This window comes from Cryobacterium sp. MP_M3 (assembly GCF_015752155.1).
Taxonomy (GTDB): domain Bacteria; phylum Actinomycetota; class Actinomycetes; order Actinomycetales; family Microbacteriaceae; genus Cryobacterium.
Map to the genome: position 1 here is coordinate 55931 of NZ_JADOVI010000002.1, position 228324 is coordinate 284254.

Consider the following 228324-nt stretch of genomic DNA (forward strand, 5'->3'; position numbering starts at 1 on the left):
GGGCACGGCCCGGCCCTCGAGCAGCCGGTAGTTCGCCCCGACGATAGCCAATGTACCTTCTGCGACGGCGGCGCTGATCATCTCTGAACGTTCGAGGAGCTCGGCGACCGTGTCGCGCAGGTGTTCCCGGCCGACGGCGAGGGCGTCGACGCTGTGCGGGTCGATTGGAGTCGCATCCGTCGCCCCGCTCACCCGGCGCACCGCCGGCACGATCTTCTCGATGATCTTCGCGATGTGCACGGGCAACGGCTGGGCGTCGGGCGCCTGGGAGTCGATGGCGGCGCGCACGGCACCGCACCCGTCGTGGCCGAGCACGAGGATGAGCGGCACCTGCAGCACCGCGACGGCATATTCGAGCGAACCGAGAACCGAGTCCGAAATGACCTGGCCGGCGTTGCGCACCACGAACAGGTCGCCGAGGCCCTTGTCGAAGATGATCTCCGCGGCCAGGCGCGAGTCGCTGCAGCCGAAGAGGGCCGCGTCGGGGGTCTGCACGAAGGCGATCTCGGCCCGCCGGTCCACGTCCTGTCGCGGATGCAGCGGCTCACCGTTGACGAAGCGCTCGTTCCCGCGCTGGAGCTCGTTCCAGACCCTCGCCGGGGTGGATGCGTTGTCGTCGTTTCCGGTCATCATTTTCCTCCGGTGGTGGTGGCATTGGCCGTGATCTGGTCGGCGAGCACTGCGGCGAGCTCGGCGAATTCGGCCTCCGTCGCCGTTCCGACGAGGAGGTAGGTGCTTGTTCCGGCCTCCGTGACCAGGGCGTAGTCGAAGTTGCCGCGGTCTTTCTCCGGGGCCGTGTTGCGGTAGACGTCCCAGGTGACGCCGTCGATGGTGACGGTGTCGCCGGCCGGGGCGTTCTTCAACTGTGCGGCGACCCAGGACGGGTTCGCGCCGAGACCCTGGGTGAGCCCGATGAACTCGTTTCCGGGCGTGAGCAGGCCGATGTACCAGGACGGGATCTTGTCCGAGCCGCCGAGGCGCCACTGCGCGGCGTTGGCCCGCCACCCGGTGGGGAGATCGGGCACCAGCAGTGGTTCGTCGATCCCGGTCTGCACCTGCGCGGCCACCGTGGCGAAGTCGACCGGGCGGTCCAGCGGGGCCTCGCTGCGCGGCACGAGCAGCACCAGCACGAGCACGGCGCCGACGGTCACCAGCAGCGACAGCACCAGGTTGTTCACGGTTTTCCGGGCCCGGTAGTTGCGGGAGTTCTCGGCCAGCCGGGTCCTCGTCTCCTCGGGGGTCTCCGGGCGGCCGAGTTCGGCGACGACGCGGGGTGCCCGTTTGGCGGGACTCATCCGGCGGATGCGGCGGTGTCGGCCTGGCCGGCGCGCGCGGCGTCCAGCCTCGCCTTCGCGCCGATCAGCCACTCCTCGCAGCGTCGGGCCAGTGCTTCGCCGCGTTCCCAGAGCGCGAGCGACTCCTCCAGGGTCGAGGATCCCTGCTCGAGGGCGTTCACGACGCGCACGAGTTCGTCCCGGGCCTGTTCGTAGCTCAGCGCGGAAAGGTCGTCTGCGGGCGAGGTCATGGCATCCATTCTATTTCGACGCGATCAGGTCGGCGGTGTCGCCGGCGGTGTCGGCCGCGCTGTCGTCTGCGGTGGCCGACACGGTGCCGTCGGCGAGGGTGATCAGGAGTCTCGTGGCGTCCGGGGCCTGGTCGGGGCGGCGAAGCACGTGGCCGTCGGGGAGCTGCACGATGGCGTACCCGCGGTCGAGCGTGCCCTGGGGGGAGAGGGTGCGCAGCTGGGAGCGCAGGTCGACGATGGCGGCGGCGGCGCGCTCCACCACCCGGTCGACGAGTTCGGTGCCGCGGGCGACATAGCGGGTGAGGTCTTCGGCGCGGGAGTCGATGATCCAGTCCCGGGAGCTGAGCACGGGGCGGGAACGGAGCTGGCCGATCCGGTCGATCTCGGTGGCGACGATTCCGGTCAGGCGGGTGCTGATCCGGGCGCGGGCCTGCTGCACCCGGTTGAGCTCGTCGGAGACGTCGGGCACGACGCGCTTGGCGGCATCCGTCGGCGTCGACGCGCGCAGGTCGGCGACCTCGTCGAGCAGCGGCCGGTCGGCCTCGTGGCCGATCGCGCTGACCAGGGGGGTCGCGCAGGCCGCCGCCGCCCGGAGCACCTTCTCGTCGTTGAAGCCGAGCAGGTTCTGGAAGTCGCCGCCGCCGCGGGCCACGATGATCACATCGACCTCAGGGTCGGCGTCGAGGGCCTGGATGGCCGCGGTCACCTCGTTCACCATCCGGTCGCCCTGCATGGCCGCGTAGTGGATGCGGAAGTTCACGGCCGGCCAGCGCAACTGGGCGTTGCGGATGACGTCCTTCTCCGCGTCGGAGTCCTTGCTGGTGACCAGGCCGATGCAATGGGGGAGGAACGGGAGCGGCACCTTGCGGGAGGCGTCGAACAGGCCCTCCCCGGCCAGCTGCTTGCGCAGCCGCTCGAGCCGTTCGAGCATGTCGCCGAGGCCCACGTGGCGCAGCTCGAACACCTGCATCGTGAGCGTGCCGCCCTTGACCCAGTAGTTGGGTTTGACCAGGGCGATCACTCGGTCGCCCTGCTTGAACTCGTCGGTGAGCCGGGCCTTCACGGAGGACCACACGGTGAAGCCGACGGTGGCGTCCTCGGTCAGGTCCTTGAGCTTGCCGTAGACGTTCCCGCCGCTGACGCCCCACTGGGTGATCTCGCCCTCGACCCAGGCGGTGCCGAGCCGTTCGATGTAGCCGCGGATCTTGTTCGCCAGCAGTGCGACCGGCCACGGGGTCTCGACGGTGGGGGGTGCATCCTGCATCGATCGTTCCTCCCACAGCGCGTCAGCGCTGCACGCTTAGACTGGCAGCGTGACTATTAGTATGGATTCGCCCGTAATCGGCCTTGGCATGCCACGTATCCCGAGCGCACGCAACAGGCTCAAGGATACCCCCGTCGACGGAACGAAGCGGGTGCTGCTGGCGGCGCCGCGCGGCTACTGCGCCGGAGTGGACCGCGCCGTGATCGCCGTGGAGAAGGCCCTCGACCTGTACGGCGCGCCCGTTTACGTACGCAAACAGATCGTGCACAACGTGCACGTCGTCTCCGAACTGGAAAAGAAGGGTGCCATCTTCGTCGAGGAGGTGGACGAGGTGCCGACCGGCTCCCACATCGTTTTCAGCGCCCACGGTGTCTCGCCGGCGGTCGTCAACGCCGCCGCCGACCGCGGCCTGCTCGCGATCGACGCGACCTGCCCCCTGGTGACCAAGGTGCACCGCGAGGCCGTGCGCTTCGCCAGGGACGACTTCGAGATCCTCCTGATCGGCCACGAGGGCCATGAAGAGGTCGAGGGCACCGCGGGGGAGGCCCCCGAGCACACCACCCTCGTCGGCAGCCCCGATGAGGCCGACACCATCCAGGTACGCAATCCCGAGAAGGTCGTCTGGCTCTCGCAGACCACCCTCAGCGTGGACGAGACCATGGAGACCGTGCGCCGCCTGCGGGCGCGCTTCCCGCTGCTGCAGGACCCGCCGAGCGACGACATCTGCTACGCCACCCAGAACCGGCAGGTCGCGATCAAGAAGATCGCGGAGGACTCCGACCTCGTGATCGTGGTCGGTTCGGCGAACTCGTCCAACTCGGTGCGACTGGTCGAGGTGGCCCTGGAGTACGGCGCCCGGGCTGCCTACCGGGTCGACTTCGCCAGCGAGGTCAAGCAGGAGTGGCTCGACGGTGTGGTCACCGTCGGGGTGACGAGCGGGGCATCCGTGCCGGAGGAGCTCGTGCACGAACTGCTCGTGGCGCTCGAGGACGCCGGCTACGGCAGCGTCGAGGAGGTCAAGACGGCCGAGGAAGACCTGCTGTTCTCGCTCCCCAAGGAACTGCGCAAGGACCTCGCCGGCAACGAGGACGCTCGCGGGCTCGGCGGCCGGGTCACCCGCGCCGAATAGACGAGGGACGAAGGCCGGCTCTCGCGGTGCGCCGCCGGTCCGGCCCGTCAGGGCCGGCCACTGGAGTCACGGCTGGCTGTAGAAAGTGAGCAGCGTCGGGTCGGTGGCCAGGATGACCGACATGAACACGAAGATCACGACGAAGGCGACGACGGCGCCGATCAGCGGCAGGTAGAAGGCGCGCTTGCCGCGGACGAGCAGCAGAATCGCTCCGGCCGCGGAGGCGAGCCAGACCGCTGCCTCCGTGAAGCTCCCGGCGGTGATCAGCCCGGCCACCGAGGCGGCAGGGGTGTAGTCCCCGAGGTCCTGCTGCGTGTAGAGCATCTGCACAGCCTGGGGGAGGGCGCCGAGCACCCCGATCGCGAAGAACGTGGCCAGGAGCCCGAAGACGAGCAGGGCGAGCGTGACGGGCCGGTCCCAGGCTGGCACGGTTCCGCGCGCCCGGGCGGCCGGGTTCGGGCCGGACGTCGGCGTAGCCGACGGAACCGGCGGGACGGCGTCGGGGGCCGGAGTCCAGCTCCAGCCCTCCGGCGCCAGTTCGCCGTATCGCGGGCGTGGCCGGGAATCCTCGGGCGGGGTCCCCGCTGGCGTGGACAGAGGATTCTCGGCCATCGTCATCCCGGGTGCTAGCTGTTCGAGTGGCCGGCGGAGCCGAGCTGGCGGGTAGCCTCGGCGACGCGGGCGGCCATGGCCGTCTCGGCAACCTTGCCCCACGCGCGCGGGTCGTAGACCTTCTTGTTGCCGACTTCGCCGTCAACCTTGAGCACGCTGTCGTAGTTGCTGAGCATGTAGCCGGCGACCGCGCGGGTGAACGCGTACTGGGTGTCGGTGTCGATGTTCATCTTCACGACGCCGTTCGCGACGGCCTCGGCGATCTCGGCGTCGGTCGAGCCCGATCCGCCGTGGAAGACCAGGTCGAGCGGCTTCGGGCCGGTGCCGAACTTGGCGGCGACGCCGTCCTGGATCTCCTTGAGCAGTTCCGGGCGCAGCTTGACGTTGCCGGGCTTGTAGACGCCGTGCACGTTGCCGAAGGTGAGCGCGGCCATGTAGCGGCCGTTCTCGCCCATGCCGAGGGCGTCGATCATGGCGAGGGCATCGTCGAGGGTCGTGTACAGGTTCTCGTTGATGTCGCCTTCGACGCCGTCCTCTTCGCCGCCGACGGCGCCGATTTCAACCTCGAGGATCGCGTTGATCGCCTTGGTGCGCTTGAGGATGTCCTTGGCGATGTCCAGGTTCTCGCCGAGCGCGATAGCGGAGCCGTCCCACATGTGCGACTGGAAGATCGGGTTGCGGCCGGCCTTGACCTCTTCTTCGGAGGCGGTGATCAGCGGCAGGACGAAATCCTCGAGGGCGCCCTTGGGGCAGTGGTCCGTGTGCAGGGCAACGGTAACGGGGTAATTGTCGGCGACGGACTGCACGAAGTGCGCCATCGCGAGCGCACCGGATGCGCGGTTCTTGACCGTGTGGCCGGCGAAGTAATCTGCGCCACCGGTGGTGACCTGGATGATGCCGTCTGAGCCGGCCTCGGTCAGGCCCTGTAGTACGGCGTTAATGCTCTGTGAGGACGAAACGTTGAACGCGGGATACGCGAACCCATTCGTCTTGGCCTTGTTGAGCATCTCTGCATACTGGTCGGGGGTTGCGATGGGCATTGTTTAGTCTCCTCGGTTGAACCGTTTCGGTCCTTCAATACTATCGAGGGAGGGTCGCCGGGCGTACGAGACCGTGAGGCCGGTTCGGTATCGTCGGGCGCTAGGCTGAAGGCGGCAGCGCTGATCCACCAGCGCCGGCCCAAAGACGGGTCACGCCACTGCCGCACTCTTCGTCCGGGAAGGACCATCTGTGAACAGCCCCGAAATCGCCCCCAATTTCACCCATCCCGACCGAAACCTGGCCATGGAGCTGGTGCGCGCGACCGAGGCGGCCGCGATTCGCGCGGTTCCGTTCATCGGCCGCGGCGACAAGAACGCCGCAGACAAAGCGGCCGTCGACGCCATGCGCGTCTTCCTCGGCACCGTCAACTTCGACGGCCTCATCGTCATCGGTGAGGGCGAAAAAGACGAAGCGCCCATGCTCTTCAACGGCGAGCGGGTCGGCAACGGCCGCGGCCCGGCCTGCGACATCGCCGTCGACCCGATCGACGGCACCAGCCTCACCGCCGCCGGCCGCCAGAACGCCCTGTCCGTGATCGCGGTCTCCTCCCGCGGCACCATGCTCGACGCGTCATCCGTTTTCTACATGGACAAGATCGTCACCGGCGCCGCCGGTCGCGGAGCCGTCAGCCTCGATGCGTCGATCGGCGACAATATTCGCGAGCTCTCGAAGAAGACCGGCAAGCCGGTCGGTGAAATGGTCCTCGCCGTGCTCGACCGGCCGCGCCACGCCGGACTGATCGACGAAATCCGCAGCGCCGGCGCCGGAACCCGGCTGATGAGCGACGGCGACGTCGCCGGCGGAATCAACGCGGCCCGTTGGGAGACGCGCATCGACATGTGCGTCGGCATCGGCGGCAGTCCCGAGGGCATCACCACCGCGTGCGCGCTCAAGGCCATCGGCGGGTACATGCAGGGGCGACTCGCCCCGAAGGATGACGCGGAGCGTGCCGGCGGCATTGCGGCCGGTCTCGACATCGACAAACTGCTCGAGCTCGACGACATGGTCAGCGGCGACAACACGTTCTTCGTGGCGACCGGCGTCACCGATGGCGGGCTCGTCGACGGCGTGCGCCGCCAGGGCCCCATCATCCGCACCGAGAGCATCGTGCTGCGCTCGAAGTCGGGAACCACCCGTCGCGTGATCGCGGAGCACCTCGCCTCGAAGTGGCTCTAGCCTCCGATTCCCGGCGGCCTGCCTGCCGGGTGCCGGCCTGAAACGACGAGAGTCGCCGCGCGAGCGGCGACTCTCGTCGTTAACCGGTCCGCGTCAGCGGGCGTCGCCGGCGCGGGCCGCTTCCAGTTCGGCGGCATCCCGTTCCACGGTTTCCAGTTCGGCCACGAACTCCCAGGCCGCCAGCTCCCGGGTGCTCTCCTCGATGGCCGCCAGCGGAGCGAGCACCTTCGACTCGTCGAGGGCGTTGAGTTTGCGGGCAGTCGGCAGCACCTGGCGTTCCATCGAGCCGACGAAACCGTTGTAGTCCTTGACCGTGCGCTCGATCGAGCGGCCCAGTTTCTCGATGTGCGTCGCCGTGGTCGACAGCCGGGCATAGAGCTCGCGGCTGAGGTCGAAGAGCACCTTCGCGTCGTGGGTGAGCACGTCCTGCTGCCAGGTGAACGCGACGGTTTTCAGCACCGACCAGAGCGTGACGGGCGAGGCGAGGGCGACCCGCTTGGAGAAGGCGAATTCCATGATGGACGGGTCGGCCTCGAGCGCGCTCGAGACGAGCGACTCGCTGGGGATGAACGCGATCACGATTTCGGGGGAGGCCTCGAGCCCCTGCCAGTAGGCCTTGCCGCCGAGGGTGGTGATGTGATCGCGCACCGCCTTGACGTGCGCTCCGAGGAGCGCGGTGCGCCGGGCTCCCTCCGCGCCGGTCGCCGTGGCCGGAATCTGGCTCGCCTCCAGGAACGCGGAGAAGGGCACCTTGGCGTCGACGGCGATGTTCTTGCCGCCGGGCAGGTGCACGACCAAATCGGGGCGGCCGGCCCCGGCATCGGAGGTGATGCTCGCCTGCACGTCGAAGTCGACGCGCTCGATGAGGCCGGCGGCCTCGACCACGCTGCGCAGCTGGGTCTCGCCCCACACTCCTCTGGTGCTGTTGGAACGCAGGGCGGACGCCAGGGTTTCGGCGGTGCTGCGCAGGCGTTCCTCGGATTCGGTGGCGTTGCGCAGCTGCTGGCTGAGTTCGCCGTGCTGCACGCTGCGCTGGGCTTCCAGCTCGGTGACCTTCTTCTGCATGTCGGAGAGGCTCTCCCGCACGGGGGCGAGGGCCTGCAGGACCGTGCTCTCCCGCTGCTCGCGTTGCGTGCGGGCGGCTGTCTCTTCGCGCTGACGCTCCTCGAACTCGCGCGCGCGGCGCTGAGCGTCTGCGAGTTGCTCGCGGAGGGCATCCGTCGTGGCCTGCACCGACGCGAGTTCTTCGCGCAGGATGGCCGACACGCCCGCCTCGGAGGAGCGCAACTCGGCCAGCGCAACCTGGTGCCGCGCCTCCAGAATGGCGGGGTCCTCGGCCGGGGTGGTGCCCGAGGCCGTTCCGCGCTGCTGCACTCCACGCCGTTGGACGAGGACGAGCGCGCACAGGGCGCCGAGCAGGGCGCCGAGGGCGATGCCGAGAAGGAGTGTGAGCCAGGGATCCATGCCACTACTCTGCCAGCGGCCACCGACATCGCCGGGAAAAGGGCGGCGGGCCGCGCAGGTTCGTCGACGCGCCCGCCCGCGTCAGTTCGGAGCCCGCGTCACGACTCGAGCGCCCGGGCGTACAGGTCGGGGTCGTTCCGGGTCGTGGGCGACACGACGAGGTGCTCCTGATTGATCCGGAGCGCGAAGGAGCCGATGTAGGGCAGCTGGATCACGGTGGTGAGCCCGGCCCGCCAGGCTTCGGCGAGGGCGGGGATGACGCGGGTCTCGGGGAGGTCGCCGAGCGGCGCGGCCATCGACGACCGCCACCTCTCGCAGGCGTCCCGGTCGATGCCGGCTTCCCAGAAATCCGAGGGCCAGGTTGAGGTCACCTGCCACAGCTCGTCGTCGCTGAGGGTGTCCAGGAGGTGCTGGGTCGTCTCGTCGGGGGTGCTGACGGTGACGCTCGGCGGGTCGAAGTGCGTCCAGGCCCGCTGCCATTCGGCCAGCCAGCGTCGGCGTGCGGCGTCGACGTCGAGGTTCTCCGGTCGATCGGAGGAGCCCGGATCGGGCTCGGAATCGAGCCGGGGCACGGCATCGATGTCCAGCCGCCAGGCGCTCCGCACGAAGAGCAGGTAGATCAGCGGGGGCCAGCATTCCTCGACACCGACCTGCATGTCGTGCGGCCAGGGATTGCCCGGCATGTCGTCGGAGGAGCGCATCCGCCGATTCTCCTCTCCCGCCTGGCCTCGCGCTACGGGTGGTTGAGCGCCATCGGGCCGTGCGTGGCGGCCATCTCCTGGGTTGCGACCGGGCCGATCGCCCCGATCCTGACTCCGGAGATGCGGGCCAGTTCTTCGAGGGTGTCGGCGTCGTGCCGCCCGGCGGCGTGGATCATGATCGCCGCGCACGCTTCGGCGTCGGCGAGGGCGTCGTGGTGGGCGAACCCCTCGAACCCGGCCGCCATCGCGGCCACGGGCAGCCGGTAGGAATCGAGCTGGTAGGTGCGCCGGGCGACCTGGAGGCTGCAGACATAGCTGAAATCGGGAACGGCGAGGCCGGCGACCGTGGACGCCGTCTTGATCACGCCGAGGTCGAAGCCGGCGTTGTGGGCGACGAGATGGTCGCCGCCGGCGAACGCGACCAGATCGGGGAGCTGCTCCGCCCAGGTGGCCGCACCGACGACATCCGTGGGGCGGATGCCGTGGATCTTGATGTTCCACTCGAGGAACGCGTCGTGCCCCGGCGCGGGCTGGATGAACCAGCCGACCCGGTCGACCACGCGCCCGTCGCGAACCTTCACCAGCCCGACCGAGCACGCCGAAGCGCCCGAAGAGTTTGCGGTCTCGAAGTCGATGGCGGTGAAATTGACTGGCACCCCCTCATGCTCTCACGGGCCGCCGACACGGCTTCCCCCGGCGCCAGAGCGCGGCACCGGGCCCAGCCGGTACGATGGACTCTCGTGGCTCTTACTATTGCAATCGTCGGACTGCCCAATGTCGGCAAGTCCACCCTCTTCAACGCGTTGACCAAAAACAACGTGCTGGCGGCGAACTACCCGTTCGCCACGATCGAGCCGAACGTGGGCATCGTCAACCTGCCGGACTCCCGGCTGGCGGCGCTCGCCTCGATCTTCGGCAGCGAGCGGCTGCTGCCGGCTCCCGTGTCGTTCGTCGACATCGCCGGGATCGTGCGCGGCGCGAGCGAGGGTGAGGGGCTCGGCAACAAGTTCCTGGCCAACATCCGTGAGGCCGACGCCATCGCCCAGGTCATCCGCGGCTTCGCCGACCCCGACGTGGTGCACGTCGACGGCGCGGTCAACCCGGCCGGCGACATGGAGACCATCAACACCGAGCTCATCCTCGCCGACCTGCAAACCCTTGAGAAGGCCATCACGCGGTTCGAGAAAGAGGTCAAGGGCCGCAAGATGCCCCCGATCGTGCTCGAGACCGCGCTCAAGGCGCAGGCCGTGCTCGACGCCGGCCAGCCGCTGTCCTCGGCGACCCTTGACATCGAACCGATCAGGGAACTCGGCCTGCTCACCGCCAAGCCGTTCATCTACGTGTTCAACGTCGACGAAGACGTGCTGCAGGATGCCGACAAACTGGCCGTGCTGGCCGCGCTCGTGGCCCCGGCCAACGCCGTGTTCCTCGACGCCAAGCTCGAGTCGGAGCTCAGCGAGCTCGACGCCGAGGACGCCGCCGAGATGCTCGCCTCCACGGGCCAGGCCGAGAGCGGCCTCGACCAGCTCGCCCGGATCGGCTTCGACACCCTCGGCCTGCAGACCTATCTGACCGCCGGCCCGAAGGAAACCCGCGCCTGGACGATCCACAAGGGCTGGACCGCCCCGCAGGCCGCCGGCGTCATCCACACCGACTTCCAGAAGGGCTTCATCAAGGCCGAAGTCTTCTCCTTCGACGACCTGGTCGCCGCCGGTTCGATCGCCGAGGCCCGAGCGAAGGGCAAGGCCCGGATCGAGGGCAAGGAATACGTCATGCAGGACGGCGACGTGGTTGAATTTAGGTTTAACGTTTAACCTGGAGTCTAATTCTGCGTTTGATCAGGTATTCAAGTTCTGACGTATTGCAGGCGTTGAAGTCGAGCCCGGGGATGCAAGGCCAAATCGTCGATTCTCTTCGCATCCTCGCGTCGATGAATGGGCTTGATCTCGCCGGCCCTTCACGCGGTGATTACTCCCAGGGCGAGATTCACGTGCTTCGGCCGCAAATGAAGCCTTAGGTTCTCGACTCCTTTCCGCTAGCGTGTGCACCAACGTTGGAGGTGTGCTCGTGTTCGTTCATCTGCTGGGCATCGTCTCCACGGGTGCCGACGTGGCCAGCCTGCGGCCGGTCGGAGGCCGTGTGCCCTCGGCTGTACTCGCGCATCTCGCCCTGGCCGAGGGTAAGGTCGTGGCGCTGGAGAGCCTGATGGACTGCGTGTGGGATGACCCTCCGCCGTCAGCACGGAATGCCATCCAGGTGGCCGTGTCTGGTCTGCGGAAGAGGTGCGGTGCCGACCTGATCGATGGAGGCCGCGACGGATACCGGCTGCGAGCCGGAATGCTCAGAGTGGATTCGAACGAAGCGGCCGACCTACTGCTGCGGGGTCGGCAGATGTTTGGCGCGGGGCGATTCGGCGAGGCCCGGAGTCAGGCGGCTACGGCCCTGACGATGTTCGATGGCGAGCCGCTGGCCGGGCTTACCACGATGCGGGCGGAACAGCGGCGAGAACAGCTGCTCCGACTGCGTCAGGAACTCGTCACGGTGCATTCGGCTGCTCTGTTGGAGCTGGGGAGGCCGGGCGAGGCCATTGCAGATCTGCGGGGTGAACTCGAGTCTGATCCGCTCAACGAAACCATCCATGCGCTCCTAATGCGCGTCCTGGCAGCTGATGGACGTGCATCCGAGGCACTCGAGCACTACGGCCAGCTGCGCCACCGGCTCGCCGACGAACTCGGAACAGACCCCTCTGCCTTGGTATCGGATGTGTTCTCCGGCGTACTCGCGGGAACGGTCGGCGTCGTGATTCCTGCTCCGATCGCGATGCGAACACCAAACAACTCGCTGCCGTCCCCGGCGTCGCCGCTTGTCGGGCGCGATGAGGACATGCGGGGCATCCTGAGCCGGCTCCGAGATGGTCATCGCCTGGTCACCCTGATCGGCCCGGGAGGCATCGGCAAGACCCGGCTGGCAATTGAGGCGGCGCGGATCAGCGGGGACGATGACGCCCGTCCGGTGACCTTCGTGGATCTTTCAACCGCACGAACTGCCAGCGAGGTCGATGCCGTCGTCGCGAACACGCTCGGCGTCGCCGCGGACGAGGTCGCGGCATCCGTCGCCGGTACTCGGATGCTTGTGGTCCTGGACAACGCGGAGCACGTGCTCGAGGCGGTGCTCGAACTGGTCCCGCGGCTCCTCGCGGTGGCGGGAGTGTCCGTTCTGGTGACCTCGCGCAGCCCGCTTCGGCTCGTCGGCGAGTTCGTGATCGACCTTGACGGACTTGAGCCCGGGCCCGCCACGCGGCTGCTCGCGGACCGAGTGGGTTTCTCGCCAGCGGAAAAGAGCCGCTATGCCGACGAGCTTGCAGTGCTGGTACAACGTTCGGACGGGATCCCCCTGCTGCTGGAGCTGATCGCGCCCGCGCTGCACTGGAGTTCTCCCGGGGAAGTCGTCGACTCGCTGGGACAGGTGATGGCCGGCCTTCAGGACGAGACGCGGAACAGACCGTCCCGGCACGCGAATATCAGCGCCGTTGTGGAGTGGAGCGTGCTTCAAGCCGGGGAGGACGCGCGTCGGGCGCTCGGCGTGCTGGGGCTCATCCGCGGCTCGTTCACTGAGCCAACGGCGCGCGCCCTGACCGCCGCCGGCGGTGGCTCGTCGTCGTCGGCGGGCCTCGTCGAGCTGGTGGACCTGTCGTTGGTCAAGCGACTGCGCGTGCCGGGCCAGATCCGGTTCAGGATCCTGGAATCGGTGCGCCTGTATGTGGAGAGTTCTTCCCACGTAGCGAAGCCAACAGTCGAGGACCACAGGGCGCATGCAACGCATTACCTCCGGGCCTTGGCCGCCGTGCACGAGAACTACGACGCTCGGCCCGACGATTTCGACGATATGGCGCGCGTGGAGGACGCCAACATCACACAGGCGTTGACCTGGGCGCTCGTTGAGGATCGACCTTTGGCGATCCGGCATCTGGATGTCGTGCTCTGGGGCTGGTGTGAGGGCGGTCGGCACCGTGACCTGCAGGTACTGGCTACCGCGGTTCTCGGCGGCACGGAGGGCACAGAGCTGGAACGCGCGCGGGTGGCGGTGTGCTATCTGGTCTCCACGACCGACGAGGCGCTGCCGATCGACGGCTCCATGCGCGCAGCGAGAGATCTCGCCCAGGCGAGCGCGGAGCAGTTCGATGATGCGTGGCATCGACGCTGGATCATTGCGGCAGTGGGATTGCGCCGGCTCGACGGCGACCTCGAGGGGGCTTTTGACCTGGCTGGCGGCATGCGCAGGAACAGTGCACGCAGTCGTGGGGTCGCCGAATCCCTGCGGGCGATGTTGCTGCTCGTGCTGGGCCGCACACAAGAAGCGCTTGAGCATGCGCGTCTCGCATTGGCCGAGGTGCAGGCCGTGAACCGGTCGGGCCGGGTCTTCGAGTTGTGCAACGTTGGGTACTGCTGCCTGGTCCTCGAGGAGTATGAGGAGGCGCGTACCGCACTGACAGAAGCCATTCTCATCGCCGACGAGACCGAGCTTGTGCGCGGGCTCGCGGCCGCAGAGCTGAACCTCGCCTGGGTAGAGCTTCAGTGCGGTGACCCCTCCGCGGCCCTGGGCCTGGTCGTGCGAAACCTGGCCGGTCACCGTGGGCAGGCCGACTGGGCGGCCTTCTCTGAGGCCCTCGTGATCTCCGCCCTCGCACTGGCGGCCCTCGGAGACCTGGCAACGGCGACAGACGTCGCGACGGCGGCTATCCCTCGCGTCACGAGCATGCCCAACATGTCCGATACGTTCATCACGGGGCGGGTCACTCAGCTGTGCGAGACGATCGGGTACGTCGAGAGCGCTTCCGGCACTGTCGACGCGATCGACGATGCCCGACTGTTGGAAATGATTCGGAACAGTCCGGCATACTATCGGTGATGGCAGTGTCCGGACGCGCGCGGATGGCCCCGGCTCGGTGAGACGAGGCCATCACGGTGCGAGGTGGGCGCTCAGTTGACAGTGCAGTAGCCGTAGCCGAAGTCGGTGCCCCACGTCGCTCCGCTCTTGGCTCCGGCGGCCACTGAGATGACGTAGTAGGTGCCGGGTGCGACGCGAAGGTTGAGCATGCTGTTTGTGTAGCTGCCGGAGGGGTTGCGGCCGTCGCCGATCCAGGAGGTCATGCTGACGGCTTGGCCGTAAGAATTGAACGTGTTGTAGTTGCGGAACGATCCGTAGAGGTACCAGACGCGCGTCGAGGCATTCCAGCGATATACGTCGTTGGCCCAGGTGACCGACTCAGATCCGCCGCTGGCCCACATCCGGACCGGGCTCATCTGCAGAGTGTCTGATGAGGAGTTGCAGTAGAAGTTTGATGGTCCGGTCATCGAGGTGGCGGCGGACGCCGGTGTTGCGGCGGCGAAGACGCTGATCGCGACGATCGCGGAGGCGACGAGCGCGGCCCAGCGGGCGCGGACCGGGCGGATGGTGTTGACGTTCATGATGTGCTCCTTGGGGGTGATCCTCCGCCGGATTCTCCGGCTGATTGGAACTCTGCACCACGACGGTTATCGCCCGCTTATCGCCCGCTGATTGCCCTGTCCCGGCGTCTCTACGGCTAGCCTGCCTCCAGGATTTCTGACGAACGATCTCGCCGAGGGAGTTTGCGCGGGCGTGGGGCCGACCACGTGAAGATCCCTGCCGCCGAGCGTCGACACGAGCGGCCGAGCCAGTGGAAGTCAGGGTGTCGCTGAACGGGGCGGTCTTCGTAATGGTTTTCGGTGGCGGAATTCGGTGGAGTTCCGCTTCAACGTTTAGTCCGCGGCAGACAGTCGCGCGCGACTTGACGCAGATGTTCATGCGCCTGATTCTCCCTTGGAGCGCTGGCCGCCGGGTTCGACGGATGCGGACGAGTTCGGAGGGTACGCCTGTCGAACTCGACCGCAACTGTCCATCGCAACGAGGCTCACCACCGCCCGCAGAGGCTGACATGCTGCGCGGGCCAGCCGCGCTGGGGCGCCGTGGGCGTGTGGCTAACCCATGAGACCCATCATTCCGGCGGGGGGATCAGGAGCCGGCCAGAGGTGCGACTCCCGCCTCCGGGACGGGGGAAACAGCCGCTGGGCGGAAGCCGCGCGCGATCATCCATACCGCCAAGACCATCTCCTGCACGGCGAGGGGAACGTACAACAGGGTTTGGGCCGTGGAGTCGGTGCCGATGACCCCGTACATCGCGAGCACATAGGCGGCCACGTAGAACGGGATTGCCGCGAGACCCCATATCGCGATCCAGCGGGGGACGATGCGCGACCGATAGAGCAGGAGGTAGAACATGACGCCGCCGAGGCAGAATACGAGCGCGGTCACGGCGCCGACATCGGCGTGGTCGAGCAGAAGGCTGCCCAGACGTACGCCTACCGGTGACGCCGTGCCCGGTCCTGCCGACATCACTTCACCCAGTGGCAGCAGCAGCAGCAAACTGATAGCGGACAAGACATAGCAGGTGGTCTCGACCGCTCCTCGAATAACCAGGTAGCCGATCGCCAGCACCTCGTCAACGCGGCGCAGCACGGGAAAGAGCACCACGGGGACGAACGCGAGCGAGAGCCCCATGACGAGAACGAGCAGGGCACACGTCACGACGGCGCCGGGGTGCTCCGCGCTGGCGGCAAGCCGATCGTCCGCGACGCTGACCGGAGCGATAGCCGCGACCTTGCTGAGGACGCCGGCCACGGTGCCGACTATGTACAGGATCCCGGCGGTCGTCGCGGCTGCTGCGTGTTCGCGCATATTGTCCTCGTTCCCTGACACCGAACCGGTCCTGGTAGCCCAGATTCAATCGTTGTGAGAGACCCCACAAGGACCGAAAGTCCCGGCCGAGCGTGCGTCCTTTCCGGCCCGGCGGGCCCGGAGGGAAGTCGACCTTGTCAGGCTTGCGTGTCTCACAGGTTCAAATTCTGCCGATCGTCCTCGTTCCTTCGCTCCTGATGCTTTTTGTGCGGCGCAGCGCGGTGGAGTTCCGCTTCAACGTGTAGCAGAGCGTCACTAGTGTGGAACCACGTTCTGAGAACGGAATTGGGGGAATCGGGTGTTCGTTCATGTTTCCAAGCGTCGGTGGCTTCCAGGCATCGCCCTGGCGGCAATCGGGATTCTGCTGCTATCAGGGTGTGCAGGTCAGCGGGCGGATGCGCCGACGGAGAATCCGACCAGTTCCGGCGGCTCGACGGTCAGCACGACTTCACCCGCACCGACACCGACACCGATCGCGATGGACCTCGCAGACCCTGAATCGTGGCTAATCGGCTTCACCAGCGTGGGGCCGCTGGCGATCGGGGATGAGATCAGTGCGACGAGCCGGTCGATGACCGCGTTCTCCAGCAGTGCGGTTTTCGAAGGCTGTCCTTCGATTATCTCCTTCGAACGGCCCGGATTTCCCAATCTGGTCATCGCCGACAGCTCCGAGAATGGCCTCGTGGAACTGATCGCCCTTGAGGGAGGACCGACCTCCTCGGAGTACACCGCCACATCCCCGCGGACGAGCGCGGGAATCGGGATCGGCGCCACCCTCGATGAGCTCAAGTCCGCATACCCCGCGATCACCTATCAGGACGACCATTTCACGCCCCACTACGCGCTGCCGGACGGCAACGGTAACTGGATCAATTTCGCCGTGTTTGAAGGTCTGGTGAACAAGATCGTCGTTCGCCCCATGCCAGTCATTCCCCGAGAGATTTGCGGCTAGGCCACTCAGAGACGAAGAAATCGGCGGCGCACGTTGGAGTGCATCACAGCTATCGGTGACTCCAGGACCTTGTAGTGCCTCCTCGGTGAGGCCTCAGGTTCCCTGGTCGGGCGCGGAGGCAGCATATGAGTGGCGCGACCGAGCGCAGTTCCCCTAGAGTCAGTTCAGGTTCTCAGAACTGAGTTGGGGGTAACTCGTTTGTTCATCCATTTTTCCCGGCGCCGGTATCTGGAAGTCGCCACTGGGACCGCACTGGCCATACTGCTCCTCTCGGGGTGTGCAGGCCCGCAGTCCAACGTGCCGTTGGAGACTCCTTCGACCTCTGACCTTCCAACCGGAAACACGATGGCGCCAACCTCGACATCGCCAGCAGTGAATCTCGAGGATCCGCGTTCGTGGCTCATCGATTTCGCGGGCATTGGCCCGTTAGTGCTGGGAGATCGAGTCAGTAAGCGGGAGGAATCGATGACTTCCTTCACCACCACCCGGCAGGATGCGTGCCCCTGGGTGACGGCATTCGATAAGTCCGGGTTTCCCAGCATCTGGATCCCCGACCTGTCCGATTCGGGAATTGTCGAGCAAATCGTTCTGCAGAAGTGGGGCGCGCCTCAGGATGTCGCAGCCAATTCTCCGCATACGAGCACCGGAATCGGCATCGGCGCAACACTCGACCGACTTCGGGCGGCCTACCCCGCGCTCGCCCAAAAAGAGGGCAAGTACGCCCCGTTCTACTCAGTGACCAACGACAACGGGAAGTGGATCAACTTCACTGTCAACGATGGAGGGCTCGTTGACGCGATTGTTGTGCGTGCCAGTCCAAACGTGGACAGCGAATACTGCGGCTGACTGCAACATCGGTGCAAAGCCGTGGTCGTTCATTCAGGCTTCCTCAGGCCGATGGCAAGCCAATCGCAGGAGTGAACCGTGGCGAGACTGAACGACCCATGCGTATATGACGCCTTTTCGCATGCTGCCCCGGTGGAGTTCCGCTTCAACGTCCGGGGGAACTGTGGCCGTTGCGGACAAGTGTTGCTGGTGTGCCGGACGCAGTTGTCCGTACCGGCAACAGTTGGATTGATCTGCGGGCTGAGACGACGTGGCGCCGGCGCAGCTAGGCCGCGGCGAACCGTTTCGCCGAGCGGGCCTTCGCCTTCTCGGCCTCGACCTCCCGGTTCTTCGGGGGAGCTGAGCTCACCAGGTCCTCGAGCAGATGCCTCGAGATGTGGGCGATCTCCTCGACGGCGCGGTTGAACGCCTCGGTGTTGGCGTGCGACGGCTTCGTGGATCCGCTGATCTTGCGCACGAACTGCAGGGCAGCCGCGTGGACCTCGTCGTCGGTGGCGGCGGGCTCGAAATTATGCAGAGTGTGGATGTTCCGGCACATGCACCCAGAATAGCCAGGCATCCGGGCGTCGTCACCCTGCATTTCCGCTTCGCCGTGCCGTCAGAATCACCCCCTCGCCAGAGCCAGGGGACGGCCCGCAAACCCGCGGGGTGGGCGTGGCCAATTCAGGAGATCCGCAGCCGGCGGATGCGATCCGACCGTACTTCCGCGGGTCTCCCGACCAGGGCCCGACAGTTTTCCTGAATTCGGCACCTCGGGACCGTCAGTGGGCGACGCGCAGGACGACGTTGCCCTTTTTGTGGCCCGCGTCGACGTAGCGATGGGCGTCGACGATGTCGGCCAGGTCGAAGGTGCGGTCGATGACCGCCTGGAACCGACCCGATTCGGCCAGTCGGACGAGGTGCGCGAGCGCCTCGGCCGTACTCGGCGCGTTGCCCGAGGTGACCAACTTCCCGCTCCTCCTGGTGTGCCAGGGGGCCAGAAGCATTCCCTTGAGGTCGGAGATGACGAGCAGCAGTGCGCCGCCGGGGTTGAGGCGCTCTCCAGCCCGTTCGAAGGGCGCGTTGCCGACGCAGTCCATGATCACGTCGTACGCACGCCCCTCGGCGAGGAAGTCCTCGGCGGTGTAGCCGATCACCCGGTCCGCGCCGAGCGCGGTGACCCATTCCCGGTTGGCGCCACTGCACACGGCCGTGACGTGCGCCCCCATCTCCTTGGCGAGTTGCACGGCCGCGGTCCCCACGGCACCGGAGGCGCCGTTCACGAGGATGCCGGCACCCGGTGCGATCGTGGCCCGGCCCAGGAAGACGTGGGCGGTGATACCCCCGAACACGAGGGTCACGGCCTCCTCAAAGGTCATGTTCCGTGGCTTCGCCGTGATCGCCCCGTCCTGCGGAACGCACACGTACTCGGCGTGACCGCCGAACCTGCTGCCGAGCATGGCGATCACCTCGTCGCCGGGGGCGAATTTCGTGACGGCGCCGCCGACGGCTTCGACAACGCCGGCGACGTCCATGCCCAGGACGCGTTTGCGAGGGCGGAACACGCCGAGCGCCAGCGCGGATAGCAGGCCCAGCCCGGCGGGGATGGTGCGCCCCCGAGCCCGGTGGTCGGCAGCGCTCACCGTGCTCGCTCGAACTCTGACGAGCACCTCGCCGTGGCCCGGCGAGGGCTTGGGCAGTTGCTCGATGTGCACCACCTCCGGGGACCCGAACCGGCGGTAGACGGCGGCGCTCATCCGGACATCCTGGGCGGGAATGCGAGTTACTCGTTGCGGATTCATGACGACTCTCTGAGTTGAGGTGTGGGTGCGTGTGACGCGGATGCACTCGATCTTCCGGGCCGGCTCGGGTGGCCGGGCCGACCTCGGGCCCGTCGTGCGTGTCGACGGATGACGTACTCGGCTATCGCGAGATTGATCACCCAGGCCGCCCCCATCGCCACGGCTCGGGGGAGCTCGGCGGTCGGGCCGAAAAAGATCGATTCGGGGATCAGTAGCAGCGCCTGGGTGCCCGCGCCCACGCCGATCGCGTAGGCCCGGGTCATCCACGCGCCGTGCCGGAGGAAATCTCGGCGCAGGATTCCGCGGATCCCGAGGCCGACACTCGCCGCCATCGCGGACCCGAAGACCAGCCGGAGGACCGAGAGGAGCACACCGTCGCCGGGCGGGTGCGGGTAGAAGATCACCATCCACATGCCGGACAGGGCGGCGAGCAGGCCGGCGGGGATGAGTATCCTGCCGACGATGCGATGCCAGCCGCCTGTGCGGCGACGGAGCGCGGGAACGAATTGGAACGCGCCCAGCAGGCTGAACACGGTCACGCTCACAATGTGCGTCACCACGGGCACCGGCGAGTCGAGGAACCGGGCATTCTGCGGTGTGGTGACGGCCCCGCCGGTCAACTCGCCGAGCCGCGCCGCGCCGGCCAGGATCGGGATGAGGCTGAGGAGGATCAACCCGGTCGCCGCGAGCCATCCTGCTCGAGGGCCCTTCCTGCGGCTGCCGCGGGGGATCGCAGCGGTTACGACGACTTTCGTCATGATTGTCCGCTCCTCAGCACGTTGACCGATACCAATGTGACGCCCAGGTTGCTGACCCGCCGCAACAGCCCGTGCAGTGCGGCTTGATCGAGGACCGGTCCCGTGAGGGCGGTGGTTCCGTCGCTCTCGTTGGTCAGTGTGAAGCCCTCGAACCAGTCGCTCCAGCATTCATCGAGCTGGCCCTGGAGGCGGATCTCATACCGGTCGAGCTGATCGTGCCCGGCCGGCATCGTGTGCTCCTCATTCATTGCGCACTTCCTTTCGATTCGCAAGGGCCCCGGGGCGGGGTTCAGGCCGCGGTCGTGCGGTCGAGGCGGGAGCCGCTGTCGCCGGACAGGGTCTGGCCCGCGGATTTGCGCTGGTCCGACCACAGGGAGTAGCCGAGCCAGATCAGGGCCAGGCCCATGGGGATGGCGGCCATCCGTTCGAGGGTGTGCGGGAGGAGCGCGCCGGCAACGGGCGTCACGGCGGCGGCGACGATGAGCAGGATGCCGGCCCCGCGGGAGAGCACCCGGGCGCGGATGATGCTGATGCCGAACACCAGCGCGCCGATGACGTAGAGCGCGCCTCCGACACCGGGCAGCGCGGCGAGTGGGCCGAGGTCGGTCACGGCCGGGTACCGGCCGAAGAGCCCGACGAAGTCTTCGGCGAACTGCGGTGCGTCGGCCACGACCAACGGCGCGATGAACGCCTCAGCGAACACGAAAGCCGACTGGAGGATGAAGAAGAGCCCGAACATCGCATACCCGATCAGGCCGAGCAGCCCGAATTGCCGAACCTGGCGAAGGTAGATGCCGGTCAGGCCCACCATCCCGAGCACGGCCATGCAAAAGCTGAGGCTGTGCACCGTCACCCAGGCCTGCGTGGTGAGGGAGGAGACCTCGTCGGCCGGGTGGATGAACTGGATGACGATGTAGATCAGTCCTGACAGTGCGGCGGCGATGCCGGCCGCACGGGTGAGGGGGGACGAGGTGATGCTCATGGTGATTCTCCGATGCTCTGAAATGGATGCTCTGGAATTGAATGTTCCGAAATGCCTGGCCGGATGCCTGACGACAACCTGAATCTACGGAGGCACGTGGTGACCGGGCATCACCCGGTGTGGTGATCTGTGCGGTGATTGTCTGTGGTGATTGTGGAGCCCTCGAATCAGGCCCGTGCGGGTTCCGGAGCGTTCGCGTCGAGGACCCGGGGCGCCGTGCTCGGTCGGGACGGCTGGGCGAGCAACACCGCGAGGACGATGAGCCCGGCCCCCGGGAGCGCGAGCCAGAAGATGTTCCCCCAGCGGTACCCGGCATCGCGAAGGCGTCGGATCTGGACTGCCAGGGTGGGCAGGAGGACGACGAGGTTCCATGCCCCGCTGAGCGCGGTCGCGGGGTTCTCCGTCAGATTCGAGAGGGCGCCGAGTACGGCGGTGACCAGTGTGGTGAAGAGAATCCACCACCAGAACTCGGCTCGGCCGGCCGTGCCGGTGAATTCCGCGTACTTGCGGACGACGATCTGGATTGCTGCGGGGAATGACATAGGGGTCCTTTCGGGGGTATGGCGTGGAGATGGTGGGACTCAGCCCAAGCGAGGTCCTCAGCGCGGACTCCACGAGACCTGAATTTACGGAGGCACGTGGTGACTCGGCATCACCGGGCGTGGTGATCAATGTGGTGATTGTGCCCGGGGGGACGCCTCCGCGTATGCCACCTCGGCCGGGAGCACGTCCGGTGGGACAATGGCGGCATGACACTGCATCTCACCGGCGACCCCGCGGCGGACACCCTGCTCACCGAGGACCCGTTCGCCCTCCTCCTCGGCATGCTCCTCGACCAGCAGATCGCGATGGAGACCGCGTTCGCCGGGCCGGCCAAGATCCGCGACCGGATCGGCACCCTCGACCCGGCGACCATCGCCGGCTTCGACCCCGACGCGTTCGCCGAGGTCTTTCGCACCAGCCCGGCCGTGCACCGCTTCCCCGGCTCGATGGCGGCGCGCGCGCAGGAGGTGGCCGGCATCATCGCCCGCGACTGGAACGGCGACGCCGCCTCCCTCTGGACCTCCGGTTCCCCGGACGGCGCCGAGATCCTCCGCCGGCTGAAGAAACTGCCGGGGTTCGGCGACCAGAAGGCGCGGATCTTCCTCGCCCTGCTCGGCAAGAGGCTGCGCGTGACGAACGAGGGGTGGCGGGAGGCATCCGCCCCCTATGGCGAGGAGGGCTCGCACCGTTCCGTCGCCGACATCGTCGACGCCGAATCGCTGGCCCTGGTGCGCGAGACCAAGCGTGCGGCGAAGGCCGCCGCGAAGAAGGCCTAGGGCAACGGTGGGTCCCCATTTCAGCGAGCAGGCCTTCGACTTCCTCGAGGAGCTGGAACACCGCAACAACCGTGAATGGTTCGAGGAACACAGGCCGAGCTACGAACGTGAGCTGAAGGCACGGATGCTGGAGGTCATCGACGCGGTCAACGCCCGGCTGGCCGATTTCGCCCCCGACCATATCCGGCCGCCGAGCAAGGCCATGCTGCGGATCTACCGAGACGTGCGCTTCTCGAACGACAAGACGCCCTACAAGACCCACCTGGCCGCATCCTGGCCGCGTCAGGGGCTGGAGAAGACCGGGGGCGCCGGGTTCTTCCTCCAGGTCGGCGTGCACGGGGTCATGGTCGCCGGGGGCTCCTATAGCCCGGGTCCGCCGCAGCTGCTCGCCATCCGCCAGCACCTGCTCGAGCACCACGCCCGGTTGCGGGCACTTCTGGCCGAGGAGTCCCTGGTTCGGCTGACCGAGCCGCTGGACGGCCATCCGCTCCTCCGCTCCCCGAAGGGGTTCCCGGCCGACCATCCCGCGGCCGACCTGCTGCGGAACCGGCGATGGGCGCTCTTCTCGAACCTGCCGGGCGCGGCGGCGCTGGGCGACGGGTTCATCGACCTCGTGATCGAACGTTTCCGGGCGATCGCCCCCGTCGTCGACTTCCTGAACGTGTCCCTGGCCGCGGTCACACCACTCGAGCGCGAGGCCAGCGCCGGGCGGCGATCGGCTTAGTGCCGGCCTGATCTCCCGCGCGGCAGACCGGCGCGCCCGCCCCTGACCTTCCCGGCGCGCGGGGCGGCGAACACGATCAGCACGATAGTGCCGAGGGCGGCGGGGACGAAAACACTGACCAGGACCACATTGCCCGTGGGGTCGGTCAGCGACGGCGCCCCCACGGAGTCGTACAGGGCGTAGTCGTCGACCACCAGGGTGCCGTCGGCGCCGAGGATGAGCCCGAAGCTGATTCCGGTGGCGCCCGGCGGGATGGCGGCGGTCTTCCAGACCGCCCGGGTGAACTCGGCGCTCGCCGGCTGGAACGGGCTGGAGGTCCAGTATCGCCAGCCGCCGACCGCGTCACGGAGGAACACGTCGAACTGCGTCCTGGCCGTGGAGGTGTACCAGGCCCGCAGCGAGTAGCGCCGGCCGGGAACAATGGTCGGCGCGCATTCACCGAGGTCGAAAGTGGGCAGCAGCCTGACCGCGCCGGTCCGGCGGCCGGTCATCGTGAGCCGACCCGCGGCCCGGCCGGAATGGGCTGCCGTGACCGTGTCGTAGGTCCACTCGTTCGTGCCGAAGGCGTCGACCGACCAGCACCGCGGCCGTCCGTCGGCGCCGACCTGCTCGAGCTCGTGGTCGGCCACGCCGTTCACGCCGGGACCCGGTGCGGGTGCGACCGTCGCGTCAGGGGAGACGACCGGCCGCACGGGGCCGCCGACGACATCCGCCACGGTCTTCACCGTCGTGTTATGGCTGGCGGCCCGGGGCGCGAGCCAGGCCGCGAACTGGGCGAACACGCCGGGGTCGACCGACAGGAGATCGCAGCCGTCGGCGCAGACATGGTGGAAGGTGAACTGAACCCAACCGCCGTGGTGGGTTTCGGCCTCGGTGACGGCGCTCTTGAGGTCGCTGAGGGTCCAGGCCAGGTCGACTTTGCCGAGGGCCCGGGTGAGATACGGATCAGCCGGGCGGATCTTCTCGGCGACGGCGCAGTCCGGGCAACCGAACCTGGTCTTGAGGGCCCCCAGCCCGCGGGCGCTGGTGAACCCGCAGTCCTTCACGATCTTCTCCGTCTCCGCGTTCGCCTCGGCGAACGGGTAGGCGAAGCTCTCGGTGGGGAACCCCCAGGCGGCCAGGGTCGACCGGCCGTCGCAGACCTGCCGGGTCGCCTCGGCGCGGGTCAGCGTGGTGAGGTCGGCGTGGGTCACGGTGTGGCCGCCGATCTCGTGCCCGGCGTCCGTGAGCGCCCGCAGGTCGCTCTTGGTGAACCAGCCGGGATTGTCGATGAATCCGGTCGTGATGAAGAAGGTGCCTTTCAGCCCGAGCTCGTTCATGACCGCGACCGCCTCGCGCTGGTCGGCATTGCCGTCGTCGAAGGTCAGGCTGACGACCGTGGCCGGTGCGGCACCCTGCACCGCGGCGTCCGTGCCCGCGGGGGCACCGGCGGGCGGAGAATCGCCCGCGGCCTGCGCGGGGATGCTTCCGGTGAGGGCCGCCAGCGCCAGCACGGCGGACACGGCTATCCACGCGCCCCGGACGTGACTCCGCGTGCCCGGGTTCCTGCGTGATCGGATCATGCAGCGCTCCTCCGCCTTGGTGCACCGTAAACAGTCTCGGCAGGGCGTGGGGGAGCGGCAATCGAGGATCCCTCGATCTACCCTTTCGTGTGGTTAACCGCATTCCGCATGTGGTTAACCGCAGCCGGGATTCGGGTCAGCGCGACTGGCGCCCCTTCGCCTTCGGCGCACCCTTGACGGCGGGCGCCCGCCCCTGGCCCTTGGAAGCCTTCGCCTTGCCGCCGGCCTTCACCGCAGCCTTCGGTGCGGCCGCTGCCCCGGGCTTGCGCACCAGAGGCCGGGCGACCTCGAGCAGTTCGACTCCGGCGCGGGTCAGCGTGGGCACGTCGTCGACGGTGACGAACAGTTCGCCGCCGACCTCGTCCTCGAGCGTGCGGATGGAGATGAGGAGGGTGGCGCGGGTCATGTTGAGGGTCTTTGCCGCGGCACCCCAGTTGGTGGCTTCGGCGGTCGTGACGAAACGCCGGAGCAGGGTGGTATCCACAAGAAAGCCCTTCGAACTGCCGCCGTGCCGGTCACGGGGCAGTAACAGGGTACGCGCTGCAATGAGAACATGGAGTAATGACCGCAACGCTCGTGGCCAGGGGCCTTGCCGGCGGGTACGCGCACCGCACCCTGTTCGACTCACTCGACCTCACTGTCGCCCCCGGCGACGTCATCGGGGTGGTCGGCGCCAACGGGGCCGGCAAGTCCACCCTGCTCCGGCTGCTCGCCGGCATCCTCGCCCCGCAGGCGGGCACGGTCAGCCTCGCCCCGACGGATGCCTTCGTCGGCTGGCTGCCCCAGGAACACGAACGCATCGCGGGCGAGACGATTTCGGGCTACATCGCCCGCCGCACCGGCTGTGCGGAGGCGACCCGCGAGATGGATGCCGCGGCATCCGCCCTCGCCGATCCGGTGCCCCGTCCGGATGGCCTGGACCCGGCCGACGCGTACTCGAGGGCCCTCGACCGGTGGCTCGCGAGCGGGGCCGCCGACCTCGACGACCGGCTGCCGATCGTGCTCGCCGAGCTCGGCCTCCGGCTCGGCGCCGATCTGGCCGAGGACACGCCGATGACGGCGCTCTCCGGCGGCCAGGCGGCCAGGGTCGGCCTCGCCGCCTTGCTGCTGTCCCGGTTCGACATCGTGCTGCTCGACGAGCCCACCAACGATCTCGACCTCGACGGGCTGGAGCGGCTGGAGACGTTCGTGCGCGGGCTGCGCGGCGGCGTCGTGCTGGTCAGCCACGACCGGGAGTTCCTCGCCCGCTGCGTCACCCGGGTGCTGGAACTCGACCTGGCCCAGAACGCCAACCGGGTGTTCGGCGGCGGCTACGACTCCTACCTGGAGGAACGCGAGAGGGCCCGGCGCCACAAGCGCGAGGACTTCGACGAGTTCGCCGCGAAGAAGGCCGACCTGGTCGGTCGTGCCCGCACCCAGCGCGAATGGTCGAGCCAGGGTGTGCGGAACGCCATGAAGAAGGCCCCGGACAACGACAAGATCCGGCGCAAGGCCTCCGCCGAGTCCAGCGAGAAACAGGCCCAGAAGGTGCGGCAGATGGAAAGCCGGATCAACCGCCTCGAGGAGGTCGAGGAGCCGCGCAAGGAATGGCAGCTCGAGTTCACCATCGGCTCCGCTCCCCGATCGAGCGCCGTGGTCGCCACGCTCAGCGCGGCCGTGTACAGCCAGGGCGAGTTCACCCTCGGCCCGGTGTCGCTGCAGGTCAACGCGGGGGAGCGGATCGGCATCACCGGCCCCAACGGAGCCGGTAAGACCACGCTGCTCCGGGCACTGTTGGGCAGGCAGGCTCCGGATGAGGGGACGGCCGCACTCGGGGCGAGCGTGCGGATCGGCGAGATCGACCAGGCGCGCGCGCTCCTCGCCGGGAACCGCCCGCTCTCCACCAGCGTCGAGGCGCTCCTGCCCGACCTGTCCGTCGCCGAGGTGCGCACCCTGCTCGCCAAGTTCGGTCTGAAGGCGGACCATGTCGGCCGGCCCGTCGACGAGTTGTCCCCCGGCGAGCGCACCCGCGCCGGCCTCGCCCTGCTCCAGGCCACCGGGGTCAACCTGCTCGTGCTCGACGAGCCGACGAACCACCTCGACCTGGCGGCCATCGAACAGCTCGAACAGGCGCTCGAGTCCTACCAGGGCACGCTCCTGCTGGTCACCCACGACCGGCGGATGCTCGAAAACGTCACCACCGACCGGCGCTGGAGCGTCGACGCCGGGCAGGTCACCCAGGGATGATGGGTGCCCACCACGCCATGACCGGCGCGGCCGCGTGGATCGCCGTCACGGCGACCGCCGGGCACGGTCTCGGCCTGTTCCCGGTGTCTCCCGCGGGAACGATCACCGGTGCGCTCCTCTGCGCCGGGGCCGCGCTGCTCGCCGACGCCGACCACGGCTCCGCCACCATCTCGCGCTCCCTTCCCGTGCTCGGCCGGCTCGTGACCGGCGGGATTTCCCGCGCCTCGGGCGGCCACCGGCACGGGCTGCACGGCCTGCTCGCCGTGCTCTGCGCCTGGCTGCTCGCCACCGGCCTCGACCGGTTGTCGTGGCAGTCGCCCTGGGCCGCCAAACCCATCGACGTCGGGGTTGCCGCCGCGAGCGCCGCCGCGATCGCGTTCGCCGGCTACGCGCTGGGCCTGGCCCAGGGGTCCTGGCCGATCGCATGGCTGATCGGCCTGGTCGGAGCCGCCGGCATCACGGTCTTCGCGCCGGAACGCTCCGACTGGTTCATCGTCTGCATCACCCTCGGCTACGGCGTGCACCTGGCCGGCGACCTGCTGACCACGGGGGGCCTGCCGCTCTTCTGGCCCTGGGTGCCCAAGCCGCCACGGGCCTGGCGGAAGGTCCCGGTCTTGCGGCATTTCTGGACCTCGGGCGGCTATCTGGCCCTCCCGGTGCTCGGTAACGCGGGCTCCGTCCGGGAATGGGCGTTGCTGATCCCGGTCACCCTCTACGTCGGCTACGGGATGCTGTTCGCCGCGCTCGCCGAGGTCGGCGTAGACCTGGCTGCGATCCTGCACTGATCGGCCCTTGGCGGATGGGCCGTGGAGTGGTTCGCTGGGGGAATGACCAACCTGCCGATGTTCCCGCTCGGGTCCGTGCTCTTCCCGTACCTGCCGCTTCAACTGCGGGTGTTCGAGGAGCGCTACCTGGTCATGCTGTCCCGCATCCTCGCCGACGAGCCGGCCGAGTTCGGCGTTGTGCTGATCGAACGCGGGCAGGAGGTCGGCGGCGGAGAGCACAGGTTCCGCTACGGCACCGTCGCCCAAGTCACCCAGCTGGCGGCATCCGACGGGTTCGTCGGTGTGCTCGCCCAGGGTGAGCGGCGGGTCGAGGTGCTCGAATGGCTTGACGAAGACCCCTACCCGGAGGCCCTCATCCGCGACATCCCGGAGCTCGACTGGGACGACGACCTGTACCCGCTCCGGGAGGAGGCCGAACAGGCAGTGCGGCGGGCCCTGGCCCTGGCCAGCGAATTCACCGACCAGGCCTGGTCGCCGGATGTCGAACTCTCCGAGGACCCGACGGCCGCCGCCTGGCAGCTGGCCGGCATCACCCCGGTCGGCCCGCTCGACCAGATCGCCCTGCTGCGGTCGACGACCATGGAGGGACTGCTCACCGCGGTGCTCGTCTACACGGCCGCAGCGGTGGATTCCTTCCGCTTCCCGTGGCCGGAGGAATGAGCCGCCCCAGCACTCGCCCGGTGCCGGTGGCGGGGCGCGGGGCGCTAGGCTGGTGGCGAAAACCGAATATCGGGCCATCACGGTCGATGCGGGAGAGTTCGACGCCGACAGGCGTGCGAACACCGAAGGAGCAATCCTCCCCGACAATCTCTCAGGTACTCGTACCGCATCGAACTGGCCACTCTGAAAAGTAGCCGCAGCACCAGCGCGGCTCGCCCATGGTGAAAGCCGCACCCGGTTGGGGCGGCGAAGCTCTCAGGCCTGACGACAGAGGGGGAGTTCCCAGGGGCTCGATCGCGCCCCGGAGATTCTCGCTCGGCCCCGGCCGACGACAACCTGGAGAACTCATGACCCCGGACACCGCCGCCCACCCCGCTTCGGACTCCCTGCCGAACGACGCCTCGTCGAACACCGCCCAGGCGAGCTCGGAGCGGTTCTCGCCGCTGCACCAGGCGCACGTCGACGCCGGCGCCAGCTTCACCGACTTCGCCGGCTGGCAGATGCCCGTGCGGTACTCGAGCGATCTCGCCGAGCACCACGCCGTGCGCACCAAAGCGGGCATCTTCGACCTCTCGCACATGGCCGAGATCACGGTGTCCGGGCCGGATGCCGGGGCGTACCTCGACTACGCGCTCGCCGGCAAGCTCTCCACCATCGACCTGCTCCAGGCCAAGTACAGCCTCATCCTCAACGACGCCGGCGGCATCATCGACGACATCGTCGTCTACCGCACCAACGCTGAGGACTACCTCGTCGTCGCCAACGCCGGCAACCGGGTCCCGGCCTTCGAGGCGCTGTCCGCCCGGGCCGCCCGGTTCGATGTCACCGTCACCGATCAGAGCGACGACGTCGCCCTGATCGCCGTGCAGGGGCCGGTCTCCCGCGCCATCCTCGAGGCCACCGCCGGGCTCACCGTCGACGGCGAGCTCGCCGAACTGAAGTACTACCGGGCCCTCGGCGGCACCTTCCAGGACAGCGACGTGCTCGTCGCCCGCACCGGCTACACCGGCGAGGACGGCTTCGAGCTCTACATCGACGTGCCCGCCGCCGCCGCGCTCTGGGACGCGCTCCGCGCCGCCGGGGAGCCGTTCGGCCTCGTTCCGGCCGGCCTCGCCAGCCGCGACACGCTGCGCCTCGAGGCCGGGATGCCTCTCTACGGCCACGAACTCTCGGTGACCGGCTACCCGGCCCAGGCCGGGCTCGGCCGCGTCGTCAACCTGGCCAAGGAGACCGACTTCATCGGTCGCGCGGCCAGCGAGGAGGGCCCCCCAGCCGACGCGCCGGTGCTGGTCGGCCTCGTCGCGGCCGGCAAGCGCGCCGGCCGCGCCGACTACCCGGTCTTCCGCAGCGCCGACGCGCCCGTCGCCGAGGGCGTCATCACGAGCGGTGCGCTGTCACCGACACTGGGACATCCGATCGCCATGGCCTACGTCGCCCCCGGCCTCGCCCGCCTCGGCACGGACGTCTTCGTCGACGTGCGCGGAACCCGCATCCCCGCCACGGTCACCCAGCTCCCCTTCTACAAGCGCCAGAAATAGTCCACCCCTCGAGAGGAAACCCCATGGCAGACAAGACTGAACTCCAGTACACCGCCGAGCATGAGTGGGTGCTCGTCGACGGCGACACCGCCCTCGTCGGCATCACCGCCTACGCCGCCGACAAGCTCGGCGACGTCGTCTTCGTCGAACTTCCGGCTGTCGGCAGCAGCGTCGCCGCGGGCACCGTCGTCGGTGAGATCGAGTCGACGAAGTCGGTCGGCGAGCTCTTCGCCCCCGTCAACGGCACCGTCGTCGAAACCAACGACGCCGTCGTCGACAGCCCCGAACTGGTCAACAGCGACCCGTTCGGCGCCGGCTGGCTGCTCAAGGTGAGCTTCACCGAGCTGCCCACCCTCCTCAGCTACTCCGAATACTCCGCCCTCGTCGGCGAGTAGTCCCCAGCGAAGCCAGGTCTCCCCACACATGTCACAGCCCTTCACCCAGCGTCACATCGGCACGGATGCCGACGCGCAGTCCCGCATGCTCGCCACCCTCGGCTACGACTCGGTCGGCGACCTCGTCAACGCGGCGGTCCCCGAGACCATCCACGTCGACCGGTTCCGCACGGCGGGCGACAGCGCCCTGCCGCCCGCCGCGACCGAGCGGGAGGCCATCGAGGAACTCCGCGCCCTGGCCGGCCGCAACACCGTGAAGCGCTCGATGATCGGCCTCGGTTACTACGACACGATCACGCCCGCCGTGATCAAACGCAACGTGTTCGAGAACCCGAGCTGGTACACGGCCTACACGCCCTACCAGCCGGAGATCTCCCAGGGCCGGCTCGAGGCCCTGATCAACTTCCAGACCATGGTCGCCGACCTCACCGGGCTGGCCACGGCCAACGCGTCCATGCTCGACGAGGCCACCGCGGTGGTCGAGGGCATGCTCCTCACCCGCCGGGCTTCGAAGTCTGCCTCCCACCGGTTCATCGTCGACGCGGACGCCCTGCCGCAGACCCACGCGCTGCTCGCCAGCCGCGCCGCGGCCCTCGGCATCGAGCTCGCGGTGACCGACCTGCAGGCCGACACCACGGCCGCCGAACTCGGCGACCACTTCGGCATCTTCGTGCAGTACCCCGCCGCATCCGGCCGGGTCTGGAACCCCGCCGCGGTGATCGCCGCCGCGCAGTCGCAGGGGGCCCTCGCCGTCGTCGCCGCAGACCTGCTCGCGCTCACCCTCCTCTCCTCACCCGGCGAACTCGGCGCGGACGTCGCGGTCGGCACCAGCCAGCGCTTCGGCGTTCCGATGGGCTTCGGCGGACCGCACGCCGGCTATATGGCCGTGCGCAAGGGCCTCGAACGGCAGCTGCCCGGCCGCCTCGTCGGCGTCAGCGTCGACGCGGCCGGCCACCCGGCCTACCGGTTGTCGCTGCAGGTGCGTGAGCAGCACATCCGCCGGGACAAGGCCACCTCGAACATCTGCACCGCCCAGGTGCTGCTCGCCGTGATGGCCGGCATGTACGCCGTCTACCACGGCCCCGACGGCCTGAAGAAGATCGCGACCGAGGTGCACGAGTCCGCGGGCCGGCTCGTCGCCGCGCTCCGGGCCGCCGGCGTCGACGTCGTCGGTGACACTTTCTTCGACACCATCCGGGTGTCGGTCCCGTCGCGGGCCGCCGAGATCGTCGCCCGCGCGGCCGGGGCCGGTGTCAACCTGCACCAGGTCGACGCAGACCTGGTCGGCATCGCGGTCGACGAGACCACCACGAGTCGGGACCTCACCGCCGTGGTCGCCGCGTTCGGCGGCCAGGACGCGTTCGGCCAGGTCGAATTCGGCGCCCCCGTGACCGGGCTGCCGGGGGAGCTCGCGCGCACCAGCGGCTACCTCGGCCACCCCGTTTTCAACACGCACCGCTCCGAGACGAGCATGATGCGCTACCTCAAGCGCCTTGCCGACTTCGACTACGCGCTCGACCGCGGGATGATCCCGCTCGGCTCCTGCACGATGAAGCTGAACGCGGCGACCGAGATGGAGGCCGTCAGCTGGCCCGAATTCGGCGGACTGCACCCGTTCGCGCCGCAGGTCGACGTCGAGGGTTACCTCGAACTCATCCGCCAGCTCGAAACCTGGCTGACCGACGTCACGGGCTATGACACCGTTTCGCTGCAGCCCAACGCGGGCAGCCAGGGCGAACTCGCCGGCCTGCTCGCGATCCGCGGCTACCACCACGCCAACGGCGACGCCGACCGCACCGTCTGCCTGATCCCGTCCAGCGCGCACGGCACGAACGCCGCGTCAGCGGTGCTCGCCGGGATGCGGGTCGTCGTCGTCGCCTGCGACGACCTCGGCAACGTCGACCTCGTCGACCTGCGGGCGAAGATCGCCGAGCACGCCGACAGCCTCGCCGCGCTGATGATCACCTACCCGTCCACCCACGGCGTCTACGAGCACGAGGTCGGCACCATCTGCCGGGCCGTGCACGATGCCGGCGGCCAGGTCTACGTCGACGGCGCCAACCTCAACGCCCTGCTCGGTTTCGCCCGCTACGGCGACTTCGGCGGCGACGTCTCGCACCTCAACCTGCACAAGACCTTCTGCATCCCGCACGGCGGCGGCGGACCCGGCGTCGGCCCGGTCGCGGCGAAGGCGCACCTGGCCCCGTTCCTGCCCGGCCACCCGCTGGCCCAGAGCGACCAGCACTACCTGCACAGCGACGCCGGCGACACCGTGGTGCACGGCGGCGGCCCGGTCTCGGCCGCGCCGTACGGGAGCCCGAGCATCCTGCCGATCTCGTGGGCCTACGTGCGGATGATGGGGGCCGAGGGGCTCCGCGAGGCCACCGGCGCCGCGGTGCTGGCCGCCAACTACGTGGCGAAGCGGCTCGAGGAACACTACCCGGTGCTCTACGCCGGCGACAACGGCCTGGTCGCACACGAGTGCATCCTCGACCTGCGACCGCTCACCGAGGCGACCGGGGTCAGCGTCGACGACGTGGCCAAGCGCCTCGTCGACTACGGGTTCCACGCGCCGACCATGAGTTTCCCGGTCTCCGGCACCCTGATGATCGAACCGACCGAGAGCGAGGACCTCGGTGAGATCGACCGGTTCGTGGAGGCCATGATCGCGATCAAGGCCGAAGCGGATGCCGTGGCCGCCGGGACCTGGCCCGCGGACGACAACCCGCTGCACAATGCGCCGCACACGGCGCAATCCGTGATCGAGGGCGAATGGACCCACGCGTACGATCGGGAGACAGCGGTCTACCCGGTGCGCAGCCTCATCCGCGGCAAGTACTGGCCGCCCGTGCGCCGGATCGACAACGCCTACGGCGACCGCCACCTCGTCTGCGCCTGCCCGCCGCCGGAGGCCTTCGCCGACTGACCTCCGGGTCTCGACAGGCTCGACCGCCGGTGGTCGAGCCTGTCGAGACCGCGGCTCAGGCGGCGGGGGCGAGGAGCGCCGGCCACCAGGCGAGGGCCAGCGGGTAGCCGACGAACGAGAGGATGTCCAGGATCGCGTGCGCGATCACCAGCGGCATCGTGCGCCCCCAGCGGGTGTAGCACCACCCGAACACGACGCCCATCACCGCGTTGCCGATGAACGGGCCGATGCCCTGGTAGAGGTGGTAGCTGCCGCGGAGCAGTGCCGTCGACCCGATGATCGTCCAGGTCGACCAGCCGAGCTCCCGCAGCCGGGTGAAGAGGTAGCCGACGACGATGAGCTCCTCGGTCAGGCCGGCCCGCAGGGCGGAGAAGACGAGGATCGGAATCGTCCACCAGAACGTGTCGATCGGCTTGGGCACGACCGCGACAGTGATCCCCAGCATCCGCCCGGCCAGGTAGAGGGCCAGGCCGGGGATGCCGATGGCGAGCACGAGGCCGGCGCCGCGGAGCAGGTCCCTCCGTTTCTCGGTCAGGTCGAAACCCAGCCGGAGGAACGCGCTGCGCCCGGGCTGCCAGAGCAGGAAGAGCACCAGGGCGACGCCGAACAACTGGAAGAACAGGTCGAGGAACTGGTAGGTGAAATCGAGCCACTCCCGCGGCGACTGCGACCCGTTGATGGTGGCCGTCTGCTTCGCCAGCGGGGTCGTGTCGGTCAGCCGGCCGATGATCGCCACGATGGAATACACGGCGGATGCCCCGAGCGAGAGCCCGAGGACGATCGCCACCTCCCAGTACCGGCCGGCGCGGCCCGGGCGGCCGGCGTCCGGGCGGCCGGCGTCCGGGCGGCCGGCGTCCGGGCGGCCCGGGTTCACTCGGCGGGCCGCATCCGGCAGGCGGGCGTGCCGCCGGGGAGCCGGTGCCGGAACCGGGCGACCAGCCGGTAGCCGATGCCGGCCGCCCAGGACCAGGGCGGAACCGTGCCGAGCCAGCCGAGCATCCGCCAGCCGGGTGACGGCTGGCGCCGGAGCAGCGCGGCGACCGCCGCGGCGCCGCCGAACTGCCGATCCCCGTCGACGAGCCAGACCCGCGACCGGGCATCCGCGGTGGTCAGCGCGAACGCAGCCAGGTCCGTCCACTGGTACGGCGCCGCCGCCGGCATGGCCGGGAGGATGCGTCCGAGCCAGCCGACCGAGGTCGTGCAGAACGCGCAGTCGCCGTCGAAGATGAGAAGCGGCGGCCGCGCCGTGGTGTGACTGTCCATGGAGCAATCATCGCATCGTGCGTCCCTGTCGCGGATTTCCCGCCGCGGCGCAGAATCCGGCGGAATAGCACCGGATGACGAAACAATCGTGCGTGTTGTGTTTCGCATCGGTAACGTTATTGCGTTTCAGTATGCGGAGCGCAGGGCGGGTACCTAAGGTCGAATTTATCTGGCGCGTCAGCCTGGCCACAAATCAGCCGCGCGCTCACATTGCACAGGAGGAAAATTGAAGATCAACAGACTGGGTATCGCAGCCATCGCCCTGGCCGCGGTGGGGGCCCTCACGCTGTCCGGCTGCGCCGGCGGCGGAGCTGCCACTCCGACGGCGTCGAGCAACGCGAAAGCGATCATCACGACGAACGGCTCCGAGCCGCAGAACCCGTTGGTCCCGACCAACATCAACGAGGTGGGCGGCGGAAAGATCGTCGACGCGGTCTTCGCCGGGCTCGTCTACTACGACGAGAAGGGCGCGCCGATCAACGACGTCGCCGACTCGATCAAGTCGGACGACAACAAGACTTTCACGATCAAGATCAAATCCGGCCTGAAGTTCACGAATGACGAGCCCGTCACGTCGTCGAGCTTCGTCGACGCCTGGCAGTACGGCGCGCTACTGAGCAACGCGCAGCTCGGGAGCTACTTCTTCGAGAACATCGAAGGCTTCAGCTACGACGAGGACAGCCCCCTCACCGGCCTGAAGGTCGTCGACGACACCACCTTCACGGTCACCCTGACGGACGCACTGTCCGACTTCCCGCTGCGCCTCGGTTATTCGGCGTTCTACCCGCTCCCGGCCGCCGCGTTCAAGGACATTGCAGCCTTCGGCGAGAACCCGATCGGCAACGGCCCGTACATGCTGGCCGCCAAGGGCGCCTGGAAGCACAACGAGAAGATCGACCTCGTCGTCAACCCGGCCTACGACGGTGGACGCAAGGCCAAGAACGGCGGCCTGTCCATCATCTTCTACGCCAACCAGGGCGCCGCCTATTCCGACCTGCTCGCGAACAACCTCGACGTGCTCGACGCCATCCCGGACAGCGCCTACGGCACCTATGAGAAGGACCTCGGCGACCGCGCCGTGAACCAGCCGTCCGCCGTGTTCCAGTCCTTCACCATCCCGGCCCGGCTCCCGCACTTCGACGGCGAAGAGGGCAAGCTGCGTCGTGCGGCCATCTCGATGGCGATCAACCGTGAGGAGATCACCAAGATCATCTTCTCCGGCACCCGCACCCCGGCATCCGACTTCACCTCGCCCGTGATCGACGGCTGGTCCGACAAGCTCAAGGGCGCGGACATGCTCAAGTTCAACGCCAAGCAGGCGAAGAAGCTGTGGGCCGAAGCCGACGCCATCTCCCCGTGGTCCGGCTCCTTCCAGATCGCATACAACGCGGACGGCGGCCACCAGGGCTGGGTGGACGCGGCCATGAACGGCATCAAGAACACCCTCGGCATCGACGCGTCCGGCGCGCCGTACCCGACGTTCAAGGAAGCCCGCACGCTGATCACGGACCGCACCATCCAGACCGCGTTCCGCACCGGATGGCAGGCCGACTACCCGGGCCTGTTCAACTTCCTCGGCCCGATCTATGCGACCAAGGCCTCGTCCAACGACGGCGACTACTCGAACCCCAAGTTCGACGCACTGCTGAAGAAGGGCTCCACCGAAAGTGACCTGGCAGCAGCGAACAAGGACTTCCAGGCCGCGCAGGAGATCCTGCTCCAGGACCTCCCGGCGATCCCGCTCTGGTACGCCAACGTGACCGGTGGTTTCGGCACGAGCGTTCAGAACGTGAAGTTCGGCTGGAACTCGGTACCGATCTACAACGAGATCACCAAGGGCTAGTCTGAACTGAGCACGAGGAAAGGGCGATGACGCACTGTCATCGCCCTTTCTTCCTGCCCGGCGCGCAGTGTGCGTTCGCCCGGCACAGGAGGAAAAAGTGAATATCACCAAACTAGGCGTCACCGCCATTACGCTGGCCGCCATCGGGGCTCTCTCGCTCTCCGGCTGCGCCGGAGGGGGCGCCGCGCCGGCGTCGAAGGCGAACGCGGCCGCGATCATCTCGACGAACGGGTCGGAGCCACAGAATCCGTTGATCCCGACGGCGACGACTGAGACCGGCGGCGGCAAGATCGTCAACTCGATCTTCGCCGGACTGGTCTACTACGACGCCAAGGGAGCGACCGTCAACGACGTCGCCGAGGCGATCACGACCGACGACAACACGACCTACACCATCAAGATCAAGCCGGGCCTCACCTTCAGCGACGGCCAGGCGCTCACGTCGAACAGCTTCGTCGACGCGTGGCAGTACGGCGCGCTGCTCAGCAACGGCCAGCTGGGGAGCTCCTTCTTCTCGGACATCGCCGGATACAGCGTCGAGAAGGACAGCCCGCTGACCGGCCTCACCGTCGTCGACGACACCACCTTCACCGTCGCCCTGACCGCCCCTCTGGCCGATTTCCCCCAGCGCCTCGGCTACGCGGCGTTCTACCCGCTCCCGGCATCCGCGTTCGCGGACATGGCCGCCTTCGGTGAGAGCCCGATCGGCAACGGCCCGTACATGCTCGCCGGCCCCAAGGCCTGGAAGCACAACGAGAAGATCGACCTCGTCGTCAACCCGGCCTACGACGGCGGGCGGAAGCCGAAGAACGGCGGCCTGTCGATCACCTTCTACGCCAACGAGGGCGCGGCCTACTCCGACCTGCTCGCGAACAACCTCGACGTGCTCGACGCGATCCCGGACAGCGCCTACGGCACCTACCAGAGCGACCTGGGCGACCGGGTCGTCAACCAGCCGGCCGCGATCCTGCAGGCCGTGACGATCCCGGCCCGGTTGCCGCACTTCTCCGGCGAGGAGGGCACCCTGCGCCGCCGGGCGCTGTCGATGGCGATCAACCGGGAGGAGATCACCAAGATCATCTTCTCCGGCACCCGCACCCCGGCCTCCGACTTCACCTCGCCCGTGGTCGACGGCTGGTCAGACACCCTCAAGGGCGCGGACGTGCTGAAGTTCAACGCGAAGGCCGCCAAGAAGCTCTGGGCCCAGGCCGACGCCATCTCGCCGTGGACCGGCAGCTTCCAGATCGCCTACAACGCCGACGGCGGCCACCAGGGCTGGGTCGACGCCGCGTCGAACAGCATCAAGAACACCCTCGGGATCGACGCCTCCGGAGCACCGACACCGACGTTCGCCCAGGCGCGCACCGCGATCGCCGACCGCAGCATCCAGACCGCCTTCCGGTCGGGCTGGCAGGCCGACTACCCGAGCCTGTACAACTTCCTCCAGCCGTCGTACGCGACCAAGGCCGGATCCAACGACGGGGAGTACTCGAACCCTGAGTTCGACGCGCTGCTGGCGCGCGGTTCCGCCGAGGCCGACGTGACCGCGGCGAACAGCGACTTCCAGAAGGCGCAGGAGATCCTGCTGCAGGACCTGCCCGCCATCCCGCTCTGGTATGCCAATGTCACGGGCGGTGTCGGGCTCGATGTGCACGGCGTCGTCTTCGGCTGGGACTCGGTTCCGCTCTTCAACGAGATCACCAAGGGCTAGTCTGAACTAAACGCGCGCGGGGGCGGTGACCGACTCAACGCCCCCGCACCATGACCGACACGAATGAACGCTGCACCCGGGCTCGGCCCGGAGTGTGCCGCCTTGCAGGTAATCTGTAAAAACTCCGGTCGCTCGATCACAGATAGGTTCCTCATCCCGTATGACCAACTACATTGATCCGCAAGGCATAGGCGCCTCGTGACCGGATACATCTTCAGGCGAATCCTCCAGGCGATCCCCGTGTTCCTGGGCACGACCTTCCTGATCTACTTCATGGTCTTCGCGATGCCGGGCGACCCGATCGTCGCCCTCTTCGGCGACAAGACCCCGAACCCGGCCGTCGTGGCCCAGCTGCGGGCCCAGTACCACCTGGACCAGCCGTTCATCGTGCAGTACCTGATCTACCTCGGCGGGATCTTCCGCGGGGACTTCGGACTGTCCTTCTCCGGCGAGCCCGTCACCGCGATCCTGGCCCGCACGTTCCCGGTCACGGCCAGGCTCGCCATCCTGGCCCTGTTGTTCGAGACGTTCTTCGGCATCCTGGTCGGGCTCGTCTCCGGCCTCCGCAAGGGCAAGCTGTTCGACGCGAGCTCGCTCGCCGTCAGCCTGATCCTCATCTCGCTGCCGATCTTCGTGATCGCATTCGTCGGCCAGTACGTGTTCGGCGTCTGGCTCGGCTGGGCGCGCACGACGGTGAGCAGCGGCGCCCCCCTGCAGGACCTGGTCCTGCCGGCCCTGGTGCTCGCGAGCGTGAGCTTCGCCCAGATCGTGCGCCTCACCCGAGCGTCGGTGATCGAGACCTCCGGGCTCGACTTCGTGCGCACCGCCTACAGCAAGGGGCTCAGCAGCCGCCGGGTCATCCCCGTGCACATCCTGCGCAACTCGCTCATCCCGGTGGTCACGTACCTCGCGACCGACTTCGGCGTGCTCCTCGTCGGCGCCACGATCACGGAGGGCATCTTCAACGTGCCCGGCGTCGGAAACACCCTGTACCAGGCCATCATCCGCGGCGAGGGACCCACCGTGGTCTCCTTCGTCACCGTGATGGTCCTGATCTACCTCGTCGTCAACATCCTGGTGGACCTGTTCTACGGTCTGCTCGACCCAAGGATTCGCTATGTCAAGTAACCCCACCGGCGGGCCCACCGACGTCACACCCGTCGGCGGACGCTCCAGCACCCACTACGTCGCCCCCCTGGACGAGACGCCGCTGGTCAGCGTCGACGCCGTCAAGGTCGCCGAGAAGCGCAGCAACCTCTGGATCGACGCGTGGCAGGACGTGCGTCGTCGGCCGATGTTCTGGATCTCCGCGGCACTGATCCTCGTCGTCGCCCTCGTGGCGCTGTTCCCCGGCCTGTTCACCCAGACGCCGCCGAACAACAACTGCATCCTCGGCAACAGCAACGGCGGGCCGGCCGATGGCCACCCGCTCGGCTTCACCAAGCAGGGCTGCGACATCTACTCGCGGATCGTGCACGGGACGTCGACGTCGCTGTCGGTCGGATTCATCGTGATCGTGCTGACGACGACCCTCGGCATCCTGTTCGGTGCATTCGCCGGTTTCTACGGCGGCTGGGTCGACGCCGTGCTGTCCCGCCTCGGCGACATCTTCTTCTCCATCCCGTACATCCTCGCCGCGGTCGTCATCATGTCGGTGCTGTCCCAGTACCGGAGCGTGTGGAGCATCTCGCTCGCGATCGGTATCTTCGCCTGGCCCTCGACGGCCCGTGTGCTGCGATCGGAGATCCTCCGGGTGAAGAACGCGGACTTCGTCATGGCGTCCACCGCGCTCGGCCTGTCCCGGTTCAAGATCCTGCTCAAGCACGTTCTGCCGAACTCGATCGCCCCCGTGATCGTGATCACGACCATCTCCCTAGCCGGCGCCATCGTCGCCGAGGCAAGCCTGTCGTTCCTCGGCGTCGGCCTGGGCAGCAACATCATGAGTTGGGGCAACGACATCAACCAGGCCCAGAACGACCTGCGCACCGCCCCGCAGACGCTGATCCTCCCGTCCATCGCTCTCTCCGTTACCGTGTTCGCGTTCATCTCGCTCGGCGAGGTCGTACGCGACGCACTCGACCCGAAGGCGAGGGCGCTTCGATGAGCGAGCCACTTTCCACCACTGCTGCGGTGAAGCCGCTCCTCGAGATCAAGAACCTCCAGGTCGGCTTCCAGACCCAGAACGGTCTCGTCCCCGCCGTCAACGGCATCGACATCACCCTGATGCCGGGGCAGACCCTCGCCATCGTCGGCGAGAGCGGTTCCGGGAAGTCCACGACCGCGCACGCGATCATCAACCTGCTCCCCGGCTCGGGCCGGATCACGGGCGGTGAGGTGCTCTTCGAAGGCCGCGACCTCACCAGGCTCAACGAGAAGCAGCTCGAAGAGGTGCGCGGGCGGATGATCGGGTTCGTGCCCCAGGACCCGATGGCCAACCTCAACCCTGTCTGGAGCATCGGTTTCCAGGTCGAAGAGGCCATCCGGGCCAACGGCATCGCCACCGGCAAAGAGGTCAAGCAGCACGCCATCCGGGTGCTCAAAGAGGCCGGGCTCGCGGATGCCGACAAGCGCCTGCGCCAGTTCCCGCACCAGTTCTCCGGCGGCATGCGCCAGCGCGTCCTGATCGGGATGGGTCTCTCCTCCAGGCCCAAGCTGCTCATCGCCGACGAGCCGACCTCGGCCCTCGACGTCACGGTGCAGCGCGTCATCCTCGACCATCTCGCCACCCTGACCCGGGAAATCGGCACCGCCGTGCTCTTCATCACCCACGACCTGGGCCTCGCCGCCGAACGCGCCGAGCAGCTCGTCGTGATGTACAAGGGCAAGGTCGTCGAGTCCGGTCCATCGCGGGAGATCCTCGAGAACCCGATCCACCCGTACACGCAGCGTCTCGTCGCCGCGGCGCCGAGCCTCGCCTCCCGCCGGATCCAGTCCTCCCAGAAGAACCTGACCGACCTCGGTTACAGCGCCCCGCGCGCCGCCGCGGGCCTCGACCTGGTCGAGGCGGCCGAAGCCCGCGCCGGCAAGCAGGCCGCCACCACGACCGCCGGCGGACCGGCGATCAAGGTCGACGCCCTGACCAAGATCTACAAGATCCGCGGTGCGAAGCGGGACGCGCGGGACTTCAAGGCTGTCGACGACGTCTCCTTCACGGTCGAGCGCGGCACCACCATGGCGCTCGTCGGCGAGTCCGGATCCGGCAAGTCCACCGTCGCGAAGCTCTTGCTCCGCCTCGAGGATGCCTCCAGCGGCACGATCGCGATCGGCGGACAAGACACCGCGACGCTGCGCGGCCGCGCCCTCCTGGACCTTCGGCGCACCATGCAGCCGGTCTTCCAGGACCCGTACGGTTCCCTCGACCCGCTGCGCAACATCGGCAACACCATCGCCGAACCGCTGCAGGTGCACCGGGTCGGTGACCGGGCGTCACGCCGGTCCAGGGTGGACGAACTGCTCGACCAGGTGGCGCTGCCCTCCGCCCTGGCAACCCGGTACCCGAACGAACTGTCCGGCGGTCAGCGCCAGCGTGTCGCGATCGCCCGGGCGCTCGCGCTCAAGCCGGAGATCGTGATCCTCGACGAGGCGGTGTCGGCGCTCGACGTGCTGGTGCAGGCACAGATCCTGCGGTTGCTCGCCGACCTGCAGGCCGAACTCGGGTTGACCTACCTGTTCATCACCCACGACCTCGCCGTCGTCCGGGTCATCGCCGACCACGTCTGTGTCATGCAGCGCGGCAAGATCGTGGAATCCTCCACCGTCGACAAGGTCTTCGACAACCCGCAGCAGGACTACACCAGGGAACTGCTCAACGCGATCCCCGGTGCGAACCTGAAGCTCGGCGTCTAGACAGCCTGCCGTGCGGGAGGCCGGTCGCCCGGCCTCCCGCCGACCCGCCCGGGGAGGACAGATGGCGACCGGCGCACCCGCGGTCCGCGCGATCACGTTCCGCGCGAACTCGTCCGTTCTGGTCTTCGCCGCGGTCGTCGTCGCCTGCGCCGTGCTGCTTGGCGATGCCGGTGCCCGGCAGCGCTGGGACGTCGTCGCCGCAGCGCTGCCTGCGGCGGTCCTGGTGCTCTGGGCGGCCTGGCTGGTGTTCCTGCGGCCGTGCCTCCGGGTGGGTGAGGACGGGCTCACCGTGGTGAACATCGTTCGGACCACCGTGGTGCCGTGGGACCAGGTCGACGAGGTGACGACCCGGTTCCAGACGGTCGTGATCCTGGTGTCGGGGGAGCGGCTGCGCTGCTGGGGTGCGCCGACGGCGGCCCGGCCAGCCCGGCCCGGCCGCAGGAATGACGCGGCCCTGGGCCCGGACGGCCGGATGCCCGGCTCCCCGGTGCAGACGCTCGTCGAGTCCCGGCTGGCGAGAGCCGGTCGACCGGCCGGCCCGGCCGGAGCCGTGCTCCGGCGCTGGAACATCGTTCCGATCGGCGCCGGCCTGGCCCTCGCCCTGGTCGTGGCGGCCCAGCTCGCGGCCGCCGGATCGCGCTTTCTCTGATCTGGGCCATCCCGAACGTTCCGCGCCCGCAGAAAATTCGAAGATAAATCGACTTCCCGTGAATGCTGCGACGCACCGGGTGGTGGCGCGCAGTTCCCTCACTCTGGCATAGGCTCTCGGGTACGCAACGTTGCGTCGGCCTGCACCTGTGTTCTTCCCACGAAGAAGACCGAAGGAGAAAATCGTGGTTTCAACCCGTTTGAGGATCGCCTTCCGGTGCAGTGCGCGTCATTCGCGCCGTCGGTCTGGGCCAGCGGTCCTGTAGGCACCCGGCATGGCCTTCTACATCTTCCGGCGTTTCGTCAACTACTTCATCCTCTCCGCGATCGCCACCTGCCTGGCCTACGTCGTCGCCAGCCTCGCGCTCGACCCGGCGTCCAAGTACTACGGGCGCAACCCGCAACCGTCGAAGCAGACGATCACGAACATCCTCAACGGCCTGGGCGTCAACCCCGACGTGCCGGTGCTCGAGCGGCTCTGGAACTGGATCGTCAACCTCGTCGTGCACGGCTCCCTCGGCAACACCGTCGGCGGCACCTCGGTCGTCGACCAGATCGTCTCCCGGTCCGGGGTGAGCCTGCGGCTGCTCCTGATCGGTTCCGTGATCGGCGCCATCGTCGGCGTGACCCTGGGCGTCTGGGGTGCCGTGCGCCAGTACAAGTTCAGCGACCAGGTCGTCACCTACGGTTCCTACCTCGTCTTCGCCACCCCCACATTCGTTATCGGCGTGCTGCTGATGATCGGCGCGACCGCGCTGAACGGGGCGGCCGGGATGCAGCTGATCAACTTCACCGGGGAATACTCGGCCGGGCTCAGCGGCTCCTGGTGGGATCTCACCGCCGACCGGGCGGTGCACCTCCTGCTCCCGACGGTCGCGCTCGTGCTGATCGGCGCGGCCGGCTACTCGCGCTACCAGCGCAGTGTCATGCTCGACGTGCTCTCGGCCGACTACATCCGCACGGCCAGGGCCAAGGGCCGCTCCCGCAACGCCGCCCTGGTGCGCCACGGAGTGCGGGTCGCCCTGATCCCGATGTCCACCTTCTTCGCCTACAGCTTCGGCACCCTCGTCTCCGGGTCGATCATGCTGGAGATCGTGTTCTCCTTCCACGGGATGGGGGAGTTCACCCTCAACGCGATCACCCAGAGCGACATCAACGCCGTGGCCGGGTCGACCCTCTTCCTGGCGGTGCTCGTGCTGTTCTCCTCGACCCTTTCCGAAGTCCTCTACGCCGCACTCGACCCGAGGGTGAGGAACTGACATGTCCCTGCTGGAAGAAACGAACGCCGCCGGCGGCACCCCCGTCGTCACCCCGGCACCCGGCCCGGCCGGGCCGGACGTCATCCGCTCGGCCAAACCGCTCTCCCGAGGCCGCCTGATCTGGCGCAGGCTCACCCAGACCTCGCGGTTCTGGGTGGGCGCGATCGCCATCGCGGTCATCCTGCTCTGGGCTGTCCTCGGCCCGCTGCTCTATCCCTACAACGCGACCGGCCGGGACCCGCTCAATATGGGCCTCGGCCCGACCCAGCTGCACTGGTTCGGCACCAACAACATCGGCCAGGACCTGTACGCGCAGACCCTCGTCGGGCTGCAGAAGTCCATCGTGATCGGCCTGATCGCCGGCCCGCTCGGCACCCTGATCGCGGCCGTCGTCGGCTCGGTCGCCGGCTACATGGGCGGCGTCGTCGACCGGGTGCTGGTCTGGTGCATCAACCTGCTGCTCGTGCTGCCCTCGTTCATCCTGCTCGTCATCCTCAGCCCGCTGTTCAAGGGGTTGTCCTGGGTGTTCCTGACCATCTTCATCGCCGGGTTCAGCTGGATGATCATGGCCCAGGTGGTCAGGTCCCAGACCAAGTCGCTGCGCGACCGCGACTTCGTCAAGGCCGCCCGCTACATGGGCGTGCCGATGCCCACCATCCTCGGCCGGCACATCATCCCCAACATCGCCTCCCTCCTGATCATCGACGCGACCCTCGGGGTGGTGGCGTCGATCCTCGCCGAAACCGGCCTCAGCTACTTCGGCTTCGGCATCCGTGCACCGGATGTCTCCCTCGGCACCCTGCTGGCCGAGGGCACCAGCGCGGCCGTGACCCGGCCGTGGCTGTTCGTGTTCCCGGCCGGGGTGCTCATCCTCACCCTGTTCGCCGTCAGCCTCATCGGGGACGCCCTGCGCGACGCCGTCGACCCGACCTCGGGAGTCAACCGTGACTGATCTTGTGAGCGCCCAGGGGCCGTCGACGCCGGCCCGAACCGGGGCGCCCCTGCTGGAGGTCACCGACCTGTCGGTCACCTTCCCGCAGCGCGGCGGTCCCGACGTCAACGCGGTGCGCGGCATCAGCTACCAGGTGCACAAGGGCGAGTTCCTCGGCATCGTCGGCGAGTCCGGCTCCGGCAAGTCGGTGTCGTCGCTGGCGCTGATGGGCCTGCTGCCGAGCTCCGCCCGGGTCACCGGCAGCATCCGCTTCGGCGGCCGCTCGCTGCTCGACCTCAACGACCGCCAGCTGTCCGGCATCCGCGGCCGCGAGATCTCGATGATCTTCCAGGACCCGCTCTCCGCCCTGACCCCGGTCTACACGGTGGGCGACCAGATCGCGGAGGCGCTGCTGCTGCACGACTCGGCGCTGGGCAAACGGGCGGCGCAGGCCAGGGCCGTCGAACTGCTCAAGATCGTCGGCATCCCCGCGCCGGAGCGCCGGGCGAAGGCCTTCCCGCATGAGTTCTCCGGCGGGATGCGCCAGCGCGCCATGATCGCGATGTCGATCGCCAACGACCCGCAGCTGATCATCGCCGACGAGCCGACGACGGCCCTCGACGTGACGATCCAGGCGCAGATCCTCGAGGTGCTCGAAAAGGCCAAGGAGCTCACCGGCGCCGCCGTGGTGCTGATCACCCACGACCTCGGCGTCGTCGCCGGTCACGCCGACCGGATCGCAGTGATGTACGCGGGCAAGCTGGTGGAGAACGGCACCACCACCGAGGTCTTCGCGGCGCCGCACATGCCGTACACGATCGGCCTGCTCCGTTCGGTCCCGAACATGCAGACCGCCGGGACGGAGCGGCTGGTGCCGCTCGAGGGCCGGCCGCCGTCGCTGACCGCGCTGCCCCGCGGCTGCCCGTTCGCCGCCCGCTGCCCGATCGCCATCGACGTCTGCCGGGAGACCGAGCCGGGTTTGCTCGTGCACGGTCTCACGCTGCCGGACGACCTCCCGGATGACCTCGCGGCCGAACACGTCGCCGATCACGTCTCCGCCTGCCACCGCTCGGACGAGATCGCCAGCGGCCTGCTCACCCGCGCCGACGTCTTCCCCCGCCCGGCCCCGCTCGCCGTGCAGCACAGCCGGGCCCGCGCCGAGGCCGAGCCCGTGCTCAGCGTCACCGGTCTCGTCCGCCACTTCCCGCTCACCAAGGGCGGGGTGTTCTCCCGGCAGATCGGCACGGTCCGCGCCGTCGACGGCGTGTCCTTCTCGATCCAGGCCGGGCAGACCCTCGGGCTGGTCGGCGAATCCGGGTGCGGCAAGTCCACCACCATCCTCGAGATCCTCGAGATGACCAGGCCCCAGGCCGGCCGGATCCTGATCGACGGCAAGGACGTGTCCGGCCTCGGCCGGGCCGAACTGCTCCGGCTGCGCAAGGACGTGCAGATCGTCTTCCAGGACCCGATGGCCGCCCTCGACCCGCGGCTGCCGATCGGCGACATCATCGGCGAACCCCTGACCGTGCACGGGGTGAAGCCGGACGCCCGGCAGGGCCGCGTCGCCGAACTGCTCGACCTGGTCGGTCTCGACCCGCAGATGGCCGACCGCTACCCGCACGAGTTCTCCGGCGGCCAGCGCCAGAGGATCGGCATCGCCCGCGCCCTGGCCACCAACCCGAGGCTCGTCGTCCTCGACGAACCGGTGTCGGCCCTGGACGTGTCGATCCAGGCCGGGGTGATCAACCTGCTCGAGGACCTCAAGGAGAAGCTCAACCTCTCCTACCTGTTCGTGGCGCACGACCTCGCGATCGTTCGGCAGATCGCCGACACGGTCGCCGTCATGTACCTCGGCCGGATCGTCGAATACGGGCCGGTGGCCGAGGTCTTCGCCCGGCCGCGGCATCCGTACACCCAGGCCCTGATCTCCGCGGCGCCGATCCCCGACCCGGTGATCGAGCGCAGCCGCAAACGGGTGCTGCTCGAGGGCGACCTGCCCAGCCCCACCGAGCAGATCGACGGCTGCAACTTCCGCAGCCGATGCCCGCTGTACACCCTGCTCGCCGACGCGGACAAGGCGCTCTGCGAAACCGTGGACCCCGCGCTCCGGTCGCACGGTCAGGTCGAGACCGCCTGCCACCACGTGGAGCGGAATGACCTGGCCATCTCGGCCTCCCTCGCCGGCCGCGAGGACGAGCTCGCTCCGTGAGCCTCCGGCCCCACCAGACCTACCTTCCGCACCAGGAAAAGTACCCACCAAGAGAAGGAGAAACACAATGAGACGGAAAACTACTGTTTTCGCAGCAGTTGCCGTTCTGAGTGCGTCTGCCCTGTTCCTCACGGCATGCGCTCCCGGAAACACAGCACAGGACAGCCCCGCAAAATCGAGCAGCAAAGCCCTCCCTTCCACAGCCTGGGAGAGCGCCGCCGCCGCCGATGTGCAGGAAGGCGGAACCCTGAACCTCGCCATCAACGCCCTGCCCTCCAACTGGAACACCTACGAGGTCGACGGCAACGAGGTCGACACGGTCAACACCGTCGCCCTCACCACCGGTGGCCCGATCCGGATCAAGGAAGACGGCACGACCAGCGTCGACCCTGACTACGCCACCAGCGTCGAGGTCACAAGCACCGACCCGCAGGTCGTCGAGATCAAGCTCAACCCGAAGGCCGTCTGGGAAGACGGCACGCCGATCACCTACAAGGACTACGTCGCGACCTGGAAGGCGATGAACGGCACCAACGAGGCCTACTCTCCCGCGTCGACGGCCATCTTCGACCAGATCGAATCGATCGAGTCGGCCGGCAGCGACTTCGACTTCACGGTCACCTTCAGCTCGGTGAACGCCGACTGGGCGTCGATCTTCGTCGGCAGCCAGGGTGTGCTGCCCGCCGCGGTCGCCTCCGACCCCGAGGTCTTCAACACGGGCTACGTGACGAAGGCGCTGCCCTCCTCCGGCCCCTTCATGATCTCGAACATCGACACCACCGGCCAGGTCGTCACCCTGGTCCGCAACCCGAAGTGGTGGGGTGAGACCCCCAAGCTCGACACCGTCATCGTCAAGGTCGTCAGCGGATCCTCGCAGGGCACGGCATTCGGCAACTCGGAGACGGATGTGCTCTACATCTCCTCCAACGCCGACGCCTACCAGACCGCCAAGAAGCGGGCGGATGCCGAGATCCAGGCATCCGGAGGGCTCACCTGGACGCACGTCACCATGAACGGCGCCAAGGGCCCGCTCGCCGACGTCAAGCTGCGGCGCGCCATCGGCCACGCGATCAACCGCCAGTTGATCTCTGAGTCGGCCAACACCCCGGTCGGCGTCGACGCGACCACCCAGGGCTCCTACATCTTCATGCCGGGCCAGAAGGGCTACGCCGACAACGTCGGCGCCGCGATCGGCTTCAACGTGGAGACCGCGAAGAAGCTGCTCGATGAGGCAGGCTACAAGGCCGGCAGCAACGGGGTGCGCGAGAAGGACGGCAAGGCGCTCAAGCTCTCGATCACCGTTCCGGCCGAGACGCCCACCAACAAGCAGCGCGCCGTGCAGGTGCAGGCGGACCTCAAGGACGTCGGCATCACGGTCGAGCTCAACGAGGTCCCGTCGGCCAAGTACTTCTCCGACTACATCATCCCGGGCGACTTCGAGATGACCAGCTTCTCCTGGCAGGGCACCGCGTTCCCGATCTCCTCGAGCGAGGCCCTGTTCTCGCCCGTGAAGAGCGAGTCCAACTTCACCGGGATCACCGACAAGAAGCTGGCGCCGCTCTACAAGGAGGCGAACAAGGAACTGGACGCCGACAAGCGCCTCGTGATCGCCGACAAGATCGACAAGGTGCTCGCCGACTACGTCCCGATCATCCCGCTCGCCCCGCTGCCGAACGTGTACGCGGTGAAGAAGGGGCTCGTCAACTACGGCGCCGCCCAGTTCCAGTCCGTCGACTGGACCGTCGTCGGCTGGAAGAAGTAGGCACCAGCCCTCAGGCACGACGGCGGGGCGGGGACTTCGGTTCCCGCCCCGCTTCGCCGTTTCCGGGCCGAACCGAGCGCTCTCAGGCGCCGGGCAGGGAGAGTGCGGTAGGATTATCCGTTGGGTCGGACTTTGCCCACACACATCCATTCTTCGTCGCATGCGGTACTCTGCGACATCATTCTTCGTAAGGATTTACTTCATGGCGATTGCCACGCGCAATAACCTCCGAAATGTCGCAATCGTCGCCCACGTCGACCACGGCAAGACCACGCTGGTAGACGCGATGCTCCAGCAGACCAACTCGTTCGCCGACCACTCACACGTGGAAGAACGCGCCATGGACTCCAACGAGCTCGAGCGCGAAAAGGGCATCACGATCCTCGCCAAGAACACGGCGGTCTCGTACAAGGGCATCCACGCAACCGACGGACCGATCACGATCAACGTGATCGACACCCCCGGCCACGCCGACTTCGGTGGCGAGGTCGAGCGCGGCCTGTCCATGGTCGACGGTGTCGTGCTGCTCGTCGACGCCAGTGAGGGCCCGCTGCCGCAGACCCGCTTCGTGCTGCGCAAGGCGCTCGAGGCGCACCTGCCCGTCATCCTGCTCGTCAACAAGACCGACCGCCCCGACGCTCGCATCGTCGAGGTCGTCGAGGAAAGCCAGGACCTCCTCATCGGCCTGGCCAGCGACATGGCGGACGACTACCCCGACCTGGACCTCGACGCGATCCTCGACGTCCCCGTCGTCTACGCCTCCGGCCGCAACGGCGCCGCGAGCCGCAACCAGCCCGAGAACGGCCAGCTGCCCGACAACGACGACCTCGAACCGCTCTTCGAAGCGATCCTCGAGCACATCCCGGCCCCGGTCTACGACGACGAGCACCCGCTGCAGGCGCACGTGACCAACCTGGACGCCTCGCCGTTCCTCGGCCGTCTCGCCCTGCTCCGCATCTTCCACGGCACCATCCGCAAGGGCCAGACCGTGGCCTGGATCAAGTACGACGGTTCCGTGCACAACGTGCGCGTCACCGAGCTGCTGATCACCAAGGCACTCGACCGCTACCCGACCGAGAGCGCCGGCCCCGGTGACATCGTCGCCGTCGCCGGCTTCGAGGACATCACCATCGGTGAGACCCTCGCCGACCCCGACGACCCCCGCGCGCTGCCGACCATCACGGTCGACGAGCCCGCCATCTCGATGACGATCGGCACCAACACCTCGCCCATCATGGGCAAGGTCAAGGGCCACAAGCTCACCGCCCGCATGGTCAAGGACCGCCTCGACCGCGAGCTGATCGGTAACGTCTCGCTCAAGGTCGTCGACATCGGACGCCCCGACGCCTGGGAGGTCCAGGGCCGAGGCGAACTCGCCCTCGCCATCCTGGTCGAGCAGATGCGCCGCGAGGGCTTCGAGCTCACCGTCGGCAAGCCGCAGGTCGTCGTGCGCCGCGTCGACGGCAAGATCCACGAGCCGTACGAGCACCTCACCATCGACTCGCCCGAGGAATACCTCGGCGCGATCACCCAGCTCCTGGCCGCCCGCAAGGGCCGCATGGAGAACATGGCGAACCACGGCACCGGCTGGGTCCGGATGGAATTCATCGTTCCGTCCCGCGGCCTGATCGGCTTCCGCACCCAGTTCCTCACCGACACCCGCGGCACCGGTATCGCCAACGCGATCTTCCACGGCTACGAGGCCTGGGCCGGCAACATCGTCACCCGCAACAACGGCTCGATCGTCGCCGACCGCGCCGGCGTGGTCACCCCGTTCGCCATCATCGCCCTGCAGGAACGGATGTCGTTCTTCGTCAACCCGACCGAAGAGGTCTACGAAGGCATGGTCATCGGCGAGAACTCGCGCGCCGACGACATGGACGTCAACATCACCAAGGAGAAGAAACTGACCAACATGCGTCAGTCCACCTCCGACACCTTCGAGTCGATGACCCCGTCCAAGCAGATGACGCTCGAGGAATGCCTCGAATTCGCCCGTGAAGACGAGTGCGTCGAGGTCACCCCGGCCATGGTGCGCATCCGCAAGGTCGAGCTCGCGGCATCCGCCCGCCAACGCCAGACCTCGCGGCTGAAGAAGCAGGACGCGAACTAGCCTTCGCCCGCTGCGCGTCGCCGGTGGCGTCGTCCTGGATTCGTCCGGGGCGGCGCCACCGGCGTTTTCACGTCCGGGTGGGAGGCGAGGCGGGCGGGTGACGTAGCATCACCTCATGAGCAGCGCACTGAAACCGACCACCTCCACCACCTCCCGGCTCCGCATCATCGCGGCGGTGGCCGCCGCCGTGCTCGCCGGCCCGTTGCTGGCCGGCTGCTCGGCCGACGCGGTCGGCGGAGCCGTCAACGGCGCCGTCCAGGGCGCGACCGGCGGCGACGTGAGCCTGGCCGGGCAGCTGCCGTCCGGCTGGCCGGCCGAGGTGCCGGTGGTCGACGGGAAGCTGCTTTTCGGCGCCACGAAGACCGAGGACGGCAAGCGGACCTGGGTGGTCACCGTGAAGTCCGACGCCGCCGATCCGCTGGCCGAGGTGAAGACGACGCTGACGGATGCGGGGTTCGTGCTCGATGAGTCGCCGTCGGCCTCCGTCGGCACCGCCGGGGTCGTGGCGATGAAGAACGCGAACTTCACCGTGGTCGTCGTCGGCAACACCGACGGCCTCCTGTACACGGTCAGCCCCATCGCCTGACCTCCCCGGCACTCTCACGGACTGGATCAGGCGAAGAGGGCGGCCCCGATGTGGCTGCCGCGGCGGGCGCCCGGCGGCACGGCGAAGAGCGCGCTGCCGACGTGACGGGTGTACTCGTTCAGGGCGTCGTGGCGGGCCAGGCTGAGCTGCACCCGGCTGAACTGCTCCGGTGAGCGCTGGAAGCTGATGAAGAACAGCCCGGCGTCGAGGCGGCCGAGCGCGTCGTTGCCGTCGACGAAGTTGTAGCCGCGGCGCAGCATCCGTGCCCCGCCGTTCTGCGCCGGGTGGGCGAGCCGCACATGGGCCGCCGCGTCGATCAGGGGCGTGTCGCCCCGTCCGGCCAGGGAGAAGTCCGGCTCGGTGAACTCGGTCCCGCCCGAAAGCGGCGCCCCCTCACCCTTGGTGCGGCCGAACACCGCCTCCTGCTCGCGCAGGATCGTGCGGTCCCAGGCCTCGATCGTCATCCGGATGCGCCGCGCGACCAGGTAGGAGCCGCCGGCCAGCCAGGCCGGCCCGTCGGCGGCCGGCACCCAGACCTGCTCGTCGACCACCGCCGGCTCCTCGGCCTTGATGTTCGCGGTGCCGTCCTTGAACCCGAACAGGTTGCGCGGGGTGGCCTGGCTGGTGCTGGTCGACGAGGTGCGGCCGAACCCGAGCTGGGACCAGCGGAGGGAGGCCCGGCCGAAGGCGATCCTGGACAGGTTGCGGATGGCGTGCACGGCCACCTGCGGGTCGTCGGCGCAGGCCTGGATGCAGAGGTCACCGCCGCCGCGGCCCTCCTCGAGCAGATCCCCCGGGAAGTGCGGCAGGTCCACGAGCAGCGGCGGGCGGCGGGCGGCGAGACCGAACCGGTCGACGCCGGCCGGCGTCTCGAACAGGGCGGGATCGAAGCCGAACGTGAGGGTCAGGCCGGAGGCGGGCAGCCCCTGCGCCTCGCCGGTGTCCTCCGGCGGGGCGTCGTACGACCCGGAGGCGGCACCGAACTGGCCGATCGCCGCCCCCGCGGCCAGGGAGGCCGACGCCGCGGTCCAGTCCCTGAGCAGGGCGACGAGGTCGTCCCTGGTCGCGTCGGCCGCGAGGTCGAACGCGGCGAAGTGCAGGCGATCCTGCGCCGGGGTCACGATTCCGGCCTGGTGCGCCCCGTAGAACGGGTACACGGCGGCGGAGGGACTCGCCGCGGCGACCGCGGCCTGCGCCACCCGGTCACCCCCTACGCCGAGCCCGAGCCCGGCCACGCCCGCCCCGGCCAGGCCGAGCAGGCCGCGGCGGGACAGGCCGCGCGGCTCCGGCCGGGAGACGGGGTCGGCCTCGTGAACGGTGGGTTCGGGGGCGGCCCCGCGGTCGGTCCGGCCCATCACAGCACCAGGGTGGCGGTGAGCTGGTTCAACGGCTCACCGAGGGCATTGACCTGGTCGGCCAGCGCCCGGATCTCGGCGGGGGACAGCTCGGTGTAGAGCCGGAACCCGTCCCCGGCGCGCTGGGCGTCCAGCAACTCCTGCAGCGCCGCGAACTCCCGGTCGAGCCGCGCAGCGAGTTCCGCGTCTTTCTCGACGAGGATGTCGCGCACGCCGGCGTAGAGCACGGATGCGCCGTCGACGTTGGCCTGGAAATCGGACAGGTCGGTGTGCGACCAGAACTCCTCCTCGCCGGTGACCTTCCCGGTCGAGACCTCGTCGAGCAGCCCGATCGCACCGTTCGTCTGTTGGGCCAGGGTGAAGCGGAGGTCCTGCACCTTGTCGTTCAGAGTGGCGGTGTCGGCGATGAGGAGACCGGCCAGGCGCCCGCGCTCCTCCGAGCCGTAGGCGATGAAGCCGGCCTCGGCATCCGCCGGCCAGAGGTCCTTCTCGATCGCATGCCAGCCGGTCCAGTCCTGCCCCTCCTCGAGGTCGGCCTCGCGCAGGTCGAGCTTCGGGTCCAGGTCGCCGAACGACTCGGCGATGGTCTCGACCCGCTCCCAGTGGGCTCGGGTCGGGGCGTACAGGGCGCGTGCGGCGTCGAGGTCGCCGGTCGTGTACGCGGCGGCGAACGCGGCGGTGCCGGTGACCAGTTGGGCGACCTGGTCCCTGACGTAGGACGCGTAGTTGGTGTTCGCCGTCTCGATCCGGGCGGCCAGGTCGACGCTCACGGGTGCCGCACCCGCCGATTCCGTCACCGTGAACTCGGCCTTGCCGATCCCGTCGCCGGCCATGCCCGGCTTGCAGGCGGTGAAATAGCTGCCGGCGGGCAGCTGCACGACCAGGTCGCGGCTGAGGCCCGGCCCGATGTTCTCCGCCTCGCCCACGATGCGCAGCCCGTCGTCGGCCAGCAGGTAGAACTCGGTGACCTGGTCGCCGGAGTTGGCGACCCTGAACCGCACGTTGCCGGCCGGCGCCTCGGCGGCGGAGACGGTGCACGCGGCGGCGCTGCTGTCCACGGTCAGGGCGGCGTGGGACGAGCCGGGGGCGCCGGCGTTCGGGACGCAGCCGGTGAGGGCGAGGAGGCCGGCCGCCGAGGCGAATCCGAGCAGGGGGAAGCGAGCGCGCATGAGGGTCCTTGCTGGGGAGTGAACAGGAAGAAGAACGGGAAGAGACCGGGTGCGGATGCCCAGGTCAGCGGGCGGGCACGGCCGTCGGCGACGGCCGGTGGGGTTCCGGGCGCACCCGGCCGCCGTGCCGGCTCGCCCGGATGAACAGGGTGAGGCAGGTCGCGGTGTACCCGGTCCAGACGACCAGTTCGAGCCACGTCGTCACGGGGGAGAAGTTGAGGGTTCCCTTGAGCAGGGTGCCGTACCAGCTGTCGGGCGGGATCGCCGCGCTCACGTCGAAGGCCAGGCTGTGCTCTCCGGGCAGCAGACCGGCCTCCTGCAGGTCGTGCACCCCGTAGGAGAGCACCCCGGCGGCGACGACGATCAGGATGCCGCCGGTCCAGGTGAAGAACTTCGCCAGGTTGATCCGCAGCATCCCCGAATACACCAGCCAGCCCAGGCCGACCGCGGTCACGATGCCGAGGGCGGCACCGATCAGGGGCAGCGTCGTCTCCCCGGTGGCCTGCACGGCCGCCCAGATGAACAGGGCGGTCTCGATTCCCTCCCGGCCGACGGCGACGAACGCGACCACGACGAGGCCGAGCCCGGTGCCGAGCAGGGAACGGTCGATGCTGCCGCGGAGGTGGCCGGACAGGTCACGGGCCGTGCGCAGCATCCAGAACACCATCCAGGTGACCAGGCCGGTGGCGGCGATCGACAGAACGCCGCCGATCGTCTCCTGGGCGGCGAAGGAGAGCCCGTAGGTGCCGAAGGTGAGGGCGGCGCCGATCGCGAGGGCGAGGAGCACCGCGAGGCCGACGCCGAGCCAGATCCGGCGCAGCACGTCGCGGCGGTCGATCTTGACCACGTAGGCCACGAGGATGGTCACGATCAGCGCGGCTTCGAGGCCTTCACGCAGTCCGATCAGATAATTTGCGAGCACGGGACTTCCTGGTCGGGGTCGGGGAGCAGCGAGCAAAGGATAGGCTTACCTAACTCAGGCTACTCTAACTTCGCCGGGGCCGCCGTGTCCAGCTAGTGTTCTTCAGTGGGTGTCTGCCCGTCGCCTACCTAGTGGAGCCCAGCATGGTCATGTCCGGCAGCGGAGAGAGCGTCGTCTTCGTGCACGACCGCCCCGGTGACGAGGCGCTGCTCACCGGCGGCACGATCGCCCGCCTCCGCTCCGACGGTGCCGAGGTCGTGGTGCTGTTCGGGGCCAGGACCCACGGAGACACCGGCGACGACACCGGCGGCAGCGCCGACGTGCGAGCCGCCTTGGGCGGGCTCGGCGTGAGCGACTGGCGGATGCTGCCGGGCCCGGGCGCAGACCAGGACCCGCACGTCCTGACCGCCCAGGTGGCCGACGTGCTGCTCGAGGTGGAGGCCACCGCGCTCGTGCTCGGCACCGACGACGCCCGGCTGCAGGCCGCGGCGACCGAGGCCGCCCACGCGGCGGGCATTCCCGTCTTCCAGAGCAAACGCGTCTCCGGCGCGATCGGCCTGCGCCTGATCGCGATCGACGTGAGCGATCAGGTGGAGCGCAAGCTCGCCGCCATAGCCGCCTATGCGGGGCGCTGGAGCGTGACCGGCCACTCCGTCGCCCCCGTGACACCGCCGGACGCCGGCGCCGCCGGCGCCGCCGTCGCCACCGGCGCAGGCACGGTCGTCGGCGGGACCGAGACCTACGTGCGCCTTCCCCCGCCCCCGGCGCGGCATCCCGCGGAGGTCCCTCCCGGCCCGGGCACCCGGGCGCTGGCCGGCCTGCTCGCCTTCGTGGTGGGGGTGGCCTTCGGCGTCCTCGGCACGATCGCGCACCAGGCGACGATCGTGCTCGGCCCCGTCACCATCCCGATCGGCCTGGTCCTCGCGCTCGCCGGAGTGACCGCCCTGCTGGCCGGCCTGCGCCTGGTCGTGGGCGACCGGCTGGTCGTGCTGCTCGCCGCGATCGGCCTGCTCGGCACGATCTTCCTGCTGTCGCTGCGCAGCGAGGGCGGCTCCGTCCTCGTGCCGCAGGGGCTGCCCGGCACCCTCTGGACGGTGGGTCCGACCCTGGTCGCCACCATCGTGCTCGCCTGGCCGCGGATTCCGGGCCGCCGCGGTACGGCATAGAATTGCAGTTCCGCTCGTGAAGGGAGCTCGTCACCCGTGACCTACGTCATTGCCCTGCCGTGCGTGGACGTGAAGGATCGCGCCTGCGTGGACGAATGCCCTGTCGACTGCATCTACGAGGGCGACCGTTCGCTCTACATCCACCCCGATGAATGCGTCGACTGCGGTGCCTGCGAACCGGTCTGCCCGGTCGAGGCGATCTACTACGAAGACGACGTGCCCGAACAGTGGGCCGAGTACTACAAGGCGAACGTCGAGTTCTTCGACGACGTCGGGTCTCCCGGCGGAGCGGCCAAGGTCGGCGTCATCCACAAGGACCACCCGATCATCGCCGTCCTTCCCCCGCAGGTCTAGACGGCCCGTGCTCAGGCCGCTGCCCGACTACCCGTGGGACCAGATGGTCCCCTTCGCCGAGCGTGCCCGCGCGCACCCCGGCGGCATCGTGGACCTGTCGATCGGTTCGCCGGTCGACCCGACGCCCATGCTCATCCGGCAGTCCCTGGCCGACGCCACCGACGCGCACGCCTACCCGCAGACCGCGGGCACCCCGCAGCTGCAGCGGGCGATCATCGACTGGTACGCCCGCCGCCGCGGCGTGGCCGGCCTCACCGAGGCCAATGTGCTGCCCACCATCGGGTCGAAGGAACTGGTGGCCCTGCTGCCGTTCATGCTCGGCCTCGGCGAGGGCGACACCGTCGTGCACCCGGTCGCCGCCTACCCCACCTACGCGATCGGCGCGGCCATGGCCGGGGCGGATGCCGTGGCCTCCGACGACCCGGCCGACTGGCCGGCCACGACGAAACTGGTCTGGCTGAACAGCCCGGGAAACCCCGACGGGCGCGTGCTCACGGTCGCCGAACTGCGCCGGGCGGTCGAACGGGCGCGGGAGCTCGGCGCGGTGACCGTCTCCGACGAGTGCTACGCGGAACTGGGCTGGGCCGGACAGTGGGCGAGCGAGCCGATCCCCAGCATCCTCGACCCCCGCGTGATCGGCACCGACCGCCGCGACGTCCTCGCCATCTACTCCCTCAGCAAGCAGTCGAACATGGCCGGCTACCGCGGTGCGTTCGCCGCCGGCTGCGCCACCGTTCTCGGCCGGCTGCTCACGGTGCGCAAGCACGCGGGCCTGATGCTCCCGGCCCCGCTCCAGGCCGCCATGGTCACCGCCCTCGGCGACGACAGCCACGTGGCCGAGCAGAAGGAACTGTACCGGGCCCGGAGGATGCTGCTGCTGCCGGCGCTCGAGGCGGCCGGCTTCCGGATCAGCCGCAGCGAGGCCGGGCTCTACCTCTGGGCCACCGAGGGGCGCGGCGCCTGGGACTCGATCGGGCGGCTTGCCGACCTCGGGATCCTGGCCGGTCCAGGCCCGTTCTACGGCGCCGGGGCCGCGGAGTACGTGCGCTTCAGCCTCACCGCCACCGACGAGCGGGTATCCGCCGCCGCCGAGCGGCTCAGCGGCACCTGATGACACCGGTCGCGACCGGCTCGACCACCGGTGGTGCCGGTCGCGGCGCCCCGCCCGGGCTCGATCGAGGCTTGTGGACAATCACCAACGAAACCCGGGCATTCTTATCGGATGCAACAGTAGGCGGTCGGGCCGATTAGGCTGTATCAGCGTTGACGTCTCCAGCCACACCGGTGTGCTGTGTAGAAGACCGCGCGCCGAGAGGCAGTGATACTCAGTGACACTCAGTGATACCCAGGGAGCCGCCGTGAGCGAGAACGCACAGCGAACACCGTCCATCGATCCGCAAAAGGCCAGCCTGACCTTCCCCGGAGGGTCGGCGGAATTCCCGATCGTGCGCGGCACGGCCGGCGCGTCCGGCCTGGACATCTCGAGCCTCACCCGCCAGACCGGCCTGATCACCCTCGACTCCGGGTTCGTGAACACCGCGGCCACGAGGTCGGCGATCACGTTCATCGACGGCGAGAAGGGCATCCTGCGCTATCGCGGCTACCCGATCGAGCAGATCGCCCAGAACTCCAACTTCCTCGAGACGGCCTGGCTGCTGATCTACGGGGCGCTGCCCAGCGCGAGCGAACTCGCCGCCTTCGACCAGCGGATCCGCCGGCACACCCTTCTGCACGAAGACCTGCGACGCCTCTTCGACGTGCTGCCGTACAACGCGCACCCGATGTCGGTGCTGTCCTCCGGCACCTCCGCCCTCGCGGCGTACTACCAGGACGCCCTCGACCCGAACGACCCGATCCAGGTCGAACTGGCCACGGTGCACCTGCTGGCCAAGCTTCCGGTGATGGCGGCCTACGCCTACAAGAAGAGCATCGGCCAGGCCTTCCTCTACCCCGACAACTCGCTCGGCTACGTCGACAACTTTCTCCGGCTGATCTTCGGCACGCTGGCCGAGCCGTACGAGGTGAACCCCGTCGTGAGCAAGGCGCTCGAGCGCCTCCTGATGCTGCACGAGGACCACGAGCAGAACGCGTCGACGTCGACCGTGCGCCTGGTCGGATCGACCGAGGCGAACCTGTTCGCGTCGGTGTCGGCCGGCATCAACGCCCTCTCCGGGCCCCTGCACGGCGGCGCGAACGAGGCCGTGCTCAAGATGCTCGGCGAGATCAAGGCCTCGGGCGAGGGTGTGGAGAAGTTCGTCGAACGGGTCAAGAACAAGGAACAGGGCGTGCGCCTGATGGGCTTCGGCCACCGGGTCTACAAGAACTACGACCCGCGGGCCACCCTGGTCAAGGAGAGCGCCGACGAGGTCCTCGCCGCGCTCGGCGTCAAGGACGACCTGCTCGACATCGCCAAGGAGCTCGAGCACATCGCCCTGAACGACGATTACTTCCGGGAACGCAAGCTGTACCCGAACGTGGACTTCTACACCGGCGTCATCTACAAGGCGATGGGATTCCCGACGAGCATGTTCACCGTGCTCTTCGCCATCGGCCGCCTGCCCGGCTGGGTCGCGCACTGGCGTGAGATGAACGAGGACCCGACGACCAAGATCGGCCGTCCCCAGCAGCTGTACATCGGCTCGCCGGAGCGCGACTTCCCGAAGCGCTGATCGTTCGGCAGCGCTGGGTCGTTCGGCAGCGCTGGGTCGTTCGGCAGCGCTGGGCTCCGGGCGGGCTACCGGCCCGCGCGGAGTTCCAGGGTGTCCGTCGCCGCCGCGCGCACGGCGGCGAGGGAGAACAGCCAGGGCCTGGTCTCCTGGTGCTGCCACAGCGCCGTCTGGTCGGCGTAGTTCGGGTGGAATGCGTGACCTGAACTGCCGGTCAGGTTCAGCCAGGTCGAGTCGTCCCAGTCGGCCAGGCTGACCACCTCGCGCATCGAGGGCACCCAGTCGACCGTGTAGCCGGCCGTGGCATCCCAGCCGACTGCGTCGACGACGGATGACCCGCCGGCCAGTTCATACGGGCCCCGGTTGAACAGCCACTCCAGCGGGGCCACGCCCGACTTGCCGAAGCTGGCGTTGGTGACCTCGAGGGTGTGGATGCTACCCCACCGCCAGGCGGAGGCATCCGGCCCCATCAGCCGCTCGCCCTCGGCGGCGGCCTGCTTGAGCGCCCGCTGGAGCATGCTGTCCCGCCCGGCCGAGCCGACCCTGGCGTTCTTCCACCACGGCGAGTCGGGCTCGTCGAGCAGGGCGATCACGACCGCGTAGGCCCGGTCGCCGCCGGTGAGCCAGGTGGACTCGGGCAGTTTCGTGTCGAACAGGTCGGCCAGCAGGTTCCGCCAGACGATGTTGAAGTAGGCGGCGGCGGCACTGTCGCTCTCCAGCCGGTAGTCCCAGCCGTCGAACAGGGCCAGGGCAGCGCGGGTCTGCTCGGTCTGCCCGGTCGACTTGACCGCCTGCAGCACCGGCACCAGCCGGGCGGCGAGCGGGCTGAACGTGTCGGCCTGGATCTCGCTCATCATGGCCGGGGTCATCGGCGTGCCGTTGTCGATCAGCGCCTGCAGCCGGGCGGTGATCTCGGTCGCCCGATAGCCGAGGTCCCAGTCCCTGGTGATCAGGTAGGGGTAGTCGGCTCCGACCGGGGCGTTGTTGGCCGTCACGATGAATCCGCTGGCCGGGTTCAGCGTCTGGGGCAGCGCGTCGAACGGGATGTACCCGTCCCAGCCGTACTGGCTGGTCCAGCCGGGCACCGGGACGGTGCCGTCGCCGGCCCGGCGGATCGGGATGAGGCCGGGCGCCTGGTAGCCGATGTTGCCGTCGACGTCGGCGTAGACCAGGTTCTGCGACGGCACGTCGAAGAGCGAGGCCGCCCGCCGGAAGCTCGCCCAATCGGTGGCGGCGCCGAGCGCGAAGATGGCGGCGGCGGTGTGCCCGGGGGTCAGGGCCGTCCACTGCAGCGACAGCTGGTAGCCCGTCTCCGTGGTGGCAGGCGGCAGGTCGGCCGCTTCCGGGTAGTCGGCGGCGATGGCCGGGAAGGCGCTGCCCTGCAGGTCGCTGACGATCGGGCCGTGTTCGGTCGACCGGATCCGGATCGTCACCGCGGGGCCGCCGGCGACCCGGATCTTCTCGGTGCGCACCTGGATCGGTTTGGCGGCCCCGTCGTACTCGTAGCTGTCCCCGGTGACCTTCTCGAGGTAGAGGTCGGCGACATCCGGGCCCAGGTTGGTGAAGCCCCAGGCGATCCTCGCGTTGTGGCCGATGATGATGCCGGGCAGCCCGGAGAAGCCGTAGCCGGCCAGGTCGAACGGGCAGTCCGCGGTGACGGACGTACAGCGCAGCCCCACCTGGTACCAGACCGACGGCATCACGGCGCCCAGGTGCGGGTCGTTGGCGAGGATCGGCTTGCCGGTCGCGGTGTGAGCCCCCGACACGACCCAGGAGTTGGAGCCGATCTCCCCGCCGGCCGGCCCGAGCAGCTCGGGCACGGCCGAGAGTGTGTCGTGCAGGCCGCCGAGCGTCGACGCCAGTGCGGCCTCCGCGCCGGCCGCCCCGGGAGCCGCCGCCACGGGATCCGCCGCCACGGGCGATGGGGTGACGGATGCCGCAACGGCCGCGGCGCCGGCCGGCATCCCGCCGACGATGGTCGGGTGCGCGGTGTAGGGGTAGTCCGGATGCAACCGGGCGACCTCCGCGGGATTCAGGCTGCCGGCCAGCATGGCCCGGTCGATCTCGTCGTCGAGGTTGGAGCGCAGGTCCCAGGCCATCGCCTTGAGCCAGGCAACGGAGTCGGCCGGCGTCCACGGCTCCGGGGTGTAGCCCGGGTTCTGCACGGCGAGCACCGCGTATTCGAGGGAGAGGTCGGCGCCGCTGTGCCCGGCCAGGTAGGCGTTCACCCCGTCGGCGTAGGACTGGTAATAGCCGAGGGTGACCGGGTCGAGCAGCGCCACTTCCTGCTCGGCCACGGCACGCCAGCCGAGGGTGCGGATGAAGGTGTCGGTGCCGACCTGGCTCGCACCGAACAGCTCGGAAAGCCGCCCGCTCGTCACGTGCCGGCGGAAGTCCATCTCCCAGAACCGGTCCTGGGCGTGCACGTAGCCCTCCGCCCTGAACAGGTCGCCGGCGTTGCGGGCCAGGATCTGCGGGATACCGGCCTGGTCGCGGTACACGGTCACGTCGGCGCCCTGCCCCGGCAGCGTCACCTGCCCGGACAGGGCGGGGAAGGAACGGACGACCGTCCACACGCCCAGGCCGGTGCCGACCAGGGCGAGGCTGAGCACGACCGCGAGCACGGCGAGGGCGGACCTGATCCTGCGGTGGCGCCTGCTGCGCGGTGCGTCGGTTCCCACATCACTCCTTTGTGACTGGCAGCGTACTCCCGCGCAGGGGTCCGCTAGGCGTGCAGTTGCTCGTTCAGCAAGATGCCGGTTCCGCTGCGCTGGAGCACCTCGACCGCCCCGGAGACCGAGTTGCGGCGGAAGAGCAGGTTCGGCACCCCGGAGAGTTCGACGGCCTTCATCGTGCGGGCCTTGCCGTCGGCGGTGCGCGGCTGGTCGGGCAGCGTGACCTTGGTGCCCGCGGTCACGTACAGCCCCGCCTCGACCACGGTGTCGTCGCCGATCGAGATGCCGACGCCGGAGTTGGCGCCGAGCAGCGCACGCTCTCCGATCGACACCCGCTCGGTGCCGCCGCCGGACAGCGTGCCCATGATCGACGCCCCACCGCCGATATCGGCGCCGTCGCCGACGACGACACCCTGGGAGATCCGGCCCTCGACCATCGACGTGCCGAGCGTGCCGGCGTTGAAGTTGACGAAGCCCTCATGCATGACCGTGGTGCCGGGGGAGAGGTAGGCACCCAGGCGCACCCGGGACGCGTCGGCGATCCGCACCCGGTCGGGCGTGACGTAGTTCAGCAACGGCGGGAACTTGTCGATCCCGGTGGCCTGGATGCCGGCGCGCTGCAGCGCGGGGCGGAGCCGGGCGAAGTCGGCGGGCAGCATCGGGCCGGCAGTGGTCCAGGCCACGGTGGGGAGGTGCCCGAAGATGCCGTCGAGGTTGATGCTGTTGGGGCGCACGAGGAGGTGGGAGAGCAGGTGCAGGCGCAGGTAGGCATCCGAGGTGCCGGCCGGGGCCGCGGCCAGGTCGATCTCGACGGTGACGGCCTCGATCCGCACGGCCCGGCGGGGGTCGTCCCCGGCGAACTCCTCCAGCTCGGACGGCACGATCCAGCGGTCGCGCCCCGGCGGCAGGGTGCCGAGGCTGGGGGCCGGGAACCAGGTGTCCAGCACCGTGCCGTCACCGGCGACGGTGGCCAGGCCGTACCCCCAGGCGTTGGCGGGGACGGTGGACTGCGGGGACACTGCGGTGATCATGGCTCTAGATTAGTAGGGTGCCTCTCAACCTCGTGACTCTGGACCTGTCCGCCTCCTCGATCGACCTCACCCGGGCGATCTGCGATATCGAGTCGGTGTCCGGCAATGAAACGGTGCTGGCCGACGCCATCGAACATGCCCTCGCCGGGCTCGGCCACCTCGAGGTCATCCGGGACGGCGACACCGTCGTGGCCCGCACGAACCTCGGCCGGGCGCAGCGGGTGGTCATCGCCGGCCACATCGACACCGTCCCGCTGAACGGGAACGTGCCGACCCGGTTCGAAACCCTGGACGGGGTGGACTACCTCTGGGGCCGTGGCACGGTCGACATGAAGGCCGGCGTCGCCGTGCAGCTCAAGCTGGCCGCCGAGCTCACCGACCCGGCCGTCGACGTGACCTGGATGTGGTACGACCACGAGGAGGTCTCGGACGACCTCAACGGCCTCGGCCGGCTCGCCCGGAACCGGCCCGACCTGTTCGTCGGCGACTTCGCCATCCTCGGCGAACCGACCAACAGCCAGGTCGAGGGCGGCTGCAACGGCAACGTGCGGATCGAGATCCGCACCTTCGGGCTGCGCTCGCACTCGGCTCGCAGCTGGGTCGGCGACAACGCCATCCACAAGGTCGCGCCGATCCTCGACGTGCTGGCCGGCTACCAGGCCCGCGAGGTCGAGGTCGAGGGACTGGTCTACCGCGAGGGCCTGAACGCCGTCGGCATCAGCGGCGGCATCGCCGGCAACATCATCCCCGACGAGTGCATGGTGCATGTCAACTACCGGTTCGCGCCCAGCCGGTCGGGCGCCGAAGCCGTCGCGCACCTCACCGAGCTGTTCGGCGACTACGAGGTCACGGTCGTCGACCTGGCCGAGGGCGCCCGGCCCGGCCTCGACGCGGTCCTGGCCCAGGAATTCCTCGTCGCCGTCGGCGGCACGGCGCGCCCCAAGTACGGCTGGACGGATGTCGCGAGGTTCTCCGCGCTCGGAATCCCCGCGGTCAACTACGGCCCCGGCGACCCGCTCAAGGCCCACGCGGACGACGAACGCGTCGCCCTGCACCAGATCACGGAGTGCGAGGACGGCCTGCGTTCGTGGCTGACCGCATCCGCCGGCTGAACCCCGGCGCACCGGCCCGGCCGGCCGGGCTGACGGCCCGGTTGCGCCCTGTCCCGTGGTGGGCCAGGGTCGCGATGATCTGGGCGGCCTCCCGGGTCGTGACGACGACGCTGGTGCTGCTGCTCGCCCGGGTGCAGGGGGCGAACCCGTGGACGGCCGCGAGCCCGGGGTACGCCGACTTCGCGAACATCTGGGACGGACGCTGGTACAACATCGTCGCCGTGGCCGGCTACCCGTCCGTGCTCCCGGTCACGATCGACGGGCACGTCGCGGAGAACGCCTGGGCGTTCATACCGGGCTACCCGGCCGTGGTGCGCCTGCTGATGATCGTGCTCGACCAGCCGTGGGCGCCGATGGCCGTGCTCGTCTCGCTGGCCTTCAGCCTCGGCAGCGCCCTGCTGTTCTACCGGCTGATGCTGCGGGTGCTGGACGAGCCGGCGGCGCTGTTCGCGGCCGTGCTGTTCTGCGTCGCGCCGCTGTCGCCGATCCTGCAGTTCGGCTACGCCGAGTCGATGTACCTGTTCTTCCTCACCCTCGCCCTGCTCCTGCTGCTCGAGCGGCGGTATGTGCTTTTGTTCCCGGTGATCCTCGTGATGGCGTTCACCCGGCCGAGCGGGCTCGCCTTCGCCCTGGCGATGGGGCTGCACCTCGTGCAGCGCTGGCTGGGCCGGCGGCGTGACCCGTTCCCGGTCCGGGAGCGGGTGGTCGCGGCATCCGTCGCCGGGTTCAGCGCGGCCTGCGGGCTGGCCTGGCCGCTCATCGCCTGGGCGGCGACCGGGTCGGTCTCGGCGTACACCGACACCGAGCTGGCCTGGCGGTCGGCGTACATCGGCTACCAGGAGCTGGTGCCCTTCACCGCGTGGTTCCAGAGCGGCGTGTGGTGGCTGGGGATGCCGCTGGGCATCGTCGTCGTCGTCGTCCTGATCGTCGGCTTCGCGGCGCTGTTGTTCTCGCCGCCGGTGCGCCGGCTGGGCGTCGACCTGCGGTTCTGGCTGGCGGCCTACGGGCTGTACCTGCTCGCGGTGTTCTTTCCGCAGTCGAGCACGTTCCGGTTGCTGATGCCGCTGTTCCCGCTGCTCGGCGCCGCCGCCGTGCCGAAGAACCCGGTCTACCGGGTGGCGCTCGTGCTGCTCGCCATCGCAGGCCAGTGGGGCTGGCTCCTGCTCTGCTGGGGGGTCGACGGAGCGGACTGGACGCCCCCCTAATTACTGTCTGGGGCGGTAATGGTCGATAATGGAAGTTCAGACGAATGAATGGAAGGGGAGTTCATGGCGGCCATGAAGCCACGGACCGGAGACGGGCCAATGGAGGCTGTAAAGGAGGGGCGCCTCATCATCGTGCGTGTTCCGCTCGAGGGTGGAGGCCGACTTGTCGTCTCTGTGAACGACGCCGAGGCCAAAGAGCTCCACGACGCCCTTGCCGGCGTTGTCCAGTCGACCGTATAGCCTTACCGATCGGCCGTGCAGCCTTGCTGCGCGGCCGATTTTTTTTGCCCGGATGCGTTGGCCCGGACGAGGGTGCGCGTTTGCGTTGGACCGGACGCGGCAGGTCAGGCCCGGATCTTGGTGATCTGGAGCAGCCCGTCGCCCACGGGTGAGAGGGCGCTGATCACCGCGGTGGAACCGGCGATCTCGGCGAGGAGCGTGCGGAAGCCGGTGGCGACATCGTCGCGCTGCGCCGGGTTGGCGACGCGTCCGCGCCAGAGGGCGTGGGCGACGAGCACCGTTCCTCCGGGGCGGGCCAGGCGCAGGCCGTGCTCGACGTACTCGATCACCGATTGCGGGTCGGCGTCGACGAAGACGATGTCGTAGGAGTTCTCGTTCATCCGCGGCAGCACCTCGGCGGCCTTGCCGGTGATCAGGCGCACCCGGTTCGAGCGGATGCCGGCCTCGGCGAAGCTGGCCCGCGCGTGCTGCTGGTGGTCGACCTCGGTGTCGATCGAGGTGAGGGTGGCGCCGGGCGCGCCCGTGAGCAGCCAGATCCCGGAGACGCCGGCTCCCGTGCCGACCTCGAGGATGCTGCGGGCGCCCGTCGCTGCCGCGATCACGGCCGACTGCGCGCCGACGGCGGGCGAGATCGCGTCGATTCCCAGCTCGAGGGACTGCTGCCTGGCCCTGGCCACAGCGTCGGACTCGACGACGGAATCGTCGGAGAACTTCCAGTTCAGATCTTTGTCAGACAAGCGCAACTCCAGTTGATGATTGGGTCCAGCCTAGGGCCGGCGCCGCTCTGGTCGGGGGAGGCCTCGCCGGGGGTTATTCTGAGGGAATGTTTGGTCTGACGTTCGAGAAGATCCTCCTGATCGGGATCGTCGCCGTCTTCCTGCTCGGACCGGAGAAACTCCCGCACTATGCGGCCCAGCTGGCACGCCTGGTGAAGCAACTCCGCGACATGGCGAACGGGGCCAAGGAGCGCATGCGCGACGAGATGGGCCCCGAGTTCGACGATGTCGACTGGAAGAAACTCGACCCGCGACAGTACGACCCGCGCCGCATCATCCGTGAGGCCCTGATCGACGACGACGGCGCGGTCAAGGACCAGTCGGCGACGGTGACCCGGGCCGGCCCGAACCCCGACGGCGCGTACCTGCAGCGCAAGCGCGCCCGCGAGGCGGACCTCGCCGCCGCGCAGCCCGCCCCGTTCGACTCCGAAGCCACCTGACCTCGCCCCGGCCGGCCCTGGTCAGCCGATTCTCGCGATCGGCGACCCCTGCGCCACCTGGGCGCCCTCGTCGACGAGCAGGGTGATCACCCCGCCCGTCTCGGGGTAGACCTCGGCGTCGACCTTGTCCATGGCGACCTCGGCGACCAGGGTGGTCGGCTTCACCTGCTCTCCCGACTCGACGAACCAGGTCACCAGCACGCCGGTCGCGTCGTCATCGTCGGACATCCGGGGGAACAGGATGTCGCTCATGTCGCCATCGCGTCGCGCACGGCCGCTTCGATCCGGGCGGGCGTGGGCAGCACCGCGTACTCCAGCTGGTGGGCGTACGGGATGGGCACGTCGGGGACGGCGACCCGGGTCACCGACCGAAGCAGGGTCGGGTCGTGTTCGGCGACCGCGGCGATGACCTCTCCGGAGAGCCCGAACGACTGGTAGTCCTCGTCGACGACGATCAGCCGCCCGGTCTTCGCGACCGAGCGCACGATCGCCTCCCGGTCGAGCGGGACGAGGCTGCGCAGGTCGAGCACCTCGACGCTGATTCCCTCCGCCTCGAGCTTCTCCGCCACATCCAGGCTGTGGTGCACCGACAGCGCAAGGGTCACGATGGTGACGTCGGTGCCGGCCCGGGCGATCCTCGCCTTCCCGATGGGGACGAGGTACTCCTCCTCCGGGACGGCCGCCACCGAGCGCCGGTTCTTCTTCATCCAGCCCAGCCCCATGATGCCCTTGTGGAACATGAAGATGACCGGATCGTCGGTCTCGATCGCCGAGGTCATCAGTCCCTTCGCGTCATACGGATTCGAGGGCACAACAACCTTCATCCCCGGCAGATGCGCGAACGTGCCCCAGAGGCACTGGGAATGCTGGGCCCCGTCGGAATACCCGCCGCCGGTAGCCGTCATGAGCACCATCGGCACCCGCACATTGCCGCCGGACTCGTAGTGGATCTTGGCCATGTGATTGTAGATCTGGTCCATGCAGACGCCGAAGAAATCGGCGAACATGAGCTCGACGATCGGGCGCATCCCCTCCACCGCCGCGCCGATGCCCAGCCCGATGAACGCGGTCTCGGAGATCGGGGTGTCGAGGATCCGGTCGGGGCCGAACCGCTCGATCAGGCCGCTCGTCGAGGAGAAGATCCCGCCGTACGGGCCGACATCCTCGCCCATGACGAACACCGAGTCGTCCCGGTCCATCCGCTGGGCGATCGCCTCCTGCATGGCCTTGGCAGTGGACAGCCTGCGGGATCCGGCGGCAGGCTCGGTGGGAAGCGCGAGCCGGCGGGGGGAGGAGGCGTCGGTCATGTGTGTGCTCCTTCGGAGAAGACGTAGCCGAGATGGCCGAGTGGGTCAGGGGTGGCTGAGTTACGGGCGAAGTCGATGGCGTCCTCGACCTTCGTGACGGCGGACGCCTGCATCGCCTCATACGATTCGGTCGTGAGGATGCCGGCGGCCAGCAGGGTGTCCCGGTAGCGGGGGATCGGGTCGTGCTCGGCGACGGTTGCCAGTTCCGGCCGGTACCCTTCCGCGTCGCCCTCGAAATGGCCCCAGAGCCGGAGCGTGTGCACCTCGATCAGGGATGGTCCCTCGCCGGCCCGGGCGCGGGCGACGGCCTCACCGGCCGCCGCGTACACGGCCTCGACCGAGTTGTCCTCAACCCGCACTCCCGGCATCCCGTAGCCCGCGGCGCGGAGGGCGTTCGAGGCGACCGAGGTGGAACCGCTCCGGGGCACGGAAATGCCCCAGTCGTTGTCCTCGACGACGAAGACCACGGGCAGTTTCCAGAGCGCGGCCAGGTTGAGCGACTCATGGAACGCGCCCTGGTTGGCGGCGCCCTCCCCGGTCACCGCGACCGCCACCCGGTCGCTGCCGCGACGTGAGAAGGCGAAGGCCTGGCCGAGAGCCGGGGGAAGGCCTTCGGCGATGATTCCGGAGCAGGAGAAGTGCGTGGCCGGGTCGAAGAGGTGCATATGCCCGCCCCGGCCATGGCCGAGCCCGGTCTCCCGGCCGAAGATCTCCGCCGTCATCGGCCGCAAGGCCACGCCATGCGCGATCGCGACGTGGTGGGGACGGTGGGTCGCGGTGAGGGCGTCGTCGCCGGTCAGATGGGCGCACACGCCGGCCGCGACCGGTTCCTGCCCGGCCGACAGGTGCATCTCGCCGGGGACCAGGCCCGCCCCGATGTCGAAGGCGGGCTGCTTGTCGGCGTAGTACTCCCGGCGGATCGCCTCCTCGTACGTCCTGATCAGCACCATCGTGTCGAGGAGCCCCCGCCGGATGTCGTCGGTCAGTGCCTGCGAATGGGTGGGCGTCATTGCTCCTCCTCCAGGGTCGTGCGGCAATTCGTGCGGCACCCGACCGGCCGTTGCCGGTGGCGCCCATGGTGCGCAGGGTAAGCCGGACGGGACCCTGCAGGCAGAGGGTGGATTTCAGATGGTGAACGTGGTCCGGGTCCCGGCGCCGAGCTGGTGTGCGAGGGCGGTCGCGGCATCCCGGAGTTGGCGAGTGATCGCCTCCAACCCGTTGTCGAGGCGGTCGCCGGAGACGGTGACGGCCAGGGCCGCGATCACGCCGGGCGCGCGCACCGGAACGGCGACGCAGGAATGCCCCAGCCGGTACGCTTCCCGGTCGACGGTGGACTCGGCTCCGCGCTGGAGGTGGTTCAGCACGGCGCGACGGCTGGTGCTCGGGCGCGGGGGGAACCGCACCTGCGGGTGCCGGGTGAGGTACTCGGCCCGCTGCTCGCGGCTGAGCTGGGCCAGGATCTGCTTGCCGAGGGCGGTGGCATGGGCGCCGTCGGCCAGCCCGGACCAGAGTTCCGGCCGGGGAACCCCGGTCTGGTCGACGATGTCGATCAGCTGCACATCGCCGCCGCTGAACCGGGCCAGGTACGCCGTCGCATCCTGCTCCTCCGCGACGCGTCGCAGGGTCTGCCGCACCCGGGCGAGGAAGACCCCGGCGTGGTCCGCGCCGCGCAGGCTCGGGAAGCGATGGCCGAGCACCAGCCCGTCGGGCTCGGCGGCCAGGTATCCCTCGTGCACCAGGGTGCGGGTGAGGTTGTAGGCCGTGCCGAGGCTGAGCCCCGCCGCGTTCGCGACGGCCTTGACCGGCAGCGGCCTGTCGGCGGTGGCGATGATATCGACCAGCTTCAAGGCGCGCTGCACGGAGGAAATGAGGGTCTGGCGATCCTGTGGCATCTGGCTCCCGCACGGGTGACTATTCGAAACAGGATAGACAGGGGAGTCCGTGCCGGATAGGGGTTGCGGGGGAGCGAACCCGAGGACGGGGACGCCTGGTCGCGGGCTGCACATCTTCACCGTGGCGCAAATCCCGTGGCACTACGCTGAAGCCAGGGAAGGTGCTGATGACGAACAAACCCGTGAAGGTCAAGCGCATGGACAAGTCGCTGTACGAGGCGGAGCTCCGCCGGCTGCAGACCGACCTGGTGTCGATGCAGCAGTGGGTCAAGGAGTCTGGGGCCCGGGTCGTGGTGATCTTCGAGGGCCGGGACGCGGCCGGGAAGGGTTCCGCGATCAAGCGGGTCACCGAGTACCTCAACCCGCGCAGCGCCCGGATCGTGGCCCTGCCGATCCCGACCGAGCGGGAGCGCGGCCAGTGGTACTTCCAGCGGTACGTGGAGCACCTGCCGTCCACGGGCGAGATCGTGCTGATGGACCGGTCCTGGTACAACCGCGCCGGGGTCGAACGGGTGATGGGTTATTGCACGCCCGACGAGTACCGCCGGTTCCTGCACCAGGCGCCCCTGTTCGAGCGGATGCTGGTCGAAGACGGCATCCTCCTGGTCAAGTACTGGTTCTCGGTGTCCGACCACGAGCAGGAGGCTCGGTTCCGTTCGCGGCAGAAGGACCCGATGCGCCGATGGAAGCTGTCCGAGACCGACCTGCTGTCGATCACGAAATGGGTCGACTACTCAAAGGCGAAGGATGAGATGTTCGTGCACACCGACATCCCCGAAGCGCCGTGGTGGGTGATCGAGAGCGACGACAAGCGTGCAGCCCGCCTGAACATGATCAACCATCTCCTATCGATCGTGCCGTACGAGCACCGCGAGCCGCCGGCCGTGAAGATCCCGCACCGGCCGACCGGGTCGGACTACGAGCGGCCGCCGCGGGAGCTGAATCGCCCGGTGCTCGACCATGCGGCGGACGTCGCGGTCGCCGCCGGGCAGCCGAAGCCGCACGGGCAGCCGAAGGTCCCCAAGGAATCCAAGGATTCCAAGGAATCCCAGGAGTCGACGGACGCGACGCCCTAGCGCCGGCGGAGGGTCTTCAGCGCGCGGGCCAGGAGCAGCATCGGGCCGGCCAGGGCCTCGAACTCGCGCCCGGTCCGGGGCAGCTGGAGCAGTCCTGTCGCCCGGGAGATGGTGATCGCGTCCACGAACCGGAGTAGGCCCTCCGGGCCGTTCCTCCGTCCGAGGCCGGACTGCTTGAGCCCGCCCATCGGAGCGGCGACCGAGGAGAACGACCCGCGGTAGCCCTCGTTCACGTTCACGCTGCCGGCCTCGATCGCCCCGGCGAGGCGCAGGCCGCGCCGGGCCGAGCCGGAGAACACGGAGGCGTTGAGGCCGAACTCGCTGTCGTTGGCGGCCAGGATCGCCTCCTGCTCCGTGTCGAAGACGGAGACCGCGACCACCGGGCCGAACGTCTCCGCGGCAAAGCAGTCCATCGACGCCGTGACGCCGGTGAGCACGGTCGGTTCGAAGAAGAACGGCCCGAGGTCGGGACGCGCCCGCCCGCCGGCCTCGATCGACGCCCCCTTCGCGACCGCGTCCTCGACGTGCGCCCGCACGCGCTCCAGCTGGGCAGGGGAAGTGAGCGATCCGACATCCGCGGAATGGTCGAAGCCGGCGCCGAGGCGGAGGCCGGCGGTGACCCGGCCGAACTCGCGCAGGAACTCCGCGGCGACGCCGCGCTGCACGTAGATGCGCTCGATCGACACGCAGAGCTGGCCCATCGACGAGAAGCAGGCGTTGGCGGCGTCGGCGGCGGCGCGGGCCGGGTCGACGTCGTCGAGCACGATCAGCGGGTTGTTCCCGCCGAGTTCGAGCGACACCCCGGTCAGGTTGCCGGCCGCCTGGGCGGCAACCCGGCGCCCGGTCGCGGTCGACCCGGTGAAGCAGACGTAGTCGGCCTCTTCGGTGACGGCGGTGCCGATGACGGCGCCCTCGCCGGTGACCACGGCCCACAGCCCGGCCGGGACCCCGGCGTCGATGAACGCCCGGCGGAGGGCGAGGATGCTCAGCGCGCCCTGGTCGTCGGCCTTCTGCACCACACCGCAGCCGGCGGCGAGGGCAGGGACGACGTCCATCGCGGCGAGGCTGAGCGGGTAGTTCCATGGTGTGATCACCCCGGCCACCCCCTTGGGCCGGTAGCGCACCCGGGTGGTCACCACGAGCGGCAGGGCCGAGTGGCGGCGGCCCCCGCGGAGCACCCCGCGGGCGGCGAGGGCGTTGAACCGGGTGACCCCGGCGGCCTGGAAGACCTCCTCGAACGCCTGGCCGCGGGTCTTCCCGGTCTCCGACTGCACCGCGTCCTGGAGCAGCCCGGCGCGGTCGAGGAGCAGGTCGTGGGCGCGGAGCAGCACCCGGCGGCGGTGGGCGAACCCGGCGCGGGACCAGGCGAGCTGGGCCAGGCGGGAGCGGGCGTAGGCATCCCGCACGTCCTGGGGACTGCTCCGGGGCAGCTCGTGCAGCACCTCACCGGTGAACGGCATGGTCACTGGCACGGTGGTTCCGGTGCTGGCGCTGATGTCGCGGTGGGCGTCGGCGATGAACGACGGGGACAACGGGGAGGCGGACATCCGGCCAGTCTAGGCCGCGGTTCAGTAGCCGCAGCGGTCGGCGATCCAGGCGTAGATCCGGGCGCGCAGCGCGTCGTCGACGACAAGGTCCCAGTCTCCGGTGCGCTCAGGGGAGCCGGGCCCGGCCGTGACGTGCACCGTGAGCGGGAACACGGTGCCGCGTTTGTCCTCGGCGATGGCGTGCGGGTCGCAACGGGCCGGGCGCAGGCCCAGTGCGACCCGGGTGGGCGGCGTGGCCGCGTCCAGGGTCAGCCTGATCGGCCAGTCGAGCCCGCCGGCGGCGGCGAGGAGCGGCGTCGAGCCTGCCTGGTCGAGGGTGACGGCGCCCGGCGCGCCGGTCGGGGTGAGAGTGAGGTCGATCCAGGCGGCGGAGGCGGACCCGCTGCCGTCGACGCGGAGCTCCGCGGCCACGTCGATGCGGAGCAGCCGGGTCAGCGCGCCGGCCAGGCAGTCCTCGCCCTCGATCCGGTCGAGGGCCCCGGTGTCGTCCGTCGCGGGCACCGTCGCGCTGCCGGTGCCGGCGCCCGGCTCGGCCCAGACCAGGGTGACGGTGTCCGTCGGTGTGGGTTTCGGTGCGGGTTTCGGTGCGGGTATCGGGGTCGTCGCCGGTGTGTTCGGTGCTGCCGGCGACGGTGCGCAGACGGCGGCGGCCAGGCGCACCCGCAGGTCGCGGGTCATTCCCGGTTCGAGCCGCAGCCGGCCGGACCAGTCGGCGGCGGCGGTGAACCGGGTGGAATCGAAGCGGGCGGAGCGCAGGTCGACCGGCGCCCGGCCGGCGTTGCTGACGCTGAGCTCGAGCACCCGGTCGGCATAGTCGAACCGGGTCTGGTAGATCCTCACGGTCACGCCGGTCGGCAGGCCGGCCGTGGGCGCCACCGGGGTCCCGCCCGTGCTGGTCGGCGGTTCGGGCCGGTCCGGCGCGCTCGCGCAACCGGAGGTGCCGGCGAGGAGGCCGGCGAGCAGCAGCGCCACCGGCATCCGGGCGGACACCACGGGCCCACGGCGCGCTCGCACGGCCTACCTCGGCGAGATGCCCAGGCTGCGGCCGGAGAGCCCGCGGGCGCGGGTGGCGAGCCGGTCGGCGACGGCCTGGATGGCGATGGCCGCCGGGTCGAGCGGGTCGCCCAGCACGACCGGCAGGCCGGTGTCGCCGCCGCTGCGCAACGGCACGCTGAGCGGCACCTGGGCGAGCAGCGGCACGGGGGTCTCCTGTCCCGCGCCGAGCCGGCGGGCCACTTCGGCGCCGCCGCCGGAACCGAAGATATCCAGGACGGTTCCGTCGGGCTGCACGATCCCGGCCATGTTCTCGATCACGCCGTAGATCGTCTGCCCGGTCTGCCTGGCCACCACGCCGCTGCGTTCGGCGATGTCGGCGGCGGCAGGCTGCGGGGTGGTGACGACGATGACGTCGGCCTGGGGGAGCAGCTGGCCGACCGAGATGGCCACGTCGCCGGTGCCCGGCGGCAGGTCGAGGAGCAGGATGTCGAGGTCGCCGAAGTACACCTCGGTGAGGAACTGGTTGATCGTGCGGTGCAGCATCGGGCCGCGCCAGGCGACGGCCACGGAGGAGTCGTCGACGAACATGCCGATCGAGATGACCTTCACGTCGAAGGCGATCGGCGGCAGGATCATGTCGCCGACCTGGGTGGGCTTGACCGCGGTGCCCTTGTCGCTGCCGGGAGCCGGCGGCCCGACCAGGCCGAGCAGGCCGGGGATGGAGAACCCGTAGACATCCGCGTCGACGACGCCGACCCGGAGTCCCCGCGCCGCGAGCGCGACCGCGAGGTTCGCGGTGATCGTGGACTTGCCGACGCCGCCCTTGCCGCTGGTGATGGCGTAGACCCGGGTCAGGGAGTCCGGCCCGAACTGGCTGGTGCGCGCGCCCTGGCCGCCGCGGAGCTTCTCGGTCATGGCGCGGCGCTGCTCGCGGGTCATCACGGTGACGTCCACGCTCACCCGGCCGGCCCCGGCGACGGACTCGGCCGCCTCACGCACGTCGCGTTCGATCTGCCGGGCGGCCGGGCAGCCGGCGATGGTCAGGCGGAGGCCGACCGTGGTGTGGCCGGCAGCATCCACCTCGACCCCGGCGACCATGTCGAGTTCGGTGATCGGGCGGCGGATCTCGGGGTCGATCACCCGCACGAGGGCGGCGAGCACCCCGTCGCGGGTCGCTTGCACGTCACTCACTCCGGGGACGCTCCTCACGGCGGCGTTCCGGCGCCGGGTCGTGGTCGTGGTCGCGCTCACCCTTGCGGGCGCGCTTGCGTTCGCGTTTGTCCTGGTCCTCGCGTTCCTCAAGGTTCTCGAGCAGCGCCCGCAGCTCCGCGCGGAGGAAGTCCCTGGAGGCCAGGTCCTTCATGCCCAGGCGCAGCGCGACGACCTCACGGGCGAGGTATTCGGTGTCAGCCAGGTTGCGTTCGGCCCGCTGCCGGTCCTGCTCGAACTGCACCCGGTCGCGGTCGTCCTGCCGGTTCTGCGCGAGCAGGATCATCGGCGCCGCGTAGGAGGCCTGCATCGACAGGACCAGGGTCAGCGCGATGAAGCCGAGCGACACCGAGTCGAAGCGCCAGGCCGCGGGTGCCAGCGTGTTCCAGGCGATCCAGCCGACGGCGAAGAAGGTCAGGCCGAGCAGGAACCACGGGGTGCCCATGCCGCGGGCGATGGCCTCGGTGAACCGGCCGAACCGGTCGCTGCTCGGTCGGTTGCGGTCGCGGGTGCGCTTGCGGCCGAGGGCTGCGGTGCGCAGGCCCTTGGGCGAGTCGAGACGGAGATCAGAACGGTTAGCTCGGGCCATTGCCGGTCCTCCTTCCGTGGTGCAGCGGGATGCTTCCCGTGGTCAATTCGGTGCGGGCCGCGGCCCGGCGCCGCACATCGTCGTTCCCGTCGTGACTTCGCCAGTCGTCGGGCAACAGATAGTCGAGGACATCGTCAATCGTCACCACCCCGACGAGTCGGTGGTTCTCATCGACGACCGGCACGGAGACGAGGTCGTAGCTGGCGAGGATGCGGGTGACCTCGGCTGCGGACGTGTCCGCGGAGACGGGGTCGAGACCCTGGTCGAGCAGCGTGCCCAGGCGTTCGTGGGGCGGGTAGCGCAGCATCCGCTGGAAGTGCACCATGCCCAGGAATCGGCCGGTCGGCGGCTCGTAGGGCGGCAGGGTCACGCAGATCGCCGCGCCGAGGGCGGGGGCCAGGTCGTGGCGGCGGATCAGGGCGAGGCCCTCGGCGACCGTGGCGTCGGCGGAGACGATGATCGGCTCCGTCGTCATCAGGCCGCCGGCGGTGTCGGGGGCGTAGGTGAGCAGGAAGCGCACATCGTCGGCCTCCTCCGGCTCCATCAGGTCGAGCAGCTGCTCGCCGTGCTCCTCGGGCAACTGCGCGATCAGGTCGGCGGCGTCGTCGGGCTGCATGTGATCGAGCACGTCCGCCGCGCGGGCGTCGCCGAGCCGGGTGAGGATGCCCACCTGCTCGCGCTCGGGCATCTCCTCGAGCACGTCGGCGAGGCGCCCGTCGGGCAGTTCCCCGGCCACCTCGTACATGCGCTCCTGCGGCAGGTCGAGCAGGGTGTTGGCGAGGTCGGCGGGCTTGAGGTCGGAGTAGGTGGCGATCAGCTGCTCGGCGGACTGGGCCTGGCCGACCGTGGCGTGCTCGCGCACCTCGCCCCAGGCGGCGAACGCCGTGGCACCCTTCGCGAACAGGGACAGGCTCGTCTTGGGCCGGCGGACGAAGAGCTGGCTGATGGCCCAGCCGCCCTGGGCGGACTCCTCGATCGAGACGTCCTCGACGGTGGCCTCGCCGGAGCCGTCGTTGAAGACCACGGTGCGGCCGAGCATCTCGGCGATCACCCGCACCTCGCCGCCGCGCTGCTCGAACCTGCGCACGTTGATCAGGCCGGTGGTGATGATCTGGCCGGAGCCGATGCTGGTCACCCGGCTCATCGACACGAAGACGCGTCGTTTGCCCGGGATCTCCACGATCAGGCCGACCACGAGGGGCGGGTCGTTTTTTCGGTAGACCACCAGCACGTCGCGAACTTTCCCGACGCGGTCGCCCGCGGGGTCGAAGACGGTACACCCGGCCAAACGGGCAACGAAGACTCTGGTGGCACTCACAGTACAAATCTAGGCCACCTTCAGGGGATAACGGTGCTGTGGGAGAATGGCGGCATGAGCAACCAGAGCCCTTTCGGCGCCCGCGGCCCCGCACTCTTCCCCGTTCTGCCCAAGGGTGAGGTGCTCGCGACGTACGAAACCTACTTCGAGGCGCAGGCCGCGGTGGACACGCTCGCAAAGGCGGACTTCCCGGTCAAGAAGCTTTCCATCGTCGGCAACGACCTGAAAAGCGTCGAACGGGTGACCGGCAAGCTCACCTGGGGCCGGGTCGCGCTCGCCGGGGCGGCCTCCGGCGCCTGGCTCGGTGTCTTCTTCGGGCTGCTCTTCTTCATCTTCTCGCCCGCGGGTGCCGGCCTGCCGTTCGTGCTCGCCGCGGTGCTGATCGGCGCCGGATTCGGCATGCTGTTCGGGGTGGTCAGCTACGCGCTCAACCGCCGCCGCCGCGACTTCACCTCGACCATGCAGGTCATCGCGAGCAACTACCAGGTGATCGTGGATGCGGCGCTGGTCAACCGGGCGCGCAACCTGCTCGCCGGGCACGCCGAAGCCGAGGCGGTGGCGCCGGCGGCGCCGCATCCGTCGGAGCCCCCGCGGAGCGCCGACCCGGTGACCCCGCCCGCCCCGCCGGCCCCCGAGGTCTGAGGCCCGGCACGAGGCGCTAGGCGGTCAGGGCGGCGATCCAGGCCTCGACGTCGGCCGAGGTGCGCGGGATGCCCGCGGACAGGTTCTCGGGGCCGTCGGAGGTGATCAGGATGTCGTCTTCGATCCGCACGCCGATGCCGCGGAACTCGGCCGGCACGGTGAGGTCGTCGGGCTGGAAGTACAGTCCGGGCTCGATCGTGAACACCATGCCGGGTTCGATCACGCCGTCCATGTACATGTCGCGGCGGGCCTGGGCGCAGTCGTGCACGTCGAGACCGAGGTGGTGGCTGGTGCCGTGGACCATGTAACGGCGGTGGTGGCCGTTGTCGGGCAGCAGCGCCTCCTCGGCGGTGACGGGCAGCATGCCCCACTCCGCGGTGCGGCGGGCGATCACGCCCATCGCGGCGGCGTGCACGTCGCGGAACACGGCGCCGGGCCGGGCGACGGCGAACGCGGCATCCGCTGCCTCGCGTACGGCGTCGTAGACCTTGCGCTGCACGGGAGTGAACGTGCCGTCGACCGGGAGGGTGCGGGTGATGTCGGCCGTGTAGTAGCTGTCGACCTCGACCCCGGCGTCGAGCAGGATCAGGTCGCCCGGCGTGACCGGCCCGTCATTGCGGGTCCAGTGCAGGATGCAGGCGTGGGCGCCGGACGCCGCGATGGTGTCGTAGCCGACTGCGTTGCCGTCGGAGCGGGCACGGGTGTTGAACACGCCCTCGACCAGGCGCTCGCCGCGCAGGTGGGAGCTGGACCGGGGAAGGTCGCGGATGACGTCGTCGAAGCCGTGCGCGGTGGCCGCCACGGCGAGGCGCATCTGGGCGATCTCGTAGGAGTCCTTGACGAGGCGCAACTCGGAGAGGTCACGGGCGAAGTGGTCGTCCGGTTCGTGCTCGGCGTTGATCTCCAGGCTGAACGGGGAGTCCGACGCGTTGGTGGTGAGCACCTTCTCGGCAGCGAACCGCAACCGGGCCTCGTCGACCTCGTCGGTGAAGAACGGGTCCGCCTCGCGCACGACGACGGTCTCGCTGTCCACGGCCTCGAGGACGGCGGACAGGTCGGCGATGCCGCGCACCTGCACGGCGAGGTCGGCGGCGACCTGGGCGATCGACGGGCGCGGGCCGATCCAGAACTCGCCGATGTCGGGGTTGGCGTAGAACTCGTCGGAGTCGCGGCCGGCGCGCTCCCGGAAGTAGAGCGTGGCATCGTGGCCGGCCTGGGTCGGTTCGAGGACCAGGACGGCCCCCGGCTCGGAGTCGCTGCCCCAGCCGGTGAGGTGCGCGAAGGCGGAATGCGCGCGGAACGCGTAGTCGGTGTCGTTCGAGCGCTGCTTGAGCCGGCCGGCCGGGATGATCAGCCGGGTTCCCGGGTACATCGCGGAGAGCCGGGCCCGGCGGGCGGCCGCGAACGGGGCCTGCTCCCGCGCGGGCGGCAGCTCGGCGGTGCGCTCAGCCCAGGAACTGGAGATATAGGCCTTGAAACCGGCCGACCCGGGCGTCGTGGACCGGTTCTCGTTCGATCGGGGGGCAGGGGTGATCGCGGATTCGTTGGGGTTGGCCATGCGCCCATTGTCCCATTCCCGGCCGGGCGCGCGCTGTGGGCTGCCCGGGGGAGCGCTCAGCGGGGGGAAAGGGTCGCGACGATCGGGCGGTGATCGCTTCCAGCGGCGTCCTCCGACTCGATCACGCTCATGCTCTCGGTCTGCCAGTTCGGCGTCGAGAGCACGTGGTCGATCGGGCTGCCGAGCAGGGGCGGAAGGAACGTCGGCCAGGTGCCCACCGCCCCGGACCCGGTGGCCAGCGCAGCATCCCGGCAGTCGCCGAGCACGGCCGAGCCGGAAGATTCCCGTCCGGACATATGGTCGACGGTGGAGTTGAAGTCCCCGGCCATGATCACATTCTCAGCCGTGCACTGGCGGGCCAGCCAGTCGAGGTCCGAGCGCCAGTTCGACATCTCCCAGTTGATCGGGGCGACGGCGTGCACCGCGATGATCGTGGGCCCTGAGGCATCGACGGGCCGGGCGACGACGGTCGGAAGCACATTGGTGTTTCCGGGAGGCCCGGAACCCGCGGCGCTGCTCACGGTGTAGTCACCGAGCTCGGGGCTGATCAGCAGGGTGGTCGAGCGTGCCTTGGAGATCAGATCGAACGCGATGGTGTGCACCCACATCGGCCGTCCGGCCTCTCGCATCGCCTCGGCGACCTTCACGCCGGTGGCCTCGGTCGTCTCCGGGAGGGTGACGATGTCCGCGCCGCGGTCGATCGCGAGCCGGGCGATTGCCGCCGCCCCCGGTTCGTCACCGAGGGTGTTCCAGCTGAGCACGGTCACGTCGCCGGTGGTGCCGGCGGATGCCGCGGGCCGCTCGGCCGCCGACGCCGGCTGAACGCCGATTCCCCTGGCGGCCAGCACAGCGGCGTTGCCGACCCCGAAGAGGAGCAGCAGCACGGCGAGGGACCCGGCCAGGCGTCGCAACGGCCGGATCGCGGCGAGCAGGGCCAGCACGACCATTCCGGCCGCGGCGACGGCCACGCCCAGCCCGCGCAGGGACACGGCGTGGGCGAAGACCCAGCTGTTCTGCAGGCCGAACGCCTGCGGCCAGCCGACGGCGAACAACGCGAGGGCGGAGCCGCCGAGGACGAGGGTGGTGAGGATTCTGGGCAGCATGGAGTGACCATGGTAGGCGACCCGGCTGGGCGAAGCCCCTGCCCGGCCCAACTAGCATGGGGGAATGGCAGGCGAACGGCGATTCAGGGGTCCCATCGACCTGCACACCCACTCGAGCGTGTCCGACGGCACCGAGACCCCGGCCCAGCTCGTGCGGGCGGCGGCCGATGCGGGGATCGGCACGATGGCCCTGACCGATCACGACTCGACCGCGGGCTGGTTCGAGGCGGCGGCGACGGCGCGCACGGTGGGGATCACGCTCATTCCCGGAATGGAATTCAGCACCAGGGTCTCCTTCGCCAGCGTTCACCTGCTCGCCTACCTGTTCGACCCGTCCGACGCCGGCATCGTCGCCGAAACCTCCCGGGTGCGACAGGCCCGCCTCGTGCGCGCCGAACAGATGGTGGAACGGATCGGGGAAGACTACGCGCTGACCTGGGAGGACGTGCTCGCCCAGACCACCCCGGATGCGACCGTCGGCCGTCCGCACATCGCCGACGCCCTGGTGGCGCGCGGCCTCGCGCTCACCCGGAGCGAGGCGTTCGCCGGGATCCTGCACTGGGATGCGGGCTACTACCAGCCGCACTACGCTCCGGACCCCCTGCGCGCGATCGAACTCGTGCGCGCGGCCGGGGGAGTGCCGGTCATCGCGCATCCGGCGACCCGGGGCGTCCACGACGTGATCCCGGAGGCCCGGCTGAAACGACTCGTCGAGGCCGGACTGTTCGGACTGGAGCTGGAGCACCGCGAGAACAAGCCGGCGGCGAAGGCCCGGCTCTACGAGCTCGCCGCGAAGTACGGCCTGTTCGTCACGGGCTCGAGCGATTACCACGGCGAGGGCAAGCCCAATCGCCTGGGGGAGAACACGACGGCGCCGGAGGTGCTGGAGGCGTTGATCGCCCAGGGCACCGGATCGGAGCCGATCTTCGGTTAGCCCGCCGGGGGCTGGCCGCAGTGGTCGAGCTTGTCGAGACCCCGGTGCGGGGTCTCGACACGCTCGACCACCGGGATGGTCAGCTGGCGGTGCCGGACTGCGGTGCGCTGCGGCGGGTGCGGCTGCGACGCCGCGGGGCGCTGTTGCCGTCGTGGTGCTCGGCGCCGCCGCCGTCGTGGGTGCCGGCCGCGGCAGTGGCGGCCGGGGCATCCGGGTTAGTGGACTGACCGACCCGGGTGCGGTTGCGTCCGCGACCGGCGCGGTCGCCGCCCTGGTCACCGGCGGTTGCGCCGGCGCCGGCACCGGCACTCGCACCAGCGCTCGCACCAGCGCTCGCACCAGCGCTCGCACCAGCACTGACGCCGGCGCCGACGGATGCCGGGCGACCCGAGCCCGAGCGGCCGGAATCGGAGCGTCCCGAACCCGAACGCCCGGAGTCGGAGCGTCCGGAACCCGAACGCCCGGAGTCGGAGCGTCCGGAGCCTGAACGGCCCGAGTCGGAGCGACCGCCGCCGGCCGGCGCCTCGCGGACCGGCGACGCGCGGAGGCGACCCTTCGACCCGGTCGGGATGTTCAGGTCGGTGAAGAGGTGCGGGGACGAGGAGTAGGTCTCCATCGGCACGGGCGTGCCGAAGTCGAGCGCGTTGTTGATCAGCGTCCACTTGTGCATGTCGTCCCAGTCGACGAAGGTGACGGCGATGCCGGTCTTGCCTGCGCGCCCGGTGCGGCCGACGCGGTGCAGGTACGCCTTCTCGTCCTCGGGGATGGTGTGGTTGATCACGTGGGTGACGTCCTCGACGTCGATGCCGCGGGCGGCGACATCCGTGGCGATCAGGATGTCCTTCTTGCCGGCCTTGAACGCGGCCATCGCGCGTTCGCGCTGTTCCTGGTTGAGGTCGCCGTGCACGGCGGTGGCGTTGAAGCCGCGGTCGCCGAGTTCTTCGACGAGCTTGGCGGCGGCGCGCTTGGTGCGGGTGAAGATCACGGTCTTGCCGCGGCCCTCGGCCATGAGGATGCGGCCGATCACCTCGTCCTTGTCCATGTTGTGCGCGCGGTAGACGAGGTGCTCGATGTTGGCCTGCATCAGGCCCTCGTCGGGGTCGCTCGCCCGGATGTGGATCGGGCGGTTCATGAACCGGCGGGCGAGGGCCACGATCGGGCCGGGCATCGTCGCCGAGAACAGCATCGTGTGGCGGGTCGATGGGGTCTGCGAGAACAGCTTCTCGATGTCGGCGAGGAAGCCGAGGTCGAGCATCTTGTCGGCCTCGTCGAGCACCATCTCGCTCACGTTGGCGAGGCTGAGCAGGCGCTGGCTGGCAAGGTCGAGCAGACGGCCGGGGGTGCCGACCACGATCTGGGCGCCGGCCTTGAGCTGCTCGATCTGGCCTTCGTAGGCCTTGCCGCCGTAGATGGAGACGATCTTCGTGTCGCGGTTGCGGGCGGCGAGTTCGAGGTCTTCGCTGACCTGCACGCACAGCTCGCGGGTCGGCACGACGACGAGCGCCTGCACTCCCGGTGCGGGGTTGAGGCCGAGGCGCTGGATCAGCGGGAGGCCGAAGCCGAAGGTCTTGCCGGTTCCCGTCTTGGCCTGGCCGATGATGTCCTGGCCGCTGAGAGCGAGCGGGATGGTCTGGACCTGGATGGGGAAGGGCTCGAGGATGCCTTTATCGGCGAGGGCCTGGACCATGTCCTGGTCGATATTAAGTTCGGAGAAAGTCACGAATGTTTGCCTGTCATTAGCTGGATGCGTTGAATGCGCCCGTTTTCTGCCTCGGGCACCGGCCATCGATCCATGCCGATGGCGTGGTCCAACCTTACCGGGCAGCCCCTGTGAACTTGATGAGGCGCTCCGCGCGGACCCGCACTGTCCTATGCTGGGCGTGTGATCTCGTGGCTCGATCGGCGCGCGAAGCGTGTGGAGATCCCTCGTCCGTCGACCAGGGGAGCACGTCTGTCGACCACCAAGGTGGACATCGCCGACCTGACCCCCGAGCTGCTTCCCTACCTCGGCCAGGCGGCATATTTCGAACTGGGAATGTTCGAGAACCTCGCCCAGGCGATCAGGCTCGCCCCCGACCTTGATGCCAAGGAGGGGCTGAGCGCGGCCGCGGGCCGGGCGCTCGCCAAGCACCAGGGTCTCGTCGCCGAGATCCGCCGGCGCGGCGGGGAACCCTCCGAGGTGATGGCGCCGTTCGCGCCCGCCCTCGACGACTTCCGGACGAAGACCATGGGGGCGGACTGGCACGAGCTGCTGCTCAGCTGCTACCTGGCCGGCGGCCTGCTCGACGACTTCTTCATCCGGCTGTCCGATGGATTGCCCGGCGACGTCGGCCCGCGAGTCGCGCACCTGCTCGGCCAGGGCGCGGGCACCGACGTTCTCGTGAAGCATTTGAAGGCCGCCATCGACGGCAACCCCGGACTGGGCTCGCACCTGGCCTTGTGGGGGCGGCGCCTGGTCGGCGACACCCTGCTGGTGGCGCGGTCGTCCATCCCGGCCGCCGTTCCGGCGGACGGCGCGTCAGTGCCCGCCCAGAGCACAGTGCCCGCCCAGGGCGCAGTGCCCGCCCACGGCACAGTGCCCGCTCACGGCCCGGCATCCGCTCACGGCGAGGCGCAGATCGAACCGGTCTTCACCGAACTCATCGCGGCGCACACACGCCGGATGGACGGGCTGGGCCTCACCGCCTGAGCGGCGACACCGGGCCCGGGCCCGGCACGGTCAGGCGTGGCCGGGGTGCCCGGTCTTCATCAGGGTGTGCAGCATCCGCCGGTCGCCCCGCGAGCGCGAGCGGCCCAGCTGGAGGTCGGCGGCAACGGATGCGAGCGCGGCGAGGCCGAGGGACACCCACCAGATCCAGCCGCCGTCCCACGCCCAGCCGAGCCAGGTCAGCGCCACCCAGGCGATCGACGCGACGGCCGTGCCGACGGCCGGCACCAGCACGGAACCGTGACTGTGCCGCCCGGGCAGCAGGTACCGGGCCGCGAGCCCGAGCAGCGCGCCGCCCAGGGCGACGAAGAGGAGCTCCATGGCTGGTTAGGCGACGAAACCGACGCGGCGGGTGGTCTCGGCGCCCAGCTCGACGTACGCCAGCCCGATCGTGGGGACGATGTACACCCGACCCTTGCTGTCGGAGAGCTTGAGGTAACCGGTCTGCCCGGCGAGGGCGGCAGCGACCGTCTCCTCGATTTCGTTCGCGGGCTGCGAAGTCTCGAAGCTGATCTCCCGGGGAGAGTTGAAGATGCCAATGCGGATATCCACCAGATGCGCCTTTCGTTGCCTAAGCGCCCAGATTACGACAGAACGACCCGCCCTCCCGACATCGTTCACTGTCGGCGCAACCGGCTAGCTTTGAAAACGTGACAACCCTGGGATTCGCGCAGCGCACCGACACCGATTCCGCCGCCGGAGGAGCCGCGAACCCGGCCGGCTCCGGCCCGTTCGGCCGGGAAGCCGGGCCGAACCCGGTCGGCCTCGACGAGGCCCAACGCGCCGTGGTCGACCTTGCCGACGGCATCTCAGCGGCCGTGATCGGCGCGCCGGGCACCGGCAAGACCACGGCACTGGTCGAACTCGTCGCCGACCGGGTGCTGCAGCGCGGCTACTCGCCGAGCGAGGTGCTCGTGCTGGTGCCCACGCGCACCGGGGCCACCGCCTTGCGTGACCGCCTCGCCCTACGGCTGGGAGTGCCCACCAACGGTCCTCTCGCCCGCACCGCCAACTCGGTGGCGTTCCAGATCGTGCGGGATGCCGTGGCCCGCGCCGGCGGCCCCGCCCCGACCCTCCTCACCGGCGGCGAGCAGGACCAGATCATCGCCGAACTCCTCGAGGGTCACCGGCTGGACCGGTCCGGCCCCGACTGGCCGGACACCCTGGGCGCCGACGTGCGCGCCCTGCGCGGCTTCCGCACGGAGCTGCGCGACCTGATGATGCGCGCCGTCGAATACGGTGTGACCGCGGACGCGCTGGCCCGGCTCGGCCGCAGCAATGACCGCCCGGAGTGGGTGGCCGCCGCCGAGTTCATCCGCGGCTATGAAGACGTGAAGGACCAGTCCAGGCCCAGCCAGTACGACTCGACCGAGCTGGCACAGTTCGCCGCCGCCGTGGTGGCGGAGGCCCCGGCCGGTCCGGCGGGCGCCGCCGTCATCGGAGGGCTCGCCGGACTGCGCCTGATCGTGCTCGACGACGCCCAGGAGCTCACCCAGGGCGTCCTGACCCTGATCCGCCAGTTCGCGGCCCGCGGGGTGGCCGTCGTCGCGGTCGGCGACCCCGACATCAGCACCGGGTCCTTCCACGGCGCCCACCCGGATGCCCTCGGCCGGCTCTCGACCTACCTGGGCGGCATCCCGGTGACCACCCTGGTCCTCGGCACGGTCTACCGGCACGGCGACGCCATCCGCCAGGTGGTGCAAGGGATCAGCCACCGGATCGGCGCCGCGGCCGCCGGCCTCCAGCGCGCCGCCGCCGTCCCGGTCGTCGCGGCGGCAGGCAAGGAGCCCGAAACGCCCGCCGTGCAGGCCGTCCTCGCGGCCAGCCCCGCCGACCAGCTCGCGGTCGTCGCCCGCCGCCTCCGCGAACGGCACGTGCTCGGCGGCATCCCGTGGGGCCGGATGGCGGTCGCCGTGCGCAGCGGCTCCCTGGTGCCATCGCTGTCCCGCGGGCTTGCCGGGCTCGAGGTGCCGACCCAGGTGTCGAGCGCGCAGACCGCGCTCCGCGACGAATACGCGGTCCGGGCGTTCATCCTCGCCCTTGAGATCACCCTGGGACGCAAGACCCTGGACACCACGACGGCGGTCGACCTCCTCCGCGGCCCGCTCGGCGGCCTCGACCCGATCACGCTGCGCCGCCTCCGCGCAGCTCTGCGCCAACAGGAACTCAGTCAACAGGAGCCCAGTCAACAGGAGCCCAGCCAACAGGAGCCCAGCCCGGACGACCTGCCCGCCGCGGGCCGGCGCAGCGCGGACGAACTGCTCGTCGACGCCCTGGCCGACCCCGGGCTGCTCGGCGGCATCGACAACCGCACCGCCCGCCGGGCGGCGAGCTGCGGCGAGAGCCTCCGTGCGGCGGCCGTCGAATACGACGCCGGTGCCACGATCGAGGAACTGCTCTGGGGACTCTGGCAGCGCAGCGGCCTGGCCAGGGAGTGGCATGAGCAGGCCGCCGGCACCGGCATCGTCGCCGACGAGGCCAACCACAACCTCGACGCCGTGGTCGCGCTGTTCTCCGCCGCCCAGCGCTACGTGGAGCGCACGCCGGCCGCCCCGCCGGTTCTGTTCCTCGAACATCTCGTCGACACCGACGTGCCCGAGGACACCCTGGCTCCGCGCGCGCTCGGCGACGCGGTCGTCGTCTCCACCCCGAGCGGACTGATCGGCCGCGACTTCGACCTCGTCGTCATCGCCGGGGTGCAGGCGAACGTCTGGCCCGACCTGCGCATCCGCGGCTCGCTGCTGGGCGCCGGCGACCTGGCGGCGCTCGCCGCGGGCCTCGTGCCGCAGCCGGGCGGGGAGCGCACCGCCGTGCTGCACGACGAACTGCGGATGTTCGCCCAGTGCGCCAGCCGCGCCCGCACCGAGCTGCTCGTCACCGCCGTCGACAACGAGGACAACGAGCCGTCGGTGTTCCTGCGGCTGCTGCCGGAGGCCGTCGCGACCGGCGACCTCGACGCCGGCGATGCCAGCCGCTACCCGTTGTCGCTGCGCGGCCTGGTCGGCCGGCTCCGCCGCGACCTCACCCGGTTCGGCGGCGTATCCGGGCCGGGCGGCGAGGCCACCGACCGGGCCACGGACCGGGCCACGGAAGCCGCGGCCACCCTCGCCCGGCTCGCCCGAGAGGGCGTGGCCGGCGCCGCCCCCGACCAGTGGTACGGCCTCACCGACCCGAGCACCGTGCGCCCGCTCAACGACCCGGAGGCCGGCGACGGGCCGGTGCGGGTCTCGCCGTCCCGGATGGCCGCGTTCGAAACCTGCCCACTGCACTGGGTGATCGGACAGGTCGGCGGCGGCACCTCGAACACCGCCGCCAACCTCGGCACGATCATCCACAAGGTGCTGGAGGAATCCGCCGACCGCAGCCCCGACGCCCTCTGGCAGGCCGTCGACGCCCGCTGGGACGAACTGCACTTCGACGCCGACTGGCAGTCACGGCTGCAGAAGATCGAGGCGCGGGTGCTCACCGACCGGCTCGCCTCGTACCTGCTCGACTTCGAACACACCGGCGGCGCCCTGCTCAGCGCCGAGGGCACCTTCGCGCTCGACGTGGACGGCGCCGTGCTCTCCGGCACGGTCGACCGGGTGGAACGGCTCCGCGACGGGCGGGCTGTGATCGTCGACCTGAAAACCGGCCGCGGCGACCCCATCAGCGACGCCGGCGTGGCGGAGCATCCGCAGCTCGGCGCCTACCAGCTGGCCTTCACCGGGGGTGCCATCGACGGCATCCCGCCCGGCACCCCCCTGGCCGGCGCCCGCCTCGTGATCGTCTCCTCCGGCACGGTCAAGCAGAACTACCGCAACCCGACCCAGCCGGCCTTCACCCCCGACGAGCTCGACGCGTTCCGTCGCCGGGTCGGCGAGGACGCCGCCGGGATGGGCGCGGCCACCTTCGTCGCCGAAATCAGTTCCCACTGCCTCGACCCGCGCTCGCACGGGTCCTGCCGAATCCACGTCATCAAGCAGGTCAGCTCATGAACGCACCCCTTTCCGCCGCGCAGAACCCCGCCGCCCACACCCCGGTCGCCCGGATCTCGGCCCTCCAGATCGCCGAGGCGTTGGAGATGTTCCCGCCGACCGTCGAGCAGCAGGCCGTGATCGAGGCCCCGCTCGCCCCCACCCTCGTCGTGGCCGGCGCGGGCAGCGGCAAGACCGAGACCATGGCGAACCGGGTGCTCTGGCTGCTCGCCAACGGGCACGCCAGGCCCGACCAGATCCTCGGGCTCACCTTCACCCGCAAGGCGGCCGGCGAACTGGCCGACCGCATCGGCAAGCGGATCGACCAGCTCGACGCGAAGGGCCTGCTGCCGCGGGGCGAACCGGCCGGGCCAGACGGGCCGCCCATCGATTCCACCGACCTGTTCAACAGCCCCACCGTCTCCACCTACAACTCGTTCGCCAGCCGCTTGTTCACCGACAACGCCCTGCTGCTCGGCCGGGAACCCGAATCGGTGCTGCTCAGCGAGACCAGCGCGTGGCTGCTCGCCCGGCGGGTCGTGGTCGAGCACGGCGACGGCCGGCTCGTCCCGTTCGGCAAGAGCGTCGACACGGTCACGGATGCCGTGCTCGCGTTCAGCCGCACCCTCGCCGAAAACCCGCCCCCGGTCATCCCGGGCCGGCCGCCCGCCGGCCACGACCTGGCCGGGCTGGCCGACGGTTTCGCCTACCTGCGCGACCTCCCCTTCGGCAACCCGCGCAAGAAGATCCCCTACGCGTCGGTCGACGAATCACTGGCCGCCGTTGGGCCGCTGCCGGTGCTGTTCGAACTGGCCGAACGGTACCGCAGCGAAAAACGCCGGCTCGGACTGATCGAGTTCTCCGACCAGGTGGCGCTCGCGCTGCAGGTCTGCCAGAAGGTGGAGAAGGTCGTCACCCGCTACCGCGACCAGTACCGGGTGGTGCTGCTCGACGAATACCAGGACACCTCCGTGCTGCAGACCGAGCTGCTGCACACCCTGTTCGCCCGGCATCCGGTGATGGCGGTCGGCGACCCGCACCAGTCCATCTACGGCTGGCGCGGGGCCAGTTCCGCCAACCTGCTCGGCTTCTCGCAGAGCTTCGCCGGCCTTTCCAACGCCGAGGCCCCGTCAATGTCGCTCTCCTACACCTGGCGCAACCCGGTGACGGTGCTCGGCGTGGCCAACGCTCTCGTGGCGCCGCTCAGCGACGCGCTGCGGGCCCGGCCCGACGGCATCCAGGTGGACACGCTCAAGGTGCCGGCCGGCAAGGAGCCCGGCAAGGTCGAGGCCGGGATGTGCGAGACCATCGCCGAGGAGGCCCGCACCGTCGCCCGCTGGTTCGCCGGACGGCTCACCCCGGGCGGGGAGCACTCCGGGGCCATGTTGTTCCGGGCCCGCCGGGAGATGGAGTTCTTCGCCGAGGTGCTGCGGGAGAACGGGGTGCGCGCGCACGTGCTCGGCCTGGGCGGGCTGCTGTCCACGCCCGAGGTCACCGATGTCGTCAGCGTGCTGCGCGTCGTGGCGGACCCGGCATCCGGCAGCGAACTCGTGCGGCTGCTCAGCGGCGGCCGCCACCGGGTGGGCCCGCGCGACCTGCAGCAGCTCGCCGCGGTGGCGCGCTGGCTGGCCGCCCACGACTGGGCCCAGCGGGCGGTGACCGACGAGGTCAAGGTCAGGATGCGGGCGTCCGTCGCCGTCGACGAGGGTGCCTCCCTCGTCGACGCCCTCGATTTCGTGGCAACGGCGCCCGACCGGCACGGGCAGCTCGCGGGCTTCAGCGAGCCGGGCCTGGCCCGGCTGCGCGCCGCCGGCCGGCAGCTCGCCTGGTTGCGTTCCCGGGCCGGCCTGCCCCTGCTCGACTTCGTGCGGCTGATCGAACAGGAGACCCTGCTCGACGTCGAACTCGTCGCCAACGAGGCGAACGGCCTGGGCCTGGCCAACCTGTACGCCTTCCACGACACCGTGTCCGCGTTCCTCGCCAGCGATGAGGTCGGCAGCCTGGCCGGCTTCCTGCGCTGGCTGGCGCGCGCAGAACGTGCCGACGACCTGGGCCCCCGGGTCGAGCCGTCGGAGAAGGGAACCGTGCAACTGCTCACCGTGCACGGCGCCAAAGGGCTCGAATGGGACTACGTCGCCATCCCCAACCTCACCGAGAAGAGCCTGCCGGCCCAGACCAGGGAGGGGGCAGGCTGGCTGCGCTTCGGCGAACTGCCCTACCCGTTCCGCGGCGACCGCGCCGAGCTCCCCGAGCTGCACTGGCACGGGCATGAGACCCAGCTCTCATTCGACCTCGAGTTCACGGCCTACAAGGAGCAGCTCGCCGCCCGCCACGACGATGAGGAACGACGGCTGATCTACGTCGCGACCACCCGGGCCCAGCGCGAGCTGCTGCTCACCGGGTCGTTCTGGGGCAGCGGCAGCACCATGCGCAAACCGAGCCGGTACCTGCTGGAACTCGCCGACGCCGGCCTGATCGGCCCGGTCCCGCCCGTCAGCGACGCGTCGGAGAAGCCCGACGCCGGCCTCGACCAGGCGGAACGGTGGCCGTTCGATCCGCTCGGCACGCGGCGCGCCGTCGTCGAGGCCGCCGCCGCCCGCGTCACCCGGGCCGCGGAGGCAGCCGAGGCGGGCACCGACCTGGAGACCCGCTGGTCGCACCCCGTCACCCTGCTGCTCGAGGAACGGGCGCAGCGCCTGGCCGGCTCGGGCCTGATGGCGCTGCCCACCCGCATCTCCGCCTCACGGTTCAAGGACTTCGTCGACGACCCGGCCGGTGCCCTGGCCCGCCTGCGCCGCCCGATGCCCGAGCGCCCCTACCGGGCCACCCGGCTGGGCACCCTGTTCCACTCCTGGGTGGAGCGCCGGGCCGGCGGTGCCGGCGCCGGGGACGTCATCGACGCGGACCTCGGCGAGCTTGACCTCGGCGACCTGGACCCCGACGCGTTCGACCTGGACCTCGACCAGGACCAGCCGCTCGAACAAGCGCAGCTCGAACGGCTGCAGCGCACCTTCGAACGCTCACCGTGGGGCAGCCTCGCGCCCGAGGAGGTGGAGATCGAGATCCACCACGTGCTCGCCGGGCAGGTCTTCGTCTGCAAGCTCGACGCCGTGTACCGCACCGAGACGGGCTACCAGGTCGTGGACTGGAAGACCGGCCGGGCGCCGAAGAACGCGGCGGACCTGGAACTCAAACAGACCCAGCTGGCGCTCTACCGCCTGGCCTACGCGCGCTGGAAGGGCATCGACCCGGCCATCGTCGACGCCGTGTTCTACTTCGTCGCCGACGACACGGTCGTCACCCCCGACCGGCTCTACTCGGAGGAGGACCTGGTCGCGGCCTGGTCGTCGGTCGCCGGCCCGGCGTCGACCTGAACCACGCCGATCGGCCCGGTCGCGTCGTCCGCGAACGGGCTGGCCGAGGTGTCCGACGCGGCCCCGCCGGCGGAGTCGGCCGAGCCGGCGGTGTCATCGTCGAACTCGCTCGGCCCGAACTCGGAGAGGTTGTAGGCATCCGTGTGCATCGACGAGCCCAGGTCACGGCGGGGAATGCCGCGCGGCGTGGCGGCGAGCATGTTCTCCACGTCGGTGACGTCGAGGATGGGCCCGGTCTTCGGCGACAACGGATGCATGGTGTTCGTGTGCACGCTGTCGACCAGGCCGTCGAGCATGGCCACGGCGTCGTCGACGATCGACTGGTTGCGGGTGTCGGTGCCGTGCAGCAGCCAGCGGGCCAGCTCCAGTTCGGCGTAGAGCATGGCGCGCTGGGTGATCCGGGGGTCGTTGCCCTGGCGGGCGGCGGCGTACGACGCGACAGCCGTCTCGCCGGCCGCGCCGCGCGACGCCAGCAGCCAGTTCAGGTCGCGGGCCGGGTCGCCCACGCTGAGCGCCGACCAGCCGAGCACGCCGGAGACGGCATCCTCGCTGATCAGGAAGGACTCGGCTGACATCGACCCGTGCACGACGCAGGGGGCGAACTGCCAGAGCGAGTCGTCGTCGGTGGCCAGCTCCCACCGGCGCAGCAGCGCCGCGGGAAGGTAGCCGGTTGCCGCGGCGCGGTCGATCAGCGCGATGGTGGAGGTGCGGCACTCCTCGGCGCTCTGCTGGGGGAGGCCGGCGGTGCCGACGAACGCCGTCGGCAGGCCGTGGATCGCGGCGATGGCACGCCCGATCGAACCGGACACTCCCGCGTGGCCGGTCAGGGCATCCGCGTCGAAGGAATCGCCGGGCAGCAGCTCATAGACGACCGCGCGGGTGCCGCTGAGCGGCGCCTGGCCGACGAACTCGGGCACGTCGAACGGCAGCCGGCTTCGGGTGCCGGTCGTCAGCGCGCGCAGCGCCACGAGATCGGCGGACTGCTCGGTCTCGGCAGCCTGGCTGGCCGGCACGCGGATGATCAGCTTGCGGCCGTCGCTGTCGATGAGCAGGGCAGAGTCGAAGGCGCCGTGGGCGCCTGGGGTGCGCGCGCTGGACCCGTGCAGCCGAGCCTGGACCACGTCGAGGCCCGGGACAGCGGAGGTGGCCAGCGCGGCTAGAGTGAGGTGGGATCTGGCCATGCCTACTAGGTTAGGTCGACTTCCCCCCGGCGCGGTTGTCCGCCACGCCCCACACCTACTCGGCTGTCACGCCAGAGCCCGAAGGGGTCACCATGTCGTTCTCTTTCACGGCCCGGTTGCCGCTGTCCCGTCACGCGGTCGACCGTGACCATGAGACCCGGTCACGGCCGGGCCTGTTCGACGAGTTGTGGGCGGATGCCGGCACCCGCGTGCTCGTGCTCTGGCGCGGCTCGGTGCTGCTGGCGCCCGCCGCCGGCAGCACCGACGCACCGCGGATCCTCCTGCTCGAGCCGCAGACGGTGCCCGAGGCGACCGTTCGGGTCTACCTCGGCCGGTCGCTGGCCGAGGGCGCCGCCGAACCTGTGGGCACGCGGCTGGTGGCCGCCGTGCTCGGCGACGAGGCAGCGCACACCCTCGAACCGCGCCCGGCGGCGTGGGTGTCGCTGCGCACCGTGGCCACCGAACTGTCCGACCGTGACGCCGGCCTCTTCACCGAGGCCCTCGGCCTGGCCAATTGGCACGTCTCGCACACGCACTGCCCGCGCTGCGGCGCCGCGACCACGGTCGAGTCGGCCGGCTGGAGCCGGCTCTGCCCCGTGGACGGCGGCCAGGTCTTCCCGCGCACCGACCCGGCGGTGATCGTGCTGATCACCGACGCCGACGACCGCATCCTGCTCGGCTCGAACGCGCTCTGGGAGGGCAACCGGTATTCGCTGCTGGCCGGTTTCGTCGAACCGGGCGAGTCGCTCGAAGCCGCCGTGATCCGGGAGATGTTCGAGGAATCCGGGCTCCGGGTCACCGACCCGGTCTACCTGGGTTCCCAGCCCTGGCCGTTCCCGGCCTCGATCATGTTCGGCTTCACCGCCAGGCTCGCCGACGGGCAGTCGCCGGGCGGGCTGTTGCCCGATGGGGAGGAGATCCTCGACCTGCGCTGGTTCAGCCGCGACGAACTCCGCGCGGCGGGGGCGAGCATCATCCTGCCGGGACGCTCGTCGATCGCCCGGGCGATCATCGAAGCGTGGCTGGGCGAACCGATCGACTTCGGACCGGACCAGGTGCACGGATGGCGCTGACCGGCGACGAGCTCCTGGCCGGCCTCGACGACCAGCAGAGAGTCGCCGCCGAGGCCCTCGTCGGGCCCGTCTGCATGCTTGCCGGCGCGGGGACCGGGAAGACCCGGGCGATCACCCACCGGATCGCCTACGGCGTGCTGACCGGCGCCTACGCACCCGACCGGGTGATGGCCCTCACCTTCACCGCCCGCGCAGCCGCGGAACTGCGCGGCCGGCTGCGCCAGCTCGGCGCCGGCGGGGTCGCCGCGCGCACCTTCCACGCCGCAGCGCTGTCCCAGCTGAACTACTTCTGGCCGCACGTCGTCGGCGGACAGGCGCCCCGCATCCTCGACGGCAAGGGCCGGCTGCTCGGGCACGCCGCGGAAACCCTGAAGCTGAAACTGGACACGGCCACCCTGCGCGACCTCGCCGCCGAGATCGAGTGGCGCAAGACCAGCGGGCTGAGCATCGAGCAGTACGGCGCGGGCATCGCCAGGCGCAGCCTGCCCGGGCGTCTCGACGTCGACCAGGTCATGGCCATGCAGGAGAGCTACGAGCGGCTCAAGGATGAGCGGAAGCAGATCGACTTCGAGGACGTGCTGCTCGCCATGGCCGGCATGATCGAGGCGGAACCGTCGGTCGCCCTGCAGGTGCGGGAGCAGTACCGGTTCTTCATCGTCGACGAGTACCAGGACGTGTCGCCCCTGCAGCACGACCTGCTCACCCTCTGGCTGGGCGAGCGCCGGGACCTCTGCGTCGTCGGCGACGCCAGCCAGACCATCTACTCCTTCGCCGGGGCCCGCAGCGATTACCTGCTCAACTTCCCGAAGCGGTGGGAGGATGCGACGGTCGTGCGGCTCGAGCAGAACTACCGGTCGACGGCCTCGATCGTGGCCGCGGCGAACCAGCTGATGCGCGGCCGGGCGGGCGCCCTCACCCTGCACGCCCACGCCAGCGAGGAGGGAGTCGTGCCGATCGTGCGCGAGTACCCGAACGACATGGCGGAGGCCAGGGGAGTGGCGCAGAGCATCCTCGACCTGATCGAGGGCGGAACCCGCCCGGAGAACATCGCCGTGCTCTACCGGATGAACGTGCAGGCGGCGGCGCTGGAGACCGCGCTCGGCGACATCGGCGTGAACTACCAGATCCGCGGGTCGAAGCGGTTCTTCGACCTCGCCGAGGTGAAGCAGGCGGTGATGCAGCTGCGCGCGGCATCCGTGTCGATCATCGGCGAACCCCTGTTCAAATCGGTCAGTGACGTGCTGCGCTCCCTCGGCTGGAGCCAGAGGGCACCCGACGCCGCCGGGGCGGTGCGCGACCGGTGGGAGTCCCTGAACGCGATCATGGGCCTCGTCGACCAGGCCGCCCCCGGCACGACCTTCCGCCAGTTCACGGACGAGCTGATGGAACGCCAGGCCGGGCAGCACGAGCCAACGGTGTCGGCCGTGACCCTGGCCACCCTGCACTCGGCCAAGGGGCTCGAATGGGACGCCGTGTTCCTGGTCGGCCTGTCCGAGGGGCTGGTGCCGATCAGTTACGCCGCCGGCTTCGACCAGATCGACGAGGAACGCAGGCTGCTGTACGTGGGCATCACCCGGGCACGTCGGCGGCTCGGCCTGAGCTGGTCGGCGGCGGGCCACCAGCAGCGTTCCCCACGAGAGCAGTCGCGGTTCCTGGCAGAGATCGGCATCCGCACCGCTCGTGTGGCCGGTGCTCGCGGCGCCTGATCACCCCCGTCGTCACGTCGAGCACCAGTGAGGTGCGGGTCAGGCTCGACCGGCCGGTGTCGAGCCGGTCCTGCACGAGGCCGGCGACGCGTGCGGCGACGTCGATGCCCAGCCGGCGGGTTTCGGTGGGGGCGGTGCGGGTGAGGAGCTGGCAGGCGATCGCGGGCCAGGCCGGGTCCGAGTCGAGGTGGGCCAGCTCGAGGCAGTAGAGGCACGGGCCGGCCCCCGGTTCCACGAGCGGACCCATTCGCACCTCGCTGTCGCTGAAGACCACCGGCAGGTGCGGCACGTCCCCGCGCAGCCAGCGGCCGTGCCGGGCCGGCTCGAGCGCGTAATGGCCGACGATGACCGCCAGTGCGGGCGGGTTCGGCGCGGCAGGATTCACGGCTGCCCGGTTCGGCCGGGCCGGGTCGTGGGCGGGGCCGACGACTAGCAGGCCGAGGTCTTGCAGCAGTGCTCCGATCCGCAACGCGGTCGGGCCGGCGCCGTCCACGCAGACGAGGGCGGGGGAGCGCGGCGGTGTGGCGACGGGGACAGGCTCCGCGCCGGTGGGCCACGGCTCCCGTTCGTTCGTGACGATGAGGGCAGGTCGCAGGGACTCCAGCAGTGCCAGGGTGGCGGCCTCGGATGTCCCGGCCCGCCGTCCGAGCATCATCGCACCGGAGCGCGGCACCCCGGAGACCAGGGCGGCGAGGACGTGCTCCTGTCCGGCGCCGACCGGGGAAATCACGACGAGGGGATGGTCGATGCCGATCTGGATGGTGTCGGGGGTGCGCCAGACGAGGGGATAACGGGGGTTGAGTCGAAGAGTCATGCGGTGATGATGCCGGAGTCCGTGCCCGCCCGCGCGAGTCATCCACAGGGTCGGCGGGCCGGCGCGGGCCGTGCGGACAGGTCCGCCCGATCCTCGGCTCCAACCCAGATTGCGCCTTTAGGCTGGCCTCATGACGGCCAGAAAAGTTCTCGTGACCGGCGCCACCGGATACATCGGCGGGCGCCTTGTTCCCCTGCTCCTTGATGCCGGAAACGAGGTGACCGTGCTTGTGCGGTCGCCGCAGAAACTGACCGATGTGCCCTGGAAAGACCAGGTCAGGGTCGTGCAAGGGGACCTCGGCGACGCGGCCGGAGTACGGGCGGCGCTCGCCGGGATCGACACCGTGTACTACCTCGTGCACTCGATGGGCACCAGCGGCGACTTCGAGCGCACCGAGCGTGTCGCCGCGCAGAATGTGGCCGACGCCGCCGCCGCGGGCGGGGTCTCCCGGATCGTCTACCTGGGCGGGTTGCACCCCGATGCCGCCGAGCTGTCCCAGCACCTCCGGTCCCGCGCCGAGGTCGGGCGGATCCTCCTCGCCTCCGGCGTGCCGACGGCCGCGTTGCAAGCCGGCGTCGTGATCGGCTCCGGGTCGACCTCGTTCGAGATGATTCGGCACCTCACCGATGTGCTGCCGTACATGCCGGCGCCCAAGTGGGTGCGCAACCGCATCCAGCCGATCGCGGTGCGCGATGTGCTCTATTACCTGGTGGCCGCCGCGGACCTTCCCGCCGACGTCAACCGCGCGTTCGACATCGGCGGCCCCGATGTGCTCCGCTACGGCCAGATGATGAACGGCTACGCGCTCGAGGCAGGCCTCCGCCAGCGCCCGATCGCCTCGCTGCCCGTGTTCACACCGTGGCTCGCCTCGCAGTGGGTGAACCTCGTCACCCCCATCCCGCGCAGCCTCGCCGTGCCGATCATCGCCTCGCTGCAGAACGACTGCGTCGTGCACGAGCGCGACATCGACCAGTACATCCCGCGCCCGCCCGGCGGCCTCACCGGGTACCGGCGGGCAGTGCGCCTCGCCCTCGGGCGGATGCGCGACGGGGACGTCGAGACGAGCTGGCGCAACGCGTCGATCGAGGGTGCCTCGAGCAACCCGTTGCCGAGTGACCCCGACTGGGCCGGCCACCTCGTCTACACGGACCTGCGGGAGAAGCACACGGCGGCGAAACCCGCCGACCTCTGGCGCATCATCGAGGGCATCGGCGGCGACAACGGCTGGTATTCGTTCCCGCTGGCGTGGGCGGTGCGCGGCTGGATGGACAAGATCGTCGGCGGCGTGGGACTGCGGCGCGGCCGCCGGGACCCGCAGCGCCTGCACACCGGTGACGTGCTCGACTTCTGGCGGGTCGAGCAGATCGATCGCGGAAGGTTCCTGCGGTTGCGGGCGGAGATGCGCGTCCCCGGGCGGGCCTGGCTGGAGATGACGGCGGAACCGGCCCCCGACGGCGGTTCGATCTACCGCCAGCGGGCCGTGTTCTTCCCCCGCGGACTCGGCGGCCGGCTCTACTGGTTCTCCATCCTGCCGTTCCACGGTGTCATCTTCAGCGGCATGGCGAACCGGATCACGGCCGCGGCGGCGTCGAAGCAGGCTTCCGTCGCCGCCGAGGCCGACGCCGAGGCCGCCGTCGTAGACAGCTCGCTGCCGGCCGGAAAGAGCTAGGCCGACTGCCCCGCCCGGGGGCATGATTAACGAACGTGAGGGAGGCCGTTATGTCGCAGACCGTGGTGTTCGTGGGGGATGGGCTCACCGCCGGGGGACGCTGGAACGAGTGGCTTCCCGAATACGAGGTGCGGAATCTCGGTGTGAGCGGGTATACGACCGAGGAGGTGGTCGCCTCGCTCCCGGAGATCGTCGCAACGGCACCGGATGCCGTCGTGCTCCAGGTGGGCACGAACGACCTGGGTTGGCGGCGCTCGGACGAGTACATCGTGCGCAACCTCGAGACCATCATCGTCGAGCTGCGCAAGCATTTGCCGGCTACCCGGATCCTGGTGGTCTCGGTCCCGCCGCGCGAGCGGGACTACTGCCATCTCCTCCGCTCGATCAACCGCCATCTCCGCCAGTTCGCGCCCACCCAGCACGCCCAGTTCCTCGACCTCTGGCCGTCGATGGCCGAGCCCGATGGCGAGCTCGCGATCGCGTTGACGACGGACCGGCTGCACCTCACCGATGACGGCTACGCGACCTGGGTGGCCGAACTCAAACCGGCGCTCGAGTTCCTGTTCCAGAGGCCGCCGTCGAGCACGGCGATCCCCATCCAGCACGTATAGCCCGGGTGGTCGAGCGCGCGGTGGTCGAGCCTGTCGAGACCCCCGGGCACCGGCTCAGCTGCGGCTGTGGCTGGCCTGCTGCGCGCGGTGGGTGGCGCCGGGCTGCCAGGTGGTGGTGGTTCCGGCCCAGGCGGGTGCTTTGACCTGGGGTTTGCCGCGGATCATGCGGATGAGCCAGCCGGAGGTGTCGATGCTGTGGTGGTGGTACCAGCAGAGGAGCACACCGTTGTCGATGTCGGTCTTTCCGTGTTTCTGCCAGGGGATGACGTGGTGGACTTCGCACCAGTGGGCGGCCACGCTGCAGCCGGGGATGATGCATCCGCCGTCGCGGGCGGCGATGGCCTTGCGTTGCGCGGTGGTGAAGAAGCGTTTCTTGCCGCCGAGGTAGAGCACTTCGCCGTTCTCGCCGAACATGATCTTCTGGTAGCCGCCGGTGCAGAGTTGTTGTTTCACGTTCCGCAGTGACACGGGTGCGTCGACGCCGTCGATCCAGCCGACCCCGGTGCCGGCAGCCAGGTCGGTGGCGTTCACGTGCACCATCACGGTGGGGGCGGCGCCGCCCATGCGCGGGGTGTCGGGGTGGCGGGCGGCGGCGGAGAACACGCCGCGGAGGATGTCGGCGCGTTTCTCCCCGCCGGTGCGGTCGTCACCGCGGGCGGCGGCGCCGTCGGCGCCGGGAACCAGCTCCCCGCCCTGGATCAGGGCTTGTTCTTCTTCGGTCGGGAACGCGGGGGCGGCGTGCGCGGAGAGGTAGGAATCGAAGACGCCGTTGAGGATGCCGCGAAGGTCCGCGGTGACCTGGCCCCGCAGCGGGTACACGCCCCGGGTGAGACGGCCGAAGCTGACCGTGCTGCGGGGCTCGAACAGGGAATCATTGGGGGCGGCCCCGTCGGGGTCGAGGCGGGCCTGCCACTGGCCGGCGAGCCCGCGGACAAGGTCGGCGGGAAACGCGAATCCTTCGCCGGGCAGGCCGCGGGTCTCGTCGGTGCTCGCGCCGGTCGCCGAGGCGACCAGGGCGCGTTCGGCTGTGTGCAGGTCATCGGGGGCGACCCGCGGGCCGACCTGGTCGAGGGCGGTCACGATCGCGTCGGCCGCGTCTACCCCGAGGGCCCCGGAGGTCAGGGCGGCCGCCACGGCCGGGTAGTAGGGCGGGAGCAGCATCGCCCCGCTCATCCGCTCGGTCACGTTGCCGCCGAGCCGGAGCCGGCGGGTGGCCTCCCGGCCCGACACCCGAGTCACCCGGGTGATCAGGTCGACCTGCCCCTGGCAGCCCAGCTTCCACGCCAGCGAGTCATGGCCCAGGCCGTTCCGGGCTCGGGAACCGACCTCCGCCGCCGCTCCGACCCGGGCCGCGTCCACCCTCCGGCCGAGGTCCTCGACCGCGCCGAGCACCGCGACCGCTTCCGTGTCGCTGAGCAACCCGAATGAAATCCCGTCGAGGGCCGCGGCCACGGCCTCCCGCGCCCGCCCGATCAGCCGTGCCGGATCAGACCCTGCCGTATCAAACCCAGCCGGATCGGCAGCCGACTTCGAGCCGGCCAGGCCGAACGCCGACCGATTCGCCGCCCCTTCCGGGGCGGCCTGTGACTGCGGATCCGAGGCTCCTGCCATGCCATCAGTGTACGCCGAATCGAACATAAAGTCGAGACTCTGTCACTGAATTTTAGAAGAGAATCAAGTTTATGTTCGAGTCAGGGCGTCCGCGTGGATGCGGGCGCGCGTCAGGCCGATGCCGCCTTCGCTGGGGCGTCGCCCACGTCGGCCAGCGATTCGGAGAAGCGCACGAGGTAACCGTCCGGGTCCTGGACCAGGAACTGCGACACCCCGGCTGTGGTGTCACCCGTTCGGTACCACTCGGTTTCGGGGGCCAGGAAGAGCGGCCAGTCCGCCGCCGAGAGGCGATGGACCAGGGGTGCTATCGCCGGAACGGCAACCTGGAAGTTCACGCCGCGGCCGAGGGGCCGGTCCAGGGTGCCCGTGACCCAGTCGCGGCCGATCCCGATCTGGTCGAGCATGAGGTGGGCCGTTCCGCAGTGGAGGTAGGCGAATCCCTCCTCCGGCCGGTCGTAGAGAACCTCGAACCCGCAGAGCGTCACCCAGAACCCGAGGCTGGCGGCGAGGTCGCCGACCATCAGTTCCGGCACGAGGCCGGGGAATTCCCTGATGGTTCGTTCCGTCTGGTTGTCCACGCCTCCCAGTATGGTCGCGGCCGGCCCGCGGACCGGCCGCGCCCCGGGGCTCGACGTCGAACCGGTCAGGCCCGGTTGTTGTTGAGCTCGAACACCTTCAGCAGTTCGGCGATCGCGGTCTCGCGCTCCTCGCCGCCGGCCTCGAACATGGCCGTCACGTGGGTCTGCAGGTGATTGTCGACGAGCAGCTTGTTCAGCGAGCCGAGCGACTTCTGGATCGACAGGGACTGGGTGAGGATGTCGATGCAGTACTCCTCGTTCTCGATCATCTTCTCCAGGCCGCGCATCTGGCCCTCGAGGATGCGGGCGCGGTGCAGCGCGCGCTTCTTGATGTCTTCGATCATGGCTTCAGAGTACCGCAGTTCCCGGTACCCCGGTGGGGTACCGGCGGATCGGTCTGGCTGCCCTGAGTAGAGTTGGTGGCATGCGTCGCCTGGTTCGCCTTCTCCTGTCCGGTTCACTGGTGCTCGCGGTTTCGCTCGGGGCTCTCGTGCTGCTCGGGGGGACGGCCTCATCACCGGCCAGCGCCTCGGTGCCTGGCCTGACGAACCCTCGACAGCCGGCGGCTGCCCCCGGCGCTCTCCGCTCCGGCACCGACGATTTCACCTTCGACTCCTGGCACTCCGAGTTCCGGCTCGGCCTCACCGCGGACGGCCACTCCAGCCTCACCACCACCGAGACGATCGTGGCCCGGTTCCCGGACATCGACCAGAACCACGGCATCCGTCGTGCCATCCCCACCCACTACGACGGCCACCCGACCGGCCTCACCCTGGTCAGCGTCACCGACGAGAACGGCACGCCCCGCGCCTCGGAGAGCGAGACCACCAGCGACAACGGGCCCGAGTTCCTCACCTTGACGATCGCGGCCGACGACTTCGTGCACGGCGCGCAGACCTACGTGATCACCTACCGCCAGATCGACGTCACCCTCGTTCCCGACAACGCGAACGACGAGGAGTTCTATTGGGAGGTCAACGGCACAGGCTGGAACCAGCCGTTCGGCGACGTCTCGGCAACGCTGACCGTGGCCGACGCGCTCGTGCCCCGGCTCACCGGCCAGACGGACTGCTACCAGGGCGGCATCGACTCCTCCGCTGCCTGCGCCGGCCTGACCAGTTCGGCCGACGAAAGCCAGGTCACGGCAACCGCCGGAGCCCTCGGCCCGCACGAGGGACTCACCATGGTGGTCGCGTTCGAACCCGGCACCTTCGTGCCCCGGGACTCGTCCTTCACGGCGAACCCGTTCCCGAGCATCGGCCTCGGCGCGGCCCTGATCGGCCTGATCGGGGCGATCATGGCCTCCGTGCAACGGGCCACCCGCTGGCGCAACGCGCCGGGGCGCCCCACCATCATTGCCGAGTACCTGCCGCCGAAGGGCGTCAACCTGCTCCAGGCCGGCGACGTGTCAGCGGCATCCGCCAAGGCCATGGCCGCCCAATTCCTCTCCTTCGCCGTGCGCGGCAACGTGCGGGTGCTCGAGGGTGACGGCAAGAAGCACTACCTGCTCGAGCTGCGGTACTCCCGCGGTCTCGACCCGACCGAGCACGCGGTGCTCGCCAAGCTCTTCCCGGGCCTCGCCCCCGGCACGCTGCGCGACCTGAAAGCGAAGGACACGGGACTGGCGACCGCGCTCCTGGCCGAACAACGCACCAACCGCAAACGGATGCTCATTGACGGCCTCCGGGAACACAAGGGCGGCTCGACCCGCCGCTGGCTCTTGTTCGCGGCCGTGGCCAGCGCCGTGATCGCGATCGTCGCGAGCATCATCGGCCTGGTCGCCGAGATCGGCGGAGGGTGGCCGGCCCTGGTGCTCGTGCTGGGCATCCTCTTCGCCGCGGTCACCATGATCATGGCCGGGAGCGTGCGGCCGCTCACCGCGGCCGGCTCGGAGCTGCGCGACTACCTCAAGGGCGTCAAGCTCTACATCGGCGTGGCCGAAGCCGACCGGCTGCGCGTTCTGCAGAGCCCGGTCGGCGCCCTCCGGTCGCCGTACCGGCCCGAGCCGGCCGAGGTGCTGGCCGACGCCGGGCTCGACGCGACCGGCTTGCCGGCCGGCGCGATGGATCCGAACCGGCCGTTGCAGGTGCTGAAACTCTACGAACGGCTGCTGCCGTACGCCGTATTGTTCGGCCAGGAGAAGGAGTGGTCCGGCGTGCTCGGAGAGTACTACACGCGCAGTGGCACCCAGCCGGACTGGTACGCCGGAAGTGCCGGCTTCAACGCCGGTTACTTCGCGGCGGGCATCAGCTCGTTCGCGAGTTCCACCTCGGCCGCCTGGTCGGGAACGGCGTCCAGCTCGTCCAGCTCGGGCGGGGGAGGCGGCGGTTCCGTCGGCGGGGGCGGCGGCGGCGGCGGGGGAGGGGGCGTCTGATGGGCACTCCTGTTGCTCCCACCTTCACCCGGTCCGCGCTCGCACCGGGCCTGCTCGGCGCCATGGCGCTGCTCGGCGGCCTCGCCCTGCTCGATTCGCCCGGCTACATCGTCATCCGCTACGCCGTGAGCATCCTGGCGTTGATCATCTGCGTCTTCGCCTGGCAGGCACGGTCCTGGTGGTGGCTGCTCCTGCTCGGCCCGATCGCCGTGCTGTGGAACCCGGTCTTCGTGATCGCGCTGCACGGGCAGGGCTGGGTGTCCGCCCAATTCGCGGCCGCGCTGGTCTTCATCGTCGTCGGCGTGCTCACCAAAGTACCGGTGCAGCGGGCCGGTGGCGCGGGCGTAGACTGAATCAGCGCCTTGAAAGCCCGGCCACCGTCTTGACCGTGCCGCTCCCCGAAAAACGTGAGCTGCACGAATATGGTTGACGCGGTGTTCGATTCAGGGTTCGGCGTATCGATCGCACCGGCGTCCACGGATGCCGCACCACGACGAGCGCGGCTCCGTCTGCCGTGCTGCTGTGAAGTTGGAGAAGAATGGCATACACCCGCCAGCAGGCCGCAGGTTCGAACAACCGTGCCGCGGCCGGAGGCCGCGCCAGGCAGCGGCCCCGTTCCCGTGACGACGACGCGCCCATCATCCCCATCCTCGCCCGCAAGGTGCGCGAAGTGGAAGCGAAGGCGCAGACTGGTGGCAAGCTCGGCCCGACCAACCGCACCAAGTACCAGGTCATCGCCCTGCTCATGCGCGAGGAGCGCGCCAGGGTCAAGGCTGACAAGGAACTCACGGACGCGAACCGGGCGGAGCTGCTCAAACGCCTCGACGGCATCGCCCAGATCCTCGCGAAGACGGCCGCCCGCGACACCAGCCTGATCACCCTGCTCGAACCCGACGCCGGTGTCTCCACCGTCGCGCAGCGGTTCCGCCGTGACTGGCTGCTCGAATCCGGGGCCGAGCTCAGCCCCGACGAGCTCATCATCACCCGCGAACCGGAGGCCAAGCCCGAGGTCGCCGAGAACCAGGTCGTCCCGCAGTCGGTCAAGGCACGTCAGCTCGCGAACCCGTTCCTCGCGCCCGACTTCAGCGCGGCCCAGGCCCGCCCCGTCGTCTCCGCCCGCCGGCTCGCGAACTGGGACCTGATCGGCCCGTTGTTCAAGTCCTTCGAGTACGGGTCCGGCGGCCAGGCCGCCAGCATGGACCTGCCGGAAGCACCCAAGGTTGACCGGCTGTCGCCTCCCGGGATGGAGCTGATGCGTCACCAGGCCCGGTTCGTGGAGAGCGCGCGTCTCGGCCACCGCAGCTACCTGCTCGCCGACGAGCCCGGGCTCGGGAAGACGGCGCAGAGCCTGCTCGCGGCATCCGTCGCCGGCGCCTACCCGCTTCTGGCCATCGTGCCCAACGTGGTCAAGATGAACTGGGTTCGCGAAGTCGAAATGTGGACCCCGCACCGCAGGGCCACCGTCATCCACGGCGACGGCCAGACCCTCGACGCGTTCGCCGACGTCGTCATCGTCAACTACGACGTGCTCGACCGGCACCGCACCTGGCTCGGAACGCTCGGCTTCAAGGGCATGGTCGTCGACGAGGCCCACTTCATCAAGAACCTGCAGTCCCAGCGGTCCAAGCATGTGCTGGCCCTGGCCGAGCAGATCCGCCGCCGCACCCCGGGCGGGAACCCGCTCCTGATGGCGCTGACCGGAACGCCGCTGATCAACGACGTCGACGACTTCCGCGCGATCTGGCAGTTCCTCGGCTGGATCGACGGCGACAAGCCCACCCCGAAGCTCATGCAGCGGCTCGAAGCGACCGGGCTGACCCCCGCCGACCCCGGCTTCTACGCCGAGGCTCGCGCCGCCGTGATCGACATGGGCATCGTGCGCCGCCGCAAGATCGACGTCGCCGCCGACCTGCCGGCCAAGCGGATCGCCGACCTCCCGGTCGAACTCGACGACGACCTGGGCCGGTCCATCCGCCAGGCCGAGCGCGAACTCGCCGCCCGCCTGGTCACCCGGTACAACGGCCTCGTCGCCGCCCGGCACCCGGGCGAGAAGCACCCCGTGCTCACCGAGGAGCAGCGTGCCGCATTCATCCGCGCCGTCGCTCACGCCGAACTCGAGGAATCGAAGGGCCAGACCACGGGGGAGAACGTCTTCACCATGGTGCGCAAGATCGGCCAGGCCAAGGCCGGCCTCGCCGCGGACTACACCGTGCAGCTCGCGCACTCGGTGGGCAAGGTCGTGTTCTTCGCCAAGCACATCGACGTGATGGATGCCGCCGAGGACATCTTCGCCAAGCGCGGCCTGCGCTCCGTCTCACTGCGCGGCGACCAGACGGCCCTGGCCCGCCAGGCCGCGATCGACTCGTTCAACAACGACCCGGGCGTCGCCGTCGTGGTCTGCTCGCTCTCCGCGGCCGGCGTCGGCGTCAACCTGCAGGCCGCGTCGAACGTCGTGCTCGCCGAGCTCAGCTGGACCGCCGCCGAACAGACGCAGGCCATCGACCGGGTGCACCGGATCGGCCAGGACGAACCCGTCACCGCGTGGCGGATCATCGCCGCCCACACCATCGACGCTCGCATCGCCGAATTGATCGGCAGCAAGCAGGGCCTCGCGGCCCGCGCGCTCGACGGGGCAGAGGACGAGATCTCGTCCGCCGACTCCGTTCAGGCCAGCGCATTGATCTATCTGCTCACCCAGGCACTTGACGGGGAGCTGTAGGAGCGCCCCTCACCGGCGTTGATTTGAATCCGGGCCCATTACGGGACCATCATTAGTAGGCGGTGAAGGCGCCGACATGGTTAATCGTGCATGAAGGAGCTGTCACAAAATGAAAATTGGTATCCTCACCAGCGGTGGAGACTGCCCAGGACTGAACGCCGTTATTCGCGGTTCCGTCCTTAAAGGCGTTCGCGTTCTCGATGCCGAATTCGTCGGCATTCGGAACGGCTGGAAAGGCCTTGTAGAGGGCGACTTTATGACCCTGGACCGGCACAGCGTGCGCGGTCTTTCCCGCCAGGGAGGCACGATCCTCGGCAGTTCGCGCACGAACCCGTTCGAGGGCGATCGCGGCGGCCCCGTTAACATCCAGAAGACGATGGACGCAGAGGGCATCGACGCGATCATCGCGATCGGCGGCGAGGGCACCCTCACCGCGGCACGCCGTCTGACGGATGCCGGGATCAAGATCGTCGGCGTCCCCAAGACGATCGACAACGACCTCGAGGCGACCGACTATTCGTTCGGTTTCAACACCGCCGTCGAAATCGCCACCGAGGCCATCGACCGCCTCCGCACCACCGCGGACTCGCACGGCCGCTGCATGATCGTCGAGGTCATGGGCCGCCACGTGGGCTGGATCGCCCTGCACGCCGGCATGGCCGGTGGAGCCCACGCCATCCTCACCCCTGAGCAGCCGCAGACGATCGACCAGATCTGCGCCTGGGTGCTGCACGTTCGCGACCGCGGCCGCGCACCCGTGCTCGTCGTGTCGGAGGGCTTCAAGCTCGCCGGCATGGATGAGGCCCTCTCCACCAAGGGCCTCGACGCGTTCAACCGCCCCCGCCTCGGCGGCATCAGCGAGATGATCGCCCCCATGATCGAGGAGCGCACGGGCATCGAGACCCGCGCGACCGTGCTCGGGCATACCCAGCGCGGCGGTGCCCCGTCGGCCTACGACCGGGTGCTCGCCACCCGCCTCGGAATGGCAGCCGTCGACGCCGTCTACGCCGGCCAGTGGGGCTCCATGGTTTCGCTGCGCGGCACCGACATCGAGATCGTCAGCATCGCCGACGCCACCATCGGCCTGAAGACCGTCCCGCAGGCCCGCTACGACGAGGCCGCCGTTCTCTTCGGCTAAACCCGTCAGGACCGGCACCGAGGGGTCCCGAACCGTTCTTCCCGCATCGCGGGAGTCCGGTTCGGGACCCTTCGCCGGTTCTGCCTCGGTTCCGTCGTCGGTTCCCGTTGGTTCCCGGCTCGGGCTCAGGCCAGTTTGGCCTGCACCTGCGCGAGCGACGGGTTCGTTGCCGCCGACCCGTCGGGGAAGAGCACGGTCGGGACAGTGCGGTTGCCGCCGTTGAGGCTCATCACGAGCTCTGACGTGCCGTCGACCTCTTCGACGTTCACCTCGGTGTAGCCGATGCCGACCCGGTCGAGTTGGGACTTCAGGCGCGAGCAATAGCCGCACCAGGTCGTCGTGAACATGGTGATGGTTCCGGATGCGGGCACGAAGTTCATCCCCGAAGCCTAACAAGGCCCGGCCCGGGCAATGCTGGGGCCCCCGTCGCAGCCCGCCGGCGCCGGTACCATGGGGCAATGGCCCTTCCCCAGGTGTGCGCCTGTTACCTCACCCGGCGGAGCCCTGACGGGGCTCTCCAGGTGTTGCTCGGCCGCAAGAAGAAAGGCCTGGGCCTCGGTAACATCGTCGGCCTCGGCGGCAAGCTCGAGCCGGGGGAGACCCCCGTGCAGGCGGCGGTGCGCGAAATCGAGGAGGAGTCCGGCCTGTCCGTCGCGGAGGCCGATCTCTCGCCCCTCGGTGTGCTGACCTACCTGTTCCCGCACCGGGAGTCTTGGAGCCAGGAGTCCACCGTCTTCGTCTGCGCCCGGTGGGAGGGGATTCCACGCGAGTCCGACGAGCTGGATCCCGAGTGGTTCGACGTGGCGTCCCTGCCCGTTGACGAGATGTGGGACGACGCCAGGCACTGGCTGCCAGGGGTGCTGTCCGGGATCCCGGTGCGGGCCACCTTCACCTTCGGCGAGGACCTCGCATCCGTGGTCGCGCGGAGCTGAATTGACCTGCCTGCCTCAGGCTGTCAGGATCAGTGGAGAAGCTTGATCGCACGGCCTCCGCGGGGAAGCGAACGGATTCGGCACTCCAACTTCAACACAGTCAAGAGAGATGCCGGTGGATTTCACCCTGATCGTTGTGCTGGTCATCGCACTGGCCCTGGTTTTCGACTTCACCAACGGGTTCCACGACACCGCGAATGCGATGGCAACCCCGATCGCGACCGGCGCCATGCGCCCCAAGGTCGCCGTCGGCCTGGCCGCCGTGCTCAACCTCGTCGGCGCGTTCCTCTCCACCGAGGTGGCGAAGACGGTGTCGGGCGGAATCATCCGTGAAGGCGACGGCGGGGTGCAGATCACCCCGGAGATCATCTTCGCGGGACTGATCGGCGCCATCGTCTGGAACCTGATCACCTGGCTGCGCGGCCTGCCGTCCAGTTCCAGCCACGCCCTGTTCGGCGGACTGATCGGCGCGGCGATCATCGGGATCGGCTTCCAGTCGGTCGACTACAACGTGGTCGTGGCCAAGGTGATCCTGCCCGCGCTGATCGCGCCGCTCACCGTGGGAGTGGTCGCGTTCATCGCCACCCGGCTCGCCTACTTCATCACCCGGCGTGACGCCGGCCGCGCGGACGGCCGGGGCGGTTTCCGCTACGCCCAGATATTCTCCTCCTCGCTCGTCGCCCTCTCCCACGGCACCAACGACGCGCAGAAGACGATGGGCGTGATCACGCTCACCCTGATCGCCGGCGGCGTGCAGTCGGTCGGCAGCGGCCCCCAGCTATGGGTCATCGTCGTCTGCGCCCTGGCCATCGCCATCGGCACCTACACCGGTGGCTGGCGGATCATCCACACCATGGGCCGGGGCCTGACCGACGTCAAGCCGGCCCAGGGCTTCGCGGCGGAGACCAGCACCGCGGCGACCATCCTCGCCTCCAGTCACCTCGGCTTCGCCCTCTCCACCACCCAGGTGGCCTCCGGTTCGGTGATCGGTTCCGGCCTCGGCCGTCGCGGCGCCACCGTGCGCTGGGGGATGGCCGGCCAGATCGCGCTCGGCTGGGTGCTCACCCTGCCGGCCTCCGCCATCATGGGTGCTTTCGCCGCCGGCTTCGCCCTGCTCGGGCCGGTCGGCATCGTGATCGACCTGCTCCTCGGCTCGCTCGTCGTCGTGCTGTTGTTCCGCCGCGCCCAGCGCAGCCGCATCTCGCACGACAACCTGCACGACATCGATGACGCCGGCCGCGTCGTCAAGATCCGCAAGACACCGCGCAAGATCGCGCGCCGGGACCGGAAGAAGGTCGCGCTGTGATCGACTGGGCAGCATTCGTCGTCGTCGCCGGGGCGTCGCTCCTCGGCTCCGTTGTGGTGGTGAGCCTGTACTCCCTCGGCCTCCGGCTGCTGACCAGCGCCGGCCGCGCCCTCGTCGTCGACCCGCAGTCGTTCACCGGGGCGATCACCATCCTCACCCCGAAGCGGGCGGCCAAGGAAGCCAAGCGGGCCCGGAAGACGGCATCCGCCAACCCGCTCACCGTGGGCCAGAAGCGGCTCGCCCTCGTCGGCGCCTACGCCTGTTTCGTGCTCTGCGTCGGAGCGGTGCTCTACGGCGTCTACCTGATCGTCCCGGCCCTGCACCGCTAGCCCGTTCCGTTCCGTTCCGAATTCAGGAGTTGGGCCCGGAACAGTGCGACGGATGCCCGCCTGGGCCGGGCATCCGGGCTGTTCTCCTGAATTCGGCACAGGTCCGGCCTGGGTTGTCGGAGGTCTCGCCTCCCGGTCGCCTCGCCTCCCGGTCGTCCCAACCGTCAGCCAGTTCTGTTCCGAATTCAGGAGTTGGGCCCGGAACAGTGCGACGGATGTCTGCCACGGCCGGGCATCCGGGCTGTTCTCCTGAATTCGGAACACGCTCTGCCGGGGGTGCCGGCAGGGCGAGGGCGGGGGTCAGCGGTCGGTGCCGCGCAGGCGGCCGACCCAGCTCATCAGGTGGTAGATCACGATCGCGGCGATCGTGCCGAGCGCGATCCCGTTGAAGCTGAGCGACCCGATGGTGAAGGTGTAGTCGGCGATGCCGATGATCAGCGCCGTCGCGGCGGTGAACTGGTTGACCGGCCGGCTGAAGTCCACCTTGTTGTCGAGCCAGATCTTCACGCCGATGATGCCGATCAGGCCGTAGAGCGCGGTGGTGACCCCGCCGAGCACGCCGGCCGGGATCGTGTTGATCACGGCGCCGATCTTGGGGGAGAGGCCCAGCAGGATCGCGACGATGCCGGCCACCCAGTACGCGGCGGTGGAGTAGATCCGGGTGGCTGCCATCACGCCGATGTTCTCGCCGTAGGTGGTGGTCCCCGACCCGCCGCTGAACCCGGCGAGCATGGTGGCCAGCCCGTCGGCCATCAGGGCGCGACCGGTGTACCGGTTCACCTTCGCATCCGTCATCTGGGCGACGCCCTTGATGTGGCCGACGTTCTCGGCGACCAGCACCAGCACGACCGGCAGGAACGCCGGCAGCAGGCCGAACACGGCGGGGTTCTCGAACGGGTTCGCGGGACCGGTGAACTGGGGCAGGCCGAACCAGGGCGCGGCGGCCACCTTGCCGAAGTCGACCTCGCCGAACGACACGGCGGCCAGGTATCCGATGACGACGCCGATGAAGATCGAGAGCCGGCCGAGGATGCCCCTGAACAGCACGGTGGAGAGGATGACGGCGGCGAGCGTGATGATCGCGGTCAGCGGGGCCGCGGCGAAATTGCTCTTCGCGACCGGGGCCAGGTTGAACCCGATCAGGGCCACGATCGCGCCCGACACGACGGGCGGCATCAGGGTGTCGATCCAGCCGGTCCCGGTGAGCTGCACGACCAGGCCGATGACGGCCAGCAGGAATCCGACCACGACGATGCCGAACAGGGCGCTGCCCATCCCGGCCGTGGCCGTCGCGGCGGTGATCGGGGCGATGAACGCGAACGATGAGCCGAGGTAGCTGGGCAGTTTGTTACGCGTGATCAGGAGGAACAGCAGGGTGCCGATGCCGGAGAAGAGCAGGGTCGTGCTCGGCGGGAAGCCCGTGAGCAGGGGCACGAGGAAGGTGGCCCCGAACATGGCCACCACGTGCTGGGCGCCGATCCCGATGGTCAGCGGCCAGTTCAGGCGCTCGCCCGGGCCGACCACATCCTGGGCTCCGACCGTCTTTCCGTCGCCGTGCAGGGTCCAGGGCAGTGCCATGTGTGTCTCGTTTCTTGTCTGACGTCTCCTGCGATCGTAGTGAAGAATTAGGATCGGACGGTGACCCGACCCGTGCAGACCACCCGCGAAGACACGCTCGACATCCCGATTTCGACCGGCACGGTGCGGGGGATCCGGGAGCGCGGCGTGCGCGCCTGGCGGGGCATCCCGTACGCGGCGGCGCCGGTGGGGGCGCTCCGTTTCCGGGCTCCGCAGCCTGCCCCGGCCTGGCCGGGGGTGCGCGACGCCCAGCGCTGGGGGCCGGTCGCGCCGCAGAGCCACCGCGGCCAGTTCATCGGCGCGCACCCGAGGATCCCGCAGGGCGAGGACTGCCTCAACCTCAACGTGATCGCCCCCGATGCCCCCGTCGACCCGGGCAACCTCCGGCCGGTGATGGTCTTCATCCACGGCGGCGCCTACAGCGTGGGGTCCTCCCGCGAGGTGCCCCGGCAGGGCGAGGGTCTGGTGCGGCGCGGCGGGGTGCTCTATGTCAGCCTGAACTACCGTCTGGGCGCCCTCGGCTACCTCGACTTCAGCCGTTACGGCAGCGCCGAGCGCCCGTTCGAGAGCAATCTGGGCCTGCGCGACCAGGTTGCGGCCCTGCAGTGGGTGCGGGAGAACATCCGCCGGTTCGGCGGCGACCCGGATGCCGTCACCCTGTTCGGCGAGTCGGCCGGCGGGAACGCGGTGACGACCCTGATGACCGTGCCGAGTGCCGCCGGGTTGTTCCAGCGCGCGATCGCGCAGAGCGCCCCGCCGAACGCCGTCTACCTGCCGGAGCAGTCCGGGGAGTGGGCCCGCGACTTCGTCGAGATCCTCCGGCGCGCCACCGGGCAGGGCACGGGCGGCGCGGCCGAGGGACCGGCCGCCGATGCGGCCTCGCTGCTCCTCGCCGTCGACCCGGCCGTGCTCGCGGCGGCGACCACCGAGCTCACCCTGCTCGCCCCGGACCGGTACCCCGGCACCATCCCGCTCTCGCCGGTGATCGACGGCACGTTCCTTCCCGAGCGGCCGCTGGACGCATTCAAGGGCGGACGTGCCCACCGGATCCCCCTGATCATCGGCACGAACGCGCGGGAGGGCTCGCTGTTCAACGGCCGGATCGACATCCTGGCGACCACGCCGAAACGGATCAGGGCGATCTTCGTCAACACCAAGAAGAAGGCCCGCCGGGCGCTCAAGGCGCAGTACCCGGGCATCCCCGCGCTGCGGCCGGCGCTCGACTTCGGCGGCGACTTCTCGTTCTGGTATCCGAGCGTGAAGGTGGGGGAGCGGCACTCCCGCTATGCGCCGGTCTACTTCTACCGCTTCGACGCGGCGCCCCGGCTGGTGCGGCTGCTCGGCCTCGACGCCACCCACGGCCTGGAGCTCTTCCCCCTGTTCGACCGGCTCGACGGCTGGTTCGGCCGGTCGATGACCGCGCTCGGCGGCCGCCGGGCGTTCGCGGCGATCGGCGCGCGGATGCAACGCTGGTGGCTCGCCTTCGCCGCCACGGGGGAACCGGATGCGGCGTGGCCGCCCTACGACGAGGCCCGCCGCCGCACGCTCATCATCGACGCCGTCGACCGGGTCGAATCCGATCCGCTCGGCGACCGCCGGGTCGCCTGGGGCAAGTTCGTGCCCCACGTCTGACCCCCGCACGAGGGCTGCGTCGGGCGGGCGCTCCGGCGGGCCGTAAACTAGGGAACTGAAAATACGCTGAGTCGGACACCAGGAGCACACCATTTCTGCAACAGAGACCCACACCATGGCCGAGCCCACCCCGAAGCCGGGCGCGAAGGCCAGGCTTGACCGCTACTTCGAGATCACGGGACGCGGTTCCACCTGGGGCCGGGAGATCCGCGGCGGACTGGTCACCTTCGTCACGATGGCGTACATCGTCATCCTGAACCCGCTCATCCTCGGTGGTTTCAGCGCCGACCAGGCGTCGGTCGACGTTGTCGGCGGCTGGCTGCCCAACGCGCAGGTCGCGGCCGTCACGGCCCTGACCGCCGGCGTCATGACGATCCTCTTCGGCGTGATCGCCCGGCTGCCGTTCGGTTTCGCCGCCGGCCTCGGCATCAATTCGTTCCTCGCGGTCAGCGTCGTCGGCCAGGTCACCTGGCCGGAGGCGATGGGCCTCGTGCTGATCAACGGCCTGATCATCGTGCTGCTCGCCTCCACCGGGCTGCGGGAACTCATCTTCAACGCGGTCCCGCGCCAGCTCAAGATCGCCATCACCGTGGGCATCGGCCTGTTCATCGCCTTCATCGGCCTGGTCGACTCCGGCTTCGTGCGCTCCAGCGGCACGGCATCCCCGCCGGTGCAGCTCGGCGACAACGGCTCGATCGTCAGCCTGCCGACGACCGTGTTCGTGATCGGCCTGATCATCCTCGGCATCCTCGTCGCGCGCAAGGTCAAGGCCGCGCTGCTGATCGGCATCCTCGGCACCACGATCATCGCCGTCATCCTCGAGGCCATCTTCAAGGTCGGCCCGTCGCTCGGCCAGAACCCCGACGGCTGGAACCTCAACGCGCCCGTGCTGCCGACCACCGTCGTCGCCCTGCCCGACCTGAGCCTGATCGGCCAGGTCAGCTTCGGCGCCTTCGACCGGATCGGCGTGCTCGCCGCGATGATGCTGGTCTTCACCCTCGTCTTCACCAACTTCTTCGACGCGATGGGCACCATGACCGGCCTGGCCAACGAGGCGGGGCTCGCCGACGAGAAGGGCAACTTCCCCCGGCTCAAGTCCGCGCTGATCGTCGAGGGCGTCGGCGCCGTCATGGGCGGGGCCACCTCCGGGTCCTCGAACACCGTGTTCATCGAATCCGGCGCCGGCATCGGCGAGGGAGCCCGCACCGGCCTGGCCAACGTCGTCACCGGCGCCCTGTTCCTGGCCGCGATGTTCTTCACGCCGCTCACCCAGATCGTGCCGCTCGAGGTGGCCGCGGCCGCCCTCGTGATCGTCGGCGCGATGATGGTGTCGCAGATCCGTTTCATCGACTTCTCCGAGTTCTCGATCGTCTTCCCGGTGTTCCTCACGATCATCGTCATGCCGCTCACCTACTCGATCGCCAACGGCATCGGCGCCGGCTTCGTCAGCTGGGTGCTGGTGCGGTCGTTCTCGGGCAAGGCGAAGGAGATCAGCCCGCTGCTCTGGATCGTCGCGGCCGGGTTCCTGGTCTACTTCGTGCGCGGACCGATCCAGGCGCTGCTCGGCGCCTGATCGCCGGGAGCCCCCGGGTCGATTCGGGGGCTAACCCCATGGTCGGTGTTCCGGGGCGCCCGTAACGTGATGGGGAGAGCCGCAGCTGCGGCTCTCCCAACCAGAAGGAGCATCACCCATGTCAACCATCGCCCCGGACCAGGCGCCGGTGTCATTCCCCCAGCCGGCACCGACCGGCCCCCAGGCCACCGCCCCGAGCAGCCCCCTCGCCGTGTCGAGCCTCGTGCTCGGACTGGTCTCGATCCTGGCCGGCTGGACGTTCCTGGCCCCGCTCGCCGGGCTGATCACCGGCATCCTCGCCCTCGGCCGGGAACCGCAGGCGCGCACGATGGCGCTGTGGGGCATCGCTCTCAACGCGGTGATGCTCGCCGGCGCCGTCATCGTCGTGCTGCTGGCCCTGGGCTTCGGCCTCGCACTGCTGCCGTTCGCCTTCGTCTTCTAGGACCCGCCGGGCGCCCGGCCGAGGCTCATTCCAGGAAGCCGCGCAGGAGCAGGGCCGTGCCGGCCAGATGCTCGGTCATCGCCTGCGCGGCCGCATCCGCCCGGCCGGTCAGGATCGCCGTGACGATCTGCTCGTGCTGCAGATCCGAGTGGGCGATGTTCGGCCCGAGCGACGGGATGTTGTCGAGCAGCTCGTTCACCCGCATCCGCACCTCCGCCAGCAGCGGCAGGAGAGACGCCGACCCGGCCAGTTCGCCGATGGTCAGGTGCAGCCGGGAGTCCAGCCGGCGGTAGTCCTCGCCGGCGGCGCCGATCGAGTCGCTCAGGCTGTTCCAGAGCACCTCGCGTTCGCCCGGCGTCAGGGCGCGGCCGGCCGCGTGCCGGGCCGCGCCGACCTCGAGGATCTCCCGCAAAGCCAGGATGTCCTCGATCTCCGCCGCGCCGATCTCGCGCCGGGCCACCAGCTCGCCGCCGGGGTCGACCCCCGGGGTCTGCGCCGGCAGCTCGTCGCTGACGAAGGTCCCGCCGTAGCGGCCGCGCCGCGAGACGAGGTAGCCGGCCTCCGCGAGAGAGGCGATCGCGTCTCGCAGGGTGTCCCGGCTCACCGCCAGCATGGCGGACAACTCCCGCTCGGCCGGCAGCCGCTCACCCGGGCCGATCAGGCCCAGCCGCACGGTCTGGAGCAGCCGTTGCACGGTCTCCTCGAACGCGTTGCCGCTGTGCACGGGGCGCAGCAGCAGCCCGCTGTCCAGGCCTGGCTGGTCGTCGATCATGGTGTCGTCCCTGCTTCGTGCGTGTTCCCCGGTCACCCGGGCCTTCAGTCCACCACGTTCCGGCTCAGACCGGCGTCACGTAGGCCGAGCTGATGCCCCCGTCGACCAGGAAGGTGGAGCCGGTGATGAAGGACGAGTCGTCGCTGGCCAGGAACGCGACGGCGGCCGCGAGCTCCTCCGGTTCGGCGAAACGCCCGACCGGGATGTGCACGAGCCGCCGGGCCGCACGCTCCGGGTCCTTCGCGAACAGCTCCTGCAGCAGCGGGGTGTTCACCGGCCCCGGGCAGAGCGCGTTCACCCGGATGCCCCGGCGGGCGAACTGCACGCCCAGTTCCCGGCTCATCGCGAGCACGCCGCCCTTCGACGCGGTGTAGGAGATCTGGCTCGTCGCCGAGCCGAGCACGGCCACGAACGAGGCCGTGTTGATGATCGACCCGCTGCCCTGCTTGACCATGTAACGGAGCGCGGCCCGGCAGCAGAGGTAGACCGACTTGAGGTTGACGTCCTGCACCTTCTGCCAGGCCGGGAGCTCGGTCGTCTCGATCGAGTCGTCGTCGGGCGGGGAGATCCCCGCGTTGTTGAAGGCCACGTCGACGGACCCGTAGGTGAGGTAGGCGGTGTCGAAGAGAGCGTTGACCTCGTCCTCATCCGTCACGTCGACTCGCACGAACAGGCCGTCGACGAGTTCGGCCGCGGCGAGCCCCGCCTTCTCGTCGAGGTCGCCGATGACGACGGTGGCACCCTCCGCGGCGAACCGCCGCGCGGTGGCCAGGCCGATGCCGCTGGCGCCGCCGGTGACGACGGCCACCTTGCCGGCGAGCCGCCTGGTGAGGTCGATGGGGGTGATGCTGCTCATGGGATGCTCCTTCGATGGGCGGTGACCGGGACTGCGGGCGTTCCTGCTGGCGGGAACTCAGTCGACGGCGATGAAGACGTTCTTCGTCTCGGTGAAATTGAGCGGGGCATCCGGGCCGAGTTCGCGGCCGAGGCCGGACTGCTTGAACCCGCCGAACGGGGTCGAGTAGCGCACCGAGGAGTGCGAGTTGACCGAGAGGTTGCCGGATTCGACGGCCCGGGCGACCCGGATGGCGCGGCCGACGTCCCGGGTCCAGATCGAGCCCGACAGCCCGTATTCGGTGTCATTGGCCAGGCGCACGGCGTCGGCCTCGTCGTCGAAGGGGAGCACTGTCACGACCGGTCCGAAGATCTCCTCCGTGACGGTGCGGTCGGTCCGGGACGCGGGGGTGAGCACGGTCGGCGGGAACCAGAACCCCGGCCCGTCGGGCACGGAGCCGCGGAACGCGACGGGGGAGCCGTCCGGCACGAACGCGGTGACGGCCGCGAGGTGGCCTTTCGATACGAGCGGGCCCATCTCGGTGGCCGGATCGGCCGGGTCGCCGACCCGCACCCCGGCCACGGCCGGTTCGAGCAGCTCCATGAACCGGTCGTAGACGCCGCGTTCGACGAGGATGCGGCTGCGCGCGCAGCAGTCCTGGCCCGCGTTCTCGAACACGCCGTACGGCGCCGTCGCGGCGGCCTTCTCCAGGTCGGCGTCGGCGAAGACGATGTTGGCGCTCTTGCCGCCGAGCTCGAGGGTGACCCGTTTGACCTGCTCCGCGCAGCCGGCCATGATCCGTTTGCCGACCGCGGTCGACCCGGTGAAGACGACCTTGCGCACGGCCGGGTGGGTGACGAACCGCTCCCCGATCACCGACCCGCGCCCGGGAAGCACCTGGAACAGCCCCTCCGGCAGGCCGGCCTCCACGGCCAGTTCGCCCAGCCGGATGCTGGACAACGGCGTCCACTCGGCCGGCTTGAGCAGCACGGCGTTGCCCGCCGCGAGGGCCGGCGCGAAACCCCAGGCCGCGATCGTCATCGGGAAGTTCCACGGGGTGATGATCCCGACCACGCCGAGCGGTTCGTTGAACGTCACGTCGAGGCCGCCGGCCACCGGGATCTGGCGGCCGAACATCCGCTCGGGCGCCGCGGCGTAGTAGGAGAGCACGTCGCGAACGTGGCCCGCCTCCCAGCGGGCCTGGCCGATCGGATGCCCGGAGTTGGCGACCTCGATCAGGGCGAGCGTCTCCCGGTCGCCGTCCACCGCCTCCGCGAACCGGCGCAGGATGGCGGCCTTGTCGGCGGGGGCGATGGGCGCCCAGTGCCGCTGCGCACCCACCGCGCGGGCGATGGCCTCGTCGGTGGCGTCCCGGTCGAGGTGTTCGACCACGGCGACCTCGGTCTCGTCGGCCGGGTTGATGACGGTGTAGCTGCTCACGAGGGATCCTTTCGGCCGTGGCCGGTGCTGTCATGGTCGGCGGGGGTGTGGTCGCGCCCGGCGCGGTGCCGGTCGGCCGCCTCGACGAGCCCGGTGAACAGGCGCAGGTCGTCGGCCACCTGCTCGGGGTGCCATTGCACCGCCACCCCGAACGGCACGGCCGGGAGTTCGACGGCCTGGATCACCCCGTCGGCGGTGCGGGCGCTCACGACGAGGCCGTCGCCGAGCGCGTCGATCGACTGGTGGTGGTAGACGGGCACGCTGTGCGGCCCGGCGAGGGCGTCGAACAGGCCGTGCAGGCGCGATTGCGGCTCGACCCTGACGTCGACGGTGTTGAACACGCCCTCCCCGGCCTGGTAGCGGCCGTGGCCGACCAGGTCGGGCAGGTGCTGGTGCAGGGTGCCACCGAGCGCCACGTTCAGCAGCTGGGCGCCGCGGCAGATGCCGAGGAACGGCAGGCGCCGGTCGATCGCCTGCCGGAACAGCTCGTCCTCCCAGGCGTCGCGGTCGGGCCGGGGCTCGTCGGTGGCGGGGTGCGCCGCCTGGCCGTAACGCGCCGGGTCGACGTCCTTGCCGCCGGTGACGACGAGGCCGTCGAGGCTGTCGAGCACCCGGCCGACGGAGTCCGGGTCGGCCGGCTGCGGGGGCAGCAGCACGGCGATGCCGCCGGCCCGGATCACGGAGTCGAAGTAGACCCGGGGCAGGAACGCGGCCGGCACGTCCCACACGCCGGTGCGGGACTGCTCGAGGTACGTGGTCAGGCCGATCAGCGGGCGGGCCGGGTCAGAGGCGCTCAAAGCCGCGCACCCGCTCCCAGTCGGTCACCGCCGCGTCGTACGCCGACAGTTCGATCCTCGCGTTGTTGAGGTAGTGGTCGACGACGTCGTCACCGAACGCCTCCCGGGCCACGACGGAGGTCGCGAACAGCGCGGCACCCTCGCGCAGCGACGCCGGCACCCTCGCGGCGTCGCTGTCGTAGGCGTTGCCGGTGAAGGCATCCTCGAGTTCCAGCTCGTTCTCGATGCCGTACAGGCCGGCCGCGATCAGGGCGCTCACGGCCAGGTACTGGTTCACGTCGCCGCCGGGAACCCGGTTCTCCACCCGCATGCCGAGCCCGCGGCCCACCACTCGGAGGGCGCAGGTGCGGTTGTCGAAGCCCCAGGCGACCGCGGTCGGCGCGAAACTGCCCTCGACGTAGCGTTTGTAGGAGTTGATGTTGGGGGCGGAGAACAGGGTCAGTTCCCGCATCACGGCCAGCTGGCCGGCCACGAACTGACGGAACAGAGTGGACATCCCGTCGTCCGCCGCCGGGTCGGCGAAGACGGCCTCCCCGCCGGTGCCGCGGAGGCTGATGTGGATGTGGCAGCTGTTGCCCTCCCGCTCGTTGAACTTGGCCATGAAGGTGAGGCTCTTGCCGTGGGCCCCGGCGATCTCCTTCGCGCCGTTCTTGTAGATCGAGTGGTTGTCGCAGGTTTCCAGGGCCGTGGCATACCGGAACGCGATCTCCTGCTGGCCGAGGTTGCACTCGCCCTTGACGCCCTCGCAGTACATCCCGGCGCCGTCCATGGCATTGCGGATGTCGCGCAGCAGCGGCTCCATCCGGGTGGACGCGAGCAGGGCGTAGTCGATGTTGTAATCGGTCGCGGGGGTCAGGTCGCGGTAGCCCTTCTTCCAGGCCTCCCGGTAGTCGTCGTCGAAGACCATGAACTCCAGCTCGGTGCCGACGAACGGCACCAGGCCGCGGTCGGCGAGCCGGGCGAGCTGGGCCTTGAGGATCTGGCGCGGCGAGGCGACCACGGGCGAGTCATCGAGCCAGCGCAGGTCGGCGGTGACGAGGGCCGTGCCCGGCAGCCACGGCGCGCGGCGCAGGGTGGCGAGGTCGGGGATCATCGCCATGTCGCCGTAGCCGTGCGCCCAGCTGGACATGGCGTAACCGTCGACCGTGTTCATCTCGACGTCGACGGCCAGCAGGTAGTTGCAGCATTCCGCGCCGTGCGTCGCGACGTCCTCGAGGAAGAGCCGGGCGGAGACTCGTTTGCCGACCAGCCGGCCCTGCATATCGGTGAAGGCGACGATGACCGTGTCGATCTCGCCCACCCCGACCAGCCCGGCCAGGTCTTCCAGTGACAGGTTTCCGGTGCGGGGTGTCATGAGCTTCTCCTCGATGAGCCGGTCAAAAGGTGAACTTGTCGACCATTAGAACACAGAACACCCGATCGAGGCAGGCGTATTTCACCTCTTCGGAGGGGAAACAATCTTCTAAAGGTATGTACATGCCACCATTGGGGTTCTATAGTCGTGCCAAGAAAACTGACGGCGTTGTTCGGTCCCGGGTGGACGCGCGCAACCAGAGCGTAAAGGAAACCAGGATGTCCAAAGACACCTTGAACGTCTCGGGCGTGCAGTACACGACGGCGGAGGCAGGCTACTTCGAGAAACGCGGTCTCCGGCGCAGCGCCGGGATCTGGGGGCTCTGGGGACTCGCCGTGGCGGCGGTCATCTCGGGCGACTTCTCCGGCTGGAATTTCGGCATCGACTTCGCCGGCTTCGGCGGCATGCTGATCGCCTTCGCCCTGCTGATCGTGATGTATTACGGCATGATCTTCAGCATCGGCGAGATGGCGTCGGCGATGCCGCACACCGGTGGGGCCTACTCGTTCGCCCGGGCGGCGATGGGGCCATGGGGCGGCTTCGTCACCGGCCTCGCCGAGACGATCGAGTACGTGGCGACCACCGCGGTGATCGTCTACTTCTCCGCCTCCTACGCCGACGGGATCACCAGCGAGCTGCTCGGCTTCTCCCTTCCGGCCTGGGTCTGGTGGGTCATCCTCTACGCGGTGTTCATCGCACTGAACGCGGCCGGGGCGGCGATCTCGTTCCGGTTCGCGATCGTCGTCTCGATCATCTCGATCGCCATCCTGCTCGTGTTCTCGGCGATGGCGATCTTCTCCGGGCTGTTCAGCGTCGACAAGCTCTTCGACATCGCCCCGGATGCCGGCCAGACCACATTCCTGCCGCACGGCGTGATCCCGATCCTCTTCGCCCTGCCGTACGCCATGTGGTTCTTCCTCGGGATTGAGGAGCTGCCGCTGGCCGCGGAGGAATCGCACAACCCGGTGCGCGACATCCCGCGGGCCGGACTCATCGCCCGCACCACCCTCATCATCACCGGCCTGCTCGTGCTGTTCCTCAACACGGGGATCGTCGGGGCCGGGAGCATCGCGACCGCCGGGGAACCCCTGCTCGACGGCTTCCGCGCCATCGTCGGCGACGGGGCGGCCGCGGTCCTGGCCCTGTTCGCGCTCGTCGGGCTGCTCGCCTCGCTGCAGGGCATCATGTTCGCCTACGGGCGCAACATGTACTCGCTGTCCCGGGCCGGCTACTACCCCAAGTTCCTCTCCTTGACCGGCAAACGGCAGACCCCCGCGGTGGCCCTGCTGGTCGGGGCCGTGTTCGGGTTCGTCGCCCTCGTGCTGGTCGACGCGCTCGGCGGCGCGACCGGCGTCGCCGGGGCGATCGTGCTGAACATCGCCGTCTGGGGTGCCGTGATCGCCTACGTGCTGCAGATGACGTCGTTCGTGATCCTGCGGCGCAAGTACCCGAAGGCCAGCCGCCCCTACCGCAGCCCCTGGGGTGTACCCGGTGCGGTGATCGCCGGCATCCTCTCGCTCGCCATCTTCTTCGGCTTCTTCATCAACGAGCCGGCCCGGCCGGCGATCGCGGCGATCGCCGTGGTCTACGTGGTGATGCTGCTGATCTTCGCGCTCTACGGGCGCACCCGCCTGGTGCTCTCCCCGGAGGAGGAGTACGCGGTGTCGGGCGGCCTGCACGGCGACCCGCAGAAGGAAGGCTACGGCGGCGCCGTCGAAGAGGAGCTCCTGGCCCTGGACGGCCGGGACGAACCGACCTCCTGACCCGGGGTTCGCTGCCCGCCGGAACGCCCGTCCCGCTGGGGCGGGCGTTCCCCGTGCGCCTCGCGGCGGGATCGCCGGAGCGCTACTCTGACGGCATGTCCACACGGCTGCGCCACAGCAGGAGCGAACCGGATGCCGGCCCCGTCGATCTGGCCGCCGAGCTGGACCGCGCCCTCCCCGACCGGGACTGGACGGTGCTGCCCCCGGAGAGCCGGGTCTTCCGGTTCCCGGCGCCGAGCGGCGCGCTGGCCGCCATGCGCCTCGGCGACGCGGCGCATCCGCGGGTCGTGCTCGTGCCCGGCGCCACCGGGTCGAAGGAGGACTTCGTGCTGCTCGCCCCGCTGCTGGCCGAAGCGGGCTACCTCGTCGAGAGCTTCGACCTGGCCGGACAGTACGAGTCGGCGCAGGCCGGCCCCGCCGACGGGGAACCGTTCCGCTACGACCTCTTCGTCGCCGACCTGATCGCGTTCCTCTCCACCGGCTCCTCACCTGCCCATGTGCTCGGCTACTCGTTCGCCGGCATCGTCGCCGAGATGGCGCTCGCCGAACGCCCTGACCTGTTCGCATCGCTGACGCTGCTCGGCGCACCGCCGCAGCCGGGCCAGGTCTTCCGCCGGGTGCGCTGGATCGGCCCGCTGAGCTGGCTGATCCCGGCATCCGGGATCGCCTCCCTGCTGATCTGGGGACTGCTCAGCAACCGCAACCACGTGCCGCCCGGCCGCCTCGAGCTCGTGCGGAGCCGGTTCGACTACACGAGCAGGCGGAGCGTCGACGACATCGTCGGCCTGATGAAGCACTCGCCCGACCTGCGCCGGCTGCTGCTGCGATCGCCGATCCCGATGCTGGTCGCGGTCGGTGAACGCGATCTCTGGCCGCTCGGGCTGCACCGGGACTTCGCCAACCGGATCGGTGCGGAGCTCCGGGTCTACCCCACCGGCCACAGCCCGTGCGAGACCACCCCGCACCAGCTGGCCAGGGACATGCTCGCCCTCTTCCAGGGCCGGCTCTGAGCCTGCCTGACGGATGCCGCTCGGCTAGGCCGGTTCGCGGCGTGCCTGCCCGGCCCGGCCGGCGACCCCGGCACGCCAGGCACGTCGTGCGGCCCGGATCCGCCACGGCGAGGCCGCTGGCCAGTGCAGCGCGAGGGTGCGGTACGCCCAGTCCAGCCGGCGCCGGAGGCCGGCCCAGGTCTGGAACGGCCGGGCGGAGATGCCCACCCGCAGGGTGTGCTGGTAGTCGACCGTGATCGACGGTCCGAGGTGGAGGCTGAGGTCGAGGTCGTCGTGGATGTCGGCCCGATCCCGGTGCACCTGCCCGCGCAGCTCGAGCCAGACGGCCCGGCGCATGGCGAAATTGGAGCCGAAGACCGGGGGCCCGGCCAGCCACAGCCCGATCGCCCAGAAGTAGCCGCCGATATAGGCGACCCGGCCGAGCCGGGCCAGGGCCGGCGAGCAATCGTAGAAGTCGCCGGGGCCGGTGACGATGTCCACCTCCGGGGATGCCGCCAGGGTCGCGTCGATCCGGGCGAGCCAGTCGACCGGCGGGATCGAGTCCGCGTCGAGCCGGGCGATCACCTCGCCGGTCGCCGCGTCGAACCCGGTCGACGCGGCCGGCCAGATGCCGGGAACGGGGGCAGGGACGACGCGGGCGCCGGCGGCGCGGGCCACGGCGGCTGAGGCATCCGTGCTGCGGTTGTCGACGACGATCACCTCGTCGGCGAGGCGGGTCTGGGCCGCCAGCGCGGCAAGGCAGACGGCCAGGAAGTCGGCGTCGTTGTAGCACGGGATGACGACGGAGATCGTGGCCATGACTCCCGCCTCTCCGCCCGAACCGGCTTCTGGAGCCGAGCCTACGCTCGCGCGGCCGATCCGGCCGGGCCCGCGGAACCGGCCGGCACTGCCGGGCTCAGAGCGCGCGGCAGTGCGTGGTCAGGAGGCCGATCTTGTCGATCGCCACGGTGACGGTCGACCCGTCCTTGAGGAACACCGGGGGCTTGCGGCTGTAGCCGGCGCCGCCCGGGCTGCCGGTGGAGATGAGGGTGCCCGGCAGCAGCGTCGACGTCTTCGACAGGTAGGCGATGATCTCCGCGACCGTGCGCACCATGTCGCCGCTGGAGGCGTCCTGCAGAAGGCGGCCGTCGACATGGGTGGTCAGCCACAGGTCCTGCGGATCGCCGATCTCGTCGGCGGTGACGACCACCGGGCCGGTGGGCGTGAAGCCGTCGAAGGACTTGCACCGCGACCACTGCGCCTCGGAGAACTGCAGGTCGCGGGCGGTGATGTCGTTGACGACCGTGTAGCCGAAGACGTAGTCGAGGGCGTCCTGCACCGCCACGTTCCGGGCGGCGCGGCCGATGATGACCCCGACCTCCGCTTCGTAGTCGACCTGGCCGGTCAGGTCGGTCGCCCAGGTGATCGTCGACTCGTGGCCGGTGAGCGAGTTGGGCCAGAGCGAGAACACCGTCGCCGCCGACTCGGAGCGGAGCTTCAGCTCCGAGGAGTGAGCCGCGTAGTTGGCGCCGATGGCGATGATCTGCGGCGGGCGGAGCACGGCGGAGGAGTACCGCAGCTCGTCGAGCGGGGTGAGGGTGGCACCGTGGGACACGGCGTTCAGGGTCAGCGCGCGCACCCGGTCGTATTCCTCGTCGCCCTTCTCGACCAGGTCTTGAAGGTCGCGTGGGGCGTCGTCGATGATGTCGTCGAGGAACACCGCCGAGTCGTCGAAAACCGCGGCGAGACGGGGGGTGGACTGGCCATCAACTCTGAGGTGCGCGAATTTCACCTGTTCAGGCTATCGGCCGCCGGAGGGGTTTGCCTGTGGCCGGGCCGTTCAGGCCGGTTCCGGCGGCGAGACGGCGGGCGCGCCGGCCGCCCGCCACAGGTGCATGCCCGCGTAGCTGCGCCACGGTGCCCAGCCGGCGCCGGCCGCGGCGAGCCGTTTCGGATCCGCGGGAAGCGACAGCCGTGCGGCACCCTGCCGCAGTGCCAGGTCGCTGGTGAGAAGGATGTCGGGACTGCCCAGCACGCGCATGGCCACGTAGCCGGCCGTCCACGGTCCGATCCCGGCCAGCGCGACGAGGCCCGACTCCAGCGTCTCCCTGTCCTGGCCGTAGGAGAGCACCAGGTCGCCGGAGGCGAGGGCCTCGGCGACCCGGATGACCGTGTCGATCCGTGCGGCCGGCCCGCGCAGCACGTCGCGACCGTCAGCCGCGATCCGGGCGGCGGTCGGGAACAGCCGGGACAGTCCCGGGCCGGCGCCGGCATCCGGGAACGGGTCGCCGAGGGCCTCGGCGAGGCGGGAGAGCGCCGTGCGGGCGGCCGCGACCGAGACCTGCTGGCCGAGCAGGGCGCGGAACAGGGTCTCCTCCGGGTCCATGCTGCCCGGCAGCCGGATGCCCGGGGTGCCGGCGACCGAGGCGGCCAGCAGCGGGTCGGCCGCGAGGACCAGGTCGATGGCCTGAGCGTCGGCGTCGAGGTCGAGGAGGCGGCGCACCCGGCTGACCAGCGGGGAGAGGTCGGCGAGGCTGGTCAGCCGGGCGACGCAGCCGACGAGCGGGGCGGCCGGGGTGCCGGCCAGGGACAGCTCGACCGTGGCGAAGCCGTTCGGCAGCCGGAGGGTGCGCGAGTAGGTGTCCGCCGTGGCCGCCTCGACGCCGGGGATCGCGCGCACGCCGAGGAAGCCGAGCACTCCGCGACCGTCGAACGGCGCCCGGGCCGGAAGCTGCAGGGTGACCGTCGTGCCGATGCCGGGCTCGCTCGCCGGTTCGTCGCGGTGGGCGGCGACCGGGTCCGCCGCGATCTCGCCGGCCCCGTTTCGGCGGGCCCCGTTTTCGCCGGCCCACTTTCCACCGGCCCGCGTGTCGCCGGCCCGGTGCGGGTTCGCGTTGCCCGCCCGCGAGGCCGCCTGCATCCTGCCCCGCAGCTCCGACGGCGTGCGTTCGTAGACGGCGGCGATGGTGTCGTTGAACTGGCGGATGCTGCCGAACCCGGCGGCGAAGGCGACCTCGCTGATCGGGAGCCCCGTGCCGAGCAGCAGCCGGGCGGTCTGTGCGCGGTGCGCCCGGGCGAGTGCGAGCGGGCCGGCGCCCAGCTCGTCGACGAGCACCCGGGTGAGGTGCCGTTCGCTGTAACCGAGCCGCGCGGCCAGCCCGGTCACGCCCTCCCGCTCGACCGCGCCGTCGGCAATCAGCCGCATCGCCCTGGCGGCCAGGTCGTCTCGGATGTTCCAGTCGGGCGAGCCGGGTACGGCATCCGGCAGGCAGCGTTTGCAGGCGCGCAGGCCGGCATCGTGCGCGGCGGCGCTGGTGAGGTAGAACGACACGTTCGACGGCTTCGGGGTGACGGCCGGACAGCTCGGCCGGCAGTAGATGCCGGTGGAGTGCACGCCGGTGATGAACTGCCCGTCGAACCGGGAGTCCCGGGACGACATGGCGCGGTACCGCTCGGCGAAGGCTGTGTCGGCGGCCCCGGCTCCCGCCGCGGCGCGAGCCCCGGCCGGGGGAGTCGCGGGCGGACGAGGCGCAGGTCGGCTGGGCGCGTGCCGGCTGGGCGCAGGCTGGCTGGGTTCGGGCGGCTTCACCCTCCCAGCCTGACAGGTCCGGGACCGCCCCGGTAGCGGGAATCGGACATCACTCGCCCGGGCCGCTCCGGGGAAGCACCGGGGGCGGTCGGGCGCCGGGCCGTCCGCCGGCCGGTACTGTGGCGGGATGACCGCATTGGAGCGACTGCAGGCCGAACTGGGCACGATCGTGAGCGTCGACCCGGCCGAGCTGTCGGCCGCCCGCGCCGACAAATCCGGGTGGGTGGCCGCCGGGCTGCCGCTGGCGGTGGTGCGGGCCGGCACGATCGAGCACGTGCAGGCGACACTGCGGATCGCCTCGGAATGGCGCGTCCCGGTGGTCACCCGCGGTGCCGGAACCGGCCTGGCCGGGGGCGCCTGCGGCACCGACGGGTCGATCGTGCTCAGCGTCGCCGGGATGAACCGCATCCTCGAGATCCGGCCGGAGGACGAACTGGCGGTGGTCGAACCCGGCGTGATCAACCAGCAGCTGAACGACGCCCTCCACTCGCATGGCCTCTGGTTCGCGCCCGACCCGGCCAGCAAGGCCATCTCCACCGTCGGCGGCAACATCGCGACCAACGCGGGCGGGCTGCTCTGCGCGAAGTACGGCGTGACGAGGGAAGCCGTGCTCGGGCTGACCCTTGTGCTCGCCGACGGCAGCCTGCTGCGCACCGGGCGGCGCACCGTGAAGGGCGTCACCGGCTACGACCTGACCGCGCTGCTGACCGGGTCGGAGGGCACCCTCGGCGTGATCGTCGAGGCGGTTGTCCGCGCCCGGGCGATCACCGCGGGGGAGACGGTGACGATCGGAGCGGTCTTCGCCGACGTCGCCGGGGCCGCCGCGGCATCCGCCCAGGTCACGGCGGCGCGAATCCGCCCGGCCGTGATGGAACTGATCGACCCCGTCGCCCTCGCCCTGATCGCCGCGCACCTCGGGCCGGCGGCGTCGGCCGGGCTGCCGCTCGGCCGGGGCGCGTTCCTGCTGCTGCAGACGGATGGGCCGGCCGCCCGGGCGGAGGCCGAGGAGGCCGTGGCCGTGCTCCGCGCGGCGGGCGGCGAGGCCCGGGTGTCCACGGATGCCGCCTCGGCTGAGCGCCTGCTCGCCGTGCGGCGGGCCGCGCACCCCGCGCTGGCCGCCCACGGCCAGGTGCTGATCGAGGACGTCTGCGTACCCCGGTCCCGGATGAAGGAGATGTTCGACCGGATCGCCGAGATCAGCGCGCGCACCGGAGTGCCGATCCCGACCATCGCCCACGCCGGCGACGGCAACCTGCATCCGAACTTCGTCATCCCCGTCGACCGGGTCCGCGGCGCCGACGACCAGGTGGTCCCGGAGCCGATCTGGGAGGCGGCGGGCGAACTGTTCCGGGCCGCGCTCGACCTCGGCGGCACCCTCACCGGTGAGCACGGGGTGGGGGTGCTGAAGCGGCGCTGGCTGGCCGAGGAGCTCGGCGACACGAGCTTCGACCTGCAGCGACGGATCAAGACCGTGTTCGACCCGCTGGGCATCCTGAACCCCGGGACCATGTTCGCGTCCTGACCGCGCGACCGGGTTTCCCGGCCGGAGCGGAATCCGGCGGCCACCAGTAATGTGTTGCGCATGACGTTTGAGACCCCGGCATCCGAACGAGCCCCGGCCGCCCCCGAGGTGAACCCGGCGCTCCACCCGGTGCGGCAGGTCTGGACCACCCCGGTGCGCCGCCCCAGCGGGGCCGCGGTCGCGCTCGCGATCATCGGGATCGTCGTCGCCGGTGCGGCGCTGCTGCTCGTCCTGGTCTACCTCTCCACCTTCCTCGGCCCCGGCGCGCTCCTCATCTGCCTCGCCCTGGCCCTCGTGCCGCTCAGCGTGATCCTGCTCGCGGTGCGCTGGATCGACCGGTGGGAGCCTGAGCCGCGGCCGGCCCTCTGGTTCGCACTGCTCTGGGGTGCCGGGGTGTCCGTCGTCTCCGCCCTGGTCTTCGATCTCGGGGTGAAGCTGGCCCTCGCGGCCACCGGTGCGGCCGCGACCGGCGACGGCGCCGACTTCGTCACCGGCGTGATCCAGGCGCCCATCGTGGAGGAGACCGCGAAAGGGGCCGGCATCCTGCTCTTGTTCTGGGCGATGCGGCGCCGGTTCGACGGCCCGGTCGACGGCGTGGTCTACGCCGCGACGATCGCGGCGGGCTTCGCGTTCTCCGAGAACATCCAGTACTTCGGCGTCGCGATGATCGAGGGCGGGGCGCAGACCCTCGGCTTCACCTTCCTGGTGCGCGGCGTGCTCTCGCCGTTCGCCCACGTCATGTTCACCGCGTGCACCGGCATCGCGTTCGGGCTGGCGGCCCGGCGCCGGGCCGGGCGCGCGGCCGGCACCGTGCTGCTCGGGCTGATCTCCGCCATCGCGCTGCACGCGCTCTGGAACGGTGCGTTCTACCTGCTCGTCGGCGACACCGGCCTGATCTCCTACTACCTGCTCGTGCAGGTTCCGCTCTTCATCACGGCCGTCGTGGTGGTGGTGCTGCTGCGCCGCCAGGAGGAGCGGATCACGAAGCATTGCCTGATGGAGTACGCGGCGGCCGGCTGGTTCTCCACCGCGGAGGTCGAGATGCTGGCCACACCGCAGGGGCGGCGGCAGGCGCGCGGCTGGGCGGCGGGCCAGCCCCGGGACCGGCGCACCGGGATGCAAGACTTCATCACGGATGCCACCCGCCTCGCCTTCGCCCGCCAGCGGATGCTCAATGGCAGCGCCGGCAACGTCGACCGGGCCGATGAGGCCCAGCTCCTGGCGCTGGTGCAGCACGATCGGGCGGCCGTGGTCGGCGCCGCCGGACCGGTGCGCTGACCGGGTCACGCGGCATCCGCCGGGGTGAACCGTGCGGCAGAGCCTCGGCAGGCCCTCGGCAGCACCTCGGCAGACAAAGAACTCGCCGCCCGGTGGTGTGGCGATGCCGACGACTCTCCCGGAGCGGCGAGTTACTGATTTCATAGTGCGCCTCCCGGCCCCGTTCGCGCAAGGGGGAATTTCCTGGTGTGCGATCGGGGCCGGGATCGGGTTGGATAGGACCATGACTGATCTGAACTCCAAGCCCGAACTCGACGCGCCGGAGGGCCCCGCGCCCGAGGCCCTCACCGTTACCGACATCGTGGTTGGCGAGGGCGCCGAGGCGACCCCCGGCGCCACCGTCGATGTGCACTACCTCGGCGTCGAGTACGACACCGGGGCCGAATTCGACTCGTCGTGGAGCCGCGGCCAGTCGATCAATTTCCCCCTTCGCTCCCTGATCGCCGGCTGGCAGCAGGGCATTCCCGGGATGAAGGTCGGCGGGCGTCGCAAGCTCGTCGTGCCGCCGCACCTGGCCTACGGTCCCGCGGGCGGCGGCCACCGCCTCTCCGGCCAGACCCTGATCTTCGTGATCGACCTGCTCGGCGTCAGCTAGGACTCGCCGGTCTCGACTGGCTCGACCGCCGCCGGTGGTCGAGCCTGTCGAGACCCGGCCCGGCGCTGCTGCAGGGAGACCGTGCATGCGGCATCCGCCGCCGGGCCGGTTCCACCGGTCGCCGGTTCGTCCTGCTCCGGGAAATGGTTACCCCGACAACGCCAGTGGGCGGAGATAATGGGCCATGATCTCAATCGACTGCGCACGCGCCCTGGCCGACGCCGGGCTCCGCTGGCGCCCGGTCTCGGGCGACGCTTTCCGGATCGAACGGTCGGGCTTCGAGAACGACGTCTTCACGGTCAGTGACATGACGATCGAGCCGCACGAGTTCGACACCGGCACCATCCTCGGCTTCAACGGCACTACCGAGTGGGCACTCGATTCGCTGGCCCTCGAGGACGCGCTCTGGCTGCCGCGCGAGGACCAGTTGCGAGACCTGCTCCGCAGCACCTTCCGCTCGCTCACCCGGCTCGGCGAGGACGCCTACCGGGTGCGGGTCGCCCTGGCCGGCACCGACGAGCACCATGACGCGGCCGACCCGGCGGATGCCTACGCCCTGGCGCTGCTGCGGCTGATCCGGCGCTCCGGCGACGACCTGGTCTCGTGAGCCCGACCGGCCCCGAGTGGTGGGAGATCGTGCTCGCCGTTGCCGGCGGCATCCTGCTGCTCTGGCTGGTGCTGGTCGGCCTGCTCTGGCGGTCCGCCCGCAAGCAGCCCGACCCGACCCGGCTGCGAGACGCGCTGCGCCTGATCCCCGACGTGGTGCGGCTGCTTCGGCGGCTGGCGGCCGACCGGACCGTTTCGCCCGGGGTGCGGGTCTGGCTGCTCGTACTCCTCGGGTATCTCCTCTCGCCGATCGACCTGGTGCCGGACTTCATCCCGGTGCTGGGCTACGCGGACGACGCGATCATCGTCGCCCTCGTGCTGCGGTTCGTCACCCGCCGTGCGGGAGCGGAAGCGGTCGAGCGGCACTGGCCCGGCACTCCGCAGGGACTGGCGGTGCTGCGAACCCTGGCCGGGATCTGACCAGGAGCCGCCCCACGCACCCGTTTCGGCATGCCGCGCCCGCGGCGCGGTAGTTGCCTGCCGAAACCGGCGCGGGACGGGTCCCGCGCAGAATGTCCGGGCTGGTGCGGGCCGGGTCCCGAGCAGGATGGCCGGACTGATCCGGCCGCCGGGCGATCGGGCTGCTAGGCGATCCAGCTGCCGGTGAGACGCTGCACGGCCGAGCCGTCGGGGTCGGCGAGCTTGACGCCGACGAACTGACGGGCGGCATCCGAGGTCTGCACCCGGAACGGCGGGACATCGCCGTCGAGCAGGGCGGCGACTACGGAACCGGCGCTCTCGGCCGACTGCGCCGAGGCGAACGAGGAACCCGCGCGGGCGAGGTAGGCGGCGAGGCCCGCCGCGTACGGGTCGCCGACGACAGCCGGCGCGGCCGGATCGAAGCCGACGTTGGCGACGAATGAGGTCGCGACGGCGCCGGGCTCGACCACGGTCACCGACACGCCCGCCGACCGCGCCACGGGCGCGAGGCTCTCCATGAATCCCTCCACGGCGAACTTCGCGGCGCAGTACGCCTCGTTGAACGGCTGCCCGATGACGCCGCCGACGCTGGTCACGGTGATCAGCCGGCCGTGGCTCGTGCGCAGGTGGGGGAGCGCGGCCCGGGTGACCGCCACGACCCCGAAGAAGTTCACTTCCATCACGGCCCTGACCTGGTCGATGGTCTCGTTCTCGATCGTGCCCAGGTGGCCGGATCCGGCGTTGTTGAGCACCGCGTCGAGGCGGCCGTAGCGGCCGACGATCTCGGCGACCACCTCGGTCACCGACTGCGCCTCGGTCACATCGAGGCGGCGGATGTCGAGGGTCACCCCGGCGGCGTCGGCGGCGCCCCGCAGCGCCCGCGAGCCCTCGAGGTTGCGCATGGTGGCCACGACGGTGTGGCCGGCCCTGGCCGCCGCGATGGCGGCGTGCAACCCGATTCCCGACGAGGTCCCGGTGATGAGGACGATGTTCGGCGTGTGTCCGTCAGATGAGTTCGTCATGCCGGCGAGCCTAGTAGCGGTCGGGCTCCGGGCCGAGCTGGAAGCGCCGCCCGGTGATCACCTGCGGGGTGATCTCCACGTAGATGTACTTGAGGGTGGGGATGAGGGGCCGCAGCGGCAACTGGTCGGCGGCCTCGATCTCGTGCTGGGTGTCGAGCACGCGGGCCTTTCCCCGCACGACGACGCTCCAGGCCTCGTCGCGGCCGATTCCGTCGGTCTCGAAGGCGACCTTGTCGTTCACGGTGAGTTCGAGGAGTTTCGTGCCCTCGGCCGTTCGGAAGACCAGCCGCCGGTCGGAGGCGATGAAGTTGACCGGGTAGATGTCGGGTTCCCCGGAGATGCTCATCGCGAGGCGCCCGAAACTCGACGAGATCAGGAGCTCCCAGCATTCGTCTTCGCTGAGGTGCCGGACCGGATACAGGTCGTTGGTTTCCATGCCCCATATTCCCACGCCATCGGGTCGGATGCGAGCATGTGGCGCGGCAATCCGCCGCCGAGCCGGGGCGGCGGTCATCCGGGAGGCTGGGAGTCGGCTCCAAACCCGCCGAGTGGCGAGTCAGGGGAACGACGGGGCCCGGCCGGCCGTGGTCCTGGCCCGGATTCGGCCCGCCGGGACGCCTTCACCCGGTCGACGAGTTCCTTCCACGGCCCGCAGACCTGTGGTTCGGCGAGGACAACCTCGTTCGGTGCACACCGGATGCGGTAGACGAACCGGTCCGGTTCGGGTGCCCGCGCGCTCACCTCGGCCCACGGCAAGGCCGTGATCAGCTCGGCCCAGTCGGCGGCGTCGGGCTGCGCGTCGACGTCGACCTCCCAGGTGGTGCGGATGCCGGCGATGCCTCCGCTCCGCGAAACGACGACCTTCATGCGGCCGATGCTACTCCGAGCGCTGTTGTTCCGGGCGCTGTTGTTCCGGGCGCTGTGCTTCAGGGCGCTGTGCTTCCGGGAGCTTCGTCCCGCCGGGTCGGCCGGTCCCGAGCCCGGCTGCCAGACCAGAGCCGAGGCCGACCGTGGTCCAGGCGGCCACGACCGCCCGGTGTTGCTCCGATCCGATCCCGAAGCGTTTCACGGCCGCGCGGGCGGTGGCCCGGGCGAAGGCGGCGAAGGTGACGGCGCTGCCGAGTGTGCCGCTGGTCAGGGTGTCGTACCAGATCTGCCCCGGCGCCTCCCACGCGTTGCCGCCGAGTGCCTCGGCGACCAGGTAGAACGCCCGGTTCGGGATGCCGGAGTTCAGGTGCACCCCGCCGTTGTCGTCTTCGGTCTCCACGTAGCCGGCCATGCTGTCCGGTTGCGGGTCCCGGCCGAGCACGTCGTCGTTGTAGGCGGTGCCGGGGGCCTTCATCGACCGCAGGGCGACACCCTGCACCTGGTCGGTGAAGAGTCCCTCGCCGATCAGCCAGCCGGCCTCGGCCGTTGACTGGCCTCGCGCGTGCTGCTCGACGAGCGAGCCGAACACGTCGGACATCGACTCGTTGACGGCGCCGGACTGGCCTTGGTAGGTGAGATTCGCGGTGAACTGGGTCACGCCGTGGGTGAGCTCATGCCCGATCACCGTCAGCGACGCGGTGAACCGGTTGAAGACCTGGCCGTCACCGTCGCCGAAGACCATGCGTTCGCCGTCCCAGAAGGCGTTGTCGTAGTTGCGCCCGTAGTGCACGGTGGCGTCGAGGGACAGCCCGCGGCCGTCCACCGAGTCCCGGTGGAACCGGCTCCAGAACAGGTCGTGCGTGCTGCCGAGCCCGTCCCAGGCCTCCTGGACCGTGACGTCGGGCACGGGAGGATGACCCTCGGACCGCACCAGGCGACCCGGCAGGCGCTCGAGGCCGGCGGCATCCGACACGCTGCGGTCGATCCGGCCCGGCACCCGGGCCGGCCCGCCACCTCGCACTTCGGGCCGGTGCGGCGGATGCGCCACCTCGCGGTGGGTGCGAAGCGGGGAGTCGCGGAGCAGGGACTGGCGGGCCGCCTCGGCGGCCGCGGCGAACCGGGGGTCGTCGAGCCGGGCGAGCCGCACCAGCAGGTAGGGCGGGACGATGGCGCATCGGGTCGGGGCGTGCACGCTTCCTGTCATGGCTCGAGTGTGTCACCTGCCGGTGACAGGCGCACCCCGTGCGCCCACATCGGTCCGGGCACTCGGACTGGGACGCGCGGGGGACGGGACACCTTGGCTAGGTTGCGGGCTGAGGGCCAACCCGATGGTCGTCAGGGGGCAATGCCATGAAGATCTGGGAAGCGCTGTCTGCGGACTCGTTCAGGGCGCTGTGGGCCACACCGGCGAGGGACGCGTTCTCCTGCACCTGCGCGTTGGGCTACGTCGCGGTCACCACGATCTGTATCGAGAGCCTGGCCGTGCTGCCGTGGCTTGCCTCGACGGGAGTCGGAGTGGTCGCGGCGGCGGCGCTGGGCAGCCGCTGGGCGCGGCAGGACCGCGCCGGGCTGTCGTCGACGCCCGACGCGAGCGGCGCCGTTCCCGACCCGTGACCGGCCCGGGTCAGATCGCGGACCAGCCGCCGTCGGAGGCGAGCACGGTGCCGGTGACGTTGGCCGAGTCGTCGCTGGCCAGCCAGGTGATGGCCGCGGCCAGCTGCTCGGCCGTCGCGATCGGCGGCACGATCGATTGCCGGATAGGGCCGAGCGCCTCGCCGGCCAGGGCCGACTTGAACGGCGCCTCGATGTTGGTGGCGACCCCGCCGGGGGCCACCGCGTTCGAACGGATGCCTTTCGCGGCATACATGACGGAGGTGTTGCGGGTCAGCCCGATCACCGCGTGCTTGGACGCGGTGTAGGCCACTCCGGCGCAGCCGCCCCGGATGCCCGCCTCCGAACTCACGTTGACGATCGAGCCTGAGCCGGCCTCGAGCATCCGGGGCAGCACCGCGCGGGTCAGCCGCATCACCGCGGTGACGTTCACCCGGAACACCCGCTCCCAGGTCTCGTCGTCGACCTCGCCGAGGGGGAGGAATCCGTCCATGATGCCGGCCACGTTGGCGAGCACATCGATCCGGGGCCCCGCGGCCTCGACAATGCGCTGTGTCGTCTCCTCGCTGCTCACGTCGCCGGCCACGGTGATGAACCCGAGGTCGGGGAACTCGGCCACCAGCTCGCTGAGGCGATCGGCGACGACGTCGGCGGCGACGACGGTTGCACCCTCCTGGGCGAGCCGGACGGCAGTCGCTCGCCCGATGCCCGACCCGGCCCCGGTGACGATGGCGGTCTTCCCGGCGAAGCGGTCGGCGGAGATTGCGGCGCTCATCTGGTGCTCCTTTGCTGTGCGCGCCCGCGATGAGCGTGCGCCCCAGTTATAGCACCGGCCTCGGCGGCGGAGAAGACTGCGGCGGCCGCGGTCCGTAGACTCGCAGCATGCGTTTCGGAATCGTCATCCTCCCGCAGGACCCGTGGCGGGTCGCCAGGCTCAAATGGGAACGGGCGGAGCAGCTCGGATTCGACCACGCCTGGACCTACGACCACCTGTCCTGGCGCAGCCTGGCCGACCAGCCGTGGCACGCGACCATCCCCACGCTCACGGCGGCGGCCGTCGTGACCGAGCGGATCCGGCTCGGCACCTTCGTCTCCTCACCGAACTTCCGGCATCCGGTGCCGTTCGCGAAGGAACTCGCCACCCTCGACGACATCGCAGACGGCCGCCTGCTCCTCGGCGTGGGCTCGGGCGGCACGGGCTTCGACGCCTCCGTGCTCGGCCAGCCCGGGTACTCTCCGCGCCAGCGTCACGAGCGGTTCGCGGAATTCGTCGACGCGCTGGACGTGCTGCTCCGGCACGAACAGCCCGGCGGCACCGGCACCGGCACCGGCGCGGGTATCAGCTTCGCGGGCGAGTGGGCCAGCGCCGTCAACGCCCGGATGGTCGGCGAGCCCCGCCAGCGGCCCCGGCTCCCGTTCGTGATCGCGGCCAACGGGCCGAAGGGGCTGCGCCTGGCCGTGCGGCACGGCGCCGGCTGGGTCACCACGGGAGCCGACGGCGTCAGCGGCGACGACTGGTGGGCCTCGGTCGAACGGCTCGCGGCCCGGCTCGACGAGACCGCCGTCGCCGAGGGGCGCGACCCGGCCACGATCGACCGGTACCTCAACCTCGACAGCGGAGGATCCTATTCGCTGGCGTGCGTCGCGGCGTTCGACGACGCCGTCGACCGTGCGGCCCGGCTGGGCTTCACGGACGTGATCAGCCACTGGCCGCGCGCCGACGGCATCTACGCCGGGTCGGAGGCCGTGCTCGACGAGGTTGCCGACAGCATCCGCCGCCGCACCGGCTAAACGTCGATGCGGTAGCCGCGTTTGATCACCGTGGCGACGAGGCCCGGCACCGGCAGGGCTTGCCGCAGCCGGCTGATCGCCACGTCGACGGCGTGGTCGTCGGTGATGTCGGGCAGGGCCGCGGTGAGCTCCGCCCGGGAGATCACGGAGCCGCGCCGGTCGAGCAGGGCGCGCAACAGGGTGAGCGAGCCAGGGGCGAGCACCGCTTCGGCGCCGCCCAGCCGGAGCAGCCGGCCGCGGAGCTCGACCGGTCCGTGCCGGGTGTCCAGCCGGAACACGCGCTCCTGCTCGAGGTGGTCGCAGACCTGGCGGATCAGGGCGCCCATCCGGAACCGGTCGGGCACGAGCGGTTCGATCCCGGCGGCCCGGAGCGGGCCGGCGGTGACCGGGCCGACCGCCGCGGCGACGACGTTCTCGCTGAGGGCGTCCAGCAGGTCGTCCAGCCGGCCGATCCCGTCGGCCGCGCCGAACAGGGCCTCCACGGCGGGGGCGCTGGTGAAGGTGACCGCGTCGACCGCTCCGGTGCAGATCAGGTCGACGAGTTTGAGCACCCGCCCGGAGTCCTCCGGCAGCAGCCAGCGGTAGGGCGCCACGGTGAGCACGCTCGCGCCCGCCGCCCGCAACCGTTCGAGCTGCGGCTCGTCGGTGTAGCCGTGCAGCTGGACGGCCACGGTGGTGCCGGCCGCGTCGTCCCGGAGCACGTAGTCGACGAGGGAACGGGTGGTCTCCTCGTCGCTCATGCCCGAGTCGTCGAGCCCGGCGGCCCGCACCGCTCCGCGGGCCTTCGGGCCGCGCACGAGGATGCGGGAGTGCTCGAGGGTTGTCGTGAGGTCGTGGCCGAGACCCGCGGCATCCGCCGCCTCGAACCAGCGACGGATGCCGTAGGAGGTCGTGGCCAGCAGCACATCCGGCCGGGCGGCGATGATCAACCGGGTGTCCTCGGTGAGCCGGGCCTCGTCGGCGGTGGCGGCGATGCGGATCGCGGGGGCGTGGATGACCTCCGCCCCGCGTCGTTCGAACGCGGCGATGAGGTCCTCGGAGCGCCGGTCGCTCGTCACGGCGATCCGGAAGCCGTCGAGCTGGTCGGGGCGCACCCCGGGATGGGTCGGGTCACTGCCCACGTCGCTGATGGTGTCTCCGGTATCGTTCGGGCGGGCGGCCCGCTGGTGCGGGCTACCCACGATCGGCGAGTTCGGCGGCGCTCCGCATGAGCTCGACGGCCGCCGTGTCATCCTGCTGGGCCAAGCGTACGACCTCGCCGAACACCAGCACAGCCGGCGACCGGACGCCGAGCGTGCCGGCCACCGTGGCGACCTCGCGCAGGCTGGTGATGGTCGTGCGCTGCCGGGTGGAGTACCCCTGCTCGATGATCGCGACCGGCATGCCCGCCGTCATCCCGTGCCGGGCCAGGCCGCCGGCCAGGTGCGGCAGGGTGCCGATGCCCATCAGCACCACGATCGTGCCGTCGAGGCCGACCAGGTGCGCGAGTTCGGCGTCGCTGAGCGGGGCGTGCCCGGAGAGCACCGTGAAGATGCGGCTCACGTCGCGGTGGGTGACCGGGATGCCGGCGGCGGCGGGCACCGAGATGGCGCTGCTCACCCCCGGGATGACGGTGACCGGGATGCCGGCGGCCCGGCAGGCGATGACCTCCTCACCGCCGCGACCGAAGACGAACGGGTCGCCGCCCTTGAGTCGCACGACGGTCTGGCCGTTCCTGGCGCTGGCCACGAGCATCCGTTCGATCTCGGCCTGCGGCACGGCGTGGTGGCCGGGGGTCTTGCCGACGTCGACGAGTTCGGCGCCGGGGCACCAGTCCGCGAGCCGATCGGTCGGGCCGAGGCGGTCGTGGTAGACCACGTCGGCGTCGCGGAGCGCGCGCCTGGCGGCGAGGGTGAGCAGGCCGACATCGCCGGGCCCGCCGCCGACCAGGCTGACCCGGCCGAGGGGTGCGACGGCCGCCGCCCGCTCACGGGAGAGCCAGACCCGCGCCGTGGCGCAGGCGTCGGAGACGATGCCGTCGGTGGCCGCGGAGACGTCGACCAGCACGACCAGGTCGACGGCGGAGACGAGGTCACGCCAGCCGTGCGGGAAGTGCGGGTATTCGACCGGGCGCACCTGGGGGTGCGGCCGGTCGGGGGTGCGGCCGTCGACCGGGGTCGTGGCGAGGTAGACGGTGGCGCCCGCGGCGAGGTACCGGGCCAGCACGCGCCTGGCCGGCCGGGCCTCGCCGAAGACCAGCACCCGGCGCCCCGCGAGGTCGAGGTTGATGTCCATGGTTCACGCTCCGATCGGTTGGGTGCGGGGCAGGCCGGCCGCGGGGCCCGCTGCCGGGTCGGACGGGCGGTCGGCTGGGCGGACCGGGATCGTCGTTCCGGCCAGCAGCACCGGCCCGGCCGCCGCGGCGGCGCGTTCGTCGGGCCGGGCCGGACGGGGCTGGCCGCGCTCCAGCACCTGCACGACGGCAGGGTCGCCGGTTTCGGGTGCGTTCACGAACGAACGGAACCGGCGCAACCGCTCCGGGTCCTTCAGGGTGGCCGCCCACTCGTCCTCGTAGTTGCCGACGTGGTCGAGCATCGCGCGTTCCAGTTCCCCGGCGATGCCGAGGGAGTCGTTGACGACCACGTCGCGCACGTGGTCGAGGCCGCCGTCGAGGTCTTCCTGCCAGCGGGCGGTGCGCTGCAGTCGGTCGCCCGTGCGGATGTAGTACATCAGGTAGCGGTCGATGTAACGGATGAGGGTGTCGTCGTCGAGGTCCTGAGCGAGCAACTGGGCGTGCGCGGGCTGGAAGCCGCCGTTGCCGCCCACGTAGAGGTTCCAGCCGAGCTCGGTCGCGATGATCCCGACATCCTTGCCGCGGGCCTCGGCGCACTCGCGGGCGCAGCCGGACACCCCGAGCTTGAACTTGTGCGGCGCGCGCAGCCCGCGGTAGCGCAGCTCCAGGTTGATCGCCATGGCGACGGAGTCCTGCACGCCGAACCGGCACCACGTCGACCCGACACAGCTCTTCACGGTGCGCAGTGACTTCCCGTAGGCCTGACCGGACTCGAAGCCGGCGTCGACGAGGATTTTCCAGATCTCGGGCAGCTGCTCCAGGCGGGCCCCGAACAGGTCGATCCGCTGCCCGCCGGTGATCTTCGTGTACAGGTTGAAGTCCGCGGCGACCTCGGCGATCACCTTGAGCCTGGCGGGGGTGATCTCGCCGCCGGGGATGCGGGGCACCACCGAGTAGGTGCCGTCCTTCTGCATGTTCGCGAGCGCCCGGTCGTTGGTGTCCTGCAGCGCGCCCCGGCCGGAGTCGAGGATGTAGCCGGAGGTCTGGGTGGCCAGGATGGAGGCGATCACGGGCTTGCAGATGTCGCAGCCGAGGCCGCTGCCGAACCGGTCCATGATCTGCTCGAACGAGGTCAGCTGCAGGATGCGCACCGACTCGAACAGTTCGCTGCGGCTCTGCGCAATGTGCTCGCAGAGCGCGCGGGAGACCGCGATTCCGGCCCGGGTCAGCTCGGTCTCGAGGATCTTCTTGACCAGGGGGACGCAGGAGCCGCACTGGGTGCCGGCGCGGGTGCAGGCCTTGAGCGGCCCGAGTTCGGTGCAGGCCGCGCTGTGGCCGGCCGCCTCGTCACCGCGGATGGCGGCGCGCACGGCGCCGACCGAGACGTTGTTGCAGGAGCAGAGCTGCACGTCGTCGGGCAGGTCGGAGCCGGCGGGCGGTTCGGCACCGGCCGCAGAGAGGTAGGCGCCGGGTTCGGCGGGGAGCTCCCGGCCGAGCAGGGGGCGGAGGGACGTGTACGGCCCGGCGTCACCGACGAAGATGCCGCCGAGCAGCGTCTTCGCATCGTTCGTGACGACGATCTTCTGGTAGAGCCCCCGAGCCGGGTCGGCGTAGACGACCTCGAGGGCGTGCGGGGTGGTCGCCAGGGCGTCGCCGAAGCTCGCGACCTCGACCCCCGACAACTTGAGCCTGGTGGCGTCGTCGATGCCGGGGAACACCGCCGCGCCGCCGTGCAGCCGGTCGGCGACGACCTCGGCCATGGCGTTGGCCGGCGCGACGAGTCCGACGCAGACCCCGCCGATGCTGGCCACCTCGCCGATCGCCCAGATCCCGGGAACGGAGGATGCACAGTCCTCGCCGACCGCGATCCCGCCGCGCGGGCCCGGTTCGAGCCCGGCCAGGCGGGCGAGCTCGTCGCGGGGGGTGATCCCGATCGAGAAGACGACCAGGTCGGCGTTCAGGGCGGTGCCGTCGGTGAGGCTGACGCCGAGCACGCGGCCGGTCGGCGAGGTGAGGATCTCGGTCGGCCGGTTGCCGAGGGCCAGGCCGATGCCCTGGGCCTGGATCAGCCGGCCGAGGGCCTGGCCGGCGCCCTCGTCGAGCTGGGCGCTCATCAACCAGCGGCCGGAGTGCACGATCGTGGCGAGCCCGCCGAGCCGGGCCAGGCCGCCCGCGGCCTCGAGGCCGAGCAGCCCGCCGCCGACGACGACGACGTTCGCGGGCCGGCCGAGCCGGTCGGCGAGCCGCGTCACCTCGGTGCTGAGGAAGTCGACGTCCTCGATCGTGCGATAGACGTGGCCGGCGGAAGCATTGGGGATCGGCGGGACGCCGGCGGCGGAGCCGGTCGCGAAGACGAGCTCGTCGTAGCCGAGGGTCTCACCGCCGTCGAGGGTCACGGTGCGGGCCGCCGGGTCGAGCCCGGTCACCCGGCACTCGCCGCGGAAACGGATGCCGGGGGAGCCCCACATGGCGCGGTCGCCCAGGGTGAGGTCCTCTGAGTCGACCAGCCGGCGGGACAGGGCGACCCGGTCATAGGGGAGGTGCGACTCTTCGCCGATCACCGTGACGCTGTGCCCCGCGGTGCCGCGGGCCGCCATCGCCTCGGCGAACCGGTGCGCGGCCGGGCCGCCGCCGATCACGAGCACCCGGCGGGAGGCGCCGGACTCAGCGGGAGTGCTGCTGACGTTTTCCATGGCTGAGCCTTCCGGGTTGGGGTGCCGCCAGCCTAAAAGCGGCGCGTTTCCCCTCCGTTGCGCCCACGTAACAATGTGTGACCGCGACCTCACAACGCCGCCCGGGGCCGGTGAGGTTCTTTTCACGCAAACGACACGGTGGGTGCCGGGCGGCGAAACACGCGCTGTTTAGCGTGGGGACACCGACGAACCCCCGAGACGCCCCACACGCCAAGAAAGGTCTGGTGCCCCGTGTCCACAGTCACCCGGATCGACCGCCCCGACGCATCCGTCGTCGTGCCACCGAACCCCCGCGCCTGGACCAGCGTCTGCGCCCTCGAGCAGCTCGAACCGCTCTGGGGTGAGGCCGCCCTCATCGACGGGCAGCAGCTCGCCCTCGTGCTGCTGCCGCACGGCCACCTCTACGCGGTGACCAACGAGGACCCGGCCACGGGCTCCTTCGTGATGAGCCGCGGCATCGTGGGGTCGAGGGGCGACCGGCACACGATCGCCTCTCCGCTGCACAAGCAGGTCTACGACCTCGAGACCGGCCACTGCTTCACCACCGCCGAGTACGCGCTCCGCACCTTCCCGGTGCGGGTGGAAGCGGGCCTCGTGCAGGTGCGGCTGGATGCCGGCCGGACAGGCTGACCGGCCCGTTCACTTCCCCTTTCCCGCCCGCTTACCCCTTCCCTTACCCCTTTCTCCAGAGGAGCACCTGATGAGCCCCAGCAGCACACCCCCCGCGACCGCCGTCGCGCAGACCGTCCCGGCCCCGCACGCCACCAACGACGCGCTCGGGCACCGGCCCGGCCGCTGGATCGACAACTGGAACCCTGAGAACCACGTGCAGTGGGAGGGCGGCGGCCGGGCCATCGCCGCCCGCAACCTCAAGTGGTCGATCTTCGCGGAGTTCCTCGGCTTCGTCGTCTGGCAGCTCTGGAGCATCGTGGTGGTGCAGCTGCCGGCCGCCGGCTTCACCTTCGACACCGGCCAGATCTTCTGGCTGATCTCGATGCCGAGCCTCGTCGGCGCCACCCTCCGCTTCCCCTACACCTTCCTGGTGCCCCGCTTCGGCGGGCGCAACTGGACCATGATCTCCGCCGCCCTGCTGCTGATCCCCGCCACCCTGCTCGGCATCTGCGTCGGCAACCCGGAGACCCCATTCCCCGTGATGCTGCTGGTGGCGGCGCTCGCCGGGTTCGGCGGCGGCAACTTCGCCAGCTCGATGTCCAACATCACCTACTTCTACCCGCAGAGCCAGAAGGGCTGGGCGCTCGGCCTGAACGCCGCCGGCGGCAACCTCGGCGCGGCGATCGCCCAGCTCGGCGTGCCGATCGCGATCACCCTCGGCGCCGTCGGCACCCTCAACCTGCCGTTCGCCGGGTTCATCTGGGTGCCGTTCATCCTCGTCGCCATCTGGGGAGCCTGGAAGTACATGGACAACCTCTCCAACGCGAAGGCCGACTTCGCCGGCTCCGCCGCCGCCGTGCGGGAACCGCACCTGTGGATCCTCGCCGTGCTCTACATCGGCACCTTCGGCTCCTTCATCGGCTTCGCGAGCGTGTTCCCCAAGCTCATCGCCGACCAGTTCCCCGCCTTCTCCACCTTCGCCGTCGGCTCCGCGTCGCTCTCGCTCGCGTTCCTCGGCGCGCTCGTCGGCTCCCTGGCCCGGCCGGCCGGCGGCCGTCTCGCCGACCGGTTCGGCGGGGCGCTGGTCACCGTCGCGGCCTTCGGCACCATGGCCGTCGGCGCGCTCCTGGTGATCTGGACGCTGCCGCTCGGCAACTTCTGGGCCTTCCTCGCGGCCTTCCTGGTCATCTTCGTCGCCGGGGGCGTCGGCAACGGCTCCACCTACCGGATGATCCCGAGCGTGTTCGCCGCCCGCAGCGGTGTGACGGATGCCCACCGTGACTCGGGAGACGTCGGCACCCAGCGCAAGACTGCCGCCGCCCTCGGCATCATCTCCGCCGTCGGCGCCTACGGCGGGTTCATCATCCCGCAGGTGCTCGGCTACTCGAAGACCACCACCGGCGATTACACGAGTGCGATCTACGGATTCGTCGGCGCCTACGTCGTGATGATGGCGGTCACGGCGTTCGTCTACCTGCGCCGGGGCTCCTCGGTGGCCGGGCACCGCATCTGAGCAAGCGCACCCGCGACCACCGCCACCACGACCACCGCCCGCCCCGCCACCGACCGGAGGACCCCGTGACAACGAAAACCGCGACCCACTGCCCGTACTGCGCACTGCAGTGCGCCATGACACTCACCGGCGACGCCGGAAGCGTCACGGTGGCCGGGCGGGCGTTCCCCACCAACCGGGGCGGCCTGTGCAAGAAGGGCTGGACCTCCGCCGAGCTGCTCTCCTCACCCGAGCGCATCCTCGAGCCGATGCTCCGGCAGCCCGACGGCAGCTTCGCCCCGGCGACCTGGGACGAGGCGCTCGACCTGGTCGCGGCGCGGCTGGCCGACGGCCGGGCCGGGCACGGCGCCGACTCGGTCGGCGTGTTCGGCGGTGGCGGGCTCACCAACGAGAAGGCCTACCAGCTCGGCAAGTTCGCCCGGCTCGCCCTCGGAACCTCCCGGATCGACTACAACGGCCGGTTCTGCATGTCCTCGGCCGCGGCGGCCGGCAACCGGGCCTTCGGTCTCGACCGGGGGCTCCCGTTCCCGGTCGAGGACCTCGACGCCGCCTCCACCATCCTCATCCTCGGCTCCAATGTGGCCCAGACCATGCCGCCGTTCATCGGGCACCTGGAGGGTGCGCGCGCCGCCGGCGGCCTGATCGTCGTCGACCCGCGCCGCACCGCGACCGCCCGGCTCACCGAGAACGGCGCCGGCAGCCACGTGCAGCCGACGCCCGGCACCGACCTCGTGCTGCTGCTCGGCCTGATCAACATCGTCATCGCCGAGAACCTCATCGACCTGGACTTCATCGACCGGCGCACCGTCGGCTTCGACGAACTGCGCCGCAGCGTCGGCCAGTGGTGGCCCGAACGGGTGCAGGCGCAGACCGGCGTCCCCGCCCGGCAACTGCGCGACCTGGCCCGCCGGCTCGCGGCCGGCGGCGGCACCTACATCCTCACCGGGCGCGGCGTCGAGCAACACGTCGACGGCACCGACACGGCCACCGCCGCGATCAACCTGAGTCTCATCCTCGGCCTCGTCGGCACCAGCCACTCCGGCTACGGCACGCTGACCGGCCAGGGCAACGGTCAGGGCGGCCGTGAGCACGGCCAGAAGTGCGACCAGCTGCCCGGTTACCGCAAGATCACCGACCCGGCCGCCCGCGCGCATGTCGCCGGCGTCTGGGGAGTGCACCCCGACAGCATCCCCGGGGCCGGCATCCCCGCGGTCGAGCTGCTCGCCTCGATGGGCGAACACGGCGGCATCCGCACCCTGCTCGTGCACGGGGCGAACGTCGTCGTCTCCGCGCCGAACGCCGAGCGGGTGCGCGCCGGCCTCGCCGCCCTCGACTTCCTCGTCGTCTGCGACTTCTTCTTCTCCGAGACGGCGGTGCTCGCCGACGTCGTGCTGCCGGTCACCCAGTGGGCCGAGGAGGACGGCACGATGACCTCGCTGGAGGGACGCGTCATCCGTCGCCGCACCGCGGTGGCCGCCCCGGCCGGGGTGCGCAGCGAACTCTGGATCTTCCGGGAGCTCGCCCGCCGGCTGCGCGCCCCTTCCACCTTCCGCACCGACCCCGCCGAGGTCTTCGACGAACTGTGCCGCGCCTCCGCGGGCGGCCCCGCCGACTACTCCGGGCTCAGCTACGGGCTGCTCGATGCGGGGGAGGCGGCCTACTGGCCCTACCCGGCCGGGTCCACCGGCACGCCGCGGCTCTTCCAGGAGCGCTTCTGGCACGCCGACGGCCGGGCCCGGATTCACTTGGTGCGCGCCGGGGCGACGGATGCCCCCGCCCAGGCGGGCGGCATCCTCACCCTGATCACGGGTCGCCTGCTCGAGCACTACCAGTCGGGGGCGCAGACCCGCCGGGTGCCCGAGTTGGCCCAGGCCAGGCCGGAGGCGCGGCTGCAGCTGCACCCGGCCACCGCGGCCCAGCTCGGCGTCGCCGACGGAGGCTGGGTGGACGTGACGAACTCCCGCGGGGTGGTGCGCTGCCGGGCGGAGGTGACCGGGGACATCCGTCACGACACGGTGTTCCTGCCGTTTCACTTCCCCGGCGAGCAGAGCGCCAACCGGCTCACCGCCGACACGACCGACCCCGTCTCGGGGATGCCCGAATTCAAGCGCACGACCGTGCGGGTGCGCGCACTCGCCGACGAGGAACGAGGCACCCGTGGCTGAGCCGGCCCCCGAACGCATCGTGCTCGTCGGCTACGGACCGGTCGGCGCCCGTTTCGTCGAGGAACTTCTCCCCGTCGTGCGCGCCGGCCTCGCCACCCTCACCGTGGTGGGTGCGGAGGCCGCCGACGCGTACAACCGGGTGCTGATCGCCGACTACGCCGTCGGCCAGGCCGGCCGTGAGGCCCTCGAGGTCACCGACACCGCGGCCGCGCTCGCCGCCGGGGTGAGCATCCGCACCGGCACCAGTGTGACCGCGATCAGCCGCACCCGGCGCACGGTCACCCTCGGCACGGGCGCCGAACTGCCCTGGGACCGGCTCGTGCTCGCCACCGGCGCCCGGGCCAATGTGCCCACCCTCGACGGCGTCACCCGGCTGCGCCGCACCCTGATGGCGCCGCCGGCGGATGCCGCGACCCTCGACTCGGCAGGCGCGGCTCTTCCCCGCGGTGTGGTCGCGCTCCGCGACCTGGACGACGCGCACACCGTGCTCGGCGCCGTGAGCACCGGCGGCCGGATCGTGGTGCTCGGCGCCGGCGTGCTCGGGATGGAACTCGCGCTCGCGGCGGCGAAGGGCGGCGCCGAGGTCTGCGTCGTCTACCACGGCGAGATCCCGATGAACCGCAACCTCGACCGCGGCGGCGGCACCGTGCTCGCCCGCGCCGCCCGCGCGGCCGGGGTCAGCATGGTCAACCACTCCCGGGCCGAGAGCGTGCTGTTCCATGTCGACGACGACGGAGCGGCGCGCTTCGACGCCCTCATCTGCGCCGACGGCAAGCAGATCGGCGGCGACCTGCTCGTGCTCTCCTGCGGCACCGGCGCCCGCACCGAACTCGCCCACCTGGCCGGCCTGCCCGTCTCCACGGGCATCCTCGTCGACGAGTCGCTCCGGAGCTGGGCCGACCCGGCCATCCACGCGATCGGCGACTGCGCCCACGTCGCGGTGCCGCCCGCGCCCGGCGCCTCCCTCGCCCGCCCCGCCGGCGGCCCGGCCGGGCTGATCGGGCCGGGCTGGCGCCAGGCGGACCGGCTCGCCGCCGACTTCACGGCCCGGCTCACCGGCCAGGCGCCCGGCACGGCTTCGGACAACACGCCGGCGGAGCTCGGGGCGGGCGCCAGGCCGGGCGGCCGTGCCGGCCAGGCCGCCGCGGTCGTCATGCTCAAGGCCGAGGGCGTCGACGTCGTCGCGGCCGGCGACACCGCACCGGACCCGTGGGACAGCGAGCCGTCCCACACCGGCGGATGCGCGGCCGCCCCGGTCAGCGTGTCGCAGTGGGCAGACCCCGAGCACGGCCGCTACGTCAAGATGGTCACCCGCGACGGCATCCTCACCGGCTTTGTCTGCGTCGGGATGCCGCGCACGGCCGCCGAGCTCATCCTGCTTTTCGAGCGCGGCAGCGAACTGCCCGCCGACCGCTCGGTGCTGCTGCGCTTCGACGGGCCCGACGACGTGCCCGGCGCGGGCGGGGACGCCTTCGCCCCAGACGCGACGGTGTGCTGGTGCAACAGGGTCAGCGTCGGCGCGATCAAGGATGCGGCCGCCGCCGGCAACTCGACGGTCGCCTGCATCGGCGCCGCCACCAGGGCCGGCACCGGTTGCGGCGGCTGCAAGACCCGGATCGGCGAGGTCCTCACTCGGTTCGCGGTGCCGGCGACGTCGTAGCGGCGGGAGCCCGAGCTGAGTTGCGGAGAAAACACCTCCATCGTCGCCACGAGGGTGCTTTGTCCGCAACTCAACCGCGACCGAACGGGAGGGTGATTATGGTGGAGGCATGCGAGCAGACGACAGCACCGGCCGGGACCCGCTCCGCTCCCTGCTCACCGACCGGCTCGGCCGGCTGAGCATCCGCTGCGGCCAGCTGATCGTGGTCCTCGCGCTCGGCTGGATCGTGCTTTTCGCGCTCGTGCAGGTGAAACTGGTGGTCATCCCGCTGCTGGTGTCGCTCATCCTGGCTGCGGCGCTCCGCCCGGTCGTCGGCTGGCTGCTCCGCCGGGGCGTGCCGGCGATCCTCGCCACCTGGATCACCCTGCTCGCGGGGGTGCTTGTGCTCGGCGGTATCGTCACCCTGATCGTGTTCGCGGTGCGCAACCAGTGGGCCGCCCTGGCGACCGCGGCTTCCGAGGGGCTCGACGAACTGCAGGGCTTCCTCGTCGAGGGGCCGTTGTCGTTCGACGCCGCCCAGTTCGAGGCTGCCCGGGCGGCGCTGGTGGGCTTCGTGACCAGCAGCCAGTTCGGCACCGGCGCGATCGCCGGGGTCTCCGCCGCCGCCGAGGTGCTGACCGGCGTCCTGCTCGTCCTGGTGATCGTGTTCTTCTTCCTCAAGGACGGCCCGGCGATCTGGGCGTTCGTGCTCCGTCCGCTGGCCGGCGCCCGCCTCGAGCGGGCCCGCCGGATCGGCGTGATTGCGCCGAAGGTGCTCGGCGACTATGTGCGCGGCACCGCGATCATCGCCCTGTTCGACGGCGTCACCATCGGCGCCGGGCTGGCGATCCTCCAGGTGCCCCTGGCGCTGCCGCTGGCGGTGATCGTGTTCCTCACCGCGTTCGTGCCGCTGATCGGCGCGACGATCGCGGGCATCCTCGCCGCCCTCGTCGCGCTCGTGGCAAACGGCCCCGTCGTCGCCCTGATCGTGGTGGCGATCGTGGTCCTGGTCAACCAGCTGGAGGGCGACCTGCTCAACCCGCTCGTGATGGCTCAGTCGCTCAGGCTGCACCCGCTGGTGATCCTCGTCGCGCTCACCGCGGGGACCATCCTCGGCGGGATCGCGGGGGCCGTGCTCGCGGTCCCGTTCGTCGCGGTCACCTGGGCCATGGTCAAGGTGTGGGACGGCCCGGACGAGTCGCTCACCCGGCGGGCGCCGCTGCCGTTCCGCCGGAAGCGGGCGGGCGCGTGACCGGCGGGCGTATGACCGGCGGGCGCGCAACAGGGCCGTCCGGTGACCCGGGAGGGGACTGGACCGGGGACCGCGCCGCCTTCGCCGCCGCCGCGCACTGGTTCGTCGCCACCGCCGCGACGATCGACACGGAGTGGGACCGGCCCGCGCTCGGCGACTGGACCGTGCGCGACCTCGTCGGGCACACCAGCCGGGCGCTGCTGACCGTGGAGGCGTACCTCGGCGCGGGCGCCGGTGCCACTGCGGCTGCCGGCAGGAGGGTGGCCTCGCCCGTCGACTATTACCGCCTCGCGATGGCCTCGCTGGGGGAGCCGTCGGCCGTGGCCGCGCGCGGGCGTGCTGCCGGGCTGGCGCTCGGCGACGACCCGGCCCGCGCGGTGGCGGCAATCGCCCGCCGGGTGCTGGCACAGATCGACGCGGCGACGCCCGACGAGCTCGTCGTCACCCCCGTCGGTGGCATGCGCCTGGCCGACTACCTGCCCACCCGCACCTTCGAGCTCACCGTGCACACCTGCGACCTGGCCGCGGCCCTCGGCGGGCCGGCCTCGGTTCCGGATGCCGCGGCATCCGCCGGCCTGCACCTGCTCGCCGACCTCGCGGTCGGGAAGGGGCTGGCCGCGGCACTGCTGCTCGCCGCCACCGGCCGCGGCCCGCTGCCGACCGGCTTCACGGTGCTCTGACGCGGGGAGACCGGGCATCCGCGACTCTGCTAAACTCGGTGGGTTGCCGTTTGACGGCCGCGGATCAAGAGAGCCCAGGCATTCGGCCCCGGGCACCGCGCAGTGAGAGAAAGGGGATCCCATCTATGGCACTCGAAGCTAATGCTAAGAAGGCGATCATCGAAAAGTACGCTACCCACCCAGGCGACACGGGTTCCCCTGAAGTTCAGATTGCCATGCTCACGCAGCGCATCCTGGACCTCACGGAGCACCTCAAGGAGCACAAGCACGACCACCACTCGCGTCGTGGCCTGCTCCTCATGGTCGGTCAGCGTCGCCGTCTGCTCGGCTACCTGTCCGACATCGACATCAGCCGCTACCGCAAGCTGATCGAGAGCCTCGGACTGCGCCGCTAAGGCAGCTTTTCGCAGACAACGCGAACTTCTTGCTCGCAAGAGCGTCGAGACGGGTCGTCACCTTCGGGTGGCGGCCCGTTTTCTATGCCCGGCCCGCCTGTGCGCACGCTCAACGGGTTCTCCTCAACACCCGGCGTGCTGTGGGCGTCGTCATAGGAAACCCATAGGTCGCGCCCGCAATCTCGTTAACGTAGACGAGAGAAGGGCGGCACGGACATGAACGCACACGAACGCGGCAAGCGCCTCAGCAGGGCGGTCACCGGAATGATCGGGCTCCTGGCCGTGGTCGCCGCCTCGGCGCTCGGGCTGCACGACTGGGCCGACACTCTCGCCACCAAGGCCGCCGCCGGCACCACGAGCCAGGTCACCCAGCCGTCGACCGGCGACGGGGCGAGCGTCGGCGAGGGCGAGGGCGACGGGGAAGGCGACGACGAGGGCAGTTCAGACGGCGGCTCGGCGTCGACCCCGCTTCAGAATGTCGCCCCGGTCTCGCCCGGCAACGGGCGGGCCCCGCACGCCACCACCAACGGGTCCTGAGATGACCACCTCGACCCTCGACTGGCCGCTCTGGTCGACCACGGCCCGCCTGGTCGTCACCGACCCGGCCCGGCTCATCGAGGCGCGCGCGATCACGGATGCCGTGCTCGCCGAGATCGAGACGGCCGCCAGCCGGTTCCGCCCCGACTCGGAGCTCGCGGCCCGGTCCGGAGAGTTCGCGCACGGCGCCCTGGTCAGCGACACGCTCGCCGGCCTCGTCCGTGACGCCCTCACCGCCGCCAGGCAGACCGACGGCGACGTGGACCCGACCCTCGCCAACGCCCTCGACGCGGTCGGCTATGACCGGGACATCCGTCTCGTCCTCGACGACGGCGTGCCCGTGCGGGCGATCGCCTCCGACCGTCCGGGCTGGCAGGGCGTCACCCTCGCCGGCAACCGGCTGACCGTGCCGGCGCACCTCGGTCTCGACCTGGGCGCCACGGCGAAGGCCGTGGCCGCCGACCGGGCCGCCCGCGAGGTGTTCGGCGACCTCGGCTGCGGGGTGCTCGTCAGCCTCGGCGGCGACATCGCCACGGCCGGACCCTCGCCCGAGGGCGGCTGGCAGGTGCGCGTGCAGGATGCCCCGCTCGACCCGAGCGCGCAGGTCACCCTGACCGGCGGCATGGCCGTCGCCACCTCGAGCACCCAGCGACGACGGTGGACCCGCGCCGGTCAACCGCAACACCACATCCTCAACCCGCGCACCGGCCGGCCGGCCGAGCCCGTCTGGCGTTCGGTCAGCGTCGCCGCCGCCACCTGCCACCGCGCGAACACCCTGAGCACCGCCGCGATCGTGCGCGGCGAGGCCGCGGTCGGCTGGCTCGGCGCCCTCGGGGTTCCCGCCCGGCTGGTCGCCGCCGACGGTGCCGTGGTGACCCTCGGCGGTTGGCCGGACGACGAGCACGCCGCCCCGGCCGCACCCGCGGCCGCATTCCGCTCCGCACCCGCGGCCGCATTCCGCTCCGCACCCGCGGCAGCGGCGGCCGGGCCGGGGGGAGCGTCATGAACGAGGCGCTGTGGGCCCTCGGACGTTCGACCGGTGTGGTCGCCCTGGCGCTCATCACCGTGTCGGTGCTTCTCGGCATCGTCAACCGGTCCGGCCGGTCGCCGGCCGGACTGCCGCGGTTCTCCGTGGCACTCGTGCACCGCAACGTGTCCCTGCTCGCCACGGTGTTCCTCGGCGTGCACCTGCTCAGCCTGCTCGGCGACTCCTACGCCCAGCTGCGGCTGGTCGACTTCGTCGTGCCGTTCCTCGGCGCGGCGAAACCGTTCTGGCTCGGCCTCGGCACCGTGGCGGTCGACCTGCTGATCGCCGTCGTGGTGACCGGCCTGCTCAGGCGCCGGGTCGGGGTGAGGGTCTTCCGGGCCGTGCACTGGCTGACCTACCTGCTCTGGCCGGTCGCCCTGGCCCACTCGATCGGCAACGGCACGGATGCCGGCCAGGCCTGGTTCGTCATCTTCGCGCTGGCGTGCGTCGCGTCGGTCGGTGCCGCCGTGCTCTGGCGGCTGACCCCGGGTTTCGTGGAGTTCCGCTCGGTTCGGATGGAGCAGAGGCCGTGAGCGTCGCCGAGGCCACCGAGGCCGCTGCCCGGGTGGCTGCCCCGACCGGGACGGCGCGCCTGACCAGCCCCGGGTCGCCCGACCTCGCCACCCACCTGGCCACCTTCGGGCCGCTGCCGGTGCGCGCCGGGCCGGCGGTGCTGCTGGACGAGCTGCGCGCATCCGGGCTGGAGGGGCGCGGCGGCGCGGCCTTCCCGGCCTGGCGCAAGCTGGCCGCCCTGCCCGCCCGTGAACGGGCGCGGGGCCGCCGTGCCGTGATCGTCGGCAACGCCGCGGAGGGCGAACCGCAGAGCTTCAAGGATGCGACGCTGCTCCGAGTGGCCCCGCACCTGGTGATCGACGGCCTGCTCACGGTCGCGGCCGCCGTCGACGCCCACTCCGTCCATCTCTACGCCCAATCGTCGGTGCTGGAATCGGTCTCCCGCGCGCTGGCCGAGCGCCGGGATGCCCGGTCGATCCAGCTGCGGGAGGCGGCGGACAGCTTCATCTCCGGCGAGGCATCCGCCGTCGTCAGTGCCCTGGCCGGACGCAGCCCCGTGCCGCAGGACCGCACGATGCGGCTGACCGAATCCGGCCTCGGCGGCCGGCCCACCCTGCTGAACAACGTGGAGACGCTCGCGCACATCGCTCTGATCTCCCGCTTCGGCGCGGCCTGGTTCCGGTCCATCGGCACCCCTTCCGACCCGGGCACCCGCCTGGTCACCGTCGGCAGCGACGGGAAGTCGTCGACCGTGCTGGAGATCGCCGGGGGGAGCAGGCTCGGCGACGTGCTGCGCTTCGCCGGGATCGACCCCGGCTCGCTGTCCGCCGTCCTGGTCGGCGGGTACCACGGCGCCTGGCTGCCCGCGTCGGCCCTCGAGGCGCGGCTCGACCGGCAGGACCTGGCCGTGTTCGGCGCTGCCCCGGGCGCGGGCATCCTGATGGGGCTCGACGCGCGGCACTGCCCGCTCACCGTCGCCGCCGCGATCGCGACCTACCTGGCCGGCGAATCCGCCGGCCGGTGCGGTCCGTGCGTGAACGGGCTGCCGGCCATGGCCGCGGTGCTCGGCCGCCTCGCCCGCGGCGACCAGGACCCGGCCCTGGCCGCCGAGGTGCGCCGCCTGGCCGGCCTCGTCACCGGACGCGGGTCGTGCAACCACCCCGACGGCACGGCCCGGTTCGTGCTCAGCACCCTGACCGTCTTCGCCGAGGATGTCGCAGCCCACCAAGCCGGGCGCTGCCGGAAGGACCACTCATGACCCGCGACGATGGCCGCAGCGCCCTCCCGTGCCAGACCGGGCGCTGCCGGAAGGACCACTCATGACCCGCGACGAGCCCCGCACCCTGCTGCACATCGACTGGACGCGATGCGACGGGCGCGGGCTGTGCACCGAGATCCTGCCCGAACTGCTGACCCGCGACGACTGGGGTTTTCCGCTGGCGCCCCGGCACGGGTCCGACGTGCCCGTGCCGGACCGGCTGGTCGACGCGGCCGTCGAGGCGGTCGCGCTCTGCCCGAGGCTCGCGCTCTCCCTCCTGCAGCGTTAGGGCCGGTCGCGCTCGGAAAAGCGGGGCGGTCGTGTCGTCGGGCACCCGGACGGGGGCCGCAGGGCCGTAGCATGGACCGGTAACCAACGGAACGGACACCCCCCGCTATGAGCCTCTGGCGCACCAAAAGCATTGAGGCCTCCATGGCCGACTCCCACGAAAAGGGCCACAGCCTCAAGCGAACGCTGGGCACCTGGGACCTCATGATCATGGGCGTCGCGGTCGCCGTGGGCGCCGGGATCTTCTCGGTCGGCGCGAAGGCGGCCGGAAGCTACGCCGGGCCATCCGTCACCCTCGGTTTCCTGCTCGCCGCCATCACCTGCGCGCTGGCCATCATGTGTTACGCCGAGTTCGCCTCCGCGGTACCGGTCGCCGGCTCCGCGTACACCTTCACCTACGCCACCCTCGGTGAGCTGCTGGCCTGGATCATCGGCTGGGACCTCATCCTGGAGATGCTCACCGCCGGCGCCGTGATCGCCAAGTACTGGGGCATCTACCTCAGCAAGGTCTTCGAACTGGCGAACTGGGATGTCCCGGCCACCATCTCGGTCTTCGGCCTGCAGGTGAGCTGGGGCGCCTTCGTCATCGTCGCCATCTTCACGGCGCTGCTCGTTCTGGGCACCAAGCTCTCCGCGCGGGTGGCCAGCGTGTTCACGATCCTCAAGGTCGCGATCGTGCTCTTCGTCATCGTCGTCGGCGCCTTCTACATCAAGCCGGAGAACTACACCCCGTTCATCCCCAAGGCCGTGCCCAGCCCGGGCGGCGACGGAGACGTCTGGATGCAGTCCCTGTTCTCCTTCATGACCGGCGCGCACCCGGCCCAGTACGGCATCTTCGGCCTGCTCGCCGGCGCATCGCTCGTCTTCTTCGCCTTCATCGGCTTCGACGTGGTCGCCACCAGCGCCGAGGAGGTCAAGAATCCGCAGAAGACCCTGCCGCGCGGCATCTTCGCCGGCCTGGCCATCGTGACCGTGCTCTACCTCGGCGTCAGCCTCGTCCTCACCGGCATGGTCCCGTACACGGTGCTCGCGGACGACCCCAACGCCTCGCTCGCCACGGCGTTCATCGCCGTCGGCGCCGGCTGGGCGGCCCAGGTGATCTCCGTCGGCATCCTGGTCGGCCTGACCACGGTCATCATGGTGCTGCTGCTCGGCCTGTCCCGGGTGCTCTTCGCGATGAGCCGCGACGGTCTCCTGCCGCGCAGCCTGAGCGTCACCTCCGCCAAGCGCGGCACGCCGGCCCGGGTCCAGATCATCGCCGGCACCGCCGTCGCCCTGATCGCGGGCTTCACCGACGTCGGCGTGCTCGAGGAGATGATCAACATCGGCACGCTGTCCGCGTTCGTGCTGGTGAGCATCGCCGTGATCGTGCTCCGCAAGAAGCGGCCCGACCTCAAGCGGGCCTTCTCGGTTCCGTTCTCGCCCTACCTGCCGATCCTCTCGGCCGTGCTCTGCTTCTGGCTGATGCTCAACCTGACCACGCTCACCTGGGTGCGGTTCGCGGTCTGGCTCGCGATCGGGCTGGCCGTGTACTTCGCCTACGGCCGCAGCCGGTCCGTCGTCGGCATCGAGGCGAAGCGCGTCTACGACGCCACCCTCCGCGAGGAGGCCATCGCCGAGGAAGAGGCGATCCTCCGCCCCTGACGGCGAGGCCGCGCTTCGCGGCGCAGGTTGGGGAAGCCGGCGCACGGTAGAACCTGCGCCAGCCGGCCAAAGGTGCGCCGCGACGTGGCGGATGGCCGCAGAGTGCCCCCGCGGAAACGCCGGATGCCGGCGAGGAGTCCGCAGACCACCTCGCCGGCATCGGCGTGTTCCCGGCTGGTTCCCCTACATCCGGTACAGGCGGGCCTCCCACGGCCGGAGCGCCGCGGCGGCGACGGCGTCGCCCGGGTAGTTGCCGAGGATGAGTTCGGCCCCGGACACGTCCACCGGCAGCGGGGCGTCGAGCGGTTCATCCGACGCGTTCGCCACGACGAGGAGCGTCTCCTCGCTGAGGGTGCGCGTGAACGCATAGAGCCGCTCGTGCTCCGGCTCGAGCAGGGTGAACGAGCCGAGCGCGACGACGGGGTTCTCGTGGCGGAGGGCGATCAGGCGCTGGTAGAACCGGAACACGCTCTTCTCCGCCGCCCGGTCGGCCGCCACGTTGATCTGCCTGTGGTTAGGGTTGACCGGGAGCCAGGGTGTGCCCGTGGTGAAGCCGGCCTGCTCCGTCGCATCCCACTGCATCGGCGTGCGCGCGTTGTCCCGGCTCATGGTCTGCACCCCGGCGAGCACGCTGCCCGGGTCCAGGTCGAACTCGTCCACGGCCTCCCGGTAGTGGTTGAGCGACTCGAGGTCGCGGTAGTCGTCGATCGAGTCGAACCGCACATTGGTCATGCCGATCTCCTCGCCCTGGTAGACGTAGGGGGTGCCGCGGTGCAGGTGCAGCACCAGCCCCCACAGCGTCGCCGACTCGTAGCGCCAGGTGGTGTCGTTGCCGAACCGGGAGACGAGCCGGGGCTGGTCGTGGTTGTTGAGGTAGAGGCTGTTCCAGCCCGTCTCGGCCAGGCCGTCCTGCCAGTGCGCCAGGTTCTTCTTCAGCGCCGGCAGGCTGCGGGGGAGCACATCGAATTTGTTCGCGCCCTGGTCGAGGCCGACGTGCTCGAACTGGAAGATCATGTCGACCTCGCCACGGGCCGGGTCGGTGAAGAGCACGGCGTCGCCGGTGTCCACGCCCGGCATCTCGCCGACCGTGAGGTGCTCGCCGGTCCTCCCGGCGAAGACGGCCTCGTGCATCTCGTGCAGGTAGTCGTGGATCTGCGGCCCCATCGGGGAGCCGCCGCCGGTCGCCGGCGCCGGGCCGTCGATCAGCCCGACCTGCTTCGCGATGAAGTTGATCACGTCCATCCGGAACCCGTCGACGCCGCGGTCCAGCCACCAGTTCATCATCGAGTAGACGGCCTGGCGCACCTCGGGGTTCTCCCAGTTGAGGTCAGGCTGCTGCTTCGCGAAGAGGTGCAGGTAGTACTCGCCGGTCTGCTCGTCGAGGGTCCAGGCCGGTCCGCTGAAGGCGCTGCCCCAGCCGTTCGGCGGGCCTCCGTCGCCCCGGGGCTTCCGCCACCAGTACCAGTCGCGTTTCGGGTTGGTCAGCGAGGAGCGCGATTCCCGGAACCAGGCGTGCTCGTCGCTGGTGTGGTTGACCACGAGGTCCATCACGATCTTGATTCCGCGCGCGTGCGCCTCGGCCACGAGCAGGTCGAACTCGGCCAGGTCGCCGAAGACGGGTTCGATCTCCTGGTAGTCGCTGATGTCGTAGCCGTTGTCGTGCTGCGGCGACGGGTATACGGGGGAGAGCCAGAGGGCATCCACCCCCAGCTCGGCGAGGTAGTCCAGCCGGCCGCGGATGCCGCCGAGGTCGCCGATGCCGTCGCCGTCGGAGTCCGCGAAACTGCGCGGGTAGACCTGGTAGACCACGGCGCGGGTCCACCACGGGGCTGCGGCCCCGGCGTCGGCGATCGGGGTGGCGGGGGTGGTGCTGGTCATTTGATGGATCCTCTCATCACGCCGGAGATGACCCAGCGCTGGGCAAAAACGTACACGATCAGGAGCGGCGCCATGGCCATCAGGTAGGAGGCGAAAGCGGCCGGGTAGTTGGTGTTGAACTGGCCCTGGAAGACGAACTGCACGAGCGGAAGGGTGCGGGAGCCCGGGTCGGAGAGCACAACCAGGGGCAGGATGAAGTCGTTCCACGCCCACACGCAGGTGAGGATGCCGACGGTCGCGTTCATCGGGGTCAGCAGCGGGAAGATGATCTGCCAGTACACCCGCCAGGTGCTCGCCCCGTCGGTGTAGGCAGCCTCCTCGAGCTCGATCGGGATCGACTTGATGAACGCCACGTAGATGAACACGTTCAGCGACAGCCCGAAGACGGCGTAGAGCAGAATCAGGCCGAGCGGGTTGTCCAGGCCGAGCATGGCCGTCTCCTTCACCACCGGCAGCATGATGATCGGGAACGGGATGAAGACCGCCGAGAGCAGGTAGAAGTAGATGCCCTTGAAGAACGGCTTGTGCAGGTTGCGGGCGATCGCGTACGCCACGAGCGAGTTGGTCAGCAGCGTGAGCACGACCGCGCCGACGGTGATGAACGCCGTGTTCATCAGCGCCTGCGGGAACTTCGTCAGCGTCCAGGCATCCACGAAGTTCTGCCAGTTGATCCCGGTCGGCAGTTCGAAGCCGGTGCCGCCGAGCTGGTCGGGGGTCTTCAGCGCGGTGACCACCGCGAAGTAGAGCGGCACCAGCACGGTGATCGAGCAGACCGCGATCAGCGCGGTCGCCCACCAGTTGATGCGGCGCGGGTCGGTCTGTGTGCCAGCCATCAGAAATCGGCCTCCTTGCGCTGAAGAGCACGGAACTGCAGGAACGAGACGAGCATGATCACGATCACGAAGATCACGGCGTTGGCGGACTGGTAGGCGAACTCGCCGCCCTGGAAGCCGCCGCGGAAGATCAGGAGGGTGATGGACTCGGTCGAGGTGCCGGGCCCGCCGTTGGTGAGGGCGACGACGTGGTCGAAGGTCTGCAGGAAGCCCTTCAGGCTCAGCACCATGTTGATCGTGAAGAAGGCGCTGATCATCGGGAAAGTGATCGACCGGAACTGCCGCCACGGGCGGGCGCCGTCGAGCGCGGATGCCTCGTACAGCTCCGCCGGGATCGTCTGCAGCCCGGCCAGGTAGAGCACGATCGCGAACGCGCAGGACTGCCAGACGGCCAGCACGACGATGGCCAGCCAGGCCCAGTCCGGGTTGGTCAGGATATTGTCGCGCAGCACGGGGATGCCGGACGCGATCACCGGCAGTGAGTTGGCGAAGAAGTACTGGAACACGTAGCCGACGACCAGGATCGCGAGCACGTAGGGGATGAAGAAGATTCCGCGGAAGGTGGACTGGAGGGCGATCTTCGCGTTGAGGCCGACCGCGATGGCGAGCGAGATCAGGTTGGTGAGGACCGTCGCGACGATGGCGAAGCCGAACGTGAAGCCGTAGGCCTTGAGCACCCGGTCGTCCTGGAACAGGGCGATGAAGTTGCCGAGGCCGACGAAGTCCCAGCTGCCGAAGCCGGCGTAGTCGGTGAAGCTGTAGAAGACGCCGATGAGCACCGGGACGGTGTGCAGGAGCGCGAACAGGGCGACGGCCGGAACGACCATCCAATAGAAGGCGCGGGGGGTTGCGGTCAGACCGCGCCGGCGGGCCGGTCGTGGACCGCCGGCCGGGGCGGCCGGCGGCGTCTGCCGGGTCAGGACGGGGGTGGCCATGATCATTCTCCGCTTCTCGTTGAGGTGGTGCGGGCCGCGACCTTGCGCCACTCGTTGTCGAGAGTGGTGAGCGCCTTCGTGCTGTCCTGGTCCAGCAGGAACTGCTGGATGATGGCCGGCAACGGGATGCTGGCGGGCACCTGGTGGTCGATGAAGCCCACGATCCGGCCTGAATCGAAGTACGGCTGCAGTTCGGTGAGGGTCGGGTTGGTGTTGGGCCCGGCATCCGCGGCGGTCGAGAACATGTTCTGCGAGGCCGCGAAGTCGCCGAGGACCTTCTTGTCGAAGAGGAAGTCGACGAAGCGCTGCGCCTCGGCCAGGTGCGGGGTGTCCCGTCCGATCGTGATGGCGACGTCGACGCCGGAGACGAGCCTGGTCTGGGCCGGGTCGTCGGTGGCGGGGAGGGGGAACGAACCCACGTTCACGTCGGGGTTGTCGGCGAGGATCGGGGCGATCGCCCAGACCCCCTGCAGGAGCATGGCCGACTTGCCCGCGGCGAAGGCCTGGTTGCCGTCCTCGTAGCCGCGGCTCTGGAAGCCGGGCTGCGCGTAGGAGTAGAGCGTCTGCAGTTTCCCGAGGGTCTCCGCGTAGTCCCTGGTGAACGAGACGGCCGAGTCCGGGCCGACGTCGGCGCCCTCGGCCCGCAGCCGGGGGAAGAAACCGTCGCCGCCGAGTTGTCCGCCGAGTCCGGTGAAGGGCGGCATCGTCGTCCAGGAGTCGGCGAGGGTGCCGTAGAACGGGGTGATGCCCGCTGCCTTCAGGCGGTCGCAGGCGGCGATGAGCTCGTCCCAGGTGGTGGGAACGCTGATGCCCTGCTCCGTGAAGATGTCGCGGTTGTAGAGGATCCCGTTGGCGTTGCTCACGAAGCCGAGGGCGTTGACCTCGTCGCCGTTGTAGGTGCCGAGCCCGGCGAGGATGTCCTGCACGGCCGGGTTGATCTGCTTCAGCACCGGGTCGCCGGTGAAGTCGTGGAAGACCCCGGCGCGGGCGAGCTGCCCGAAGTTCCCCGAGCCGTTCAGCGAGATGACGTCGGGCACCTTGCCCTTGACCAGGAGCGTACGGATGGCGGTGTCGGCATCCGGCACGGCGTTCTGCCTAACCTTGATGCCCGGGTTCTCCGCCTCGAAGTCGGCGATGATCGCCTCGAAGTTGCCGATGGCCTCGGGCTTGAACTGGAAGAAGTCGAGGGTGACGATGCCGGTGTCGGCAGAGGCGCAGCCGGCCAGTCCGCCGAGGCCGAGCACCCCGGCAAGCGAGAGGGCGAGCACCCGGCGCACCCTTCTCGGTCGGCGCCTCCGTCCGGTGTCGTTCTGGTACTCCGTCGTATCCGTCAAGTTGTGCTCCTCGCGCATCCGGTGCGACGCCGGAGCCTCCGGTTGTGCTAACCGGGGCCTGCTGCAGCGTTGCCTTTATTCTTTCTACTGCAAAAAGAATCAAGCTGTCAACTCCGGTTTTCCACGTAAATATCGGTTCGAATTCGCAGATTTGTGCCAATATAAAACAAATAGTGGCCGGCATCGGACGCCGGCGACCGAGAAGGGAGGCACCATGCCTGCAGCGACGGTGACGGATGCGGCGGCCACCCTGAGCGCGTCCTCCCGCGAACTCGCCCGGGCCGTGCTCATCCACGGGCCGATCGCCCGCGGCGAGCTCGGCCGGCGCCTCGGACTCTCCCCGGCCAGCCTCACCCGGCTGAGCAAGCCGTTCCTCGATCGCGGCCTCTTCGTCGAGGCCGCCGAAGACCACGACGGCACCGTCGGGCGCCCGGCGAGGCCGCTCGACGTGCGGGTCGACGCCAGCCGGTTCATCGGCGTGAAACTCACCGGCGACGACGTCTTCGGCGTGCGCACCGACTTGCGCGCGAACGAACTCGCCGCGGCCGAGCGGCCGCTGGCCGGCCACTCCCTCGAGGAGGTCGTGCGGCAGATCAGTGCGGTCGTGCGCGAACTCGAGGGCCCCGACGGGGTGTCGGCGCTGGGCGTCTGCGTCGGCGGCTCCGTCGCCGGAGCCCGGGTGGTGCGGCGTGCCCCGTTCCTGGACTGGCACGACGTCGACCTCGCCGGGGCGCTCGAGGCCGCGCTCGGGCTGCCCGTCACGATCGAGAACGACGTGGTGGCGCTCACCGCGGCCGAGCAGTGGTTCGGTGCCGGCCGCGGCGCCCCGAACTTCGCCGTGCTCACGATCGGCGTCGGCGTCGGCTACGGCCTGGTCGTGAACGACCGGGTGATCGTCACGCCCGACAGCGGCCTCGGCCTGGCCGGGCACATCCCGCTCGACGCGAACGGCCCGGTCTGCCCTGACGGGCACCGCGGATGCTCGCGGGCCATGCTCACGAGTTCGAGCGTCTGCGGCCAGGTCGGCATCGCGCTCGGCCGGGAGGTCGGCTATGACGAGGTGCTCCGGCTGGTGGCCGAGGGGAACCCGGCGGCGGCATCCGTGGTGCTCGCGACCGGGCGGGCGCTCGGCCGGCTGATCGCCGTGATCGCCAACATCGCCATGCTCGACACGATCGTGCTCGCCGGGGAGGGAATCGGGCTCTGGCCGCTCGCGGCCGTCGAGGCCACCGCGGCGGCCGGCCGCGACCGCGACCGGGATGCCGCGCCGCTCCGCATCATCGTCGACGACGCAGGGGTGTCGTCCTGGGCTCGCGGCGCGGCGGCCGTGGCGATCCAGGCCTCCCTCGACCGCCTGGCCCTGCCGCGCTAGCCGGCCGAGCGACGGGAATAGGATCGTGCACGCGACCGCGTGCACCGGCATCCGGTGCACGCAGTGAGAGCGAGAGGCTGGAAATGCAGTTCGGAGTCTTCACGGTCGGCGACCTGACCGCCAATCCTACGACCGGCCGCACTCCGACCGAGCACGACCGGATCACGGCGATGGTGGCGATCGCGGTCAAGGCCGAAGAAGTCGGCCTCGACGTCTTCGCGGCCGGGGAACACCACAATCCGCCGTTCGTGCCGTCGTCGCCGACGACCCTGCTCGGCTACATCGCGGCCAAGACCGAGCGCATCATCCTGTCGACGGCGACGACCCTGATCACCACCAACGACCCGGTGAAGATCGCCGAGGACTTTGCGATGCTGCAGCACGTCTCCGACGGCCGGGTCGACCTCATGCTCGGCCGCGGCAACACCGGCCCCGTCTATCCGTGGTTCGGCCAGGACATCCGACAGGGCATCCCGCTCGCCCTGGAGAACTACGCGCTGCTGCGCCGGTTGTGGAGGGAGGACGTCGTCGACTGGGCGGGCCAGTTCCGCGCGCCGCTCCAGGGCTTCACCGCCACGCCGCGCCCGCTCGACGGGGTGCCGCCGTTTGTCTGGCACGGCAGCATCCGCAGCCCCGAGATCGCCGAACAGGCCGCCTACTACGGTGACGGATTCTTCGCCAACAACATCTTCTGGCCCAAGGAGCACTACCAGAAGCTGATCGGCCTCTACCGGGCGAGGTTCGAGCACTACGGCCACGGCACCGCGGACCAGGCCATCGTCGGCCTCGGCGGCCAGGTCTTCATGCGGGCGAAGTCGCAGGACGCCGTCGACGAGTTCCGCCCGTACTTCGACAACGCCCCGGTCTACGGCCACGGTCCGAGTCTGGAGGATTTCACCGAGCAGACCCCGCTCACCGTCGGCAGCCCGCAGCAGATCATCGACCGGTATGCCGGCATGCGCGACTTCTTCGGCGACTACCAGCGCCAGCTTTTCCTGATGGACCACGCCGGCCTGCCGTTGAAGACCGTGCTCGAGCAGCTCGACATCCTCGGCGGCGAGGTCGTGCCGGTGCTCCGCCGGGAGCTGGCGAAGAACCGCCCGGCGCACGTGCCGGATGCCCCGACCCACGCCAGCCTGACCGCCCGGGCCCACCACCTCCCCGAACTGTGAGGAATGCACCGTTTTCAGCCGGGAAAAGGGTGCACAGCTCACAGTTCGGTGAGTCTGCGGGAGCGAGACGAGGCGGCAGCCCACACAATGGAGGAAGTGACGGGCTGTGCGAAGCTACTCGGTCAGACTGCCCGACGCGGGCGGGTTTGCCACCGGACTCGAACCGGCCCGGCGGGTGCTCACTTCGTCGGCGATCACCACCAGCGCCACGACCGCATTGGTGAGCCAGAGCAGTGCGAGTCCGTCCACCGGGGGGAGGACGGTCGCGGTGGCCAGATAGGCAGCGGCCAGAACCGCGACGCCGGCCAGATGGGATCTCAGCCACGGGCGTCCGATCGACCGTTTGAACAGCAGATTCCCGATCAGGTAGAGGGCCGGGGCGCCCACCACGACGGCGAGGCCGCCGGCGCTCGGCGGATCCTCCGGGTGCACGAGCACGAGTTCATCGCCGACCGCACTGAGGACTACCCCCGCGACAATGGGAATGTGCAGGTAGACATAGGTGAGCCGGGCGATCGGTCCGGTCAGCTCCGACGACCGGATGAAGCGTGAGCCGTGCTCCGCTCCGTGGCTGAAGTACAACAGCCAGAACAGGATCGTGCTCACGAACGCGGCCAGAACCCCGCTGACGGCGGCGACGCTGAGGTCGCCCTGGCTGAAGGCGGTGCCGGTCACCAGGATCGACTCGCCGAGCGCCAGGATGATGAAGAGCCCGCTGCGCTCGGCGATGTGCCCGCCGGACACCGACCAGGATGACGTCGGCGAGGCCCCGAGGAACGGCGTGTAGTAGCGCACCGAGGGGCCGAGGACTTCGACAAGGATCGCCGCGGCCCACAGAACGAGTTGTGCGTCGCCGCCGAGAATGGCCCCGAGAATCCACAGCGGCGCGGTGACCAGAAACCAGATCGTGATCCGGGTGATGTTCATCCCGTTGGCCCTGTCCACGGCGCGGTAACACCAGGCCAGGAAAGCGGTGCGGCCAACCTGCATCACGACATACGCGATGGCGAATCCCAGCGACCGGTCGCCGAACGCCCCGGGGATCGAGGTGCTCAGCACCAGACCGAGCAGCATCAGAACGAAGAGCATCAGGCGCACCGGCCCGGTCTCGGGGTCGAGCCAGTTGGTCGCCCAGGCGGTGTACATCCAGACCCACCACACGGCGACCAGGATGACCGCTGCCTCGGCCAGGCCCCGCACGTCGAGATGGTCCACGATGGTGTGGGAGAGCTGGGTGATCGCGAAGACGAAGACGAGATCGAAGAACAGCTCGATGAAGGTCACCCGGTCCTGGCCCTCGCTCTCATCCCTCGCACGGAACAGGCGTGGTCGATTCAGACTCAGCGTCATCCGTTCTCCCTCCGCCGCGCCCGCAGCACCGGTGCAGGACAGGCCCAGAATACTGGAGGCGACGGCAGCGACCTAGGGACGTCCTGGCTCAACCTCGGCCCGACCGGCTAGTCCGCCGGTCGGTGGATCAGTCTGTCCTGACGCTGATCAACCTCATGAGGAGGCCGGGTCCGCAGTCGGCGGTGAAGGATGCCGGACTCACCTGCACGGTGAGCTTCGCGCCTGGCGTGAGGTCAAGCCCGGCCTCGGAGTAGAGCGCGAGGATCGCGCCGTCGTCGGTCAGGAATCCGTAGCATGGGCCGGTTCCACCGACCGTGACGGTGCCCGCGCGCCACGCGGCCCCTTGCAGGTCCGAGGGCTCCTTCGGCGGTTTCGCCGACGGTGACATCGTCGGTGGCGGGGTCGACGACAGGGGCGGACCGGGGGAGCCGGACGGGTTCAGGTCGGATCCTCCTTGTGCGCCCGCGCATCCCGCGAGCGCGAACCCGGCGAGCAGGAGCATGGCTCCTGCCCACCGGGTTCGCGCAGCGCCCGGACGGGCGCGCCTGGCTGTGGCGATTCCGCTCAGCTCCTCGGTTTCGTGCCCGAGAACCGAACCGTCATCGATGTGCCGTTCTGCTTGACGACCTCGATCTTGACGCCGGCGTTCGCGACCTTCACGCCCTGGCCGATCGCCGCGATTCCCTCCCAGTTCTTCGTGTCGTCGAACACCGGCTGTGCGGCCTGGCCGCGGATCAACGATGGCTTGCTGTTCTGGTTGAGGGTGAACGAGTCGGCCCTGGTCAGGCTGAACGGTGCGTCGTAGAGCTGGATCCGGTTTCGCCATGGTGCCCCGCTGAGACTGATGATGGGCGCAGGGTGTGCGTCGACGTACAGGTTGCGCCCGGCCCCTGGGTGCGCGCTGACATTATTGTCGGCCTGCGAGGTGTCCCAGTAGGAGATCATCAGTCCCTGCTGGTAGGGGAAGTGCTCCACGAGGTCGGGCTTCGTGTTCGCGAACCCGAAGTTGTACGGCCCCGTCTTCAGGTAGCGGTCATAGGCGACGTACGAACGATTGCCGGCGATGTAGTAGTTGTCGTACTCCGCCGTTTCGACACCCGTGGTGCGGATGAAACCGCTCGCCGTCCAGCCCGGATCGAGCGTCTCCGCCCCATCCGAGAAGACGACGGTCGATCCGGCGGCGATGCTCACGTCGTCGACGAAAAGGCCGGACGGCAGGCTCGCATCGGTTCCCTGGGCCGCGCCGTCGGTCACGTAGCTGAAACGCACGCTGACCGTCTTGCCGGCGAAGGCGGTCAGGTCGAAGCTGGCGGGCTGCCAGCCGGCGCTGAGGCCGTCGATGCCGTTGCCCTCCGCCGCGTTCGCAATGGAACCGGGAACCGCCTTCCAGCCGGTTCCGTCGTCCACCTCGACGTACGCGTAGTCGCACGGGTCCGGTCCGCAGTCCTCGATGTTCCAGTTGGCCTGGAAGGTGAGGGATGCGGAGCCGGCCGGGAGGGTCACACTGCGGGCGAGGGTCTGGTTCAGATCGTCGCCCTGGCCGCTCCACCACTCGTACGACCCGGATGCCGGGGTCACGAGCGTGTGGGTGACCACCTTTTTGGGAAGCACGACGACCGCGGCCTGCGCCTTGGCCGAGTTGTACTCTTCAGGGCCGAGCTGGAGGGTCTTCTTCTCACCGGCGAGCACGACCTCGTAGTCGAGCCAGCCCAGCTGCAGCTTCTCCCAGGCGCTGATGTCGCCCGGCTTCTCGCCGAGCGCCTGGCCGGCCGCGCCCAGCCGGCTCTGCGACATCAGGGTCCACCACTCGTTGTTGTTGCTCGGGCCGCCCGCGGTGTCGTAGTCGTCCGGGAGGCCCAGGTCGTGGCCGTACTCGTGCGCGAACACGCTCAGCCCGCCGTTCTCCGGCTGGATCGTGTAGTCGCCCACCCACAGCCCGGTATCGGCGATCTCGGTGCCGCCGAGCAGGTTGTCGGCCGGGCCGGACTGCCCGGCCTGGTCGAAGTAGGCGTACCAGCGGTGGCTCCACACGGCATCCTCACCCTGGTTCGGGTCGCCGTCGGCCTGGTCTCCGCCCGAATGCACGACCTGGAAGTGGTCGATGTAGCCGTCCGGTTCGTTGAAGTTGCCGTCCTGGTCGAAGTCGTAGCGATCCCACTGGTCGTAGCCGGCGAGTGCCGCCTTGATCTGCGCCTCGGTCTGGCCTGCGGACTCCTGATCGGCGACCCACTGGTTGACGCCGTCGCGCACCAGGTCCCAGGTGTTGCTGCAGACGTTGGAGGCGCAGGGGAAACCGTTCGAGCGGCCGTAGCGAGCCTCGTTGAAGGGAACCTTCACCCAGTCGGACACCTGCCCGTCCACGCTGTACCGGCCGGACGACTGGGCCTCGTAGTACGTCTTGAGCGACTCCACGCCCGCGCCGGAGCCGAAGTACAGGTCCTGGAAGTGGGCCTGGCCGTAGTCGGCCTGCCAGACGGTGCTGTTGTCGACCGTGCGGTCCGGCTGCGGGATCGCGTTGTGCAGCGGGCCGGTGAACACCGACGGCCCCGGGGTAGAGGGGTCGGTGTCCTGGTCGGGATACGCGGGATCCCGCTGGTCGCCGAACTCCGCCAGGATCACGAAGATCTTGTCGGTCTTCTCCCGGGCGATCTCGACGAACTTGTCCTGCTTCTTGCCCTCGCGCGCCTTCCCGTTGAGACGGACGACCGTGCTCCCGTCGCTCTTGGTCGCGGTGGCCTCACCCTTGAGGACCTGCTGCACCGCCTCCTCGCGCAGCGCGCGTCGTTTGTCCTCGGCGGGGTTGGGCAGTTCATCGGACGCGGGAGCAGCGGCGGTGTCCGCCGGGGGTGCCGCCGACGGCGGGGACGCGGCCGCGGTCAGCGGGCTCCCTCCCACGAGGCCGGCAGCGACGAGCGCCGCTCCAGCCAGGGTAGCGACGAGCATGGACATTCTTCGGCTGGGCTTTTGGCTCATGAACTGGTCCTTTTCGTGGTGTGACACGGCGAAAACCGTGCCGCGAAATTGCGCAGTGGCCCAAACCTAGTCCGCGGTTCACCCTCGAACGGGGTTGGTTGTAACGGTTAGGTCACGACGTCCCCGTTCGCCGGACCGGGCCGCGCGCTGGTTTTGGCCGGGCGCCGCCCAGGCGGGATACTGGTCTGGCGGCCTGGAACGGATGCTTCCAGCCCCCGGAAGCAGACCACCATGACCAGCGCGCCCCCGCAGCCCCCGACGGATGCGCGTGAGGCATTCTTCGCCGCCCGCAAGGCGATCCCCGCCTCTGTCGACCTGTCCGTACGCATCGGCGCACTCACCCTGGCCAACCCGGTCATGCCCGCGTCCGGCTGCTTCGGCCCGGCCCTGGGTCGGCTCATCCCGGCCGGCGAACTCGGCGCCGTGGTCACCAAGACCGTCTTCGGCAGCCCCCGCGGCGGCAATCCGGCGCACCGCCTGACCGAGATCCGCGCCGGGATGGTCAACAGTGTCGGCATCCCGAGCCGCGGTGCGTCCGGCTACCTGGCCGAGTTGCATCCGCGCTACCTGGCCCTCGGCGTGCCCGTCATCATCAGTATCGGTGGCCATCGCCCCGGCGAATACGCACCGGTGATCACCGACCTCCGCGGCGCGGGCGACGCCTACGAACTCAACGTGTCCTGCCCGAACCTGGACCGCCTCGGCACGGACATCGGCTCAGACCCCGACGCCATCTCGGCCGTGGTGCACGCGGCCCGCGCGGCCACCGACAAGCCGCTGATCGTCAAGCTCCCGGTCCTGGCCTCCTCGATCGCGGAGTGCGCGCTCGCCGCGCAGGAGGCGGGAGCCGACGCCCTGTGCGTGGCCAATTCGATTCCGGCCCTGCCGCTCCAGCCGTACACGCGCAGCCCGGCCCTGGGCAACGTGATCGGCGGGCTCTCCGGCCCGTCGATCCGCCCGATCGTGCTCCGGCTGGTCTGGCTGGCCGCCCGCGCCGTGGAGATCCCTGTCATCGCCTGCGGCGGGATCGAGACCGCCGATGACGCCCTCGACTACTTCTCGGTCGGGGCGCGGGCCGTGCAGGTGGGCACCGCGAGCTTCGGCCGGCCATTCGCCATGGTCGAGATCGTGCGCGCGCTGCAGGAACGCTGCGCCGACGACGAGGTGGCCGGCATCCGTGACCTGATCGACCTGTGGAGGGCTCAATGACCGGAATGGCTTCCCTCGCCCGCGAGGCGCTGCGGCGCCAGCAGGCCTTCGCCGCGGCCGACGAGGCCGCCCTCGACGGCCTGATCGCCGTGCGCCCTCCCGCCGCGGAACCTCGGCCGGAACCGGTCTGGGACGACGCCAGGGTGCTCGAACACACCGAGGTCGGCGAGCGGTACCGTCGCCTCCTCCTGTCGACGGGCACCATCGCCCGCACCGCGCTCGCCGGCCAGTTCCTGATGATCACGGTGCCGCCCAGCGGCGGGGAACGGATCCTGTTGCCGCGCCCGATGGCGATCCACCGCCGGCACCCCAAGGCAGGGACCGTCGAGGTCATCTACGGTGTCTCCGGCCGCGGCACCACCGCGCTCGCCGACGTCGCCGTGGGGGCAGGCCTGCTCGTCACCGGGCCGCTCGGCCGCGGCTTCGAGTTCCCGGAGGGTGCCCGCACGGCGCTGCTGATCGGCCGGGGTGTCGGTGTCTGCGCCATCATGGGATCGGTCGAGGATGCCGCGGCGCGGGGCATCAGAGCGACCGTGGTGCTCAGTGGCCGCACCCTTTCCGACCTGATCGGCGTCGCCGACTGCGCCGAACTCGGCGCCGCGGTCATCCCGGTCACCGACGACGACGGGTCGAGCGCCATCCCCGCGCTCGCCGCGCGGCTGCGGGCCGAGTTCCGGGCCGCGCCGCCGGCGGTGATCCTGGTCTGCGGGGCCGGCGTGCTCGCCCGCCTCGCCGCCGAACTCGGCGCCGAGTGGGGTGTGCCGGTGCAGGTCTCGCTCGAGGCGCACATGGCCTGCGGCCTCGGCTATTGCCACGGCTGTGCCGCCCCGGTCGCCACCGACCCCGAAACGGAGGGGCCGCTGGTCTGCGTCGACGGCCCGGTATTCGACGCGGTCCTGCCCGCCGGATCGCACTGACCGCACTCCCGGCCGTTCGCCGCGCCACCGCCCGTTCGAGGAGCGCTCTGTTAGACTGGTGGAGGTCAATCTCCGGATCGGCCGAATAAAACGGAGCAGGTCGGCGGAACGCTGGCCCTCGGTGGTGGTTTCCCAACGCGGGTGGCAGCATCCGCGGATGGTGAATTTCTACTGGTGGCCAGCTCGAGCACAGTGTGACGCACCGGTTTCCGGTTGAGCAATCAGCCGAACGGCGCTCACGGGCAGTGTAGTTCTGCCTGTTGCCTGCTCAGATGCCCCACTCGCGCGCCATCCGGGCAAACGAGTCTAAACAAAGGAGAGAACCCCCATATGGAGGGTCCAGAAATCACGTTCGCCGAAACCGTTATCGACAACGGCAAGTACGGCACGCGCACCATCCGCTTCGAAACCGGTCGTCTCGCCCAGCAGGCGCAGGGCTCGGCCGCCGCGTACATCGACGAAGAGACCATGCTGCTCTCCGCGACGAGCGCGAGCAAGCAGCCGAAGGAGAACTTCGACTTCTTCCCGCTGACCATCGATGTCGAGGAGCGTATGTACGCTGCCGGCCGCATCCCGGGCAGCTTCTTCCGTCGCGAAGGTCGCCCGTCGACCGAGGCGATCCTCACCTGCCGCCTGATCGACCGGCCCCTGCGCCCGTCGTTCGTCGACGGACTCCGCAACGAGATCCAGGTTGTCGTGACCGTGCTGGCCATCGCGCCCGACGAGTACTACGACGTGCTCGCGATCAACGCGGCGTCGATGTCGACCCAGCTCGCCGGCCTCCCGTTCTCCGGCCCGATCGGTGGCGTCCGCGTCGCCCTCATCCCCGACGAGCACGGCTCCGGCCAGTGGGTCGCGTTCCCCAAGCACTCGCAGATCGTCGACGCCGTGTTCAGCATGGTCGTCGCCGGCCGCGTGGTGACCGACGCCAGCGGTGCGCAGGATGTCGCGATCATGATGATCGAGGCCGAAGCCACCGACAACGCGTGGAACCTCATCAAGGGCGGCGCCATCAAGCCGAACGAAGAGGTCATCGCCGAGGGCATCGAAGCCTCGAAGCCGTTCATCAAGCAGCTCATCGAAGCGCAGCAGAAGGTCGCCGCCTCGGCCGCCAAGCCGACCGGCGCCTACCCGGTGTTCCCGTCCTACCAGCCGGCCACCTATGACGCCGTCGCCTCCCTCGCGTACGACCAGCTGAAGGCCGTCTACCAGATCGCCGACAAGATCGAGCGCCAGAACGCGGATGACGCGCTCAAGGCATCCGTCAAGGCAGCCATCGCCGCGAAGGTCGAAGCCGGCGAGCTCGAAGCCGGTGCCAACGCTCAGGTTTCCGCCGCGTACAAGTCGGTCACCAAGCTCGTCGTGCGCTCCCGCGTGCTCAACGAGGGCATCCGCATCGACGGCCGTGGGCTTGCGGACATCCGCCCGCTCGACGCCGAGGTCGCGATCATCCCGCGCGTGCACGGTTCGGCGATCTTCCAGCGCGGCGAGACCCAGATCCTGGGTGTCACCACGCTGAACATGCTCAAGCTCGAGCAGACGATCGACTCCCTGAGCCCGGTCACCAAGAAGCGCTACATGCACAACTACAACTTCCCGCCCTACTCGACCGGTGAAACCGGCCGCGTCGGAACGCCGAAGCGCCGCGAGATCGGCCACGGAGCGCTCGCCGAGCGTGCCCTGGTTCCCGTGCTGCCGTCGCGCGAGGAATTCCCCTACGCCATCCGTCAGGTCTCCGAGGCGCTCAGCTCCAACGGTTCGACCTCGATGGGTTCCGTCTGTGCATCCACCCTCTCGCTGCTCAACGCCGGAGTGCCGTTGCGCGCCCCGGTCGCCGGCATCGCGATGGGCCTGATCAGCGACACCGTTGACGGCAAGACCCGCTACGCGGCTCTCACCGACATCCTCGGCGCCGAAGACGCACTCGGCGACATGGACTTCAAGGTTGCCGGCACGAGCGAGTTCGTCACCGCGATCCAGCTGGACACGAAGCTCGACGGCATCCCCGCCTCGGTGCTCGCCGGCGCGCTCACGCAGGCACGGGATGCTCGGACGACCATCCTCGCCGTGCTGAACGCCGCCATCGACGCCCCCGACGAGATGGCACCGACCGCGCCCCGCGTGATCAGCGTGCAGATCCCCGTCGACAAGATCGGCGAGCTGATCGGCCCGAAGGGCAAGACGATCAACGGGATCCAGGACGAGACCGGCGCCGACATCTCCATCGAGGAGGACGGCACCGTGTACATCGGCGCCGTCGACGGACCGTCGGCCGAGGCCGCCCGCGCCATGGTCAACTCCATCGCGAACCCGACCAACCCGGAGGTCGGCGAGCAGTTCCTCGGCACCGTCGTGAAGATCGCCGCCTTCGGCGCGTTCGTCTCGCTGCTCCCGGGCAAGGACGGCCTGCTGCACATCAGCGAGGTGCGCAAGCTCGCCGGTGGCAAGCGCGTGGAGAACGTCGAAGACGTGCTCGGCGTGGGCCAGAAGGTCCTCGTGGAGATCACCAAGATTGACGACCGCGGCAAGCTTTCGCTCGCCCCGGTTCTCGAGGAATCGGCCGACGCCGACTCCGAGGACGCATCGGTCACCACCGAGGCGTAGTCTGGTAGTTCTGCCGACAACCTCTCGCCAGGTTAGTCGGTGAGACGGGAAGCCCGTCCTGCTTCGGCAGGGCGGGCTTTTTCGCGCCTGCCGCTGGGGGCCGTGACCCGGTGCCGGAACTCTCGCACCCTGACCCTTGACGGGCATCCGGCTCTTTGTCAGCATGCTGGATGGTGCGTCAATCGGCGGGCCGCTCGACGTGCAGAAGGAGTCACCGTGGTCACCAGCATCTTCGTCACTCTCCCCACCAGCGACCTCGAACGGGCCAAGAAGTTCTATTCGGGCCTCGGCTGGAAGATCAATCCCCTGTTCACCGATGAGAACGCCGCCAGCATCGTGATCGACGAGAATCTCTTCCTGATGATCCTCACCCGCGAGTACCTCGGCACCTTCACCGACAAGCCCATCGTGGACCCGGGCACCGCCCTCCAGACCCAGACCGCATTCAGCCGGGAGTCGCGGGAAGAGGTCGACGCGATCCTCGAGAAGGCCGTCGCGGCCGGGGGGACCGCGCACGAAGCGCAGGACTACGGCTTCATGTACGCCCGCGACTTCGAAGACCCCGACGGCAACCTGTTCAGCGCGCTCTGGATGGACCCGGTCGCCGCCGAGATCGGCCCCGAGGCGTTCATGGCGAAGCAGGAGCCGGGCGCCTGATCCCGACATCGGGATCGGTGCGGCGAGGGGCGCGGATGCCTCGAGCGCGCCAAACGCGCGGATGTCCGGGAATACTGGGCTAATATGAGTCCGCACCCGCTCCCGTCCCCCCACGGTCGAGCGGGTGTTCTACGTGCGGCTCAGATGCGGCCCGGAATCACTCGTCGAGGAGTTCGGTGATCGAGCGGAGCATCTCGGGGGACACGTCGCCGAGGGTGCGGGCAGCGAAGCTGACCACGCGTTTCGCCCGCAGTTTCTTCACGAACGCCAGCTGCGCATCCACCCGCTCGGGGATGTCGTCGTCGGAACCGAGCAGGTAGGCGGGCGGAATCCGGAAGAACTCGGCGATCCCGGTCAGCAGGGCCACATCGGTGACGAGCGGCCCGGTGCCGGCGATCATGTAGGCCCAGCGCGCGCGGGAGAGGGAGAGACCCTGCTCGGCCAGGCCCTTCGCGATCGCCCGGTAGGTGTACGGAGTGTTTCCCTCGGCGACGACGACGTCGAGCAGGAGGGTGAGCTTGCGGGCGAGATCCTGCTGGGGGGTCAGCGCGTCGTCGACTGGCACGGGTGCGGATGTCATGGCTGGGGGCCTCTCAGACGCGTCGAGGGGAGTGTGGCGGAGGCCACGGCCGCGGGCAGGCGCCTCGGCGGGGTCTCGGTGCGGTCGGCGTGGGTCTGTCGTTCGACCGCGTCGAGGAGGGCCCGTTCGGCCGCGGTGGCCTCCCGCGGGTGGAGGAGCAGGCTGTCCCGCACCTCGACGTAGCGCCGGTAGAGCCGCGCCCCCGGCTCACGCCCGAAGGCGAGGCGCAGGCGCGGCGAGGCCGTCTCGAGGCTGAGCTCGGGGGAGTCCTTGATCAGGCGCTCCCAGAGCGGGGTGATCCGCCAGAGCAGCACGCGATCCCGGCCGCTGCGCCACGCACCGGCCACGGCGTCGACGACGGTCGTGACGCCCAGGCCGATCGATACGCAGATCGGGGCGGCGAGGAGGGCGGTGAAGTACACGCCGCGCGAGGACGCGGTGAAGGTCGAGTGCGGATCCTGGCCCGACGCGATCGCGCTCCACACGCTGACCACCGCGTAGGTCAGGACGGCCAGGCAGCCCAGGGACACGAAGGCCAGGGAGACCCGGGTCACGATCCGGCGTTGCCGGGGATAATCGGCCAGGCAGGCGACCAGGACCGACACGGCGAAGTAGGCCAGGGCGAGCCAGGTGGTGATGGCGTAGAGGGTGTAGTCCCAGCGGTCGAAGTCCATCGCGCGAACGTCGCTCGTCAACCGCCAGTCGCTGCCGAAGAACAGCACGGCCTGGGCGCCGATCACGACAGCGACGGCGATGACCGTCGACCGCCGGCCGGCGCGGGAAATGCCGCCCTCCGTGGTGGCGAGCTGGACCAGGCTGTTCATCAGCGCGACCGCGACGATCACGGTCGCGTGGAAGAGGAAGAACGTCGTGTTCACGCCGCCGAGGACCGCATCGACGGCGTCGTAGACCGGCTGCGGCTGCAGGGTCATCGTCAGGGCGAAGACGGCCAGGAACCAGAACAACAGCCGGCGCCGGCCTCGGATGGCCGAGGGCAGGCAGAAGAGCGCGGCGAGCCAGAGGATCGAACAGACGGCGAGCTGGAGGAGGGCGATCATCAGAGCACCCTCCCGAAGCCGGTCCGCGGCCCGTTCCGGGCATCCGTGCGGTCGTCCAGCATGATCAGGGCGAGCTCGTCGCCGATGGCCTCCGCGAGGGCCTCCTGCTCGTCGGTGAAGGAACTCCGGGAGAGCGCGTGCACGATCGCGTCCATCGGGATCAGCGGGGCGAGCAGGGCGACGCGCTCGGCGGTGAGGAGTTCCTTCTCGTGCCGGAGGATCATGTGCCCGTACTCGTGGTTGATGAACTGCTGGCGGTGCACGGCAGACTCCGTCGGCGCGTAGTGCACCCGCTCGAAGTCTTCGCCCGCGATCTCCAGCCACAGGCCGCAGACGCCGGACGCGATCAGGTCGGCGCTGGCGGGGCGGAGGATGATCTTCTTCTTCCGAACGCCCTCCATGTGCCGGTGGAGCCTCTCGGCGGTGAGCGGACGCGGCAGGTCGAGCGCCTCGACCAGCCGGCGGGCCCGCTCTCGGCGTTCTTCGCGCATCACGCAATTCCCTACTCGGTGGATCGATGGTCCCATGGCGTGTCGCCGTGCGTTGGACATGTCTAATTCGTGCTACCGTTGGATTCGGTTGGACATGTCTAGGCTACCGGTTTCCGGAGGCTGCCAGGACCCTTGTCCGGCCTGCGCGTCACGTGCCGGACACAAGTTGGGGGGGCGCGTGGTCGTTTGCGTGACGCGGTGCGGTCGGGGTGGGACCGCACCGCACACCGCATCTCGCCGCCCACGGTGCATCGGGCGCCGACTCGTCGTGGACGGGAGATCCCTCATCTATTTGAAGATATTATAGATTAGCGATATGCTCAGACGGTGTCGACCACCGGACTGCCCATGGCCTTGCTCAAGGCCGAACTGTTCAAGTCGCTCGGGCATCCCCTGCGCGTGCAGGTGCTCGAGCAGCTCGCCGGCGGCGAACGCTCCGTCGGCAGCCTGGCCGAGGCGCTCGGCTCGGAGCTCTCGAACCTCTCCCAGCAGCTCGGCGTGCTCCGCCGGGCCGGGGTCGTCGTCACCCGGCGCGAGGGCAACACGATCTACTACGGGCTGCGCGACCCGATGGTGGCCGAACTGCTCTCCGTCGCCAAGCGGATGCTGGTGGCCACCCTCGAGGATTCCAACGCCCTCCTCCGCACGATCGAACAGGACGTGTCCTGACCGTCGTTACAGGTCGTTCCCCGCGTAGGACTGGTTGAAGCTCTTGTTCACCAGGGGGAAGTCGGGCACGATCGTCTCGGCCAATGCCACCGGCAGGGCCGGCCAGTTGAAGTACGACGGGTCGACGATCTTCACCCGGGTCAGTCGGCCGTCTTCGCCCAGTTCGACCCGGTGGCAGATCGTGCCGCGCCAGCCTTCGACCAGGGAAACGCCGGTGCCGGAGCCGACTGGGGCGACCGTGCGGCCGCTGCCCAGCCGGCCGTCCAGGCGGCGGATGAGGTCGGTCGCCACGGCGATCGACACCGCCAGTTCCCCCGCGCGCACCCGGTAGCGCCCGAGCACGTCGCCGCCGGTGTCCGTGACGACGTGGAACGCCTCGCCGAGGTCGACGAACGGGTGGTCGCGGCGGGCATCCGCGTCGATGCCGGACGCCCTGGCCACGTAGCCGAGGGTGCCCATCGCTTCGGCCTGGCCGGTCGAGAGCGGGGCGGTGCCGGTGAACCGGTCCCGCACGATGGCATGGCCGAGGGTGATCGCGATGATCTCCTGCATGTCCGCCTGCACCTGGGCGAGCACCGCCGGGTCGGGCAGGGCGCGCACGGCTGCGCCGCCGATGGTCAGGCCGCCGCGGAGGAAGCGGTGCCCGGTGACCGCCTGGTTCTGGCGGAGCAGGGTCTCCCGCAGCCGCTGGGTGTGCGAGTGCACGATGCCGAAGCCGACGTCGTTGGCGAGGGAGCCGAGGTCGGAGACGTGGTTGTAGATGCGCTCGAGCTCGAGCAGGAGTGCGCGCAGCATCCGGTCCTCCTCGGACACCTCGATCCCGGCGGCGGCCTCGACGGCCATCAGCCAGGCGACGGTGTGGCCGGCCACGGTGTCGCCGGTGACCTGCTCGGCCAGTTCGACCGCATCCTCGGGCCGGCGGGCCTCGAAGAGCCGCTCGACACCGCGGTGCATGTACCACTGGCGGGCCTCCATCCGCACGATGGTCTCGCCGACGACGGAGAACCGGAAATGGCCGGGGTCGATGATGCCCGCGTGGATCGGGCCGACCGCGATCTCGTAGACGCCGGGGCCCTCGACCTCGACGAACGGGAAAGACTCGGTGTCGGGCAGGAACTCGGGGGTGACCCTGGCGCCGCGGCGCATCGGGTACCAGCCGCGCGGCCAGTGGCCGTGGCGCACCAGGCGGAACGGCTGCGGGTGGTCGGCCGGCCGCACCCCGAACAGGTCGCGCATTCCGCGTTCGAAATTGCCGGCCGGGTAGGAGAGATCGGCCAGGCTCGGCACCCAGGCATCGTCGTAGGGGACCGGCACGACAAGGTCGATCTGGCGTCGCGGATACACCGCCGCGAAGGAGTAGACCACCCGCAGCGCGTCGCCGTCGTCGTGACAGGTGATGATCGCGAGCCGGTTGCCGTCGGCGAGCACGGCGGCGGCTTGTTCGCGCAGGTCGTCGCGGGTGAGCCGGCGCACATCGGGGGCGCCGGCGGCCGCCGGGCCCGCGCTCGGTGCGTTCGGGCCCGCGGTCGGTGTCAGGTCGGGTGTCGTCACTGGGCTCCTCCCAGAACCGCGGCCGCGCGCGCCAGGAGCGTGCCCACCGGCTCGGCGATGAAGGCCACCACGGCGGTGGTGGCCAGGGCGAGGATGAGCGGCAGGCGCGGTCCGTGCGCCGACCGGTCCGGCGTCGCGCGGACGGGGACGGCGACGGTGCCGGCCGGGTCGGTTCCGGGAAGGGCGGCCCCCGCCGGGTCGGTGCCGGGAGCGGCAGCCGGGGCGCCGATGGTCATCGCGACGGTCAGCCGGGTGAGGGCGGCGAAGATGACGAGCAGCAGCACGAGCGCGATGCCGACGACGACGCCCATCCCGGTGCCGAAGCCGGCGACGATGATGCCGACCTCGGAGAAGAAGATGCTGAACGGGGGGAACCCGACCAGGGCCGCCATGGCGATCAGCCACGGAACGGCCAGGCCGGGGCGGCGCACGAGAAGCGCCCGCACGTCGTCGATCCGGGGGGTTCCCTCCACCTCGAGGATGCGGCCGGAGAGCACGAACAGCGTCGCCTTGGTCAGGCCGTGGCCGAGCATGTAGAGCAGCACGGCCGGCAGGGCGGCCGGGCCGATCGCGGCGCCCACGGCCATCATCCCCATGTGCTCGATGCTGGAGTAGGCCAGCATCCGTTTGAAGTCGCGCTGGCGGATCAGGAGGGCGGCGGCCACGAACAGGGAGAGCAGGCCGCCGACGCTGAGCATCACCCGGAGGAAGTCCGGCCCGATCACCGCGTCGGTGATGGTCTGGATGCGCAGGATGGCATAGAGGGCCACCGCGAGCAGCACGCCGCTCATCAGGCCCGACACCGGCGCCGGGGCCTGGCTGTGCGCGTCGGGCAGCCAGCTGTGCATAGGGGCCAGTCCCGCCTTCGTGGCGAAACCGAGCACGGCCAGCGCGCCACCCGCACGGATCAGCGCCGGGTCGAGCGGCAGGTCGGTGCGGCTGAGCACCAGCCAGGACAGGGTCGGCTCACCGGTGCCGCGCGAGGCGGCGTAGATGAGCACGATCCCGAGCAGGGCGATGGCGACGCCCACCGAGCCGAGGATGACGTACTTCCAGGCTGCCTCCAGCGACGACCGGGTGCGGTGGTGACCGACGAGGAAGGCCGTGGTGATCGTGGTGGCCTCGACCGCCGCCCACATCAGCCCGATGTTGTCGGCCAGGACGGCGAGGGACATCGCGGCCAGGAACACCGAGATCAAGGCGTCGTACGAGCCGGCGAACCGGCCGGGCGCCTTCTCGGTGTGGCCCAGCCCGCCCCAGGTCGACACGAGGCCGACCGCCCCGACGACGGTGAGCATGTACGCGGAGAGAGCGTCCGCGCGGAGAAGGCCGCCACCGAGGGTGGGAACCTGCCCGCCGAGCACGGCGGCGACCAGCAGCAGGCCGGAGAGCAGCACGGCAGCGCTGGAGGCGATCGGGCCGAGGCGGCCGAGCGGCCGGGCGCCGCCGGTGAGGCTGAGCACGGCCAGCACGACCGGTACGGCCAGGGGGGTCCACAGGGCGAAATTCATCAGTCGTGCAACTTTCTGAGCTGATCAATGTCTGTGTTGCCGAACTTGTTGCGCATCCGGCCGGCGAAGACGTAGAGGATCACGACGACCAGCAGCACGTCCAGGGAGATCCCGAGCTCGAGGAACAGGGGAACCCCGCCGGAGGTGAGGAACGCGACCGTGGCGATGCCGTTGTCGAGCACGAGGAAGCCGATCAGCTGCGACCCGGCCTGCCGCCGGGTGACCAGCAGCAGGAACCCGATCAGCACCATCGCCAGCCCGATCGGGGCGGCGTGGGCCGAGATGCTGGTGTCGCCGCTGAGCAGCCGGCTGGCGACGACGTAGCTGAGGATGGTCAGCAGCGCCACGGTGAGCAGGCCGGCCGTCGGGTTCAGCCGCGGCGCCTCATCCGTGCGGGTGGTGGCGCGGGTCTCGTGGGCGAGCACCCAGGGCAGGGCCATCCCCTTGACCAGCAGCACGAGGACGGAGACGATGATGACCTCCGCCTCTCCCTCCTCGAGGCCGATCACGGCGACCAGGGCGGCCAGGGCGAAGCCCTGCACGCTGAGCAGCCGGATCGAGGCGAGCAGGGAATGCCGCCAGACCATCAGGGCGCTGGTCAGCAGCAGCGCTCCGGTGCAGAGGCCGATCAGCTGGGGGAAGACGGTGTCGAACACGGATGCTCCTAAGCGACCAGGTAGGAGGCGGTCACGGCGAGCAGGGCGAGGGCGAACGACCCCGCCAGCAACTCGGGCACCCGGAACAGGCGCACCTTGGCGAGGAAGACCTCGCCCACGCTGAGGGCGACGCCGAGCAGGAGGATCTTCGCGGTGACGGCGCCCAGTCCGACCAGCACGCCGGGCAGGGAGAAGTCGGTCAGCACGCCCCACGGCAGGATCAGGTTGCTGAGCAGGCCGAGCAGGGCGGCGAGCTTGAGCCAGGAGCCCAGTTCCAGCCAGGCCAGGTCGCGCCCGGAGGCCTCCAGCACCATGGCCTCGTGCAGCATCGTCAGTTCGAGGTGGGTGGAGGGATTGTCGATGGGGAGGCGGCTGGTCTCGGCCATGATGGCGATGGCCAGGGCGACCATGGCCAGCAGGCTGACCGGCGAGATGATCACGGCCGGGTTCTGCAGCCGGGTCTCCACGATCAGGGAGAGCGTGGAGGTGCCGGCCGGGATCGACAACGCGTAGACCGCGAGGAGCAGGGTCGGTTCGACCAGGGCGGCCACGGTCATGTGCCGGCTGGAGCCCATGCCGCCGAAAGCGGTTCCCGCGTCCAGGCCGACCAGGGCCAGGGCCACCACGCCGATCAGCATCATCGAGACGATGACGAACAGGTCGCTCGGCACCAGGGGCAGCGGGAGCGTGCCGACCAGCGGCAGCAGCACGCAGAGCAGCAGGCTGCTGGCGAGGAGGGTGACCGGGCCGGCCGCGAGCATCCAGCTGCTGTCGGCCGCGCGCACCGGGTCCTTGGCCACGAGCTTGCGGACGTCGCGCCACGGCTGCCAGATGCCGGAGCCCGCGCGGCCCTCGAGCCGCGCCCGCACCTGGCGCATCACGCCGATCAGCAGGGGGGAGAGGAACACGAAGAGCACCAGCTGCAGCAGGGCGATCGCGATCGCCGGGATCACAGGGACACCACGATCAGCACGACGAGCAGGGCGACGAAGGAATAGGACAGGTAGCGGTGGATGCTGCCGTTCTGCGCTCGGCGGGCCAGGACGCCGAAACGCTGGGCGAGGCCGAGCACCGGGCGGTAGAACCGGGTTTCGATCACGTCGGAGACGGTCTGTTCGACGTGGACGCGTTCGACCAGGTAACGGGACTCGCCGACGTGGGTGACCTCCACGTCGCGGGTGGGCCGGAGCACGTCGTCGAAGACGCGCACCAGGGGCTCGGCGTAGGAGGTGGCGGTGTACTGCATCCGCGGCCGCAGCCTGGAGCCGCCGCCCGCCCACGGGAGGGGAGACACCCGGGTGGGATGCCGCCGGGCCGAGATGAGGATGGCCGCCAGCACCGGCAGGAGCACGAGCGCGGCGAGGGCGACGAAGGTGGTGGGGTCCAGGACCACGTCGATCCCGCGGGCGTCGACGCCCGCCAGCCCGATCGTGCGCACATCGGGGGTGAACGCCGGGCCGACGGCGGAGGCGAGGGCCACGGTGAGCGGTCCGGGCAGCAGGCCGAGGCCGATCACGAGGAGGGCGCCGATGATGAGGGGGATGCGCATGATCAGGGGGACCTCGCGGGCCGCCGTCGCCTGCGCGGAGCGGGGGCGGGCCAGGAACGCGATGCCGTACGCCTTGACGAAGGTGAGCAGGGCGAGACCCGCGGTGAGGGCGATCACGGCCACGGCCAGCGGCATGGCCACGGACGAGGTGACGGAGACGACCTCCCCGCCGACCCGGGAGCCGTGCACGAGGGCCTGGAGCAGCATCCACTCGGCCACGAATCCGCTCGTCACCGGCAGGGCGGCGGCGCCGAGAGCGGCCGCACCGAACGCGCCGGCGGTCCAGGGCATGCGGCTGCCGAGCCCGCCGAGCCGGTCGAGGTTCATCTCCCGGGTGGAGCGGGCCACGGCGCCGGCGCCGAGGAACAGGGTGGCCTTGAATGCGGCGTGGCTGACCATGAGCAGCAGCGCCGCGAGGAGGGCGGCGTCGGCGGCACCGGTGGCGTGGTCGCCGCGCAGGAGCACGGAGGCACCCAGGCCGAGGAAGACAAGCCCCATGTTCTCGGTCGTGGAGTAGGCCAGCAGCACCTTGAGGTTGCTCGCCACCGAGGCCTGCAGGATCCCGTAGAGGGCGGAGACGGCGCCGAGCGCCATGATCAGCACCCCCCACCAGGCCGGGCCGTTCGGCAGCAGGCGCACGCAGACCAGGAGCGCCCCGTAGACGCCGATGTTCACCATGGCGCCGCTCATCGCGGCGGCGACGTGGCCGGGAGCCTCCGGCAGCACCCGGGGCACCCAGACGTGCAGGGGCACGAGCTCGGCCTTGCCTCCGAAACCGAGCAGGAGGAGCACGAAGGCGAGGCTCGCCTGCCAGGACGACGGGTCCAGGGTCGCGAGCGCGGCGAATCCCGTCCCGCCGGTGGCGCCGGCCAGCACGGCGAAGCCGGCCAGCACGAAGAAGAAGCTCAGCTGGCTCATCGCGGAGTACCAGACCAGGGCGGATGCGACCGTGCCGCGGGTCGCGTGGTGGGCCAGCAGCAGCGCCGTCGACCCCAGTGTCATGATCTCCCAGAACAGCAGGAAGGACACCACGTCGGTGGCGGCGGGCACGAGCTGCATCCCGAACAGGAACACGGCCATCGAGGCCCAGGCGGTGCGGGAGGCGGAGGCGACCCGGGCCGAGCCGATCCCGAACAGCGACGCCAGCACGCCGACCACCGACACGACCACCATGACGAGGCCGCCGAGCCGGTCGGGGGAGAGCACGAGAGGGTCCATCGGCAGGGTGGTGGGAATGGTGAGCGCCCCGCGGCCGCCGCTGAGGGCGATGGCGCCGGTGACGACGCCGGCGGCGGCGAGCAGCGCGCAGAGGATGCCGCTCACCCGCGAGCGCCACCGGGCGGACGGCACCAGCAGGGCGGACGCGACCGCGGCGGCGAGGAGAGCGACCTGGCCGAGCATCCCGGCCTCGACGGGCGTCATCGGCCGGTCATCCGGCGCAGGGCCTCGACGATGAGGGCGGGGGCGGGCGGGTTGCCCGGCACGGAGAGGTCGACGTCGACGAAGTCCGACACGGGGCCGGCGATCCCGTACCCCTCCGCGAAGACGCCGCCGGTGATGGCGCAATCGCCCACGGCAATCACGAAGCGCGGGGTGGGCGTGGCGTCGACCGTGCGCCGCAGCGGTTCGATCATGTTGCGGGTCACGGCACCGGTGATCAGGAGCACGTCGGCATGCCGCGGCGAGGCCACGAGACGGATGCCGTACCGCTCGACGTCGTAGACCGGGCCGAAGGCGCTCGCGACCTCCTGGGCGCAGTCGTTGCACCCGCCGGCGTTGATGAACCGCACCTGCACGCTGCCGCCGAAGACCTCGGCACCGGCGAACAGCGCCGGGGCGGGCGGGGCCGGTTCGGCGATGCGCCCGCTCTGCCGGATGAGGGCGGCGAGCCGCGTGACACTCACCTCAGGCCTCGGTGATCGTGCGGATGCTGGCGGTCATCGCGTTCTCGGTTCTCGCTGCGGGCGGTCCGTTCGGCGCCGGCCCTGACTCGACAGTAGCAGCGCGGACCCGGCGGGCATCAGGTCGAATTGCGCGCTAAACATCATTACTTCTTTATATACCTATATGATGGATTTATCAAATAGATGTGCCGGGCGGCGGCCTCCTGAGGGACTACGCGTCCGGGCGGTCGGCGCCGGAGTCGCGTCCGGCGCGCTCGAGCAGTGGGGTGACCCGGTAGGGGATGAGCTCGCCCATCGCGAGCGACGTCTCGGTGCGCTCGACACCGTCGCAGGCAAGGATGGTGCCGTCGATCCGGAACAGGTCGTCGGCATCCGCGCAGACCACCCGCACCAGCAGGTCGGTCGATCCGCTCATCCCGTGCGCCTGAACGATCTCGGGGATGAGGGTGAGCTCGGCGATGATCTGCGCGAGCCGTTTCTGCTGCACGTGCACCTCGATGAAGGCCGTCAACGGGTAGCCGAGGGCCACGGGGTTGATCCGGCGGTCGAAGGAGAGGAACGCGTTGGATTCCTCGAGCCTGGCCATCCGCGCCTGCACGGTGTTCCGGGACAGCCGGAGTTGCTGCGCGAGGGCGACGAAGGTGCTGCGCGGATCGACGCACAGGGCGCGGAGCAGCTGCAGGTCGACTCTGTCCAGACTGTGCATAGTGCACGAGATTAGCACGCCGGTTGGTCCCTGAATAGAGCAGAATGCGCAGTCTCAAGCGGGATGGTTGTGCTCTGTGCCGCATGACCGTACGCTCGGTGCAACTTCGGCAACGACGCTGGGAGCGGCTCACCATGTCAGAATCTTTCCCGGGGGAAAACCCCGTCAATCTCTTACAACTCGTCTCACCTGAGGGTGCGCGGGTGGCTTCGGAAACAGCCGATCCCTGGCTCGACGATGTCTCGGGGGCCGACCTCGTCGCCCTCTACCAGGACATGGTCGTGGTGCGGCGGATCGACACCGAGGCCACGGCGCTGCAGCGGCAGGGGGAGCTCGGCCTCTGGCCGCCGCTGCTCGGCCAGGAGGCAGCCCAGATCGGCTCGGCCCGCGCCCTGCGGGCGGACGACTTCGTCTTCACCAGCTACCGCGAGAACGCGGTGGCCTGGTGCCGAGGGGTCGGCCTGACCGACATCGTCCGGGTGTGGCGCGGCAACGCGCAATCCGGCTGGGATCCGTACTCCGTCGGGATGGCCACCCCGGCGATCATCATCGGCGCCCAGACCCTGCACGCGACGGGCTGGGCCCTCGGCGCCCAGCACGACGGCACGGACTCGGTGGCGGTGGCCTACTTCGGCGACGGCGCCACGAGCGAGGGCGACGTGAGCGAGGCGCTCGTCTTCGCGGCCAGCTTCCAGGCCCCGGTGATCTTCTTCTGCCAGAACAACCAGTGGGCGATCTCCGAACCGGTCGGCCTGCAGTCCCGGGCGAACCTGGTCGACCGGGCACTCGGCTTCGGCATCCCCGGCATCCGGGTCGACGGCAACGACGTGCTCGCCGTGCTCGCGGCCACCCGGATGGCCCTCCGCCGTGCCCGCACCGGCGGCGGACCCACCTTCATCGAGGCGGTCACCTACCGGATGGGCCCGCACACCACCGCCGACGACCCCACCCGTTACCGGCCCGCCGCCGAACTGGAGGAGTGGAAGGCGAAGGACCCGATCCTGCGTCTGGAGCGGCTGCTCGACTCGCTCGGGCTGCTCAGCATCGAGCTCGCCGACCAGACCAGGGGGCTCGCGGATGCCGCGGCCGCCGAGTTGCGGGCCGGCTGCATCGGCCTGCCCGACCCCGAGCCGCTCACGGTCTTCGACCATGTCTTCGCCACCCCGAACGCCACGCTCGACCGGCAGCGCGCCGAGTACGCCCACTATCTCGCAAGTTTCGACTCCACCGGAGGGAAGGCCTGATGACCATGACGACCATGATGAGGCCGGCGGCATCCGCCCTGCTCGGCCAGACGAGCGGCTCGGGCGGCTCCGCCCCGCGCCCGGGCGAGAGCCTGCCGGGCGCCCCGCTCCGCACCCCCGTTCCGCTGGCCGGCACGACCACGCTGACCATGGCCAAGGCCATCAACGCCGGGTTGCGCCAGGCCATGCTCGACGACCCGAAGGTGGTGCTGCTCGGTGAGGACATCGGCCTGCTCGGCGGCGTGTTCCGGGTGACCAGCGACCTGCTCGCCGAGTTCGGCGCCCGCCGGGTGATCGACACGCCACTGGCCGAGTCCGCGATCATCGGCACCGCGGTCGGCCTGGCCTACCGCGGCTACCGCCCGGTCTGCGAGATCCAGTTCGACGGTTTCATCTTCCCCGGCTTCGACCAGATCGTCAGCCAGGTGGCCAAGCTGCACTATCGCACCCAGGGGCGGGTGAGCATGCCGATCACCATCCGGGTTCCCTTCGGCGGCGGAATCGGCGCCGCGGAGCACCACTCCGAGTCCCCGGAGGCCTACTTCACCCACACCTCCGGCCTCCGGGTGATCGCGGTCTCCGACCCGCAGGACGCCTACGGGCTCATCCGCCAGGCGATCGCCTCGGACGACCCGGTGCTCTACTTCGAACCCAAACGCCGCTACCACGTCAAGGGCGAGGTGTCGCCGGAGCTCGGCGCGCCCATGGAGCGCGCCCGGGTCGTGGCCGCGGGCACCGACGTCACCCTGCTCTGTTACGGGGCGCTGGTGAGCACCGCGAAGGATGCCGCGCTCGCCGCCGCCGACGAGGGCGTGTCGATCGAGGTCATCGACCTGCGCTCCCTCTCCCCGGTGGACTACGAGAGCGTCGAGGCATCCGTCCGGAAGACCGGCCGGCTCGTGATCACCCACGAGGCCGCCCGCTCCGGCGGGCTCGGCGGGGAGATCGCCGCCGTCGTCACCGAGCGCTGCTTCGACTACCTCGAGGCCGCCCCGGTGCGCGTCACCGGCTTCGACATCCCGTATCCGCCGGCCAAGCTGGAGAGCCACCACCTGCCCGACCTGGACCGGATCCTCGACGGCGTCGACCGAGCCCTGGGGCGTCAGCGATGATCAAGGTGTTCCGGCTTCCCGACCTCGGCGAGGGGCTGACCGAGTCCGAGATCGTCGCCTGGCGGGTGTCGCCGGGCGACACGGTTGAGCTGAACCAGCTCATCGCCGACGTCGAGACCGCCAAGGCCGTCGTCGAGCTTCCGTCGCCGTTCGCCGGGGTCGTCACGCAATTGCACCAGCAGCCCGGAACGGTCGTGCACGTCGGCGAGCCGATCGTCTCGTTCGAGGTGGCGGGCGCCGAGCCGGCCGAACCGGCGGGCGCCACCCCCGGCCAAACGGATGCCGCCGCTCCGGCCGAGCCGGCCGAGGAGCGCGAGGCCGTGCTCGTCGGCTACGGCGCCGCACCCGAACGATCGGGCCGGCCGCACCGGCGGGCCCGCACGGGTGCGGCGGCTGCCGGGATGCCCGCCGCCGTGGCGCCTGCCTCGGCTGAGCCCGCCGTTGTTGAGCCAACCGCCGCTGAGTCGCCCACTGTTGAGCCGCCCGCCGTTGAGCCCAGCGAGCCCGCCGCGGCCCGCCCCCGGTCGACCCCGCCCGTGCGCGCCCTCGCCCGGGTGCTCGGCGTCGACCTGTCCCACCTCACCGGCACCGGGCCGACCGGCCTGATCACCAGGGAGGACGTGCGCGCCCAGCTCGCCCGGCCCGCGGAGGCGCCCGACGGGACCGAGACCGGCGCCGCTGCCCCGGCGCCCGGCCCGGGGCAGCGGGAGACCCGCAGGCCCATCCGTAGCGTGCGCAAGCACACCGCCGCGGCCATGGTGCGGAGCGCCTTCACCGCCCCGCACGTCACCGAGTTCCTCACCATCGACGTCACCCCGACCATGGAGCTGATCGACGCGCTGAAGACGAACCGGTCCTTCCAGGGGGTGCGCATCGGCATCCTCGCCGTCGTGGCGAAGGCGCTCTGCCTCGCCGTCGCCCGCAACCCAGACCTGAACACGCGGTGGGACGAGGCGACCGGGGAGATCGTGCAGTTCCACCACGTCAACCTGGGCATCGCGGCCGCCACCCCGCGCGGCCTGCTGGTGCCGAACATTCCGGACGCCGACCGGCTCGGCCTCGCCGACCTGGCCGCGGCGCTCGCCGAGCTCACCGAGGCGGCGAGGGCCGGCACGACCAGCGCGGCCTCGCTGCGCGGCGGCACGATCTCGATCACCAACGTCGGCGTCTTCGGCATCGACGCCGGAACGCCGATCCTCAACCCGGGCGAGGCGGCCATCCTGGCCGTGGGCGGCATCCGTCGCCAGCCCTGGGAGCACGACGGCGGGATCGCGCTGCGCCAGGTGATGACGCTCAGCCTCTCCTTCGACCACCGACTGGTCGACGGCGAACAGGGCGCCCGGTTCCTGGTCGACATCGGCACCATCCTCTCCGACCCGGCCATGGTCCTCACCATGGTCTAGGCCCCCAGCCGCACCGTCGACCGGTTGACCGGCCACGGGCGACGGAGCAGAGTGGGGGCATGAGCCCGGCGAGCACCATCCTCACCCCTGTCCAGACCGAATCCGTGCTGGCCGGGGGCGCTTTCGTGCACCTGGACGGCACCCTCCACGGCGCGTTCCGGACGACCGACTTCGCCTCCGCCGCCCGATTCGTCGCGGCGATCGCCGAGGCGGCGGATGCGGCGAACCACCACCCGGAGGTGCGCCTCGGCTACGGCACCGTCGGCATCCGGCTCCGCTCGCACGACGCCGGCGGGGTGACCGAGCGTGACCTCGCCCTGGCCCTGCGCTGCCAGGAGCTCGCCGACGCGCAGGGCGCCGAACGCGCCCAGCCGGCCCCGGCCCGCTACGACGTGGCGATCGACAGCACCGACGCCGACGCGATCCGCCCGTTCTGGCGGGTCGGCCTCGGCTACGTCGAACTGGACACCCCCGACGGCATCGAGCTCGTCGACCCGCGCGGCGACGGCCCGAAGGTCTGGTTCCAGCACATGGAGATCGCCCGCACGGACCGCAACTGGATCCACCTCGACGTGTACCTGCCCACGGGTGACGCCGACGAGCGCGTGCAGGCGATCGTCGAGGCCGGCGGTGTGCTGCTCACCGACGAGCACGCCCCCGACTGGTGGGTGCTGGCGGACGTCGACGGCAACGAACTCTGCGTCTGCACCACCGTCTACTGACCGGCCGGCACGCCCAGGGCGGCAAGCGCCATCTCCTCGAGCACGGGCCGCACGGTGCGCGCCGAGGACGCCTGCATGCTGTGGGGCGTGGAATTGAGCAGCCCGAAGGTGGCCTGGGCGCGGATGCGCAACAGCTTCGCCTCGACCTCGGGGTGCACCTCCCCGAGCAGGCGCACCCACAGCTCCACGTAGCTCCGCTGCAGGGCGCGCACCTCGTGCCGCTCGGCCTCGGCGAGGCTGTCCAGGTCCCGGTCCTGCACCCGGATGACGTCGGGGTTGGCCAGGGCGAAGGCCAGGTGGAAACGCACGAGTGAGCGGAGCGCCGCCGCGGCATCCGTCGCCGTCGCCACGACCGTGCGGCCGCCCTCGACGAGGTCGGCGCTCGCCCCGACCAGGAGCGCGGCGAGCACGGCCTGCTTGCCGCTGAAGTGCCGATAGACGGCCGGGCCGCTCACGCCGGCGGCCGCGCCGAGGTCCTCGATCGACACGCCGTTGAAGCCCGACCGGGCGAATAACGCCGCGGCCGCCTCGAGCAGGGCCTGGCGCCGGTCGGCCTTCGCCCGGCTCCGCGGCGTGGGCGGCGTCGCGGGGGTCGGCGAGTGCACGGGCGGCGCGGCGGGCGGAACGGCGGTGGCCACGGGCGGCTCCTTTCCGGCAGGGTCTGGACTTCTCAGTTACGAACCGCTAACCTGAATTTTCGGTTAGGGATCACTAACTGTATCGGATGTCCGGCGAACTGTCTCCTGGTCTGAAACCCGGGTGTCGCGCGGCGGGCACGCTCGAACGGGAAGCTGTCGATGGAGACACTCGCGAGTCGGATCGACCCGACCAGCCCGGCATTCGCCGCGAACGATGCCGCCCAGCGGGCCCTCGTCGCCGACCTCAGGCAGCGGCTCGCCGTCGCGGCCCTCGGCGGCCCGGAGAAATCCCGGCAGCGCCACCTCGCCCGCGGCAAGCTCCTGCCCCGCGAACGCATCGACACCCTGCTCGACCCGGGCAGCCCGTTCCTCGAGATCGCCCCGCTCGCCGCGAACGGGCTCTACCAGGACGCCAGCCCGGGCGCCGGGATCATCGCGGGCATCGGCCTCGTGCACGGCCGCCCCGTGCTCGTCATCTCCAACGACGCCACCGTCAAAGGCGGCACCTACTACCCGATGACGGTCAAGAAGCACCTCCGGGCGCAGGAGATCGCCCTCGAGAACCGGCTGCCGTGCGTCTACCTCGTCGACTCCGGCGGGGCGTTCCTGCCGATGCAGGACGACGTCTTCCCCGACCGCGACCATTTCGGCCGCATCTTCTACAACCAGGCCCGGATGTCCGCGGCGAAGATCCCGCAGATCGCCTCCGTGATGGGCTCCTGCACCGCCGGCGGCGCCTACGTGCCCGCGATGAGCGACGAGACGGTCATCGTGCGCGGGCAGGGCACCATCTTCCTCGGCGGCCCGCCGCTGGTGAAGGCGGCCATCGGCGAGATCGTCACCGCGGAGGAGCTCGGCGGCGGCGAACTGCACGCGAAGACGTCCGGCGTCACCGACCACCTCGCCGAGAACGACCGGCACGCCCTGCAGATCGTGCGCGACATCGTCGAAACCCTGCCGCGCCCCCTCGCCCCGGCCTGGGCCGTGCGACCCGTCGTCGCCCCCGCGGCCGACGAGGCGGAGCTCTACGGCGCCGTCCCCGTCGACGTGCAGGGCCGCTACGACGTGCACGAGGTGATCGCCCGGCTCGTCGACGGCAGCGAGTTCCACGAGTTCAAGAAGGAGTACGGCAGCACCCTGATCACCGGCTTCGCGCACCTGTACGGCCACCCGGTCGGCATCGTCGCCAACAACGGCGTGCTGTTCTCCGAGTCGGCGCTCAAGGGTGCCCACTTCATCGAGCTCTGCGACCAGCGCGGCATCCCGCTGATCTTCCTGCAGAACATCTCCGGCTTCATGGTCGGGCGGGACTACGAGGCCGGCGGCATCGCCAAGAACGGCGCCAAGATGGTCACCGCCGTCGCCACCGCCCGGGTGCCCAAGCTCACCGTCGTGATCGGCGGCTCCTTCGGCGCCGGCAACTACTCCATGTGCGGCCGCGCGTACTCGCCGCGGTTCCTCTGGATGTGGCCCGGCAGCCGTATCTCGGTGATGGGCGGGCCGCAGGCGGCCTCCGTGCTCGCCACCGTGAAACGCGAGCAGCTCGAGGGCGCCGGCGAGGAGTGGCCGGCCGAGGCGGAGGCCAGGTTCAAGGCGCCGATCACCGAACAGTACGACCACCAGGGAAGCCCCTACTACTCCACGGCCCGGCTCTGGGACGACGGGGTCATCGACCCCGCCGACACCCGCACGGTGCTCGGCCTCGCCCTCGGCGTCGTCGCCGCCACCCCGCTACCCGAGACCGCCTTCGGTCTCTTCCGGATGTGACCGCCATGACGACCTTCGACACCGTGCTCGTCGCCAACCGCGGCGAGATCGCCTGCCGCATCATCCGCACCCTGCGGAGGCTCGGCATCCGCTCGGTCGCCGTCTACAGCGACGCCGACCGCGGCGCCCGGCATGTGGGGCTGGCGGATGTCGCGGTGCGGCTCGGTCCCGCCCGGGCCCAGCTGAGCTACCTGGACCAGGGTGCCGTGCTCGCCGCCGCCGCGGCCACCGGCGCCCAGGCCATCCACCCGGGTTACGGCTTCCTCAGCGAGAACCAGGACTTCGCGCAGGCCTGCGCCGCCGCGGGCGTGGTCTTCATCGGGCCGAGCGTGCACGCGCTCACCGTGATGGGCGACAAGATCCGGTCGAAGAACCACGTCGCCGACTCCGGGGTGCGAGTCATCCCCGGGGTGTCCCTGCCCGGCCAGACCGACGAACAGCTCGCCGCGGCCGCCCCGAACGTCGGCTACCCGATGCTGATCAAGCCGTCGGCGGGCGGCGGCGGCAAGGGCATGGTGCGGGTCGACCGGCCGGACGACCTCGCCGCGGCACTGGTCACCGCCCGCCGGGTGGCGGCCGCCGCCTTCGGCGACGACACCCTCCTGATCGAACGCTTCGTCAGCACCCCCCGCCACATCGAGGTGCAGGTGCTCGCCGACACCCACGGCGGCGTCATCCACCTCGGCGAACGCGAATGCTCGCTGCAGCGAAGGCACCAGAAGGTGATCGAGGAGGCGCCGTCCCCGCTCCTGGACGACGCCACCCGGGCCCGGATCGGCGAGGCCGCCTGCGCGGCCGCCCGCAGCGTCGGCTACGCCGGCGCCGGCACGGTCGAGTTCCTCGTCTCCGACGAGGCGCCGGGCGAGTTCTTCTTCATGGAGATGAACACCCGGCTCCAGGTGGAGCACCCGGTCACCGAGATGATCACCGGCATCGACCTGGTCGAGTGGCAGGTGCGGGTGGCCGCGGGGGAGCGGCTCGGCCACCGGCAGGAGGACGTCGTGCTGACCGGGCATGCGATCGAGGCCCGGGTGTATGCGGAGAACCCCGAGCGCGGGTTCCTGCCGACGACGGGCACCGTGCTCGCGCTCAAGGAGGCGACGGGCGAGGGGATCAGGGTGGACAGCGCGCTCACGGCCGGCCTGGTCGTGTCCGCCGACTACGACCCGATGCTCGCCAAGGTGATCGCCTGGGCTCCCGACCGGGCCGGTGCGCTCGCCCGGCTCGATCGCGCGCTCGCCGGCACGCTCGTGCTCGGGCTGCGCACCAACGTCGAGTACCTGCGGCTGCTCGTGCAGGACGCCGATGTCAACGCCGGCCGCCTCGACACCGGGCTGATCGAGCGCAAGCTCCCCGGGCTCGCCTTCCGCGCCGCCGACGACCACGTGCTCGCGGCCGCTGCCCTGTTCCTGCACCGGGCCGCCTGGGCCGTGCCGCCGGGCGCCGACCTGGCCTGGTCCCGGCCCACCGGGTGGCGGATGGGCCCGCACGTTCCCACCCGGTACGTGCTGGCCACGAACGCGACCGAGTCGGTCACCGTGACGGTCGAGGGGACCCCGGGCGGGGCATCCGTCTCGATCGACGGCCGGCCCGCCCTGCCCGCCACCCTGTCCCCGGCACTTCGCCCGGAGGAGGCCTTCGGCGTCGAGGTCGGCGGCGTCCTGCGGATGCTCTCCATCGCCGAAGCAGACAACGCCGACGGCCCCCGGCTCTGGATCGGCGTCGACGGCTCCTCGTTCGACCTCGTGCACCGCACGGGGGCGGAGATCCTGGCCGACGAACTCGCCGGGCTGGGCCAGGTCGCGGGCGCGGCAGGACCCGACGTGCGCACGCCGATGCCGGGCACCGTCGTCGCCGTGCACACGGAAAGCGGTGCTCTCGTCGCCGTCGGGCAGGCCATCCTCACCGTGGAGGCCATGAAGATGGAGCACCAGCTGACCGCGGCCACCGCGGGCATCGTCACCCTCACCCTCAAACCCGGCGATCTGGTCAGACTCGACCAGATCGTCGCCACCGTCACCGCCGCGCCCGATTCGGGCGCGCCAGGGCCGGACACCGCCACCGTCAACGCAGACAAGGGAGCACCACAATGAGTTACGAACTGACCGACGAGAACCGGAAGCTGCAGGCCATGGTGCGCGACTTCGCCGACACGGTCGTCGCTCCCGCCGCGTACGAGTACGACACCAAGCGCGCCCTGCCCTACGGCATCATCGCCGAGATGGGGGAGATGGGCCTGTTCGGCCTTCCCTTCCCGAAGGAGTACGGCGGTCAGGGCCGGGACTACTTCGCCCTCTGCCTGGCGGTCGAACAGCTCGCGCGCGTCGACCAGAGCATCGCCGTCACCCTCGAGGCCGGCGTCGGCCTCGGCATCATGCCGGTGTACCGCCGGGGCACCGAGGAGCAGAAGCAGGAGTGGGTGCCGCGCCTGGCCAGCGGGTCGGCGCTCGCCGCGTTCGGCCTGACCGAGGCGGACGCCGGCTCGGACGCCGCGGGCACGAAAACCACCGCCTCGCTCGAAGGCGGGGAATGGGTGATCAACGGCACCAAGCAGTTCATCACCAACTCCGGCTCGGAGATCACCCGGCTGGTCACCGTCACCGCCGTCACCGGCGTAGAGACCCGGCCGGACGGTTCGATCAAGAAGGAGCTGACGGCGATCCTGGTGCCGACGCCCACGCCCGGGTTCACCGCGCTCCCCGCCTACGACAAGGTCGGCTGGCACACCTCCGACACCCACCCGCTCGTCTTCGACAACGTGCGCGTGCCGGAGGCGAACCTGCTCGGGGAGCGGGGCCGCGGCTTCGCGAACTTCGTGCAGACCCTCGACGAGGGCCGCATCGCCTTCGCCGCGCTCTGCACCGGCGCCGCAGCCGGCTGCCTCGAGGAATCCATCCGCTACGCGAACAGCCGCAACGTGTTCGGCCGGTCGATCGGGTCCAACCAGCACATCGCCTTCAAGATCGCCCGGATGCAGGCGCGGGTGCACACCGCCCGGCTCGCCTGGCAGAACGCGGCCCTGAAAATGGTCGCCGGACAGCCCTTCAAAATGGAGGCATCCATTGCCAAAATGGTGGGCAGCGAAGCCGCCATGGACAACGCCCGCGACGCCACCCAGATCTTCGGCGGCTACGGCTTCATGAACGAGAATCCGGTGGCCAGGCACTACCGAGACTCCAAGGTGCTCGAGCTGGGCGAGGGCACCACCGAGGTGCAGCTCATGGTGATCTCCCGGGCGCTGGGCTTCACGGGTTAGGAAGGGACGACGGATGACCGACGAACGCCGCAGCATCGAACAGCGCGGCCTGTACTACGAGGAGTTCGACCCCGACGTGCGCTACCTGCACCGCCCGGGCCGCACGGTCACCGAGGCCGACAACGTGCTCTTCACCACCCTCACCATGAACACCCAGGCGCTGCACCTGGACGCAGCCTGGTCGGCAACCCAGCCGTTCGGGCAAAGGCTGGTCAACTCCATGTTCACCCTGTCGACCCTGGTCGGCAGCTCGGTCGCGCAGCTCACCCAGGGCACCATCGTCGGCAATCTGGGGTTCTCCGAGGTGACCTTCCCGCATCCGCTCTTCCACGGTGACACCCTCTACTCGGAGACCATCGTGACCGGCAAGCGGTTGTCGGCCTCCCGGCCCGGCCAGGGTCTCGTCACGCTCAGCCACACCGGGCGCAACCAGACCGGCGGCGTCGTCGCCACGGCGGTGCGCACGGTGCTGGTCTGGTGCGAGGAGGTGGCCCCGTGAGCTTCGACCTCGGGCCGGCCCTGCTGTTCTGCCCGGCCGACCGCCCCGACCGGTACCGCAAGGCTGCCGACCGGGCCGACGCGGTGATCATCGACCTCGAGGATGCCATCCTGCCGGCCAACCGGGCCAGGGCCAGGGGCGCGCTGATCGGGCATCCGCTCGACCCGGAGCGCACGATCGTGCGGGTCAACCCCGTCGGCACCCCCGACTTCGCCCTCGACCTCGCCGCGCTGGAGGAGACCGCGTACCGCACCGTCATGCTGCCCAAGACCGTCGACGGGTCCCAGGTGCGACCGCTGGCCCGGTTCGAGGTGGTCGCCCTTTGCGAGACCGCGGCCGGGGTTCTCGCCGCCCCGTCGATCGCGGCCGAACCGAACGTCGTCGCCCTGATGTGGGGTGCGGACGACCTGGTGGCCTCCCTCGACGGAAGCTCGAGCCGGTTCGCCGACGGCAGCTACCGGGCCGTCGCCCGGCACGCGCGCTCGGCCGTGCTGCTGGCGGCCGGGGCACACGGGAAGGCCGCCGTCGACGGCGTGTTCCTGGCCATCCCCGACCTGGCCGGCCTGGCCGCCGAGGTCGCCGACGCCGTGGCGAGCGGGTTCCGGGCCACGGCCTGCATCCACCCCAGCCAGGTCGCCGTGATCCGGGATGCGTTCCGTCCCACCGAGGAGGAGGTCGCCGCCGCCTGGGCGCTCCTGGAAGCCGCCGCGGGCGAGGACGGCGTGTTCGCCTACCAGGGGCGGATGATCGACTCGCCACTGCTCCGGCACGCCGAGGCGGTGCTGCGGCGGGCGGCGCCGACCGACCCGCGCGGCGCCGTCACCGACTGAGCTCCGGCGGCGGGGAGGGAACGGTCAGGCTGCACTGGCGGCGAGGGTCTTCTCGATCGCGCGCACGATCTCGTCGGATTCGGGCTCGACGGTCGAGGCGAACCGGTCGACGATCTCCCCGGTCGGGCTGACCAGGAACTTCTCGAAGTTCCACTTGATCAGGCCGGGGAGCAGGCCGCTCTTGAACTTGGTGAGCTGGGCGTAGAGCGGGTGCTGGTTCCGGCCGCGCACATCCACCTTCTCCGTCAGCGGGAACGTGACGCCGAAGTTCAGCTGGCAGAAGGATTCGATCGATGCCTCGTCGCCGGGTTCCTGGCCCATGAACTGGTTGCACGGCAGACCGAGCACGACCAGGCCGTCGTCCGCGTACTTCTCGTAGAGCGCCTCGAGGCCGGCGTACTGCGGGGTGAACCCGCACTTCGAGGCGACGTTCACGACGAGCACCGTCTTTCCCCGGAACTGCCCGAAGGTGGTCTCGGTGCCGTCGATGAGGGTGAGGGGGGTCTCGTAGAGTGCGCTGGCTGACATGAGGCGATGCTAGCGGCGCACCCTTCGAGATCGCTGGGCGGACGGCCGGGGCAACGCTGCGGGACGGGGGAGCCGGGACGCCGGCCCGTCGCCCGCGGCCCGGTGCGGTAGGCTGGAGAGTCGCCATCATCGCGCCTGCCCGGCATCGGCAGCCGCCAGATCGCGACTCCGCCGCCCTCGAGCCGGCCCCGGGCACCGTTGCCCATCGGGCGGCCAGACCGGCCACGTCCCCCAGGACGAGGCGCGAATCCTAACTTTGCACCACCCGTTCACCAGGACCGCACGCCGGTCCCCTACCGAGACCTGACTGCCTTGCGCGCGGTCTCACCCTGAGAAATGAGTTTCCTTGACCAAGCACCAGCTTGACCTGTCCACGCCGCCGGCGCTGCCGAAGCGCGGCCTCCGCATCACCCCGCTCGGCGGCCTCGGTGAGATCGGCCGCAACATGACCGTCTTCGAGCACAAGGGCAAACTGCTCATCGTCGACTGCGGCGTGCTCTTCCCCGAAGAGACCCAGCCCGGCATCAACGTGATCCTGCCCGACTTCTCCGCCATCCGCGGACGGCTGCAGGACATCGAGGCCATCGTGCTCACCCACGGCCACGAAGACCACATCGGCGGCGTCCCGTACCTCCTGCGCGAGCGCAAGGACATCCCCATCATCGGGTCGGAGCTCACCCTCGCCTTCCTCAGCGCCAAGATGGAAGAGCACCGCATCGTCCCGCGCCTGGTCCAGGTCAAGGAAGGGCAGCGTCGCAAGGCCGGCCCGTTCGACCTCGAGTTCCTCGCCGTCAACCACTCGATCCCCGACGGGCTCGCCATCGCCATCCGCACCGAGGCCGGCCTGGTGCTCGCCACCGGCGACTTCAAGATGGACCAGTTCCCGCTCGACAACCGCCTCACCGACCTGCCCGGCTTCGCCAGGCTCGGCGAGGAGGGTGTCGACCTGTTCATGACCGACTCGACCAACGCCGAGGTTCCCGGGTTCACGATGACCGAGGAAGACATCCGTCCGGCCATCGACTCCGTCTTCCGCACCGCGCCGCGCCGGATCATCGTCTCCAGCTTCGCGAGCCACGTGCACCGCATCCAGCAGGTCATCGACGCCGCCGCCCGCCACAACCGCAAGGTCGCCTTTGTCGGCCGCTCGATGGTGCGCAACATGGCCATCGCCGAGAAGCTCGGCTTCCTCAAGGTGCCCAAGGGCCTCATCGTCGACGTCAAAGCGTTCGACCGGATGAAGGACGACAAGGTCGTGCTCATCTGCACCGGCTCGCAGGGCGAGCCGATGGCGGCCCTGTCGCGCATGGCGAACCGGGAGCACCAGATCAAGATCGGCGAGGGCGACACCGTGCTCCTGGCCAGTTCGCTGATCCCCGGCAACGAGAACTCGATCTACCGGGTCATCAACGGCCTCACCCGCTGGGGCGCCAACGTCGTGCACAAGGGCAACGCCCGGGTGCACGTCTCCGGCCACGCCAGCGCCGGCGAGCTCGTCTACTGCTACAACCTCGTCAAGCCGAAGAACGTCATGCCGATCCACGGCGAATGGCGCCACCTCAAGGCGAACGGCGAACTCGCCGTTCGCACCGGCATCCCGGAGGAGCAGGTCCTGATCGTCGAGGACGGCGTCGTCGTGGACCTCGTCGACGGCCTGGCCCGGATCACCGGCCGCGTCGCCTGCGAACTCGTCTTCGTCGACGGCATGACCGGCAACGGCGGAGTCACCGTCGGCAGCGGCGCCACCGAGGAAGCCCTCGCCGACCGCCTGCAGCTCTCCAACGACGGCGCCGTGACCATCCTCGGCATCCTGGACACCCGCACCGGCGTGCTCACCGAACCGGTCGAGTTCATCGCGCGCGGCTTCGTGCAGGACAGGGAATGGATCGCCGGCGCGACCAAGTCGATCGACGACGCCCTCCGCGCCGCCAACAAGATCAAGATCGTCGACGGGCCGCAGCTCGAGGACATCTTCACCCAGAGCGTGACCCGGTGGATGCAGCGCAAGTACCGCCGCATCCCGGTGATCACCTCGGTCGTCGTCGACGCGTGAGCGGATGCCGCCGGGCCCCCGGCCCGGCGGCCGCCGTGTTCGCCGAAACCGGAAGTGATATCGCCCCATGACTCCTGAACTGCCCACCCGGAAGAAGGCACGTCGTACGCGCCGCCGGTCGATCGTGCTGATCTCCGCCGCCGTCATCGTGGCGTTGCTCGCGACGACCGTGGTCGCCTTCGTCGTCAGCCTGCCGGACGACCTGGTCATCGGCCGGTTGTCGCAGAAGAGCAACGTCTACGCCACCGCCGCCGACGGTTCGCCTTACCTGCTGGCGTCGTTCTACGACCAGAACCGGGTCGAGGTCGCCTCCGACGCGATCAGCCCGTTCGTGAAGGATGCGGCGACCTCCGCCGAGGATCCCGGTTTCTACGAGCACGGCGGCGTCGACATCTGGGGGACGGTCTCCGGTCTTGTGTCGACCCTGGTGACCGGGACGGCCCGCGGCGGGTCCTCGATCACCCAGCAGTACGTGAAGAACGTGCTCGTGCAGAAATGCGAGACTCTGGGCGACGAGAAGAAGCGGGCCGACTGCTACAACACCGCGACGGAGACGAGCCCCGACCGCAAGCTCAAGGAGATGAGCCTCGCCATCGGCCTGGAGAAGAAGTCCTCCAAGGCCGACATCCTGCGCCAGTACCTGAACATCACCGGCTTCGGCGGGTCCGTCTACGGCATCGAAGCCGCCGCGAACTACTACTTCAACACGACGGCCGCCGCGCTGACCCTGCCCCAGGCGGCGAGCCTCGTCGCGATCGTGAACAACCCGGTCAAGTTCCAGCTCGACAAGCCGGAGAGCACCACCAACGGCGCGGCCAACGGCTACGCGGACAACAAGGAACGCCGGGACTACATCCTCGGCGAGATGCTCAAGCACAAGAAGATCAGCAAGGCCGACCATGACGCCGCGGTCGCTGCGCCGATCACGCCGACGATCACCGAGCCGAGCACGGGCTGCCAGACCGCCGGCGGCAGCGCCTACTTCTGCGACCTGGTGCTGCGCACGCTGCGCAACGACCCGGCCTTCGGCTCGGATCGCGCCACCCGGCTGGCCAACTTCCGGCTCGGCGGCTACAAGGTGTACACGACCCTGGACCTCGACCTGCAGGCCGCCGCCGAGACGACCATGGCCGAGAACGTCCCGAAGTCCTTCGAGGACTGGGATGTCGGCGGCGTCGTCTCGAGCGTGGGCGTCGGCACCGGACGGGTGCTCGCGATGACCCAGAACAAGGACTACACCCAGGATCCGGCAGTCGCCGCCGCCAACCCCGATGCCACGGGCATCAATTTCAACACCGACTACGACCAGGGTGGGTCGAAGGGGTTCCAGACCGGGTCGACCTACAAGGTCTTCACCCTGGCCGAATGGCTCAAGGAGGGCAACTCCCTCGCCGACTCGGTCAGCTCCCGGCAGCGCTCCGACTGGGGCGTCTTCCAGGACAGCTGCAACGGACCGCAGGAATACGGCACGAGCTTCGACCCCAACAACGACGCCTCCTACGAGAACGGGTCGTACTACTCCGCCCTCCAGTCGACGATCGGCTCGATCAACACCGGGTTCATCGGCATGGCGAAGAAACTCGACCTGTGCGGCATCCGCAAGACCGCCGAGGCGTTCGGCGTGCACCGGGCCGACGGGGATCCGCTCCAGCAGGGTGCCGCGTCGGTGCTCGGCACCAACGAGATCGCCCCGCTCACCATGGCGGCCGCGTATGCCGGGATCGCCAACAAAGGCACCACCTGCAGCCCGATCCTGATCGACCGGATCGTCGGGCCGGACGGCGAGGAGATCCCCGCCCCGAAGTCGACCTGCACGCAATCCGTCAGCCCGGACGTCGCGGCCGCGATGGCCTATGCGATGCAGCGGGTGATGACCAGCGGCACGGGGTCGGCCTCGAACTGGCGGACCGACCCGGAGGTGCCGATGATCGGCAAGACCGGCACCACCGACGAGAACAAGGACACCTGGATGGCCGGGGCGAGCACCAAGGTCGCCACCGTCGTCGGCGTCGTGACCGTGTCCGGCGCCGGGGTCGACCAGCGGGACACCTACTTCGACAGCGGTGAGGCGGCTACCGCCCGGCACCGGATGTGGCCGGACATGATGAGCGTCGCCAACCGGAAGTTCGGCGGCGACGAGTTTCCCGAGCCGCCGCGAAGCATGACCCGCTGACCTGTTCCGGCCCCGGCACCATGGCCGGCGGGGGAGTGGCTGACTCAGGAGATCCGGCGATGTCCTGAATCAGCCACAGACGACCGGGTCAGTGTGCGGCGGCCACCTCAGGGCTGCCGGTGGCGAGGTCCTCGAGCAGCAGTTCCGGGTGGTCGCGCACCGTGTTGCGCAGCCGCCAGACGGTGCTGAACAGGGCGAGCAGGGTGCCATCCGAACGCATCAGCACCTCGACCTGCCGGTCGTGGCCCAGGATCAACGCGCTCTCCCGGTCGGTGCGCCTGGCGATCTGGTAGGGCAGTGCCTCCGAACGGATGGCCGCGCCGAAGTCGTGGGTCATCCGCTCCTCGACCACCTCGAACTGCATCGGCCCGACCGCGCCGAGCACGGGGGACTGGTCGCCGCGCAGATCGGAGCGCATCACCTGGATGACCCCCTCGTGGTCGAGCTGGTCGATCCCGCGGCGGAACTGCTTGTGCTTGCTGCTGTCGGCCGACCGCACCACCCGGAAGTGCTCCGGGGCGAACATCGGCAGCGGCGGATACTCCACCGGGTCGCCCTCGAAGATCGAGTCGCCCACCCGGAGCGCGGACGCGTTGACCAGGCCGACGATGTCGCCGGGCCAGGCCTCATCGGCCACCTCGCGTTCCCGGCCGAACAGGTGCTGCGCGTACTTCGTGGCGAACGGCCGGCCGCTGGCCGCGTGGGTGACGATCATTCCGCGGCGGAACTGCCCGGAGCAGACCCGGACGAACGCGACGTGGTCCCGGTGGGAGGCGTTCATGCCGGACTGCACCTTGAAGACGAAGCCGGAGAACGCGCTGCCGACGGGCCGGTGCCCGCCGGTGGCGTCTTCGCGGGCCTCGGCGGCCGGGGCGAAATCGACGAGGGTGTCGAGGATGTGCTGCACCCCGAAGTTGAGCACGGCGGCGGCGAAGAGAACGGGCGTGGTCTCGTTGGCCAGGAACCTGGCCTCGTCGTGGTCCTGGTCCTCCTCGGTGAGCAGCTCCGATTCCTCGGTCGCGGTCTGCCAGGCGTCGCCCTCGTCCGCGGCGGCGACGTCCGCGCTCACCCGTTCGAAGCCGGCGGCCTTCGCGCCGCCGGCGGTGCGGGTGAACCGCACGAACTCGTGGCTGGAACGTTCGATCACGCCGCGGAAGTCCCCGGCGATCCCGACCGGCCAGGTCAGCGGAGTGGGGATCAGGCCGGTACGACGGCGGATCTCGTCCATCAGGTCGAGCGCCTCGGCGCCGGGGCGGTCCCACTTGTTGATGACGGTGATCACGGGGAGGTTGCGCTGCCGGCAGACCTCGAACAGTTTCATGGTCTGCACCTCGAGGCCCTTGCTCGCGTCCACGAGCATGACGGCGGCGTCGACGGCCGACAGCACTCGGAAGGTGTCCTCGGAGAAGTCGGCGTGGCCGGGGGTGTCGACGAGGTTGATCACGGCGTCGCGGTACTCGAACTGGATCGCCGCGCTGGTCACCGAGATGCCGCGAGCCTGCTCCATCGCCATCCAGTCGGACACCGTGCCGCGACGCCCGGCCTTGCCATGGGTAGCCCCGGCGGTGGTGATGGCGCGCGCGTGCAGCAGCAATGCCTCGGTGAGCGTCGACTTCCCCGCGTCGGGGTGGGAGATCACGGCGAACGTGCGGCGTCGTCGAGCCTCGGAAAGTACCTCGGGCGTGGACAGGCCGATGGGCTGCGTCATGGATCCTTCTTTCATGGGCGATTCAGGCAGGCGGAGGCGACGCCTCTGCGGCGGCCAGGTCAGAATCGTTCCCCTCCAACTCTAACTTGACCCGCGAGACGGGCGTTTCGCACCCGGCACCCCACATTTTGGTAACGGTTCGGGCGTGTCCTTTGCCGACGCGGGCGCGGGGGTTATTGTCGGCACTGAACGGAGGGAGAGACGGATGCCCCGACCGGCCATGCACGGACACGGCACGCGGACCGTCGCCGCGCCACCCACCGGGCCGGCAGCGCTGCAGGGCCCGCCCGCCATCTCGCTCCCCATCCCCGTACCCGTCTCCGTGCAGCCCCTGCCGACGCCGCGGAGCCTCCGCCGCACCATCGCCGACACCGACCTCACGGTCCACCCGCTCGCCCTCGGCACGAGCGTGTTCGGCTGGACCGCCGACGGGGAGACCAGCGCCCGCGTGCTCGATGCGCACCGCGATCTCGGCGGCAACTTCCTCGACACCGCCGACAGCTACACCTCCGGGCGAAGCGAGGTGATCGTCGGCAACTGGTTGCGCTCCCGCGGCGCACGCGACAGCACCGTGATCGCCACCAAGATCGGCAAGAACCGCGACAACCCCGGGTTGTCGCCGCGCAGCATCATCGGCGCGGTGCAGGCCTCACTCGACCGCCTCGGCACCGACTACATCGACCTGCTGCACTTCCACTTCGACGACCCGACCGTTCCCTTGGAGGAGAGCCTCGGCGCCGTCGACGTGCTCATCCGCAGCGGCCAGGTGCGTTACCTCGCCGCGTCGAACTTCTCCGCCGAACGGCTGATGGAGGCCCGGGTGCTCGCCGCCAACGGCCTGCCCCGGTTCGTGGCGTTGCAGACCCAGTACAGCCTGCTCCACCGCGCCCCGTTCGAGTCCTCGCTGGCCCTGGTCACCCGGGCGCAGGGGCTCTCGGTGCTGCCCTACTTTGCGCTCGCGCACGGCTTCCTGGCCGGCCGTTACCGGTCCAAGGCCGACCTGCAGAAGACGACCCGCGCCGCCCGCGCCGCCAAATACGTCACCCGCACCGGTCTGCGGATGCTCGCGGTCGTCGACCGCATCGCCGAGGAGCACGCCGTGGCCCCGGCGACCATCGCGATCGCCTGGCTCCTCGCCCGCGGCCAGGTCGTCGCCCCGGTGGCCAGCGCCAGCCACCCCGACCAGGTGGAGGCGCTCGTGGCCGCTGCCGGCATCCGTCTGACCCGCGGCGACATGGTGGACCTGGACCGGGCCTCGGCCTAGCCACGCCGCCGCCACGCGCGCGGCGCCGCCCGAGGCGACACGCAGCCGACGCCCGCCGCGGCGGGAACGAGTCGCCCGCGGGCGCGAGTCGGGCCTCGGCCGCGCAGGCCCGGTGACGTAGGGTGGGGGAGATATGAACGGTGCCGTTGAGTTTCCCCTGGACCTGGCCGAACTCTCGTTCCGAGCGGCCGGTGAGTCCCTCGTACGCCGCAGCGTGCTGCCGAGCGGTGTGCGCATCGTCAGCGAGCACGTGCCCGGCAGTCGCAGCCTCACCATCGGCTACTGGGTCGCCGTCGGCTCCCGCGACGAGGAGCCCGGCCACTTCGGGTCGACCCACTTCCTGGAGCACCTCCTGTTCAAGGGCACGGCGAAGCGCACGGCGCTGGACATCGCGATCGCCTTCGACTCCGTCGGCGGCGAGCACAATGCGATGACCGCCAAGGAGTACACCTGCTACTACGCCAAGGTGCAGGACCGTGACCTGCCGATGGCGGTCGAGGTGCTCACCGACATGCTCACCTCGTCGCTGCTCGACCCGGTCGAGTTCGAGAACGAACGCGGCGTCATCCTCGAAGAACTCGCCATGGCCGACGACGACCCGTCCGACGTCGCGAACGAGCGGTTCTTCGAGGCCGTGATGGGGAAACACCCGCTCGGCCGGCCGATCGGCGGCAGCCCCGACACGATCCGGGCCGCCACCCACGCCGCCGTGCAGGAGCACTACCGGGCCAACTACCGTCCCCAGGATCTCGTCGTGACGGTGGCCGGCGCGGTCGACCACGACGTGCTCGTCGCGGCCGTCACCCGTGCCCTCGCCCTGGCCGGCTGGGACCTGAGCGAATACGCCGCGCCCGTCGGCCGCCGATCCGGCAGTCCGGCGAGCATCAGCCAGGGTGCCCGGCTCACGATCGTGCCGCGACCGCTGGAGCAGGCCAACCTCCTGATGGGGTTCCCCGGCCTCCTCGCCACCGACGACCGGCGCGTCACGATGAGCGTGCTGAACTCCATCTTCGGCGGCGGCATGTCCTCCCGGCTGTTCCAGGAGGTGCGGGAGAAGCGCGGCCTGGCCTACTCGGTCTACTCCTTCGCCCCCGGCTATTCGGACGCCGGACTGTTCGGCATGTACGCCGGCTGCACGCCGGCGAAGGCCGGCCAGGTCGCCGAGCTGATGCTCAGCGAGCTGCACCGGCTCGCCGAGCACGGCGTCACCGCCGACGAGATGAAGCGGGCGTCGGGCCAGCTGTCCGGGGCATCCGCCCTCGCCCTCGAGGACTCCGACACCCGGATGTCCCGGCTGGGCCGTTCCGAGATCACCCTCGGTGAGTTCATCGACCTCGATGAGGCGCTCCGCCGCCTCGCCCTGGTCACCGCCGCGGACGTCCAGGCGCTGGCGGCCGACCTGGCCGCCGGTCCGCTGTCGATCGCGGCCGTCGGCGCCCTGGAGCCCGACGCCTTCGCGGCCATCCTGCCGGACCCGATCCGTTCCTGACTCCCCACCAACCGACTCCGGCGCAGACGCCGGCATCCGGCCCGGCCGCCCCAGCTGCCCGGTCGCAGCGAATCGAAAGAGAACAACGTGCCCCACTACATCTACCTCGTGCGCCACGGTGAACAGCAGGATGCCGAACACGGCCTTCCGGACGGCCCGCTGTCCGCGCGCGGCAAGCGACAGGCCCAGCTGATCGCCGAGCGTCTCGGCGGGGTGCCGTTCACGGCCGCGTACCATTCCCCGCTGCAGCGGGCCGCGGAGACGGCGAAGATCATCGCCCAGCGCCTGCCCGCGCTCACGCCCGAACCCTCGGCGCTGCTCTTCGACTGCATCCCGTCCGGCAAGGCGCCGGAGACCCCGACGGCGTACGCCCCGTTCTTCGGTGCGGTCACCGAGGCGGAGATCGAGGCCGGGAGTGCCCAGATGGAGGACGCCGTCGCCGAGTTCCTCCAGCCGCGGCGCGGGGAGCACCACGACCTGCTGATCACCCACAATTTCGTCATCGCCTGGTTCGTGCGTGAGGTGCTCGGCGCGCCGGACTGGCGCTGGATCAGCATCAACCAGGCCAACTGCGGCCTCACGGTGCTGCACCAGAAGCCGGGCCGGCCGTGGACCATGGTCACCCACAACGACACCGGGCACCTCCCCGTGGAGCTGCGCACCGGCCTGCCCGACCCGCTCCTGTTCTAGCGGCCGGATCCGGGCGGCGCGCGACCGGGGCCGGCCTCAGGCAAGGAGCTTGAGGTACCAGTTGGTGGCGTTCGGGTTGTCGTTGTAGGGGGCGCAGTCCTCGTACCCGGCACTCGCGTAGAGCACCCCGGCCGCTGTCAGGCTCGCGTTCGTGTCGAGCACGAGTTCGTCGGCGCCGAAGGCCCGCGCCCGCCGTTCGAGCTCGGCGAGCAGGGCGCGGCCCCAGCCCCGGCCACGCACCTGCGGCTGCAGCCAGAGGTGCTTGACCTCGTAACGCACCCGGCCGGCCGGCGAGTCCGCGATCCGGCGGATGCCCCCGCACCCCACGAACGCGCGCTCCCGTTTTGCGGGCTCCTCGCTGACCAGCAGGAACACCCCGTTCGGCGGCACGAACTGGCCCGGCGTCGGGAACGTGGTGCGGTAGGCACCCTGATCGACCGGGAAGCTCGACTCCCGATCACTGAAGTACTGGGTGAGCAGCACGATCGAGCCGGCATCCGTCACCGACACGTCGCTGAAGGCCGGCACTGGGGAATCGGACATGGGTCAAGGCTACTTCGCCCGGCCGCTGCGGCAAGGGGCCCGCCGCCCTTGGTAGATTGGACCTATGACAACACGGGTGGCCATCGTCGGCGTAACGGGAACGATGGGCCGCCTCGTCGCCGCACTGATCGAGAAGACGGACGGCTACGAACTCGTCGCCGGGCTGAACTCCGCCAGCGACCTGGCCGAGATGCTCGGCGCCGACGTGGTGATCGACCTGACCGTGCCCCGGGCCAGCCAGGGTGTCGTCGACTTCGCCGTCGACCATGGGCTCCGCGTGCTCGTCGGCACGTCCGGCTGGTCGCAGGAGCGGATCGACGCCCTCGCCCGCCGCATCGCCGGGCGCGACGACACCGGCGTGGTCATCATCCCCAACTTCTCCATCGGCTCGGTCATCGGCACCGCGCTCTCGGCCATGGTCGCCCGGTTCTTCGACTCGATCGAGATCGTCGAGGCGCACCAGGCCGGCAAGGTCGACTCGCCGTCGGGCACCGCGGTGCGCACGGCCGAAATGATCGGGCGGGCCAGGGCCGGCCTCGGGCCGGTGTCCGCGCCGCACATCGACCAGCGGGCCCGGGGCCAGCAGGTCTCCAGCGTCCCGGTGCACAGCCTCCGGCTGGAGGGGTTGCTCGCCCGCCAGGACGTCATCTTCGGCGGCACGGGGGAGACCCTCACGATCAGCCACAACACCCTCTCCGCGGCGGCCTACGAGCGCGGCATCCTGCTGGCCCTCGCCGCGGCCGTTTCGGCGCGCGGCGTGACGGTCGGACTCGACCAGGTCGTGGACCTCGGCCTCGGGGAGCCGGCCCGGCCGGATGCCCCGGCCGAACCCGGACCGGACGACTCCGCACCCGACGGCTCCGCACCCGACGGCCCGGTTCTCGACAGCTCAGGCGCCGGCGCATGAAGGGCCGTCTGGCCGTCGTCCCGATGGCCCTCCTCCTGGCGTTCTACCTGGTGCTCGTCGGCTGGCGCGCGGTGCTGTTCGTACAGAGCGGCGACCCCGTCGGCATCCTGATCGGCGTGGCGCTGATCATCCTGCCGCTGATCGGGGTCTGGGCGCTCGTGCTCGAGCTCCGGTTCGGCCGCAATTCCGAACGCCTCGTGCGGCAGCTGGAGCGCGAGGGCGGCCTTCCCGTCGAAGACCTGCCCACCCGTCCGAGCGGACGGCCGCTCCGGGACGCCGCCGACGCCGAGTTCCCCCGGTTCAAGGCCGCAGTGGATGCCGCCCCCGGCGACTGGCGGGCCTGGTTCCGCCTCGGACTGGCATACGACGCGTCGGGGGACCGTCGCCGCGCCCGCGGCGCCATCCGCACCGCCATTGACCTGGAACGCTCCGCCCCCGCGGTCGCGCCGCCCCGGTAGCGGTAGTGTGGCCCGCCGGGCCTGATCAGGGCTGGGCGAGCATCCAGTCGACGGCCTCGGCCGCGCTGCGCTGGGAGAAGACGAAACCGTCGTTCTGCAGCAAGGTCGAATCGACCTGCTGGTCGGCCAGCAGCAGTGCGCGCGCGGCGTCCTGCAGGGCGAGGGTGAGCACCAGCTCGGGTACCGGGATCCGGAACGGGCGGTGCAGTGCCGTGGCCACGGCCTTGATCACGTCGTTCGAGGTGGCGGGGGTCGGGCCGACCAGGTTGACCGGGCCCGACAGGGTCGAACCGAGCAGGTGCACGATGGCGGCGGCCTCGTCGTGCAGGCTGATCCACGGCCAGTGCGCGGTGCCGCGGCCGAGCGGGCCGGCCACGCCGAGGCGCACCAGCGGCAGCAGCGGGCGCAGCGCGCCGCCTCTGGCGATGACGAGCCCGGTGCGGAAGGTCACGACCCGGGTCTGCTCCGGTGCGCGAACGGCCTCGGCCTCCCAGGCGGCCACGACGCCGGCCAGGAAATCGGTGCCCGGCGCGGACTCCTCGGTGAGCACCTCGCCGGGGCGGTCGCCGTAGATGCCGACCGCGGAGGCGTTGAGCAGCACGGCCGGCGGGTGGGCGCTGCGCCGCATGGCGTCGGTGAGCGTGCGGGTGGCCTGCACCCTCGACTCGAGGATCTGCCGCCGGTACCCGGTGGTCCACGGCAGCCGGGCGAGGGAGGCGCCGGACAGGTTGATCACCGCATCCACCTGTCCGAGCGCCGCCTCGTCCAGGGTCAGCGCGGCCGGATTCCAGCGGAACTCATTGGGCGTCCGCGGGTCGCGGCGCACCAGGCGCGCGACCGTGTGGCCGGCCGCGCCGAGCTGGCGGCAGACCTCGGTGCCGATCAGGCCGGAGGCCCCGGAGACCAGAACTCGCATGAACGCCCGGCCCTGCTAGGCCAGCTCGGCTTCGATCGTGATCGGGATGCCGGCCAGCGCCTTGGAGATCGGGCAGTTGGCCTTCGCGTCCGCGGCGAAGGCCTCGAACTCCTCCTCGGTCAGGCCGGGCACGCTGGCGCTGACGAGGAGGTGGCTGCCGACGACGCCGACCCCGGCCTCGAAGGTGACCGCCGCGGTGGTCTGGATGCTCTCCGGCGTGTGACCGGCGGCGCTGAGGCCGTTGGCGAGGGCCATCGAGAAGCAGGCGGCGTGGGCCGCGCCGAGGAGTTCCTCCGGGTTGGTCGTGTTCGGGCTGCCGACAGACCTGGCCTGCCAGGTGACCGGGAATTCGGCGGCGTGCGATGAATCGAGGGAGACGGTGCCCTGGCCGGACTTCAGATCGCCGGTCCAGACGGTGGTCGCTTCGCTGGTCAATGCCATGGTGTTACCTCCTGAGTGAAACTCCAGCCTAGCCATGGGGGCCGGCGGCAGGTGTCTACCCAGTCTGGGAATCGGCAGGGAGGCCGCTACCGGGCGGTGGCCGGCCCCCGGCCGATCAGTCCGGACCGCACCAGCAGCAGGTACAGCTGGCAGCCGAGGCAGTAGTCGAACACGGCGTTGAGGAAGGCCGCGACGAACGCGGCGGCCGCGGTGATGCCCACGGCCGGGGCCAGGCCGGCCAGGCCGAGCACGACGCCGACGAGGGTGACCAGCAGGCCGACGCCCTGCGCGAAGGTCGGCGGGGCGGGGTTCTCCAGTTCACGCGGCGGGGCCAGCCGGGGTCGCACGAAACGCTTGAAGAGCAGACCCCAGGGGTGCCGGCCGGCGCCCGCGATCGCTCCCCAGGCGAACAGGGCGGCCAGCACGACGAGCAGCGAGAGCGCGGCGACGGATGCCCCGGTCAGCGACAGGAACACCACCACGAGCAGCAGCCCGGCCGTGATCCCGGCGCCGAAGCGCGGGCCGCGCGGGTCGAGGTCGGGCCGGCGGGGGCGGCCCGCACCCGTTCCGGCCCCGGGCGTGCCGGGTTCAGCGGGCAAGAGTGGCATGGAGGCTCCCGGGGAGGTCGTCGAGGTGGGCGAGGATGCCGGCCTTGTGCGGGGCGCCGCCGACCCGGGCCTGCACCCGCCCGGTCCGGTCGAGGATCAGAGTGGTCGGGGTCTGCAGCACCTGGAACCGGCGGGCCAGGTCGGCCCGATGGGTGAGGTCCACCTCCACGTGCACGACGCCGGGCCGGGACCGGGCAACCCCGGCGAGCATCCGGTGGGTGCCGGGGCAGCGGGAGCAGTGTTCGGTGGAGAACTGCACCAGGGTGGCTTCCGCGCCGAACGAAACGGTGCTGGCGACATCCGCCGGGGTCAGCGCGGGCGCCTCGGCCACCTCGGTGAAGCGGCCCTGCCGGGCGCGCCAGGCCAGCCCGAGGCCGGTCGCGGCGGCCACGAGCGCCAGCACGCTGCCGAGGGCGAGAATCGGATCCATCCCGCAACGGTACGGGCGTCCCGGCGCGGCCGGGGGAGTGTGACGACAGGTTACGGCGCAGGCCCGGCCGCGCCGCGCACCGCGTGCGATCTCGCACCGTGACCGATAGCCTGTAATCCGTGTCTACGTCCTATAACCCTTTCGGCCAGGTCCTCGTCGCCCTGGTCACTCCCTTCACTGCCGACGGCGAAGTCGACTGGGCGGGAGTGGCGAAACACATCGACGACGTGATCACCGCCGGCGCCGACGGCATCGTCGTCACCGGCACCACCGGGGAGACGTCCACCCTGACCGACCCGGAGAAGATCAGGCTGGTCGAGGTCGGCAAGGACGTCGCGGCCGGCCGCGCCAAGATCATCACGGGCGGCGGCTCCAACGAGACCGCGCACGCCATGCAGCTCGCCCGCCAGAGCGAGAAGGCCGGCGCCGACGGCAACATGATCGTCACCCCGTACTACAACAAGCCCACCCAGTCGGGCATCCTCACCCACTTCCGGATGATCGCCGACGCCACCGACCTGCCGGTGATCCTCTACGACATCCCCGGTCGTACCGGCGTCCCGATCAACTACGAGACCATCCTGCGCGCCGCGAAGCACCCGAACATCCTCGCCGTGAAGGACGCCAAGGGCGACCTGGCCCAGGTCAGCCGGGTGCTCAACCAGACCGACCTGCTCTACTTCTCCGGCGACGACCCGAACGTGCTGCCGCATCTGTCGATCGGGGCGACCGGACTGATCGGCGTCACCGCGAACATCGCGGCCACGCCGTACCGCCAGATGGTGGACGCCGTCAACGCCGGCGACCTGAAGACGGCCACCGCCGCGCACCGCCAGCTCGAACCCCTCGTGCGGGCCTGCATGACCCACGTGCCCGGCACCGTCGCGGTCAAGTACATCCTGCACGGCCTCGGCCGGATCGGCAGCCCGCGGGTGCGCCTGCCCCTGGTCGGCCCGGAGGACTTCGAGGCCGCGCAGATCGAGGACGAGATCGACCTGGTCAAGAACATCCCCGGGGTCGACTTCTCCAACTTCCGCCCCGACCGCAACGCCGCCGCGGGCGGCGCGCTGCCGAAGATCGCCGGAACAACACGCTAATCACGCCACCGACCCCCTAGGAGGGCCCATGCCCATCGACGTCTACGACCCGGCCCCACTCGAACCGGGCACGCTGCGGGTCATCCCGATCGGGGGGCTCGGCGAGATCGGCCGCAATATGACCTCGTTCGAGATCGACGGCAAGATCCTCATCGTCGACTGCGGGGTGCTGTTCCCTGAGGAGCACCAGCCGGGCGTCGACCTCATCCTGCCCGACTTCAGCCCGATCAGGGACCGCCTCGACGACATCCTCGGGGTCGTGCTCACCCACGGGCATGAGGACCACATCGGCGCCGTGCCGTACCTGCTCAAGCTGCGCCAGGACATCCCGCTGATCGGGTCGGGGCTGACCCTCGCGTTCATCGAGGCGAAGCTCAAGGAACACCGGATCACCCCGTACACCCTGCAGGTCAAGGAGGGCCAGAAGGAACGCCTCGGCCCGTTCAACCTCGAGTTCGTCGCCGTCAACCACTCGATCCCCGACGCCCTGGCCGTGGCGATCAAGACCGTCGGCGGCACCGTGCTGCACACGGGCGACTTCAAGATGGACCAGCTGCCGCTCGACCACCGGCTGACCGACCTGCGCGAATTCGCCCGGCTCGGTACCGAGGGCGTCGACCTCTTCCTGGTCGACTCGACGAACGCGGATGTCCCGGGCTTCACCCCCTCCGAGCGCCTGATCGGCCCGGTGCTCGAGGACGTCATCGCCCGTGCCCCGCGCCGGGTGATCGTCGCGAGCTTCTCCAGCCACGTGCACCGGGTGCAGCAGGTCCTCGACGCCGCCCACGCGAACGACCGCAGGGTGGCCCTGCTCGGCCGGTCGATGGTGCGCAACATGACCATCGCCGCCGAACTCGGCTACCTGCGGGTGCCGGAAGGGGTGCTGGTCGATTTCAAGAAGGCCGGCAGCATCCCCGACGACAAGATCGTCTACATGTCCACCGGGTCGCAGGGCGAGCCGATGGCCGTGCTCAGCCGGATGGTGAACATGGACCACCAGGTCGAGGTGGGTCTCGGCGACACCGTCATCCTCGCCTCCAGCCTGATCCCCGGCAACGAGAACGCGGTCTACCGCATCATCGACGGGCTGACCAAGCTCGGCGCCACCGTCGTGCACAAGGGCAACGCGAAGGTGCACGTCTCCGGGCACGCCGCCGCCGGCGAACTGACCTACTGCTACAACATCCTCAAGCCGAAGAATGTGCTGCCCGTGCACGGGGAGTACCGCCACCTCGTCGCCAACGCCAAGCTCGCCGCCCTGACCGGGGTGCCCGACGCGAATGTGATCCTCGCCGAGGACGGCACCGTGCTCGACCTGCGCGCCGGCGTCGTGCGGAAGGTCGGCCAGCTCGACCTGGGCTACGTCTACGTCGACGGGTCGAGCGTCGGCGAGATCACCGACGCCGACCTCAAGGACCGCCGCACCCTCGCCGAGGAGGGGTTCATCTCGATCATCATCGTGGTCGACGCCTCCACCGGGAAGGTCATCGTCGGCCCGGAGATCCACGCCAAGGGATTCGCCGAGGACGCCTCCGTCTTCGACGCCGTGCGGCCCAAGATCGAGGCCGCCCTGGCCGAGGCCGCGCAGAACGGGGTGCGCGACACGCACGCCCTGCAGCAGATCGTGCGCCGCACGGTCGGCCGCTGGGTGAACGTGGCATTCCGCCGCCGCCCGATGATCGTCCCCCTGGTGATCGAGGCGTAACCCGCTCCGGCGCCCCGCCGCCCGGCGCTCCCCACGCTCCGACCGGAGGAATTCGCGCCACGCGGGTTTCCCGGGCGCCGGGCACGGCGGGTCGCGAAAAACTCCATCCCGAACCGGTGAGACGACAACCGGGCGCAATCGCGTGGGCGTGGGGTGACCCGGATGTCGGAGGGCGACGGTACCGTAGATTTCATGGCTACGAGCACTAAGTCGACCGGGCGCGCCCGCACCTCGCCTGCGCGCGGGACGGCCGCGCGAAAGCCCGCCCAGAAGACCGCAACCCAGAAGACCGCAACCCAGAAGACCGTCAAGTTCACGGCCGGCGACCCCGGCCCCGGACTGTTCGCCCGCATCTGGATGGCCCTCGCCCATGTCACCGGCGGCGCCGCGCGCGCCCTCGGCCCCGAACAGCTCTCCAAAGAGGAACGCCGAGACGGACTGCCCTTCTTCCTCGTGCTCCTGGCCATCGTGGGCGCGGTGATCGAGTGGTTCCTGATCAACAGCCCCGTGGCGCAGACCCTCGACGCCTGGACCTTCGGCGGCCTCTTCGGCCGTGTCGCGTTCGCCCTGCCCGTGATCATGCTGGTGTTCGCGGTCTGGCTCTTCCGCAATCCCAGTTCGGTCCACGACAACGGGCGGATCGGCATCGGCCTGTCGCTGCTGCTCGTGTCGGTCTCGGGCCTCTGCCACATCTTCGGCGGACAGCCGGCGCCCAGCGACGGCATGGAGGTGCTCGCCCTGTCCGGCGGGGTGATCGGCTGGATGATCGCCGCGCCGCTGATCTACCTGACCACCGCCATCGGCGCCACCATCGTCGTGATCCTGCTGCTGGCCCTGAGCCTCTTCATCATCACGAAGACCCCGCCGAACCGGATCGGCGCGCGCAGCCGTGAGCTCTACGCCTGGCTGTTCGGCGCCCAGCTCCCCGACCCCGAGGAACGCGCGGCCGCCCGGGAGGCGAAGCTCGAGAAGACCGTGCAGGTCGAACTCGACGGCGTCGACGAGGACACCAGCACCCTGCCCTGGTGGCGGCGCAACACGAGCAAGCGCGAGGAAGACCCCGATTTCAGCAGCCCGGTCAGCACGGATGCGCACCCCGCCGGGGAGGCGGAGCCGCCGGCATCCGACCCGCTGAGCACCCTGCTCGGCGGCGACGGTCGCGGCAGCTTCGCCACCGCGCTGGAGGGCGCCGAGCCGGCCGCGGGCGGCGACAAGGACCACGGCGACACGGACCACTACGGCACCGAGGTGCTCGAGGACCTCCTGCGCGCCGAGAACGCCATCAAGCGCTTCACCGGCGAGATCGACGTGCCGCGCGGCTCGGCCACAGGGCTGTACGCCGACGACCCGACCGGTCTCACCGAGGTGCTCCCCGGTTTCGATGAGCTCGACGCGGCCGCGCTGGCCCCGCGCCCCGAAGCCGCCGCCCCCGAGCCGGCAGCCCCCTACCAGCTGCCGTCGAACACGACGCTGACCAAGGGCCCGCCGGCGAAGGCACGCTCGGCCGCGAACGACGAGATCGTGAAGTCGATCACCGAGGTGCTCCGCCAGTTCCAGGTCGACGCGAAGGTCACCGGGTTCTCCCGCGGCCCCACCGTCACCCAGTACGAGATCGAACTGGGCCCGGGCGTCAAGGTGGAACGCGTCACCGCGCTGAGCAAGAACCTCTCCTACGCGGTCGCCTCGAACGAGGTGCGCATCCTCTCGCCTATCCCGGGCAAGAGCGCCATCGGCATCGAGATCCCCAACACCGACCGCGAGATCGTCACCCTCGGCGACGTGCTCCGCTCCGGCACCGCGACCAACAGCACCCACCCGATGACCATCGGGGTCGGCAAAGACGTCGGCGGCGGATTCGTCATCGCCAACCTCGCCAAGATGCCCCACCTGCTCGTGGCCGGCTCCACCGGCTCCGGCAAGTCGAGCTTCGTGAACTCGATGATCACCAGCCTGCTCATGCGCGCCAAGCCCAGCGACGTGCGGATGGTGCTGATCGACCCGAAGCGGGTCGAGCTCGCCGCCTACGCAGGGGTGCCGCACCTGATCACGCCGATCATCACCAGCCCGAAGAAGGCCGCCGAGGCCCTGCAATGGGTCGTCAAAGAGATGGACATGCGGTACGACGACCTGGCCAGCTTCGGCTTCCGCCACATCGACGACTTCAACAAGGCCGTCGTGAACAACGAGATCGTGCTGCCCGCCGGCAGCGCCCGCACCCTCAAGCCCTACCCCTACCTCCTCGTCGTCGTCGACGAGCTCGCCGACCTGATGATGGTCGCCCCGCGCGACGTCGAGGACTCGATCGTGCGCATCACCCAGCTCGCCCGCGCCTCCGGCATCCACCTCGTCCTGGCCACGCAGCGGCCCAGCGTCGACGTCGTCACCGGCCTGATCAAGGCCAACGTGCCGTCCCGGCTCGCCTTCGCCGTGACCAGCGTCACCGACTCCCGGGTCATCCTCGACCAGCCGGGCGCCGACAAGCTGATCGGTCAGGGCGACGCCCTGTTCCTGCCGATGGGGGCGTCCAAGGCCATCCGGGTGCAGGGTGCCTGGGTCAACGAGGCCGAGATCGAACGGGTCGTCAAGCACGTCACCCAGCAGGCCCGCCCCGACTACCGGCCGGATGTCTCGATGGTCGCCCCGCGCAAGGAGATCGACTCCGACATCGGCGACGACCTCGAGGTGCTGCTCGCCGCTGCCGAACTCGTCGTCTCCACCCAGTTCGGCTCCACGTCGATGCTGCAGCGCAAGCTGCGGGTCGGCTTCGCCAAGGCCGGCCGCCTGATGGACCTGCTCGAGTCCCGTGAGATCGTCGGCCCGTCCGAGGGCTCGAAGGCCCGGGACGTGCTCGTCACGGTCGAACAGCTGCCGAGCGTGCTCGCGCTGCTGCGCGGGTCGGACGAGCAGCACCACGCGGCCACCGCCACCGCGCAGGCCGCCGCGGCACACCAGGCCGACAGCGCCCCCGACTCCCGGTACGCCGGCGACCCGGTCGCGAAGATGTCCGAGGGGTACCCTGAAGAAGAGGCCGCCCCCGATGAGGATGCCTGGCAACTGACCGACAGGGAATGACCGATGGCCACACCACTCTCGCCCGTCGCGCGATCCGGCAACTGGAACCTGCCCAACCTGATCACGGTGGTGCGCATCCTGCTGGCCCCCGTGTTCATCTGGCTGCTGCTGGCCGACGCCGGCCAGGACGGCGCCCTCCGCTGGGCCGCAGCCGTGCTCTTCATCCTCGCCATCGCGACCGACGGGATCGACGGCGCGATCGCCCGCCGCAACAACCAGGTCACCGACCTCGGCAAGCTCCTCGACCCGATCGCGGACAAGGTCCTCACCGGCGGGGCCCTCGTGTCGCTCTCAATCCTCGGCGAACTCTGGTGGTGGGTGACCATCGTCATCCTCGTGCGCGAAATCGGCATCACCGTCTTCCGGTTCGTCATGCTCAAGGACCGGGTGATCCCCGCCTCACGGGGCGGCAAGCTCAAGACCGTGCTGCAGTCCGTGGCGATCTCGCTGGCCCTCGTGCCGCTCTGGCTGCCGCTCGGCGACTGGGTGCACTGGGTGAACGCGGCGGTCATGGCCGCGGCACTGGTCGCGACCGTGATCACCGGGGTCGACTACCTCCTCGCAGCCCGCCGCGACAACCGCGGCGCCCGGGCCGCGAACTGACGTCGATGACCGCGACGCCGGACCTGACCGCCGATCTGATCGGCGCGCTGACCGCGGCCGGCCTCACCATCGCCGTGGCCGAGTCGCTCACCGGTGGCCTGCTCACGGCCGAACTCATCCGGATCCCCGGGGCATCCCTCTGCGTCAACGGGGGAGTCGTGGCGTACCAGACCGAGCTCAAGCACACCCTGCTCGGCGTGGACCCCGAGCTCCTGGCCGAACACGGGCCGGTGCATCCGGAGGTAGCCATCCAGATGGCCCGCGGTGTGCGCACGAGGCTTTCGACGGCCGGTCGCGACGCCGACCTGGGCATCGCGACGACCGGCGTCGCCGGCCCGGACCCCCAGGGCGGGCATCCGGTCGGCACGGTGTTCCTCGGGCTGTCCCGCGGCGGCGAGGGGTGGGCGATTCCGCTCCGCCTGGCCGGCGACCGGGCGGCGATCCGGGCACAGACCGTGGCCGGCGCCGTCGAAGCTGTGCACACCCTGATAGCCGGTTCCCGCCCGGAATAGTTCCCGAGACACGGCGGTTACACAGGACAGATTCACAAGAAAAGCCCAGTAGTCGTCGGTAGTCTCAGGGTGTCGGATGAATGTAGTACTGTAAGCCATCCGCCACACCAGACACCAGACGCCAGTAGTTCACAAGCAGTACTCAGAAGGTACGAGAAGGAGGTTCCGATGATTCTTGTAAGACAGGAAATCGGCGATGTGCTCAGGGACTTCCGCCTGCAGAAAGGGCGCACTCTGCGTCAGGTTGCGAGCAAAGCCAGCGTGGCCCTCGGCTACCTGAGCGAGGTCGAACGCGGTCAGAAGGAAGCGTCCTCCGAAATTCTGGCCTCCGTCGCAGACGCGTTGGAGACCCCGATCTCGGTCATCATGCGTGAGGTCGGCGACCGTCTCGCGGTCATCGAGGGAATCGACCGGTTCCCCGACACCGTTCCGGACGAACTGGTCGCCAACTTCGACACCGGTCTGATGGTCCGCTGACCGTCAGCCCGGTCACCATGGTCCCCGTATGCGCCTGAGTGAATTCCGCCAGGCCCTGAAAGACGAGTTCGGCGAGAGTTACGGCCGCGTGCTCACCAGGGACCTCATCCTCACCGCCTTCGGGAGCACCGCCGACCAGGCACTGGCCGGCGGTGCTCCGGCACGCGACGTGTGGCTCGCGCTGTGCGCTGAGACCGACGTTCCGAAGAGCCGCTGGTACGGCGCGGGGCTCCCCGCCGCGCGAAAATAGCATCCGCTCCCTCCGCACCCGCACCCGCACCCGCACCCTCCGGCGGTGCTGTGAGTTTCGACGACACGCCCGTGCCGAGAGCCAATGGCTCGAATACGTGTTCGTATCTTGATAGGCTCCTCAACAGCAGACGTCGACGACGAATTGTGCACGTGCGCCATGGTTTCCGGCCAGTGTCGGAGGTGCGGCGTACAGTCGGTTTTCGTCAGAGACAGACAGCGAATGCCTTGTCGAGAGCGGCACCCGGGGTCTTCCCGGCCGCCGCGGTCGACAGCCTATAGGCGCCGAAACGAATGACCGAAGGAGTCCACCATGGCATCAGCAGCAGACCGCGAGAAGGCACTCGATACAGCTCTCGCCCAGATTGACCGCCAGTTCGGCAAGGGCTCGGTCATGCGCTTGGGCAGCGACGAGCGAGCCCCCGTCGAGACCATCTCCACGGGCTCCATCGCGCTGGACGTCGCGCTCGGCATCGGTGGACTCCCGCGCGGCCGCATCGTCGAGATCTACGGCCCGGAGTCCTCCGGAAAGACCACGCTGACCCTGCACGCGATCGCCAACGCACAGAAGGGCGGCGGCATCGCCGCCTTCATCGACGCGGAGCACGCCCTCGACCCCGAATACGCGAGGAAGCTCGGCGTCGATATCGACGCCCTCCTGGTCTCCCAGCCCGATACGGGTGAGCAGGCCCTCGAGATCGCCGACATGCTCGTGCGGAGCGGGTCGATCGACCTGATCGTGATCGACTCCGTCGCCGCGCTCGTGCCTCGCGCCGAGATCGAGGGCGAGATGGGTGATTCGCACGTCGGACTCCAGGCCCGCCTGATGTCCCAGGCGCTGCGCAAGCTCACCGGTGGCCTCAGCCAGACCAACACCACCATGATCTTCATCAACCAGCTGCGCGAGAAGATCGGCGTGTTCTTCGGAAGCCCCGAGACCACCGCCGGTGGAAAGGCGCTCAAGTTCTACGCGTCGGTCCGACTCGACATCCGCCGGATCGAAACGCTCAAGGACGGCACCGAAGCCGTCGGTAACCGCACCAGGGTCAAGGTCGTCAAGAACAAGATGGCGCCGCCGTTCAAGCAGGCCGAGTTCGACATCATCTACGGCATCGGAATCTCCCGGGAGGGCAGCCTGATCGACTTCGGCGTCGACCAGGGCATCGTCAAGAAGTCCGGAGCCTGGTACACCTACGACGGCGACCAGCTCGGCCAGGGCAAGGAGAACTCCCGGAACTTCCTGCTCAAGAACCCCGACATGGCCAACGAGATCGAGAAGAAGATCCTCTTCAAGCTCGGTGTCGGCCCTGAGGGTGCCGCAGCCAAGAAGGCCCAGCTCGCCGCCGACGCCGCGGCGGCCGCAGTCACGGCCGCTGCTGCGGCCGCGGCCAAGGAGGCCGGCCTGGACGCCAAGTCCGTCCCGGCGAAGCTCGCAGCGCGCAAGGGCGCGTAGCCGCGATGGTGCACTTCGAACCGGCCGACGAGGTCACCCCGATCAGCGCGGCCCGCGCGAAAAGCAAGGCGCGGGCCGCGGCGAAGGCCCTGTCGGCCGAACCGGCCGCGGAGGACTCCACGGCCGGCACACCGGCACTGGCCCCGGTCACCTACCTGCGCGGTGCAGCCCCGACCGGTTCGGCAACGCCGGCGCCCCACGAGGCGCACGAGGAGGACGAAGATGCCCCGGCTGCGGCGTCCTCGGCCACCGCCGAGGCCGACGCGGCGGCCGAACGTGAGCACGCGGAGCAGATGCTGCTGCAGCGGCTGCGCGCACGCTCGCTGTCGGCCACCGAGGCACGCACAGTTCTGGCAGGCACCGAGATCGCCGAACACGAGATCGACGAGGTCATCGACCGGTTCGCGGAGCTCGGCTACATCGACGAGGCCAAGCTGGCCGACCAGATCCTGCACAGCCACCACGAACGCAAGGGCCTGGGCCGGTCCGGGGTGCAGGCCGAGATGCGCCGCCGGGGCCTCGACCACGACCTCATCCTTGATAAGCTCGAAGAGCTCCCCGACGACGAGGCGGAACGTGCCATCGAACTGGCCTGCAAACGGGTGCAGCAACTGGGCCGCCTCGACGACCAGACCGTCGACCGCAGGCTGACCGGGTTCCTCATGCGCAAGGGCTATGCCTCGTCCGCGGTGCGCCTGGCCGTCAAGGCCGCCCTCGCATCCCGTTCCGGGTCCGGGGGAGCTTCCCGGGTGCGGTTCCGCTGATCGAGCGGTCCTTCCCCGCGCTCAGGGTTCGACGCGTAAACTGAGGCCACTATGACCCGCAGCACCCCCGCATCCCCATCCTCCGGCGCCGTGACGCTGAGCCCACCGGCAGCGAGCACCGAGGACCACCCGATGACCCGCACCCGCACCCTCATCGCGCCGTCGAGCGCGGCCCGCGCCGCGGACGGCCGGGTGCGCACCTACGAGGTGCGCACCTTCGGCTGCCAGATGAACGTGCACGATTCCGAACGCCTGAGCGGTTCGCTCGAGGCGGCCGGTTACGTTCCCGCGGTCGGCGAGGAGGCCGACATCGTCGTGCTCAACACCTGCGCCGTGCGGGAGAACGCCGACAACAAGCTCTATGGCAACCTGGGCCAGCTCGCCTCGGTCAAGCGGCGTCATGAAGGCATGCAGATCGCCGTCGGCGGCTGCCTCGCCCAGAAAGACAAGGACACGATCCTGGCGAAGGCACCCTGGGTCGACGTCGTGTTCGGCACCCACAACATGGGGTCGCTGCCCAGCCTGCTCGAACGGTCCCGGCACAACGGCGAGGCCCAGCTCGAGATCCTCGAGGCGCTGGAAACCTTCCCGTCCACCCTGCCGACCAAGCGCGACTCCAGCTACAGCGGCTGGGTGTCCATCTCGGTCGGCTGCAACAACACCTGCACCTTCTGCATCGTGCCGGCGCTCCGCGGCAAGGAGAAGGACCGTCGTCCCGGCGAGATCCTCGCCGAAATCCAGTCCCTCGTCGACGACGGCGCGATCGAGGTCACCCTGCTCGGCCAGAACGTCAACTCCTACGGGGTCGAGTTCGGCGACCGTCTCGCATTCGGCAAGCTGCTGCGTGCCGCGGGGCGGATCGAGGGGCTGGAACGCATCCGTTTCACCAGTCCGCACCCCGCCGCGTTCACCGACGACGTGATCGACGCGATGGCCGAGACCCCGGCGGTCATGCCGCAGCTGCACATGCCCCTGCAGTCCGGCTCCGACCGCATCCTCAAGTCGATGCGGCGCTCCTACCGTTCCGCACGTTTCCTCGGCATTCTCGACCGGGTGCGGGCTCAGATGCCGCACGCGGCCATCAGCACCGACATCATCGTCGGTTTCCCCGGCGAGACCGAGGAGGACTTCCAGGAGACCCTCCGCGTGGTCGAACAGGCCCGGTTCGCGACCGCGTTCACCTTCCAGTACTCGATCCGTCCGGGCACGCCCGCCGCCACCATGCCCGATCAGGTGCCCAAGGAGGTCGTGCAGGACCGCTACGAACGCCTGGCCGCGCTGCAGGAGCGCATTTCCTGGGAGGAGAACCAGGCCGTGATCGGCCGCGAGGTCGAGCTCCTGGTCGCGAACGGCGAAGGCCGCAAGGATGCCGACACCCACCGGTTGAGCGGGCGCGCCCCCGACAGCCGGCTGGTGCACTTCGACGTGCCGGCGGGCTCCGAGCTGCCCCGTCCCGGCGACATCGTCACCGTGACCGTGACCCAGGCCGCGCCGTTCCACCTGATCGCCGATTCGCTCGACGGCTCCCCGCTGCGCATCCGGCGCACCCGCGCCGACGATGCCTGGGACCTGGCCGAGGCCGAGGCCTGCGGGGTGCCGAGTCACGGCGGCACGGCGGCGACGGGCGGTGCCGTGTCCCTCGGGATGCCGACTCTGGGTCTGCCCTCCACCGGGGTGCCCGCGGCGCGCGGCGCGGTCTCCACGACCCCGATCTACGACGTCACCGACGGGGAGCGCTAACCGGGTGCACGACGTCGACACGGGCGACGGCTCCGGACTGGTGGTCGTGGTCGGGCCGACCGGCACCGGCAAGTCCGAGCTCTCCCTCGACCTCGCGGAACGCCTGGTCGCGCGCGGCCGGGCCGCCGAGATCGTCAACGCGGATGCCATGCAGCTGTACCGCGGAATGGACATCGGCACCGCCAAGCTCCCGATGTCCGAACGCCGCGGCATCCCGCACCATCTCCTCGATGTGCTGGCGGTGACCGATGAGGCCACCGTCGCGCGGTACCAGGTCGAGGCCAGGGCGGCCATCACCGGCATCATCGGGCGGGGCGCCGTGCCCATCCTCGTCGGCGGCTCCGGGCTGTACGTGTCGTCTGTCGTGTTCGACTTCCAGTTCCCCGGCACCGACCCCGTGCTCCGGGCACGGCTCGAGGCCGAGCTGGCCGAGCAGGGCCCCGGCGCGCTCTACGCCCGGCTGAAAGCCGTCGACCCGGTCGCCGCGGCCCGGATCGGCGCGAGCAACGGCCGCCGGCTCGTGCGCGCGCTCGAGGTCGTCGAACTCACCGGGGCCCCGCACGCCGCGGCATTGCCAGGAGAACCGGTCTACTGGCGGCCGGCCGTGACCGTCGGGCTGCGCGCGCCCCGGGACGAGCTGACGGCCCGCCTCGACGCGCGCGTCACCGCGATGTGGGCCGCGGGGCTGCCCGACGAGGTCGAGGCGCTGATCCCCGCGGGGATCGAAACCGGCATCACCGCCAGCCGGGCCATCGGCTACGCGCAGGCGCTCGGGCAGCTGCGCGGCACCCTCACCCGCGCCGAGGCGATCGAGCAAACCCAGCAGTTCACCCGCCGCTACGCCCGGCGACAGGTCAGCTGGTTCAAACGCTCCCCGCACACCCACTGGATCGATTCCGCCGCCGCCGACCGGGCGCAGCAGGCCCTCGATCGGATCGACGGCGGGATGCCGGCGACGCCGCTCTCCTAAACTGGACCCATGGGACTGGATCTGAATTTCACCAAAGGACACGGCACAGGCAACGATTTCGTGCTGTTCGCCGACCCTGACGGCCGGATCGACCTCACCCCCGACCAGATCCGCGCGGTCTGCGACCGCCGGTTCGGCATCGGCGGCGACGGCATCATCCGTGCGGTGCGCTCACGCAGCCTCGACGCGGGCGCCGCCGCGCTGGCCGAGGACGACCAGGCCGAATGGTTTATGGACTACTGGAACGCCGACGGCACCGTCTCGGAGATGTGCGGCAACGGCATCCGCGTGTACACCCGGTTCCTGGTGGAGCAGGGCCTGGCGACGCTCGCCGGCGGCGAGACCCTGAGCATCGGAACGCGCGGGGGAGTGCGCGACGTGCAGCGCGGCGGAACCGGCTACCAGGTCGACCTCGGCCGGTGGAAGCTCGACGGCGGCGAACCGCTCGTGCGGGCGAAGAACCTGCCGGTCGCCCGCCCCGGCCTCGGCATCAACGTGGGCAACCCGCACGTCGTCGTGGCCCTGGCCGACGACGCCGAACTGGAGAACGCCGACCTCACCTTCGTACCGCAGCTCGACCCCGAGCCGTCGGCCGGCGCGAACATCGAGTTCGTCGTGCCGAACGACCCGCTCGTCGTCGACGGCGTCGGCCGCATCCGGATGCGCGTGCACGAGCGCGGCAGCGGCGAAACCCTGTCCTGCGGCACCGGCGCCGCCGCGGCGGCCCTCGCGACCCGGCACTGGGCCGGAGCCGGGGCACCCAACCAGTGGCGGGTCGAAGTCAGGGGCGGCGTGCTGGGCGTGCGGATGTTCCCGACCGAGGACGGCGAGCACGTGTCACTGTCCGGCCCGGCCGACCTGGTCTTCGACGGGGTGTTCCGCCTGGCCTGAGAACGCGCAGGACCGGATCCGGCGCGGGTCGTCGTGCCCGGGCTTCACTCGTGGTGCTTGACGCGCAGCACCCGGAAGCCCTTGCTGATGGCGTGCCGGCTGGTCGTGAACTCGTCGGGCAGGTCGCCGTCGAGCCAACGCTGCAGCGAATCGGAACCGAGGTTGCGCTGCACGACGAGCCAGGCATCCGAGTCGGGCTCCAGGCGCGGCAGCCAGGTGTGCAGGAGGTTGTGCAACTCACTCTTGCCGACCCGGATCGGCGGGTTGGACCAGATCGTGCGGAAGCTCAGATGGGCCGGAACCTGGTCGGGCAGCACGGCCGTGACATTGGTCAGGCCCAGCTTCTCCGCGTTGAGCCGCACGAGGTCGAGCGCGCGCTCGTTCACGTCGACCGCCCAGACGGTGGCCCGGGGCGAGGCGAGGGCCAGGTGCAGGCTGATCGGGCCCCAACCGCAGCCGAGGTCGAGGAAGTCGCCGCCCGGCGGCGGGGTCGGAGCGTTGCCGATCAGGACCTGGGTGCCGGTGTCTATGTGGTCGGGGCTGAAGACCGAATTGGCGGTCGTCAACTGCCGGTCCTGGCCGCCCAGCGAGACAGTGATCTGCCTGAGTTTCAGGGCGCTGTCGGGTGCCGGGGTGAAGTAGTGGTCTGAGGCCATAGTAGGGAACCTACCGTGCTTCGAGGAACTAAGGTTAAAGGAATGATTGAGCCAACCGAGCACGACAACGACGACGATGTGGTAGCGCGCGTCCTGGCCAGCGCCGAGAGCAAAGCCGCTGGCTATTCGCTATTCCGGAGCGGCTCCGCCCAGGCCCTGCAGGCTGACTCGTCGACGCCGGAATCCGATGAGGGCCACGACGGGGCGCAGCAGGACCGGGAGGACCGCAACGCGCTCCGCCGCGTGCCCAGCCTCTCCACCGAACTCGAGGACGTCACCGAGGTCGAATACCGGCAGCTGCGACTCGAGAACGTCGTGCTGATCGGCCTGTACACGCAGGGCACGGTGGCCGACGCGGAGAACTCCATGCGTGAGCTCGCCGCCCTCGCCGAGACGGCGGGCGCGACCGTGCTCGACGGGCTGATGCAACGCCGGGCCAAGCCCGACGCCAGCACCTACCTCGGCAAGGGCAAGGCCGAAGAACTGGCCGGCATCGTCAAGGCCATGGGTGCCGACACCGTGATCGCCGACACCGAGCTGGCTCCCAGCCAGCGACGCGCACTGGAAGACGTGGTCAAGGTCAAGGTGATCGACCGCACCGCCGTCATCCTCGACATCTTCAGCCAGCATGCCAAGAGCCGCGAGGGCAAGGCGCAGGTCGAACTCGCCCAGCTCGAATACCTCCTGCCGCGCCTGCGAGGCTGGGGCGACTCGATGTCCCGCCAGGCCGGCGGCCAGGTCGGCGGCGCCGGCGCGGGCATGGGCTCCCGCGGCCCCGGTGAAACGAAGATCGAGCTCGACCGGCGACGCATCCATACCCGGATGTCCCGGCTCCGCAAGCAGATCCTCGAGATGAAACCGGCCCGTGAAGCCAAGCGGGCCAACCGCAAGCGCAATTCCGTGCCGTCGGTCGCCATCGTCGGCTACACCAACGCCGGCAAGTCGAGCCTGCTCAACCGGATCACCCGGGCCGGCGTGCTCGTGGAGAACTCCCTCTTCGCCACCCTCGATGCCACCGTGCGCAAGTCGACAACGGCCGACGGGCGCCTGTACACCCTCACCGACACCGTCGGCTTCGTGCGCAACCTGCCTCACCAGCTGGTCGAGGCCTTCCGTTCCACCCTCGAGGAAGTGGCCGACGCGGACGTCATCGTGCACGTCGTCGACGGTTCCCACCCCGATCCGGCCAGCCAGCTCTCCACGGTGCGCGAGGTGATCGGCGAGGTCGGCGCCAGGGACATCCCCGAGATCGTCGTCTTCAACAAGGCCGACCTGGTCGCCGAGGACGACCGGCTCGTGCTGCGGGGGCTGTGGCCGCAGGGCATCTTCGTCTCCGCCCGCACCGGCGAGGGCATCGAGGAGCTCCTCGCGGCCATCTCCGAGCTCCTGCCGCGCCCGAAGATCGAGCTCAGGCTGCTCATCCCCTACGAGCGCGGCGACCTCATCGCGGTGCTGCACGACCAGGGACAGGTGCTCTCGACGGACTACGTCGAGACAGGCACCGAGGTGACCGCCCTGGTCACCCCCGACATCCAGGCCCAGTTCGGCCCGTTCATCGTTCGGCCCTCCGTCAGCGCCTGACCGGATCTCGACAGGCTCGATCACCGGGGGCGGGATCTCGACAGGCTCGATCACCGGGCCCGGTGAAACATAAAGTCACAGTCTGGCGGCCCCCGATCGGGGTTGCTAGAGTCTCATTCAATCGTTGCCGCCGAGGTTCACCTCAGTGGCATGGAGCGACAGCCGAGCCCGGCATCCGCCCGCGAACACCCGCCGGGCCTGCCTGGTGGTCCGCGGCCGCCCGGCACCCGCCGGTGCGGGCAACTGTCGAATGAGGTGCACATGAACACGACGTCGAACCCGGCCTGTCCCGGTCGAGTCCCGTTCTCCTTCGAGCTCTACCCGGCCAGGACGGATGCCGCCGCATCCGCTCTCGCGACCACGATCGAGCACCTCGCCGCGGCCGGGCCCGACTTCCTCTCGGTCACCTACGGTGCCAACGGGTCCTCCCGCCGTTCCTCGCTCGACGTGCTCAGCCGCATCCTGCGCACCACGAACGTCGAGGCCATGGCCCACCTCACCTGCGTCGGCTCTACCCATGAGGAAGCGAACCGGCTGATCCGCGAGTTCCTCGACGCGGGAGTGCGCAGCTTCCTCGCGCTGCGCGGCGACCCCCCGGCGGGAGCGAAGGAGGGGGAGGCGTTCCTCGGCGACTTCGGCAGCGCCGCCGAACTCGTGCAGCTCATCCACCGGGTGCAGGCCGAGAAATCACCGTACCGGGAGTCGATCATCCCCGGCATCCCGGCCGCCCGCGCCGTGAAGCCCGGGCGCGAGAAGGTGCGCATCGCCGTGGCGGCGTTCCCGAACGGGCACCCGCGCTCCCGGTCCTCGGCGCAGGACATCGACACCCTGCTCGCCAAGCAGGCCGCCGGCGCGAACCTCGGCATCACGCAACTGTTCTTCCACGCCGACCACTACCTGAGCTTCGCCCAGCGCGCCAGGGAGGCCGGCGTCCTCTTCCCGATCCTGCCGGGCATCATGCCGGTGACGAGCCCGGCGAGGCTGCGCCGCATCCTCGAGCTGTCCGGCGAACAGATGCCGTCAGACCTGTCCATCCGGCTCGAGATCGAGCCGACCAGGGAAGGCCAGCGTGACATCGGCATCCAGCACGCCATCGACCTCGCCGGCCAGGTGATCGCCGGCGGGGCTCCCGGGCTGCACCTCTACGCCTTCAACGAGCACGAGACCGTGCTCGAGGTGCTCGGCGGCTGCGGCCTGCTCACGGCCCCCGTCACGGCGCCGGCGAAGCTGCCGGCGACCGTGTAGACCGGCACCCGGCGACCCGCTCCGGGCGTCACCCTCTTCCTTTCCCTTCCCACCGAACGCCACGCACGCGACTCGGAGTCACCGTCGCGCCCGAAATCGTGCGGCCACAGGCACTGCCCGCACCGAAAAAACACGCACCATCCGAGGCACGATCTCACCCCGCAAAGGACACCATGACCGCCACCTCCCCATTCCCCGCCGGCACCATCCTCGGCTACCCGCGGATCGGTCCCCGGCGCCAACTCAAGAAGGCCGTCGAGTCGTTCTGGGCCGGCACGACCAACGCCGCCGAGCTCGAGGACACCGCGGCCACCCTGCGCCAGGCCACCCGGGAACGGCTCGTGGCCCTCGGCCTCCGCGCCGACGACTCCTCCATCCCCGGCTCCTTCTCGTTCTACGACCAGGTGCTCGACACCCTCTGCACCGTCGGAGCGGTCCCCGCCCGGTATGCGTCGCTGGTGGGCCCCGACGGGCGGATCGACCTGGCCGGATACTTCACCCTCGCCCGCGGCGAAGGCGACAACCTGCCGCTCGAGATGACGAAATGGTTCGACTCCAACTACCACTACCTCGTCCCCGAAATCGGCCCGGAGACCGTGTTCTCCCTCTCCAGCGACCGCATCGTTCGAGAGTTCGTCGAGGCGAGAACGGCCGGCTACCTCACCCGCCCGGTCATCGTTGGCCCGGTCACCTTCCTCCTGCTGAGCAAAGCCAGCGACGAGGCCCCCGCCGGCTTCTCGCCGCTGGACCGCCTCGACGACCTGCTCCCCGTCTACGCCGCTCTGCTCCAGAGCCTGGCCGAGGCCGGCGCCGACTGGGTGCAGCTCGACGAACCGGCTCTGGTCAGTGAGAGCGTCGACGCCCCCCGGGGCGAGGCGCTGAGCGCGCTCGGCTGGGCCTACGCGACCCTCGGCCGTCTCTCCGCCCGCCCGGCCATCTTCGTTGCGGCGCCCTATGGCAGCCTCGACGACGCCCTTCCCGTGCTCGCCGGCACACCGGTCGACGCGATCGGACTCGACCTCGTGCGCGGCGCGCTGCCTCAGGACACCCCCGGCCTTGCCGGGAAGACCCTCGTCGCCGGGGTGATCGACGGCCACAACATCTGGCGCGGCGACCTGGCCGGCGCGCTCGGGAAGGCCGAACGGCTCAGTGCGCTCTCCCCGCGGGTAGCCGTTTCCACGTCCACGTCCCTGCTCCACGTTCCCCACGACGTCGACGACGAGTCCGCGCTCGGCGACGAACTCAGGTCCTGGCTGGCATTCGCCGACCAGAAGGTTGGCCAGGTCGCGGCTCTGGCCCGAGGCCTCGCGCAGGGCAGGGAAGCCATCGCGGCCGAGCTGTCGGCAGCCTCCGCCGCGCTCGAATCCCGGCTCACCGCTCCCGGCGTGCGAGACGCCGCGGTGCGGGCTCGCGCCGCGGCACTCACCGAGACCGACTTCAGCCGGGGCGACTACCAGACTCGGCTGGCCGCGCAGGATGCCGCCCTCGGGCTGCCCCTGCTGCCGACCACGACCATCGGGTCCTTCCCGCAGACCGGGGAGATCCGCCGGGCCAGGGCCAGGCACCTCGCCGGGGCGTTGTCCGCCGACGGCTACCGCGCCCTGATGGAGGCGGAGATCGCCCGGGTGGTCGCGTTGCAGGAGGAGATCGGGCTCGACGTGCTCGTGCACGGCGAGCCGGAGCGCAACGACATGGTGCAGTACTTCGCCGAGCAGCTCGACGGCTTCCGGGTGACCGAGAACGGCTGGGTGCAGTCCTACGGCAGCCGGTGCACCCGGCCGTCGATCCTCTGGGGGGACGTGTCACGGCCCCGGCCGATCACCGTCGACTGGTCCGCCTACACCCAGGGGCTGACGGAGAAACCGGTCAAGGGGATGCTCACCGGACCGGTCACAATCCTCGCCTGGTCGTTCGTGCGCGACGACCAGCCGCTGGGAGACACCGCCCGTCAGGTCGCACTGGCGCTCCGGGACGAGATCGCTGACCTCGAGGCGGCCGGGATCGGCCTCGTCCAGGTCGACGAGCCGGCCCTGCGCGAACTCCTCCCGCTGAAGAGGAAGGACCACGCCGACTACCTCGACTGGTCGGTCGGCTCCTTCCGCCTCGCCACGGCCGGCGTGGCCGACGCCACCCAGATCCACACTCACCTGTGCTACTCGGAGTTCGGTGTGGTGATCGACGCCATCCGGAACCTCGACGCCGACGTCACCAGCATCGAGGCCGTGCGCTCCCGAATGGAGGTCGTCGCCGACATCGAGGCCGGCGGATTCGACCATGGCATCGGGCCGGGCGTGTACGACATCCACTCACCGAGGGTGCCGAGTGTGGCGGAGATCACGGAGCTTCTCGACCGAGCCCTCGAATCCATTCCGGAGCGTCAGGTCTGGGTCAACCCGGATTGCGGGCTCAAGACCCGCGGCTACGCGGAGACCGCCGAATCGCTGCACAACATGGTGACGGCGACCCGCGCGGTGCGCGCGCGCCTCGGTGCCGGTATCCCCGCCTAAACGCCGAACCCCCGGACCGAGCGTCACCCGAACGCAGAACGGCCCTGCCGGAACACCGACAGGGCCGTTCCGCGCGAGAAGATCAGACCGAGCGCAAAACCGCCACGATCTTGCCCAGGATCTCGGCGTGGTCGCCGACGATGGGCTCGAAGTTGGTGTTGCGCGGCAGCAGCCAGATGTGTCCATCGCGCTGGCGGAAAACCTTGACCGTCGCCTCGCCGTCGAGCATGGCCGCGACGATCTCGCCGTTCTCGGCCGTCTTCTGCTGGCGCACCACGACCCAGTCGCCGTCGCAGATGGCGGCGTCGATCATCGACTCGCCGACCACCTTGAGCATGAACAGTTCGCCCTTGCCCACCAGCTGGCGGGGGAGCGGGAAGATTTCGTCGATCATCTGGTCGGCCATGATCGGCACGCCGGCCGCGATCCGGCCGACCAGCGGCACCATGGCCGCATCGCCGACCTGAACACCCGACTGGTAGCTCTCCGCACCGCCGGCCGGCACGTCCTCCGGCGACTGCGGAATCTCGATCAGCACCTCGAGCGCCCGGGGACGGTTCGGGTCGCGCCGCAGGTACCCGCTCAGCTCGAGCTGGTTGAGCTGATGGGTGACGCTCGACAGCGACGACAGGCCCACCGCGTCGCCGATCTCGCGCATGCTCGGCGGATAGCCGCGCTGGCTCACCGAGCGCTGGATCACGTCCAGGATGGCGAGCTGCTTCTCACTGAGGCTCTTGCGCCGCCTGGTTCCGCCCTTGTCGCGGGGACCGCTGCTGTCCTGCGTCACGATGTCGCTCCTCGTCTCGGTGAACCGGTCCTGTCAGCAGTCGAAACCGCCGTCAGACCCGAATGTCGGTGGCGTCTGGTTGATTCAATCCAGACAATCGAAACTGTATCCATCTCGAGCACGATAAACAAACATTCATTCGAGTGTGTCGTCACCTTTTTCGGGAAACAACGGAAATATCTCTTGATTGTTCGAAGAATCGAATATATATTCGGAACATAGGTTCGCATCCGGCTCTCCCGGCCGAGAGCCGGATGCGTTTTTACACAGGAGGTTCGACATGAGCACTGCAATCGCAATGACTGCCCGCGGAAGCAACGGGGCGCTCGACCTGGGCGTCGTCCCATCGGGCGCCGTCCAGATGGCCTCCGTCCGCACCCGCCTGCACCTCACCCGTCGCGGCCGCGTCGTCTTCACGACGCTCGCGGCAATCCCCGTCGCCGCCGTTGCACTCGCCCTGGCCCTCAACGGCGGGATCGCAGCAGCCGAGGGCGCCAACGCGGGCGCGGCCACCGTCGCCGACGTCGCAACAGTCTTCGACTACGTCACCATCGCGTCGGGCCAGTCCTTGTGGCAGCTGGCCGAGACCATCGCCCCCACCTCCGATCCGCGCGACGTGATCGCCGAGATCGTCAGCCTGAACCAGCTGCCCTCCGAGAACGTGCAGCCGGGCCAGCGTCTCGCCCTGCCTGCCAGGTTCTGATCCGGCTGGTCCTGATTGATCCGGCTGGTGCTGATTGATCCGGCTGCTGATCTGGCTCGTTCTGGGCTGACCGGCCTGATCGGCACCGCCGGGTGGGCACCCGGGCA

Annotated in this window: 205 protein-coding genes and 1 riboswitch (1 of these 206 running past the window's edge); of the genes, 115 read left to right on the forward strand and 90 right to left on the reverse strand. The window is 70.2% G+C overall.

Annotated elements, in window-relative coordinates; translation table 11 throughout:
• The 4 genes in view from IWX89_RS03425 to xseA are tightly spaced (at most 1 nt apart) and all read right to left on the reverse strand, a layout consistent with a single transcriptional unit that may run on beyond the window.
• Nucleotides 1-630, reverse strand: partial view of a carbonic anhydrase gene (locus tag IWX89_RS03425; protein ID WP_196902190.1) — the 5' portion only. The gene continues 24 nt to the left of window position 1, outside the view; only the first 630 of its 654 coding nucleotides appear in the window; the start codon lies at nucleotides 628-630; the stop codon falls past the left edge of the window.
• Nucleotides 630-1295 (reverse strand): DUF4245 domain-containing protein, encoded by a 666-nt coding sequence (locus IWX89_RS03430; RefSeq protein WP_196902191.1) that lies wholly within the window; start codon nucleotides 1293-1295, stop codon nucleotides 630-632. Before IWX89_RS03430 ends, IWX89_RS03425 begins: the two co-directional genes overlap by 1 nt.
• Complete coding sequence (locus tag IWX89_RS03435; RefSeq protein WP_196902192.1) at nucleotides 1292-1534, reverse strand: exodeoxyribonuclease VII small subunit; 243 nt, start codon at nucleotides 1532-1534, stop codon at nucleotides 1292-1294. The genes IWX89_RS03430 and IWX89_RS03435 overlap by 4 nt, the downstream gene beginning before the upstream one ends.
• A gap of 1 nt (nucleotide 1535) precedes the next feature.
• A complete protein-coding gene (gene xseA, locus IWX89_RS03440; protein WP_196902193.1) occupies nucleotides 1536-2789 on the reverse strand; it encodes an exodeoxyribonuclease VII large subunit in 1254 nt (417 codons plus the stop codon).
• Between the two features lie 88 nt (nucleotides 2790-2877).
• Here xseA and IWX89_RS03445 point away from each other — a divergent pair, with 88 nt between their 5' ends.
• Complete coding sequence (locus IWX89_RS03445) at nucleotides 2878-3918, forward strand: 4-hydroxy-3-methylbut-2-enyl diphosphate reductase (protein ID WP_231382882.1); 1041 nt, start codon at nucleotides 2878-2880, stop codon at nucleotides 3916-3918.
• Between the two features lie 66 nt (nucleotides 3919-3984).
• Here the strand turns inward: IWX89_RS03445 and IWX89_RS03450 are convergent, their stop codons facing one another.
• Together IWX89_RS03450 and fbaA are read right to left on the reverse strand one after the other, a co-directional pair.
• Nucleotides 3985-4530, reverse strand: a complete 546-nt coding sequence (locus IWX89_RS03450; RefSeq protein ID WP_196902194.1) for a DUF6264 family protein — start codon at nucleotides 4528-4530, stop codon at nucleotides 3985-3987.
• Nucleotides 4531-4544: 14 nt separating this feature from the next.
• Nucleotides 4545-5570, reverse strand: coding sequence for a class II fructose-bisphosphate aldolase (fbaA, locus tag IWX89_RS03455; protein ID WP_196902195.1), 1026 nt, complete (start codon nucleotides 5568-5570; stop codon nucleotides 4545-4547).
• Between the two features lie 244 nt (nucleotides 5571-5814).
• Here fbaA and glpX point away from each other — a divergent pair, with 244 nt between their 5' ends.
• Nucleotides 5815-6747 carry a class II fructose-bisphosphatase gene (gene glpX / locus IWX89_RS03460; RefSeq protein WP_196902386.1) on the forward strand — a complete coding sequence of 311 codons (933 nt, stop codon included), beginning with the start codon at nucleotides 5815-5817 and terminating at the stop codon, nucleotides 6745-6747.
• A 93-nt stretch (nucleotides 6748-6840) separates the two neighbouring features.
• Here the strand turns inward: glpX and rmuC are convergent, their stop codons facing one another.
• From rmuC to IWX89_RS03475, 3 genes are all read right to left on the reverse strand, one after another.
• On the reverse strand, nucleotides 6841-8211 hold the full coding sequence (rmuC, locus tag IWX89_RS03465; protein WP_196902196.1) for a DNA recombination protein RmuC: 1371 nt from the start codon (nucleotides 8209-8211) through the stop codon (nucleotides 6841-6843).
• A gap of 98 nt (nucleotides 8212-8309) precedes the next feature.
• Nucleotides 8310-8912, reverse strand: coding sequence for a hypothetical protein (locus IWX89_RS03470; protein ID WP_196902197.1), 603 nt, complete (start codon nucleotides 8910-8912; stop codon nucleotides 8310-8312).
• A 32-nt stretch (nucleotides 8913-8944) separates the two neighbouring features.
• On the reverse strand, nucleotides 8945-9568 hold the full coding sequence (locus IWX89_RS03475; RefSeq protein WP_196902198.1) for an exonuclease domain-containing protein: 624 nt from the start codon (nucleotides 9566-9568) through the stop codon (nucleotides 8945-8947).
• Nucleotides 9569-9652: 84 nt separating this feature from the next.
• On the opposite strand from IWX89_RS03475, the gene ychF reads away from it, so the two are divergent.
• The gene (ychF, locus tag IWX89_RS03480; protein WP_196902199.1) at nucleotides 9653-10726 is read left to right on the forward strand and encodes a redox-regulated ATPase YchF; all 1074 of its coding nucleotides are present in this window, start codon (nucleotides 9653-9655) and stop codon (nucleotides 10724-10726) included.
• A 253-nt stretch (nucleotides 10727-10979) separates the two neighbouring features.
• On the forward strand, nucleotides 10980-13820 hold the full coding sequence (locus IWX89_RS03485) for a BTAD domain-containing putative transcriptional regulator (RefSeq protein WP_196902200.1): 2841 nt from the start codon (nucleotides 10980-10982) through the stop codon (nucleotides 13818-13820).
• Between the two features lie 71 nt (nucleotides 13821-13891).
• Here IWX89_RS03485 and IWX89_RS03490 read toward each other — a convergent pair whose 3' ends face one another.
• On the reverse strand, nucleotides 13892-14380 hold the full coding sequence (locus tag IWX89_RS03490) for a hypothetical protein (RefSeq protein WP_196902201.1): 489 nt from the start codon (nucleotides 14378-14380) through the stop codon (nucleotides 13892-13894).
• A 565-nt stretch (nucleotides 14381-14945) separates the two neighbouring features.
• Nucleotides 14946-15668, reverse strand: a complete 723-nt coding sequence (locus tag IWX89_RS03495; RefSeq protein ID WP_196902202.1) for a DUF4386 domain-containing protein — start codon at nucleotides 15666-15668, stop codon at nucleotides 14946-14948.
• 298 nt (nucleotides 15669-15966) lie between these two features.
• Here IWX89_RS03495 and IWX89_RS03500 point away from each other — a divergent pair, with 298 nt between their 5' ends.
• Together IWX89_RS03500 and IWX89_RS03505 are read left to right on the forward strand one after the other, a co-directional pair.
• A complete protein-coding gene (locus IWX89_RS03500) occupies nucleotides 15967-16620 on the forward strand; it encodes a hypothetical protein (protein WP_196902203.1) in 654 nt (217 codons plus the stop codon).
• A gap of 465 nt (nucleotides 16621-17085) precedes the next feature.
• The gene (locus IWX89_RS03505; protein ID WP_196902204.1) at nucleotides 17086-17466 is read left to right on the forward strand and encodes a hypothetical protein; all 381 of its coding nucleotides are present in this window, start codon (nucleotides 17086-17088) and stop codon (nucleotides 17464-17466) included.
• 265 nt (nucleotides 17467-17731) lie between these two features.
• On the opposite strand, the gene IWX89_RS03510 is transcribed toward IWX89_RS03505, so the two are convergent.
• The 6 genes from IWX89_RS03510 to IWX89_RS03535 form a co-directional block, all read right to left on the reverse strand.
• Nucleotides 17732-18004 (reverse strand): DUF2277 domain-containing protein, encoded by a 273-nt coding sequence (locus IWX89_RS03510; RefSeq protein WP_196902205.1) that lies wholly within the window; start codon nucleotides 18002-18004, stop codon nucleotides 17732-17734.
• Nucleotides 18005-18227: 223 nt separating this feature from the next.
• Nucleotides 18228-19202 carry an NAD(P)-dependent alcohol dehydrogenase gene (locus tag IWX89_RS03515; protein WP_196902206.1) on the reverse strand — a complete coding sequence of 325 codons (975 nt, stop codon included), beginning with the start codon at nucleotides 19200-19202 and terminating at the stop codon, nucleotides 18228-18230.
• A 41-nt stretch (nucleotides 19203-19243) separates the two neighbouring features.
• Nucleotides 19244-20005 carry a DUF2306 domain-containing protein gene (locus IWX89_RS03520; protein ID WP_196902207.1) on the reverse strand — a complete coding sequence of 254 codons (762 nt, stop codon included), beginning with the start codon at nucleotides 20003-20005 and terminating at the stop codon, nucleotides 19244-19246.
• The gene (locus tag IWX89_RS03525) at nucleotides 20002-20253 is read right to left on the reverse strand and encodes a hypothetical protein (RefSeq protein WP_196902208.1); all 252 of its coding nucleotides are present in this window, start codon (nucleotides 20251-20253) and stop codon (nucleotides 20002-20004) included. The genes IWX89_RS03520 and IWX89_RS03525 overlap by 4 nt, the downstream gene beginning before the upstream one ends.
• A 41-nt stretch (nucleotides 20254-20294) precedes the next feature.
• Nucleotides 20295-20987, reverse strand: a complete 693-nt coding sequence (locus tag IWX89_RS03530; RefSeq protein WP_196902209.1) for a hypothetical protein — start codon at nucleotides 20985-20987, stop codon at nucleotides 20295-20297.
• Nucleotides 20988-21154: 167 nt separating this feature from the next.
• A complete protein-coding gene (locus IWX89_RS03535) occupies nucleotides 21155-21529 on the reverse strand; it encodes a DUF805 domain-containing protein (RefSeq protein WP_196902210.1) in 375 nt (124 codons plus the stop codon).
• Between the two features lie 207 nt (nucleotides 21530-21736).
• Here IWX89_RS03535 and IWX89_RS03540 point away from each other — a divergent pair, with 207 nt between their 5' ends.
• Together IWX89_RS03540 and IWX89_RS03545 are read left to right on the forward strand one after the other, a co-directional pair.
• Nucleotides 21737-22306, forward strand: a complete 570-nt coding sequence (locus tag IWX89_RS03540) for an HhH-GPD-type base excision DNA repair protein (protein ID WP_196902211.1) — start codon at nucleotides 21737-21739, stop codon at nucleotides 22304-22306.
• Between the two features lie 7 nt (nucleotides 22307-22313).
• Complete coding sequence (locus IWX89_RS03545) at nucleotides 22314-23030, forward strand: DUF2461 domain-containing protein (RefSeq protein WP_196902212.1); 717 nt, start codon at nucleotides 22314-22316, stop codon at nucleotides 23028-23030.
• Here IWX89_RS03545 and IWX89_RS03550 read toward each other — a convergent pair.
• Together IWX89_RS03550 and IWX89_RS03555 are read right to left on the reverse strand one after the other, a co-directional pair.
• On the reverse strand, nucleotides 23027-24532 hold the full coding sequence (locus IWX89_RS03550) for a polysaccharide deacetylase family protein (protein ID WP_196902213.1): 1506 nt from the start codon (nucleotides 24530-24532) through the stop codon (nucleotides 23027-23029). The two genes, IWX89_RS03545 and IWX89_RS03550, sit on opposite strands and share 4 nt — an antisense overlap.
• A gap of 196 nt (nucleotides 24533-24728) precedes the next feature.
• The gene (locus IWX89_RS03555) at nucleotides 24729-25076 is read right to left on the reverse strand and encodes a LysR family transcriptional regulator (RefSeq protein ID WP_196902214.1); all 348 of its coding nucleotides are present in this window, start codon (nucleotides 25074-25076) and stop codon (nucleotides 24729-24731) included.
• 77 nt (nucleotides 25077-25153) lie between these two features.
• Between IWX89_RS03555 and abc-f the strand changes: the two genes are divergently transcribed.
• The 6 genes from abc-f (at nucleotide 25154) to gcvP (ending at nucleotide 33122) form a co-directional block, all read left to right on the forward strand.
• On the forward strand, nucleotides 25154-26818 hold the full coding sequence (gene abc-f / locus IWX89_RS03560; RefSeq protein WP_196902215.1) for a ribosomal protection-like ABC-F family protein: 1665 nt from the start codon (nucleotides 25154-25156) through the stop codon (nucleotides 26816-26818).
• The gene (locus IWX89_RS03565; protein WP_196902216.1) at nucleotides 26815-27603 is read left to right on the forward strand and encodes a metal-dependent hydrolase; all 789 of its coding nucleotides are present in this window, start codon (nucleotides 26815-26817) and stop codon (nucleotides 27601-27603) included. The genes abc-f and IWX89_RS03565 overlap by 4 nt, the downstream gene beginning before the upstream one ends.
• Before the next feature lie 42 nt (nucleotides 27604-27645).
• Nucleotides 27646-28263: an LON peptidase substrate-binding domain-containing protein gene (locus IWX89_RS03570; protein ID WP_196902217.1), complete on the forward strand. Its 618-nt coding sequence runs from the start codon at nucleotides 27646-27648 to the stop codon at nucleotides 28261-28263.
• A gap of 79 nt (nucleotides 28264-28342) precedes the next feature.
• A riboswitch (glycine riboswitch) is annotated at nucleotides 28343-28440 on the forward strand.
• A 170-nt stretch (nucleotides 28441-28610) separates the two neighbouring features.
• On the forward strand, nucleotides 28611-29801 hold the full coding sequence (gene gcvT / locus IWX89_RS03575; RefSeq protein WP_196902218.1) for a glycine cleavage system aminomethyltransferase GcvT: 1191 nt from the start codon (nucleotides 28611-28613) through the stop codon (nucleotides 29799-29801).
• Between the two features lie 23 nt (nucleotides 29802-29824).
• Nucleotides 29825-30196, forward strand: coding sequence for a glycine cleavage system protein GcvH (gene gcvH, locus IWX89_RS03580; RefSeq protein WP_196902219.1), 372 nt, complete (start codon nucleotides 29825-29827; stop codon nucleotides 30194-30196).
• A gap of 28 nt (nucleotides 30197-30224) precedes the next feature.
• Nucleotides 30225-33122: an aminomethyl-transferring glycine dehydrogenase gene (gene gcvP / locus IWX89_RS03585; RefSeq protein WP_196902220.1), complete on the forward strand. Its 2898-nt coding sequence runs from the start codon at nucleotides 30225-30227 to the stop codon at nucleotides 33120-33122.
• 55 nt (nucleotides 33123-33177) lie between these two features.
• Here the strand turns inward: gcvP and IWX89_RS03590 are convergent, their stop codons facing one another.
• Both IWX89_RS03590 and IWX89_RS03595 read right to left on the reverse strand, forming a co-directional pair.
• On the reverse strand, nucleotides 33178-33996 hold the full coding sequence (locus tag IWX89_RS03590; RefSeq protein ID WP_196902221.1) for a CPBP family intramembrane glutamic endopeptidase: 819 nt from the start codon (nucleotides 33994-33996) through the stop codon (nucleotides 33178-33180).
• On the reverse strand, nucleotides 33993-34385 hold the full coding sequence (locus tag IWX89_RS03595; protein WP_196902222.1) for a thiol-disulfide oxidoreductase DCC family protein: 393 nt from the start codon (nucleotides 34383-34385) through the stop codon (nucleotides 33993-33995). The genes IWX89_RS03590 and IWX89_RS03595 overlap by 4 nt, the downstream gene beginning before the upstream one ends.
• Nucleotides 34386-34611: 226 nt before the next feature.
• On the opposite strand from IWX89_RS03595, the gene IWX89_RS03600 reads away from it, so the two are divergent.
• The 12 genes from IWX89_RS03600 (at nucleotide 34612) to IWX89_RS03655 (ending at nucleotide 51293) form a co-directional block, all read left to right on the forward strand.
• Nucleotides 34612-36228 carry an ABC transporter substrate-binding protein gene (locus tag IWX89_RS03600; RefSeq protein WP_196902223.1) on the forward strand — a complete coding sequence of 539 codons (1617 nt, stop codon included), beginning with the start codon at nucleotides 34612-34614 and terminating at the stop codon, nucleotides 36226-36228.
• 97 nt (nucleotides 36229-36325) lie between these two features.
• Nucleotides 36326-37939 (forward strand): ABC transporter substrate-binding protein, encoded by a 1614-nt coding sequence (locus IWX89_RS03605; protein WP_196902224.1) that lies wholly within the window; start codon nucleotides 36326-36328, stop codon nucleotides 37937-37939.
• Between the two features lie 198 nt (nucleotides 37940-38137).
• Entirely contained in the window at nucleotides 38138-39067 is a 930-nt protein-coding gene (locus IWX89_RS03610; RefSeq protein ID WP_196902225.1) for an ABC transporter permease, read from the forward strand.
• Nucleotides 39057-40043: an ABC transporter permease gene (locus IWX89_RS03615; RefSeq protein ID WP_196902226.1), complete on the forward strand. Its 987-nt coding sequence runs from the start codon at nucleotides 39057-39059 to the stop codon at nucleotides 40041-40043. Before IWX89_RS03610 ends, IWX89_RS03615 begins: the two co-directional genes overlap by 11 nt.
• A complete protein-coding gene (locus tag IWX89_RS03620) occupies nucleotides 40040-41785 on the forward strand; it encodes an ABC transporter ATP-binding protein (RefSeq protein ID WP_196902227.1) in 1746 nt (581 codons plus the stop codon). Before IWX89_RS03615 ends, IWX89_RS03620 begins: the two co-directional genes overlap by 4 nt.
• Before the next feature lie 61 nt (nucleotides 41786-41846).
• Nucleotides 41847-42434 carry a PH domain-containing protein gene (locus tag IWX89_RS03625; protein WP_196902228.1) on the forward strand — a complete coding sequence of 196 codons (588 nt, stop codon included), beginning with the start codon at nucleotides 41847-41849 and terminating at the stop codon, nucleotides 42432-42434.
• A 274-nt stretch (nucleotides 42435-42708) separates the two neighbouring features.
• A complete protein-coding gene (locus IWX89_RS03630; protein WP_196902229.1) occupies nucleotides 42709-43692 on the forward strand; it encodes an ABC transporter permease in 984 nt (327 codons plus the stop codon).
• A 1-nt stretch (nucleotide 43693) separates the two neighbouring features.
• On the forward strand, nucleotides 43694-44644 hold the full coding sequence (locus tag IWX89_RS03635) for an ABC transporter permease (protein ID WP_196902230.1): 951 nt from the start codon (nucleotides 43694-43696) through the stop codon (nucleotides 44642-44644).
• Nucleotides 44637-46832: an ABC transporter ATP-binding protein gene (locus IWX89_RS03640; protein ID WP_196902231.1), complete on the forward strand. Its 2196-nt coding sequence runs from the start codon at nucleotides 44637-44639 to the stop codon at nucleotides 46830-46832. Before IWX89_RS03635 ends, IWX89_RS03640 begins: the two co-directional genes overlap by 8 nt.
• 67 nt (nucleotides 46833-46899) lie before the next feature.
• Nucleotides 46900-48594, forward strand: coding sequence for an ABC transporter family substrate-binding protein (locus IWX89_RS03645; protein ID WP_196902232.1), 1695 nt, complete (start codon nucleotides 46900-46902; stop codon nucleotides 48592-48594).
• Between the two features lie 202 nt (nucleotides 48595-48796).
• On the forward strand, nucleotides 48797-50707 hold the full coding sequence (typA, locus tag IWX89_RS03650; RefSeq protein WP_196902233.1) for a translational GTPase TypA: 1911 nt from the start codon (nucleotides 48797-48799) through the stop codon (nucleotides 50705-50707).
• 115 nt (nucleotides 50708-50822) lie between these two features.
• A complete protein-coding gene (locus tag IWX89_RS03655) occupies nucleotides 50823-51293 on the forward strand; it encodes a hypothetical protein (RefSeq protein ID WP_196902234.1) in 471 nt (156 codons plus the stop codon).
• 26 nt (nucleotides 51294-51319) lie between these two features.
• Here IWX89_RS03655 and efeB read toward each other — a convergent pair whose 3' ends face one another.
• The 3 genes from efeB to efeU all read right to left on the reverse strand — a co-directional run bounded on the left by efeB (nucleotide 51320) and on the right by efeU (nucleotide 54739).
• On the reverse strand, nucleotides 51320-52648 hold the full coding sequence (gene efeB / locus IWX89_RS03660; RefSeq protein WP_196902387.1) for an iron uptake transporter deferrochelatase/peroxidase subunit: 1329 nt from the start codon (nucleotides 52646-52648) through the stop codon (nucleotides 51320-51322).
• Nucleotides 52648-53817 (reverse strand): iron uptake system protein EfeO, encoded by a 1170-nt coding sequence (efeO, locus tag IWX89_RS03665; protein WP_196902235.1) that lies wholly within the window; start codon nucleotides 53815-53817, stop codon nucleotides 52648-52650. Before efeO ends, efeB begins: the two co-directional genes overlap by 1 nt.
• Before the next feature lie 64 nt (nucleotides 53818-53881).
• The gene (efeU, locus tag IWX89_RS03670; RefSeq protein WP_196902236.1) at nucleotides 53882-54739 is read right to left on the reverse strand and encodes an iron uptake transporter permease EfeU; all 858 of its coding nucleotides are present in this window, start codon (nucleotides 54737-54739) and stop codon (nucleotides 53882-53884) included.
• Nucleotides 54740-54882: 143 nt separating this feature from the next.
• On the opposite strand from efeU, the gene IWX89_RS18380 reads away from it, so the two are divergent.
• From IWX89_RS18380 to IWX89_RS03690, 4 genes are all read left to right on the forward strand, one after another.
• On the forward strand, nucleotides 54883-55905 hold the full coding sequence (locus IWX89_RS18380; protein ID WP_231382863.1) for a hypothetical protein: 1023 nt from the start codon (nucleotides 54883-54885) through the stop codon (nucleotides 55903-55905).
• Between the two features lie 36 nt (nucleotides 55906-55941).
• Nucleotides 55942-56259: a ferredoxin gene (gene fdxA / locus IWX89_RS03680; RefSeq protein ID WP_134510615.1), complete on the forward strand. Its 318-nt coding sequence runs from the start codon at nucleotides 55942-55944 to the stop codon at nucleotides 56257-56259.
• Between the two features lie 7 nt (nucleotides 56260-56266).
• Entirely contained in the window at nucleotides 56267-57370 is a 1104-nt protein-coding gene (dapC, locus tag IWX89_RS03685) for a succinyldiaminopimelate transaminase (protein WP_307836400.1), read from the forward strand.
• 247 nt (nucleotides 57371-57617) lie between these two features.
• Nucleotides 57618-58928: a citrate synthase gene (locus IWX89_RS03690; protein ID WP_196902237.1), complete on the forward strand. Its 1311-nt coding sequence runs from the start codon at nucleotides 57618-57620 to the stop codon at nucleotides 58926-58928.
• Between the two features lie 65 nt (nucleotides 58929-58993).
• Here IWX89_RS03690 and IWX89_RS03695 read toward each other — a convergent pair whose 3' ends face one another.
• Complete coding sequence (locus IWX89_RS03695) at nucleotides 58994-61606, reverse strand: penicillin acylase family protein (RefSeq protein ID WP_196902238.1); 2613 nt, start codon at nucleotides 61604-61606, stop codon at nucleotides 58994-58996.
• Nucleotides 61607-61650: 44 nt separating this feature from the next.
• Nucleotides 61651-62631: a 2,3,4,5-tetrahydropyridine-2,6-dicarboxylate N-succinyltransferase gene (gene dapD / locus IWX89_RS03700; protein WP_196902239.1), complete on the reverse strand. Its 981-nt coding sequence runs from the start codon at nucleotides 62629-62631 to the stop codon at nucleotides 61651-61653.
• Between the two features lie 17 nt (nucleotides 62632-62648).
• Between dapD and dapE the strand changes: the two genes are divergently transcribed.
• The 3 genes from dapE to IWX89_RS03715 all read left to right on the forward strand — a co-directional run bounded on the left by dapE (nucleotide 62649) and on the right by IWX89_RS03715 (nucleotide 65188).
• The gene (gene dapE / locus IWX89_RS03705; protein WP_196902240.1) at nucleotides 62649-63743 is read left to right on the forward strand and encodes a succinyl-diaminopimelate desuccinylase; all 1095 of its coding nucleotides are present in this window, start codon (nucleotides 62649-62651) and stop codon (nucleotides 63741-63743) included.
• Nucleotides 63719-64948: a hypothetical protein gene (locus IWX89_RS03710; RefSeq protein WP_307836402.1), complete on the forward strand. Its 1230-nt coding sequence runs from the start codon at nucleotides 63719-63721 to the stop codon at nucleotides 64946-64948. The genes dapE and IWX89_RS03710 overlap by 25 nt, the downstream gene beginning before the upstream one ends.
• A 63-nt stretch (nucleotides 64949-65011) precedes the next feature.
• The gene (locus IWX89_RS03715; protein WP_134365588.1) at nucleotides 65012-65188 is read left to right on the forward strand and encodes a DUF3117 domain-containing protein; all 177 of its coding nucleotides are present in this window, start codon (nucleotides 65012-65014) and stop codon (nucleotides 65186-65188) included.
• 104 nt (nucleotides 65189-65292) lie between these two features.
• Here IWX89_RS03715 and IWX89_RS03720 read toward each other — a convergent pair whose 3' ends face one another.
• Complete coding sequence (locus IWX89_RS03720) at nucleotides 65293-65925, reverse strand: O-methyltransferase (protein ID WP_134510621.1); 633 nt, start codon at nucleotides 65923-65925, stop codon at nucleotides 65293-65295.
• Nucleotides 65926-66011: 86 nt separating this feature from the next.
• Between IWX89_RS03720 and IWX89_RS03725 the strand changes: the two genes are divergently transcribed.
• On the forward strand, nucleotides 66012-66404 hold the full coding sequence (locus tag IWX89_RS03725) for a Sec-independent protein translocase TatB (protein ID WP_196902241.1): 393 nt from the start codon (nucleotides 66012-66014) through the stop codon (nucleotides 66402-66404).
• Between the two features lie 21 nt (nucleotides 66405-66425).
• Here IWX89_RS03725 and IWX89_RS03730 read toward each other — a convergent pair whose 3' ends face one another.
• From IWX89_RS03730 to IWX89_RS03745, 4 genes are all read right to left on the reverse strand, one after another.
• Nucleotides 66426-66656, reverse strand: coding sequence for a biotin/lipoyl-containing protein (locus tag IWX89_RS03730; protein WP_196902242.1), 231 nt, complete (start codon nucleotides 66654-66656; stop codon nucleotides 66426-66428).
• Nucleotides 66653-67711 carry an alpha-ketoacid dehydrogenase subunit beta gene (locus IWX89_RS03735; RefSeq protein WP_196902243.1) on the reverse strand — a complete coding sequence of 353 codons (1059 nt, stop codon included), beginning with the start codon at nucleotides 67709-67711 and terminating at the stop codon, nucleotides 66653-66655. Before IWX89_RS03735 ends, IWX89_RS03730 begins: the two co-directional genes overlap by 4 nt.
• The gene (locus IWX89_RS03740; RefSeq protein WP_196902244.1) at nucleotides 67708-68721 is read right to left on the reverse strand and encodes a thiamine pyrophosphate-dependent dehydrogenase E1 component subunit alpha; all 1014 of its coding nucleotides are present in this window, start codon (nucleotides 68719-68721) and stop codon (nucleotides 67708-67710) included. Before IWX89_RS03740 ends, IWX89_RS03735 begins: the two co-directional genes overlap by 4 nt.
• A gap of 114 nt (nucleotides 68722-68835) precedes the next feature.
• Nucleotides 68836-69603, reverse strand: coding sequence for an IclR family transcriptional regulator (locus IWX89_RS03745; protein ID WP_196902245.1), 768 nt, complete (start codon nucleotides 69601-69603; stop codon nucleotides 68836-68838).
• Nucleotides 69604-69770: 167 nt separating this feature from the next.
• Between IWX89_RS03745 and ppk2 the strand changes: the two genes are divergently transcribed.
• Nucleotides 69771-70679 carry a polyphosphate kinase 2 gene (gene ppk2 / locus IWX89_RS03750; RefSeq protein ID WP_231382864.1) on the forward strand — a complete coding sequence of 303 codons (909 nt, stop codon included), beginning with the start codon at nucleotides 69771-69773 and terminating at the stop codon, nucleotides 70677-70679.
• On the opposite strand, the gene IWX89_RS03755 is transcribed toward ppk2, so the two are convergent.
• Genes IWX89_RS03755 through IWX89_RS03775 form a run of 5 tightly spaced genes read right to left on the reverse strand, consistent with a single transcriptional unit; the run spans nucleotide 70676 to nucleotide 76338 of the window.
• Entirely contained in the window at nucleotides 70676-72226 is a 1551-nt protein-coding gene (locus IWX89_RS03755; RefSeq protein WP_196902246.1) for a succinic semialdehyde dehydrogenase, read from the reverse strand. The two genes, ppk2 and IWX89_RS03755, sit on opposite strands and share 4 nt — an antisense overlap.
• Before the next feature lie 21 nt (nucleotides 72227-72247).
• A complete protein-coding gene (locus IWX89_RS03760; RefSeq protein WP_196902247.1) occupies nucleotides 72248-73240 on the reverse strand; it encodes a hypothetical protein in 993 nt (330 codons plus the stop codon).
• Between the two features lie 3 nt (nucleotides 73241-73243).
• Nucleotides 73244-74413: an Mrp/NBP35 family ATP-binding protein gene (locus tag IWX89_RS03765; RefSeq protein WP_374220481.1), complete on the reverse strand. Its 1170-nt coding sequence runs from the start codon at nucleotides 74411-74413 to the stop codon at nucleotides 73244-73246.
• Nucleotides 74406-75020 (reverse strand): DUF1003 domain-containing protein, encoded by a 615-nt coding sequence (locus IWX89_RS03770; RefSeq protein WP_196902248.1) that lies wholly within the window; start codon nucleotides 75018-75020, stop codon nucleotides 74406-74408. The genes IWX89_RS03765 and IWX89_RS03770 overlap by 8 nt, the downstream gene beginning before the upstream one ends.
• A complete protein-coding gene (locus IWX89_RS03775; RefSeq protein WP_196902249.1) occupies nucleotides 75007-76338 on the reverse strand; it encodes a magnesium transporter MgtE N-terminal domain-containing protein in 1332 nt (443 codons plus the stop codon). The genes IWX89_RS03770 and IWX89_RS03775 overlap by 14 nt, the downstream gene beginning before the upstream one ends.
• Before the next feature lie 54 nt (nucleotides 76339-76392).
• Between IWX89_RS03775 and IWX89_RS03780 the strand changes: the two genes are divergently transcribed.
• Complete coding sequence (locus IWX89_RS03780) at nucleotides 76393-76980, forward strand: general stress protein (protein WP_196902250.1); 588 nt, start codon at nucleotides 76393-76395, stop codon at nucleotides 76978-76980.
• A gap of 16 nt (nucleotides 76981-76996) precedes the next feature.
• Here IWX89_RS03780 and IWX89_RS03785 read toward each other — a convergent pair whose 3' ends face one another.
• Nucleotides 76997-78538, reverse strand: a complete 1542-nt coding sequence (locus IWX89_RS03785) for an aminopeptidase P family protein (protein ID WP_196902251.1) — start codon at nucleotides 78536-78538, stop codon at nucleotides 76997-76999.
• A 56-nt stretch (nucleotides 78539-78594) separates the two neighbouring features.
• Nucleotides 78595-79641 carry an endonuclease/exonuclease/phosphatase family protein gene (locus IWX89_RS03790; protein ID WP_231382865.1) on the reverse strand — a complete coding sequence of 349 codons (1047 nt, stop codon included), beginning with the start codon at nucleotides 79639-79641 and terminating at the stop codon, nucleotides 78595-78597.
• A gap of 64 nt (nucleotides 79642-79705) precedes the next feature.
• On the opposite strand from IWX89_RS03790, the gene IWX89_RS03795 reads away from it, so the two are divergent.
• Complete coding sequence (locus IWX89_RS03795) at nucleotides 79706-80575, forward strand: PHP domain-containing protein (protein WP_196902252.1); 870 nt, start codon at nucleotides 79706-79708, stop codon at nucleotides 80573-80575.
• Between the two features lie 79 nt (nucleotides 80576-80654).
• Here the strand turns inward: IWX89_RS03795 and IWX89_RS03800 are convergent, their stop codons facing one another.
• Complete coding sequence (locus IWX89_RS03800) at nucleotides 80655-82295, reverse strand: DEAD/DEAH box helicase (RefSeq protein ID WP_196902253.1); 1641 nt, start codon at nucleotides 82293-82295, stop codon at nucleotides 80655-80657.
• A gap of 162 nt (nucleotides 82296-82457) precedes the next feature.
• Here IWX89_RS03800 and IWX89_RS03805 point away from each other — a divergent pair, with 162 nt between their 5' ends.
• Nucleotides 82458-83264 carry a ferritin-like fold-containing protein gene (locus IWX89_RS03805; RefSeq protein WP_196902254.1) on the forward strand — a complete coding sequence of 269 codons (807 nt, stop codon included), beginning with the start codon at nucleotides 82458-82460 and terminating at the stop codon, nucleotides 83262-83264.
• A gap of 30 nt (nucleotides 83265-83294) precedes the next feature.
• Here IWX89_RS03805 and IWX89_RS03810 read toward each other — a convergent pair whose 3' ends face one another.
• The gene (locus IWX89_RS03810) at nucleotides 83295-83603 is read right to left on the reverse strand and encodes a hypothetical protein (RefSeq protein ID WP_196902255.1); all 309 of its coding nucleotides are present in this window, start codon (nucleotides 83601-83603) and stop codon (nucleotides 83295-83297) included.
• 6 nt (nucleotides 83604-83609) lie between these two features.
• Nucleotides 83610-83834 carry a DUF3107 domain-containing protein gene (locus tag IWX89_RS03815; protein ID WP_196902256.1) on the reverse strand — a complete coding sequence of 75 codons (225 nt, stop codon included), beginning with the start codon at nucleotides 83832-83834 and terminating at the stop codon, nucleotides 83610-83612.
• Between the two features lie 98 nt (nucleotides 83835-83932).
• Between IWX89_RS03815 and IWX89_RS03820 the strand changes: the two genes are divergently transcribed.
• Nucleotides 83933-87259, forward strand: coding sequence for an ATP-dependent DNA helicase (locus IWX89_RS03820; RefSeq protein ID WP_307836407.1), 3327 nt, complete (start codon nucleotides 83933-83935; stop codon nucleotides 87257-87259).
• On the forward strand, nucleotides 87256-90612 hold the full coding sequence (locus IWX89_RS03825) for an ATP-dependent DNA helicase (protein ID WP_196902257.1): 3357 nt from the start codon (nucleotides 87256-87258) through the stop codon (nucleotides 90610-90612). The genes IWX89_RS03820 and IWX89_RS03825 overlap by 4 nt, the downstream gene beginning before the upstream one ends.
• Here the strand turns inward: IWX89_RS03825 and IWX89_RS03830 are convergent.
• Complete coding sequence (locus IWX89_RS03830; protein WP_196902258.1) at nucleotides 90552-91793, reverse strand: phosphotransferase; 1242 nt, start codon at nucleotides 91791-91793, stop codon at nucleotides 90552-90554. The two genes, IWX89_RS03825 and IWX89_RS03830, sit on opposite strands and share 61 nt — an antisense overlap.
• 92 nt (nucleotides 91794-91885) lie before the next feature.
• On the opposite strand from IWX89_RS03830, the gene nudC reads away from it, so the two are divergent.
• The 4 genes from nudC to IWX89_RS03850 all read left to right on the forward strand — a co-directional run bounded on the left by nudC (nucleotide 91886) and on the right by IWX89_RS03850 (nucleotide 97666).
• Nucleotides 91886-92866 (forward strand): NAD(+) diphosphatase, encoded by a 981-nt coding sequence (nudC, locus tag IWX89_RS03835; RefSeq protein WP_196902259.1) that lies wholly within the window; start codon nucleotides 91886-91888, stop codon nucleotides 92864-92866.
• Complete coding sequence (locus IWX89_RS03840) at nucleotides 92857-94572, forward strand: ATP-dependent helicase (protein ID WP_134510639.1); 1716 nt, start codon at nucleotides 92857-92859, stop codon at nucleotides 94570-94572. Before nudC ends, IWX89_RS03840 begins: the two co-directional genes overlap by 10 nt.
• A 944-nt stretch (nucleotides 94573-95516) precedes the next feature.
• Nucleotides 95517-97055, forward strand: a complete 1539-nt coding sequence (locus IWX89_RS03845) for an SDR family oxidoreductase (protein WP_196902260.1) — start codon at nucleotides 95517-95519, stop codon at nucleotides 97053-97055.
• 50 nt (nucleotides 97056-97105) lie between these two features.
• Complete coding sequence (locus IWX89_RS03850) at nucleotides 97106-97666, forward strand: GDSL-type esterase/lipase family protein (protein ID WP_196902261.1); 561 nt, start codon at nucleotides 97106-97108, stop codon at nucleotides 97664-97666.
• Between the two features lie 54 nt (nucleotides 97667-97720).
• On the opposite strand, the gene IWX89_RS03855 is transcribed toward IWX89_RS03850, so the two are convergent.
• The 3 genes from IWX89_RS03855 to IWX89_RS03865 form a co-directional block, all read right to left on the reverse strand.
• A complete protein-coding gene (locus IWX89_RS03855; protein WP_196902262.1) occupies nucleotides 97721-99277 on the reverse strand; it encodes an HNH endonuclease signature motif containing protein in 1557 nt (518 codons plus the stop codon).
• 110 nt (nucleotides 99278-99387) lie between these two features.
• Nucleotides 99388-99855 carry a VOC family protein gene (locus tag IWX89_RS03860; protein WP_196902263.1) on the reverse strand — a complete coding sequence of 156 codons (468 nt, stop codon included), beginning with the start codon at nucleotides 99853-99855 and terminating at the stop codon, nucleotides 99388-99390.
• A 65-nt stretch (nucleotides 99856-99920) separates the two neighbouring features.
• On the reverse strand, nucleotides 99921-100199 hold the full coding sequence (locus IWX89_RS03865; protein WP_196902264.1) for a metal-sensitive transcriptional regulator: 279 nt from the start codon (nucleotides 100197-100199) through the stop codon (nucleotides 99921-99923).
• A gap of 80 nt (nucleotides 100200-100279) precedes the next feature.
• On the opposite strand from IWX89_RS03865, the gene IWX89_RS03870 reads away from it, so the two are divergent.
• From IWX89_RS03870 to IWX89_RS03885, 4 genes are all read left to right on the forward strand, one after another.
• Complete coding sequence (locus tag IWX89_RS03870) at nucleotides 100280-102229, forward strand: DUF2207 domain-containing protein (RefSeq protein WP_196902265.1); 1950 nt, start codon at nucleotides 100280-100282, stop codon at nucleotides 102227-102229.
• Nucleotides 102229-102582, forward strand: a complete 354-nt coding sequence (locus IWX89_RS03875; RefSeq protein WP_231382866.1) for a DUF6804 family protein — start codon at nucleotides 102229-102231, stop codon at nucleotides 102580-102582. Before IWX89_RS03870 ends, IWX89_RS03875 begins: the two co-directional genes overlap by 1 nt.
• A 185-nt stretch (nucleotides 102583-102767) precedes the next feature.
• Nucleotides 102768-104948: a DEAD/DEAH box helicase gene (locus tag IWX89_RS03880; RefSeq protein WP_196902266.1), complete on the forward strand. Its 2181-nt coding sequence runs from the start codon at nucleotides 102768-102770 to the stop codon at nucleotides 104946-104948.
• A 109-nt stretch (nucleotides 104949-105057) separates the two neighbouring features.
• Complete coding sequence (locus tag IWX89_RS03885) at nucleotides 105058-106086, forward strand: 6-phosphofructokinase (RefSeq protein ID WP_196902267.1); 1029 nt, start codon at nucleotides 105058-105060, stop codon at nucleotides 106084-106086.
• Between the two features lie 125 nt (nucleotides 106087-106211).
• On the opposite strand, the gene IWX89_RS03890 is transcribed toward IWX89_RS03885, so the two are convergent.
• Nucleotides 106212-106466, reverse strand: coding sequence for a mycoredoxin (locus IWX89_RS03890; protein WP_134510281.1), 255 nt, complete (start codon nucleotides 106464-106466; stop codon nucleotides 106212-106214).
• Between the two features lie 78 nt (nucleotides 106467-106544).
• On the opposite strand from IWX89_RS03890, the gene IWX89_RS03895 reads away from it, so the two are divergent.
• The 3 genes from IWX89_RS03895 (at nucleotide 106545) to IWX89_RS03905 (ending at nucleotide 108653) form a co-directional block, all read left to right on the forward strand.
• A complete protein-coding gene (locus IWX89_RS03895; RefSeq protein WP_196902268.1) occupies nucleotides 106545-107018 on the forward strand; it encodes an 8-oxo-dGTP diphosphatase in 474 nt (157 codons plus the stop codon).
• Nucleotides 107019-107133: 115 nt separating this feature from the next.
• Nucleotides 107134-108324 carry an inorganic phosphate transporter gene (locus IWX89_RS03900; protein ID WP_196902269.1) on the forward strand — a complete coding sequence of 397 codons (1191 nt, stop codon included), beginning with the start codon at nucleotides 107134-107136 and terminating at the stop codon, nucleotides 108322-108324.
• Nucleotides 108321-108653 (forward strand): peptidase, encoded by a 333-nt coding sequence (locus IWX89_RS03905; protein ID WP_196902270.1) that lies wholly within the window; start codon nucleotides 108321-108323, stop codon nucleotides 108651-108653. Before IWX89_RS03900 ends, IWX89_RS03905 begins: the two co-directional genes overlap by 4 nt.
• A gap of 300 nt (nucleotides 108654-108953) precedes the next feature.
• On the opposite strand, the gene IWX89_RS03910 is transcribed toward IWX89_RS03905, so the two are convergent.
• The gene (locus tag IWX89_RS03910; RefSeq protein WP_196902271.1) at nucleotides 108954-110231 is read right to left on the reverse strand and encodes a uracil-xanthine permease family protein; all 1278 of its coding nucleotides are present in this window, start codon (nucleotides 110229-110231) and stop codon (nucleotides 108954-108956) included.
• A gap of 60 nt (nucleotides 110232-110291) precedes the next feature.
• Here IWX89_RS03910 and IWX89_RS03915 point away from each other — a divergent pair, with 60 nt between their 5' ends.
• The 3 genes from IWX89_RS03915 to IWX89_RS03925 all read left to right on the forward strand — a co-directional run bounded on the left by IWX89_RS03915 (nucleotide 110292) and on the right by IWX89_RS03925 (nucleotide 113878).
• Nucleotides 110292-111863 (forward strand): carboxylesterase/lipase family protein, encoded by a 1572-nt coding sequence (locus IWX89_RS03915; protein WP_196902272.1) that lies wholly within the window; start codon nucleotides 110292-110294, stop codon nucleotides 111861-111863.
• Between the two features lie 115 nt (nucleotides 111864-111978).
• Nucleotides 111979-113436 carry an NCS2 family permease gene (locus tag IWX89_RS03920; RefSeq protein ID WP_196902273.1) on the forward strand — a complete coding sequence of 486 codons (1458 nt, stop codon included), beginning with the start codon at nucleotides 111979-111981 and terminating at the stop codon, nucleotides 113434-113436.
• 118 nt (nucleotides 113437-113554) lie between these two features.
• Nucleotides 113555-113878, forward strand: a complete 324-nt coding sequence (locus tag IWX89_RS03925) for a DUF4190 domain-containing protein (RefSeq protein WP_231382868.1) — start codon at nucleotides 113555-113557, stop codon at nucleotides 113876-113878.
• Nucleotides 113879-113903: 25 nt separating this feature from the next.
• Here IWX89_RS03925 and IWX89_RS03930 read toward each other — a convergent pair whose 3' ends face one another.
• From IWX89_RS03930 to IWX89_RS03950, 5 genes are all read right to left on the reverse strand, one after another.
• A complete protein-coding gene (locus IWX89_RS03930; protein ID WP_196902274.1) occupies nucleotides 113904-114650 on the reverse strand; it encodes a FadR/GntR family transcriptional regulator in 747 nt (248 codons plus the stop codon).
• 64 nt (nucleotides 114651-114714) lie between these two features.
• On the reverse strand, nucleotides 114715-115506 hold the full coding sequence (locus IWX89_RS03935) for a 3-oxoacyl-ACP reductase (RefSeq protein WP_196902275.1): 792 nt from the start codon (nucleotides 115504-115506) through the stop codon (nucleotides 114715-114717).
• Between the two features lie 57 nt (nucleotides 115507-115563).
• Nucleotides 115564-116925, reverse strand: coding sequence for an aldehyde dehydrogenase (locus IWX89_RS03940; protein ID WP_196902276.1), 1362 nt, complete (start codon nucleotides 116923-116925; stop codon nucleotides 115564-115566).
• Nucleotides 116922-117722, reverse strand: a complete 801-nt coding sequence (locus IWX89_RS03945) for a gamma-glutamyl-gamma-aminobutyrate hydrolase family protein (protein WP_196902277.1) — start codon at nucleotides 117720-117722, stop codon at nucleotides 116922-116924. The genes IWX89_RS03940 and IWX89_RS03945 overlap by 4 nt, the downstream gene beginning before the upstream one ends.
• The gene (locus IWX89_RS03950) at nucleotides 117709-119076 is read right to left on the reverse strand and encodes a glutamine synthetase family protein (RefSeq protein ID WP_196902278.1); all 1368 of its coding nucleotides are present in this window, start codon (nucleotides 119074-119076) and stop codon (nucleotides 117709-117711) included. Before IWX89_RS03950 ends, IWX89_RS03945 begins: the two co-directional genes overlap by 14 nt.
• A gap of 218 nt (nucleotides 119077-119294) precedes the next feature.
• Between IWX89_RS03950 and IWX89_RS03955 the strand changes: the two genes are divergently transcribed.
• Nucleotides 119295-120839: an amino acid permease gene (locus IWX89_RS03955; protein ID WP_196902279.1), complete on the forward strand. Its 1545-nt coding sequence runs from the start codon at nucleotides 119295-119297 to the stop codon at nucleotides 120837-120839.
• A 95-nt stretch (nucleotides 120840-120934) separates the two neighbouring features.
• A complete protein-coding gene (locus IWX89_RS03960) occupies nucleotides 120935-121849 on the forward strand; it encodes an alpha/beta fold hydrolase (protein ID WP_196902280.1) in 915 nt (304 codons plus the stop codon).
• Between the two features lie 24 nt (nucleotides 121850-121873).
• Here the strand turns inward: IWX89_RS03960 and IWX89_RS03965 are convergent, their stop codons facing one another.
• The 3 genes from IWX89_RS03965 to IWX89_RS03975 form a co-directional block, all read right to left on the reverse strand.
• Complete coding sequence (locus IWX89_RS03965; protein WP_196902281.1) at nucleotides 121874-122647, reverse strand: glycosyltransferase family 2 protein; 774 nt, start codon at nucleotides 122645-122647, stop codon at nucleotides 121874-121876.
• Nucleotides 122648-122744: 97 nt separating this feature from the next.
• Nucleotides 122745-123620 carry a fumarylacetoacetate hydrolase family protein gene (locus tag IWX89_RS03970; protein WP_196902282.1) on the reverse strand — a complete coding sequence of 292 codons (876 nt, stop codon included), beginning with the start codon at nucleotides 123618-123620 and terminating at the stop codon, nucleotides 122745-122747.
• 48 nt (nucleotides 123621-123668) lie between these two features.
• Nucleotides 123669-125417, reverse strand: a complete 1749-nt coding sequence (locus IWX89_RS03975; RefSeq protein WP_307836413.1) for an AlkA N-terminal domain-containing protein — start codon at nucleotides 125415-125417, stop codon at nucleotides 123669-123671.
• Between the two features lie 127 nt (nucleotides 125418-125544).
• Here IWX89_RS03975 and IWX89_RS03980 point away from each other — a divergent pair, with 127 nt between their 5' ends.
• The 5 genes from IWX89_RS03980 to IWX89_RS19075 all read left to right on the forward strand — a co-directional run bounded on the left by IWX89_RS03980 (nucleotide 125545) and on the right by IWX89_RS19075 (nucleotide 129838).
• Nucleotides 125545-126939 carry an FAD-binding oxidoreductase gene (locus tag IWX89_RS03980; protein ID WP_196902283.1) on the forward strand — a complete coding sequence of 465 codons (1395 nt, stop codon included), beginning with the start codon at nucleotides 125545-125547 and terminating at the stop codon, nucleotides 126937-126939.
• A gap of 60 nt (nucleotides 126940-126999) precedes the next feature.
• On the forward strand, nucleotides 127000-128217 hold the full coding sequence (locus IWX89_RS03985) for a PrsW family intramembrane metalloprotease (RefSeq protein ID WP_196902284.1): 1218 nt from the start codon (nucleotides 127000-127002) through the stop codon (nucleotides 128215-128217).
• Nucleotides 128218-128440: 223 nt separating this feature from the next.
• On the forward strand, nucleotides 128441-128812 hold the full coding sequence (locus IWX89_RS03990) for an FKBP-type peptidyl-prolyl cis-trans isomerase (RefSeq protein WP_196902285.1): 372 nt from the start codon (nucleotides 128441-128443) through the stop codon (nucleotides 128810-128812).
• Nucleotides 128813-128996: 184 nt separating this feature from the next.
• Nucleotides 128997-129419 carry a hypothetical protein gene (locus IWX89_RS03995; protein WP_196902286.1) on the forward strand — a complete coding sequence of 141 codons (423 nt, stop codon included), beginning with the start codon at nucleotides 128997-128999 and terminating at the stop codon, nucleotides 129417-129419.
• Nucleotides 129416-129838, forward strand: coding sequence for a YkvA family protein (locus IWX89_RS19075; RefSeq protein ID WP_196902287.1), 423 nt, complete (start codon nucleotides 129416-129418; stop codon nucleotides 129836-129838). Before IWX89_RS03995 ends, IWX89_RS19075 begins: the two co-directional genes overlap by 4 nt.
• Before the next feature lie 164 nt (nucleotides 129839-130002).
• Here the strand turns inward: IWX89_RS19075 and IWX89_RS04005 are convergent, their stop codons facing one another.
• The 4 genes from IWX89_RS04005 to IWX89_RS04020 form a co-directional block, all read right to left on the reverse strand.
• Nucleotides 130003-130860, reverse strand: a complete 858-nt coding sequence (locus tag IWX89_RS04005) for an SDR family NAD(P)-dependent oxidoreductase (protein ID WP_196902288.1) — start codon at nucleotides 130858-130860, stop codon at nucleotides 130003-130005.
• A 10-nt stretch (nucleotides 130861-130870) separates the two neighbouring features.
• Entirely contained in the window at nucleotides 130871-131296 is a 426-nt protein-coding gene (locus tag IWX89_RS04010) for a pyridoxamine 5'-phosphate oxidase family protein (RefSeq protein ID WP_134510321.1), read from the reverse strand.
• A 74-nt stretch (nucleotides 131297-131370) separates the two neighbouring features.
• Complete coding sequence (locus tag IWX89_RS04015) at nucleotides 131371-131727, reverse strand: protealysin inhibitor emfourin (protein ID WP_196902289.1); 357 nt, start codon at nucleotides 131725-131727, stop codon at nucleotides 131371-131373.
• A 10-nt stretch (nucleotides 131728-131737) separates the two neighbouring features.
• Nucleotides 131738-132931, reverse strand: a complete 1194-nt coding sequence (locus IWX89_RS04020) for a M4 family metallopeptidase (protein ID WP_196902290.1) — start codon at nucleotides 132929-132931, stop codon at nucleotides 131738-131740.
• A 146-nt stretch (nucleotides 132932-133077) separates the two neighbouring features.
• Between IWX89_RS04020 and IWX89_RS04025 the strand changes: the two genes are divergently transcribed.
• Nucleotides 133078-133341, forward strand: a complete 264-nt coding sequence (locus IWX89_RS04025) for a hypothetical protein (RefSeq protein WP_196902291.1) — start codon at nucleotides 133078-133080, stop codon at nucleotides 133339-133341.
• A gap of 10 nt (nucleotides 133342-133351) precedes the next feature.
• On the opposite strand, the gene IWX89_RS04030 is transcribed toward IWX89_RS04025, so the two are convergent.
• Nucleotides 133352-134113, reverse strand: coding sequence for an SDR family NAD(P)-dependent oxidoreductase (locus IWX89_RS04030; RefSeq protein ID WP_196902292.1), 762 nt, complete (start codon nucleotides 134111-134113; stop codon nucleotides 133352-133354).
• Between the two features lie 107 nt (nucleotides 134114-134220).
• Between IWX89_RS04030 and IWX89_RS04035 the strand changes: the two genes are divergently transcribed.
• Nucleotides 134221-135129 carry an LLM class flavin-dependent oxidoreductase gene (locus IWX89_RS04035; RefSeq protein ID WP_196902293.1) on the forward strand — a complete coding sequence of 303 codons (909 nt, stop codon included), beginning with the start codon at nucleotides 134221-134223 and terminating at the stop codon, nucleotides 135127-135129.
• Here the strand turns inward: IWX89_RS04035 and IWX89_RS04040 are convergent.
• From IWX89_RS04040 to nirB, 3 genes are read right to left on the reverse strand one after another with little or no spacing between them, the layout of a single operon-like run.
• Nucleotides 135126-136310, reverse strand: a complete 1185-nt coding sequence (locus IWX89_RS04040; protein WP_307836414.1) for a uroporphyrinogen-III synthase — start codon at nucleotides 136308-136310, stop codon at nucleotides 135126-135128. The genes IWX89_RS04035 and IWX89_RS04040 overlap by 4 nt on opposite strands.
• Nucleotides 136303-137403: a uroporphyrinogen-III C-methyltransferase gene (gene cobA / locus IWX89_RS04045; protein WP_196902295.1), complete on the reverse strand. Its 1101-nt coding sequence runs from the start codon at nucleotides 137401-137403 to the stop codon at nucleotides 136303-136305. Before cobA ends, IWX89_RS04040 begins: the two co-directional genes overlap by 8 nt.
• Nucleotides 137404-137406: 3 nt before the next feature.
• Nucleotides 137407-140094, reverse strand: a complete 2688-nt coding sequence (gene nirB, locus IWX89_RS04050) for a nitrite reductase large subunit NirB (RefSeq protein WP_196902296.1) — start codon at nucleotides 140092-140094, stop codon at nucleotides 137407-137409.
• A gap of 231 nt (nucleotides 140095-140325) precedes the next feature.
• Here nirB and nirD point away from each other — a divergent pair, with 231 nt between their 5' ends.
• The 13 genes from nirD (at nucleotide 140326) to IWX89_RS04115 (ending at nucleotide 153617) form a co-directional block, all read left to right on the forward strand.
• Nucleotides 140326-140724 (forward strand): nitrite reductase small subunit NirD, encoded by a 399-nt coding sequence (gene nirD / locus IWX89_RS04055; protein ID WP_374220482.1) that lies wholly within the window; start codon nucleotides 140326-140328, stop codon nucleotides 140722-140724.
• A gap of 70 nt (nucleotides 140725-140794) precedes the next feature.
• Entirely contained in the window at nucleotides 140795-142219 is a 1425-nt protein-coding gene (locus tag IWX89_RS04060) for an MFS transporter (RefSeq protein ID WP_196902297.1), read from the forward strand.
• A 65-nt stretch (nucleotides 142220-142284) separates the two neighbouring features.
• Nucleotides 142285-144384: a molybdopterin oxidoreductase family protein gene (locus IWX89_RS04065; protein ID WP_196902298.1), complete on the forward strand. Its 2100-nt coding sequence runs from the start codon at nucleotides 142285-142287 to the stop codon at nucleotides 144382-144384.
• Nucleotides 144377-146044: an FAD-dependent oxidoreductase gene (locus IWX89_RS04070; RefSeq protein ID WP_196902299.1), complete on the forward strand. Its 1668-nt coding sequence runs from the start codon at nucleotides 144377-144379 to the stop codon at nucleotides 146042-146044. Before IWX89_RS04065 ends, IWX89_RS04070 begins: the two co-directional genes overlap by 8 nt.
• A gap of 109 nt (nucleotides 146045-146153) precedes the next feature.
• Complete coding sequence (locus tag IWX89_RS04075; protein ID WP_196902300.1) at nucleotides 146154-147275, forward strand: AI-2E family transporter; 1122 nt, start codon at nucleotides 146154-146156, stop codon at nucleotides 147273-147275.
• Nucleotides 147272-147955 (forward strand): maleylpyruvate isomerase N-terminal domain-containing protein, encoded by a 684-nt coding sequence (locus IWX89_RS04080; RefSeq protein ID WP_307836416.1) that lies wholly within the window; start codon nucleotides 147272-147274, stop codon nucleotides 147953-147955. The genes IWX89_RS04075 and IWX89_RS04080 overlap by 4 nt, the downstream gene beginning before the upstream one ends.
• Nucleotides 147956-148080: 125 nt before the next feature.
• The gene (gene rpsO / locus IWX89_RS04085) at nucleotides 148081-148350 is read left to right on the forward strand and encodes a 30S ribosomal protein S15 (RefSeq protein WP_134510745.1); all 270 of its coding nucleotides are present in this window, start codon (nucleotides 148081-148083) and stop codon (nucleotides 148348-148350) included.
• Between the two features lie 216 nt (nucleotides 148351-148566).
• Nucleotides 148567-148887: a hypothetical protein gene (locus IWX89_RS04090; RefSeq protein ID WP_196902301.1), complete on the forward strand. Its 321-nt coding sequence runs from the start codon at nucleotides 148567-148569 to the stop codon at nucleotides 148885-148887.
• 1 nt (nucleotide 148888) lies between these two features.
• Entirely contained in the window at nucleotides 148889-149893 is a 1005-nt protein-coding gene (locus IWX89_RS04095) for an FAD:protein FMN transferase (protein WP_196902302.1), read from the forward strand.
• On the forward strand, nucleotides 149890-150447 hold the full coding sequence (locus tag IWX89_RS04100; RefSeq protein ID WP_231382869.1) for a ferric reductase-like transmembrane domain-containing protein: 558 nt from the start codon (nucleotides 149890-149892) through the stop codon (nucleotides 150445-150447). Before IWX89_RS04095 ends, IWX89_RS04100 begins: the two co-directional genes overlap by 4 nt.
• Nucleotides 150444-151685: an NADH-ubiquinone oxidoreductase-F iron-sulfur binding region domain-containing protein gene (locus IWX89_RS04105; RefSeq protein WP_196902303.1), complete on the forward strand. Its 1242-nt coding sequence runs from the start codon at nucleotides 150444-150446 to the stop codon at nucleotides 151683-151685. The genes IWX89_RS04100 and IWX89_RS04105 overlap by 4 nt, the downstream gene beginning before the upstream one ends.
• A 61-nt stretch (nucleotides 151686-151746) precedes the next feature.
• On the forward strand, nucleotides 151747-151974 hold the full coding sequence (locus IWX89_RS04110; protein WP_196902304.1) for a ferredoxin: 228 nt from the start codon (nucleotides 151747-151749) through the stop codon (nucleotides 151972-151974).
• Between the two features lie 107 nt (nucleotides 151975-152081).
• Nucleotides 152082-153617 carry an amino acid permease gene (locus IWX89_RS04115; RefSeq protein ID WP_196902305.1) on the forward strand — a complete coding sequence of 512 codons (1536 nt, stop codon included), beginning with the start codon at nucleotides 152082-152084 and terminating at the stop codon, nucleotides 153615-153617.
• A 183-nt stretch (nucleotides 153618-153800) separates the two neighbouring features.
• Here IWX89_RS04115 and IWX89_RS04120 read toward each other — a convergent pair whose 3' ends face one another.
• Genes IWX89_RS04120 through IWX89_RS04135 form a run of 4 tightly spaced genes read right to left on the reverse strand, consistent with a single transcriptional unit; the run spans nucleotide 153801 to nucleotide 158597 of the window.
• Entirely contained in the window at nucleotides 153801-155495 is a 1695-nt protein-coding gene (locus IWX89_RS04120; protein WP_196902306.1) for an alpha-glucosidase, read from the reverse strand.
• Complete coding sequence (locus IWX89_RS04125; RefSeq protein ID WP_196902307.1) at nucleotides 155492-156328, reverse strand: carbohydrate ABC transporter permease; 837 nt, start codon at nucleotides 156326-156328, stop codon at nucleotides 155492-155494. Before IWX89_RS04125 ends, IWX89_RS04120 begins: the two co-directional genes overlap by 4 nt.
• Nucleotides 156328-157263 carry a carbohydrate ABC transporter permease gene (locus tag IWX89_RS04130; protein ID WP_196902308.1) on the reverse strand — a complete coding sequence of 312 codons (936 nt, stop codon included), beginning with the start codon at nucleotides 157261-157263 and terminating at the stop codon, nucleotides 156328-156330. Before IWX89_RS04130 ends, IWX89_RS04125 begins: the two co-directional genes overlap by 1 nt.
• A gap of 2 nt (nucleotides 157264-157265) precedes the next feature.
• Nucleotides 157266-158597 carry an ABC transporter substrate-binding protein gene (locus tag IWX89_RS04135; protein ID WP_231382870.1) on the reverse strand — a complete coding sequence of 444 codons (1332 nt, stop codon included), beginning with the start codon at nucleotides 158595-158597 and terminating at the stop codon, nucleotides 157266-157268.
• Between the two features lie 214 nt (nucleotides 158598-158811).
• On the opposite strand from IWX89_RS04135, the gene IWX89_RS04140 reads away from it, so the two are divergent.
• Both IWX89_RS04140 and IWX89_RS04145 read left to right on the forward strand, forming a co-directional pair.
• Nucleotides 158812-159969 carry an ROK family transcriptional regulator gene (locus IWX89_RS04140; RefSeq protein WP_196902310.1) on the forward strand — a complete coding sequence of 386 codons (1158 nt, stop codon included), beginning with the start codon at nucleotides 158812-158814 and terminating at the stop codon, nucleotides 159967-159969.
• An 83-nt stretch (nucleotides 159970-160052) separates the two neighbouring features.
• Nucleotides 160053-161141 (forward strand): LLM class flavin-dependent oxidoreductase, encoded by a 1089-nt coding sequence (locus IWX89_RS04145; RefSeq protein ID WP_196902311.1) that lies wholly within the window; start codon nucleotides 160053-160055, stop codon nucleotides 161139-161141.
• Nucleotides 161142-161255: 114 nt separating this feature from the next.
• Here the strand turns inward: IWX89_RS04145 and IWX89_RS04150 are convergent, their stop codons facing one another.
• The 3 genes from IWX89_RS04150 to IWX89_RS04160 all read right to left on the reverse strand — a co-directional run bounded on the left by IWX89_RS04150 (nucleotide 161256) and on the right by IWX89_RS04160 (nucleotide 165464).
• The gene (locus IWX89_RS04150) at nucleotides 161256-162491 is read right to left on the reverse strand and encodes a low temperature requirement protein A (protein WP_196902312.1); all 1236 of its coding nucleotides are present in this window, start codon (nucleotides 162489-162491) and stop codon (nucleotides 161256-161258) included.
• 127 nt (nucleotides 162492-162618) lie between these two features.
• Nucleotides 162619-162993, reverse strand: coding sequence for a hypothetical protein (locus tag IWX89_RS04155; RefSeq protein WP_196902313.1), 375 nt, complete (start codon nucleotides 162991-162993; stop codon nucleotides 162619-162621).
• A 62-nt stretch (nucleotides 162994-163055) separates the two neighbouring features.
• A complete protein-coding gene (locus tag IWX89_RS04160; RefSeq protein WP_231382871.1) occupies nucleotides 163056-165464 on the reverse strand; it encodes an immune inhibitor A domain-containing protein in 2409 nt (802 codons plus the stop codon).
• Nucleotides 165465-165695: 231 nt separating this feature from the next.
• Between IWX89_RS04160 and IWX89_RS04165 the strand changes: the two genes are divergently transcribed.
• The 4 genes from IWX89_RS04165 (at nucleotide 165696) to IWX89_RS04180 (ending at nucleotide 170851) form a co-directional block, all read left to right on the forward strand.
• Entirely contained in the window at nucleotides 165696-166673 is a 978-nt protein-coding gene (locus IWX89_RS04165; RefSeq protein WP_196902314.1) for a dihydroorotate dehydrogenase, read from the forward strand.
• Nucleotides 166670-167590 (forward strand): dihydroorotate oxidase electron transfer subunit, encoded by a 921-nt coding sequence (locus IWX89_RS04170; protein WP_196902315.1) that lies wholly within the window; start codon nucleotides 166670-166672, stop codon nucleotides 167588-167590. The genes IWX89_RS04165 and IWX89_RS04170 overlap by 4 nt, the downstream gene beginning before the upstream one ends.
• Nucleotides 167591-167920: 330 nt before the next feature.
• On the forward strand, nucleotides 167921-170194 hold the full coding sequence (locus IWX89_RS04175) for a polyribonucleotide nucleotidyltransferase (protein WP_196902316.1): 2274 nt from the start codon (nucleotides 167921-167923) through the stop codon (nucleotides 170192-170194).
• Between the two features lie 216 nt (nucleotides 170195-170410).
• Complete coding sequence (locus IWX89_RS04180) at nucleotides 170411-170851, forward strand: VOC family protein (protein WP_196902317.1); 441 nt, start codon at nucleotides 170411-170413, stop codon at nucleotides 170849-170851.
• Between the two features lie 157 nt (nucleotides 170852-171008).
• Here IWX89_RS04180 and IWX89_RS04185 read toward each other — a convergent pair whose 3' ends face one another.
• From IWX89_RS04185 to IWX89_RS04195, 3 genes are read right to left on the reverse strand one after another with little or no spacing between them, the layout of a single operon-like run.
• Nucleotides 171009-171431, reverse strand: coding sequence for a hypothetical protein (locus IWX89_RS04185; RefSeq protein WP_196902318.1), 423 nt, complete (start codon nucleotides 171429-171431; stop codon nucleotides 171009-171011).
• A complete protein-coding gene (locus IWX89_RS04190) occupies nucleotides 171428-172489 on the reverse strand; it encodes an MAB_1171c family putative transporter (protein ID WP_196902319.1) in 1062 nt (353 codons plus the stop codon). The genes IWX89_RS04185 and IWX89_RS04190 overlap by 4 nt, the downstream gene beginning before the upstream one ends.
• Nucleotides 172489-172980, reverse strand: a complete 492-nt coding sequence (locus IWX89_RS04195; protein ID WP_196902320.1) for a hypothetical protein — start codon at nucleotides 172978-172980, stop codon at nucleotides 172489-172491. The genes IWX89_RS04190 and IWX89_RS04195 overlap by 1 nt, the downstream gene beginning before the upstream one ends.
• 327 nt (nucleotides 172981-173307) lie before the next feature.
• On the opposite strand from IWX89_RS04195, the gene IWX89_RS04200 reads away from it, so the two are divergent.
• Nucleotides 173308-173649 (forward strand): metalloregulator ArsR/SmtB family transcription factor, encoded by a 342-nt coding sequence (locus IWX89_RS04200; RefSeq protein ID WP_307836417.1) that lies wholly within the window; start codon nucleotides 173308-173310, stop codon nucleotides 173647-173649.
• Nucleotides 173650-173655: 6 nt separating this feature from the next.
• Here IWX89_RS04200 and IWX89_RS04205 read toward each other — a convergent pair whose 3' ends face one another.
• From IWX89_RS04205 to IWX89_RS04235, 7 genes are all read right to left on the reverse strand, one after another.
• Nucleotides 173656-175200, reverse strand: a complete 1545-nt coding sequence (locus tag IWX89_RS04205; protein WP_196902321.1) for an NADH-quinone oxidoreductase subunit C — start codon at nucleotides 175198-175200, stop codon at nucleotides 173656-173658.
• Complete coding sequence (locus IWX89_RS04210) at nucleotides 175197-176711, reverse strand: proton-conducting transporter membrane subunit (protein ID WP_196902322.1); 1515 nt, start codon at nucleotides 176709-176711, stop codon at nucleotides 175197-175199. Before IWX89_RS04210 ends, IWX89_RS04205 begins: the two co-directional genes overlap by 4 nt.
• The gene (locus IWX89_RS04215) at nucleotides 176711-177367 is read right to left on the reverse strand and encodes a hypothetical protein (RefSeq protein ID WP_196902323.1); all 657 of its coding nucleotides are present in this window, start codon (nucleotides 177365-177367) and stop codon (nucleotides 176711-176713) included. Before IWX89_RS04215 ends, IWX89_RS04210 begins: the two co-directional genes overlap by 1 nt.
• Nucleotides 177368-177375: 8 nt before the next feature.
• Nucleotides 177376-178320: a respiratory chain complex I subunit 1 family protein gene (locus tag IWX89_RS04220; protein ID WP_196902324.1), complete on the reverse strand. Its 945-nt coding sequence runs from the start codon at nucleotides 178318-178320 to the stop codon at nucleotides 177376-177378.
• Nucleotides 178317-180338, reverse strand: coding sequence for a proton-conducting transporter membrane subunit (locus IWX89_RS04225; RefSeq protein ID WP_196902325.1), 2022 nt, complete (start codon nucleotides 180336-180338; stop codon nucleotides 178317-178319). Before IWX89_RS04225 ends, IWX89_RS04220 begins: the two co-directional genes overlap by 4 nt.
• Complete coding sequence (locus IWX89_RS04230) at nucleotides 180335-180820, reverse strand: NADH-quinone oxidoreductase subunit B family protein (protein WP_196902326.1); 486 nt, start codon at nucleotides 180818-180820, stop codon at nucleotides 180335-180337. The genes IWX89_RS04225 and IWX89_RS04230 overlap by 4 nt, the downstream gene beginning before the upstream one ends.
• Nucleotides 180821-181031: 211 nt before the next feature.
• Nucleotides 181032-181526 carry an Lrp/AsnC family transcriptional regulator gene (locus IWX89_RS04235; protein WP_196902327.1) on the reverse strand — a complete coding sequence of 165 codons (495 nt, stop codon included), beginning with the start codon at nucleotides 181524-181526 and terminating at the stop codon, nucleotides 181032-181034.
• Between the two features lie 134 nt (nucleotides 181527-181660).
• Between IWX89_RS04235 and pdhA the strand changes: the two genes are divergently transcribed.
• The 4 genes from pdhA to IWX89_RS04255 all read left to right on the forward strand — a co-directional run bounded on the left by pdhA (nucleotide 181661) and on the right by IWX89_RS04255 (nucleotide 186007).
• Nucleotides 181661-182770 carry a pyruvate dehydrogenase (acetyl-transferring) E1 component subunit alpha gene (gene pdhA, locus IWX89_RS04240; protein ID WP_231382872.1) on the forward strand — a complete coding sequence of 370 codons (1110 nt, stop codon included), beginning with the start codon at nucleotides 181661-181663 and terminating at the stop codon, nucleotides 182768-182770.
• 149 nt (nucleotides 182771-182919) lie between these two features.
• A complete protein-coding gene (locus IWX89_RS04245) occupies nucleotides 182920-183882 on the forward strand; it encodes an alpha-ketoacid dehydrogenase subunit beta (RefSeq protein WP_196902402.1) in 963 nt (320 codons plus the stop codon).
• On the forward strand, nucleotides 183879-185285 hold the full coding sequence (locus IWX89_RS04250; RefSeq protein ID WP_196902329.1) for a dihydrolipoamide acetyltransferase family protein: 1407 nt from the start codon (nucleotides 183879-183881) through the stop codon (nucleotides 185283-185285). The genes IWX89_RS04245 and IWX89_RS04250 overlap by 4 nt, the downstream gene beginning before the upstream one ends.
• Before the next feature lie 59 nt (nucleotides 185286-185344).
• Nucleotides 185345-186007: a VOC family protein gene (locus tag IWX89_RS04255; protein ID WP_196902330.1), complete on the forward strand. Its 663-nt coding sequence runs from the start codon at nucleotides 185345-185347 to the stop codon at nucleotides 186005-186007.
• Here IWX89_RS04255 and IWX89_RS04260 read toward each other — a convergent pair.
• Entirely contained in the window at nucleotides 186001-186645 is a 645-nt protein-coding gene (locus IWX89_RS04260; protein ID WP_374220484.1) for a TetR/AcrR family transcriptional regulator, read from the reverse strand. The two genes, IWX89_RS04255 and IWX89_RS04260, sit on opposite strands and share 7 nt — an antisense overlap.
• A 159-nt stretch (nucleotides 186646-186804) precedes the next feature.
• On the opposite strand from IWX89_RS04260, the gene IWX89_RS04265 reads away from it, so the two are divergent.
• From IWX89_RS04265 to IWX89_RS04285, 5 genes are read left to right on the forward strand one after another with little or no spacing between them, the layout of a single operon-like run.
• Nucleotides 186805-188412, forward strand: coding sequence for a carboxyl transferase domain-containing protein (locus IWX89_RS04265; RefSeq protein WP_196902331.1), 1608 nt, complete (start codon nucleotides 186805-186807; stop codon nucleotides 188410-188412).
• Nucleotides 188413-188417: 5 nt separating this feature from the next.
• Nucleotides 188418-190505 (forward strand): biotin carboxylase N-terminal domain-containing protein, encoded by a 2088-nt coding sequence (locus IWX89_RS04270; protein ID WP_196902332.1) that lies wholly within the window; start codon nucleotides 188418-188420, stop codon nucleotides 190503-190505.
• Entirely contained in the window at nucleotides 190502-191668 is a 1167-nt protein-coding gene (locus tag IWX89_RS04275; RefSeq protein ID WP_196902333.1) for an acyl-CoA dehydrogenase family protein, read from the forward strand. Before IWX89_RS04270 ends, IWX89_RS04275 begins: the two co-directional genes overlap by 4 nt.
• A gap of 13 nt (nucleotides 191669-191681) precedes the next feature.
• Entirely contained in the window at nucleotides 191682-192167 is a 486-nt protein-coding gene (locus IWX89_RS04280) for a MaoC family dehydratase (protein ID WP_196902334.1), read from the forward strand.
• Nucleotides 192164-192997 carry a CoA ester lyase gene (locus IWX89_RS04285; protein WP_196902335.1) on the forward strand — a complete coding sequence of 278 codons (834 nt, stop codon included), beginning with the start codon at nucleotides 192164-192166 and terminating at the stop codon, nucleotides 192995-192997. The genes IWX89_RS04280 and IWX89_RS04285 overlap by 4 nt, the downstream gene beginning before the upstream one ends.
• Nucleotides 192998-193021: 24 nt before the next feature.
• On the opposite strand, the gene IWX89_RS04290 is transcribed toward IWX89_RS04285, so the two are convergent.
• Entirely contained in the window at nucleotides 193022-193525 is a 504-nt protein-coding gene (locus IWX89_RS04290; RefSeq protein ID WP_196902336.1) for a glutathione peroxidase, read from the reverse strand.
• Nucleotides 193526-193871: 346 nt separating this feature from the next.
• On the opposite strand from IWX89_RS04290, the gene IWX89_RS04295 reads away from it, so the two are divergent.
• Both IWX89_RS04295 and IWX89_RS04300 read left to right on the forward strand, forming a co-directional pair.
• Entirely contained in the window at nucleotides 193872-195578 is a 1707-nt protein-coding gene (locus IWX89_RS04295; protein WP_196902337.1) for a ribonuclease J, read from the forward strand.
• A gap of 67 nt (nucleotides 195579-195645) precedes the next feature.
• Nucleotides 195646-197751: a transglycosylase domain-containing protein gene (locus IWX89_RS04300; protein WP_196902338.1), complete on the forward strand. Its 2106-nt coding sequence runs from the start codon at nucleotides 195646-195648 to the stop codon at nucleotides 197749-197751.
• A gap of 88 nt (nucleotides 197752-197839) precedes the next feature.
• Here the strand turns inward: IWX89_RS04300 and IWX89_RS04305 are convergent, their stop codons facing one another.
• Entirely contained in the window at nucleotides 197840-199459 is a 1620-nt protein-coding gene (locus tag IWX89_RS04305) for a peptide chain release factor 3 (RefSeq protein WP_196902339.1), read from the reverse strand.
• A gap of 205 nt (nucleotides 199460-199664) precedes the next feature.
• Here IWX89_RS04305 and IWX89_RS04310 point away from each other — a divergent pair, with 205 nt between their 5' ends.
• The 3 genes from IWX89_RS04310 (at nucleotide 199665) to IWX89_RS04320 (ending at nucleotide 202902) form a co-directional block, all read left to right on the forward strand.
• Nucleotides 199665-200723: an aldo/keto reductase gene (locus IWX89_RS04310; protein WP_196902340.1), complete on the forward strand. Its 1059-nt coding sequence runs from the start codon at nucleotides 199665-199667 to the stop codon at nucleotides 200721-200723.
• A 133-nt stretch (nucleotides 200724-200856) separates the two neighbouring features.
• Nucleotides 200857-202212, forward strand: coding sequence for a pitrilysin family protein (locus IWX89_RS04315; RefSeq protein WP_196902341.1), 1356 nt, complete (start codon nucleotides 200857-200859; stop codon nucleotides 202210-202212).
• Nucleotides 202213-202299: 87 nt separating this feature from the next.
• Complete coding sequence (locus IWX89_RS04320; protein ID WP_196902342.1) at nucleotides 202300-202902, forward strand: histidine phosphatase family protein; 603 nt, start codon at nucleotides 202300-202302, stop codon at nucleotides 202900-202902.
• A gap of 36 nt (nucleotides 202903-202938) precedes the next feature.
• Here the strand turns inward: IWX89_RS04320 and IWX89_RS04325 are convergent, their stop codons facing one another.
• Entirely contained in the window at nucleotides 202939-203445 is a 507-nt protein-coding gene (locus tag IWX89_RS04325; RefSeq protein WP_196902343.1) for a GNAT family N-acetyltransferase, read from the reverse strand.
• Nucleotides 203446-203509: 64 nt separating this feature from the next.
• Between IWX89_RS04325 and dapB the strand changes: the two genes are divergently transcribed.
• Nucleotides 203510-204352, forward strand: coding sequence for a 4-hydroxy-tetrahydrodipicolinate reductase (gene dapB, locus IWX89_RS04330; RefSeq protein ID WP_196902344.1), 843 nt, complete (start codon nucleotides 203510-203512; stop codon nucleotides 204350-204352).
• The gene (locus IWX89_RS04335) at nucleotides 204349-204810 is read left to right on the forward strand and encodes a type IV pilus biogenesis/stability protein PilW (protein ID WP_196902345.1); all 462 of its coding nucleotides are present in this window, start codon (nucleotides 204349-204351) and stop codon (nucleotides 204808-204810) included. The genes dapB and IWX89_RS04335 overlap by 4 nt, the downstream gene beginning before the upstream one ends.
• A gap of 25 nt (nucleotides 204811-204835) precedes the next feature.
• On the opposite strand, the gene IWX89_RS04340 is transcribed toward IWX89_RS04335, so the two are convergent.
• The 4 genes from IWX89_RS04340 to IWX89_RS04355 form a co-directional block, all read right to left on the reverse strand.
• Nucleotides 204836-205726 carry a TIGR01777 family oxidoreductase gene (locus IWX89_RS04340; RefSeq protein WP_196902346.1) on the reverse strand — a complete coding sequence of 297 codons (891 nt, stop codon included), beginning with the start codon at nucleotides 205724-205726 and terminating at the stop codon, nucleotides 204836-204838.
• A gap of 15 nt (nucleotides 205727-205741) precedes the next feature.
• Nucleotides 205742-206167: an OsmC family peroxiredoxin gene (locus tag IWX89_RS04345; RefSeq protein ID WP_196902347.1), complete on the reverse strand. Its 426-nt coding sequence runs from the start codon at nucleotides 206165-206167 to the stop codon at nucleotides 205742-205744.
• An 86-nt stretch (nucleotides 206168-206253) separates the two neighbouring features.
• Nucleotides 206254-206775, reverse strand: a complete 522-nt coding sequence (locus IWX89_RS04350; RefSeq protein ID WP_196902348.1) for a DUF4395 domain-containing protein — start codon at nucleotides 206773-206775, stop codon at nucleotides 206254-206256.
• Nucleotides 206756-207205, reverse strand: coding sequence for a thioredoxin family protein (locus IWX89_RS04355; RefSeq protein WP_196902349.1), 450 nt, complete (start codon nucleotides 207203-207205; stop codon nucleotides 206756-206758). Before IWX89_RS04355 ends, IWX89_RS04350 begins: the two co-directional genes overlap by 20 nt.
• A 119-nt stretch (nucleotides 207206-207324) precedes the next feature.
• On the opposite strand from IWX89_RS04355, the gene dapA reads away from it, so the two are divergent.
• From dapA to dapF, 12 genes are all read left to right on the forward strand, one after another.
• Nucleotides 207325-208302 (forward strand): 4-hydroxy-tetrahydrodipicolinate synthase, encoded by a 978-nt coding sequence (dapA, locus tag IWX89_RS04360; protein WP_196902350.1) that lies wholly within the window; start codon nucleotides 207325-207327, stop codon nucleotides 208300-208302.
• A 28-nt stretch (nucleotides 208303-208330) separates the two neighbouring features.
• Nucleotides 208331-210007 (forward strand): ribonuclease J, encoded by a 1677-nt coding sequence (locus tag IWX89_RS04365; protein ID WP_196902351.1) that lies wholly within the window; start codon nucleotides 208331-208333, stop codon nucleotides 210005-210007.
• 192 nt (nucleotides 210008-210199) lie between these two features.
• A complete protein-coding gene (locus tag IWX89_RS04370) occupies nucleotides 210200-213079 on the forward strand; it encodes a DNA translocase FtsK (protein WP_196902352.1) in 2880 nt (959 codons plus the stop codon).
• A gap of 3 nt (nucleotides 213080-213082) precedes the next feature.
• On the forward strand, nucleotides 213083-213682 hold the full coding sequence (pgsA, locus tag IWX89_RS04375; protein WP_196902353.1) for a CDP-diacylglycerol--glycerol-3-phosphate 3-phosphatidyltransferase: 600 nt from the start codon (nucleotides 213083-213085) through the stop codon (nucleotides 213680-213682).
• Nucleotides 213683-213687: 5 nt separating this feature from the next.
• Nucleotides 213688-214194 (forward strand): CinA family protein, encoded by a 507-nt coding sequence (locus tag IWX89_RS04380; protein WP_196902354.1) that lies wholly within the window; start codon nucleotides 213688-213690, stop codon nucleotides 214192-214194.
• Between the two features lie 168 nt (nucleotides 214195-214362).
• The gene (locus IWX89_RS04385) at nucleotides 214363-214671 is read left to right on the forward strand and encodes a helix-turn-helix domain-containing protein (RefSeq protein ID WP_134510496.1); all 309 of its coding nucleotides are present in this window, start codon (nucleotides 214363-214365) and stop codon (nucleotides 214669-214671) included.
• 28 nt (nucleotides 214672-214699) lie between these two features.
• Nucleotides 214700-214921: a DUF3046 domain-containing protein gene (locus IWX89_RS04390; RefSeq protein WP_196902355.1), complete on the forward strand. Its 222-nt coding sequence runs from the start codon at nucleotides 214700-214702 to the stop codon at nucleotides 214919-214921.
• Between the two features lie 312 nt (nucleotides 214922-215233).
• Entirely contained in the window at nucleotides 215234-216373 is a 1140-nt protein-coding gene (gene recA, locus IWX89_RS04395; protein ID WP_134510498.1) for a recombinase RecA, read from the forward strand.
• A 5-nt stretch (nucleotides 216374-216378) separates the two neighbouring features.
• Nucleotides 216379-217137, forward strand: coding sequence for a regulatory protein RecX (locus tag IWX89_RS04400; protein WP_196902356.1), 759 nt, complete (start codon nucleotides 216379-216381; stop codon nucleotides 217135-217137).
• A gap of 132 nt (nucleotides 217138-217269) precedes the next feature.
• A complete protein-coding gene (miaB, locus tag IWX89_RS04405) occupies nucleotides 217270-218877 on the forward strand; it encodes a tRNA (N6-isopentenyl adenosine(37)-C2)-methylthiotransferase MiaB (RefSeq protein ID WP_196902404.1) in 1608 nt (535 codons plus the stop codon).
• A gap of 4 nt (nucleotides 218878-218881) precedes the next feature.
• A complete protein-coding gene (miaA, locus tag IWX89_RS04410; protein ID WP_307836418.1) occupies nucleotides 218882-219847 on the forward strand; it encodes a tRNA (adenosine(37)-N6)-dimethylallyltransferase MiaA in 966 nt (321 codons plus the stop codon).
• 9 nt (nucleotides 219848-219856) lie between these two features.
• A complete protein-coding gene (gene dapF, locus IWX89_RS04415; protein ID WP_196902357.1) occupies nucleotides 219857-220738 on the forward strand; it encodes a diaminopimelate epimerase in 882 nt (293 codons plus the stop codon).
• A 44-nt stretch (nucleotides 220739-220782) separates the two neighbouring features.
• On the opposite strand, the gene IWX89_RS04420 is transcribed toward dapF, so the two are convergent.
• On the reverse strand, nucleotides 220783-221394 hold the full coding sequence (locus tag IWX89_RS04420; protein ID WP_196902358.1) for a class I SAM-dependent methyltransferase: 612 nt from the start codon (nucleotides 221392-221394) through the stop codon (nucleotides 220783-220785).
• 42 nt (nucleotides 221395-221436) lie between these two features.
• Here IWX89_RS04420 and hflX point away from each other — a divergent pair, with 42 nt between their 5' ends.
• The 3 genes from hflX to metE all read left to right on the forward strand — a co-directional run bounded on the left by hflX (nucleotide 221437) and on the right by metE (nucleotide 226727).
• Nucleotides 221437-222975, forward strand: a complete 1539-nt coding sequence (gene hflX, locus IWX89_RS04425) for a GTPase HflX (RefSeq protein ID WP_196902359.1) — start codon at nucleotides 221437-221439, stop codon at nucleotides 222973-222975.
• Nucleotides 222976-223236: 261 nt separating this feature from the next.
• A complete protein-coding gene (locus IWX89_RS04430; RefSeq protein ID WP_196902360.1) occupies nucleotides 223237-224220 on the forward strand; it encodes a methylenetetrahydrofolate reductase in 984 nt (327 codons plus the stop codon).
• A gap of 173 nt (nucleotides 224221-224393) precedes the next feature.
• Nucleotides 224394-226727: a 5-methyltetrahydropteroyltriglutamate--homocysteine S-methyltransferase gene (gene metE, locus IWX89_RS04435; RefSeq protein WP_196902361.1), complete on the forward strand. Its 2334-nt coding sequence runs from the start codon at nucleotides 224394-224396 to the stop codon at nucleotides 226725-226727.
• Between the two features lie 82 nt (nucleotides 226728-226809).
• Here the strand turns inward: metE and lexA are convergent, their stop codons facing one another.
• Nucleotides 226810-227514, reverse strand: coding sequence for a transcriptional repressor LexA (lexA, locus tag IWX89_RS04440; RefSeq protein ID WP_196902362.1), 705 nt, complete (start codon nucleotides 227512-227514; stop codon nucleotides 226810-226812).
• A gap of 280 nt (nucleotides 227515-227794) precedes the next feature.
• On the opposite strand from lexA, the gene IWX89_RS04445 reads away from it, so the two are divergent.
• On the forward strand, nucleotides 227795-228217 hold the full coding sequence (locus IWX89_RS04445) for a LysM peptidoglycan-binding domain-containing protein (protein ID WP_231382873.1): 423 nt from the start codon (nucleotides 227795-227797) through the stop codon (nucleotides 228215-228217).
• The last annotated feature ends 107 nt before the right edge of the window (nucleotides 228218-228324 follow it).

Bases quoted from the DNA above. Each gene is read 5' to 3' on its own strand.
- IWX89_RS03430 (WP_196902191.1), bottom strand. From the start codon at position 1,295: ATGAGTCCCGCCAAACGGGCACCCCGCGTCGTCGCCGAACTCGGCCGC.
- IWX89_RS03435 (WP_196902192.1), bottom strand. From the start codon at position 1,534: ATGGATGCCATGACCTCGCCCGCAGACGACCTTTCCGCGCTGAGCTAC.
- xseA (WP_196902193.1), bottom strand. From the start codon at position 2,789: ATGCAGGATGCACCCCCCACCGTCGAGACCCCGTGGCCGGTCGCACTG.
- IWX89_RS03445 (WP_231382882.1), top strand. From the start codon at position 2,878: ATGCCACGTATCCCGAGCGCACGCAACAGGCTCAAGGATACCCCCGTC.
- IWX89_RS03450 (WP_196902194.1), bottom strand. From the start codon at position 4,530: ATGGCCGAGAATCCTCTGTCCACGCCAGCGGGGACCCCGCCCGAGGAT.
- fbaA (WP_196902195.1), bottom strand. From the start codon at position 5,570: ATGCCCATCGCAACCCCCGACCAGTATGCAGAGATGCTCAACAAGGCC.
- glpX (WP_196902386.1), top strand. From the start codon at position 5,815: ATGGAGCTGGTGCGCGCGACCGAGGCGGCCGCGATTCGCGCGGTTCCG.
- rmuC (WP_196902196.1), bottom strand. From the start codon at position 8,211: ATGGATCCCTGGCTCACACTCCTTCTCGGCATCGCCCTCGGCGCCCTG.
- IWX89_RS03470 (WP_196902197.1), bottom strand. From the start codon at position 8,912: ATGCGCTCCTCCGACGACATGCCGGGCAATCCCTGGCCGCACGACATG.
- IWX89_RS03490 (WP_196902201.1), bottom strand. From the start codon at position 14,380: ATGAACGTCAACACCATCCGCCCGGTCCGCGCCCGCTGGGCCGCGCTC.
- IWX89_RS03495 (WP_196902202.1), bottom strand. From the start codon at position 15,668: ATGCGCGAACACGCAGCAGCCGCGACGACCGCCGGGATCCTGTACATA.
- IWX89_RS03505 (WP_196902204.1), top strand. From the start codon at position 17,086: ATGACTTCCTTCACCACCACCCGGCAGGATGCGTGCCCCTGGGTGACG.
- IWX89_RS03510 (WP_196902205.1), bottom strand. From the start codon at position 18,004: ATGTGCCGGAACATCCACACTCTGCATAATTTCGAGCCCGCCGCCACC.
- IWX89_RS03515 (WP_196902206.1), bottom strand. From the start codon at position 19,202: ATGAGCGCCGCCGTCTACCGCCGGTTCGGGTCCCCGGAGGTGGTGCAC.
- IWX89_RS03520 (WP_196902207.1), bottom strand. From the start codon at position 20,005: ATGACGAAAGTCGTCGTAACCGCTGCGATCCCCCGCGGCAGCCGCAGG.
- IWX89_RS03525 (WP_196902208.1), bottom strand. From the start codon at position 20,253: ATGAATGAGGAGCACACGATGCCGGCCGGGCACGATCAGCTCGACCGG.
- IWX89_RS03530 (WP_196902209.1), bottom strand. From the start codon at position 20,987: ATGAGCATCACCTCGTCCCCCCTCACCCGTGCGGCCGGCATCGCCGCC.
- IWX89_RS03535 (WP_196902210.1), bottom strand. From the start codon at position 21,529: ATGTCATTCCCCGCAGCAATCCAGATCGTCGTCCGCAAGTACGCGGAA.
- IWX89_RS03540 (WP_196902211.1), top strand. From the start codon at position 21,737: ATGACACTGCATCTCACCGGCGACCCCGCGGCGGACACCCTGCTCACC.
- abc-f (WP_196902215.1), top strand. From the start codon at position 25,154: ATGACCGCAACGCTCGTGGCCAGGGGCCTTGCCGGCGGGTACGCGCAC.
- IWX89_RS03565 (WP_196902216.1), top strand. From the start codon at position 26,815: ATGATGGGTGCCCACCACGCCATGACCGGCGCGGCCGCGTGGATCGCC.
- IWX89_RS03570 (WP_196902217.1), top strand. From the start codon at position 27,646: ATGACCAACCTGCCGATGTTCCCGCTCGGGTCCGTGCTCTTCCCGTAC.
- gcvT (WP_196902218.1), top strand. From the start codon at position 28,611: ATGACCCCGGACACCGCCGCCCACCCCGCTTCGGACTCCCTGCCGAAC.
- gcvH (WP_196902219.1), top strand. From the start codon at position 29,825: ATGGCAGACAAGACTGAACTCCAGTACACCGCCGAGCATGAGTGGGTG.
- gcvP (WP_196902220.1), top strand. From the start codon at position 30,225: ATGTCACAGCCCTTCACCCAGCGTCACATCGGCACGGATGCCGACGCG.
- IWX89_RS03595 (WP_196902222.1), bottom strand. From the start codon at position 34,385: ATGGACAGTCACACCACGGCGCGGCCGCCGCTTCTCATCTTCGACGGC.
- IWX89_RS03615 (WP_196902226.1), top strand. From the start codon at position 39,057: ATGTCAAGTAACCCCACCGGCGGGCCCACCGACGTCACACCCGTCGGC.
- IWX89_RS03620 (WP_196902227.1), top strand. From the start codon at position 40,040: ATGAGCGAGCCACTTTCCACCACTGCTGCGGTGAAGCCGCTCCTCGAG.
- IWX89_RS03625 (WP_196902228.1), top strand. From the start codon at position 41,847: ATGGCGACCGGCGCACCCGCGGTCCGCGCGATCACGTTCCGCGCGAAC.
- IWX89_RS03630 (WP_196902229.1), top strand. From the start codon at position 42,709: ATGGCCTTCTACATCTTCCGGCGTTTCGTCAACTACTTCATCCTCTCC.
- IWX89_RS03635 (WP_196902230.1), top strand. From the start codon at position 43,694: ATGTCCCTGCTGGAAGAAACGAACGCCGCCGGCGGCACCCCCGTCGTC.
- IWX89_RS03645 (WP_196902232.1), top strand. From the start codon at position 46,900: ATGAGACGGAAAACTACTGTTTTCGCAGCAGTTGCCGTTCTGAGTGCG.
- typA (WP_196902233.1), top strand. From the start codon at position 48,797: ATGGCGATTGCCACGCGCAATAACCTCCGAAATGTCGCAATCGTCGCC.
- IWX89_RS03655 (WP_196902234.1), top strand. From the start codon at position 50,823: ATGAGCAGCGCACTGAAACCGACCACCTCCACCACCTCCCGGCTCCGC.
- efeB (WP_196902387.1), bottom strand. From the start codon at position 52,648: ATGGGCCGGACCGACCGCGGGGCCGCCCCCGAACCCACCGTTCACGAG.
- efeO (WP_196902235.1), bottom strand. From the start codon at position 53,817: ATGCGCGCTCGCTTCCCCCTGCTCGGATTCGCCTCGGCGGCCGGCCTC.
- IWX89_RS18380 (WP_231382863.1), top strand. From the start codon at position 54,883: ATGGTCATGTCCGGCAGCGGAGAGAGCGTCGTCTTCGTGCACGACCGC.
- dapD (WP_196902239.1), bottom strand. From the start codon at position 62,631: ATGATCACCGCAGTGTCCCCGCAGTCCACCGTCCCCGCCAACGCCTGG.
- IWX89_RS03715 (WP_134365588.1), top strand. From the start codon at position 65,012: ATGGCGGCCATGAAGCCACGGACCGGAGACGGGCCAATGGAGGCTGTA.
- IWX89_RS03725 (WP_196902241.1), top strand. From the start codon at position 66,012: ATGTTTGGTCTGACGTTCGAGAAGATCCTCCTGATCGGGATCGTCGCC.
- IWX89_RS03730 (WP_196902242.1), bottom strand. From the start codon at position 66,656: ATGAGCGACATCCTGTTCCCCCGGATGTCCGACGATGACGACGCGACC.
- IWX89_RS03735 (WP_196902243.1), bottom strand. From the start codon at position 67,711: ATGACCGACGCCTCCTCCCCCCGCCGGCTCGCGCTTCCCACCGAGCCT.
- IWX89_RS03740 (WP_196902244.1), bottom strand. From the start codon at position 68,721: ATGACGCCCACCCATTCGCAGGCACTGACCGACGACATCCGGCGGGGG.
- IWX89_RS03745 (WP_196902245.1), bottom strand. From the start codon at position 69,603: ATGCCACAGGATCGCCAGACCCTCATTTCCTCCGTGCAGCGCGCCTTG.
- ppk2 (WP_231382864.1), top strand. From the start codon at position 69,771: ATGACGAACAAACCCGTGAAGGTCAAGCGCATGGACAAGTCGCTGTAC.
- IWX89_RS03755 (WP_196902246.1), bottom strand. From the start codon at position 72,226: ATGTCCGCCTCCCCGTTGTCCCCGTCGTTCATCGCCGACGCCCACCGC.
- IWX89_RS03770 (WP_196902248.1), bottom strand. From the start codon at position 75,020: ATGGCCCGAGCTAACCGTTCTGATCTCCGTCTCGACTCGCCCAAGGGC.
- IWX89_RS03780 (WP_196902250.1), top strand. From the start codon at position 76,393: ATGAGCAACCAGAGCCCTTTCGGCGCCCGCGGCCCCGCACTCTTCCCC.
- IWX89_RS03785 (WP_196902251.1), bottom strand. From the start codon at position 78,538: ATGGCCAACCCCAACGAATCCGCGATCACCCCTGCCCCCCGATCGAAC.
- IWX89_RS03790 (WP_231382865.1), bottom strand. From the start codon at position 79,641: ATGCTGCCCAGAATCCTCACCACCCTCGTCCTCGGCGGCTCCGCCCTC.
- IWX89_RS03795 (WP_196902252.1), top strand. From the start codon at position 79,706: ATGGCAGGCGAACGGCGATTCAGGGGTCCCATCGACCTGCACACCCAC.
- IWX89_RS03810 (WP_196902255.1), bottom strand. From the start codon at position 83,603: ATGGAGCTCCTCTTCGTCGCCCTGGGCGGCGCGCTGCTCGGGCTCGCG.
- IWX89_RS03825 (WP_196902257.1), top strand. From the start codon at position 87,256: ATGAACGCACCCCTTTCCGCCGCGCAGAACCCCGCCGCCCACACCCCG.
- IWX89_RS03830 (WP_196902258.1), bottom strand. From the start codon at position 91,793: ATGGCCAGATCCCACCTCACTCTAGCCGCGCTGGCCACCTCCGCTGTC.
- nudC (WP_196902259.1), top strand. From the start codon at position 91,886: ATGTCGTTCTCTTTCACGGCCCGGTTGCCGCTGTCCCGTCACGCGGTC.
- IWX89_RS03840 (WP_134510639.1), top strand. From the start codon at position 92,857: ATGGCGCTGACCGGCGACGAGCTCCTGGCCGGCCTCGACGACCAGCAG.
- IWX89_RS03845 (WP_196902260.1), top strand. From the start codon at position 95,517: ATGACGGCCAGAAAAGTTCTCGTGACCGGCGCCACCGGATACATCGGC.
- IWX89_RS03850 (WP_196902261.1), top strand. From the start codon at position 97,106: ATGTCGCAGACCGTGGTGTTCGTGGGGGATGGGCTCACCGCCGGGGGA.
- IWX89_RS03855 (WP_196902262.1), bottom strand. From the start codon at position 99,277: ATGGCAGGAGCCTCGGATCCGCAGTCACAGGCCGCCCCGGAAGGGGCG.
- IWX89_RS03865 (WP_196902264.1), bottom strand. From the start codon at position 100,199: ATGATCGAAGACATCAAGAAGCGCGCGCTGCACCGCGCCCGCATCCTC.
- IWX89_RS03870 (WP_196902265.1), top strand. From the start codon at position 100,280: ATGCGTCGCCTGGTTCGCCTTCTCCTGTCCGGTTCACTGGTGCTCGCG.
- IWX89_RS03875 (WP_231382866.1), top strand. From the start codon at position 102,229: ATGGGCACTCCTGTTGCTCCCACCTTCACCCGGTCCGCGCTCGCACCG.
- IWX89_RS03880 (WP_196902266.1), top strand. From the start codon at position 102,768: ATGGCATACACCCGCCAGCAGGCCGCAGGTTCGAACAACCGTGCCGCG.
- IWX89_RS03885 (WP_196902267.1), top strand. From the start codon at position 105,058: ATGAAAATTGGTATCCTCACCAGCGGTGGAGACTGCCCAGGACTGAAC.
- IWX89_RS03890 (WP_134510281.1), bottom strand. From the start codon at position 106,466: ATGAACTTCGTGCCCGCATCCGGAACCATCACCATGTTCACGACGACC.
- IWX89_RS03895 (WP_196902268.1), top strand. From the start codon at position 106,545: ATGGCCCTTCCCCAGGTGTGCGCCTGTTACCTCACCCGGCGGAGCCCT.
- IWX89_RS03910 (WP_196902271.1), bottom strand. From the start codon at position 110,231: ATGGCACTGCCCTGGACCCTGCACGGCGACGGAAAGACGGTCGGAGCC.
- IWX89_RS03920 (WP_196902273.1), top strand. From the start codon at position 111,979: ATGGCCGAGCCCACCCCGAAGCCGGGCGCGAAGGCCAGGCTTGACCGC.
- IWX89_RS03925 (WP_231382868.1), top strand. From the start codon at position 113,555: ATGTCAACCATCGCCCCGGACCAGGCGCCGGTGTCATTCCCCCAGCCG.
- IWX89_RS03930 (WP_196902274.1), bottom strand. From the start codon at position 114,650: ATGATCGACGACCAGCCAGGCCTGGACAGCGGGCTGCTGCTGCGCCCC.
- IWX89_RS03935 (WP_196902275.1), bottom strand. From the start codon at position 115,506: ATGAGCAGCATCACCCCCATCGACCTCACCAGGCGGCTCGCCGGCAAG.
- IWX89_RS03950 (WP_196902278.1), bottom strand. From the start codon at position 119,076: ATGACACCCCGCACCGGAAACCTGTCACTGGAAGACCTGGCCGGGCTG.
- IWX89_RS03955 (WP_196902279.1), top strand. From the start codon at position 119,295: ATGTCCAAAGACACCTTGAACGTCTCGGGCGTGCAGTACACGACGGCG.
- IWX89_RS03960 (WP_196902280.1), top strand. From the start codon at position 120,935: ATGTCCACACGGCTGCGCCACAGCAGGAGCGAACCGGATGCCGGCCCC.
- IWX89_RS03965 (WP_196902281.1), bottom strand. From the start codon at position 122,647: ATGGCCACGATCTCCGTCGTCATCCCGTGCTACAACGACGCCGACTTC.
- IWX89_RS03980 (WP_196902283.1), top strand. From the start codon at position 125,545: ATGACCGCATTGGAGCGACTGCAGGCCGAACTGGGCACGATCGTGAGC.
- IWX89_RS03985 (WP_196902284.1), top strand. From the start codon at position 127,000: ATGACGTTTGAGACCCCGGCATCCGAACGAGCCCCGGCCGCCCCCGAG.
- IWX89_RS03990 (WP_196902285.1), top strand. From the start codon at position 128,441: ATGACTGATCTGAACTCCAAGCCCGAACTCGACGCGCCGGAGGGCCCC.
- IWX89_RS03995 (WP_196902286.1), top strand. From the start codon at position 128,997: ATGATCTCAATCGACTGCGCACGCGCCCTGGCCGACGCCGGGCTCCGC.
- IWX89_RS04005 (WP_196902288.1), bottom strand. From the start codon at position 130,860: ATGACGAACTCATCTGACGGACACACGCCGAACATCGTCCTCATCACC.
- IWX89_RS04010 (WP_134510321.1), bottom strand. From the start codon at position 131,296: ATGGAAACCAACGACCTGTATCCGGTCCGGCACCTCAGCGAAGACGAA.
- IWX89_RS04015 (WP_196902289.1), bottom strand. From the start codon at position 131,727: ATGAAGGTCGTCGTTTCGCGGAGCGGAGGCATCGCCGGCATCCGCACC.
- IWX89_RS04020 (WP_196902290.1), bottom strand. From the start codon at position 132,931: ATGACAGGAAGCGTGCACGCCCCGACCCGATGCGCCATCGTCCCGCCC.
- IWX89_RS04025 (WP_196902291.1), top strand. From the start codon at position 133,078: ATGAAGATCTGGGAAGCGCTGTCTGCGGACTCGTTCAGGGCGCTGTGG.
- IWX89_RS04030 (WP_196902292.1), bottom strand. From the start codon at position 134,113: ATGAGCGCCGCAATCTCCGCCGACCGCTTCGCCGGGAAGACCGCCATC.
- IWX89_RS04035 (WP_196902293.1), top strand. From the start codon at position 134,221: ATGCGTTTCGGAATCGTCATCCTCCCGCAGGACCCGTGGCGGGTCGCC.
- cobA (WP_196902295.1), bottom strand. From the start codon at position 137,403: ATGGACATCAACCTCGACCTCGCGGGGCGCCGGGTGCTGGTCTTCGGC.
- nirB (WP_196902296.1), bottom strand. From the start codon at position 140,094: ATGGAAAACGTCAGCAGCACTCCCGCTGAGTCCGGCGCCTCCCGCCGG.
- IWX89_RS04060 (WP_196902297.1), top strand. From the start codon at position 140,795: ATGAGCCCCAGCAGCACACCCCCCGCGACCGCCGTCGCGCAGACCGTC.
- IWX89_RS04075 (WP_196902300.1), top strand. From the start codon at position 146,154: ATGCGAGCAGACGACAGCACCGGCCGGGACCCGCTCCGCTCCCTGCTC.
- rpsO (WP_134510745.1), top strand. From the start codon at position 148,081: ATGGCACTCGAAGCTAATGCTAAGAAGGCGATCATCGAAAAGTACGCT.
- IWX89_RS04090 (WP_196902301.1), top strand. From the start codon at position 148,567: ATGAACGCACACGAACGCGGCAAGCGCCTCAGCAGGGCGGTCACCGGA.
- IWX89_RS04095 (WP_196902302.1), top strand. From the start codon at position 148,889: ATGACCACCTCGACCCTCGACTGGCCGCTCTGGTCGACCACGGCCCGC.
- IWX89_RS04100 (WP_231382869.1), top strand. From the start codon at position 149,890: ATGAACGAGGCGCTGTGGGCCCTCGGACGTTCGACCGGTGTGGTCGCC.
- IWX89_RS04110 (WP_196902304.1), top strand. From the start codon at position 151,747: ATGACCCGCGACGAGCCCCGCACCCTGCTGCACATCGACTGGACGCGA.
- IWX89_RS04115 (WP_196902305.1), top strand. From the start codon at position 152,082: ATGAGCCTCTGGCGCACCAAAAGCATTGAGGCCTCCATGGCCGACTCC.
- IWX89_RS04120 (WP_196902306.1), bottom strand. From the start codon at position 155,495: ATGACCAGCACCACCCCCGCCACCCCGATCGCCGACGCCGGGGCCGCA.
- IWX89_RS04125 (WP_196902307.1), bottom strand. From the start codon at position 156,328: ATGGCTGGCACACAGACCGACCCGCGCCGCATCAACTGGTGGGCGACC.
- IWX89_RS04130 (WP_196902308.1), bottom strand. From the start codon at position 157,263: ATGGCCACCCCCGTCCTGACCCGGCAGACGCCGCCGGCCGCCCCGGCC.
- IWX89_RS04140 (WP_196902310.1), top strand. From the start codon at position 158,812: ATGCCTGCAGCGACGGTGACGGATGCGGCGGCCACCCTGAGCGCGTCC.
- IWX89_RS04145 (WP_196902311.1), top strand. From the start codon at position 160,053: ATGCAGTTCGGAGTCTTCACGGTCGGCGACCTGACCGCCAATCCTACG.
- IWX89_RS04150 (WP_196902312.1), bottom strand. From the start codon at position 162,491: ATGACGCTGAGTCTGAATCGACCACGCCTGTTCCGTGCGAGGGATGAG.
- IWX89_RS04155 (WP_196902313.1), bottom strand. From the start codon at position 162,993: ATGCTCCTGCTCGCCGGGTTCGCGCTCGCGGGATGCGCGGGCGCACAA.
- IWX89_RS04160 (WP_231382871.1), bottom strand. From the start codon at position 165,464: ATGAGCCAAAAGCCCAGCCGAAGAATGTCCATGCTCGTCGCTACCCTG.
- IWX89_RS04165 (WP_196902314.1), top strand. From the start codon at position 165,696: ATGACCAGCGCGCCCCCGCAGCCCCCGACGGATGCGCGTGAGGCATTC.
- IWX89_RS04170 (WP_196902315.1), top strand. From the start codon at position 166,670: ATGACCGGAATGGCTTCCCTCGCCCGCGAGGCGCTGCGGCGCCAGCAG.
- IWX89_RS04175 (WP_196902316.1), top strand. From the start codon at position 167,921: ATGGAGGGTCCAGAAATCACGTTCGCCGAAACCGTTATCGACAACGGC.
- IWX89_RS04185 (WP_196902318.1), bottom strand. From the start codon at position 171,431: ATGACATCCGCACCCGTGCCAGTCGACGACGCGCTGACCCCCCAGCAG.
- IWX89_RS04190 (WP_196902319.1), bottom strand. From the start codon at position 172,489: ATGATCGCCCTCCTCCAGCTCGCCGTCTGTTCGATCCTCTGGCTCGCC.
- IWX89_RS04195 (WP_196902320.1), bottom strand. From the start codon at position 172,980: ATGCGCGAAGAACGCCGAGAGCGGGCCCGCCGGCTGGTCGAGGCGCTC.
- IWX89_RS04210 (WP_196902322.1), bottom strand. From the start codon at position 176,711: ATGAATTTCGCCCTGTGGACCCCCCTGGCCGTACCGGTCGTGCTGGCC.
- IWX89_RS04225 (WP_196902325.1), bottom strand. From the start codon at position 180,338: ATGACGCCCGTCGAGGCCGGGATGCTCGGCCAGGTCGCTCTCCTCGCC.
- IWX89_RS04235 (WP_196902327.1), bottom strand. From the start codon at position 181,526: ATGCACAGTCTGGACAGAGTCGACCTGCAGCTGCTCCGCGCCCTGTGC.
- pdhA (WP_231382872.1), top strand. From the start codon at position 181,661: ATGTCAGAATCTTTCCCGGGGGAAAACCCCGTCAATCTCTTACAACTC.
- IWX89_RS04245 (WP_196902402.1), top strand. From the start codon at position 182,920: ATGGCCAAGGCCATCAACGCCGGGTTGCGCCAGGCCATGCTCGACGAC.
- IWX89_RS04250 (WP_196902329.1), top strand. From the start codon at position 183,879: ATGATCAAGGTGTTCCGGCTTCCCGACCTCGGCGAGGGGCTGACCGAG.
- IWX89_RS04255 (WP_196902330.1), top strand. From the start codon at position 185,345: ATGAGCCCGGCGAGCACCATCCTCACCCCTGTCCAGACCGAATCCGTG.
- IWX89_RS04265 (WP_196902331.1), top strand. From the start codon at position 186,805: ATGGAGACACTCGCGAGTCGGATCGACCCGACCAGCCCGGCATTCGCC.
- IWX89_RS04270 (WP_196902332.1), top strand. From the start codon at position 188,418: ATGACGACCTTCGACACCGTGCTCGTCGCCAACCGCGGCGAGATCGCC.
- IWX89_RS04275 (WP_196902333.1), top strand. From the start codon at position 190,502: ATGAGTTACGAACTGACCGACGAGAACCGGAAGCTGCAGGCCATGGTG.
- IWX89_RS04280 (WP_196902334.1), top strand. From the start codon at position 191,682: ATGACCGACGAACGCCGCAGCATCGAACAGCGCGGCCTGTACTACGAG.
- IWX89_RS04290 (WP_196902336.1), bottom strand. From the start codon at position 193,525: ATGTCAGCCAGCGCACTCTACGAGACCCCCCTCACCCTCATCGACGGC.
- IWX89_RS04300 (WP_196902338.1), top strand. From the start codon at position 195,646: ATGACTCCTGAACTGCCCACCCGGAAGAAGGCACGTCGTACGCGCCGC.
- IWX89_RS04305 (WP_196902339.1), bottom strand. From the start codon at position 199,459: ATGACGCAGCCCATCGGCCTGTCCACGCCCGAGGTACTTTCCGAGGCT.
- IWX89_RS04310 (WP_196902340.1), top strand. From the start codon at position 199,665: ATGCCCCGACCGGCCATGCACGGACACGGCACGCGGACCGTCGCCGCG.
- IWX89_RS04315 (WP_196902341.1), top strand. From the start codon at position 200,857: ATGAACGGTGCCGTTGAGTTTCCCCTGGACCTGGCCGAACTCTCGTTC.
- IWX89_RS04325 (WP_196902343.1), bottom strand. From the start codon at position 203,445: ATGTCCGATTCCCCAGTGCCGGCCTTCAGCGACGTGTCGGTGACGGAT.
- dapB (WP_196902344.1), top strand. From the start codon at position 203,510: ATGACAACACGGGTGGCCATCGTCGGCGTAACGGGAACGATGGGCCGC.
- IWX89_RS04335 (WP_196902345.1), top strand. From the start codon at position 204,349: ATGAAGGGCCGTCTGGCCGTCGTCCCGATGGCCCTCCTCCTGGCGTTC.
- IWX89_RS04340 (WP_196902346.1), bottom strand. From the start codon at position 205,726: ATGCGAGTTCTGGTCTCCGGGGCCTCCGGCCTGATCGGCACCGAGGTC.
- IWX89_RS04345 (WP_196902347.1), bottom strand. From the start codon at position 206,167: ATGGCATTGACCAGCGAAGCGACCACCGTCTGGACCGGCGATCTGAAG.
- IWX89_RS04350 (WP_196902348.1), bottom strand. From the start codon at position 206,775: ATGCCACTCTTGCCCGCTGAACCCGGCACGCCCGGGGCCGGAACGGGT.
- IWX89_RS04355 (WP_196902349.1), bottom strand. From the start codon at position 207,205: ATGGATCCGATTCTCGCCCTCGGCAGCGTGCTGGCGCTCGTGGCCGCC.
- IWX89_RS04365 (WP_196902351.1), top strand. From the start codon at position 208,331: ATGCCCATCGACGTCTACGACCCGGCCCCACTCGAACCGGGCACGCTG.
- IWX89_RS04370 (WP_196902352.1), top strand. From the start codon at position 210,200: ATGGCTACGAGCACTAAGTCGACCGGGCGCGCCCGCACCTCGCCTGCG.
- pgsA (WP_196902353.1), top strand. From the start codon at position 213,083: ATGGCCACACCACTCTCGCCCGTCGCGCGATCCGGCAACTGGAACCTG.
- IWX89_RS04380 (WP_196902354.1), top strand. From the start codon at position 213,688: ATGACCGCGACGCCGGACCTGACCGCCGATCTGATCGGCGCGCTGACC.
- IWX89_RS04385 (WP_134510496.1), top strand. From the start codon at position 214,363: ATGATTCTTGTAAGACAGGAAATCGGCGATGTGCTCAGGGACTTCCGC.
- IWX89_RS04390 (WP_196902355.1), top strand. From the start codon at position 214,700: ATGCGCCTGAGTGAATTCCGCCAGGCCCTGAAAGACGAGTTCGGCGAG.
- recA (WP_134510498.1), top strand. From the start codon at position 215,234: ATGGCATCAGCAGCAGACCGCGAGAAGGCACTCGATACAGCTCTCGCC.
- IWX89_RS04400 (WP_196902356.1), top strand. From the start codon at position 216,379: ATGGTGCACTTCGAACCGGCCGACGAGGTCACCCCGATCAGCGCGGCC.
- miaB (WP_196902404.1), top strand. From the start codon at position 217,270: ATGACCCGCACCCGCACCCTCATCGCGCCGTCGAGCGCGGCCCGCGCC.
- dapF (WP_196902357.1), top strand. From the start codon at position 219,857: ATGGGACTGGATCTGAATTTCACCAAAGGACACGGCACAGGCAACGAT.
- IWX89_RS04420 (WP_196902358.1), bottom strand. From the start codon at position 221,394: ATGGCCTCAGACCACTACTTCACCCCGGCACCCGACAGCGCCCTGAAA.
- hflX (WP_196902359.1), top strand. From the start codon at position 221,437: ATGATTGAGCCAACCGAGCACGACAACGACGACGATGTGGTAGCGCGC.
- IWX89_RS04430 (WP_196902360.1), top strand. From the start codon at position 223,237: ATGAACACGACGTCGAACCCGGCCTGTCCCGGTCGAGTCCCGTTCTCC.
- metE (WP_196902361.1), top strand. From the start codon at position 224,394: ATGACCGCCACCTCCCCATTCCCCGCCGGCACCATCCTCGGCTACCCG.
- IWX89_RS04445 (WP_231382873.1), top strand. From the start codon at position 227,795: ATGAGCACTGCAATCGCAATGACTGCCCGCGGAAGCAACGGGGCGCTC.